The organism is Marinobacter sp. tcs-11, from assembly GCF_002049515.1.
Classification (GTDB): Bacteria; Pseudomonadota; Gammaproteobacteria; order Pseudomonadales; family Oleiphilaceae; genus Marinobacter; species Marinobacter nauticus.
This window is the reverse complement of sequence record NZ_LLYU01000008.1, coordinates 1-209,107: the sequence shown is the minus strand read 5'-3', so window position 1 is coordinate 209,107 and position 209,107 is coordinate 1. Positions and strand designations below refer to the sequence as shown.

Below are 209,107 nucleotides of genomic sequence, written 5' to 3'. Positions count from 1 at the left end.
GGCGGGAAATAGGCAAAAATCGAACAAAACAGAGGGTGATAACGCCAAAATCGCGCTTGAATGGCTTTTTTTCGAGTTGAAAAGCGATTCAGCGATAAATCAGGCGTTAATCAGACCCTCCTTAAGATCGATTCGCCAATAGTCGGGAGTTTTTACCTCCTTATCTGGCGCGTCGAGAACCCTCTCCTTGTTACGTTTGTGCTCTAGATGAAGAAAGTTGTGGTACGCGTGGTAGCGGTCGATTAGCTTTTGGGCTTCCTCTTCTATGACCAGCGCAAGATAGTCTTCGAAACGATTACTCATAAAAACAAAAAGCCCGTCCAATGAACGGGCTTCCCACGGGTACAACCATGCAAAAGTAAGTTTCCATTTGGTCGAAGCCTTGGAGCATCTTCCCCATTGAAGTACTGGGCACCCGTTAGTTCCCTAAGAACCTGATTTCCACTCCCGTCGGAGTGTTGTCGCCCCACACTTCTATGGGGGTCAGGAGAGCGTAGCATATAACCTCTGATCTTGGACACGATTCTGCCAAGCACCGAATGCACCCTAGCAATAACGTCTACAGTGTCCAGAATGGCTCATCAATCCAGAAGCTTTGCCGCTGACTCCAGATGCTCTTCTGTCGAATGCACGTAAATCATCGTTGTGGCGATGCTCGCGTGTCCTAACCATCGTTGAATCGTTTTGAGGTCGATATTTTTCTCTGAGGCTCGCGTTGCAAAGGTGTGTCGTAGTGCATGATGACCTTTTTCGGATGTGACGCCCGCTTGTTTTCTCACGCGACCAAACATCACTGGAATTTGGTTGTAGGGGTCAACTCCGTTTCTCGATAGCAGCAGTCCAGTCTCTCTTTGGGCTTGAATGTGGTGCTGTCTGAGGTCTTCAAGCAGTGGCTTCAATGAGCCTGTTATAGGCACCACGCGAGGCTTATAGGTTTTCGTGGAGTTCCGGATGGTGCCCTCCATCGCAACCTGATTTACTCGAATTAGCCCCCGTTCCAGATCGACGTTTTCCCACGTCAGTCCCAAGGCTTCTGACGCCCTGAGTCCGGCGAAGAGAGAAAGCCCAATCATTGCCCGGAACTCAGCCGTTTTGGCTTTGTTCTCAGTTTTCTTACCCTTGTTGGGACCACGCGTGACTGTGTTGTACTGAATTGCGCCAATATTGAGGAGGGCGTCTGTTTCTTCGCGTGTAAACGGTACAACCTCCTTTTTTTGATGCTTTACGCGGCTGAGTCGTGTCGTTGGGTTATCGAGATTCGGGTCTGACTTTTGTGCGAAATCGAACGTGCAGGAAAGCAAGCTTACAATTCGTTGGATTGTTTGGGCACTTACCTCGGCGCGTCGCAGCTCGGTACGCATGGTCTCGATCATCGCTGTGGTCATGTCACCCAGGCGGCGTTCGCCAAACCGGGGAAGCAGGTGGTTGTTCATCCGGCTGACGTTGTGCCTGTGGTCTTGGTGATGGGTTTCACTCCAATCCAGGTACTCTTTGGCGACCTCTCTAAATAGGCGGGTGGATTGTGTAGAGCGACCCGTGCGACCACTCATGCGCTCGGTGATTGCCTTGGCTCGAATTTCTGAGACGACATCCCGAGCCTGGCTAAGAGTCACGCCATCGCGGTCAGACCCAATAACGCCTTTATGTCTGATGCCGGATTGGGTGAAGTCGTAGCGCCAGGTGCCGCATCCATCCTTGCGCTTGCGATAAATAATACCGTTCTCGCTGATCTCCTGACCCGGAGCCAATTCTTTCTTCGCTTTCTCGCTGAATGTGCTTGTGCGTTTCTTGACTGCTGTAGTCACTGATACCTCCAATTGTTTGAAGGTATTTAGAAGGGGGAATGGAGGGGAAGGGCGCCAACGTAATCCAGCGTAAACCAACGTATCAGAGCGTATTGGCGTCGCCAGAAACTAAAAAGCCGAATCAACTCTTACTCATGGTAAGTTCTTGATTCGGCTTGATATTAGTGGTGCCCGGAGGCGGAATCGAACCACCGACACGGGGATTTTCAATCCCCTGCTCTACCAACTGAGCTATCCGGGCGTGTTGAGCTGTGTGCTGCAACGGGGCGCTATTAAACCGGTTTAGGGGTTGGGAGTCAAGGCCGGCCGGCAAAAATTTTCGGAAGTTTTTGCCGGTTGTTCAGGCCTTGATCAATCGTCCTATTTTTCAGGCGGTACATAGCCTTCGGCCTGGTCGAACGGCTCGTTGTTGAAGAACCGGTCCATCTGCGCCTGCAGGTATTTCCGGTTGTTCACGTCCATCAGGCTCAGGTGTTTTTCGTTGATCAGCATGGTCTGCTGATTCTGCCATTCTTCCCAGGCCAGTTTGGATACATTCTCGTAGATATCCTGGCCTTTGGGGCCGGGCATCGGGGGCATGGCCAAGCCTTCCAGTTCTTTCTGGTACTTGCGGCAGAATACAGTGCGGCTCATGTCGGCTCCTGTGCTGAGGTCAGTATGCCGGCATGATAACAGACCATCCGGCACCTTGGCTTGGTTACAGCAGGGTGGCTTGCTCGGGTTCCGTCAGCAGGGTTCGGATCGGGGCAGGCAGTCCCAGGCTGAGGGCTTCATCCCGGTGCAGCCAGCGCAAGCGGTCGGAATCGCGAACCTGGGTGTTGCCGGCCACGGGCAGGCGCACCGGTTGGATGTGCAGATGATAATGGCTGAAGGTGTGGCGAAAACCGCTGATGGGTTCCGGGTTGTGGCAGTTCAGCCCCAGCTCCCTGGCACAGGCGTCCTGCAGTTCATCTGCGCCATAGGCCGGGTCCAGTTCGGGCAGGCTCCACAGGCCGCCCCAGATGCCGCTGGGTGGCCTGCGTTCCAGCAGAATACGGCCTTCGGCATCCTCCAGGATCAGCATCCAGGTGGTTTTTTCCGGTTTTTCCTTCTTGGGCTTTGAGCCGGGGTACAGGCGGATCTCGTCACGGGCGTAGGCCAGGCAGCCATCCTTCACGGGGCAGGCCTCACATCCGGGCTTGCTGCGGGTACACACCATGGCGCCCAGGTCCATGATCGCCTGAGTGTAGTCTTTGATTCGGGCTTCTGGCGTGTGGCTCTCCGCGTGCACCCAGAGCTGGTTCAGCACGGCAGTCTGTCCCGGCCATCCGGGCACGGCGTGGTAGCGCGCCAGCACACGTTTCACGTTGCCATCTAGTATGGTTGCGCGTTTTTCAAAGGCCTGGGCGACAATGGCGGCGGCGGTAGAGCGGCCAATCCCTGTGAGGCTTTCGAGTTGTTGCTGGTCGGACGGGAATTCGCCGCCGAACTCATCCACTACCTGTTTTGCGGCCTTGTGCAGGTTGCGTGCCCGAGCGTAATAGCCCAGGCCGGACCAATGGCCGAGCACATCATCGACCGGCGCCGAGGCGAGGGCGTGGACATCGGGAAATCGGGCCATGAAGGCTTCAAAGTAGGGAATCACCGTGGTTACCTGGGTCTGTTGGAGCATGATCTCTGAAACCCACACCCGGTAAGCGTTGCGGTTGTGATGCCACGGCAGGTCGTGCCTGCCGTGTTGGTCGTACCAGCGAAGCAGTTTGTCGGCAAAACGGTCCGGCATCAGTTGAACAGTCCCTTCAGGGCGTCCTTCACCTTCTCGCCGGCATCCTCGCCCAGCTTTTCTTTCAGTTTTTCCTGCACCTTCTCTTCTGCTTTTTCTTTGGCGCGGTCCACTTCTTCGCGGGCTTTTGCCTTGGCAGCGTTGGCCGCAATGTCTTTCAGGGTGTCCCGGAAGCGGGAGCCATCAAATGAACACAAGCCGGCCGGGTCTTCGGCGAAGTTGCCCCGGCATTCCACGGGAATGACCACGTTTTCCACATACTCGGTCACGCGGCAGGCTTCGTCGCGGTGAATTTCACCAACAATGCGCAGGCTGAGTTCGTAGTCCAGGTCGGTTTGCTCAAGATCAACGGTGCCGTTGCCCTCCAGGCGCATGCCCGCAAGCGCCGCGACCAGGTCGGTGTTGTTCAGGGTGTTACCGTCGATTTTCAGTGTGCCCCGCATGTCATTGAACGGGGTAGTAGTGCCCCAGTCGGTGGTCGTCAGGGATTCCTGGTTGGCAAGGGCGATACCCTGGCAGGCCATACGGGTCAGGTTCATCTGGCGGAACTCGCCTTCGGCCAGGTTAAAGCTGATCTCGCCGTTGGCGTTTTCACGCAGGGCAGAAATCCGGTTGCCAGTGGTATCGACGGCCACTTTCAGATTGGCACCGCCGGAGAGCATGTCTACCTCGGCCAGATCGGTTAACAACGGTAGCGTCTGTACGTTGGTAACGTCCGAGCGGATGCGCCATTTCGGGTTGTCGGTACGGGCGTCGATGGTGGCGTTGGCGCCAAAGCTGCCGTAATAGAGCTTGCCGCTGAATTCGTCCACTTGCAGCAGTCCATCTTTGGCGGTAGTGCTGGCGGCGATGTCGTTGATGGTGAGGTTGCTGACAATCAGCTCGCCCAGGCCGAAATCAATGTCCAGCAGCAGGGTGCGCAGGGTCTCCAGTGGCAGCAGGTCGGTTTCAGGCTGTGATGCCCCAGCTGTTTGAGTGTTGCTGTCGGTCTGTGTGTCCCCGTTGCCTACTCCTTGCGAATCGCCTTCGGCCGAGGGCGGCAGGTAACGATCAGCATTCAGCTTGTCACCCTCTAGGTCGAACACCAGCCCACCTGTGGCGAGGTTATAGCTGCCGCCACCGTTGAAGCGGGTATCATCCAGGGTAATGACAAGGTCAGACAGCGCGACAACGCCGGGCTCGCCACCGAGATTGGTCGATAGCGCGATCGCTTTCAGTACTTCAGGATCCGTGGTTTCAATGGCGGGTTGTCCCAGATTGTTGAGAAGCTCCTTCAGGGAAAACTCGGAAATCTCAATGCGACCTTCCAGAGCCGGTTTGTCGCCAAAGCCTTTTACATTCAGATTGGTGTTGAGGCTAAGATTGGCCAGGCTGGCGGAGAAGTCGCTCAGGGAAGCGGTTTCGTTTTCCAGATTGGCGGCCAGGGAACCGGCCAGCTCTGCGGTCACCGATTCGCCACCAAACGGCTCGCCCGACATATCAAATACCGCGTTTAGGCCAGATACCGCAAATTCGTTGAGCTCTTGGTTTGCCTGGATGCGGGCCTTGATGCTGCCGTCTACCGCAAACTGTGGCTGGCTGGTTTCAACGCGGAAGCGGATATCCAGCGGGAATTCGGAACCGAGGGTGATATCACTGGCGGTTACCGTGAAGTCTTCCAGCGTAACGGACTGGCCGGTGCTCAGATCGTTGTAGTGAACGCTGGCGTTACTGATTTCAACGTTCTCGACATTAAAGTTGAGGGCTTCACCGCTGGTGGATTGTGGCTCAGGCTCGGCCGTTTCCTGGGCGGGTTGTTGTTCGGCAGCATCGGTGTCAGCCTCTGCGGTGGCGCTCTTCTCCCGCATTATCCGGGTCCAGTTGCCTTCGCCCTGTTCGTTAACTTCCAGGCGTGCATCCAGGCCATTCAGCAGAAAGGTGTTTACCTGCGGAGACATGGCAATCAGAGACCAGAAATCAATCTGGGCAATCAGTTGCTCCAGCGCGACAAACCGTTCGCCGTCCAGGTTGGCCTCAACCTGATTCAGCTCCAGGCCCAGGGGGATGAAAGACCAGCCAATGTCGCCCTCCAGCATCAGGTCCAGATTGGTCTGCTTCTCAACAGCCGCTTCAATCTGGGGTTTGTAATCGTTGGGGTTGATCACCGCAACCGCAATGGCGACGGCGGCCACTGCCAGTAACAGCAGCGCAATAACGGCGTAGATCGCATAGCGGATAACTTTCATGGCTGGGTTCCTTTTCCTGTCGGCAGGCTGGTGGCCGGCGTTTTATTGCGTGAATAAAGCAAAGGATAACGCAGGGTTAGCAAATTAACAGTGCAGGAATATGACAATGCGGTAGTCTTGGTTCAAAATACACCCCCAATTTATCCGCCGGGGCAGCCAGCCCCGAGGCACAAATAAACATAAGAAGGAGTCGGCTGTGGCCATTACCGTATCGATTGAGCTGAACCGGGATCTGGAAATTCCGGCAAGCTATGATGAAGTCTTCGATCTGTTGGCAGACGTTCCCAAATCTGCCAGCCACTTTCCGAAAGTCGATAAACTGGTGGACCTGGGCGATAACGCCTACCGCTGGGAAATGGAAAAAGTAGGCGTCGACAAACACGCTATCCAGTCGGTTTACGCCTGCACCTACCACGCCGACAAAGACGCCGGCAAAATCACCTGGTCTCCCATCAAGGGCGAGGGCAACGGGGTTGTCAGCGGTTCCTGGACCCTGACTGCCAAAGGCGACAACGCCACCGCAGTGAAATTCCAGACCAGCGCAGAGCTGACCGTTCCCCTGCCGAGCCTGCTCAAGCTGGCCATCAGCCCGGTGATCAAACACGAGTTCAACAGCCTTGTGGACACCTACATGGCCAACCTGAAAAAAGCGTTCTGAGCTATCAGGGTCATTGATCCGGTTGCGGGACTCCGGTTGAGTTAACAGGTATAATCCGCAAACAAAGTTTACGGTAACAAGCCAGTTTTCAACGGAGTCTCCATGGCCGAACGCAAGGCTCGGGTAGAACGCAATACCCTCGAAACCCAGATTACCGTCGAGATCAACCTCGACGGCACCGGCAAAGCCAATTTCGACACCGGTGTGCCGTTCCTTGAACACATGATGGACCAGATTGCCCGCCACGGCCTGGTGGATCTGGACATTACCTGCAAGGGTGACCTGCACATCGACGATCACCACACCGTGGAAGACATCGGCATCACTTTGGGCCAGGCCTTCAAACAGGCCGTGGGCGACAAAAAAGGCATTCGCCGCTATGGCCACGCCTATGTGCCCCTGGATGAAGCCCTGTCACGCGTGGTCATCGACCTGTCCGGCCGCCCCGGTTTGCTCATGGACGTACCCTACACCCGCGCCAGCGTGGGCGGGTTTGACGTCGACCTGTTCGCAGAGTTCTTCCAGGGCTTTGTGAATCACTCCATGGTGACCCTGCACATCGACAACCTGAAGGGCAAGAACACCCATCACCAGATCGAAACCGTGTTCAAAGCCTTCGGCCGCGCACTGCGCATGGCGATTGAAATGGACGAGCGCATGGCGGGTATCACCCCGTCCACCAAAGGCGCCCTGTAACCGGTCACCGAAAGGAACAGACACACCATGAAGACCGTCGCCATCATCGACTACGGCATGGGCAACCTGCATTCCGCCCGCAAAGCCGTAGAGCACGTGGCCCCGGACTGCACCGTACTGGTTACAGACGATGCCGCCAAAATCCGTGAAGCTGACCGGGTGATTCTGCCCGGTGTAGGCGCCATCCGCGACTGCATGGCCGAAATGCACCGTTTGGGCGTGGTTGAGCTCGTTAAAGACGTCTCCCAGGACCGGCCGTTCCTCGGCATCTGCGTTGGCATGCAGGCTCTGATGGCCCGCAGCGAAGAAAACGGCGGTGTGGAAGGTATTGGCCTGTTCCCGTCCGAAGTCCGCTACTTCGGTGACAACCTCACCGAAAACGGCGAACGCCTGAAAGTGCCCCACATGGGCTGGAACCAGGTGTACCAAACCCAGGACCACCCGCTCTGGCACAACATCCCGGACGGCGACCGCTTCTACTTTGTACACAGCTACTACGCCGAAGCCGAAGGCAACGTCGACATGGCCGGCCGCACTCATTATGGTGTCGACCTGGCGGCAGCGGTAGCGAGAGACAACATCTTTGCAGTGCAGTTCCACCCGGAGAAAAGTGCCCGGGCGGGGCTGCAGTTGCTGGAAAACTTTACGAACTGGACCGGAAAATGCTGATTATCCCCGCTATCGATCTGAAAGACGGCAAATGCGTAAGACTGCGTCAGGGCCGCATGGAAGACTCTACCGTATTCGGTGACGACCCCGTCGACATGGCCACCAAGTGGGTCGACGCCGGCGCCCGCCGCCTGCACCTGGTTGACCTTAATGGCGCCTTCGCCGGCGAACCGGTAAACGGTGAAATCGTAAAGGCGATGGCAGTGAAATACCCGAATCTGCCCATACAGATCGGCGGCGGCATCCGCTCGGCGGAAACTATTGAAGCCTATCTGAAGGCCGGTGTGCAGTGGGTCATCATCGGCACCAAGGCGGTTAAAGAGCCTGAATTCGTCACCGAAATGTGCAAGGAATTCCCCGGCCACATCATCGTCGGCCTGGACGCCAAAGACGGCCGCGTCGCCACCGACGGCTGGGCCGAAGTCTCCGAAGTCATGGCAGTAGACCTTGCCAAGCGCTTCGCCAACGACGGCGTGTCCTCCATTGTGTACACCGACATCGCCCGTGACGGCATGATGCAGGGCGTGAACGTCGAAGCCACCGCCAAGCTGGCAGAGGAAGGTGGCATCCCGGTGATTGCGTCTGGCGGCGTTACCAACATGGACGACCTCAAGCGCCTGGCCACCGTTGCCGACACAGGTGTCATCGGTGCTATCACCGGCCGCGCCATCTACGAAGGCACTCTGGATGTGGCGGAAGCGCAAGCCTATTGCGACAGCCTGAAAAACTGAGGACTGACAATGGCATTGGCAAAACGCATCATCCCCTGTCTGGACGTCGACAAAGGCCGTGTGGTTAAAGGCGTGAATTTTGTCGATATCCGCGACGCCGGCGACCCGGTGGAAGTGGCCCGTCGCTACAATGAGCAGGGCGCGGACGAGATCACTTTCCTGGACATCACGGCCAGCAGCGAAAGCCGCGACACCACCTACGAAACGGTAGAGCGCATGGCGGCGGAAGTGTTCATCCCGCTGACCGTGGGCGGTGGCGTGCGCACCGTCGATGATATCCGCAAACTGCTCAATGCCGGAGCCGACAAGGTCTCCATCAATACGGCCGCAGTCTTTAATCCCGAGTTTGTGCGGGAGGCAGCGGAGCGTTTTGGCCGGCAATGCATTGTCGTCGCCATTGATGCCAAGCGCGTGAGCGCAGAGGGCGAGGAGCCGCGCTGGGAGATTTTTACCCACGGTGGTCGCAAGCCAACCGGGCTGGATGCCGTAGAGTGGGCGAAGAAAATGGTTGAGCTGGGGGCAGGGGAGTTGCTGCTGACCAGTATGGATCGTGATGGCACCAAGATCGGCTTTGATCTGGGCCTGACCCGTGCCATCAGCGATGCGGTGGCCGTGCCGGTGATTGCCTCAGGTGGCGTAGGTGAGCTTCAGCATCTGGCCGATGGCGTTACCCAGGGTGGCGCAGACGCGGTTCTGGCGGCATCCATCTTCCACTTCGGTCAGCACACCATTCCTGAAGCCAAAGCCTTTATGAAGGCTCAGGGCATCGAAGTCCGCGATTAATTGCTGCGTGCATAGGCAGGCCGGATGGCCTGCTTTTCCCCTTCCGCAAACATCTCCCGATTACCGTTGCGCATGGCCCAGATGCCACTGACCGTGGCGATGGCAATGCCCTGTTCATCCAGCATCGGCAGGTGCTTCTCCAGATAATCCACGGTGACCTTGTGCGGGTGTCCGATACCGATTGCCGTGCCTTTCTCCCTGGCGGTCTGAATCAGCAGTTTGAACTGTTTGTCGACAAACTCTTCCGTCTGTTCGTGATCGAGAAACACATCGCGCGTCAGGCTCGGGATGTTGTAGGCATCGGCCACACTGCCGGCGATGGAATTGGCAATGGTGCGGCTGTCGACGAAATACACCGGGTAGCGGTCCAGCTCTTTCATTACCCAATCCATCGGTTCCAGTTGCTGAGTAAGCAGGCTGCCCATGTGATTGTTCACACCGCTGACAAAGGGAATGGACTGCAGTGCCCGGCGCAGGGTGGTGGTGATGGTCGGCTCGTCCATATCCGGTGTCAGTCCGCCCGGGCCGAGACCGAAGTTGCGGGTGTTGGCCATCGGGGCGTGCAACATGATTTCCTTGGATTGGGCGTGGGCCAGCTTCGCCAAGGGAACTGTGTGGCGCCGGTAAGGCAGGAAGGCCAGTGTCAGGGGCTGGTCAAGCTTTGCCAGTCGCTCGCCCTCGTACCGATTGTGGCCCATGTCATCAATAATGATGGCAATGGTGGGCTGCTGGGGTTCACCCGGCCCTGACGCAAACGCAGCGACAGGGCTGATGGCCAGAAGCGCCAGCAGCGCGAGGGTAGAACGTAAAGTCACTGGGCGTTTTCCTGCGGCTTGCTGTTGTTCTTCCGGTTAAGGATGTGCAAGCCTTTCAGCAGGTTCAGGGCCGACCGCAGCTGATAGTCCCGGTCGGCCGCAGAAGCCTGTGCTTCCGCAGCCTGTTCTCTGGCCTTGCGGGCCTCCTCCTCATTCTCCCCTTCAAGATGACCGCTCAGGTCGGCTTCGGTGAAGAATGGTCTGCTGTCGAGTTCTTTCAATTCCGCCGGGCGCACCTCGATGTCCGGCTTGATGCCGGTAGCCTGGATGGAGCGACCATCCGGCGTGAAATAACGGGCTGTGGTCATTTTGATGGCGTGGGTCTCGTCCAGCGGTATGACCGTCTGGACACTGCCCTTGCCGAAGGACTGGGTGCCCATCACCACGGCACGTTCATGGTCCTGGAGCGCGCCGGCAAGGATTTCCGACGCGGAAGCAGAGCCACCGTTGATTAGCACGACAATAGGTGTGCCAGCCATGACGTCGCCGGGCTTGGCACTGAAGCGCAGGCGTGAACTCTGGATACGGCCTTCGGTGTAAACAATCAGGCCTTCGTCCAACAGGGCATCCGCGGTCTCTACGGCAGCTTGCAACACACCGCCGGGGTTGTTGCGAAGGTCAATGATCAGGCCGTCCAGATCGTTGCCGTGTTCGTCTTCCAGATCGCTGAGGGCTTTCAGGAACTGCCGGCCAGTCTCGGCCTGGAATTGCGTGACACGGACATAGCCGTAGCCGTTATCGATCATCCGGGATTTAACGCTGGTGACTTTGATCACATCCCGGGTGACATCAATCTCGATAGGCGCACTTTCGCCCTCGCGCATGATGGTCAGAGTAAGCACCGTGCCGGGCTTGCCGCGCATCAGGTTAACGGCTTCTTCCAGCGACATTCCCTTCACCGGCTTTTCGTCCAGCTTGATGATCAGGTCGCCAGCTTGAACGCCCGCTTTCTGGGCCGGGGTGTCGTCGATGGGGGAGATGACTTTGACAAAGCCGTTCTCCATCCCGACTTCAATGCCAAGACCACCGAATTCTCCGGAGGTGCTTTCCTCCAGTTCCTCGTAATCCTTGGGGGCCAGGTAGGTAGAGTGTGGGTCCAGGTCGGACAACATGCCTTTGATGGCGCTCTCGAGCAGTTGAGTGTCGGAGACATCTTCCACGTAGGCGTCTTTGATGCGGCTGAACACTTCGGTGAACTTGCGCAGGTCTTCCAGCGGCAGTTGTTCTTCCGGGTCTGGCAGTTTCAGTTCAACCCGCTCGCCGCTCTGAATGGAATCCAGAATCTGCTGGGTCTGAGCGTCCTGATCCTGTGCCAGGGCCAGTCCGGGGGCTGTGAAACAACAGGTGGCAAGAATCATGGTGCGCAATGGCGAGGTCTTGAGTGTACTTCTGGCCCGTTTCATTCACATATCCTGTTTTGTTTCCAATAGTTGGACTGGTTCCTGACCCGGACAGTATGGCGCCCGCAACGCCGTTTGTCAGCCCTGTTATGGCTTGCCCAGCCAGCTCCTTGGGTTCACGGGTTTGCCGTTGCTACGTACCTCGAAATACACGGCCGGGTCTTCGGTGCCGCCGGTGCGTCCGGCCAGGGCAATGGTCTCGCCCGGGCGCACCCAGTCACCGGGGGTTGTGAACAAGCTGCTGCTGTGGCCGTAGAGGGTCATGTAGCCATCGCCGTGATCAATGATGGTGATCAGCCCGAATCCACGCAGCCAGTTGGCAAATACCACCCGGCCATAGTGCACGGCCTTGATCTCTGCCTCTTCGGCGGTATTCATCAGAATGCCGTTACGGCGCAGTTTGCCATCTGCGTACATGGCGCCGTAATTGCTGACTACCCGCCCTTTTGCGGGCCAGGGCAGCTTGTCGCGGCGGGATTTGAACGGACTGGATTCGTTCGGGGCCGGAATGCTGGCAATGGCCTGCTGCACCTCTTTCAGCAATTGCTCCAGGCGCTGGCGATCGGCTTCCAGGGATTGGCGCTCGCTACGGCGGTTCTGGATGTCGTCATTCAGGGCGGCCAGTGTTCTGGCCCGATCCTGCCGGCTCTGGGTCAGTTGCTGCTGGCGCTGTTCCAGATCGGCTTCGGTCTTGGCCAGTTCGGTGCGGGTGGCCTGAACGGCGGCGCGGGCGGCTTTCAGTTCCTGAAGGCTGCGCTGGAACGCTTCCAGGCGGGAGACGGTATTCTTGCTCAGGTATTCGTAGTAGGTGAGGGTGCGGGCAACTTCGCCGGGCTCAATCTCGTTCAACAATACTTTCAGAGCCGGCGCGTCGCCTTCCATCCAGGCTGCCCGGATCTGTAGTTTCAGGTTTTCCCGTTGCTGTTCGAGGGTATTGGCCAGCTCGCTTTCCTGGGCGCGAAGCTCGGCAAGGCGCTCCTGCTGTTCCCGGGCCTGCTGCCGAAGGGTACGGCGTTCCCGGGTCAGGGTGCTGATTTTGCGCTCGGTGGCCGCCAGTTGCTGTTCAAGGGTTGACCGGTCTTCTTCGGCATCGGCCAGCCAGCGGTCGATGTCAGCGATACGCTCCTTCAGCGCCTCGACCTGTTCGGGGGTCACATCCTGCTGGGCGCCCAAAGGTGCAGCCCCCAATGTGAGGGCCAGCACCAGGACGGTCAGTTTACGCAACACCTTTACCGGCGGAGCGATCAGTCGAACTCGACCAGGCTGTGCCCGGTCATTTCCGCAGGCTTTTCGGTATCCATCAGGGCCAGCAGCGTCGGTGCGATATCGCACAGGCTGCCGTCGTCCCGGAGGTTCACCTTGCGGTGGCCGGTGTAAACCAGAGGCACAGGGCCAATGGTGTGGGAGGTGTGTACCTGGCCGGAGTTGGGGTCGGTCATCTGCTCACAGTTGCCGTGGTCGGCGGTAATCAAGGCTTCGCCACCCACTTCATCCAGGGCCTCCACCACACGCTGCACACACTGGTCCAGGCACTCGGCGGCCTTGATGGCGGCGTCCAGCTTGCCGGTGTGGCCAACCATATCGCCGTTGGCGTAGTTGCAGACGATCAGGTCGTACTTGCCGCTCTTGATGGCTTCAACCAGTTTGTCGGTAACCTCAGGTGCGCTCATTTCCGGCTGCAGGTCGTAGGTGGCCACCTTGGGAGACGGCACCAGAATGCGATCTTCACCTTCAAAGGGAGTTTCCAGGCCGCCATTGAAGAAGAAGGTCACGTGGGCGTATTTCTCGGTCTCTGCAATGCGCAGCTGGGTTTTACCTTGCTTCGCCATGTACTCGCCCAGGCCGTTGGCCAGTTGCTCGGGCGGGTAGGCGCAGGAGGTTTTGATGTCAGCGGCATATTCGGTGAGCATCACGAAATCTGCCAGTTCCGGGTGCTTGCGTCGGTCGAAACCGTCGAAGTCTTGCTCTACGAAGGTGCGGGTCATTTCCCGGGCGCGGTCGGCACGGAAGTTCATGAACAGCACGGCGTCGCCGTCATTGATGATGCCCTCGGGCTCGCCATCGGCCCGGATGTGGGTCGGCTTCACGAATTCGTCGTTCTCGCCACGCTCATAGGCCTGTTCCAGTGCCGCCACCGGGTCGTCGCTGATGAACTCGGCTTCGCCCAGGGTCATGGCGTTATAGGCCGCTTCCACGCGATCCCAGCGGTTGTCCCGGTCCATGGCAAAATACCGGCCAACGATGGTGGCTACCCGGCCAACGCCCAGGCTTTTCATTTTCGCGGCGGCTTTTTCCAGAGAAGGGCGGGCACTGCGTGGTGGCATGTCACGGCCATCCAGGAAGGCATGGATGTAAACTTCTTTGGCGCCACGGGCTGCAGCCAGCTCAGCGGCCGCCAGAATATGATCTTCATGGCTGTGGACGCCGCCCGGAGACAGCAGGCCCATCAGGTGTACGGCCTTGTCATTGGCAACAGCCTTGTCGATGGCGTTGCAAAGGGCCTCATTCTTCTGGAAATCGCCATCTTCGAGATCTTTGTCGATGCGCGTCAGGCTCTGATACACCACGCGGCCGGCGCCGAGATTCATATGGCCCACTTCGGAGTTACCCATCTGGCCCTGGGGCAGGCCAACAAACATCCCTGAGGTGTTGATCAGGGTTTTCGGCTGGTTATGCCAGATCCTGTCCCAGAACGGGGTGTTGGCGTTGGAAATGGCATTGTCTTCCGCCGGGTCACGGTGGCCCCAGCCGTCGAGAATTATCAGTGCAGTGGGCTTGCGCGTCTCGGTCATCGTGTCGTCCGCTTGGTTGCAAAAAGAACAGAATTTGAGTGGGGCAGATTGTAACCGTTTTCATTTACTCAGACCACGCGCGTTCGCTGAAGCATTGCTCATGATCACGATGTGCTGGCGCTATCATGGCGGGGCGACTGCCTTCTGTGAGCCGGTGTGGGTGTGTATAATCCGGCCAAACCAATTGTCAGGGTAGTTTCATGGACCGCTTGTTTGAATTTGTTGTTAATCACTACATTCTGGTGTCGCTGTTTGTGGCGTTCCTGCTGGCCATCATCGTGCTGGAATCGCGCCGGGGTGGTGCCAAGATCTCGGCCCAGGGCGCGGTTACGCTGATCAACAAGGATGAAGCGGTGGTGTTGGACATCCGCGATCGCAAAGACTTCAACGAAGGCCGCATTACCGGCTCGGTGAATATTCCGCTTAATAGTCTCAAAAGCCGCGTTAATGAGCTGAGCAAGCACAAAGACAAGCAGATTATCGTTGTTGACAAGATGGGGCAGCATGCCGCCATGGCGGTCAAGCAGCTCAATGCCGAGGGGTTCAGCAATGTGGTGCGTCTGAATGGTGGCATTACCGACTGGAAGGCCAGCAACCTGCCACTTGTGAAAAAGTAACAGGGCTTGATCTGAGTGGCGATCTGACGCACTGTTTCACATTACCATTCGGAACCTCGCAGTAGACTGTTCCGGCAGACGACGACATAACAACGGGCCTGGCCCCATAATACGGAAACGAAAGGACTGATCATGGCTGAGAATCAGCAAGCCGCAGGCAACGAAAACCAGAACCAACCACAGTTTGCCCTTCAGCGCATCTATGTGAAGGACCTGTCTTTTGAATCCCCCAACTCTCCGCTGGTTTTCCAGGAACAGTGGAAGCCTCAGGTGAACCTGGATCTGAACACCTCTCACAACAAGATCAGCGACAACCAGTACGAAGTGGTTCTGTCCCTGACCGTAACGGCCAAGGTTGGTGAGAAGGTGGCGTACATCGTCGAAATCCAGCAGGGCGGCGTATTCATGATCTCCGGCATTGAAGGCCCGCAGCTTGGCCAGATGCTTGGCGCCTACTGCCCGACGATTCTGTTCCCCTATGCCCGCGAAGCGATTGACGGCATTGTGAACAAGGGCAGCTTCCCCGCCCTGATGCTGGCTCCGGTTAACTTCGACGCGATCTATGCCCAGGCGCTCAAGCGCAAGCAGGAAGAAGCGGCGGGTGAAGCCAAGGAAGAGCAGACTCACTAAGCGCTGCTGCTCAACGAAAAAAAAACCGGCTTCGGCCGGTTTTTTTGTGGGTGATTACCTGGGGTTGGTCAGATCGAGCCCTCAAACCCAAGTTGCCGCCAGGCCTCATAAACCACCAGGGCGGCGGTATTGGAAAGGTTGAGGCTGCGACTTTCCGGACGCATGGGTACCCGAAGACGGTGTTCGGCGGGTAGCCCGTTGCGCACGTCTTCCGGCAGGCCCCGGGTCTCCGGCCCGAACATCAGGTAGTCACCGTCCCGGAACGCCACCTCGTGGTAATGGCGACTTCCCTTGGTGGTGAGACCGAACAGCCGCGAAGGCTGCTCGGTGGCCAGAAAGCTGGCGTAATCCGCATGGATCTTTACCGTAGCGTATTCGCTGTAATCCAGACCGGCCCGTCGCATCTGCTTGTCTTCCAGAGAGAATCCCAGGGGTTCAATCAGGTGCAGCTGACAGCCGGTGTTGGCGCAGAGCCGGATGATATTGCCGGTGTTTGGCGGTATCTCCGGCTCATACAGAACCACGTGCAGCATCAGCGCTCAACGGCCAGGGCCACACCCATGCCACCGCCAATACACAGCGTGGCCAGACCTTTCTTGGCATCGCGGCGGGTCATTTCGTGCAGCAGGCTGACCAGAATGCGGCAACCGGAAGCGCCAATCGGGTGGCCCAGGGCAATGGCGCCGCCGTTCACGTTTACCTTGGCGGTGTCCCAGCCCAGGTCCCGGTTGACGGAAATCGCCTGGGCGGCGAAGGCCTCGTTGGCTTCGATCAGGTCCAGGTCGTCAACAGTCCAGCCCGCCCGCTCCAGGCAGCGTTGGCTGGCCGGAATTGGGCCGGTACCCATGATGGTGGGATCCACGCCGGCATTGGCGTGGGCTTTGATGGTTGCCAGCGGGGTCAGGCCCAGCTCTTTCGCCTTGTCTGCGCTGCACACCATCACCACAGCAGCGCCATCGTTCAGGGAAGAGGCGTTGCCGGCGGTTACGGAGCCGTCTTTCTTGAAGGCCGGACGCAGTTTTCCGAGGCTGTCGCCGGTGACACCGTCGCGGGGGCACTCATCCTTATCCACCACCAGAGGGTCGCCTTTGCGCTGGGGAATGGTGACAGGGACAATCTGGCCGTCAAAGTAGCCGGCTTTTTGCGCAGCGACGGCTTTTTGCTGGGATGCGGCGGCAAAGGCATCCTGCTCGTCCCGGGTGATGCCGTATTTCTCAACGATGTTTTCAGCCGTGATACCCATGTGGTAATCGTTGAAGGCATCCCACAGGCCGTCGGTGATCATGGTGTCGATCATGCTCCAGTTGCCCATCCGCTGACCGTTACGGCTGTTGGGCAGTACGTGGGGCGCCTGGCTCATGCTTTCCTGGCCACCGGCCAGAATCATCTCGGCATCGCCGCACTGGATGGCCTGGACCGCCATGTGCACGGCTTTCAGGCCGGAGCCACAGACCTTGTTGATGGTGATGGCGGGCACTGAAGCCGGCAGGCCGGCATTGATGGCAGACTGACGGGCCGGGTTCTGGCCGCAGCCGGCGGTAAGCACCTGGCCGAGGATAACTTCATTGATCTGGTCGCCGGCGACGCCGGTTTCTTCCATCACAGCCTTGATCACGGCCGTACCCAGCTGGTCTGCACGCAGGCTGGACAGGCCACCACCGAAGCTGCCGATAGCGGTACGTTTGGCGGCAACAATAACAACATCACGCATGAGAACTCTCCGTTAGCCTGGGCGCCTGGTTGGGTGGCGCCCGTTTATAAGAATGGCAGGCATTGTAGCGGCAAAGCGCTTGCCGGCCAAAACAACGAAGGTCGGGGTTGTTCTGGTGCCGGTGATCACATATTCAGGCTGCGGCCGCCATCCACCGACAGTATCTGGCCGGTGACAAAGGGCGCATCGCATACCAGGTAGGCAATGGCACCGGCAATGTCGGCCGGATTACCGGTACGGGCCAGGGGCGTTTTATCGAGAATGGCCTTCTGGTGGGCTTCGTCCACGGCCGAATCGCCTTCCGGCCAGAGGATGGCGCCCGGCGACACGCCGTTCACCCGAACATCCGGCGCCAGATCTCTGGCCCAGGAGCGGGTCAGTGCCGCCAGCCCCGCCTTGCTGGCGCAGTATAGTGGGTGGTCCTTCAGTGGCTTCTCGCTGTAGATGTCGATCATGTTGATCACACTGCCCGATGCGGCTTTTAGCGCAGGCAGACACTGCTGGAGCAGGAAGAAGGGGGCTTTCAGGTTGGCGCCCAGTATCGTGTCCCAGTCCTGTTCGGAGGCGTCTTCGGTGGGGTTGGGGTAAAACACCGAAGCGTTGTTGACCAGCGCATCCAACTGCCCCCAGTGTGCACAGGCCTGTTCCGCCAGTTGCCGGAGCTGGTTCATGTCGGCGAGATCCGCGTGGTAACACACGGCGGATGCCGGGCGCTGCTGGTTCAGCTTGTCGGCCAGTGCCCGGGCCTGCTGTTCCCGGCCTCGGTAATGGATCACAACATTCCAGCCGCGAGCGTGCAGGGTTTCTGCTGTGTGGGCACCCAGGCGGTGGGCTGCGCCAGTGATCAGGGCGACGGGATAGGGCATGGGGTGTCTTTCCTTATTCGTGTGAGTTCAGTGCCTCAGTAATACGGGCCAGCCGCTCGTTCTGGATTGCCTCGCCCAGGGCTTTGCCGTGAATGCCTCTTTGCAGGAACGGGTGAGGGGTTACGCTCTGGGCCCTGCGTGCGGCCAGTTCCAGTTGCTGAACCACGTGGGCGCGTTCGTCCTGGAGGGTGCAGGCGAGGGTGCCCAGCAAAACGCCGAAACGATCGGGCCTTCGCCAGAAATCGGCTTTGTCCAGAAGTTCCATTGCCCGTTCCGGTGTTAGCCGGGCTTCAGGCGAGGCGTCGTTCAACCGAGCCATGAACAGACAGACCAGGTGGGTCAGATCCCGGCAGTCGTTGGGGCTTTTCATGGCTTTAGCCCTGGCAATGGCGTCTGGCTCGGGCACACCACTGAGCAAGGCGGCGTAATGCTGGGCGGTGGAACCCTGTTTGCGGTGGATGCACTGCAGGGCGCTGAGACCCTGGCGGAAACCCAGCTCATCGACCAATTCCGGGATCAGCACCTTCAGGGCGTCAAGCTCCCGAAGCACATCGAAGAACACGCCGGGAGCCTGTTCATGCAATGCCCTTTGGATTTCCTGCCATACCCGCTCTGGCACCAGATCCCCGAGTTCGCCGCTGGCGACCATCTCCCGCATCAGCGCCATGGTCTCCCGGCAGATGCTGAACCCGAGTGGCTGCAGGCGCGCGGCGAAGCGGGCGGTGCGAAGGATGCGCAGGGGATCTTCGGCGAAGGCTTCAGACACATGCCGAAGCTTTTTCTGTTCCAGGTCGGCATGGCCGTTGAACGGGTCCACCAGGTCGCCGTTCTCGGTTTCTGCCATGGCGTTGATGGTCAGGTCACGGCGGCGAAGATCGTCTTCCAGGGAGACATCCGGTGCACTGTAAACGCTGAACCCGTGGTACCCGCGCCCCTGCTTGCGCTCGGTCCGGGCCAGGGCGTATTCCTCGCCGGTGTCCGGATGCAGGAAAACCGGAAAATCCGCCCCTACCTGTTTGAAGCCTCGCTGGAGCATGTCTTCCGGGGTGGCACCAACCACTACCCAGTCCCGGTCTTTAACGCCCAGGCCGAGCAGCTTGTCGCGGACAGCGCCGCCCACCAGATAGGTTTGCATAATGCGGTTTGTTCCTGATTGCCATGAATGGGTAACGGGGATTATCCGGCCACGACCGGCCAGAGGCAAACAGGCAGCGTGAAATAAGAAAGCCCGGGCTGCGCAGGGCAGACCGGGCTTTTGCGGCCGGGGGCGTCGGCTTAGAAGGAGGTGCCGAGTTCCAGGGCTGCGCCGACATCGGCGCTGCTGTACAGGGCGCCGATATCCACGCGAACACCAATGATGTTCAGGCCGAGACCTGCGGTGAACTGAGTGTCTTCCTCGATGCCGTCGTTGTCGTCGTTACTGGCCAGGTTGTGGCGAACACCTGCGCGCAGCTGGGCGTAACGCCAGGCGTCGAATTCCGCGCCCAGGGCCAGCCACTGGGTATCGTCTTCATACCCGAAGGCTTCTTTCTTGGTCAGGTCCACTTCTGCCGTGATTACGTGGTAGTCGCTCTTGTGGGCGATACCTGCGGTGACCATCGGGTTGAGTTCGAGGGTGTATTTTTCTTCGCTCGGATGATTCTGGGCCGAATCCAGTTCCATCGGGATCAGGTTTTTGACGACGACGCCGGCGTTCCACTGGTTTTCAGCACCGAAGGCATAAGCAGCACCGATGTCCAGGTTGAAGCCGCTTTTGTCAGTTTCGTATTCGTCACTGTCGAAATCATCATCCTCGAAGTCTGAGATTTCTTCGGTGTACTGGAAGGTTTGTAGTTGCACGTATTTGGGGGAGACACCAAGCTGCAATGCGTTGCCATTAGAAAGCATAAACGAGTGAGCGATGCTGATGCCGGCTTCTGCTACTGCAGAGGCCAGGATTCTGCCGCGTGAGTTCAGCTCTGTATCAAGATCTGTAGTGGCGGGCGGGCGAACGCCATTAGCGATGTCATTTAGAAGGTCAAGGTCGTTTTCGTCCAGTTCACCGCGCACAGTCGCTGTCAGATTGGCGTTGGCGAAGAAGCCAAAGGACAAGGAGTTTGAGGGGATAGCAAGGCCAAGTCCCAAGCCTGCATTGGCACGCATGGTGTCGCGGTCAAAGGCTTCCAGGTTGTCTACGAGTTGCCGTGCTTTGGCCTGGGCATCGGCTTGATTGGAAAACTTCAGGTCCTCAAACTGCTCGATTTGGTCCTGGATATCATCAACCTGATCAATCACCTCTTCCTCATCGGCCGCACGCGCATTCACAGACGGCAGCATCAGGCCGAAATCGTCTGCCCAGCCGTGCTGTTCAGCAGCCATCATGGCCGGGTTGGCACTCGGTGCAGCAGAGGGATGGGCAACGGCGACGCCGGTTCCGCCCATGGCGAAGGAGCGGGCAGACATAAAGGCTTGCGGGCTTGCCAGTGCAGACGTGGTGGCAACAGACAGGCCGATGGCCAGGGACAGTTTGCTGAGGCGGTTTGCTTTCATGGGCGGTCCTGAGTTGGTTTTATTGCATGAACAAATCATTAAGTGTTTGAAAGGTTAGACCAGTTTATTTCGTGACACAGCGCACAACCGGTAACGGTTTGTTCTGTATGTGTAAATAAAGGCAGCTTTTTGCCGCTGGCATGGGCATGGAGTTGCGATGAACAATCGAAACCTTCGAAAGATCATTTGGTTGTGGAATCTGGCGTGATTCTTTCATGGTTCTGGTGAAAGTGTTTTCCGGAGACAAGATAATGACGTTGCGCTGGATCCTTGTTCCTGTTCTGGCTTTTGCCGTGGCCGCCTGCGCGCCGGTGGGCAGTTACCGGAGCGATCAGGCCAGGACTGAAACCTTTGAGCCCATTACGGTCCGGGTCAGTGGTTTTGGTACCTATGAGAATGTTCAGGCCGACCGGGTAAATACCCGTAAGCGCTTACTGGCTCGACGGGCTTCACAGCTGGACGCCTACCGGAACCTGGCCGAGCGGGTCTACGGTACCGTGATCTACGGCAGTTCCACGGTGAATGACTTCGTGTTGCAGAACGACAGTTTCCGCACCTATGTGGACAGCTACATTCGCGGCGCCCGGATGGTGGCGGTGAATGAGCATAGCGATGGCGTGGTGGAAACCGTGATGGAGCTGCGCCTGGAGCCGAGGTTCCGGGAGTGTGTGGCGAAGGTGGCGGACGATCAGGTGCAGGATGTCTGTGCCATTCCCATGCCCAGGCGGAATGATCGTGTAGGGGATGTTGAGGCCCGTCGCACAGATTCACTGTACTACCTGGATTAGGTCTGTTGATGAACGCCGTGATTGAACCGGTATCGATCCGGTGGGTTAGATTGCCATGATGAGATCAATGCTTTTGTTCTGGATGCTGAGTCTGTTCGCCGGGTTTGCCCATGGCGCGGTCCTTGAAGGCGTGGGGCATGCCAATATCCGGGAGAATAATCTGGATCAGGCCCGCACTGAGGCGCGTCAGGCCGCGATGCGCGACCTTGCGCTGCAATATCAGGCCAGGGTCAGTACCCGGGACACCATGGAGAACGGTCAGCTTGTGGGTTCTCATACCGAGCTGTCGGCCATGGCCCAGGTTCGGAATGCCACGATCGTGGATGAGTACCGAAGTGGCAATCTGCTGAGGGTGATTGTCCGGGCAGAGCTGTCGGATGCCGAAGGTAGCGCTGGCAGCTGCAAGGCCGGGCAGGCTTCCGGTTTGCGTAAACGGGTGGCGGTAACCGCGTTCCCGATCACCCGTCCGGAGCAGGGTGGCGGTGCGGCCCTGGATGACGCCGGCGAACAATTGCCGCGGGAGCTGGTGGCTCGCTTGCAACAACAGGGGCAATTGCAGGTGCTGGGGGCGACATCGTTACAGCTGTTCAGCAACCTGCCGGATGCGCCCACGTCTCAGAAAAACCCGGCCAGCAATCAGCTGACGAATGTGGTTCAGCTGGCCCGGGAACTGGGGGCGCAGTTTGTGGTGGCAGGTGTGATTCGGGATATTGGCCTGGCCGACCCCGGCGCCTGGGGCAGCTCAATTCTGGATCGCATGCAGCGAGGTATCGGGATGGCCGACACTTCGCGCCGGTTTGAGGCCGAAGTGATGGTGTTTGATGGCTTCAGCGGTTCCCCGGTCTTCCGGCAGCGGTTTGAAACCTCGGCACGGTGGCAGCCGGATGGCAGTGGTACCGGAGGTTTTGCCTCGGCGGGCTTTGAAGGTTCCGAGTGGGGGCAGGCGGTTGAAGGTGTCATTGCCGAGATGACCGCCGCCGTCAACAATGCTCTGGCCTGTCAGCCATTCATGGCCCGGATAACCCGTGTGGATGGCAACCGGGTGACCCTCGCCTCCGGCGCAACGGCGGGGCTGCGACCGGGGGATGAACTCGATCTGTACCGCAGCCAGCGATACTTTGATTCACTGGATGGTACGCCTGAGCTGTCCGATACCGGGGTGACGCTGACACTGGACAACGTGCATCCGGATTTCAGTAACGGGCGAATCCCCACGGAAGGTGGCCTGATCAACGTTCAGCGCGATGACCTGGCCATTATCTGGTAAGTCTCAGGCGGCCTCGGCCGCCGCAATATCCCGGATCTTGCCGACCATGGCTCGCAGGCCGTTGCCCCGGGTGGGGGAAATATGGCGGAACAGATCCAGCTGCTCGAACAGCTCGTCGATATCGGTGGCCAGCAGTTCTCGAGGCGTCTTGCCGTTCAGGGCCACCAGAATGATGGCGGCCAGGCCGCGCACAATCATGGCATCGGAATCGATCAGCAGGAACAGTTTGCCGCTGTCCTCATCGTAACGATGAATCAGCCATACCTGGCTCTGACAGCCGTGGACGTAGTTTTCTTCAACTCGCTCATCATCGGGAAAACCTGGCAGTTGCTTGCCCAGGTCGATGATGTAGGCGTAGCGTTCTTCCCAGTCGTCCAGAAACTCAAACGCATCCAGAACGTCTTCAAGGGTGGTGTCTTTGCCCAGGGGATTGTTCAGAAATTGTTCCTTGCTGGCGGTCATAGCATTCCCAGTTCAAGTTTGGCTTCGTCGGTGAGCATATCGTTGTTCCAGGGCGGATCAAAGGTCAGCTCAACGGTAACCTTGTCCACATTGGGTACATGCTCCACCTTGCGCTTCACATCGTCGGTGATTACCGGCCCCATGCCGCAGCCAGCCGCGGTCAGGGTCATTTTGATGTAAACGTGATTGCCGTCTTCTGTGCCGTTCTCAATCCGGCATTCGTAAATCAGGCCCAGGTTGACTACGTCCACCGGGATTTCCGGGTCGTAGCAGTTACGCAGCGCTTCCCATACCTGGTTTTCGTTGATGGTGCCGTCTTCCGGGGTCTCGAAGCTGCTTTCCAGCGGCTGCTTGCCCAGGGCATCGGCGTCGTGGCCTTCAATGCGGGCAAGATTGCCGTTGACCGCCACGGTGAAGCTGCCGCCGAGGGACTGGGTAATGGTCACAAAGGTGTCTGACGGAATCATGATTTCCGTTCCGGCAGGTACCAGGCGGGCTTCCACTTCGCGTTTGGTCAGGACGACTTCGCGTTCTTGCATGTTTGATCAGTCCTATCTTTGTGCTTTACGCCACCGTGAAGCTTTCACCACAGCCGCACTCAGCGGTGGCGTTGGGGTTGCGGAAGCGGAACAGGGAGTTCACACCCTCGGTGACAAAGTCGATTTCGATGCCGTTCACCAGTGGCAGGTGTTCCTGCTTTACGAACACATCCACGCCGTCGATGGTAAAAATACGGTCATCGGATTCCGGTGTTTCTACCCACTGGGTTTCGTACTTGAAACCGGAACAGCCACTTTTTTTGATGGCCAGGCGAATGCCTTTGGCTTCCGGTTTCTTGTCCAGTTGTTTGCGAACGTGTTTGACCGCCGTCGGGGTCATGGTCACGTTCACATCGCTTGGGGTGAAGACTTCGGCTGTCATGTTTCCACCTCCTCAGGCAAACAGGCGCTGGATCTTTTGCAGGCCGGTAAACAGTTTCTCGACCTCTTCCAGCGTATTGTAGAACGCAAACGAAGCCCGGGCTGTACCGGGTACTCCGTAGAAATCCATCAATGGCATGGCGCAATGGTGGCCGGTGCGGATGGCGATGCCTTGCTGGTCCAGCAGGGTGCCGATGTCGCTGGGGTGCAGGCCGGCAATCTTGAACGACATCACCGGTACCTTATTGGCGGCGGTACCGATGATCTCCATGCCTGGCACGGTTTCGACCAGTTCATTGGCCCGGCGTAGCAAGGCATCCTCTGCTGCTTCCATGGCCTTTCGGTTCAGCGAGTTCAGATAGTCGATGGCGGCGCCCAGGCCCACTGCTTCGGCAATAGCCGGGGTTCCGGCCTCGAATTTGTAGGGCAACACATTCCAGGTGGTTCGCTCGAACGATACCCGCTCAATCATTTCGCCACCGCCCTGATAAGGCGGCATTTCTTCCAGCAGTTCGGCGCGGCCATAAAGCACGCCAATGCCCGTGGGCCCGAACAGCTTGTGGGAAGAGAATGCATAGAAGTCACAGCCCAGGGACTGAACGTCCGGCTGGAAGTGGGGCACCGCCTGGGCGCCATCCACCAGGGTCAGTACCCCCTGTTTTTTCGCCTGTTCAATCAGGGGCGCAATTGGGTTGACGGTGCCCAGCGCGTTGGACACGTGGGTGATCGCCAGCACCCGGGTGCGCTCGTTCAGCAGGCTGTTGAACGAATCCAGATCCAGCTCGCCTTGCGGTGTCACCTGGATGGGCACAACCCTGGCACCGGTGCGCTCGGCCACCATCTGCCAGGGCACAATGTTGGCGTGGTGTTCCATGTGGCTGACCAGAATCTCATCGCCGGCTTTCAGGCGCGGGGCCAGGCCATTGGCCACCAGGTTGATGGCTTCGGTGGTGCCTCGGGTCCAGATGATTTCTCGGGTGCTGGACGCGTTCAGAAACTGGCGCACGGTTTCCCGGGCACCTTCAAACGCAGCCGTCGCACGATCACCCAGGGTATGGGCGCCACGGTGCACATTGGAGTGCATCTCGCGGTAATAGCGATCCATGGCATCCAGCACGGACTGTGGCTTTTGCGCCGACGCGCCGTTGTCCAGATACACCAGCGGCTTCCCGTTGATCTCCTGATTGAGAATCGGGAAGTCACGGCGAATGGCTTGCACATCAAACACCATTGACTGGGTGTTGTTTGCCATGGACAGATCAGTCATGCCCCTCAGGCCTCCTGAAAGGTTTGCTCAAAGAAATCACTTAACCGCGCCTGGGCGGTTTCACGCACGGCTTCCACCGGAATCTGTTGCACCAGTTCGTTAATGAACGCCATGGTGAGCAGAACATTGGCCTGCCGGCGGCCGATCCCGCGCGATACCAGGTAGAACACGGAGGTCTCGTCCAGCTGACCGATGGTGGCGCCGTGCGCACACTTCACATCGTCGGCGTAGATTTCCAGTTCCGGTTTGGTGTCAATCTCTGCCCCGTTGGACAGCAGCAGGTTCTTGTTGTTCATATCCGCATTGGACTTCTGGGCGTCCTGGTGGATATGAATCCGGCCGTTGAACACGGCATGGGACTGGTCGGCTGCAATATTGCGATAGGTCTCTTCGCTGTTGCAGTGGGCCGCGACATGGTCAATAGACGTGTGGTTGTCGTAGTGCTGTTTGCCCTGGGTAACCACCACGCCATTGAGCTTGGTTTCCGCGCCTTCGCCTTCAAGCCGCACCTGCAGATCGTGCCGGCGCAGGGGGCCGCCAAAACCAACGCAATGGCTCTCGAAGCGCGAGCTGCGTTGTTGCAGTACCCCGGTAGCGCCAATGTGCTGAACATTCTCGCCTTCCATGTTCAGGCGGATGCTGGTGACGTTGGCGCCATCGGCCAGACTGAATTCGGTTACTGTGCTGACCAAGGCGGATGCTTCACCACTGGAGGTGTATTCCTCTACCAGAGTCAGCTGGCTGTTGGCGCCGGCTTCCACGTAGATACGTGGATAGGCGGAGCCGCTGGCGTCAGCGCTGGTTTCATGGATGATGAACAACGGCTGATCCAGCACCGCGCCGGGTTTCAGGCGAATGAACAGGCCATCTTCGAAGCGCGCCCCGTTCAGGCGGGCGAATTGAACCTGGTCGTGATTCAGGGTGCTGCCCAGTTTTGCAGACAGGGCTTCAGCTTCGTCGTTAGCCAGATCGTTGAAGCTCAGGATCTCGATACCGTCGAGATCCGGATACTCGCTGGCTTCAGGAATCATCACGCCGTTGATGAAAACCACTTTGTAGCCGGGCACAGCGAGACTGTTGCCGGTCTTGCCTTCGGCCGGCAGGGAAATGGCCATATCGTCGGCCAGCTTCAGGTACTTGCTGGAGTACTTCCAGTTCTCGGTCTTGCGAGTAGGCAGCGGCATATCCACCAGCGCGCTGGCCCGCTCCTTGCGCAGCGCCAGCAACGGCTCCGGCAGGGATTCCCCGGCCGGGTGCAGGAAGGCACTGGAAAGCATGGGTACAGATTTCATTCCACGGCCTCCTGATCAGTTGCTGGTGTCGTCGTCTTTAATGCCCAGCCAGCCGTAACCTTTTTCTTCCAGTTCCAGGGCCAGTTCACGACCGCCCGACTTGATGATCTTGCCACCAGCCAGTACGTGCACATAATCCGGAACAATGTGGTTCAGCAGGCGCTGGTAGTGAGTGACCATCAGAATGGCGCGGTCTTCCGAGCGCAGGGCATTCACGCCATCGGAAACCACTTTCAGGGCGTCGATGTCCAGGCCGGAATCGGTTTCGTCCAGAATCGCCAGTTTGGGCTGCAGCAGCAGGGCCTGCATGATCTCGTTACGTTTCTTCTCGCCACCGGAGAAGCCTTCGTTCACGCCGCGTTTCAGGAAGGCGGGGTCCAGATCTACCTGTTTGGAAACTTCCTTGGCCAGTTTCATAAACTCGGCCGCGTTCATCTCGTCCTGGCCCTTGTGCTTGCGCATGGCGTTCACGGCGGTGCGCAGGAACTGCAGGTTGCTCACGCCCGGGATTTCAACCGGGTACTGGAAGGCCAGAAAGATGCCTTCGCGGGCGCGTTCTTCGGTTTCCAGATCCAGGAGGTTGTCTCCGTTCAGGGTGACTTCGCCCTTGGTGACTTCAAATGCGTCGTTGCCTGCCAGAACCTGTGACAGGGTACTCTTACCGGAACCGTTCGGGCCCATGATGGCGTGAACTTCCCCGGCCTTGATCTCCAGGTTAATGCCCTTGAGGATTTCTTTGCCCTCAACGGAGGCGTGCAGGTTTTTGATACTCAGCATTTGTAGATGTCTCTCTATATCCTGAATTTCGATCTATAAATTCGTACCCTTCGATGCCCCAATAACGTTCGGGACAGCGAGCGGGGGAGCTTTCCGGGATCGTCAAAATCAGGGATGATTTTGTCGAGCGTACAGGGATGTATTTACAGCGTATCCCGGAAAGCTCCCCCGCTCGCTGGCCTCCTCCGAGGCCAGCGGGGCATAGCGTTTAACCAACGGACCCTTCAAGGCTCACTTCCAGTAGCTTGCCAGCCTCAACCGCAAACTCCATCGGCAGCTCCTTGAACACCTCTTTACAGAAGCCGTTGACAATCATGGACACCGCCTGCTCAGGGTCGATGCCGCGTTGACGGCACAGGAACATCTGCTCGTCGCTGACCTTGGAAGTGGTCGCCTCGTGTTCCACGATGGCCGACTTGTTCTTGCTCTCGATGTACGGGAAAGTGTGCGCGCCGCAGCGGTCGCCGATCAGCAGCGAATCACACTGGGTAAAGTTACGCGCGCCCTCTGCGCCCGGGCCGAATTTCACCAGGCCGCGGTAGGCGTTGGAGCTCTTGCCGGCGGAAATACCCTTGGAGATGATGGTGCTGCGGGTATTCTTGCCCAGGTGGATCATCTTGGTGCCGGTATCGGCCTGCTGGTAATTATGCGTCAGCGCGACAGAGTAGAACTCGCCAACGCTGTTCTCACCGCGCAGTACACAGCTCGGGTACTTCCAGGTGACGGCGGAGCCGGTTTCCACCTGGGTCCAGGAAATCTTGGAGTTCTTGCCGATACAGGCGCCGCGCTTGGTCACGAAGTTATAGATACCACCCTTGCCGTTTTCATCACCCGGGTACCAGTTCTGTACGGTGGAGTATTTGATCTGGGCGTCGTCCAGAGCCACGAGTTCAACCACGGCCGCGTGCAGCTGGTTCTCGTCGCGCATGGGTGCGGTACAGCCTTCCAGGTAGCTTACGTAGCTGCCTTCGTCGGCGATAATCAGGGTGCGTTCGAACTGGCCGGTGTTGGCGGCGTTGATGCGGAAGTAGGTAGACAGCTCCATGGGACAACGCACGCCCTTGGGTACGTACACGAAGGTGCCGTCAGAAAAGACCGCCGAGTTCAGGCCTGCAAAGAAGTTGTCGCCGTGGGGTACCACGGTGCCCAGGTATTTCTGGACCAGTTCCGGATAGTCGCGGACGGCTTCGGAAATAGAGCAGAAGATCACGCCGGCCTTGGCCAGCGGCTCTTTGAAGGTGGTGGCTACGGAAACCGAGTCAAATACTGCGTCCACGGCAACGCCGGCCAGTTTTTCGCGCTCGTGCAGGGGAATGCCCAGCTTTTCGTAGGTTTTCAGCAGCTCCGGATCCACTTCATCCAGGCTTTGTGGCATATCCTCTTTGCGCTTGGGCGCGGAATAATAGGAAATCGAGTTGTAGTCGACTTTCGGGTAGCCGACATGAGCCCAGTTCGGCTCTTCCATTTCCAGCCAGCGACGATAGGCTTTGAGGCGCCATTCCAGCATCCATTCCGGCTCTTTCTTTATGGCGGAAAGGCGGGCAATGACGTCTTCGTTCAGGCCGGGTTCGAACGTGTCGGCTTCGATTTCAGTCACGAAACCGTGTTCGTATTCCCGTTTGATCAGCTCTTTCACCTCGTTGTCGGTGGTCGCCATGATCGTCGCTCCGTAATTCTCTCATCCAGGGCTTGCGCCCTTTGTGTCATCGGCAGCCCCTATTGGGCTGGCGGATGGGTGTATTCGATTTGCTGTTGTCGCAGTGGTCGCTCTCTCCGTGAGTACGCCCTGCAATCGGTTTTTGGATGACGGGAGGGGCTGCTGGCCGGTTTCCCGTTGCTTCTGGCGAGCGATTATACAATACCAGAGTAAAATAGTCAGGTATTAAATCGGTTGTGTAGGGATTATACCTTAATCGGCCTTTGGGGCACTAAGGGGGGCGTACAGATCGCCCACTCGAGTTTAACGGCCGGCGTTTTCGGGAAAAATCTTGGTCAGATAGGTGAAGTCCAGTTTTTCCGGCACGTTCGCGGGTTTAGGAATTTTGACGATGTGGCCGCTGCCTGGTGCGCACTCCATGGCCTCGCCGTGGCGGTTTTCCATCGTGTTGGCAGAGAATCGCAGGTTGCCGGCCGGGGTGATGAGCTCCAGCTGGTCGCCGGGGGCAAATTTATTTTTTACGTCGATGGTGAGCCACCGGTCATCCGCGTCGGCAATGGTGCCTACCACCTGCTGGGTGCCGAGATACGAGGAGCCCTGTTCGTAGGTCTGGTATTCCTGGGGCACGTGCCGGCGCAGGAAGCCTTCGGTGTAGCCGCGGTTCGAGAGGGCTTCGAGTTCGTCCATCATGTGCATGTCGAAGGGTTTGCCGGCGAGAGCGTCGTCGATGGCTTTCCGGTATACCTGGGTGGTGCGGGCTACATAGTAGGTGCTTTTGGTGCGACCTTCGATTTTCAGAGAGTGAACGCCCATCTTGACCAGTTCCGCTACGTGCTGGACGGCGCGCAGGTCTTTGGAGTTCATGATGTAGGTGCCGTGTTCGTCTTCGTAGGCCGGGATGAAGCCGCCGGGGCGATTGGGTTCTTCCAGCAGGATTTCTTTGGGCTCGCAGGTTTCCACCGCATCTGCAGAGGTGGCGATCAGATCGCCGGTCTGGTCATGGCTGTGCTGGACTTCTTTATAGTTCCAGCGGCAGGCGTTGGTGCAGGCGCCCTGGTTGGCGTCTCGATGGTTCATGTAGCCAGACAGCAAGCAGCGGCCGGAGTAGGCCATGCACAGGGCGCCGTGTACAAACACTTCCAGTTCCATCGCGGGGACTTTTTCGCGGATTTCGCGGATTTCCTCCAGGCCCAGTTCCCGGGACAGGATCACTCGGCTGATGCCCTGGCGGCGCCAGAATTCCACGGTGGCCCAGTTGACCGCGTTGGCCTGAACCGACAGGTGGATGGGCTGATCCGGCCATTTCTCCCTTACCAGCATGATGAGGCCGGGGTCAGACATGATCAGGGCGTCGGGTTTCTGTTCAATGACCGGCTCCAGGTCTCTCAGGTAGCTGCGCACTTTATTGTTATGGGGTGCAATGTTGGAGACCAGATAGAACTGTTTTCCCAGTTCGTGTGCTCGTTCAATGCCGGCGCCCAGGGCTGCAACGTCTTTGAAACTGTTGTTCCTTACTCTCAGCGAATATCTCGGCTGGCCGGCATAGACGGCATCTGCGCCATAGGCGAAGGCGGTTTCTAGATGTTCGGGGGTGCCGGCGGGAGCAAGCAGTTCCGGGGTGGTCATGGTGTCTCCGGGTATCAACTGAAAAGCGGATGGATGCAGGTAGGGCATTCTGAAAGCGGGCATTGTGCCGCAAATAATCCGGTGCGCCATTGATCTTGCTCAAAGGTCGTATTGATTGATTTCGGCTAACATGTGTACGCTGATGGAGTTGGCAGTTTGGGCCAGGACGATAGGCAGGAGGAACCAGCATGGCATCAGAGCCATTAAGGCCTGAAAATTCAAAGCGTTCGCTGAGTATGAGGGTCAGCAAGCTGATCCGGATTCAGTTGGAGCGAGGGAAAGTAGGTGTCGAGACGGTGGCCGGGCAGTTGAATATGAGCCGGTATACGTTGCACAAGAAGTTGCGCCAGGAGGGGCTGACGTTTGCGGCTCTGCTGGAGCAGGTTCGTCGGGAGCAGGCGATCACCTATATGAAAGATAAATCCAAGCCGCTGGTGGAAATTGCCGAGCAGCTCGGATTTTCGGAATTGAGCGCCTTCAGCCGGGCGTTCAAGCGCTGGATGGGAACGCCGCCGGCTGAATACCGCTCGCTTCGCTTGTCCTGATCAGACTTTCTTGAAGATCAGGGTGGCGTTGGTGCCGCCAAAGCCGAAGCTGTTGCTCATTACCAGGTTCAGATTCTGGTTGTCCATGCGTTCACGCACGATCGGGTAGCCTTCGGCGCCTTCGTCCAGGGTCTGGATGTTGGCGGACGGGGCAATAAAGCTCTCCCGCTGCATGATCAGGCTGTAAATGGCCTCATGTACGCCCGCGGCACCCAGTGCGTGGCCACACAGGGGTTTGGTGGAGCTCAGTGGCGGGATCTTGTCGCCAAAGGTTTCCTTGAGCGCTTTCAGTTCGGTTACATCACCGGCCGGCGTGCTGGTGCCGTGGGTGTTGATGTAATTGATCTCGCCGTCGATGTTGGCCATAGCCTGCTTCATGCATCGAATGGCGCCTTCACCGCTGGGTGCAACCATGTCAGCGCCGTCGGAGGTGGCGCCAAATCCGACCAGTTCCGCCAGGATGGTGGCACCGCGGGCTTCCGCGTGTTCCAGGGATTCCAGTATCAGCGTACCGCCGCCACCGGAAATCACGAAACCGTCACGGTCGGCGTCATAGGTGCGCGAGGCCTGTTCCGGCGTGTCGTTGTACTTGGTTGACAATGCGCCCATGGCGTCGAACATCAGGCTCAGGGTCCAGTGGATGTCTTCCCCGCCGCCGGCCAGCATGACGTCCTGGCGGCCGAGGGCGATCTGATCGGCAGCGTGGCCGATGCAGTGGGCGCTGGTGGCGCAGGCAGAAGTGATGCCGTAGTTGATGCCGGTAATGCCAAAGGCGGTGGTGATGGATGCGTTGATGGCGCTACCCATGGTGCGGGGTACCCGGTACGGGCCCACCCGGCGAAGGCCTTTGTCGCGGTGAGTGTCGATGGCGTCCAGCAGTTCGACGGTGGATGCGCCACCTGTACCAAATACGGCGCCGGTGGTATTTGCACGCAGCTGCTCGTCGGTCAGGCCGGCCTGCTCAATGGCCTCTTTGGCGGCCAGGTAGCAATAGCCGGCGGCAGGGCTCATAAAGCGCCAGATCTTGCGGTCGATCAGTTCTGACAGGTTCAGGTCGATCTTGCCGGCGACGTGGCTGCGCAGGCCTTTGTCCCGGGCTTCTTCGCTGAAAGCAATGCCAGAGCGGGATTCGCGAAGTGACTGGGCCACTTCTTTCTGGTTGGTTCCAAGGCTGGAGACGATCCCCATGCCGGTAACTACAACGCGACGCATTGTGCTAACTCCTAAAAGTCATCAGTCGATGTGAACAGGCCGACCCGAAGGTCTTTGGCGGTGTAGATTTCCCGCCCGTCCACTTCCATACGGGCATCCGCGATGGCCATGGTCAGTTTGCGGCGAATCAACCGCTTGATATCCAGATAGTAGGTGACCTTTTTGTTCTCCGGCAAAACCTGTCCGAAAAACTTCACCTCTCCGGCCCCCAGAGCACGCCCCTTGCCTTCACCGCCACTCCAGGCCAGGAAGAAGCCGACCAGCTGCCACATGGCATCCAGGCCGAGGCAGCCGGGCATTACCGGGTCGCCCTCAAAATGCACTTTGAAAAACCAGAGATCCGGGTTGATATCCAGTTCGGCCACCAGGCTGCCTTTGCCATATTCGCCGTCATCGGCTCCGATGTGGGTAATACGGTCGACCATCAGCATTTCGTCGATGGGCAGGCGCATGGCGCCCGGGAACAGCTGGCCGTGGCCGCAGCGGATCAGGTCTTCTTTGTCAAAGTGATCAGGATACATGTTGCCTGTGTCTCTGTTGCAAAATGATTTCTTCTACTTTAGCGCCTGTTCTGGGAACGGCTATTGACCTTTAGTGGATGATTGCCGCCCAGAAGTTCCCCGGACCCGCAGCCAGAGCCGGTTGATGGTCATCAAGGCCAAGTTTTGTCCGGTTTGATACTTTCGTCGAATCTGTGAAGTTCGCCATATTTGGGAGGGCCTATGTCTGCAGATGAGGAATTCATCGATGGACAAATCCGGTTCGAGGCGGGCCGGGTATTGGTACACCTGGAACGGTTGCTGGAACATCCTCCGGAGGCTGTCTGGAATATGCTGACCGATTCGGTGCATTTGGCCAACTGGTTGGCTGCCGGGTCTCTGGAGGCTCGTGAAGGTGGCCGGGTTCAGCTGGATTTTGGCAACAGTGGCATGCCCATCGACTGTACCATTACCGCCTGCCGGCCTCACCGGCTGTTGTCCTACTCCTGGAGTTCCGGAGATGCCCCTGAGCGGCCGCTGACCTGGGAATTACTGCGGGAAGGAGTCTGTACTCGGCTTTGCCTGACGCTGTCGTTGCCGGACGATGAGGTGGTGCCTATTGCCTGCGCCGGTTGGGATGCCCATCTGGAAATGCTGATGGCAGCACTGGAGGGCATCAGCATTCACTTTCCGGCAGCCCGGTTCCGTGCGGCCCGATCCCATTTTGAAAAGCTGCTGAAAGAGAAAATGGCGGCCTGAAGTCCTGCCGCCGAAAACAGAAAGGCCGGCTCGGTTACGCCCCGAGCCGGCCTTTTCGTATCTGGCACTGGATCAGCCTTCGCGCCCGTCTGGCCGGGGGCTGGCCAGAATGCCGGTGTAACGCACCAGGAACAGGCCATAGGCCAGCATCCACAGCAGGGTGCTGGTGCCAATGCCGGGGTGCCAGGGAATCAGGTTGAAGGCGGTCAATACCCGAATAACCGCAGCGAGCTGGATGGCCACGAACGCCAGGACCATGCCCTTTGGCAGCACCAGCGGGCGGCCGGTGTGGCCCAGTGACACGCGAGCAATCACGCCCAGAATCAGGCAGGCGATGGCGCCGGTACCGGCGGCATGGCTCCAGGCATTGGTTGGCCATCCGGCCACCAAAGAGCCTGCCAGCAGAATCAGTGCAACCGGCACCCAGAGAATGGACAGGTGCAGAATCCAGAGCAAGGGATCTTTGCGCACCAGCCAGCCTTTCCAGTTATACAGGCGCACCAGCATCAACGATGCAGCAACCACCGCAATGACGGCGGTGACGGTTTGCCAGCCCGTCACCAGGGATGCCATCAGCAGGATCATGGAGAACAGTGCCGCCATATCCAGTGCCGGAATCATCCTGACTGCCTCGGCATTGCCGCCACGCTGGCGAAGCCATCCGGCTGAGAACGCAGGGGTAATCCGGCCTCCGATGATGCTGATCAGCGCCATGGCCATGATCAGTGCTCCGTAGCTGAACGCCATATTCAGGCGGGTAACAAAGCCGATCTGCATCAGCCAGAGCAGCCCGAGGACAAGCAGAATCATCAGCTGCCGCTTCTGGCGGGCTTTCCACACTCGCCAGCCGGCATCGATCATCACCAGGGGCAGGAACGCCAGATTTACGCCCTGTACCAGCCAGTCCGGCAGGTTGCCACCAAAGGCCAGCAACAGGCGACCGGCCAGCCAAACGCTCCAGAGACCTGCAAGCAGTGCACCGTGGGTTCGGTTGGTCTGGGTCCAGACGCACACGGCGGTGAGCAGAAAGCCTGCGATGGCGGCAGACAAAAATCCGAACAGCATTTCATGCTGGTGCCAGAACAGGGCGGGCAGGGCCAGTGGCAGTTGAACCACGCCGGTGACTTCCAGGACCCATACCGGGATGGCAACAATGGCCAGTACCGTCATGGAAAGGAAAAAAATCCGGAAAGGATAGGAAAAGAGTTGGCTGAGGCTGGCAGACGCCCGTTCAGGGGAAGTCGGTATGGCCTGCATAGATGTCTCCCATATACATGTATTCTGGGTATATGTTAAACCTTCGCGCCTGTATTAACCATACCTGCTTGGGGGTAGTTTGCGTACAATGGCCGCAACCCGTTTGTTAACAAAGGAACTTCCATGACGTCGTACATTATCCTGAAGCACCTGCACATGACCACCGCCTACCTAACCATCACGCTGTTTGCCCTGCGGCTACTGCTTGATGCGGTCGGGCGACCAGGCTGGCGCCAGACGCCGCTACGGTTCATTCCCCACATCAATGACACCATCCTTCTGGTCGCGGCCATTGCGCTGGTGTTTGTGGCCGGTTATGCCTCTGCCATGCCCGGTTGGCTGATCACCAAGATCGTGTTGTTGTTCGGTTACATCATTGCCGGGGTGTTTGCGCTGAAAACCACTGTGGGCAAGCCCGCACGCATTGTGGCGGCGGTACTTGCCCTGGTGCAGGTGACGGCTATTTTCCATCTGGCCATGGCCAAGCCATTCTGAATCAGCGTTTCTCGCTGACCTGCTTCGTCAGTTCCTGCAGCTGTTCCTGTACAGCCCGGAGCTGACGGGCAATCTCATCCCGCTCATCGTGGGCCTTCTGGGCCTGTTTGGCGTTCTGCTCCTCGCTCATTACCTCCAGTATCGCCCCGATCATCATGTTCAGGAACACAAAGGCCGTCAGGAAGATAAAGGTCAGGTAGTACAACCAGCTCATGGGATAGTCTTCCATGGTGGCATACATCACGTCGGTCCAGTCCTCAAAGGTGGCAACCCGGAACAGTGTGAGCATGGCGATGGCGACATCGCCCCAGAGTGTTTCGTCAACGCTGGCGAAGAACATGGAGCCCATGGCAGCGTAGATGTAGAAGATGATGAACATCAGCAGGGCAATGTAGCCCATGCGCGGAATAGCTTTCAGTAACGAGTTGATCAGAAAGCGCAGCTCGGGCACCACTGATACCAGTCGAAGCACCCGGAATACGCGCAGTAACCGGCCCAGCAATACCGCCTCGGAATTGTCCAGAGGGATCAGGCTGCCGATCACCACGATGGTGTCGAACAGGTTCCAGCCATCCATGAGAAAGCGGCGTTTGAGTGGGCAGGCGGCGAACCGGAACAGGATTTCCACCAGAAAGAACAGGGTGATGGCGTTGTCCATCACCGACAGGCTCTGTTCCACCAATGGTGGCAGATCATAGGTTTTGGCGCCGATGGTCAGGGCAGACAGAATGATGATGGCGATAACAACAGTCTGGAACACCTTGCTCGATTCAATGCGCTTGAGCTGGGCAAAGCTGCTGGCGGGATTCATGTCCATGGACATCTCGACGGCTCCGGGAGAATTGAAACGCGGCAATTCTAAAGCTACGGAGCCGGTGGTGGTAGGCCTGTGATCTGAGTTTAATCGACCAGGTGGAGGATTTGCTGCCACTCGGCATCGCTGACCGGCATGACCGAGAGTCGGCTGCCTCTGCGTACCAGAGCCAGTTCACTGAGCTCTGGCATGGCTTTGAGTGAGTCCAGGGGGATCAACGCCGGCAATTTCCGTTCAAACTGCAGGTCGACCGCTTGCCAGCGAGGTTTTTCTGCGGTGCTTTTCGGGTCGTAGTAGGGAGACTCCGGGTTGAACTGGCTTGGGTCCGGGTAGGCGGATTTCACTACGCGAACAATACCGGCAATGCCTATGCGCTTGCAGCTGGAGTGATAGATAAAGACGAGATCTCCCTCCTGCATCTGCGCCAGGAAGTTGCGGGCCTGGTAATTGCGCACACCATCCCAGGGAATAACACCCTCAGGCTGACGGGCAAAATCATCAATGCCGCATTCAGAGGGTTCGGTTTTAACCAGCCATTTTGCCACCAGCGGGACTCCACTCGATCATTGTCGGGCCAGTATACAAAAAAGCCCCGCAGGCGGGGCATAAAGCACGAAACGGTGGCCGGGGCATTTACCCGTGTTGGTCGGAGTTCCGCATGGCGGCATCTGCTACCGGATGACGGTTCATGGGATAGAACAGCTGCGGGGAGGCCAGTTCCGGCAGATCGGTCTGCTCGGTCTGGGCCGCCCATTCCACCCGTTCCGCTTTGCGGATGGCGTAGTGCATCCAGGCCAGGGCTGCTGCCACAATGGCGAACATCAGCATGAAGCAGCTTTGCCAGATGCCGGTTATGTCGTTCAGCACACCAAAGGTGAGTGGCAGGATGAAACCACCGATGCCCCCGATCATTCCTACCACGCCGCCGACGGCCCCCACATGCATCGGGTAGTACACCGGAATGTGTTTGTAGACGGCCGCCTTACCGAGCGACATGAAAAAACCGAGGATAAAGGTGAGCACCACGAACATGGGCAGGCTCATGGCCAGCGTGAAATTGATATCTCCCTCGATGCCATGCACCACATAGCGGGTGGGCGGATAACTGAGTAGGAAGGTACAGACTACCGAGGCAATGAATGTCCAGTACATCACTCGTCGGGCGCCGAAGCGGTCCGACAGCCAGCCCCCGAGGACGCGGAACAGGGATGCCGGGATGGTATAGAGCGCGGCGATCATGCCGGCGGTTTTGATGTCCAGGCCATAAACGCCGATCAGGTAATGGGGAAGCCAGAGCGCCAGGGCAACAAAGGCGCCGAACACAAAAAAATAGTACAGGGCAAAGCGCCACACCCGAAGTTCCCGGAGCGGTGCCATCTGTTCGGCAAACGATTTCTGTTCGGCGCTGCGGCGTTGTTCGGCCAGCGGGTCGGTTTTTGCCAGTAACAGGAAGGCAATGCCCATGATGGCCAGCACCGTGGCGTATATCTGCGCGGTTTTCTCCCAGCCGAAGGCCACCAACAGAAACGGGGCGCCGAAGTTGGTCACGGCAGAACCGACGTTGCCGGCGCCGAAAATCCCCAGTGCGGTGCCCTGTTTAGCCGGTTCAAACCAGGCTGCGGTATAGGCCACCCCGACTATGAAAGCGCCGCCCGCCAGGCCCACTCCGAGGGCCCCGACCAGCATCATGGCGTAGGTCGTAGCAAAGGTCAGCAGGTAAACACAGGCCGCGGTGGTCAGCATCAGGATGCCGAACACCCAGCGCCCGCCATAACGGTCGGTCCAGATGCCCAGGAATAAACGGCTGATGGAGCCGGTAAGAATCGGCGTGGCCATCAGCAATCCCAGCTGGGTGTCGGACAGCGCCAGCTCTTCACTGATGCGAATGCCGATGATGGAAAAGATGGTCCAGACGGCAAAACACAGGGTGAAGGCGAAGGTCGAAAGGCCCAGCGCCCGATATTGCTGAGCTTTGGCGGGCATGCTCGTCATGGTCTCTCCTGGCCGGAAAATACTCCTCTGAAACCATACCAAAAAGCCGAATTTTCGGGCCGGCGCATTGGAGGTACCTCCTGCTGGGTGCAAAGGGGGTAGGTCAATGGTCACTATCCCGGGAAAGGTGATATTCCGGGGCTTTCTCTGGTGGGGTACGTGGGTTCAGGCTTGATCAAGATCAATTATGGCGGCTGGGTGCTATGGGGTAATGCTGACCGATATCAACTCGAATGCCTCCGTCTTGGGGGTGTGATACCGGGAGAGCCACATGAACATCATGATTGCCTACGACGGTTCCCGAAACGCGAAACTGGCGCTGGCCCAGACCATCACCATGTTTCGGCGGCTGGAGCCAAAAATCACGCTGGTTGCGGTGGCAGAAAACCCACGCGACATCACCTCCGGCAATGAAGACCTGTTTCAGGAAGAAGTTGGCGAGCTGAAACAGCATCTGAAAGAAGCTCTGGAACTGTGCGAAAGCGAGCAGGTGAGTGCCGAGAGCCTGATGCTGGAAGGCGACGCCCGCAAGAGCCTGCTGTTCGCCGCCGAGAAAAAGGTACGGCCAGACATGCTGGTCATCGCCCGCCACAGTCATGAGCCTGACGGCGGCTTCATTGCCCGATCATTGACCTATTTCGTGGACGAACTGGATTACATGACGTTTGGCAGCGTCAGCTCCTTCCTGGCTCGCCGGATCCAGTGCCCACTTCTGATTCTGCCCAGCCTTTGATGGCCGGGATTACCTGTTTCCATTGTCTTAGCCCCGGGAGGCTGAAATGAAAGTCGCTGACGTATTCCGCGTCCGCAATCCTGAAATCAGGGCACTACACCTGACCTGGATTGCCTTCTTTATTACATTCTATGTCTGGTTCAACATGGCGCCACTGGCGTCCAGCATGCTCAAAAGCGTGGACTGGCTGACCAAGGACGACCTGCGCCTGTTTGCCATCTGTAACGTGGCGCTGACGATTCCCGCCCGCATTATCGTGGGTATGGCGCTGGACCGCTTCGGTCCACGTAGGGTGTTTTCGGTGTTGATGGTGGTGATGGCCATACCGGCGCTGGTGTTTGCTTTTGGTAACACCATGGCTCAGTTGCTGGTCAGCCGCCTGGTACTGAGCTCCATTGGTGCCAGCTTTGTGGTTGGTATTCATATGACGGCCATGTGGTTCAAACCCAAGGACATTGGCTTTGCAGAAGGCTTTTATGCGGGCTGGGGCAACTTTGGTTCTGCGGCGGCTGCCATGTCACTGCCGACCATTGCCATTACCATGTACGGCGGTGAAGACGGCTGGCGCTGGGCCATCGCCCAGAGTGCCATCGTGATGGCGGCCTACGGCGTCTACTACTGGTTCGCGATTACCGACGGCCCTGCTGGTACCGTGCATCGTAAACCCCGTAAGGCCGTGGCACTGGAAGTCAGCACCTGGGGTGATATGGTCAAGCTGATCCTGTGGACCATTCCTTTGGTCGGGGTATTGGCTATTCTGGTGTGGCGTATCCAGAACATGGGGTACCTGTCTGCCACCGGGGCTGCTATCTGTTACGCGGTGATCTTCGCCATTGTCTGCTATCAGATTGTTCAGATACTGCGGGTAAACGTCCCCATCCTGAAGAAAGGCGTGCCTGAGGACGACAAATACCCGTTCAACAGTGTGGCTGCCCTGAACAGCACCTACTTCGCTAACTTTGGCGCGGAACTCGCTGTGGTCTCCATGCTGCCAATGTTCTTCGAAGAGACCTGGAGTCTGAGCGCAACGGCAGCCGGGCTGATTGCGGCATCTTTCGCCTTCGTGAACCTGATGGCCCGTCCGATGGGCGGCCTGGTATCTGACCGCATGGGGAACCGCCGTTTCGTGATGCTCAGCTACATGTTCGGTATTGCGGTAGGATTCGGTCTTATGGGGCTACTGAATTCCAACTGGCCGTTGATTGTGGCAGTGGCGATCACTGTGTTCACGTCCTTCTTCGTACAGGGTGCAGAAGGCGCCACCTTTGGCATCATCCCCTCTATCAAGCGTCGCCTGACCGGCCAGATATCTGGTATGGCTGGTGCCTATGGCAACGTCGGTGCGGTGGTCTACCTGACCATCTTCACTTTTGTCACCCCGACCCAGTTCTTCTTCATCATCGCCGCTGGAGCCTTTGTTAGCTGGATACTGTGCATTATGTGGCTGAAGGAACCCGAGAGCGGCTTCTCTGAGGAATACCACGTGTCTTCTGTCGATCTGCAGATCGAAGAAGAGGAGCGCCACCGGTTGGCGGGCCAGACAGCACGGTAAAAACGTTCCCTTTACAACGGGAGCTGTGACAACCCGCCGCGGAGCAATCCCGGCGGGTTTTTTGTATGCTCGGAGGAAAGTGGTCGCAACAGGAGAGAGGTCATGGGGTTCTGGGAACGCTGGTCCGGGCTGATGGGGGCGATGTTGGCGCTGGCCCTGTTACTCGGATTCTGGCAGCTCCTGGGCGAAGGCGAGGATCTGGAAGCCCGTGATAGCAGGGGTAGAACTCCCCTGATTGTGGCGGCGGAAGAGGGCGAGACTGACCGGGTTGCCGAGCTGGTCGAGCGTGGGGCCCGGGTTGACGCAGGGGACGACTGCAAGTGGACGGCCATGATGAGGGCTGCCTCCCGTGGTCATACGGATATTCTTGCCTTCTTGCTGGATCATGGCGCGGATATAAACCATACGGAAAAAACCGGCTATACGGCTCTGATGGGGGCGGTGATTGCCAGCCGTCCGGAGGCTGTACGCCTGCTACTGACCAGAGGTGCCGATCCTGACATCCGGGAATACGAAAACGGGCAGACTGCGCTGATGATGGCTGTGCGCAACCGCAATCCGGAACTGGTTCGGTTGCTGCTCTCTGCCGGGGCAGATCCGGAGCTGGTTAATAAATCGGGCAAGAGCGCCAGGGATCTGGCGCTGGAGGCAAGTGCCGGGGAGGGGGAGCCCATGCAGCAGGTGCTCACTGCTCTGGGTTGTGAGCCCGAAGCCGCGGAGAAACGCTGATCATTGGTCGTTCCCTGCCGCCATAAAAAAGCCGGCCCTTGTGGGGCCGGCGAGCAGAGGTCTAACGCTTGGATTCTTGCTGTTACGGATTCTTGATGTAGGCGTTCTTGCGCAGGTAGAACCACCAGTTAACCACCAGACACACCGCATAGAACACTGCGAACCCGTACATGGCCACTTCTGGCGTGCCGGCCTGGATCTCCTGGCCCATCACGCGAGGGGCGATGAAGGCGCCGTAAGCGGCGATTGCTGAGGTCCAGCCCAGTACCGGGCCCTTCTGCTGCTGGTTGAAGATAAAACCAATGCTGCGGAAGGTGGAGCCATTGCCAATACCGCTGGCGGCGAACATCACAATGAACAGGATCAGGAACAGGGCAAAATAGCTGTTCGGATCAGTTGAGTTGTAGGCCAGCATCATCACGTAGCCGGTGGCGACCGAAGCGACAACCATCACCACCGAGATGATCTGGGTAACGATGGAACCGCCCATCTTGTCGGAAATCCAGCCGCCGACCGGACGAATCAGGGCGCCAACGAACGGCCCCATCCAGGCCCAGGTCAGAGCGCTGGGCGCCTCCGGATTGACTACACGAGTCATGGTACCGTCGGCGCCTACTTCCATCATGTTGCCGAAGATGACGCTGATGGACAGCGGCAGGGCGGCAGAAAAGCCGATGAAAGAACCGAAAGTCAGAATGTAAAGCACGGTCATGGACCAGGTGTGCTTGTTGCTGAAAATGGCAAACTGGTTCTTGATGTTGGGCTTGATGTCACCGGGGATCAGTCTGAGCAGCACCACGGTCAGCACAATGGTGATGGGCAGGGCCAGCCACATATTCATGACTGACAGGGCCCAGACGCCGGCAATAGAGGTCAGCAGGCCAACGCCATAGAGACCAAGAATCTTACCGAAGGCAGATATCGGGCTGCCGGGATTTGGAGTCACCACCTTGAGGTTGTTCATGCCGAACCAGCCCGCGAAGGCCAGCGGAATCAGAAAGACCAGCCAGATGAAGCCGGCGTTCTGGATCCAGGTGTCGGTGCCGGCCTCAATACGGCCGATCAGGGTGCCGCTGGGGCTTTGCAGTTGCATGGGGTCACCGGCAAGAGCGCCGAACACGCCGACGGTCATTACCAGTGGAATCAGAATTTGCATGGTGGTCACGCCGAAGTTACCCAGGCCGGCGTTCATGCCCAGACCGTAACCCTGTTTGCTCTTCGGATAGAATGCACTGATGTTGCTCATGGAGCAGGCAAAGTTACCGCCGCCAATACCGGACAGCAGTGCCAGCGCCTGGAACACGATGAACGGTGTATCCGGGTTCATCAGGGCGACACCGGTGCCTAAGGCCGGGATCATCAGCAAGGCCGTGGTCAGAAAAACGGTGTTGCGACCGCCGGCAATCTTGATCATGAACGAGGCCGGAATTCGCAGGGTGGCGCCAGACAAACCGGCAATGGCAGTCAGCGTGAACAGCTGTTCAACGGTGAAAGAAAAACCCAGGTTTTTCATCTGGGTGGTGATCATTCCCCACATCAGCCAGATGGCGAATCCCATCAGCAGGCTGGGGATGGAAATCCACAGGTTGCGGGAGGCGACTTTCTTGCCCTCCCGCTCCCAGAACTCCTCACTTTCGACATCCCAGTGTTCAATGTCAGCGTTGGTTTTTGCCATGGTTAAGCTCCTCGTTTCTTTGACCCGGAGCCACCGGAATCAGTGGCTGTCACGGCGTTGGAGTCATTTTGCAAACGAGGTGGGTATTTCATTCCTGATAAATATCAAGGAAGGTTGTCAGCAAGGTGATCTCGCAATCCGGCTTTCTTTTCGAAAGGCGCGGCCTGCTTTAAAGTCCTTTTAAAACATAAGTTTATGTTGGTGGTATGCCGTAGGTAGTAGTTGCTTTTCGAGTTGGCGCAGTAGAGGTAGCCAATCATTTCCGGTGGCTATGGCGGGCCGTGCCGGGTTTTTGCGCAAGCGGATATAGGGCCATGACCTGACCGGCGACGCCTGCAAAGGTCAGAGCCCAGCAGCCGGAAGAGAACCATAGAAGTTCAGGTTGGGAGTAGGGCGTGGCCCCCGCCAGGTAGCGGCTTATGGTGGCGGCTGCCACCAGTATCGCGATGGCGGTAACCTGCCATGCTGGCGGAAATGTCCGGCGTGCCCGCTGCCAGGCCAGTCGAAGCATCACGCTCCCCGAGAGTGTCCCCAGCGCTCCGACAACAATCAGGTGCAGCGCGGGAAGAACCGGCCGTTCGGTCAGCAGGTGAGTGCCTGCGAACGCCGAGCCGATGGCCAGCCACAGATAGCCAAGGGCCAGCACCAGCAGGTCGGGCCGGTTACTGCAGTGCCAGAGCTTCCAGCGGACAATCCGGGTAACGACAAGTGCGCTGGCGGCGAGAAGAAGAGCGCCGGCCAGTTGTTCGGTGGCACTGAACAGCATCAATGCCATGGCGATCGGCAGGACGACCAGCAGCGCTCCTTCTATGTGGGGTTGTACCCGAGCTTCCAGGGGGACGCCCCGTTTCTCCAGAGACCCGGCCACGGCCGGTACAATAATCCTTCCGCCCATAAACGTCATCAGTAGTAGCAGGCCCAGGATGGTGGTTTGTAGCAGTCGGCGGGTGTCCGGCAACGGCAGGCCGGTTTCTGTCAGAAAGTAGATCAAAGCCATCAGGCATAGTACGAGAATCAGCGGGCCGGCAATTTTGTTGCGCCATTTCTTGGCCGCCTGAAACCGCGGCACTACGTGCCATGCCAGCAGCAATGCAAAAGCCGGGCTGAGTAACTGTGCGAAGAGCGTTTCGGGTGCCAGCAGCCAGGCAAGCCGGGCCGCTAACCAGAGCCCAAAGAGCAGAACGAGGGCGCGTCGGGGTTGCGGCCCCAGTGTGTAACCGGCGATCAATGCCAGTGCGAAACCAAAAATCAGCTCATGGCCATGGCCGGCGCCAATCAGCCCGGGTGGCCAGCCGGAGCCGGATAGCACCGCATATATCGACAGCGGAACCACCGCGGCGGCCCAGAGCGATGCCGCCGGAAAGAACAACCAGAACGTATGGATGGGCTTCAGGGGCCTGGTGGTCATCGTCCGCTCTCCGGCAGGTGGGGGGAGACTTGCTCAAGGTCATCTGGCGACCTTGAAGCCGTTGTGGTGCTCCACTAAAAGTGAGATTAAGAAAGCATGATACAGGTGGATACCATGACAATGACACAACTCCTGAGCCTGCCGTTCTCCGCGAATGGTGTCTGGCGCGAACTCAAGGGAATGAACCTCTCCATCCCGTTTCTGGCCTGGGTGATTGTGGTGCCCATGTCGTTTCTGCCACCGGTGTTGTTGTATTACGCCGGAACTCACTACGGTGACAGTTTCATTAACGGGTTTGCGGATAAGGAATGGCGTTTTATAACCACCATTCTGTTTCTGGCAGAGCTGTTGACCTTCTTCGTAATGGGGTGGCTGATCAAGGCGGTACTTGATGGTCATCAGCTACAGATTGAGTACCCGGATGCTTACCTGCTGGCAGCCATTGCACCACTGCCGCTGTGGCTGTCGTCCCTGGCGCTGCTGGTTCCGGTGCTGGCGGTGAGCGTCATCGCTGTGTTTGCAGGTATGTTTCTGTCCTGTGCGCTTATCTACCAGGGGGTTCGTTCCTTGTGCCAGCGCACAGATAACGATGTGGTGGCCATGTCCGCCACCTACACAGTGATGGCAGCCTCGCTGACGGCCTGGGGTGTCCTGATGGCGATGGTCTGGGCGTTCTAGACGCTGTGCGGCAATACGCCAAAATAAATGGCGCTGAAGTGACAGGCGCTGCCGCCAATGACGAACAGGTGCCAGACCGCGTGCATATAAGGGATGCGGTCGGCCAGGTAAAAGGCAACGCCGGCGGTGTAGACAATGCCGCCAGCGATGGTCAGTTGCAGAGCCGTCTCACTGAGGTTGGCCACCAGGTCGGATGACGCGAAGGTGATCAGCCAGCCCATGGCAATGTAGATACCTACCCGTGCCAGCTTGAAACGGTTTTTGAAGATCACCTTCAGTACCACGCCGGTCAGCGCCAGGGACCAGATGACGGCAAACAGGGTCCAGCCGGTGGTGCCACGCATGTTGATCAGCAGAAAGGGTGTGTAGGTACCGGCAATCAGCAGGAAAATGGCGCAGTGATCCAGGGTCTTGAAGGCCGTTTTCAGGCGCGGATGGCGGGCGCCGTGGTAGAGCGCGGACGCCATGTACAACAGAATCAGTGAGGCACCGAATACGCTGAAACTGACAATCTTCCAGACATCCCCCAGTTGGCTGGCGCCTGCGATCAGGGCGACCGTCCCTACCACACTCAGCAGGGCTCCAATACCGTGGGTGGCGCTGTTAATCCACTCTTCTATCCTGTGATGAACGGAATCTGGCTGGCTGTGCGTCATGGTTTGGATAATTGCCTTATGGGGAAATTGCGATTCAACGAAAGTATAGGGTATTTCAGCGTACAAGTGTACGCAAATCGTGGCCCATGAACATTCTGTGACTTCGTTCAGAAAAACTGAAAGACCTGCCGGAAAACTTCCGTTTTTGTCTTGCCGACAGAGCAGTTAGGCTTTGAATCATTGAACGCACACACAGGAGATTGTTGCGATGGCGAAAATTCTTGTTCTTTATTACTCCATGTACGGTCACATCGAGACCATGGCCAATACCGTGGCCGAAGGCGCTCGCGGTGTGAATGGGGCCGATGTTGTTGTCAAGCGTGTTCCGGAGACCATGGCCGATGAAGCCTTTTTGAATGCCGGTGGCAAGGCCGATCAGGGTGCCCCGGTGGCGGACCCGAAAGAACTGGCAGACTACGACGCCATTATCTTCGGTACCCCGACACGCTTCGGCAACATGGCCGGCCAGATGCGTACGTTCCTGGACCAGACCGGTGGCCTCTGGGCTGAGGGCAAGCTCCATGGCAAGGTCGGCAGCGTCTTCACCTCCACCGGCACCGGCGGTGGTCAGGAACAGACTATTACCTCCTTCTGGACCACTCTTGCTCATCACGGCATGGTGCTGGTGCCGCTGGGTTACGGCATACCGGAATTCTTCGATATTTCAGAAGTGAACGGCGGCACGCCCTATGGCGCCTCGACCATTGCCGGCGGTGATGGCAGTCGGCAGCCCAGTGAGAAAGAACTGGCCATTGCCCGTTTCCAGGGCAAGCACGTGGCGGAACTGGCGATCAAGCTGCACGGTTAATCGAAGCAGGACCTTAACTCAGGTATTGGCGGCGGACGAAGTTCCGCCGCTTTTTTATGGGTTCTTGCTCTGGTTGGCAAAGGCGGTCTTGAGGCGGGAGAAGGTGGCGGGCACCACACCCAGCCAGGAAGCGAGCTGGTTGTCCGGCACCCGCTTGACCAACTCCGGATATTCCTCCAGCAGCAGCTGGTAGCGTTCCCGGGCCGACATGGTGTGTTTTCGGTATTCCCGCATGCTGGTCAGTTCTGCGATTTCCTCTGTCAGTACCAGGGCAAACTTGTGCCATTGGCCATCGCCGTAGCTTTGAATGGCCGAACGGAACGCCGCAAAATCAGCTACCCACAGGGTGGCAGGCAGAACACTGGTCAGGCATAAGGTATTGCGAACCGTGCGGCTGCGACCAAAGACCGGCCAGATCAGGTCACCCTCTGAAAAGAAATGATGGACGGCGACCTTGCCGGCCGGGGATTCCCGGAACAATCGGAGGATGCCGTACTGAACCAGATAGACATTGCCCCAGGGACGGTCGTGTTTTTCCAGCGGGGTTTCCGGATCAACCCGTTGTTGCTGAAACAGGCTGGCGAGATGACTGAGAAACCGGGCCTCCGGATTGTCCTGGTTTTCGTTCAGGCAGATTCCGAAGGCGTGGCTCAGGCCATTCAGGAGTGCCACTTCGGCGGGTGCGACACTGTAGTGCATCAGATCATCACTGTCGCTACCCAGCAGGCATGGTGCGGAGGCCACGGGCGGCCTGAAACTGCTGTTCATATCTTGACCCCGGCTGCATTAGCTTAGGTCAATTATCCTACCATGAAAGCTACATTCGAAATGACTTAAACCATTAAGCCTATGTTACTCAGTCGATAAGGGTCAGTGGCTGGTGCCTTCCTCGTAGTTGATCTTGTTCCAGACGTTGTACTTGCCGGACGGCTTGTTCATCGGAATGCGTTTTTCCTCTTCCAGGGTGTCTGCGTCATAGACAATGATGGCGCCATCATCATCCCAGATGCTCAGCAGCAGCTTCTCGCCATGGCGGTCGAATTCCACGTGCGCGGCCACTTTTCCCGGCTCCGGCTGAAGCGTTTTGACGATCTCCAGGGTCTGCTTGTCGATAATGTGCACCTTGTCAGCGTTGGGGCCGAAGAACACATCTGCCCAGGCGTAACGGGAATTTTCGTGACTGCGCATGAAAAAACCGGGACCTTCGGTTTTCAGAGTCTTGATCACTTCCCAGGTGTCCATGTCGATAATGGAGATGGCGCCGGCCCGGAAGTGGGGAGTGGCCATGACCCGGCGGCCCTCATACTCCCAGGTAATGCCGGATCCGAGGTGAGGCATGCCAGGCAGCGGTAGTTCGGCGGTGGTTTTACCGGTATCCAGGTCGATTACCACGCCGTGCGTGCCGTCGCGGGCGGCGCCGATCAGGTGCTGGTAGCCCGGGTCGAAGAAGAAGTCGTCCAGCAGGGTGTCGGTGGCCATTCGGCGCACCTTTGCCTCGCGGTTTTCGACGGTGATTTCCCAGGCTTCGGGAATGTCTTTCAGGGCAGCAATAAAGCTGCTTCTGGGTGGTGCGGCGTAGACGGCGCTTACCCGGGAGCTCTCTCCGGTATCGTTTTCAACGGGGATAAAATTCAGCATCTCCAGATTGGCGGCGTCGAACAGCACCATGGAGTGGGGCAGGTAGTTTGCTGCCAGCACATAGTCGCCGTCAGCGGAAACTGCGATGTTGCGCATGTTGATGCCGGCGCGAACTTCGGCCACCACTTTCAGATTGTAGATATCGTATTTGGTAATCCAGCCATCCCGGGAGCCAAAGTACACATAACGGCCGTCAGGGCTGTATTTGGGGCCGCCGTGCAGGGCGAAGCGGCTGGGGAAGCGGTGGATGGGCTCCATTTTGTCGCCATCGAGCAGGGTGACATGGTGGTCGCCGATTTCCACGACCAGGAACAGGTTCATCAGGTCCGCCTCAAACACCGGCTCATCCGGCAGTGAGCCCTGGGGGTGGCTGACTTCCCGGCTGCTGCGGATTTCCGCCTCGCCCCATTTCAGTTCGTGGCTCGGGGGCTGATAGATGAAATCGGTCAGTTCCGCAATCTGCTGATCGTTAAGGATGGTTTTATAGCCCGCCATCTGCGTGGCTGGCCGCCCCTCCCGGATGACCCGTTCGGCCTCGGCTTTTTTCAGCCGGCCCAGGTTCTCCGGCAGCAGCGCAGGGCCCATACCACCGAGTCTGTCCGGGCCGTGGCAGGCCGCGCATTGCTGCAGGTAGAGGGTCTCTGTGTTCTGGCTGCTGGCCTGTTCGGCCAGGGCCGGGCCTGTGATCAGGGCGCCAGCGATCAGCAGGATGGTGTTCAGGCTTGCTCGGGCTTGGTTCAGGTTCACCAGCTACAGCTCCCGGTTGGTCAGATAACGTTTTGCGTTCAGGCGGGCCGTTGGCCGGCGGTGACGGCAGGCTCGGTCAGGGCGCTGTTCCATCCTGCCTGGGCCGGGCGGGCCAGCTTGTCCGCCAGTTGCACCACCTCGCCCACAATAATCAAGGTGGGTGGCTGGAAGTCTTCCCGATCAATGGTGTCTACCAGGTCTTTCAGGGTGGTGACCGTCATGTGTTGCAGTGGTGTGGTGCCGCGTTCCACCAGAGCCACCGGGCAGTTGTCTGAAAGGCCGTGGGCCGTCAGTTCGCGAACAATGGTCGGTGCATTGTGCAGGCCCATGTAGAACACCCGGGTTTGTCCCGGCGCGGCCAGTACCGGCCAGTTCAGTTCCAGAGTCTGGTCGGCCTTGCGGTGACCGGTGACGAAGGTCACGCTCTGGGAATAATCCCGGTGGGTCAGAGGAATGCCGCAGTAAGAGGCGCACCCCGCTGCAGAGGTAATGCCGGGCACCACCTGGAAATCGATGTCATTGTCCACCAGGAACTCAGCTTCTTCTCCGCCGCGGCCAAAAATATATGGATCGCCGCCTTTCAGGCGAACTACCCGCCGCTGTTTCATGGCCAGTTGCACCAGCAGTTCGTTGGTTTCTTCCTGGGGTACGTAGTGGCACCCGCTGGCCTTGCCCACATGAATGCGTTCAGCACGGGGGTTCACCAGTTCCATGATCTGCGGGGAAACCAGGCGATCATAAACAACGGCATCGGCCTGCTGAATCAGCATCAGCGCGCGCAGCGTGAGTAACCCTGGGTCACCCGGCCCGGCACCGACAATAGCAACTTCTCCCGGCCGCAGAGGTTGTTCCGCAAGCTGGAACTCCACCAGGCATTTTTTTCGCGGGTTTGTGGTCATGGCGCGTTCCTTAAAGATTGTGAACCGGGATTTCGATCACCGGAGCGGCGACCCGTCGCGGGGTGTTATCAACTACCCCGATTTCCTCGTTGGTGAGATAGCAGCCCGGATCTTCCTCCCAGAAGTCGCCAGACACGTTGTAAGCCCGTACCCGGGTATTGCCGTTGCAGATATTCAGGTATTTGCAGTCTGCGCAGCGCCCTTTTACCGGGCGCGGATGCTGGCGGAAGCCCTGCATCAGCGGATCGGTGGTTTCCGACCAGATCTTCGAAAACGGGGTTTCCCGCACGTTGCCCAGGTTGTGATCCCACCAGAAGGTGTCCGGATGCACCACGCCGAGGTTGTCTATATTGGAGATATTCACGCCGGAGGAGTTGCCGCCCCAGTTGGTCAGCCGCTGGGTGAGGGCGTCGACCTGGTCCGGGTAATGCTCTTTGGCCCACTCAATCAGAAAGGGACCATCAACATCGTTGTTGCCGGTGACGTACTCCCGCTCGATACCGCGCTTGAGTTCGTCGTGGCAGTGGTTGAACAGAAGGTTCATGGCATCGCGGGTCATGTCGTACCAGGCATCCCGCTTCTTGTTGCGGCCGCCCCGGCCGGAGTAGTTCAGGTGAGACAGGTAGAACTTGTCGATCTGGTGCTCGTCCAGCATCTCCAGCATGGCCGGCAGTTCCGGGTAGTTATCCTGGGTCAGGGTGAAGCGCAGGCCCACTTTGATGCCGGCTTGCTTGCACAGGGCTACGGCGTGCATGGACTCTTTGAAGGCGCCTTTTTTCTGGCGGAATTCATCGTGGGTGGTTTCCAGGCCGTCGATACTGATGCCTACGTAGTCGTAGCCCACCTCGGCGATTTTGCTGATGTTGTCTTCGGTAATCAGGGTGCCATTGGTGGACAGGCCCACGTAGAAGCCCATAGCTTTAGCCCGGTGGGAAATATCAAAGATGTCGGGTCGCATCAGGGGTTCGCCGCCGGAGAGGATGAGTACCGGTACGCCGAAGGCTTTCAGGTCGTCCATCACCTTGTAGACTTCCTGGGTGGTGAGTTCGCCCTTGAAGTCGATGTCCGCTGAAATCGAATAGCAGTGCTTGCAGGTGAGGTTGCAACGGCGGATCAGGTTCCAGATTACCACCGGGCCGCTGGGCTTGGGGACCGGGCGCACCGGTACCGGGTTCATCAGGCTCTTGATGTAGCGGGTCATGCGAAACATAGTTTTTCTCTCTCATCGGGAGTGGCTTTCTTGCCTCTCCGGGCGGGCCTTTACCGGCTCTCTGCCCTTCTAACTATCCCCCTGCGGGCGCTGGGTATCCATACCTTTGATGGAGTACTTCAGGAGGTACGTGCTACTGCCTATCTGTTTGTTTTTTCAGTCGTAATCCTGTTTTTTTCAGGATGGCGGAACTGTACAGGATGGTGTGTCCGGTGCAGGCGTCGCCGAGTACCTCGCGGATTTGGGCTGCCTTGTGCTCGACTTCCTCGCGGCTGATCCCATGCACCATGGCAAAGAGGTTGAAGCTCCAGTAGGGCAGGTGTCTTGGTCGGCGGTAGCAGTGGCTGACAAAGGGCAGGCAGCCGACTTTCTCGCCGAGTTCGGCGATTGCATCATCCCGGACATCCCATACGGTCATGCCATTGAACCGGTACCCGAGTTTGTAGTGATCCGGTACCGCCGCGACTCTCCGGATGACCCCGGCTTCCTGCATTCGTTGAAAACGTGACAGCACCTCGTCTGCGGGCATGTCGAGCTGTTTTCCCAGTTCGGCCCAAGGGTCGGAAACCAGCGGTAATCCGGATTGGGTGGCAACGATGAGTTCACGATCCCGGTTACTCAGCACCGGGTCAGACTTCAAAGTGAAGGTGGACATGGAACTCCTGCTCCTTGGGCATGTTGTAGACCGGGTAGCCCGTAAGTAACTCAATCCGCTTGATGGTTTCGTCAATGCCTTCCGGTGTTTCCGTGGCCAGAACAAACCACATGTTCAACTCATGCTCGCGGCGGTAGTTGTGGGCTACCTCGGGGAAGCTGTTCACCTGCTCGGTCACATTGGCGAAATCTTCATCCGGAATGCGCATGGCCGCGAGCGTCAGGCCGCCGCCCATTTCGCCAGCATGAAACATGGGGCCAAAACGAGTCAGGGTCCCGTTGTCCAGCAATGCCTGGAGGTGCTTCAGCAGAGTTACTTCTGATACACCCAATTCATCGGCCACGTCTTTGTAGGGGGTTCGCGTAAGTGGCAGGCCGTATTGCAGGCGGTTGATGATGGCACGCTCCAGGGGCGTGAATTCGGGTAGTACAGGCATGTGGTCTGATGGCTTTGAACGCTCAGCAATTGCTGACATAACGGCCTCCGCGCTGCAGGTAGGCTTTGTTGCTGAACAGGATGGCGTGATCCACATTGCTCAACTCGTGTTGCTCAATCAGACCAGCGAGCTGATTCAGAACCCGTTCGCGACTGACGCCGTGAATCATGCAGAACAGGTTGTAGGGCCAGTCTGGCAAGCGTCTTGGGCGCTGGTAACAGAGGGTGACACAAGCGGCGGCTGCCATGGCATTGCCGAGCGTCGAAACCCGATCGTCCGGTACGTTCCAGACCACCATGGCGTTAGCCCGATAGCCCAGGGTGCGATGCTTGACTACCAGTCCCAGGCGTTTGATCAGGCCCTGCTGCTGCCACTGGCTGACAGCGTTCATAACCTGTTGTTCGGACAGCCCGGTGCGCTCGGCCAGGGTCTGATAGGGGCGAGGTGTCAGGGGGAGGCCGTTTTCCAGCTGCTCGCGTAACCTCAGCAGGCCCCAGGCACTCATGGATTCGGTATCAAACAGATAGCTGTAGTTCGGGCCGGTGGCTGGCAGGTTCATGGTAATGCCTCCCAGTCGATGTCAAAGCCCAGATCGATATGGTAACCCTCGACCATTGGCAGTCTCAGCATCGGCAGCTTCAACTGGTGTTCCAGCTCGTCCAGCCGTTCCTCCAGAGTGTCTTCATCCGGAGCGGTCATCACGAACCAGAGGTTGTAGGTGTGCTCCCGGGCGTAGTTATGATTCACGCCCGGGGCACGGTTGATCCGGGCCGCCACCAGATCCATCTGTTCTTCTGGCGCGGCCACGGCAGCCAGCAGGCTGGCGCCCGCCTGACTGTGTTCAAACACCGGGCCGACCCGGCTGAGCACCTGCTGTTCCTGCAGGGCAGACAGTCTCTGGATAACCTCTTCCTCGGTCAGGCCCAGTGTCCGGGCCATTTCCTCGTAGGGGCGTTCGCAGACCGGCAGGTTACGCTGGTAACTGTCGATCAGTTGTCTGTCTGCCGCATCCAGTCTCATCAGGTTGCTCCTCCGGGCCGGGGCCGGGATCAGTACACGTCGTGCTGGGTGTTGTAAGTGTTGAACTTACCGGTCGGGGTGACCATGTAGTCGCCCTTGATCACCTTCTTCAGCTTGCGTGTCTTGTCGTCGACTACAACAATGGCGGATTTCTTGTCCTGGGTGTTCCAGACAGAGAACCACACTTCATCGCCCGCCTTGTTGTATTCCGGCTGTACCACACGCTTGGGACCTTCGCCCAGCTCTGCCCAGTCGGCAATCGGCAGCACGTCATAGCCGGCATCAAAGTTGTTGATGTCGAAGACGGCTACGCTCTGGCTTACGGCTTCCGCCGGGTTCAGGGCGGTGTCTACCCACAGGTTCTTGGACTTCGGATGGGTCTTCACGAACAGTGAGCCACCACCCTGGCCATCCACCGTGCGAACCACCTTCCAGGCTTTGTCTGGATGGCCTTCCGGGTCGGTACCGATCATCTGGATGGTCTGATCACCCAGGTGAGAGGTCGCCCAGACCGGACCATGCTCGGGGTCAACAAAGTTGGCGCCACGTCCCGGATGCGGAATCTTGCCAACATCAACAATCGCCTCCAGGTTACGATCCTGAGCATCCACAACCGCAATCTTGTTGGAGTTGTTGGCCGCCGTCAGGAAGTAACGCATGCTGGCATCCCAGCCGCCATCGTGCAGGTATTCCGCTGCATCAATGGAGGTGATGTTCATGTTCTCCATGTCTTCGTAGTTCACCAGCATGATCTTGCCGGTTTCTTTCACGTTGACGATGAATTCCGGGTGGGCGTGGGAGGCGACAATGGCAGCTACCCGTGGCTCAGGATGGTATTCCTGGGTGCTCACGGTCATGCCCCGGGTGCTCACAATCTTCTTGGGCTCCAGAGTGTCGCCGTCCATGATCACGAACTGCGGTGGCCAGTAGGTGCCGGCAATGGCGAGCTTGTCTTCCCAGCCCTTGTACTTGGAGGTTTCGACAGAGCGTGCTTCCATGCCGACCTTGATCTTGGCGACGGTCTGCGGTTCTTCCATCCACAGATCGATCATGTTGATCAGGGCGTCACGACCGATAACCAACACGTAGCGGCCGGAGGCAGACATCCGGGAGATGTGCACTGCGTAGCCGGTATCGATGATCTTCACGACTTCCTTGGAATCACCGTCGATCAGGGCGATCTGGCCGGCATCACGCAGGGTGACGCTGAAGATGTTTTCCAGATCCAGGTCGTTCATTTGCTTGGTCGGCCGGTCTTCCGGCGGAACGATCACTTCCCAGGTTTCCTTCATGTCAGCCAGGCTGAATTCGGGAGGCATGGGAGGCTCGTGCATGATGTACTTGGCCATCAGTTCCACGGTTTCTTCATCGAAGTCACCGGACGTCAGCCAGTTCGGCATGCCGGCCGGGGAGCCGTAACTGATAAACGCCTTGAGGTAGTCGATACCGCGCTCCTGGGTGATGTCCGGAGTCAGCGGTTTACCAGTGGCGCCTTTACGCAGTACGCCGTGACAGCCGGCGCAGCGCTGGAAGTAGATCTGCTTCGCTTTCTCGAATTCTGCATCGGTCAGATCCGGCGCACCTGGGGAGCGAACAATTTTGGCAGATTCCGCATCTACTGCACTGGGGGTGCCTTCATAGGCCATGGTGGACTTGTCAGGATCTTTCGGGGCTGCCTGTGCGTTCATTACGCCCAACGACGTAATGGCCACGGCCAGTGCCAGCGGCTTGATCATCAGTTTGGTTACTCTCATCAGGTTCTCTCCTTGGGGTTCAAGAGTACTCCTAGGTTTCTCTTGTTATGGCTTATGAACCTTGATTAATGTCAGAAAGATGCTGGTTTTCAAGAGAGTACCTCGCAGGTGGTAGATGGCGTATGCCTAAAGATCACTGGATACCTGCCACAAATTTAATCAATATCAAGGCCATGAAATTGTTGGGATTGCAGCATGACTGTGATCCTTCAGGAGAGCGCTGATGAAACGGTCCGCACTGGGCGTTTGCTGGCAAGTGAGTGTATTGGCTACCGCCCTGATGCTGACGGCAGGCGCTGTTGCCGGGGCACCGGAAACCGAGGATGAGTTGGCCAATTTTGTCATTCAGGATTGTGGCTCTTGCCATGGCCTGAAACTGAAAGGCGGCCTTGGCCCGCCCTTACGGCCTGAGGATATCGAATCCCTGCCAGAGGCAGCTATTGCAGCCATCATTCGGGAGGGCGTTCCCGGTACGGCGATGCCACCCTGGAAAGCCCTGCTGACCGACCAGGAAATTGCCTGGATCAGCGAGCAGCTGAAATCCGGCGCCCTGATTGCCCCCGAAACCGATTCTTCCCGAAGCCGATAACCGAAGGACTCACGATGAAACGTCTGTTTGCACCGATTGCACTGACCATCGCCGCCACCGTGATCACCGGCTGCCAATCCCTGTCGGTGCCGGAGCCTGTTGAGCTTCGCGGCACAGGTGACCTGGGTTTGATCATAGAGCGGGCCACCGGCTCAGTATTGGTGGTGGACCACTCCGAACATGAAATCCTGGGCCGGGTAGAAGGCCTGGGCGATTTGTCTCACGCCTCAGTGGTGTACTCGCGGGATGCCCGCTACGGCTATGTGTTTGGTCGTGATGGCGGGCTCACCAAAGTCGACCTGCTCACCCGTACGGTGATCGATCGGATCATTCAGTCCGGCAACAGTATCGGTGGAGCCATTTCCCAGGATGGTCGTTACGTGGCGGTGTCCAACTACGAGCCCGGCGGCGTGAACATTTTCGACAGTGAGACCCTGGATACCGTGGTGGAAATTCCCGCGTACTATACCAACGCCCAGGGCGTGCAGGATCAGTCCAAGACCGTGGGCCTGGTGGATGCCCCGGGCAACCAGTTTGTGTTCAGCCTGTTCGAGGCCGGTGAAATCTGGACCGTGGATATGCACAGCAATCCGCCGGGCGTGACTCGCCATGAGGCTGGTAAAGAGCCCTACGACGCGCTGATCACCCCCGATGGCCGCTTCTATATTGCCGGCCTGTTCGGCGAAGACGGCTTGTCGATGATGGATCTGTGGGAGCCGAAACAGGGCGCGCAGACCATCCTGCCGGATTACGGCAAGGGCGAGCAGCGCCTGCCGGTCTACAAGATGCCGCACCTGGAAGGCTGGGCCATCGCCGACGGTTATGCCTTTGTGCCGGCGGTCGGTCGCCATGAGGTTCTGGTCGCCGATATGGAAGACTGGAGCATGGTGCAGCGCATTCCGGTGCAGGGCCAGCCGGTGTTTGTCATGGCCAGCCCGGACAACCGCCAGATCTGGGTCAGCTTTGCGCACCCGAAGAACGACGTGGTGCAGGTGATTGATTCCCGCACCCGGGAAATCATCCGTACCCTGGAGCCCGGCAAGTCCGTTCTGCACATGGAATTCACCCCGCGCGGTGAGGAAGTGTGGGTATCTTCCCGGGACAGTGATCGGGTGACCGTCTATAACACCCGAACCCTGGAAGAAGTGGCAACCCTGCCGGCACAAAAGCCGTCTGGCATCTTCTTCACCAACCGGGCGCACCAGCTGGGCTTGTGAGATGAGGGTGGCCGCTGGCGGCTGGCTGTTTATGCTCTGGGCCGGTACCGTCAGCGCCGGCCAGTTTTCCGGGCCGGTGCGACTTGAAGTACAAACGGAATCCAGGTCTGTCACCGTGGCCAGTTACCGGCTGCAGCGTTATCTCGACAAACAGAACTGCAAGGCAGAGCTGGTGTTCAATCAAGCCGTTGAGGGTGAGGCTCAGGTTGAGAGTGACCTGGTGTACCGGCAGGATGGCTGGGAGGGCAGGCTCAAGCTCCGGGCCGTCAACGCCGATGGCCAGGATCCGGTTCCGGTCTGGGTAACCCGGAGAACCGCCGGTGTGAGAACACTGGGGGAGCTGGAAGGGCGGGATGTCTCGCTGGTGGCAGGAACTGATCCGCTCTCCGGGCAGCTTGCACTCAAGGCCCTGGCTGCCGAGGGTATAACGCCGAAACCGGGGCAGCGATATGAAGCAGGTGATTTCAGCTCTGCCCTGGGTTTGTTGCTGCACAACAACACCCATGCGGCGGTCTCGGAACTTGGGTTGGTGACGCCGTTCCTGGAATCCCAGGGCCTGGCCATTACCTGGCAGGGAAAGCCCGTTTCAGGTGCTGGCTGGTATGCCGGTACCGACACCACGAACCCCGGATTACAGCAGTGCCTGAGGGCATTGCTGGAACTGAAGCGCAGCGACGATCGCCAGATATTCAATCTTTTCCCGGAATGGGTGCACGGCTTTGCCTCACCCGATTCCCAGCCTTAAAAGGAAGCTGTTTATGACCTTCTACCAACCCGCCGGCAACGAAGTCGAACTGTTCACCGCCGCTGCCGACAACGGCCTGCCGGTACTGATCAAAGGCCCCACCGGCTGTGGTAAAACCCGCTTTGTCCGCTACATGGCCGAAAAACTCGGTCGCCCGGTCTACACCGTGGCCTGCCACGATGACCTTACCGCCTCTGACCTGGTTGGCCGCCACCTGATCGGTCCGGACGGCACCTATTGGCAAGATGGTCCGCTGACCCGGGCGGTGCGGGAAGGCGGAATCTGCTACCTTGATGAAGTAGTGGAAGCACGAAAAGACACCACCGTGGTACTGCACCCGCTGGCGGACGACCGCCGGGAACTGCCCATCGAACGCACCGGCGAACTGCTCAAGGCAGCACCCGGTTTCATGCTGGTGGTGTCTTACAACCCGGGTTACCAGAGTTTGCTGAAAGGCATGAAACCCAGTACCCGGCAGCGTTTTGTCTCCATGAGCTTCGATTACCCGACGCCGGATGTGGAGCAGACCATCGTTCAGCAGGAGTCCGGCTGCGATGCCGACCTTGCGAAGCAGCTGGTAGGGCTGGCAACCTCGCTGCGCAAGCTCAAAGATCACGATCTGGAGGAAGCAGCCTCAACTCGGTTGCTGATCCACACCGCATACCTGATCGCATCCGGTATGCCCCACATCGAAGCCTGCCGGGCCGGAATGATTGAGCCGCTATCGGATGACGCGGTCACTGTTAACGCACTGATGGAGGTGGTGTATGCCGTATTCGGGCAGTCCGAAGACTGAACCGCCCGGGGCGATTGCCCCGGTTATCTGGTATTTGCTGAACCTGCTGGCGTTGCCGATTATCGGCTTCGTTGTGTTACTGACGATTGCCATGAAATCCGGTGATGCGCATGCGTTGCGGCGGGCCCATAGCAAGGCGGCGGTTTATATGTCGATACTGGGAGCTATGCTGATCAGTTCGGGGGTTGCTGTTTGCTGGCTCATCTACGGCAACACCGGGTTATTCTGGACCTATGCCATTGTCTGGGCTGTCGTTCTGCACACGTCGTTCGTACTCTGGGGGATGATTGCTCTGGCGCAGGCTATTGGCAACAAGCCGCCTATGTTTCCGCGGCGATTGTTGTAACTTGAGGTTTGGTGCAAGGCAGGGTCGGGTAGGTCCTTCCAAAAAACGCTCCTTGCGGCACATCCATGTGGCGCTTCTGTTCCGCCATCCATGGCTCCACAAATTTTTGGAAGGACCTACCCGACCCCGCCGTTCGATCCTTCTCACGGGATTCCGCGGCGCGTGCTATTAGCCTGCCAGGTGAATTCCTGCCAGAACCGAGACAACGACAACCGCCCAGCCCTGAGCTGCCATACGCCAGCCCCAGGGGGCATGTTTCATTTCCATAAAGTGATCAACGAGTAAAACCGCTTTTACGATCACCAGCCCAAACACCAGCCAGACCAAAACCGACATGTCCGCACCGGCCTGCAAGGCCAAAACTGGCGTCATCGTACAGATCATCAGCGCGATATAGACCACTAGCATCAGAAAGTCTCCTCAGGCCAGGACATAGAGCATCGGGAACAGCACCAGCCACACCAGGTCGACCATGTGCCAGTAGGAGGCGCCGGACTCCATGCCGTTCATGTCGTCGCCGTTGTAGTCGCCTTTTTTCACCTTTACCGCCAGCACCACGAGGATGATCTGGCCCAGCACCACGTGCATGAAGTGGAAGAACGTCAGGAAGAAATAGAACATGAAGAAGGTGTCGGTGCCCAGGTTGTAGCCGTTGGCGTAGAGGTCCGCGTATTCGTAGAGCTTGCCGAAGGTGTAAATGGACGACGCCGCGATGGCGGCCCAGAGCAGGGCGGTTGTGCCGGTTTTCCGGTTGCGCAGGCGATGAACGGACAGGGCGACCAGGTAGCTGGCGGTGATCAGGCCAACGGTGTTGATCAGTCCGGTCCAGGGATGTAGGGCCTCCTTGCCGGCGGAGAAGGTGGCCGGGTCCAGGCTTCGGGCCACGCCATAGCCGATAAACAGAATGCCGAACACGGCCAGTTCCGCAAAGATGAAAAACCATACCGCGATGTCGCCGGGCAGGTGCCGCCTGTGGGCGGCTTGTACGTCAGCCATGACAGTCTCCGTTAACGGGTCAGGTTCATGTACAGCTTGGGTAGCTGGCCGGGCAGTTGGGTCGGGTCTTTGATGACCACGAAGTTGCTGCTGCCGAACACGTAGGGCAGGTATTCGTTGGCTTCTTCGTCGATGGTCACGCAGAACGGGGTCAGCCCGGCCTTGTGGGCTTCCTGCACGGCCATGCGGGTGTCTTCCACGCCGTAGCGACCTTCGTACAGGTCCAGGTCGTTGGGTTTGCCGTCGGTCAGCAGAAGTAAGATTTTCTGGTGCTCTGGCCGGGTCTGTAGCAGTTTTATGGACTGACGGATGGCGGCGCCCATACGGGTGTAGTAGCCCGGTTCCAGGGCCTGGATACGGCCTCTTGTGGTGTCGTTGTATGGCTCGTCGAAACTCTTGATGTGGTGGAAGCGAATGTGGTCCCGCCGCCTGGAGGAGAAGGCAAACAGGGCGAACGGATCGCGGCTGGCGGTGAGAGCTTCGCTCAGCAGTTGCAGGCCGTCCCGGGCGATGTCGATCACCCGCTGGTGGTTATTGATGTAGGTATCGGTCGACAGCGAAATATCCGTAAGCACCAGGCAGGCGAGGTCCCGCTGGTTCTGCTTGCACTGGCGGAACAGCTTCTGATCCACTTCGCCAATGCCGCGTTTGTGCTGCACCATGCGTTCCAGGCATGCGTCCAGGTCCAGCTCTTCCCCTTCCAGCTGCCGGCGTTCCCACTGGCGCAGAGGTTTCAGCGCACTGAACTGGCGACGCAGGGTCCTGGCGGAGCGATTCAGGTGCTCTGGCAGCGGCGACGGCGTGGCGTCTTTGCTGAGCAGTGGCTGCAGGCAGCAGAATTTTGCCCGGTAATCCTGGCGGCGCCAGTCCCATTCCGGCAGATGAATGCCCGGGCCCAAATGCAGGTCGTCATTTTCTTCCGAGGGCAGGTCCAGGTCGAACTTGATTGCGGAGGAGGCTTCGCGCCGGTCCTGGGACACGGAGATCATGTCCATGTCGTCCGCCACGGCATCGGCGTCTTCCTCTTCGCTGTCGTCGCCGGCGCGGTCGATGGGAATGAATTCAGACCAGGAAAACAGGCTTTCCAGCCGGAACAGCATCAGCCCCTGGTCTTTATCGAAAGCATCCACCCGTTCGGCGCGGCGGCGTTTGCGTTTTTTGGCCAGGCCGCCGGATTTGGACATGGTGTTGTCGTCGCCAATGATCTGGCCTTTGAGTTTGCCCCGGCCCAGTACCGGATACAGCCAGAGCACCACCGGCCAGGGGTCGGTCAGGGCTTCTGGCAGGTCGTCTACGCTGCCCGGGTGAATCAGGGCCTGGCGAATGGCGGCCTCGCGCCTGGCTTCGTTGCCACGAAGGCTGTCTGGTTCCGGACGCCATTGCAGCGTGTGTTTTACCAGCCGCTGGTACATGGGCTCCAGGCCCGGCCAGCGGCTCAGCAGTTCCTGCACCATGGCCTGATTGCCTTGCAGCCAGCTGTGGTGGTGAATTTCGCCGAGCGACGCGAGGGCTGCCAGCCACAGGTACAGCTCCCGGTTCACCTTGCGGGACGGGAACAGGGCCAGTCTGTCTGGCAGGCGCAGGCTTTCTTCATCGCGCCAGGCCAGTTCAAATTTGCGGTGGGTGCCGGCCAGCTTTTGCAGGAATCGCCGGCGAATCTGGAAATGCCGGGGCTCAGCAGTCACCAGACTCAGAGCAGGGTCTCCGCCCATGGCCCGGAACATGACACCGAGTGTGCGGGCTTCGTCTTTCAGATGCACGGCATACTCGGGGAATTCGCCCATGGCCTGGCGGGTTACGTAGTCGTGCCATTTCAGTCCGACCCACTCTTCCATCTCGTGTCCTCGTCGTTCAGGCCCGTGATTGTCGCGGGGTGGATTCCACCTGGCGCACGGGAATCAGCACCGTCTGTTTGCCAGGTTCGCCGGGCTCCCAGGTCAGCAGGGAGCCTTCGGGGTTGTCTTTCTGTACTTCCCGGCAGGCGCTCACGCACTGCAGGCACTGGGTACAGCTGAATTTCGCCCGCTTATGGCTGCGGGTGGGCAGGCGCATGGGACAGGCTTCGTCGCAGGCTTTGGTACAGTCCCGGCACGCGGCAGCGCGTTTGGTATCGAAGGTAACCACCCGGCCCTTGCCGTTGGTCATCCAGGCGATGCTTTGTACCAGCCCCACGGCGCAGCCATATTTGCAGAACAGGTGCCGGGCAAACAGGAAATCGAAGGTAAAAACAGCGGTTGCTACCGCCAGGAAAATGCCGGGATACAGCCCAAGCTGGCCTGTCACCAGATCGGTATACAGGGCCATCGGTGGCAGCAGATATGAAAGTAATGCCAGGGCCCAGGAAAAACCGATCAGGGCGCACACCAGAGTAAGGCCGGCCCAGTGAATGGCCTTGCCTGTGCTGCCTTTTTTCAGGGCTTCCCAGAGGGTTGGGCGGCCGGTAATGCGGGTCATCAGGTCGTTGATGGTTTCTACCACGGAGAAGTGGGGGCACAGCCAGCCGCAATACAGGCGGCCCCACCTGAAGGCAATCCACAGAACCAGAGGCACCAGCACCAGAATGGGCAAGACAAACCAGAACAGGATCTGGCCAGCCACCTCGGCGGGAGTGCTCTGGGCGACCCAGTCCAGATTCAGGTTAAACGACAGGGGAAAGCCCAGCAGTATGAAGCGGGTTTCGGTCAGGTCGTAACGGAAAATATTGAGTACGGGCGCAAGCAAAAACAGCAGGAAGAAGGCGCTGCGGGTAATCAGGCGCTTCTGCTGGAGGGTGTCTTTCGGGTTGACGGCTTGCGCATGCACAGAGGTTGTCCAGGGTTTCGGGAATGTGCCGGGGCCCGAAGGCCCCGGCGATCAGACTTTATCAGGCGTCTGCCGTGGCAGGACCACGGACTTCCTCAGCCGGGCTGGCTTCGCCCTTGATGAAGAAGCTACCGAAGTACACCACCAGACCGGCCATGAAGAAGGCACCGGCGACAAATCGCATCCAGTAGAAAAGGGCGATCTGATCCTGGCCTGCCATGAAGGACAGCGCTTCACCGCTTTCCGGAAGACGCTGCAGCCAAACCTGCAGGACGCCGGCAGCGGTCAGGAACAGGGTGATGAACACCATGGAGATGGTCATCAGCCAGAAGCCCCACATTTCCACAATCTGGGCGGTATTGCTGTTGCCGTAGGGGCGACCGCGCATGATTGGCATGGCGTAGGAAATGATGGTCAGTACAATCATTACGTAGGCGCCATAGAAGGCCATGTGGCCGTGGGCTGCGGTAATCTGGCTACCATGGGTGTACCAGTTCACCGGAGCCAGAGTGTGCAGGAAGCCCCACACGCCAGCGCCCAGGAATGCCATGACGGTTGTACCCATGGCCCACAGCATGGCGGCCTTGTTCGGGTGGTTGCGTCGGCGACGGTTGATCATGTTGAAGGCGAAGACCACCATCATGAAGAACGGAAGCGGTTCCAGTGCAGAGAACACAGAACCCAGCCAGAGCCAGTATTCGGGCGGCCCGATCCAGAAGAAGTGGTGCCCGGTACCGATGATGCCGGTAATCAGCGCCATGGCGATGATCACGTACAGCCACTTCTCGATCACTTCGCGGTCTACACCGGTGAGCTTGATTAACACATAGGCCAGGATGGCACCCATGATCAGTTCCCACACGCCTTCTACCCACAGGTGGACCACAAACCACCAGAAGTACTTGTCGGTGGCCAGGTTACCGGGGTTGTAGAAGGAGAACAGCCACAATACGGCCAGGCCTACCAGGCCGGTGATCAGCACGATGTTGACCACGGTCTTGCGGCCTTTCAGCGCGGTCATGGCGATGTTATAGAGGAACGCCACCACGACCACGGCGATACCGATCTTGGTTATCGTGGGTTGCTCCAGGAACTCCCGGCCCATGGTGGGTAGCAACTTGTTCATGGTGACTTCTGCCAAGGTCGCGTAGTCCACAAACAGGTAGCCCAGGATGGTCAGCGTGCCGGCTGCCGCGAACACCCAGAACAGAATCCACGCCAGCAGGGGGCTGTGCAGTTCGGTCTGGGCTTCTTCCGGAACCATGTAGTAGGTGGCGCCCATGAAGCCGAAGAGCAGCCAGACAATCAGCAGGTTGGTATGCACCATCCGCGCAACGTTGAAAGGGATTTCCGGAAACAGGAAATCACCGACAACGTACTGGAGACCCAGAATCAGGCCGAACACAATCTGGCCGGCAAACAGAATCAGGGCAAAGATGAAGTAGGGCATGGCGACCCTTTGAGATTCGTATTTCATATCTGCTCCCTTACCCCTCGATGTTGGGTGGCCAACCGTTGTCGTCGATCTTGGATGTCCACTCCAGGAAAGCGGCCAGGTCTTCGATCTCGGAATCACTCAGATTGAAATCCGGCATCTGGCGCCGGCCCGGAATATTCGTGGGCATGGCGTTCATCCAGGCTTTCATGTATGCCTTGAAGACCTCAGTATCACCGCCGCCACGGCGGTCAAACACGTTGGCCAGTTCGGGAGCGAAGTAAGCGCCTTCGCCCATGATGGAATGACAACCGACACAGTTGTTCTCTTCCCACAGATGTTTGCCGCGCACCACCTGTTCGGTGAGCTCGTCGCGGTTATCCCGCTCGGGCATAGCACGCAGCTGAGTGTCAAAAGTCAGGGCCAGGAACAGCAGGACGAAGAAGGCACTTCCCCCCAGATATATGTTCCTGGCCATGCTTTTGGTAAAGCGCTCGGCCATTGGTCTCTCTCCTTGGTTGTTACGAATACCTGACTGCCCCACTAGGATATAAAGATGCATCCCTAATGCTATTGATGATTATCAAAGATGATCCCGGGTTTCTCTATTGCGCTGGGGAGTTACCTCTTGATGGGTAGGTGGTAGACTGCCCCGCTGGTTGTATTTTCAAGGTTTTACGCCCGGAGAGATCATGTCTGCCGCCCTGGCCCTGCTGCTCAAACTCCTTCCGCTTTACGTTACGGTGGCACTGGGCTGGATTGCCGGTCGTTTTCTGGAGGCCAGCGGTCGGCACATTGCCGGCATCATGCTGTATATCGTGACGCCGTCTGTGGTGTTTTCGGGCGTGATGGCGGCGCCGCTCAGCGCCGAGGTGATCCTGTTGCCCGCCCTGGTGTTCGGTTTCTGTAGCGTGATTGCCCTGAGTCATATGGCCATTGCCCGAAAGCTGCTTTCGGATGGCAGCGCGGCGGTGATTCCACTGTCAGTGGGAACTGGCAATACAGGATATTTCGGAATTCCGGTGGCGCTGTTGCTGTTTGGAGAGGAAGGCCTGGCGCTCTACATTGTCTGTATGCTGGGAACGACCCTGTTCGAGAATTCTGTCGGGTTTTATCTCGCCGCCCGGGGTAAATACAGCATTCAGGATGCGCTGCTCAGGGTGGCGCGCCTGCCTTCTGTCTATGCTTTCCTGGCTGCGGTTGTACTCAACCTTTCCGGAGCCTCCATTCCTGACGTCTTTATGCCCCTGTTCGATAATCTGCGCGGCGCCTACAGTATTCTCGGGATGATGATTATCGGCATGGGCATTACCAGCTTTCGGGGATTGGCCGGCAACCCCCGATTCACTGCCCTGGCATTTTTCGGAAAGTTCGTGATCTGGCCATTGGTGGCTATTGTGTTCTGGTGGGTTGATTCAGCGCTTCTGGGAATTTACGAGCCGGCAGTGCATCAGGCCATATTCCTGATTTCCATCACACCGATTGCCGCCAATACCGTGGTGATTGCGACTTTGCTGGAGGCCTCACCCAGGCAGGCAGCGGGTACTACGTTGCTCAGTACCTTGTTTGCCCTCGGTTTTATTCCAGTGATGATTGCTTTGGCGTTCGGCGCCGGATAAAGCCGGCTCCGGCAATCAGCAGTCCGGAAGCGAAACCCAGTGCATGGGCCTCCCAGATTACCGGTCCTCCAATCAGGGCCGTGGTCTGGGAACCGGCCAGTTCAAAACCTTCCAAAACAAGTTTCACGGACAGTGCTGCAAGCAGAGTGATGGAAAGCCAGCGATCCGTTTTCAGCTCTCTCATTGCCAGAATTGCGGCCAGGCCGTGGATACAGCCGGAGAATCCTCGATAGCTGGCCAGGTCTGGCCGGAGCGACAATAGTCCCAGGGAGATCGCTGCGGCCATCAGCAGTGTGATCCAGAGTAACCTGCCGACAGGCAGGAAGCGTGGGAACAGAAGAGCGAGAATAAGCACGCCTGCCAGATTCAACAGGAGATGGTTCACGTTCAGGTGAACCAGGTGACCCGTAAACAAGCGCCACCACTGGCCGGATGTGATTGTGTCCGGTTGCCACTGCAACAATTGAGGTGGAAGAAAAAATGAAAATACAAGCACCATGCATAACAAGAGTGCCGACCTGTTAACCACTCGAACCCTCATGCGGGACATGTCTCTCATAAATGCAGATTGTTACTGGTTCGGGCTGGTCTCGCCCTGCCAAGCCTATTAGTTTGCGCGAATTCCAATTGCCTTAACAGAAAAGGATTCGCCCGTGAGACGTTTGCTGTACCTTTTCCCGATACTGGTTCATGTCTGGCTGTTGTTGTTCTCAATTCATGCCAGCGCTTCGGAGTCGCTGGATTTGTGGATAGATGGCCAGGATTACGAAGTTGAGCTGCAAGCCAATAATCGGCTGGTCTCAGCCCTGGGGGCGCACCAGGCACTCGCCTTGGGCCGCCACTTTCAGGGTAAGGTGGCAGTCGACCCGGACAGCTGGGTAAGGGTGTCTCGCCTGCAGAATGGCTGGGAAGGTATGGCCTACCTGTTTGGGCGTATGCATGTGATTGGTGGCCGGCAGGACAGTCAGCAGTTGGTCACTAAGAGCTTTGGGTTTGATGTCGCTCCCAGCTGCGGTGTTGACCATGTACACAGCAGTGCCGTTATTGCTCCTGATCGTGTTCTTACGCCAATGATGGCGCAGGCGGTGTCTGCGAGCTACGACAGCCTCTGTGACAGCCGGGTAGAAGGAGCCTGTCTGTTGCTGGAGCTGGAGGTGGTTTTCGATCTCGAATTCCAGCAACGTTTCCCCGACGACTTCCAGGATCGGGCTGTCAGCATTCTGAATCTGGTGGAAGGGTTCTATTTCGAGCAGTTCGGTATTGCGCTGGATACCCTGAGTCTTACTTTCCTGAAGACGAATACCTTCACCACATCCACTTCAGCGGATGAACTATTGGATGATGTGCGCGCGCAGGTGGCCGGCGGCAGTCTGCCGTTTCAGCAGAATCGGCGCGCCCTGTTGCACCTGGTGAGCGGAAGGGATTTCGATGGAAGTACGGCCGGGCTGGCCTGGGTAGGTAGCCTCTGTAGTAACAGCGGGTATGGTACCGGTGTTACCAACGCGTTTGACTCCAACGTGTTGACCGCTGTCGTCGTTGCCCATGAGCTCGGTCATAATTTCGGTGCCAATCATGATGAGCAGCAGAACAGCTGTTCGACCGGATTCATCATGAGCCCCTGGGCAAACCCGGATGCGACCCGGTTTTCGTCGTGTTCTGAAACCAATCTGATCAATACCATTAACCAGCAACCGGCGCTGGAACAGTGTTTCAATTTTCCGGCCGATACCATGCTCACGGCGGTAACCACAAATCCTGAGAGGATACCGGGACAGAGCCAGTTCCAGGCCTTTTTTGATATTGGCTATCAGAGCGCTTCCGAAAATGCAGATCGATTGGAAGTCACGGGCGAACTGACGGGCACAGACACCCGGCTGGAGATGGTCACCGTTGACAGTGTGCCTTGCGAGATCTCATCCCGGTCCTATAGCTGTTCCGATCTTATCCCCGATGCTCAGGGACACCAGCTCGCGATTCAGGCATATTCAGGTACCGAAGCCAATCTGACCCTGAATCAACGGGTCTCCCTGATCAGCTTGAGTGGTGAAGTACTGGATTTGCAGCCGGCCAACAATACGCTGGAAAGCCGTTTTGAGGTCGCGCCCACCGCGGTTGCGGCTCCTGGTGACCTGGTGGTGACACCGGAGGCCCGGAGTGCGTTTCTGCGATGGCAACCAAGCGAGACCACAGAAGCTGGCTATGTTGTGCAACGTATGGCCCCTGGCGAGACCGCCTATTCCGACCTGCCTGTGACCTTGTCGGCGGGCACGAATCAGTACCGCGATGCGTCTTTGATCGCGACCGGTGAGTATGCGTATCGCGTGGTGGCCGTGCTGGAGGGCGTGCGTTCATTGCCCGGCAATTCAGCGAGCATAAGCTGGAACAACGCCCCTGTTGCTCCCGAGGGGCTGACCGCTGTGGCCGAGGCGGGCCGTGTGCTGCTGGCCTGGACCGAGAATGCTGGTCCTCAGACCGGATATCGGATTGAACGTCGCCGTACAGGAACTGAATATACCCCGTGGCAGTTGCTGGCAACGGCTCCTTACGGTACCGAGAGCTATGTCGATGAGACACCGGTGGCGGGATATACCTACGAATACCGACTGGTTGCTATCAACGGTGGTCAGTTTGCCAGCAGTGAGACGGTTCCGGCAATCATGCCGGAGCTCGAGGAAACCTCGACCGACGAAGACCAGGGTGGCGATTCATCCGGTGGCGGTGGCAGCCTGGGCGCGGGGTGGTTGCTGGTTGCTCTGACGGCCGTGATCGTCAGAAGGAGGCGGTGGTGGAACGTCAGATAACCTGCACAGGCCTGGTGCTGGTGGTGTCATTGCTGGCGGCGGGTTGCGCCGGCGCCGGCAAAGACAATACCCCGGTGCTGGATTTTCAACAGGCTCAGGCCGTTTGGCAAGCCCATGGTATCGACAGTTACGAGGTTACGGTGTGGCAAACCTGTTTCTGCCCTCCCGACCTGCTCCAGCCCATGCGAGTGACTGTGCGCGAGGGAACGGTGATCGATGTTGAAGGTTTGGAACAGCCGATCAACCATCCGGATATTCTGGACCCCAGGCGCCTGACCATTGATGGTTTGTTGGGTGTTATTGATAAAGCCCGGCACAGTGCAGAAACCCTGGTCGCTGAGTACGATCAACGCTATGGGTTCCCGGTACGGCTGGAAGTGGACGGTAGCCCATTCATCGCAGACGATGAATTCTCCTACCGTCTATCGGATTTCCAGCCTTTCTGAGGGACTCAGGTCTCGCTGGCCTGCAATTGTGCGTCACGCTTCGCGTCATTGATATCGGCGCGGGCATGGCGAACCACGCTAACTCCGGCGGTGACGGCCAGCGTACCCATGATGGCTGCGACGATCAGATCTGGCCAGGCACTGCCGGTGCCGAACACGCCCAGTGCGGCGGCCATAACGGCCATATTGCCGATAGCGTCGTTGCGGCTGCAAAGCCAGACCGAGCGCATGTCTGAGTCACCGTCCCGGAACCGGAACAGCATCACGGCAACAAAGACATTGGCGGCAAGCGCCAGCAGCCCCACCATGCCCATGGTCAGTGGCTCGGGCGTGATGCCGCTTTGCAGTACCCAGACGGCCCGGCCCCAGACCACCAGTCCGAACACGGCCATGGTCAGACCTTTTACCATAGCCGCCCGCCCGCGCCAGAGCATCCCCATTCCCAGAACGCTCAGAGAAAGCAGATAGTTGGCGCTGTCGCCAAAGAAATCGATGGCATCGGCCATCAGGGAAACGGACCCGGATTGCAGGCTGGCGAAGCCTTCCACCAGAAACATCACCAGATTCACCCACAGCGCCAGCCAAAGCGCTTTTCGGAACCCCGGAGCGGGAGTTTTGGGTTCAGGTGCAGAACAGGAACACGCCATAGAGACCTCCAATGTTTAAGTGTCTCCATTAAAAACCCTGTAGTTGCTACAGGGTCAACACCTGCTAATCATGATGGCCTGATCCATGAGTGCCTGGTACATGGTTATCCGATGCGGTGGGTTCCGGGAGGGTGGCCAATTCGTCGCTGAGCCCGCCCAGAATCCCACATTCCCGGATGGTCCGCGGGTCTGAACAGGCGTTCTGTAGGTTGACCAGCATCTGTTCCAGGCTTTTCAGTTCGTTGAGCCTGGCCCGCACATGTGACAGGTGTCGAGCCAGCAGAGCATTGACGTCTGAGCAATCGGCAGTGGGTTTTTCAGCCAGCCGGATGAGTTCACGAATCTCGTCCTGCGCCATGTCCAGATTGCGGCAGCGCCGGATGAACAGGAGGCGGTCGAGGTGTTCCTGACGATAATAGCGATATCCGTTTTCGCCGCGCTCTGGCTTGGCCATCAGCCCGATTTTTTCAAAATAACGGATAGTTTCTACCGGAACACCGGCCTGCCGGGACAACTCTCCAATTTTCATGATGTATTCCCTTGAATGCCTGACATCGGTCAACTCTCAGCCCGAAGACGATACTGTCACTATGGTACAGTGGCGCGGTGGTTTCATGGAATGAGGAGGCGACTGTGCTGGAGCGCCTGCAACACCGGCTGGGCTTGCAGACAATACCCGGAGTGTTCTTTAGTTCAGCTGCTATAGCCGCGCTGTTTGTGGCTTTGGCGATTCCTTTTGACCAGGCTGTGGCCAGCAGTTTCGGGCAGTTGACCGGATGGGTGGCCCGTAACCTGGGCTGGTTCTATATCCTGGCGGTGTCTTCGCTTCTGATTTTTCTTCTTGGTCTGGCGCTCAGTCGCTACGGCAGCATCCGCCTTGGGGCGGATGACAGTCGGCCGGACTACTCGAATCTCACCTGGTTCACCATGCTGTTTGCTGCCGGCATTGGCACTATCCTCATGTTCTGGGGGGTGGCTGAGCCGGTGTCCCACTTTGCCAATCCGCCATTTGATGGTGTGCAGGGCGGCACCGAGCAGGCCGCTACCGACGCCATGACCATTGCCCTCTATCATTTCGGCCTTCACACCTGGACCATCTTTGCCATGCCGGGGCTGGCCATTGGTTATTTCTCCTATCGCCACAGCCTTCCCATGCGTATCAGCAGCCTGTTCTACCCGATTCTTGGTGAGCGCACCTTTGGTCCATGGGGCTGGGCGGTGGACGTTATCGCGGTGTTGGGCACGCTGTTCGGGGTGGCGACGTCGCTCGGGCTGGGCACGTTGCAGCTGAACAGTGGACTGAATTACCTGTTCGGTGTTCCTTCCGCGGGCTGGGTTCAGGTTCTGCTGATCACGGTTATTGCCAGCATTGCAGCGACCTCGGTAGCGCTAGGCCTGGACAAAGGAGTTCGGCGGCTGTCCCAGGTGAATATTCTGCTGGCGATTGTCTTGCTGCTGTTTGTATTTGCGGTGGGCCCTACCGTGTTTATTGCCGAAGGTATGGTTCAGAGCGTGGGTGATTATTTTGATGCCTTGCCCTGGCTGGCGTTCTGGACAGAAACCTTTCGCGAGTCGGACTGGCAACGCAACTGGACGTTGTTCTACTGGGCCTGGACGATTTCCTGGGCGCCCTATGTGGGTATTTTCATTGCCCGGATTTCCCGTGGGCGAACCATTCGGGAGTTCGTAGCCGGCGTACTGTTTGCGCCAACCGCGTTTACGCTGGTGTGGTTCGGCATCTTTGGTCTCTCTGCCATCAACGTTGAGATGAATGGCCTGGTGGCACTGGCGGATCAGGTGCAGAGGGATCCGTCGGTGGCCATCTTTGCGTTTCTTGATGTTTTTCCGCTGGCGGAGGCGGCTTCTGCTCTGAGTGTGGTCATTATTGTCATTTTCTTTACCACGTCATCGGACTCCGCCTCCCTGGTGATTGATATGCTGACACGCCGGGACGACCAGCCTTCGCTGATTCGCCAACGGATTTTCTGGGCGGCGGCCCAGGGGGTAATTGCGGCCACTCTGTTGCTTGCCGGCGGGCTGGATGCTCTGCAGAACGTGATCACTTCACTTGGTTTACCGTTCTGTATTCTGCTGATTTTTATGGCGGTGTCCCTCTATCGCGCTCTGCACGCCGATTATCGCGGCTACAGTGTGGATGAGCTGGTGCGAGGCCGCGCCTTCCCGGAAGTGGAAGCCGATTCTGAACCCAAACAGGAGAAAGGTTATGTACCGGAAGCTGCTGATCGCGATTGATCCGAAAGACGACGGGGAGGGCAAGCGTGCACTGGAAGCGGCCCTGAATCTTCTGGAGGAGGGGGGCGAGTTGCACCTGGCCAGTGTCTTCAACCCGGGTGGCAGCGGTTTCTTTCCTCACGTCACCGAAGAAGCACCGGAAGACAAAGAAGAACAGGTGCGGCACCACCTGGATCTGCTGGCCCGGAAATACCTGCCCCTGAACCGGGAGGCGATCCTGCACGTGGTGGCCGGTTCGGCCGGTGAGAAACTGGTGGCACTGGCCGGCCAGCTGTGTGCAGACCTGATGATTCTGGTCTCCCGTGGCGGTGGCAGCCACTGGCCGTTGCGCAAGGCAACGGTGGAGTATGTGTCGGTCAATGCCCCTTGTGCGGTGCTGGTGCTTCCCAGTATGGAGAAAAACGAGAGCGACGGACCTGTAGAGAGCGAGTAAGGTCCTTGTTCATTGGAATCAAAAAAGAGGGAGCTGTGATGACGGTTCAGAGTCCTGGCTGCCAGTCCTGGGCCGGTTCTGTGCCGGCCCCTTTCGACTGCCATGACGGTTGAGAACCCGGTCCGTCTCTGTCTGGCTCACTTGCTGCTTCCTGAACTCTCCGACAGCCTTGCGAGCCACCCGTGCTGCCTGCTCATGATCACAGACTGGTGAAATATAGGTATTGCCGCCAAAGCGCTGCTTCTGGGCCGGCGTCATCAGCCATGGGGTGTGGATCATTTCCGCCGGGACGCCGGCCAGCTCCGGTATCCAGCGGCGGATGAACTCACCTTCCGGATCCAGTTTCTGGCTCTGCAACACCGGGTTGTAAATGCGCAGGGCGTTGATGCCGGTGAGCCCCGATTGCATCTGGGCCTGGGGATAGTGAATGCCGGGCTCGAAATCGGTAAACAGGCGAGCCAGGTGCAGTGCCGGGTCCCGCCAGTGCAGCCAAAGCTGATAACTGGCCACCGCCATCAGCATGGCCCGCATGCGGAAGTTAATCCAACCGGTGTGCTCCAGGCTGCGCATGCAGGCATCCACCAGCGGCCAGCCGGTCTGGCCCTCCTGCCAGCGATGCAGTCGCTCGCTGTTGTTTGGTCCGGTTTTCAGGTGCTCCAGTTCCCGATGCATGGCACGGAATTCCAGTTCCGGTTCATCCTCCAGCTTCTGGATAAAGTGGCAATGCCAGTGCAGCCTTGAGCGAAAGCTGGTGAGGCTTTTCTTCTTGCGAGGCAGAGTGTTGCGGTGGTCTCCGGTCTCTTTTGACTGCTGATAGACATCGCGTAGGCTGATGGTGCCCCAGGCCAGGTGAGGGCTGAGCCGTGAGCAGGCGCGAGGTGCGGTAAGCGGTGAGGACATGTTGTACTGATAACCCACGCACCGCCGTTCCAGAAACGAATCCAGCAGGGCAATGGCCCGTTCGCTGCCGCCGGCCTGACGATCCGGGCATGGGCCACCGTTAAGCTGGGCGGGTGCGGGTAAGCTCTGCGGCCAGCCGGAGGTATCCGGCGAACGAATCCCTTCGGGTGCAGGCAGGCGTGTGCTTTTGATGATCCGGTTCCAGTGCTGGTCCCAGTCGTCCCGGTTGACCAGTCGCCGAACGACACCAAAGCCCTGCCATTCGCGGAACTCAATCTGCTGGCTCTGGCACCAGGCAATCACCGCTTTATCCCGTTGAAAGGTCCAGTCCCCGCCGGTTTCCTGATGGCAGAACACCTGTGTGATGCCGTACTGCTGTTTCAGGTCATCCAGGGTTCTGATGACCTCCCCGTGAGCAATCAGCAGATCACTGCCCAAGCGTTTTAACTGTTTGCGCAAGGATTCGAGAGACTCCGCAACGAACTGCCACTGCCGGCGGGAGGTGTCCGGTTGCTGCCAGTATTCCTGCTCCACCACATACAAGGGAATCACCGGCTGCCCGGATTGCACAGCGGCGCACAGCGGGCCGTGATCCTCCACCCGTAAATCCCGTTTGAACCAGACCACGACTGCCATCAGTGCGGCCCCCGATTGCGCCGGCAACGCTCACTGCAGTATTTCACCTGGTCCCAGTCCTTTGCCCACTTCTTGCGCCAGGTGAAAGGGCGATGGCAGGCCGGGCAGATTTTCTCAGGTAAGTGCGGTTTTTTGTGCATGGGCGGTTTATGGGTTTAACTGAAAGAGGTGTGTGGATATACGTGACTGAGCTTCCAGAGGTTTTGCCATGTCCCGATTCGACGACAACATCCTGCCACCCTCGGTCCTGATCTTCGACTGGCACGGTACCCTGGTGGACACCCATGATGCCATGTTCAGCGCCATGGAGGAGATGTTACCGCAACTGGAAGAGCTGGGCCTCGTGGAGCAGTTGCTGCCTGAAGACCAGTGCCGCACCGAAGACGACGCGCGGCTGGTGCGTTACATCCGAATCTACCGCCGATTGCACCCGCGGATTCTGGCTGAGCGCCGGGTCTCCCGAACGGATATTTTCAACGCCATCTTTGGTGAGAACAAGGCTCCCAAGCTGATCGCGCATAAAGCCTACAATCAGGCTTACCGGAAGTACTTCGGCCAGGTCAAACCGTTTCAGCCGGGCGCTTATGAGTATCTGTCAGCACTGAAAGCCCTGGGTATCAAGCTGGCGGTGTGCACCAACCGCAACCGGGAGTTCCTGGACCGGGAACTGCAGATTGTCGACGAGGGCCGCTGGCTGCATTTGTTCGATGCCACCGTGTGTGCTGATGACGTCACTGAATACAAGCCGGATCCGGAGGTTATCCTCAAAGCGCTGGAAAAGCTGTCGATCCAAACGGATGAACACGCCTGGTATATCGGGGACAGTTATGTGGACATGCTTACCGCACACCATGCCGGTGTGGCTGGAGTGTTCTACAACGGTGCCTGTTGGGAGCCCGACCGGGTCAGCAGCTGGTTCACCAAGCGAGACGCCCCGACCGCTGTTCTCGACAGCTTTGAAGATCTGATGGATTTACTCGCCCTGCTGGAACGTGAGCATTCCGAAGCGTTTGTCGCCAGCCCGGCAGAGGTGCGCCCGAAACCCTTCCCGGCACCAGAGCGGCCGGAACCCCGCATTGAGCCGGACTGGCACCCGGCGGTGGTGAAACTGATTCGCCCGGCGGTGATCCTGTTCGACTGGCACGCCACTCTGGTGGACACGCTCGATGCCATGTACCACGCGGTGGATGACATGCTGCCGGATTTCCACAAGCTGGGGTTGATGGACCGGATGGTGGCGCCGGAAGACAGCAAAACCCCGGAAGATGCCCGCCTGGTGGCATACGTGCGAGAGTTCGCCAAACTGCATCCCAAGGTAAAGGCTGATCGAAAAATCTCCCGCACCGATATTTTTGAAGTGCTGTTCGGTGAGGATCAGGACGCCAAGCAGATTGCCCACAAAGCCTTTAATCATCACTACCGGAATCACTACGGCACCGTGAAAGCCTTCGAGCCCAGGGTGCGGGAAATGCTGGAAGGGCTGCGCAAGCTGGGTATCCTGGTGGGCGTGATCACCAACCGCGACCGGGAGTTTTTCGAGCACGAACTGGCGGCGGTGGAAGATACCGGCTGGACACACCTGTTTGACGTTAACGTGTGTGGTGATGATACCCCGCTGCGCAAACCCCACCCGGATCAATTGCTGCTGGCAGTGCAGAAGCTGGATTACCCACCGGACCCCAGTGTGTGGTACGTGGGCGACTCTACCACTGACATCATTGCGGCCAAACGGGCCGGTATGAGCGCGGTGTTCTTCAACGGCGCCCAGTGGGATTTGCCGTGGCTGAACCGGATTTTTCCCGGTACTCACAAACACCCGGACAAACCGGATGTAGTGGTTAACGATTTCTCCGAGTTTTGGGCTCTGGTGCTGGCCTGCGAAGTCGGGCCTCCCTGACTCTGGAAGATGTTGGTTATTCTGCCGAGCCGGGGGCGGGGGGATTGTGAAGAGCGTGTTCGATGTCGAGCCCGAGTACCAGCACGCCTTCGAGTCCGTTGTTGAGTTTATTCAGCGGCACCGGAAAGCTGACCATCACCTGGAAACGGGCGGTGGAGGCATCGTAGCGAATCGGCGAAATCCACATGTCGCGCTTTCTCTCAACGCCTCGGTCGGTTTCAAGGGCGATTTCCTGAACCTTGGGCTCGTCGCCCTGCCAGTAGTCTGAGGACAGGCGGCTCATGGCGACCAGCGCCCCGGCTTTGTCGGTCAGCAGTACCTCGGTAACGAGTGGCGAGTGGCTGGCCTGCCAGGCTGTCATTGCCCGGGAAGCCGGCAGCTCAAGTATTTCGCCAGCCAGCGGTGTCGGATGGTGGGGTGCCAGCGCTTGCCAGAGCGTGTCCTTGGTCAGGATATCGGTCAGGTTGTCATAGGTCGGCCCCTGGTAGATGGCATTGGTCAGATTGATGTTGCCGGAGAGATCAGCCATCAGTGCTTGCGCCAGCCCCTGAACCTCAGACGCTTCCTGTTCGGACAATTGCATACTGGGCATTTCACAGCCGGCAAGGTGTGCGTTAAATCCGGACAGGAAGCGAGGGTGGTCCGCAGAAAAGCGAGAGCTCACATACAGGTGCAAAGGCGCATACCGAACAAAATCAGAATTCAGTGACCAATCTACCCCGGATTTCTGGTTCTGCAGGTATTTCATGGCACGCTGATCCATCAGGGCGAGATCAATCCGCTTTCGAACCAGCAGTGCCGGAAGCTGCTCAGCCCCGGTGACCGTGATAAAGGGTTTCAGGTCATTGTTTTCCAGCCAGAGGGCTTCATTGCTGCCACCGACCACGCCAATTCTTGCAGTGCCGGGGTCCGGTTTGGCTTCAGCGGTGAAAAACCAGTGCCATTTCTCCAGGGCGACCGGGTGCGAGCGAACGGCGGATTGGTCCAGTTCCTCGGACGGCCCGACGGCATAGTAGCCGTCCACCAGGTTGCGTTCCAACGAGTAACGGGCCCGGCTTTGCGGCATCAGACTGATCCTGGCCTGAAATCCGGACTTGTCCAGGGCGCAGCGGATGGTTTCCGTGGTTTCACCGGTAACCACTGGAATCTGGGGTTCCGCATACTGGTAAGGCGGCGCCAGAAAGGTATAAAGGCTGAAGCCATGGTGGTCTGCCCTCACGCTCAGTGAGGCCATAACAAGGCTCAATCCGATAATCAGGCTGCGGGTATCCATCTGCGCACTCAAGCGTCCAGATTGCTGACAATGGTAAGAGCATAGCAGTCATAATCCCGCTTTTCCGTACCTCATTCGGCGTAGTCGGATCACAGTGTTTCGATATTGGCCAGAACCCAGTCTGCCCTTGCCCGCAGGGCTTCCCGCCGTTCTGGCTTCTGCTTGTCCCAGTTCCGGTACATCATGGTCATTCGTGGATTGTTGGCAAAATCCTCCCGGTGCCGGTCAATGAAGTGCCAGTACAGGCTGTTGAACGGGCAGGCGCGGTCTCCGGTAGCGTCCTGCACCCGGTAGTGACAGTTCTGGCAATGGTCAGACATGCGCTGGATGTATTTGCCGCTGGCGGCGTAAGGCTTGGAGCCGAGGTAGCCGCCATCGGCGTGCATCACCATGCCCAGGGTGTTGGGCAGTTCCACCCAGTCGAAGGCGTCGATATACACTGCCAGGTACCAGTCACAGATGGCTTCCGGTTTCACCCCGGCCAGAAGGGCAAAGTTACCGGTGACCATCAGTCGCTGGATGTGGTGGGCATAGGCGTTGCGGGCCGTGGCATCGATGGCTTTATGCATGCAGCGCATCTTTGTATCGCCGGACCAGTAGAACCAGGGCAGCTCCCGAGTATTGCCCAGGCGGTTTTCCCGGGCGTAACCGGGCATCAGCAGCCAGTAGATGCCGCGCACGAATTCCCGCCAGCCGATGACCTGGCGGACAAAACCTTCCACCGCATTCAGCGGTGCCCGGCCGGCGTGCCAGGCCCGTACCGCTTCTTCGCAGACCTCCATGGGCTCCAGCAGCCCGGTATTCAGGTAGGGCGACAGAATGGAGTGGAACAGCCAGTCTTCGTTGTCTGACATGGCATCCTGGTAGTCGCCGAAGCAGGGCAGGGCAAAGTCGATAAAATGGGCAAGCGCCTGGCGGGCCTGTTCGGCGGTAACGGCATAATGGAAATCATCCGTGGTGCCGAAATGTTCCGAAAAGTGCTCGTTCACCAGTTCGATCACTTCGGTGGTGATGGTATCCGGCTCCTCCCGGAACGGAGTCGGAGCAGGCGGCTTGCCGGTCCATTTCTTGCGGTTATCGGCGTCAAAGTTCCAGTGGCCACCTTCCGGCTGGCCATCTGGCGTCATCAACAGGCCGGTTTTCTTGCGCATCTCCCGGTAGAAGAATTCCATGCGCAGCTGCTTTTTGCCGTAGGCCCAGCGGGCGAACTCGTTAATGGCGCACACGAAGCGGGTATCCGGCCGGATTTCCACGGGGATGCCCAGTGTTTTGTGCCAGCGGCTGATCTGTTCGTGTAAACGCCACTCACCACATTCTGTAGTAATGACTCGCTCCGGTTGGTATTTCCGCACCAGCTCCGCTATTACCTGTTCAATAGACTGTGCCGGATTGTCCGGGTGATAGCGCTGATAGTGAACCCGCCAGCCATCCTCCTCCAGTGCATCGGCAAAGTGCCGCATGGCGCTGAAAATGAACACCAGCTTCTTCTTGTGATGGTTGGTGTAGCTGGCTTCACTGTGGACCTCGGCCATCACGACCAGGTCGTTGTCCTTGTCTGCACCCTCAAGGGCAGAGAGACGGTGGCTGAGCTGATCACCCAGGATCAGGATGAGATTGGCCATGACGGGCTCCGGCTGAGTTTATCCTTTAGAGGTAGGCAGAATACGCCATGGGCGCAAGGGTGGTTCATTGGGTATGCTGGTACACTCAGCTGATTCGCATCAAATCGTGCCAGCCGCCGGTCAGGCATAATGCGCGCTTTCCGGCATGCCGATCCTATTCGACGTTAGAGTTTTACTATGGCTTCTGATACCGCTACAGCAAACAATCTGCCCGCTTTTATCTGGGATGAGGCGCTCATCCGCCGTTATGATCTGAGCGGACCTCGCTACACATCCTATCCAACAGCGGTGGAGTTCACCCCGAACTATTCCATTGAAGACATGGTCAAGGCGGCTGGCCGCAGCAAGGCCGCTGGCGGGCCCATCTCGCTGTATACTCACCTGCCGTTCTGTGCGCACCTTTGCTACTACTGCGCCTGCAACAAGGTGATCACCAAGAAGCGCGACAAGGCCATGCCCTATGTGGAGCGGGTACTGAAAGAAGCGGCCATCCAGTCGAAACTGTTCGGTGCCGACCGCCCGGTCAAGCAGCTGCACTGGGGTGGTGGTACACCTACCTTCCTGCCCAGGGATGTGATGCAGCACCTGATGGCCGGTTACGGTGAGCTGTTTAACCTGCAGTCCGGCGACGACCGGGACTACAGTGTCGAAATCGATCCCCGGGAAGTGGACGAAGATACCCTGTCCACCCTCTGGGAGCTGGGCTTCAACCGTATCAGCCTGGGCGTGCAGGATGTGAATCCGGAAGTGCAGAAAGCGGTGAACCGTATCCAGCCCCGGGACATGACTGAGTCGGTATTGAACGAAGCGCGCCACATCGGCTTCCGCTCCATCAACCTGGACCTGATCTACGGCCTGCCGTACCAGACTCCGGAAAGCTTTGCCGAAACCCTGGAATCGGTGATCGAGATGTCGCCGGACCGGCTTTCGGTGTTCAGTTACGCGCATCTGCCGGACCGTTTCTATCCGCAAACACGGATTCAGGCCGATACTCTGCCCAGTCCGCAGCAGAAACTGACCATCCTGCACAACACCATCAATCGTTTGCTGGAAGCTGGCTACGAATACATCGGCATGGACCACTTCGCCAAGCCGGACGACAGCCTGGCGGTGGCCCAGCGCGAAGGCCGCCTGCATCGGAACTTCCAGGGATACACCACTCACTCGGATTGTGACCTGGTGTCCCTGGGTGTCTCCGCCATCGGCCAGACCGACGACGCCTACTTCCAGAACAACCACGACCTGCCGTCCTGGGAGGCGTCCATTGATGCTGGCCAACTGGCGATTATTCGTGGCGTGGGCCTGACCCGCGACGACCGCATCCGCCGCTGGGTGATCGGGCAGCTGATCTGCCAGTTCCGACTGGACCGCAAGCAGTTTGCCGAACAGTGGAATGAAGATTTTGACCGCTATTTCGCGGATGAAATAAACCGCCTGAAGCCGATGATTCAGGACGAGTTGATTGCGGATTCCGGTTCTTTGCTGCAGGTTCAGCCAGCCGGTCGCCTACTGATCCGGGCCATTTGCCAGATCTTCGATCTGTACCGCAAGGAAGGGGCGAGCCAGCGGTTCTCCAGAATTATCTGACTGGAGAACAATGAGCACAAACGCAAGAGGGCTGCCACATGGCAGCCCTCTTGCGTTGTCGTGGAGGGTTTTCTGATCAGGCCACTTTGAACTCATTGGCCAGATCCTGTAGCTGTCGGGCCAGCCGCGCCTGCTCCTGGGTGACCTCGGTGATTTCCTGGGAGCCGGTCAGGGTCAGGAGGGCAGCTTCGCTGACAGATTCCATATTACCCGCCAGTTCGCGCGTGACGGCAACCTGCTGTTCCGACGCAGTGGCAATCTGGGTCGCCATATCGGAAATGCTGTTCACGTCCATCAGAATGTCAGCAAAGGTCTGTTCCATCTCTGAGGCTTGCGCGCTGGTCTGGTCGGCCAGTTTGTGGCTGGTGATAATTGAACGGCTGGCGTTGTCGGTGATGGTCTTGAAGCCGTTGATGATATCTTCAATCTGGGTAGTGGATTCATGGGTTTGCTGCGCCAGTGTGCGAACCTCATCCGCCACTACCGCAAAGCCTCGTCCGTGCTCGCCCGCCCGGGCGGCTTCGATCGCTGCATTCAACGCCAGCAGATTGGTCTGGTCGGCCACTTTCCGGATAACATCAACCACATCGCTGATGGTCGTGCTGCGTTGTTCCAGTTCTTCGATAACCTGGTTGACGTCCTGTACTGACTTCGCCAGTTCCCGGATCTGGGAGACACTGGTGCGCAGCACCTTCTCGCCGGTCTGGCTTTTCTCCATAGCCCGGCTGGAGGCGTCCGCCACCTGCTGGGTGTTGTGAGAAATCTCCTCTGAAGTTGCCGACATTTCTTCGGTGGCAGCGGCCACCTGCTCAATCTGTTGTTGCTGGTTCTTGATCTGTGAGGAATTCTGGCCCGCGGTTGAGCTGGTTTCCTCGGTGGCTGTGGCCAGCTGTACGCTTGCCTTGTCGATTTGCAGCAAAGCCTCGCTAAAGCGGCCGAACAGTTCATTGATTGCTTCGGCTATGGTGCCCGTCTCGTCCTTGCTGGAGACCGGAATCGCCTGCGACAGGTCCTTGTTGTCCATGGCGTTTCGAACACCTTCCAGCAGCTGATTCACCTGCTGATGAATGGCTCGAATAATCACGGTCATTAACAGAACCACCAGAACGATTGACGTCGCGGCAATGGCCGATGCCCAGATCAGATTGCTTCTGGCGGCATTCACGCCAGCGGTGCCCAGTGCTTTAACCTGTGAGAGCATATCAGTGCGGATGCCATTAATGGCCTGGATGCGGTTGGTAGAGGCTGAAAACCAGTCACTGGCTTCCAGGCCGTACATACCGGAAGGGCTGCTCAGAAGCATATCTCGCTGATCCAGCATTTTTCGGTGCTCGGCGGTTTCGGGAAATGACTCAATCCGACCACGGATATCCGAATTTGCACTCAGCATGGCGATTGCGGTCTGGAAATACGCTTGCTGACGCCCTGACAGGGCCGCTATTTGCCCAACTGCAGGCAGGGCGAAGTTGCCGCTGCGCACCAGTGACGCCCCTGCAGCCCGTTCACGGCCTGCCATTTCGGCAGCTTCGGCAAGGGCAAGGTAGGCATTGATCTGCCGGGCAAGCTCGGGCTCAGATGCCCGGCGCACCAGCAACGGAATACGGTTAACGATTTCCATGATCAGGCTGGTGTAGCGGGCGCCGGATTCGGCACCAGACAACACCCGGCTATCAATATCCCTGCGCAGGCTGATTAGATTGCCAATGTCCCGCTGGAATCTGTCGACGCTTGCCTGAATGCTGCTGTCAAAGCGGGCTTCTTCAGCCAGTGCCTTGATTCCGTTCTGGTAGGCGCTCAGGTTCCTGTCGGTATTTTGTCTCTGGGATTGAAGATTGCGGGTTGCCTCGCGTTCGCCGTCAGAATCCGGGGCGCTGGAAATAAACACGGCCGAACGGCCCCGTTCTTTCTGCAATTCCTCAACCAGCGGATCCCCAAGCTCAGCCAGCCGAACCAAGGTATTGAGCTGTTGCATGTTGTCCAGGTCATCCATATTACGGGAGATGCTCTGGACCGAGAAAAATACAATGACCAGCAGCGCAGGCAGCACCAAAGTAATCAGCTTGCCTCGCATGGAGAGGTTGTTGATAAAAGTCATGGGAGGGCCTCATCATTGAGAATGGCGTCCATTGTGGATAAGTGTAGCAGTTCAGACCATTGACGCCTTGGGGTAGCTGAGGGGGTAGATTTCCACGTGTAAGTGCTTGTAATAAAAAGTTAAAATAATGATTTTTAGGCAGTTTTGGTTCAGGTAGGGGTTAATGCGTAGAGTACTGCCAAAGGGGTATTTGACCGGTTTCGGTCAATCCGCTGACAAAGGTCAAGGTGGGCTAAGTCGCTGACCGGTAAGGTGCACGGCAACGTGCTCAGCGGAGAAAACCATGGAACTTGTATGCCCGGCTGGTAGCCTTCCCGCCCTTAAAACCGCCGTGGACAATGGAGCCGATGCGGTCTATTTCGGCTTTCGGGACAGTACCAACGCCCGCCAGTTTGCTGGCCTGAACTTCAACGACAAGCGTGCAGCCGAGGGCATTGAGTATGCCCATTCAAAAGGCAGCCGTGTGTTCTGCGCCATTAATACCTATCCGCAACCCGATGGCTGGGAACACTGGAAAGCCGCGGTGGATCGTGCCGCCGGCCTTGGAGTGGATGCCATTATCCTGGCCGATATGGGACTGCTGGATTACGCTGCAAACAGGCACCCGGATATCCCCCGGCATTTGTCGGTTCAGGGTTCTGCCACCAGCCATGAGGCCCTGTCGTTCTACAAGGACAACTTCGATATCCGCCGGGCAGTACTGCCGCGCGTGCTGTCTCTGGATCAGGTTCGGGGTGTGGCCAAGCATAGCCCAGTGGAGCTGGAAGTTTTTGCCTTCGGCAGTCTGTGCATTATGGCGGAGGGTCGCTGCTACCTGTCTTCTTACCTCACGGATGAATCCCCCAACACCCGGGGTGCCTGTTCACCGGCCAAGGCGGTGCGTTGGCAGGAAACCTCTCAGGGGCTGGAATCCCGCCTGAATGAAGTGCTCATTGATCGCTATGGCCCCGGTGAATCCGCCGGTTACCCAACCCTGTGCAAGGGCCGGTTTGAAGTGGAGGGCAGCGTGTACCATGCCATCGAAGAGCCGGTAAGCCTGAATACCTTGGATCTTCTGCCGGAATTGAAGGGGCTGGGTATCAGCGCAGTAAAAATCGAGGGCCGCCAGCGCAGCCCGGCCTACATTGCAGATGTTGCCCGAACCTGGCGCCAGGCCCTGGACCGGGTTCAGGCCACCCCTGACAGCTTTGCTGTAGACAGTGCCTGGAACAGCACCCTCGCCGGTCTTTCCGAAGGTGGCCTGACCACCATCGGGGCCTACCATCGCAAGTGGAAATAAGGTTTTGCCCGCTATGATGAAACTCTCTCTTGGCCCGATTCTGTGGTTCTGGACCAAGCAGTCCGTATTCGATTTCTACGCTAACGCTGCGGAGTGGCCAGTAGATACCATCTATCTTGGCGAAGTGGTGTGCTCCCGCCGCCGGGAACTGAAGCCCGATGACTGGCTCGACCTGGCCCGGGATCTGAAGGCTTGTGGCAAGAACGTGGTGCTTTCCACATTGACGCTGATCGAATCCGAAGCGGATCTGCGGCGACTTCGTCGGTTTTGCGAACAGGATGAGTTTTTGGTGGAGGCCAACGACCAGAGTGCCCTGCAGGTGGCGATCCGCAACAAGATTCCGTTTGTTACCGGCCCGTCCATGAACATCTACAACTCGGCCACCCTGAAGATCCTCGCCAGACAGGGTCTGCAGGGCTGGAACCTGCCGGTGGAACTGGGCAAGGAAACCCTGGAGCAGCTGATCCGGGAGCTGAAGGCCGACGGCCTGGATCTGCCCGCCGAGGTATTCTCCTGGGGCTTCCTGCCATTGGCCTGGTCGTCTCGCTGTTTCACTGCCCGTCATTACAACCTGCCTAAAGACAACTGCGAATTCCGTTGCCTGGAGCATCCAGGTGGCATGGAACTGCGTTCCAGGGAAAGCCAGGAACTGTTCCGGATCAATGGCATTTCCACGCTCTCCGGCTCGCGCTACGACCTGATGAGGGAACTACCGGAGATGGAGCGTATGGGTGTCAGTACCGTGCGACTGAGCCCGGAGCATCAAGGGATGGAACAAGTGGTCAAACGCTTTGATCAGGTGCGCCGGGGGGAAGTGCTGGTCGCCGACCCGCTGCAGCTGGTGGAGGCCCCGCCATGTAACGGGTACTGGTACGGCAAGCCGGGAATGGATCTGATCGTAAAGTCTGTGTAAAGCCCGTTGAGCGTTGATTGAGGTCAATAGATAGCCGATGTACCAGGAGTAGCTTGCTAGGGTACTCAAACTGCATTGGGGTTTATTGTTATGGCTCGCGTCCCGCTATTTTTCTGGGGTCTGACTGCTTTGGTCGGCGTCCTGTGGTTTGTTTCCGACAGCCTGTGGGTTTCCCCCTTCGCTTACTTTCCGTTCCGCTCTGTGTTTGTGCAGTTTTCCGGCATTCTGGCCGTAGTGATGATGGCGGTTGCGTTGGTACTGGCACTGCGTCTCCGGTCTCTGGAGCGTTGGGTTGGTGGCCTGGACAAGGTGTACCGGCTGCACAAATGGCTGGGCATTGGTTCACTGGTGCTGGCTACGTTGCATTGGTGGTGGGCCAAGGGCACCACGTGGATGGTGGGCTGGGGCTGGCTGGAGAAGCCGGCCGGCAAAGGGGCGGGACAGCAACTCGCCGGCCTGGAAGCCTGGTTCAGGGGGCAGCGGGGGCTGGCAGAAACCCAGGGAGAATGGGCTTTCTACGCGGCGGCCGTTAACCTGGTTATTCGATGCAGTCGTACCGAAGGCCGACTGACACCGGAGGAAATTCGCGATGCGGTGCCGGATTGGCAAGGCGCCAGCCTGTGGTTCTGCGGCCCGTTGGGCATGGCCCGGACCCTGTTCAACGAATTCCGCAGATGGGGCCTGCCTGCCCGGCGGATGCATCGGGAGTTTTTTGAGATGCGGTAAATGCGTTATGTCATGGCGGGTTTTGAATTCATAGGGGGTGAAGGCTAGGCTCAAGGACACCATTAGCCGGTTGGGAGGTTTCTATGGACATCCGCCTGAAACGAGCCTACGACCACGCTGCCCGCTCAGATGGCCCGCGTATTCTGGTGGATCGCATCTGGCCCAGGGGCGTTGCCAAAGAAGACGCAGACATTGCCCATTGGCTGAAAGGGCTTGCGCCATCTACAGAATTGCGGAAGTGGTTCGGCCATGACCCGGACAGATGGCCCGGGTTTCGAGACCGCTACTTCAAAGAGCTCAAGTCTGATGGGGCCGCAGAGGACCTGGATTTGTTCCGGCAGATCCTCAAAGAGCACAAACGCGTCACGCTGGTATTTGCCGCCAAAGATACCGACCATAATAATGCGGTGGCGTTGCGGGATTTTGCGTTGAGCGACCAGCTCTGAGGCAGCCCGCTCTCTGATTTAAAACAACTACATTTATTGGCAGTTGAACTATGCTCAAGACGGTGGTTGCCGTTTTGGGAGTCCTTCTGTGACCAATAATGTGCCGAATGCCTTCGAAATCTTCCCCTGGAACCGGAATTTCGAGACCGGCATTGATGATATTGATCAACAGCACAAGGTGCTGGTCAATATCCTGAATCGACTGGCGTGGCACTTTGCATCGGATACCTCCGAGTTAACGCCCGATCAGATTCTTGATGAGTTGCTCACCTACGCGGCGTTTCATTTTGAATACGAGGAAGCGATCTGGAACAAAACCCTCAGTGAAGCAGCGATGGCGAAAAGCCACCGCGAGTCACACCAGATGTTTTTTGCGCAGGTTGAGGAGCTGCGCAACAGCCGCGAACCTCAGGAAGAGGTGTTAACCAGACTGTTTGACTTCCTCACACGCTGGTTAGCCTTCCATATCCTCGAATCAGATCGCCGAATGGCTCTGACGGTTGAGTTGGTTCAGCAAGGCCTGGAAGTCAGTGAGGCAAAAAACCGGGTCGATGCAGAGCTGAGCGGTTCCGCCTCGGTGCTGGTCAACGCGCTGCTGGAAATTTACGGAAAGCTTTCATCAAGCACGATTCAGTTAATGCGGGAGAAAATGGCCCGCTTGAGGGCCGAAGACGAGCTGTCCCGAATACAGCATGAAAGGCTGAATCAGGCCCTGGAAGAACAAGCCCGAGAATATCAGCACCATCTGGAAACGCTCGCTTATACCGATGCCTTGACCGGCCTCTGGAACCGAAACGGCATCGTCCGACGAGTTCGTGAATACCTTGCAGATGAAGTGAGAGCTGAGAACTCGGCAGCCCTGGTGTCTATTGATCTTGATAATTTCAAGGATCTCAACGACTGTCTGGGAGAAGATGCGGCAGACCGAATGCTCGGCTTGCTGTCCCGGCGGTGGCTGGATGCGATCCCGGCGGATGCCTGCCTGGCGCGAACAGGTGGTGATGAGTTTGCATTGTTGCTGCCGGATGCCAGCCAAGCCGAGTCGCGGCTGGAAGCTCTGCGTTTGACGGCCAGTCAGCCTTTTGAACTCGACGGTGTTGAGGTTTCTGCGGGGTTTACGGCTGGTGTTGTCCTGTTTCCGGATGGCGCCGTTGAGGACGCAGACAGCTTGCTGAGGCAGGCGGATAATACCCTGTATCGGGCAAAACACGAGATGCGCAGTGGCTGGCTGTATCTTGATGCCGGCGAGCGGAGCCAGTATCGAGCCCGTCAGTTGTTACTGGAGGACATCCGCAGGGGGCTCAACCAGGATGAGTTCCGGCTTTATTTTCAACCCAAGGTTAATCTCCGGACTGGAGAGGTTTTGGGCGTTGAAGCGCTGATCCGGTGGCAACATCCCCGGGAAGGGCTGCTCCCTCCGAGTTACTTCCTGCCGGCGATTGAGCATCACACGCTGAATATTCAGGTTGGTGAATGGGTGTTGAGAAACTCGCTGCTGCAGATACAGCGCTGGGAGCAAGAGGGTGTCAGGGTCAATGTCAGCGTTAACATCGCCGCTAACCATCTTCAGTCTGATCACTTTGCCGGGCACCTGCAAAAAATCCTGTCTGGCTTTCCGGGGGTTGACCCTGTCAGGCTAGATCTGGAAATCCTGGAAACCGCTGCACTTGGGGATTTGGACAAAGCCGTACAGACCATTGCGGATTGCCGTGAGCTTGGGGTGACCTTCTCCCTGGATGACTTTGGTACTGGCTACTCATCGTTGTCTTATCTCAAGCGCCTTCCTGTCGATACTCTGAAAATCGATCGGGAGTTTGTATCCGGCATTGAGGATGACAGTGAAAACCTGTCAATTCTTCAGGGGGTGATCGGTCTGTCGCGGGTTTTCGGGAAGCAGGTGGTTGCGGAGGGCGTGGAAAGTGTCAGGCAAGGTGAGATTCTGCTGAGCCTCGGGTGCGAATGCGCTCAGGGATTTGCCATGTCTCCGCCCATTGAAGCGCCCCTGATCCCTGCCTGGATTAACCGTTGGAGAACGTTCCCGGAATGGGCGCTTACCAGGGTTTCAGAAAATCCCTGAGCCGCAGATGCCAGTCCAGGCTGTCGAGCAGGTTTTTCAGGGCCAGCCCCAGTTCAGTATCCCCCTCGATAACCAGCCGGCGCTGGAAGAACAACTGATCGGGGTCTTGCTTTCGTTCCGCCAATGTACGGAATGCACCAACGGACCCCCGGATAGTGGCTTCACCAGGACCGTTCAGCACCCGCAGGCGCCCGGCCCAATAACCGAGGGTAATGCCTGGCTGGCCGCCATTGATTTCGAGGCGGATTCGACGGCCCTCGAAATCGTCGAATTCACCTTCTGCAATGGCGTCCGAGAAAAGCCGGTTGAGGGGCGCTTCCGCTGCCAGTTGTTTCAGGGCGACGGGCATTCGCTGATCAATGCCGTTCAGGAGTGGCACCGGTGACGGGGCATACTCCCGGATCACGGCTAGGGTCTGGCCCGCAAGGGGATTGTGCTGGAGTTGATTGCTCAGGCGTTGCAGCTGCGCGAACCCGGGTGGTGTGGGCAATTTGCCGAAACTGGGCAGGGTAGGCAGCATGGCAGGCTCTCCTGAAATCATGAAACAGACAGGGAGAGCCTACCTCAAACCGCAATAAACGGATTTGATATAACTCAGGGGAATGAACAGTCAGCCCTTGTGCAAGCCTTCCTCGACCGCCCAGACGGCGACTTCCACCCGCGAGCGCAGGTTCAGCTTTTTCAGCAGGTGCTTGACGTGGACCTTGACAGTGCCGTCACTGATGTCGAGTTTACGCCCGATCATCTTGTTGGACAGGCCTTCGGCAATCAGCCGGAGAATATCTTTCTCCCGCGGCGTCAGGCTGTCGAAGTCGGGACGGCTGGTCTGCTGCGGTTTGTTGGAACGCAGGGCTTCAGCCAGCAGGGTCGTGAGGCGGTCACTGATCACCATCTTGCCCACCGCCGCCTGGTGCAACTGGGCGATCATGTCCTCGGGCTCCATGTCCTTGAGCAGGTAACCGTCGGCGCCCGCCCGCAATGCCGCGACCACATCGTCTTCCTGGTCTGAGACAGTAAACATAACGATGCGCGAGCTGACATTCTGTTCCCTGAGCTTTCTCAGGGCTTCGATGCCGTCCATTTCCGGCATGTTCAGGTCCATCAGGATCAGGTCCGGCTCCAGCTCGGTGGCCAGACGGATGCCATCGGCGGCATTGCTGGCTTCGCCGATCACTTCCATGTCGTCTTCCATGCCGATCAGCTGTTTGATGCCCTGGCGCAGCAGCGGGTGGTCGTCGATCAACAGAATGCTTGCGGGTGTCTCAGACATTGTTTCTCTCTTTTGTCCTGCGCTCGGCTCAGGCCGGCGTAGTTTCCGTTGGAATCAGGTTGCGGCTCTTGGGTACGAATGTTAGCGCGACTTCCACGCCGCCTTCATCCCTGTTTCGCACATTGACCTTGCCGCCGAGTGTGCGGGCACGGTCCTGCATGATAATCAGGCCATAGTGGTTCACGGGCTGGTCGCCACCCGGTAATCCCCTGCCATTGTCCTGTATGCTGGCCCGCACTTGTGGTGAATCGAACACTACTTTTACAGCTATGTCAGTGGCATCGGCGTGTTTGACGGCATTGGCCAGCCCTTCACGAATGATCTGCAGGGTGTGGATTTCCTCATTGGGCGACAGCGTCTGGGGCGGCAGGTTGTATTCAAACGCTACCGGTTTACCGAGGCGCTCTGAGAATTCGTCGATGGTTTTACGCAGGGCAGTCGCCAGATCAGGCGTATCCAGTTTCAGCCGGAAGGTGGCCAGTAGTTCCCGCAGCTGGCGGTAGGCGCTGTTCAGGCCAGTGCTCAGTTCATCCAGGATGTCATCGTGGATGGGCTTCTGCTCGCCATCAATGTTCAGCCGGCGCAGACGGGTCACCTGCATTTTCAGGTACGAGAGCGATTGTGCCAGGGAATCGTGTAGCTCCCGGGCAATCACCGTGCGTTCTTCTGCCAGCGTCAGCTGTTGTTCTTCGGTGATCTGTTTTTCCAGGAAAATGGCAGTTGCCAACTGGTCGGTCAGGGTCTCCAGCAGGCGGCGCGAGGTCTCCGGTAATCCTTTTTCAGCCGGATACCAGACCTCCAGTGTGCCCAGCAACTGCCCGGGAGTTCGGATTGGCAGCAACAGCCGCCGGCCATCATTATTTTCCAGCGGCATCTCATCATAGACCTCGGGGGTTACCAGACAGGCATTGCAATGGTGATCCCGGCAATAGAAGGGGCGTTTGGGTGTGGCAGTGGTAATGGCCTCCACCGGTTCTGCCGATTCCTTGTCATGCAGGAACAGGCGGATGGGACCGATGCCCAGCAACTGCTCCAGATCCTGCAGCATCGGGATGGCGCCACTGCACAGATCATGATTGGCGAACAGCCCTCGGCTGGCGGAGTGCATTACTTGCAGAGCCGCATGGCTGATTTCAAGTTCCTCGGTTTTCTGCCTGGCCCGGCTTTCAAGCTCGTAGTAGGTCAGCGCCAGTTCACTGGTCATCTGGTCAAAGGCCTGGCCCAGTTGTGCCAGCTCATCGGAGCCTTTGAGATCGGCTTTGTGGCTGAAATCCTGTTCGCCCACGGCGGTGGCAATGCCCACCAGTTTCCGCAGCGGCCGGAGAATGCGGTTTTTGAGGTCCAGAAACAGGGCGAGAACAATCAATACCGAGAACACCATGCTGATGATCTGGATAAGGTGCAGCAGGTCGATTCTGGCCTCGGTGCGTTGTTCCAGCATGGAGACCAAGCGATCCACTTCTACCGTGTAGCTCTCCACTGTCGTGATCATTTCGGCGGATAGAGGGGCGCCAGTCTGGTGGCTCTCCAGTGACGGCCTGAGCTGATTGGCCCAGCCGTATTCCACGGTTTTATATTGTTCGACGAGGGGATGATCATCGGTGCGGGGAATGGAACGGATGATGGCGGGATCCCTGAGCCTGTCCTCGTACTCCTCAATGCGTTGATCAAGGGTGTCAGTGTTTTCTACGGGATCTTCAGAGGCCGATCTTGCCGCCAGTTGGAATGCTCCCATACGCAGTGAACCGGCAAGGTTGATAGCAGTGGCATTGCCCTCAATGCTGTTGGACACAGCCAGAGTGGTGGCCATGCTGACAATGGCCGTCAGCACGATGGCGCCGATAACAACAGCCAGTCGATTTACTAGCGGGCTTCTGGAGGTCATGGATAGCTTCAAGGCTCGAGGGATGTGGATAGTGACAGGCAGCAAAATTATCGTGGAAAACGCGCCGTCGTGATACCTCCTTGAGGATAGTCAATTACCCCAATGGTTTATAACCCATCATAGCCTTTGACCCGTGTTCAGGCAAAAGTCGAGACTAAAGAATGGGATTCAGGGAGCGTGTAATGCAATCGGAACGGGATGAAGAGAGGTTAGCATCTCTGGCAGTAGTGTTGCCGTTGGCGCTGACCGGCTTTGTGGTGGCTGCCGGTTGCTGGACACTGTTTGCGGTTGCCGGCGTGCATCTCCGAGCCGACCTGGGTCTGAGCAGTTTGCAGTTTGGGGTTCTTCTGGCCATGCCCATGGCGGTCAGCGCCATACTTGCGATTCCGGCCGGGCTTGCGGCGCAGCGATATGGTGCCCGTGAAGTCATGCTGTTGTGTCTGTGCGGTCTTGCTGTGTGCATGGGGATACTGCTGCTGACAAACACCTACATTGGCTACCTTATTGCCGCCGCCGGACTGGGGCTGGCGGGCGGCTTCTACGGCGCCGGTCTGCAGTTTGTGGTCAGCCATTGCCAGCCCAGGCGGCTGGGTCTCGTGCTCGGGGTTTTTGGCTCCGGGGTAACCGGAGCGGGTTTCAACTATTATCTGGTGCCGCTGTTCCATGAGGCGTTCTCCTGGCAGGGCGTACCTCTGGCCTACCTCATTACCCTGCTTCTGGTGATCGCGCTGTTGATTATGCTGACCGACGCCACGGGTGAAGAAGACGAAAGCCGTGAACGATCAGCCAGAGAAATTCTCGGGGTGATCCGGCAGGGTCGGAATCTACCCCTGTGTTTGTATTTCGGTGTGGTTGCCGGCAGTTTCTTTGCGCTGGCGTTGTGGCTTCCGGATTTCCTCTCAGGCCAGTATGGTCTTACGCTGGATTCCGGGGCCCGCCTGGCGCAATGGTTTGTCATTCCCGGTGCGGTAGCTCAGGTGGCCGGCGGAGGCTTGTCCGATCATTTCGGTTCCGCCCGGGTTGCGACGCGGGCACTGGCGGGTTGTCTGATGGCACTCGTGGTGCTGTCTTATCCCCCCATGACTTTGTTCATTACCGGCGTGGAAGAGGAGCTGGTTGTGGAGTTCGCTCTGCCTGTTGTCCTTGAAAGCACGTTGGTCGTGATTCTGGGGGTGGCCATGGGCACTGCTATGGGGTCCCTTCAGCGTATGGTGATTCTGGCCAACCGACAGGAAGCGTCCCTGTTTGCCGGTGTATTGCTGGTCAGCGCCTGTGCCGTTGCGTTTGTCCTGCCAGTTGCGTTTGGTGGCTTGAACCTGTGGCTGGGCGTGCGTACGGCCGTATTCATGATTCTCTTCCTGTTGCTGAGTGTCAGCCTGCTGCTTTTCTCCCGACATGCCCGCAGAGAGGAGCGAAAGATGCTTCTCCAACCCGGGTTATAGGTCGCCTACCCACAGGGTGGTACACCCGGGTTATGTGGTAGTAACCACGCAGATTTCAGGGGTTTGATCCCACACAATGGTCTCCATTCGGAACAACGATCCGGCAAACGGGTTGATGGAGAGAGAGACCATGAGTCATTTGATCGACAAACTGAACTACTTCAGGAAGAAGCGCGAACCCTTCGCCAACGACCACGGCGAAACCCACGACGTGAGCCGGGACTGGGAAGACGGCTACCGTCAGCGCTGGCAGCACGACAAGATCGTGCGCTCCACCCACGGCGTCAACTGCACCGGCTCCTGCAGCTGGAAAATCTACGTCAAGAATGGCTTGGTCACCTGGGAAACCCAGCAGACCGATTACCCCCGCACCCGCCCGGATCTGCCCAACCACGAGCCCCGCGGTTGCCCTCGTGGCGCCAGCTACTCCTGGTACATGTACAGTGCCAACCGGCTGAAATACCCGCTGATGCGCAAGAGCCTGATGAAGCTCTGGCGTGCCGCCCGTATCCAGTTCAACGACCCGGTGGAAGCCTGGGCCTCTATTGTTGAAGATCCCGCCAAGACCGCCGAGTACAAGCCTCGCCGCGGTATGGGCGGTTTTGTCCGTTCCAGCTGGGACGAAGTCAACGAGCTGATTGCCGCCTCGAACGTCTACACCGCCAAGAAATTCGGGCCGGACCGTATCATCGGTTTCTCTCCGATTCCCGCCATGTCCATGGTCTCCTACGCCGCGGGCAGCCGATACCTGTCCATGATCGGTGGCGTGTGCATGAGCTTCTACGACTGGTACTGCGACCTGCCGCCCGCCTCTCCGCAAACCTGGGGTGAGCAGACCGACGTGCCGGAATCCGCCGACTGGTACAACTCCGGCTACATCATTGCCTGGGGCTCCAACGTACCCCAGACCCGTACCCCGGATGCCCACTTCTTCACCGAAGTACGCTACAAGGGCACCAAGACCGTTGCCATTACCCCGGACTATGCGGAAGTTTCCAAGCTGTCTGACGAGTGGCTGAACCCGAAGCAGGGTACCGATGCCGCCCTGGGCATGGCCATGGGCCATGTGATCCTCAAAGAGTTCCATGTCGACAAGCCCAGCGAGTACTTCACTGACTACGTTCGCCGCTACACCGACATGCCCTACCTGGTGATGCTGGAACAGAAAGACGACGGCAGTTTCGTGCCGGGCCGCTTCCTGCGCGCCAGCGATCTGGTGGACGGCCTGGGTGAAGAGAACAACCCCGAGTGGAAGACCATCGCCATCGACGAGGCTTCCGGTGAACTGACTGCGCCGAACGGCTCCATCGGCTACCGCTGGGGCGAGAAAGGCAAGTGGAACCTGAAGCAGACCGCCAAAGGCGCCGATGTAAACCTTCAGCTGTCCATGGTTGAAAAGCACGACGAAGTCGTCGATGTCGCCTTCCCGTATTTCGGCGGTATCGAACACGACCATTACAACCACGTGGAATTCAAGGACATCCTCAAGCACAAGCTGGGTACCCGCAAGGTTCAGCTGGCCGATGGTTCCGAAGGTCGCGTGGTGACTGTGTACGACCTGATGGTTGCCAACTATGGCATCAGCCGCGGTTTGGGTGACGACGATGGCGCTACGTCCTATGACGAAGTGAAGCCGTACACGCCAGCCTGGCAGGAGCAGATCACTGGCGTGCCGGCCGAGAAAGTGATCCGCATCGCCCGTGAGTTTGCGGACAACGCTGACAAGACCAAGGGCCGCTCCATGGTCATCGTCGGTGCCGGTATGAACCACTGGTACCACATGGACATGAACTACCGCGGCCTGATCAACATGCTGATTATGTGTGGCTGTATCGGCCAGAGCGGCGGTGGCTGGGCCCATTACGTGGGTCAGGAGAAGTTGCGCCCGCAGACCGGCTGGCAGCCGCTGGCCTTTGGTCTGGACTGGCAGCGCCCGCCACGCCACATGAACTCCACCTCCTTCTTCTATGCTCACTCCGGTCAGTGGCGCTACGAGAAACTGGGCGTGGATGAAATCCTGTCGCCGCTGGCAGACAAGTCCAAATTCGGTGGCAGTCTGATCGACTACAACGTACGCGCCGAGCGCATGGGCTGGCTGCCGTCTGCGCCGCAGCTGAACCGCAACCCGCTGACCATTGCCGCGGAAGCCGAGAAGGCCGGTATGGAGGTGGCGGACTACGTGGCCAAGTCCATGAAGGACGGATCTCTGGCCTTCGCCAGTGAAGATCCGGAAGCGCCGGAAAACTGCCCGCGTAACCTGTTCATCTGGCGCTCCAACCTGCTGGGCTCCTCAGGTAAAGGTCACGAGTACATGCTCAAGTACCTGCTGGGTACCAAGAACGGATTGCAGGGCAAGGATCTGGGTGTCGAGGGTGGCGCCAAACCGGAAGAAGTGAAATGGCGCGACCAGGCACCGGAAGGCAAGCTCGACCTGCTGGTGACCCTGGACTTCCGTATGTCCACCACCTGTCTGTATTCCGACATCGTTCTGCCGACCGCAACCTGGTACGAGAAGAACGACCTGAATACTTCGGATATGCACCCGTTCATCCACCCGCTGACCGCTGCCACCGATCCGGCATGGGAAGCGCGCAGTGACTGGGAAATCTACAAGGGCATTGCCAAGTCCTTCTCCAAGGCAGCCGAAGGCCACCTGGGTGTCGAGAAAGACGTGGTCACCCTGCCGTTGCTGCACGACGCGCCGGCCGAGCTGGGCCAACCGTTCGATGTGAAGGACTGGAAGCGCGGCGAGTGCGACCTGATTCCGGGCAAGACTGCACCCAACTTCATCACGGTGGAGCGGGACTATCCGAACACCTATGCCCGCTTTACCTCCCTTGGTCCGCTGATGGACAAGCTGGGTAACGGTGGTAAGGGCATCAACTGGAACACCGAGAAGGAAGTGAACTTCCTGAAGGACCTGAACTACACCCACCTTGAGGGTGCCAACGCAGGTCGCCCGAAGATCGAGAGTGCCATTGATGCTGCTGAGGTCATCCTGACCCTGGCGCCGGAAACCAACGGCCAGGTGGCGGTCAAAGCCTGGGCGGCGCTGTCCGAGTTCACCGGCCTGGATCACACTCATCTGGCTACCAACAAGGAAGAGGAAAAAATCCGCTTCCGGGACATCGTGGCGCAGCCGCGCAAGATCATTTCCAGTCCCACCTGGTCTGGCCTGGAAGACGAACACGTGTCCTACAACGCCGGCTATACCAACGTGCACGAGCTGATTCCCTGGCGCACCCTGACCGGTCGTCAGCAGTTCTATCAGGACCATGAGTGGATGCGCGCCTTCGGCGAGAGCCTGCTGGTGTACCGCCCGCCCATCAACACCAAAGCCGTAGGCAGCATGATCAACCAGCGCAGTAACGGCAACCCCGAGAAAGCGCTGAACTGGATCACCCCGCACCAGAAGTGGGGCATCCACAGCACCTACAGTGACAACCTGTTGATGCTGACCCTGTCCCGTGGCGGCCCGATTGTCTGGCTGAGTGAAGACGACGCCAAAGAGATCGGCGTGGAAGACAACGACTGGATCGAACTGTTTAACGCCAACGGCGCCATTGCCGCCCGTGCGGTGGTGAGTCAGCGAGTGATGCCCGGCATGGTGATGATGTACCACGCCCAGGAGCGGATTGTGAACATACCCGGCTCCGAAATCACCGGGACCCGTGGCGGTATTCACAACTCGGTTACCCGGGTGTGTCCGAAGCCGACTCACATGATTGGTGGCTATGCCCAGTATTCCTACGGCTTCAACTACTACGGCACCGTAGGTTCCAACCGGGACGAGTTCGTGGTGGTCCGCAAGATGAAGAACGTGGACTGGCTCGACGGTGAAGGCAATGACTATGCTCAGGAGGCTGTAAAATGAAAATCCGTTCCCAAGTCGGCATGGTGCTGAACCTGGACAAGTGCATTGGTTGCCACACCTGTTCCGTCACCTGCAAAAACGTATGGACAAGCCGTGAAGGCATGGAATACGCCTGGTTCAACAACGTCGAAACCAAGCCTGGTATCGGCTACCCGAAAGAGTGGGAGAACCAGGACAAATGGAAGGGCGGCTGGATGCGTGACAGCTCCGGCAAGATTCGCCCCCGCATTGGTGGCAAGTTCCGGGTACTGGCGAACATTTTCGCCAACCCCGACCTGCCGGAAATCGACGACTACTACGAGCCGTTCGACTTCGATTATCAACACCTGCACACCGCCGGTGACACCAAGCACCAGCCGGTCGCAAGGCCACGCTCGCTGATCTCCGGCGAGCGTATGAAGAAAATCGAATGGGGCCCGAACTGGGAAGAAATCCTGGGCACCGAGTTTGCCAAGCGCCGCAAAGACAAGAACTTTGACCAGGTGCAGGCAGACATCTACGGCCAGTTCGAAAACACCTTCATGATGTACCTGCCGCGCCTGTGCGAGCATTGCCTGAACCCGGCCTGTGTCGCTAGCTGCCCGAGCGGTGCCATCTACAAGCGCGAAGAGGACGGTATCGTCCTGATCGACCAGGACAAGTGCCGCGGCTGGCGGATGTGTGTCTCCGGCTGCCCGTACAAGAAGATCTACTTCAACTGGAAAACCGGCAAATCCGAAAAGTGCATCTTCTGCTACCCGCGTATCGAAGCCGGTATGCCGACCGTGTGTTCCGAGACCTGTGTGGGCCGGATCCGCTATCTGGGCGTGCTGCTGTATGACGCAGACCGTATTGAAGAAGTGGCCAGCACCCCGGGCGAGCACGAGCTGTACGAGAAGCAGCTGGAAATCTTCCTGGACCCGTTCGACCCGAAAGTGATCGAACAGGCGAAGAAAGACGGCATCCCGATGAACGTCATCGAAGCCGCTCAGCAGAGCCCGGTCTACAAGATGGCGGTGGACTGGAAACTGGCCCTGCCGCTGCACCCGGAATACCGCACCCTGCCCATGGTCTGGTACGTGCCGCCCCTGAGCCCGATCCAGTCTGCGGCGGAAGCCGGCAAGGTCGAGTTCGACGGCGTGCTGCCGAAGATCGAGAGCCTGCGGATTCCGGTCAAGTATCTGGCGAACCTGCTGACTGCCGGTGACGAGAAGCCTATCGTGCGCGCGCTCAAACGGATTATGGCCATGCGTTTGTACAAGCGCGCCGAAACCGTGGAAGGTAAGGAAGACCTGCGTGCCCTTGAAGAGTGTGGCCTGACCAAGGCCCAGGCGGACGAAATGTACCGCTACCTCGCTATCGCCAACTACGAGGACCGCTTTGTGATTCCTACCAGCCATCGTGAGCTGGCCAAGGAAGCCTTCCCGGATGCGACTGCTTACGGCGAGCGCGGCGGATGTGGCTTCAGCTTCGGCGACGGCTGCAACGGTGGTGACAGCGACTTCAGCCTGTTCGGCGGCAAGAAGCAGACCACCAGCATGGTCAGCAAACTGGCGACCGTGAAGCAGGTTGACCCGAAGCAGCTGCAGGACTGAGGAGGCCACAATGCAACTTTTGAAAGTACTGGCGCGGGTACTCGAATACCCCACCGACGAACTGCAGCAATCCAAAGACGCCCTGGTAGCCGCTGTCCTGGAGGACAGCCGGCTGCCGCGGCAGAACAAAGAACAGCTGCTGACCTGTATCGACCGCCTGTGCGACGGCGACCTGATGGACCTTCAGGAAGCCTACGTAGGCACGTTCGACCGGGGCCGGGCCACCTCCCTGCTACTGTTCGAACATGTGCACGGCGAATCCCGCGACCGCGGCCAGGCCATGGTAGACCTGATGGAACAATACCGGGCCAATGGCCTGGAGATTGATGCCAAAGAACTGCCGGATTACCTGCCGCTGTTCCTGGAATACCTCTCCACCCGCCCCTGGGAGGAAATCCGCAACTGGCTGGAAGATATTCACCACATTCTGGGTCTGCTCGGCGAGCGGTTGTACCAACGTGAGAGCTTCTACCACGTCGCCATGGATTCCCTGCTGGTACTGTCCGGACGCAAGGCTGACAGGCAGGAGCTGGCGCAGCTCGTTGCCTCGGAAGAACGCGACGATACCCCGGAAGCCCTGGACAGAGTCTGGGAAGAGGAAATGGTGAAATTTGTGGATGACCAGGGCAGCTCCTGTGGCACCGGCGGCGTGGTTGGACAGCGCCGCCGCGAACTGGAACAGACCCAGACCATTCACCTGAGTGATCAGCTGATGACGGACGCAACGCCCCGTCCGGCAGGGCGCGCCTGAGGCGCAGGAGGAAAAGACAATGTCCTATATCAACACACTCTTGTTCGGAATCTATCCCTACATCGCCCTGATTGTACTGTTTGTCGGTACCTGGGCGCGTTACGACCATGGCCAGTTCACCTGGAAGGCCCATTCCAGCCAGATGCTGCGCAAGAAAAACATGGTGATGGCCAGCGTGCTGTTCCACGTCGGCGTCCTGGTGATCTTCTTCGGCCACCTGGTGGGCCTGCTTACTCCGCACTGGGCCTACGAGTGGATCATCACCCCGGGCCAGAAACAGGTGATGGCGATCCTGGTGGGCGGTATTGCCGGCATCATGGCCATCATCGGTGGCGGCATGCTCGCCTGGCGCCGCATGACCGACCCGCGGGTTCAGGCCAGCAGCACCTTCGCCGACAACATGATCATCATCATTCTTGTCGTCCAGCTGGTGCTGGGCATGCTCACCATCCTGCCCACCATGGGCCACCTGGATGGTAGCACCATGCTCAAGTTCTCCGCCTGGGCCCAGGGCGTGTTCACCCTGGAAGGATCCGGCATCGCCGCCTACATTGCCGACGTGCACTGGATCTACAAGACCCACATCTTCCTGGGCCTGACCATCTTCGTACTCTTCCCGTTCACCCGGCTGGTGCACATGCTCAGCGTGCCGGTGGAGTATTTCGGACGGAAGTACCAGGTGGTTCGCAAGCGCGCATAACGATGAGTTTGCCACGGAACCTCTCGGCTCCGTGGCAAAGTATCTTTCTGGAGAAGCAACATGCAAATGATCCCCGTCGGTGAAGCCGGCAAACCCAGAAACCAGTTCCCGCCGGTCTACGTGGGTGACACGCTGATCCACGAAGATGACATCGCCCGGGAAATGCAGCATCACCCCGCCGAGGAACTGGCTGAAGCCTGGCACGAAGCTGCCAGAAGCCTTGTCATCCGCGAACTGTTGCTGCAACAGGCCGGCCGCCTGAACCTGGATAACATCGAAGACGAAGAAGACCGCATCGCCCGGGTACTGGAACTCGAACTCGATGTGCCAGACCCCAGTGAACAGGACTGCGAACGCTTCTACGCCGCCAACCCCGGCCGCTTCTGCAGTCCCACCATCATGGCCGTCAGCCACATACTGCTGGCTGCCGCTCCGGATGATATTGAAGAGCGCATGCGCCAAGAAGAAGCCGGCCGACAACTCCTGTCTGCCCTCTTGGATGGGCGCTCCCAATTCAACGAACTGGCCAAACAATATTCCGCCTGCGAATCCCGCCACCAGGGCGGCAGCCTAGGCCAGATCAGCAAAGGCCAGACCGTCGAAGAATTCGAGCGCCCGGTCCTGACCCTGAACGAAGGCTTGAATCCCGAGCTGATCGAAAGCCGTTATGGCTGGCACATCGTTCGAGTAGACCAGCGAATCAACGGCGAACTGCTACCTTATGAACATGTAAAACCACAAATTCGCCAGTACCTGAGCGAAAGCGTGACCCGCCGGGCATTCCGGCAATACCTGCAGGTATTGGCTGCGGAAACCGGTGTGGAGGGCGTGGATCTGGAGCTGCCGGATTCGCCATTGATGCAGTGAGTATTTGAGTAGAAGAGACTTGACGGCGCACTCCATTGCTCTGGAGGCCGAAGGCAGGGGCGCCTCCCAAAACCGTGCGGAGCCATGGATGGCGGAGCCGAGCGTACAGGGACGTATTCACAGCGTGTTTTGGAAAGCCCTCCCTTTTGCAGCCTGTGCTCCATCGACTGATGAGCGATAGGCATTATTCTTGATTATGGTTAGCAAAGCGAATAATTGAGCTAAGTCAATTACTCAGGAATAACCCCGAAGATACCCCCATCGGGGGAGCGATTTTTGATTGGTATCCTTCTACTATTTAAAACAAGATTTTGAATGCATGAATATGCAGAGGGGATACACCCATGGCCATGACACAAACTGCCGAACAGCGATACACCAAACCGGTGCTTGTCGCCATCAACAAACCACTTGATGAAGAAGACAGCCTGAAGGCCCTTCGCAGCCATGCCCTGTTCTGCAACTTGCGCCCCAAAGACCTCGACAGCCTGATTCAGCAATCACGCCGGCTGAGACTGGGCCATCATCAGTTGCTCTACCGCCAGGACATGCCGGCGCACCACTTCTTCTTCGTGATCTCTGGTCGCCTGCGGCTGTACCGCCTGGATTCCTCCGGCATCGACCGAACTCTGGACAGCATTGCCCCCGGCGACTGCTTCGCCGAAGTCATGATCTACGCCAACCCGCCGCAGTACGCCTGTTACGCGGAAGCGCTGAAGTCCAGCGAAGTGCTCATGATTCCGGTGAAAGCCTACCGGGAACTGCTCGACAAAAACCCCGAGTACGCTCAGGCGGCGCTGAGCCATTATGCCATGCGCGCGGTCTCGCGATTCCACGATCTGGAGATCATGACCGTCCAGAACGCCCGCGACCGCCTGATTCGCTACCTGATCGACCTGCTGCCCAACGGCATCGAAGAGGGTGGCGAGGTTGAACTGCCGCTACCCAAGTGCCTGGTGGCCTCACGCCTCGCCATGCAGCCGGAGACTTTCTCCCGCATTCTGGCGGACCTGAAATCCAATGGCCTGATCCGGGTAAATCGCAGCAAGCTCTTTATTTCCGACCCTCAGCGGCTGATCGCGATCAGCCAATAGCCTCCCCGGGCCTCAGGGTCCGGTTTTTTTAAAGCCTCGAATAGCAGGGGATAGACATGATCAGCAGTTACCAGGACCTTGTTCAAGCTAGCAGGAAAGAACCGGAGCCCCAGCGCTTCCTGTTTGTATTCTGCAAGGCGGAGCTGCCAGACGACGCCTCGGCTGCCGAACGCGCGGCCTTTGAACGAGGCGAGGGTGGGGCGCTGACACCGGTGATCTGTGTCGATAAAACCCCCGATGAAGCGCCGTATTTTGACCTGCTGGCGGAGGAATCTCGGACCACGGGTCAGGATTGGGACATGGTCTTTGTTGCGGCCATGTCCGGCCGTGGCGGCATTGCACCTTCCAGCGACGAAGCCCAGCAACCCATGACCATGATGGTGGAGAGCATCCGCATGGGCCATTTGGGTAACTACCTGCCACTCAACCGCTCGGGTGAGGCAATCAGTCTGGGGTAAGCCTTGGCTGATTGCCGGTACCACGGCCTATTCCTATAGAGGTATTTGATTTTCCTCAAATTTGAACCACCCTTGCTGTAGTCCATTGGATCCTGGGAGTTGTAGTGACAAACGTAATCCGCTCTGCGCTGTCTGTATTGTTGATGTTCGCAGCCGCTCTGGTATGCGCCCAGCCTGTCTCAGAATACAGCCCCCCCGCCGGGCGCCAGGTCATCGAAAAAGCCTTTCCGAACGCCACAGAACTCCAGCCCATGGACGGCAATCGTGCCGTTCAGGAAGTGTATGCAGGTGACGAACTTATAGGCTACGCCTACCAGTCCCTGGATTTTGTCCAGACCCCCGCCTATTCCGGCAAGCCCCTGAACGCCATGGTGGTACTTGACACCACTGGCGAAATTCGCGCCGCGAAAGTCATACATCATGATGAACCGATCCTGCTGGTGGGTATTCCCGAGAGCAAGATGCATGAGTTCACCGACCAGTACACCGGTCTGAAAGCCGACCAGCGGGTGACCGTTGGTGGCACGTCTACCGAGCGCAAGGTGGCGGTGGATGGCCTGTCCGGTGCCACGGTCACCGTGATGGTCATCAACGAAGTCATCATGCGTACCGCCCACCGTGTGGGGGTTGAAATCGGCCTGATTGAAGGTGGCGAAAGCAACCGGCCGCCCATGGCCAACGTGAACATGGAACAGTTTCAGGAAAAGTCCTGGCAGGAGTTGACCGGTGATGGTTCCATTCGCCGTCTGATGCTGACCAAAGGGCAGGTCGACGACTCGTTTGTGGGCACCCCCGCCGAGGGTATCGAAACCGCAGACGCGGACGAACGCGATGACATCCTGATCGAGCTCTATGCTGCTCATCTGGATGCGCCGACCATTGGCCGCAACCTTCTGGGTGAAAATCAATACCAGTGGCTGATGTCTGAACTCCAGGACGGGGAACATGCCATCGCGGTGATGGCCAACGGTGAATACTCCTTTAAAGGTTCCGGCTACGTACGGGGCGGGATTTTTGACCGGGTGCAGATCCGCCAGTTTGGCGACACCTTCAACTTCCGGGATCTCGATTTCCACCGGCTCAGCGATGTCTACGCCGGGGGCATGCCCGAGTTTTCGGAAATGGCGATCTTTATTGTGCGCCAGCAGTACAACTTCGACCCTGGCGCGCCCTGGACGCTGGAACTGACGGTCAAGCGCCAGACCGGTCCGCTGGACAGTGAATTCCAGGTGTTCCCTCTGGAGTACCAGTTACCAGACCAGTACTACACCCGCCCGGAACCGGTTCTGACCGAGGAAGAGTGGCTTGAAACCCAGCCGCTGTGGATTCAGGTGTGGTACCAGAAGCAGTTCCAGATTACCGTGCTGGGGCTTGGTATCGCTGTGCTGCTGTTCATCCTGTTCTTCCAGGACTGGCTGGTACAGAAGCCGAAGATGATGCGCTGGATTCGCCACGGCTTCCTGACATACACCCTGTTCTTCATTGGCTGGTACGCCCTGGGTCAGCTTTCCATTGTGAACGTGCTGACCTTCGTGAACAGCCTGATCAGCGGTTTCAAATGGGAAACCTTCCTGATCGACCCGATCATGTTTGTGCTCTGGGCCGTGGTGGCCGGCATCGTCCTGCTCTGGGGACGGGCGGTGTATTGCGGCTGGCTGTGCCCATTCGGGGCCCTGCAGGAGTTGATCAACGAAATCGCCCGTAAATTGAAGGTACCTCAGTACACCGTGCCTTTTGCCTGGCACGAGCGCCTTTGGGCTATCAAGTACATCATTCTACTGGTGCTGTTTGGTATCTCCCTGGAATCCATGGCCACCGCCGAGCGCATGGCGGAAGTGGAGCCGTTCAAGACCGCCATAACCCTGCACTTTGACCGCACCTGGCCATTCGTGACCTACGCCGTGCTGTTGCTGGTGGTCAATATCTTCACCCGCAAGGTGTACTGCCGCTACCTGTGCCCGCTGGGTGCCGCCCTGGCGTTGCCCACCAAACTGCGGGTGTTTGACTGGCTCAAACGTCGCAAGGAATGCGGTAACCCCTGCCGTCTCTGCGACAAGGAATGTGAAGTCCAGGCGATCCATCCGGATGGACACATCAATTACATGGAGTGCCACTACTGCCTGGATTGTCAGATGACCTATTTCGACGACCACAAGTGCCCGCCGCTGATTGTGAAGCGCCGTGGCAAGCGCCGTGGTCACAACGCACCCGGCCACCCAGAGGAAATTCCGGTGGTGCAGGTGAACTGAGTAGTCCCGAGGAGCCAGCCATAAGGCCCCGGTAAAGTCATGAGAAGCAATAACCGCCATAACCAATAACGGAGTTGGATGCTATGAAAAAAAGAGATGATCTGACCAAGGACACGCCGGAGGTTTCCGAAGGTGGTCTGAGCCGTCGTCGCTTTATGGGTGCGGCTGCGCTGGCCGGTGTCGCTGGTGCAACCGGTCTGGGCACCTCGGTCATGTCCCGTGAGACCTGGGCTTCGGCTGCGGAAGAAGCCCGCAATAAGGCTCACGTCGCCCCGGGCGAGCTGGATGAGTACTACGGTTTCTGGAGTGGTGGCCACCAGGGCGAGGTGCGTGTGCTTGGCGTGCCCTCCATGCGTGAACTGATGCGTATTCCGGTATTCAACGTGGATTCCGCAACCGGCTGGGGGATTACCAACGAAAGTAAGGAAATCCTGGGCGGTGATCAGCAGTACCTGAACGGCGACTGCCACCACCCGCACATTTCCATGACCGACGGTCGTTACGATGGCAAGTACCTGTTCATCAACGACAAGGCCAACACCCGGGTTGCCCGTATCCGTCTGGATATCATGAAGACGGACAAGATTACCCACATCCCGAACGTTCAGGCCATCCATGGTCTGCGCCTGCAGAAAGTACCCAAGACCAACTACGTGTTCTGTAACGCCGAGTTCGTCATCCCGCAGCCCAACGACGGCACGGATTTCAGCCTGGACAACAGCTACACCATGTTCACCGCCATCGACGCAGAAACCATGGATGTGGCCTGGCAGGTCATCGTTGACGGTAACCTGGATAACACCGATGCCGACTACACCGGCAAGTACGCTGCTTCTACCTGTTACAACTCAGAGCGTGCCGTTGATCTTGCGGGCACCATGCGTAACGACCGCGACTGGGTGGTTGTGTTCAATGTGGAGCGCATTGCTGCGGCGGTAAAAGCCGGCAACTTCAAGACCATTGGCGATTCCAAGGTGCCGGTTGTCGACGGCCGAGGCGAATCCGAATTCACCCGCTATATTCCTGTGCCGAAGAACCCGCACGGTCTGAACACCTCTCCCGATGGCAAGTACTTCATTGCCAACGGCAAGCTGTCACCAACGGTATCCGTGATTGCCATTGATAAACTGGACGATCTGTTCGAAGACAAGATCGAACTGCGCGACACCATCGTGGCCGAGCCGGAGCTGGGTCTCGGACCCCTGCACACTACCTTCGACGGCCGTGGCAATGCCTACACCACGCTGTTTATCGACAGCCAGGTGTGCAAGTGGAATATTGCCGATGCCATCAAGCACTACAACGGTGACAAGGTAAATTACATCCGTCAGAAGCTGGACGTGCAGTATCAGCCGGGCCACAACCACGCATCGCTGACTGAATCCCGCGATGCTGATGGCAAATGGCTGGTTGTTCTGTCCAAGTTCTCGAAAGACCGTTTCCTGCCGGTTGGCCCGCTCCATCCTGAGAACGATCAGCTGATCGATATTTCCGGTGAGGAAATGAAACTGGTCCACGATGGCCCGACCTATGCCGAGCCGCATGACTGTATCCTGGTACGTCGTGATCAGATCAAGACTAAGAAGATATACGAGCGCAACGACCCCTACTTCGCCAGCTGTCGTGCCCAGGCGGAGAAGGACGGTGTGACTCTGGAATCCGACAACAAGGTCATCCGTGATGGCAACAAGGTACGTGTTTACATGACCTCCGTTGCGCCTCAGTACGGTATGACCGAGTTCAAGGTGAAGGAGGGTGATGAAGTCACTGTGTATATCACCAACCTCGATATGGTTGAGGACGTGACCCACGGCTTCTGTATGGTGAACCATGGTGTGAGTATGGAGATCAGCCCGCAGCAGACCGCTTCCGTGACCTTTACGGCAGGTAAGCCAGGGGTTTACTGGTACTACTGCAACTGGTTCTGTCATGCTCTCCACATGGAGATGGGTGGCCGGATGCTGGTTGAGAAAGCCTGATCGTATAGGCGCTGATCAGGGGCCCCGCTTTCGGGGCTCCTGATTGCTTATCACTATCTCGAGATCTATTGATGTATCAAACTTTGCGTTATGGAGTGGCCCTGTCAGTCGCTCTGTTTGCGCTGACCGCCACGGCGGATCTTCAACAGGATCTGGACGCTCTTGAGCCGGGTTCTTCGTTCCAGCTTCCCCCGGAAACATTGTCGCCGCTGGCTGTCAGGGTGCCGGGCGTTACTGTGGCCTGCGCACCGGAAACGGTGATTGATGGCGGCGGGCAGGGCAATGCGGTGGAGATTCTTGCGGAAAAAGTCACCTTTACCGGTTGCCAGGTACGCAACTGGGGCAAGGATCTGAACCAGCTGGATGCGGGCATATTCGTCGCCCGGGAGGCCGAGGGTGCGGTGGTCAGCAACAATCGGTTGCAGGGGCCTGCATTCGGGGTTTGGCTGGATGCAACGCCCAATGTGACCGTAAGCAACAACCATATTCGGGGTGATGTCAGCCTGCGGTCGCAGGATCGGGGTAATGGTATTCACCTGTTCAATACCACGGGTGTGCTGATTGAAGGCAACGATATCAGCCAGACCCGCGATGCCATATACATAGAGACCGCGAACCGAAATACCATTCGCGGCAATGTGATGAGTGACCTCCGGTACGGCATTCATTACATGTATTCGATGCATAACCTGTTGGAAAACAACGTCACGCGGGGTACGCGTACCGGGTATGCGTTGATGCAGAGCAAGTACCTGAAGGTATTCAATAATCGTTCCGAGAATGACGAGAACTACGGCATTCTGATGAACTTCATCACCAACTCCGAGTTGCGCAATAACGTGGTCACCGGAGTGTCCCAGGGTCAGAGTGCCGGAGTGGTCATTTCCGGTGCCGAGGGTAAAGCGGTGTTTATCTACAACTCGCTGTACAACACCTTCGAAGGCAATTATTTCGGCCACAGCAATATCGGTATTCATCTCACTGCGGGTTCCGAGGAAAACCAGGTGTTCAACAACGCCTTTGTGGAAAACCAGCGCCAGGTGAAGTACGTGGCCACCCGCACCCAGTTCTGGGCCGAGGATGGCAAAGGCAACTACTGGAGTGACTACCTGGGCTGGGATCGAAACCAGGACGGCCTCGGCGATGTGCCTTATGAACCGAACGACAACGTGGATCGGCTGCTGTGGAAGTATCCGGAGGCCAAAGTACTGATGTTCAGCCCGGCGGTGGATACCCTGCGTTGGGTCCAGGATGCCTTCCCAGTAGTGAGGTCTGCCGGGGTGAGTGACCCCCACCCCTTGATGCGAATTCCCGACCACCTGCAATCGGAGATCCGATGAACTGTTTTCGACTGGAGAACGTCAGCCACCGTTACGACAAGGCCACGGTGCTGCACGGGGTAGATCTTCGGCTGGAGCCGGGGGAAATTCTGGGCCTGTTCGGCCACAACGGCGCGGGTAAAACCACCTCGATCAAGCTTATCCTGGGCCTGATGCAGCCCACCGAGGGCAAGGTTTCCGTGCTGGAAGGCTCGGCTGGCGATCCCCAGGTAACCCAGCACATCGGCTACCTGCCGGAGAACGTGATGTTCTACCCGCAGCTGACCGGCCGGGAGATTCTCAGCCACTTTGCCCGCCTCAAAGGCGCACCGCTGAAGCAGGTGCCTGAACTGTTGGAGCAAGTGGGCCTGGGAGACGCCATGGACGCCCGCACCAAAACCTATTCCAAAGGCATGCGCCAGCGTCTTGGCCTGGCTCAGGCCCTGCTCGGAAAGCCCAGGCTGTTGATGCTGGATGAACCCACCGTCGGCCTGGACCCGGTTGCAACGGCGGACCTATACCGCCTGTTGCGCCAGCTTCGGGATGAGGGGGCGGGCATTGTGCTCTGTTCCCATGTACTGCCAGGTGTCGAGCCATACATTGATCGGGCCGCGATTCTGACCGAAGGCGCCCTGAAAGCATCTGGAGACCTGCCGTCGCTGCGGCGACAGGCGAACATGCCGGTCACCCTGACTCTGCAGCCTGCCACGAGCCTGTCGGCGTTGGAAAAAGCCATTGACCGGGCCGAGCAGCGCGCCGGATTGATGATGAAAAGTGAAAACGGACGATTGCAGGTAGACGTGAGACCCCAGGAAAAAATGGAACTGATCAAGACCCTGATGGCCTCCGGCGAAGTGGCAGACCTGGGCATCCATCAGCCCAGCCTCGAAGACATATACGTGCACTTTATCGGCTCGGGTGGCCTGGCTCACCGGGGAGGAAGCCAATGAACGCCATCTGGACCATCGCCCGTAAGGAACTGAGCGACAGCTTCCGCAATCGCTGGCTGGTTGCCATCTCCCTGGTGTTCGCCACCCTGGCACTGGGCATCGCCTGGTTCGGTGCCGCCGCCTCCGGGCAGGTGGGCTACGCCTCCACACCTGCGACCATTGCCAGCCTGGCCAGCCTGGGGATCTTCCTGATCCCGCTGATTGCACTGTTGTTGGCCTACGATGCCATCGTGGGGGAAGAGGAGGGCGGCACCCTGTTACTGCTGATGACCTACCCCCTCAGTAAAAGCCAGTTACTGTTGGGCAAATTCCTCGGCCACGGCCTGACCCTGGCGCTGGCTACCATCATCGGCTTCGGTGTGGCTGGTATTGCCATTGCCGTGTTGGTGGAAGATGTCGCCATTGCCGCCCTGGCGGTGGCCATGGGGCGCTTTGTGGGTTCCACCGTTTTGCTTGGCTGGGGCTTTATCGCACTGGCCTACCTGGTGAGCGTACGGGTGAGCGAGAAACCGGTCGCTGCCGGACTGGCCCTGGCGATCTGGTTCTTCTTCGTACTGATCTTCGACCTGATGCTGCTGGGCACCCTGGTGGCCAGCGAAGGCAAACTGAATCCCGAACTGCTGCCCTGGCTGCTGATGCTCAACCCCACTGACATCTACCGCTTGCTCAACATCGTTGCCTTCGGCGACAGCGGTCAACTCAGCGGCGTACTCAGCCTGGGTACAGACCTGCCCATCGGTGCGGCGGGCCTCTGGCTGGGCCTTATCCTCTGGTGTGCCATACCCCTGGCCGGCGCACTGTTACTGTTCAAAAACCGACGAATCTGATCCTGACCGGAGACACACAAACATGGCAAACCCAGCAACCAAATGGCTTATCGCCGCTTTCACAGCCACTCTTCTGGCCGGCTGCTCCGGAGATGAACCCGAGATCGTTGAAAAACCCGACCCGGTACACTTTGAATCGGGCGACGAATGCCATGTCTGCGGCATGGTCATCACCAACTTCCCGGGCCCAAAAGGCCAGGCCTTTACCGAGCGAGAACAGAACATCCGGAAATTCTGCTCCACCAAAGACATGTTCGCCTGGTTCCTGCAGCCGGAAAACGAAAACCGGGATCACACCCTCTATGTCCACAACATGGCCGAAACCCACTGGGACAGCCCGGATGACACCCACCTGATCGACGCCCGCGAGGCCCTCTACGTGGTCGGCTCAAACCTCAACGGCGCCATGGGCCCAACCCTGGCCTCGTTCGCCAACAAAACCGACGCCACAGACTTCGCGGCCGAGCATGGCGGCAACGTACTGGCGTTTGCCGACGTCACGCTGGAGCATCTGAATAATGGTATGGCGATGCACGATATGAGCGGGATGGAAGATATGGCTGGAATGCACGATATAGATGAAGCTGGTATGGCTGATGACCACAGTAGCCACAGTACAGAGCATTAAAGTGGCAGTCCCATAAAAAAGGTCGAAAGGTCTTAACCTGGGTTTACTGGTCTTGGGAGACTATGTCTCCAAAGTTCGAGAGAGTGGGTGCGGGTAAGCTTTCCAAAAATTTGCGGAGCCAGGGATGGCGGAGCAGAAGCGACACAGGGGCTCAGCTGAGCGCTTATGAAGCGAAGCTTCATGCGAAAGCTGAGCGACCACAATCTGTGATTGTGGGCCGGACCCCGAAGGGGTGCCGCAAGGAGCGTTTTTTGGAAAGGCTACCCGCATCTGATCAAACGCCAGAGTCAGCAGGCTACGTTTATCAGTTTGCAGAAAAGGTCAGCCGCCAGTCATATTCATAAACCGAAGAATCTGCACATCCCCATTGCTGGAAAAATGATGCCGTTCAGGCTTCAGATCCATGGCCTTGATGATCGCCTCCTGCAGCTTGTCATCCGTCACCGGATGCCCCCGCAACACCCGGCGAAGATCCACCGAATGCTCATTACCCAGGCACAGCAGCAGGCGCCCCTCCACCGTCACCCGAACCCGATTGCAGGTCGAACAGAAATTGTGGGAATGCGGCGAAATGAACCCGACACGAACCTCGCTGTCTGGCATCCGGAAATAACGTGCGGGGCCACCGGAATCCTCCGTTGCCGGAATCAGCTCATGGCGCCTGCGGATAATGTCCCGCACCTCCTCACTGGTACACAGAGCCAAACCACGGTCATGCTCTGAAATCTGCCCCAGCGGCATCTCCTCAATAAAACTGATGTCTACCTGCTTTTGACGGGCAAACTCAATCAGCTCCGGAATCTCCTCGTCGTTGCGGCCTTTCATCACCACCGTATTCAACTTGATACCACGGAAACCGGCGTCCCGGGCAGCATCAATGCCATCCAGAACCTGGCTGAGATTACCGGTGCGGGTAATGGCGCGGAATTTGTCAGCGTCCAGAGAATCCAGACTGATATTGAGACGCTGCAAACCGGCCTTGCGCAATGATTCCGCCATGGTGGGCAACTGACTGCCGTTGGTGGTCATGGCGAAGTCACGGAGGCCATAAGTGCCGACTTCGCGTACCAGCTCCAGGATATCGCGGCGCACCAGAGGCTCTCCGCCTGTCAGCCGGATCTTCTCCGTGCCCAGAGCAACAAAGTTCCGTGCCAGCCGGGCGATCTCTTCAAGCGTCAATACCTGTTGGCGCGGGAGAAAGGTCATGTCTTCCGCCATGCAATACACGCAGCGGAAGTCACAGCGGTCGGTCACCGACAGGCGAACATAGTTTACTGTGCGGCCAAAGCGGTCTGTCAGTCGGGTCTGGGGCATTGAAGCCAGGTCCTGTTGCAATATCACCATGAGTTTAGGGCAAGTATGGCAAAGCGCGGGGCGGATTCCGATACCCCTCGGGGAGTATCTCCCGCGACCTTGCAAAGCCATCGGTCTTCCTCTATAACATTTAAATAAAATATATGTTAAAAAGTGGAGCGACATCAATCGCAATGGTGTTGTCAGTTTAATACCCATCAAAAGCCTGGGAGACCGCTATGTGGTTCTACGAGAAATGGCTCGCTCGCGCTAATGCGGGTGTTCTGGTCAGTGTGCTCGGATTACTGTTAACCGTTGCTTTGGCATATCCTCTAGCGGCCAGATTGCCAATCGCGGTTCAGATACTCGCCCACATGGGAACGTTAATCTTCGCAGTCGGGGTGAAAATCGCGTATGTCGCCCGCTTGGCGTTCCTCAGTAAACTGGGAAGACCTGTGCACTGAATCACGGTAGAATAGATGCAGTTATGAACGGTCAAGAGGCCCACGCCATGGGCGCACAGCCAGGTAAAACCGGTTTCCGGATTCTTGCGTATATGAGTGTGGGGTTGGCGGCAGCGGGTGTGGTTTTGCCGCTTTTGCCAACAACCCCTTTTGTTATTCTCGCGGCCTTTTTCGCCAGCAAGAGCTCCCCGGCCTTTGCCCGGTGGTTGGAAGAGCACCCGACGTTCGGCCCGGCGATTGAAGAATGGCGCGCCCGGCGTGCCATTCCACGCAAAGCCAAGTTGCTGGCCTTTGCCATGATGGGGCTGAGTTGGAGCATGCTGGTCTGGCTTGGATCGCCGGTTCTGGTACTGGCTGTCTCGGGGCTGTTTTTACTGGGTGTTGCCGGCTATATGCTGAGCCGGCCATCCTACTGATGTTTTTCTGTCATTTTGGAGTCATGAATGCACATCACCCGTTATACCGATTATTCACTCAGAGTGCTGATCTATCTGGCTGCAGAGGGTGATCGTCTGGCGACCATTCAGGAAATTGCCGACAGCTACGACATCTCCAAGAATCATCTGATGAAAGTGGTTCACCAACTGAACAAGAAAGGGTACATCGAGACTATCCGTGGCAAGAAGGGCGGGATGAGGCTGCATATGGCGCCGCAGGATATCAATATCGGAATCCTGGTGCGCGAAACCGAGCAGGACCTCAGCATCGTGGAATGTTTTTCCTCCAAAAATGCCTGCAAGATCACTCCGGTATGCGGACTTAAATCCATGTTTGGTGAAGCCCTGAAAGCCTTCCTTGAGGTGCTTGATCGATACACGCTCGCCGACGTGATTCAGGACCACCACCGACCACAGCTGTTGCGACTGCTCCAGATTGCTTGATTGCTGAACTGACGCACTGCTCTTTGTGCAGTGCGTCAGACCTCCCAGGCTTCAAACGAGTATCCAGAATTATACGTTTACGGGGTTCGCGGATCTCCGTTCCGGCAGTGAATATCGCAGGACTCTCTGCAGCACAGTTTTATACTGGCTCATAAATGAGCCGGTGTTGTAGTGAATGCCGTGTTTGCGACAGATTTCCTGCACCCGCTCGGAAACCTCAGGATACCGGTGTGCTGGCAGATCTGGAAACACGTGATGCTCGATCTGGTAGCTCAGGTGTCCACTCAGAATGTGCAGCCAGCGGCCACCCGTGAAGTTGGAAGAGCCGGTAAGCTGGCGCAGATACCAGTGGCCCTTGCTCTCACCTTCGCATTCCCGCTCTGTAAAGGTTTCTGCGTCCTGAGTGAAGTGACCGCAGAAAATCACCGTTGAGGCCCAGAGGTTCCGGATCAGGTTAGCCCCGACGTTGCCGGCCAGCACGATAGGGGCCACTGGTAGAGTCAGCAATGGAAAGAAGACATAATCCTTGAATGCCTGGCGGCCGCCTTTACGGAAAAAGTCTTTCAGGAACGGCACTTTCTCGCGCCAGGAAATCTCCCGGCGACGTAGCTTCTCGGTTTCCAGTTCATGTAAACCTACACCCCACTGAAAGAACACGCTCAGCAAGATGTAGTTGATGAACTGCAACGTGTGCCAGGGTTTCCAGGGCTCTTCGTCGCTCAGGCGTAGCACCGCATAACCGTAGTCCCGGTCTTTGCCGATGATGTTGGTGTAGGTGTGGTGCTCGTAATTGTGAGTCCGGCGCCAGGATTCACTGGTGCACACCGTATCCCACTCGTAGGTCTGTGAGTTGAGGGTGGGATCGTTCATCCAGTCGTACTGGCCATGCATCACGTTGTGGCCAATTTCCATATTCTCCAGAATCTTGGCCACGCCGAGGGTGGCCGTTGCCGCCACAAACACCGGCGGAATAAAGCCGAAGGGCATCATCACCCGGCCGCCGACTTCAAGGGCGCGGTGCAGGCGAACGATCTTGCGAATGTAGCGGGCATCCCGCTCGCCAAGATCGGCCAATACTTCGTCGCGTACTGTATCCAGATCTTTCTGAAGCTCGTTGAGCTGTTGTTCATCAAGTTTGATCATAAGGTCTCCTTGCGGCTGTATGAGGCCGCGCTCGAATTCTGTGTGTCAGGCTTCCAGATTCACCGGGCCACGGGGTACGGAAATGCAGAGTTGAACGCTTTCCTCTCCGGGACCGGAAGCTTTACCCGTCAGCCGGTTAATCACGGTGCCGCTGGTTTTTCGGCAACTGCATTGGTGGCAAATGCCCATGCGGCAGCCGTATTGAGGTTTGAGGCCCGCGGCTTCTGCGATCTCCAGCAGTGTGGCATCGCCGGAAGAGTCCACATTGAGGTCCGCGTGGGCAAAACTCACTTCGCCGCCGAGTGTTTCATCACCCAGAGGGGAGGAGATCGGAGGGGCGAAAAACGTACAGTGAATCTGCTCTTCGCCGAGACCGCGCTGGTAAAGCAGGTCATTGGCAAGATCCATCAGCCCGCCCGGTCCGCACAGATAAACCTCGCGGGCCTTCAGACCGGGCACGGAATCCAGGTCGGCGTCGTTGAGGTAGCGCGGCTCGTCGGTTTCGTGGGTGCATATAATACGGACCGAGAGTGCCGAGTATCTTGCCGCCAGTGCTTCCAGTTTTTCACTGGCGATCACGTCCTCCTGAGTGCGAACAAAGTAGAGCAGCGTGACCGGTGCCCGGAAGTGCTCTGCCGCCATGGTCTCCAGCAGGCTTAGAATCGGCGTAATGCCGCTGCCCCCGGCAATAAACAGCACCGGTTTGGGCATGGCTGGCATCAGAAAGTCGCCAAAGGCTTCGGTCAGGCCCAGCACCGCGCCTTCTTCCAACTGATCATGCAGCCAGTTGGTCACCAGCCCTCCTGGCAGGCGTTTGATGGTCAGTGTGACCACGCCGTCGTTCTGCCAGAGCAGGGGGGAGCTGGACAGACTGAAGGTGCGCTGGCGTCGCACACCATCAATATCTACACAGATGTTCACGTGCTGGCCGGCACGAAAGCCACTCCATCGGCTGGCAGGCCGGAGCACAAAGGTCTTGGTGTCGTGAGTCTCGACCAGAATACGCTCTACCCGTGCAGGTGTGTACGCTTGTATCCACATGGGATTGATGGCCTCCGCCAGTGGATCAAAATAACTGGCAGGGTTGCTTCGGTTCAGTAGCTGTCGGCCAAGCCAGTGCATGGCGCGGGTCTGGTTCATTTTTGCCAACATAGGTTTTCTCCAAGGTTTGTACCTGATCGTTGGTAACGATGTGTACACTTGTTCACTTATGTGTACGACTGTACACAGTGAGGGTTGTCGTAACAATCAGGGGCGCTTCGTTGGCTCGAAATGACAAGTTTTGCGGACTTTTCTTCGGTCAGATGTGTACACTTGTTACCGCAACAATCGTGATAGGAAGACCATGGCAGACAGACCGAAACGCAGGCCCGGCGAAACTCGAGAGAAGCTGATGAACGCAGCGCTCACTCTGGTGGGCAAGGGGCGACACTTTGCCAGCCTCGGTATTCGGGAAGTGACCCGGCAGGCCGGCGTGGTGCCAACGTCGTTCTATCGCCACTTTCGCAGCATGGACGACCTGGGTTTGCAGCTGGTGGACGAGCTAGGGCTGGTCCTCAGGCGGATGATGAGGGAGGCCCGGGCCAACGTGTTGCAGGCCGACAAGCTGATTGAGGAATCGGTGGGTATCTTTGTGACCCATGCCCAGGCCAACCGCAGTTTTTTTCTGTTTATGGCGCAGGGGCTGGCAGGCGAGAGCCGGGCCGTTCAGGAAGGGATTCGCAGCGAAATGCGATTTTTCGCCAGTGAGCTGGCCAATGACTTGCGCCGGCTCCGGCTGATGGAACACCTGAGCGATGCCGATCTGGAGTTGACCTGCGATCTGGTGGTGCGCACCGTCGCCTTCAGTCTGACCGATCTGCTCAGCATTTCGGAAGACGACGATTATCAGATCGGCCAGGTGCGAAAACGCACCACCCGATTCCTGCAGATGATTTTTGTCGGGGCTGGTCACTGGCAAAGCGACTGACCCCGTCCTGGGTTACTTGCGGGTTCGGGCGCGCTTCTTCGGCGGCAGTATCAGCGATTCCAGCTCATCCAGAGCCTCACCGGTATAAACCGCCAGTTTCTGCATGCTTGGCAGCGTATCCCGACAGCCGGTAAAACCGAAATTCAGCGATCCGGCATAGCTCAGGCAGGTGATATTCAGGGCGCCGCCGTGAGCGATCAGCGATACCGGATACATGGCCTCAAGCCGGGCACCTTCATAATACAGCGTGTCTTCCGGGCCGGGCACGTTGGAAATAGTCACGTTGAAGACTGGTCGCATCCGCCCCCCGAGACCCGACATCAACTGCAGAATGTAGGGTGACATCAGCAGCATGGTGTACTGGGTCAGTGCGCTTTTGGGAAGTTTCTGCAGGTGTTCCTTGGCCCGTCGGGTCGAGGTTTTGATCTGTTGCAGGCGGTTCAACGGATCAGCTTCGTCGGTGGCCAGCGAGGCAATCATGAAACTGATCTGGGTGCCCGTACCCTCGTCGTCTGCCGGCCGGATATTCACCGGTATACCGGCCGTCAGTGGGGTGTCGGGCAGATTGTTCTGCTCCGCCAGAAAGCGTCGCAGCGCCGTGCCACACAGGTAAAGCACGATATCGTTCAGGGAGCCGCCGGAAGCATGAGCCAGGTTCTTCAGCCGATCCAGTTGATAGTGCTGGGTGGCGAATCGCCGCTGCGCCGTAACCCGGTGGTTGAGCACGGAAACCGGGCCGGTGAAGGGGGCGGTCAGTCCGTCTTCCGGGTGTCGAACCGAATGCACCAGGCGATTGCCGGCCTGCCACAGCCTGGGTGCCATGTCTGCCTGCAGTTTCAGGGCGTCCATGGCCTGGGAAACCGCGGCGGGGACACTGGCCTCTTTGTCGGTTTTTGCGCCACGGCGTTGGTGCGGGCGTACCGTCCAGGGCGGCGGCATATTGCAGCGTTCCGGATCGGTGGTGAGTACCCTTTGCATCAGCCGCACGCCACTGATGCCGTCAATCATCGAGTGGTGCATTTTGGTGTAAAGGGCAAAACGGTTATTCTCCAGGCCTTCAATAACGTGGCATTCCCAAAGAGGGCGGGAAAAATCCAGGGGGTTAGAGTGCAGCCGGGATACCAGAATGCCCAGTTCGCGCTCACCGCCGGGGCGGGGCAGGGCTGAGTGCCGGACGTGATAATCCAGATCGATATCCTTATCGACTTTCCAGGCCGGGGCGATCACACGCCCGAGGAAACCGGACCAGGCCAGTTTGTATCCCCAGGGGGGTGCCACATCGCCGGCTTCTTTCATTCGAGTGACCATGTCACGCAGGAAGGTTTCTGGTGCGCCTTCAGGCAGTGAGAAAATCTGAAGCGTACCCACATGCATCGGGGTGTCTTCAGATTCAACCGCCAGCCAGGAGGCATCCAGGGTTCCGAGACGTTTCATTCCTTGTCATTCTCCGCCAGTCATTTGTGTTTTGGTTGTTTCCTGCAAGTATACTGATATCCGCAGGTGCACACGATCAAAACCGGGATTGGGCTCCCATCTTTTTGCAGGGTTTAACGGTTACATAATGTCGCGAACCCATGCTCCCGGTGACAAGGTTCGTGTGCTAATTTCTACGGCCATAGAAACTGATAACAAAAATATTCGGAGGCTTTGTGGAATCCAGCCCGCTGATCTCGGCAGGTTTGCCGATCGCGTTGTTCATTATCATGATCGGTATCGGTATGACCCTTACCCTGAGGGATTTCCGCCAGGTGGCGGTGTATCCGAAGGGCATGATTGTGGGCACCTTCGCCCAGATTCTCCTGATGCCGGTGGTGGCGTTCGGGCTGGCCTGGCTGTTCGGCGTGTCGCCGGCCATTGCCGTTGGGCTGGTGATCATTGCGGCCTGCCCCGGGGGTACCACATCTAACCTGTTTGTGCTTCTGGCCCGGGGTAATATTGCGCTTTCCATCGTGCTGACGGTCTCCGCCAGCCTGATCACCATTCTTACCCTGCCACTGTTTACCAACATGGCGCTGCAGCATTTCATGGGCACGGAAGAGAACATCTCGCTGCCGGTGGGCAAGACCATTGCCATGCTGGTGGTTATTGTTCTGCTGCCGGTGGCCATTGGCATGCTGGTGCGAACCCGCAAGCCGGAGCTTGCGCGCAAGGCCGAGAGCCTGGTCAGCATCTTTGGTGGCATCGTGCTGGCGGTGCTGATTGTGGCGTTGCTCTATGGCGTTCGGGACCAGATGTGGGATCTGCTCAAACAGGCAGGCCCCTCCACTATTGCCCTCAATGTCGCCGGTATCGCCCTGGGCCTGCTGGCGGGCAGGGTGGCCGGACTGACCCAGCGGGAATCCCTGGCGGTGGCAGTGGAGCTCGGTGTGAAGAACGGCACCATTGGTTTGATGGTCACCCTCACGTTGCTGGAGTCCAGCACCATGTCGATTCCCGCTGCCGTTTACGGTGTGCTTATGTTCCCCATTGGATTCCTGCTGGCAATGTATGGCCGGCGGGTGATTCCCAAAAGCAACGTGGCACATGCGGGAGGAGAGGTCTGATTAATGCTCTGTTGATCCATTTTTCAAGACTATTCATACCTCCCGGCGTGGGCATGATGATCCACTTCGGGCGTATAACTGGTGAGTGGTTGCCCGTGTAACTTGCGTAGGAAGGCTAATTGAAGAAACCTTTTTTGCTTCTGGTACTGGCTCCGGTGCTGACCACCACCGGCAGCCTGGCCTTCGGGCAGACAACGGAACCCGAGGAAACCCTGGTGCTGGAAGTCACCTCTTCCAGACTGGTTCGCGACCTGTACGAAACGCCTGCGGCGGTTTCTGTGGTTCAGGCGCCGGATATCCGCCAGGGTCAGCAACGCCTGCAGCTGGACGAATCCCTGAATACTGTACCGGGGCTGTTTTTCCAGAACCGTTACAACTTCGCCCAGAACCTGCGCCTGTCTACCCGTGGATTTGGTGGCCGCTCGCCCTTTGGTATCCGGGGTATCCGCATTCAGGTGGATGGCATTCCCTACACCCTTCCAGATGGCCAGTCCCAGGTAGATGCGATCGATCTGGATTCCGCCCAACGCATTGAAGTTATTCGAGGGCCATCCTCTGTTCAATACGGTAATGCCGCCGGCGGGGTTATCGATATCACCACCGCACTGGGAGATGAGTTGCCCGAAGGGGCGAGACTCAGGCTGGATGGTGGCAGTCACGATTATCGCAAGGCCACTATTCAGGGCAACGGAGTTCGTGGCGATACCAGTGCCATTGCCACGCTGTCCTGGCTGAACGTGAATGGTCACCGTAACCAGAGTGAGGCGGAGAAGGGGCTGTTCAATGCCCGGCTATCCCACGACATCGAGGCCGGGCGCAGGCTGACCGCCACGTTCAATGCTCTGCATAATCCCAAGGCCGAAGACCCGGGCGGGTTGTCGGAAACCCAGGCGGAACAGGACCCGGAGCAGGCCACGACCAATGCCGAACGGTTCGACAGCCAACAGTTCGTGGATCAGCAGACCTTCGGGCTGCAGTACCGTGACGCTGCGGCTTTGCCCGGCGAGCTCCTGGTCAACACCTTCTTCAGCCGGCGGGATTTCGCCCAGCAATTGCCATTCCCGGGCAGCAATCGCGTTGCCTTTGATCGCCAGTTCTATGGGGTAAGTTCCCAGTACCAGCAGGTGTCGACGCTGGCGGGGCTGCCACTCACCTGGGTGACCGGCGTGGACGTGCATCGGCAGTCAGATGACCGGCGGCGCTACCGGGCCGAAGCCGGTGTCATCGAAGCGCAGACCCAGCAGGAGACCCAGAACGCCACCAACGCCGCCGTGTTCACCCAGGGCGATCTGGCCGTGACCGAGCGCCTGAACCTGTCGCTGGGCGGGCGCTGGGATAGGTTGCGGCTCTCCATTGACGATCAGTGGCAACAGGATGGCGACAACTCCGGTAGCCGAACTTTCCGGGAATACAGCGGTGTGGCCGGCGTTAGTTATCGCATGGCGCCTCGGCATCAGGTGTACGCTACCCTTGGCACGGCCTTTGAGTCTCCCACCTTTACCGAGTTTGCCAATCCATCCGGTGCCGGCGGATTCAATCCCGATATTGACCCCCAACAGGCCCTCAACCGTGAAGTGGGCATCCGTGGGGGTATCGGGGACGGTGTCAGTTATGACCTGGCCTTGTTCTCGGTCCGGGTAGAGGGTGAAATTCTGCCCTACGAGATTGATGGCCGAACCTACTACGAAAATGCCGGCAAAACCCGCCGCGACGGACTCGAACTGGGGCTTGCCTGGGACATGTCCTATGCCTGGCGGCTGACCAGCGCCCTGACTCTGGCCGACTATGAGTTGCGTGATTTCACGGATGAGCAAGGCAATGAGGCAGACGGCAATGACATCCCGGGCCTGCCCTCAACGCTATGGGTGTCGGAGCTGGAATGGCGGGGCCAGGCAGGCCGCTTTGCTGCGGTTGAATGGCAGTATGTGGGCGAGGTGTACGCCGAGAACAGCAACCAGACCAAAGTAAGTGATTACTGGCTGCTAGGTGCCCGCGTTGGCGACACTCTGCGGTTCGGAGAACAGGCGCTCAATCTGTACGCCGGTATACGCAATCTGCTGGATGAGGATTACTACGCCAACGTTCGGATTAACGCCAATGCCAACCGGCCAGTGGCGGAACGCGGCTATTTTGAACCCGGGCCAGGAACAACATTTTATGCCGGGTTGGAATGGGTTTTTTGACCTCAGGAACCTGAGTCATGACGATCACCCCGGAAGCAGGTCCCGCCGCCATTGGCGTTCAGTTGCCGGATGGCAGTGGGTGAGCCGGTCTCATCCAACCGCACGTCGCCGATTCCGGACGCGTTCCACAGTCGCTCTCCCGCCTCCCGGCCTTCGGGTAACTGCGGCGAGATTTTCATGCGCCGACGCTTGGTGAACCAGTTCAGAGGTGACCAGGGCGCAAACAGCCAGCGGTTCAGTCGATCCAGCCACTCCAGCAGCCCGTTCGGAAACTCGTTCTTGATACCGCTGCTGGTGATTTGCCAGATACGGGGGCTGTTTCGCTTGTGGCGAAGGGTGACGTCGTAGGCGAAGGAGTAGTGCACGTCCCCTGAGAGGATGACAAAGTGCCTGGGCGTTTTCGGATGCGCAAAAATGTTCAGGAGTACACTGGCGGCTCCCCGGTGGGCCATCCAGTTTTCTGCATCCACCAGAAGTGGCTTGCCGAACCAGGTGAAAATCCGTTGGATGATCTCAATCAGCTTGACCCCGAAGATGGGGGCGGGAGACACCACCACAACAGCGTCTTCGCCAATGATCGTCTGTTGGAAATCGGTGAGGGCTTCCCAGTCCATCAGGCCCGAGGGATGGCTGCGGCGCATCTCGCTGCGCCAGCGGTGTGTCCGGGTGTCCAGCACCACCAGTCTGGGGCGCGTATCGAGCGTGTAATGCCAGTGACCGAAGTGGAGCAGCTGATCAATAAGCGCATCCTGTCTGGCCTTGTCGAGTTCATGCTGGTTGTCGGTTGACTGGAACAGACTGCGACACTCCTGTAACAGGCCAGCAAAGTGTTGAGGCTGGTTTCCCCATCCCTGACACAGCAGGTAGCCAAGCAGGGCATTGCCAATGATTCGCCGTGAAAACGGATGTTCATAGGCGGTGGTTTCCCAAAGCGCCGAGAGGTTCCAGTCGTCGGTAACGTCGTGATCATCGAAGATCATGTAAACCGGCAGGTTGGCCAGTGCCCGGGCGGCGCTTGGCAGTGTTTCCCGGAAACGCTCAATGGTTTTCCGCTCCTTGCGATAGCGTTCTACATCATCGGAGTTAGTGACCGGTTCCGCATCGGTGACAAACTGCCAGGGCGTTGGTGACCATACCAGCAGGTACATGGCCACCACTTCGGCAAAGGAGATCAGGTGGTTACCCGCATTGGCCGTGGTGAACACCGGTTTGCGCACGCCGCCAAAGAAACGCTCGGTCAGATCCTCGTTGAATTCCGACTCTGGCAACAGTTTGTCGCGATGGTAGTAGGCCTGATCCTTGGAGGTAAGCTCGCGGCTGTGGGACAACGAGGCGCCCTCAAGCGGCTCCTGGAACAGGCCCAGTTGGTGGATCACGCAGTGGATAGCATGCAGCATCGGGCCGGCAACGTCATCGGCGTAGATCTGGTCTCCGGTCAATAACAGCAGCGCCGGGGTGTCTTCAAGGGTGGTTGCCGTTTGTATTTCCCGGTCAACACGAGTCAGGCCGTCTGCCGAAGGGTGGTGAGGGCGCCGGCAGGAGCCGTGCAGAATTCTGTCCAGCCGGGATTTGATCATAAATCCCGGGCGGGCCTGGTCGTCGGGGCACAGGTGTGGCGCCCAGTCCCGAATCCACAGGGTATCGGCATCACGGTCTGTTTGGAGCCCCAGGTCGTACTCAAGGCGGACATCGGTTGGCAGTGGTTTCTTCGGCGTGACACTGATCAGGTTGAGCCAGGCCCGGGTGCCGACCTGCAGTTGGCTAAGCTCGTTTTCGGCCAGGTTCCGGTTGATCAGGTGCGTGTCGCCGTGGGAGAGGCGCAGGAAAAGTTCTGTTGGCCGGGATGTGATCAGCCAGAGAGTAAGGGCATCCTGCGCCGTATGGCGCAGGAGGGGCCCGGCTAGCACCGGGGGAAGGGTGCTTGCCTGGCTGGTTGTGTTTTCAGAGCTGTCTGGTTTGCTCAACCTCAGTCGTCCCTCTCAACCTTTACCGGTTCCGGGTTGCCCGAGCGGAAGTCGATTTCCAGTTCCCGGCCATTGTCGTCTTCGCCTTCCACTTCAATATAGCCGTTACGGTCAACCTTGAATACTTCCAGCATGTGCATGCCTTGCTGCTGTGCGGCCTTCATATAAGTACGCACGTCGTCAGCGTCCAGACCGTACACTTCGCCTTTGGGCTTGCGGCGCTGCTCCCGTTCAATGTCCCCGTTGCCGTTCAGGTCCAGTTCCACAAACCAGTCTTGCCCCATCCAGCCTTCAACCTCGATGTCATCATCATGGTCGTCATCAAACTCGATGCTCTGGAAATGGCTGATCCCGTAGTCGCTGCCAACCTGCAGCATGCGTTCGGCATCGTCAAAGCTGCCTTTGGCGAAGGCTGCGGGAGCTGCGACAAGGCCGCTGATCAGTGCGATGGTCAGAGTCTTTTTCATGGTGTTCTCCTTGCTTATCTGTGTTTGGAAAGCTGCCGGTTCTGCCCTGTTGGCTACCAGCTTGAGTCCAGATTAACGGGGCAGGGCTTTCAGCATCGTGATAGGCTCATTCATGATTCGTTCATCTGGCTTTTGTCACCATAAACACCATGACCAGACCTCGTTTAAATTCATCGTTGTTACCTGCCGACCGGTTTTCCCGCCGGGTGTTCCGGGTATTGTTGCTGACCCTGTTTGCGGTGGGCGCGTTGCCGTTTGCCCAGGTGGCCTGTGCCGATGATGACGATGATTGGCGGCGCCTGCACCACGAGGTGAAAGCCGGCCGTATCAAGCCCCTGAGCGAAATCCTCGACAGCCTGGCCCGTGACTGGCGCGGAGACGTGATCGATGTGGACATCGAGAAAGATGATGGTGAGATCCTCTACGAGATCGAGCTGTTGGGCCCGGAAGGGCAGGTGGTGGAGTTTGAGATCAATGCCCGGACCGGAGAGGTTCTGGAGATAGAGGGCAGGAACATTCAGGGCATGAAACGCTGATGAAAATTCTTCTGGTGGAGGACGATGCTGCGCTGGCACAAGGGCTGGCCAGTGCCTTGCAGGATGCCGGGCTGCTGGTGGAGGTGGCCGATGACGGCCGCACGGCTGACTTTCTGGTGAGCACCGAACGTTATGATGCGGTGGTGCTGGATCTGGGGCTGCCGGATGGTAATGGCAGCCAGTGGCTGGCCGGCTGGCGGGAACGGGGCATTGATCTGCCGGTGCTGATTCTGACCGCCCGGGAGCGCTGGTCCGACAAAGCCGCCGGGTTCTCTGCCGGTGCCGATGACTATGTCACCAAACCCTTTGAAACCGCGGAAATCCTGTTCCGCCTGCGGGCCCTGGTGCGCCGGGCCCATGGCCATGCCCACCCGGTGATTACCGTGGGCGACATCGCCCTCGATACCCACGCCGGGCAGGTGACCCGAGCAGGTATGCCGGTTTCACTCACGGCTCAGGAGTTCCGGCTGTTATCGCATCTGATTCACGCAGCGCCCAGAATCGTGTCCCGCACCGAGTTATCCGAACATGTCTATGACGGCGACCAGGAGCCGGATTCCAATGTTATCGATGTCCAGGTCAGCCGGTTGCGGCGCAAACTCGGCGCCCAGGCTATCGAGACCATCCGTGGCCAGGGCTATCGCATGAACGGTCACGGGGAACCATCCCGATGCTGACACGCCTGCGCCGCTGGCCGGTGGCGTCGCGCATGCTGGTGTCTGCCCTGGTACTGGTATTGGTGGTGTTGCCACTGGCCGGTACCGTGTTGGCCTGGAACTTTCGCCAGACGCTGAGCCAGTCCTTTGATGAGCGCCTGTTATCGTTCCTGAATGTGGTCATTGCCGGCATTGAGCCTGACCCCGAGACCGGTGAACTGACCCCGGGCCCGCAACTGGGCGATCCGCGCTTCGAGCGGGTTTATTCCGGCTGGTACTGGCAGGTGAACGACAACAGCGGGCGGGTGATCACCTCCCGGTCATTGTGGGACCAGCGACTGCCACAGATCAGTGGCCGGGGTCCGGACTGGGCCCAGGTCCCGGGGCCGCGTGGCCAGACACTTCGGATAGTGGAGCGGGATGTCCAGTTACCGGCTTTCGAAGGCTGGTTATCGGTGTCTGTCGCGGCCGACCAGGCGGAGCTGGATGCCCAGGTTGCGCGCTTCAACCGATTGCTGGTGGTTTCGCTGACCACGCTCGGTACGCTGTTACTGGTGATGATCGGGTTGCAGATCCGCTGGGGCCTTGCACCGCTTCGGCGTCTGGAGCGGGATCTCCGGGCTATGGAGTCCGGCCAGACCCGTTCACTGACCAGTGATCTGCCCGAAGAACTCGCGCGACTCTCCGAGGCCATGAATCAGGTGCTTGAGCGGGATCAGATACTGATTGAGCGGGGGCGCTCGGCTGCGGGCAATCTGGCCCATGCCCTGAAAACGCCGGTATCTGTGCTTACCACCCTGAGTGATCGTTTGCCGTCGGTGCAGAGAACCGCTTTCCGTACCGAACTGAGCCGCATCGATGACGCCGTGCGCCATCATCTGGCCAGGGCTTCAGCGGCCGGACCGGCCGCCCTGGGGCGTGTGGATCTTGGTGAAACCCTGGCGCCGGTGCTGTCGGCACTCAATACTCTCGCGCAACGCCGTGGCGTTACCCTCGAAAGCGACCTGGGCGATACGGGCGCGGTTCGGTTTGAACAGCAGGATCTTCAGGAAATTGCAGGCAATTTGCTGGAAAATGCCATCAACTGGGCGGAAAGTCAGGTAAAGTTTCGGGTAGAAGGCTTGCCGGATGGTCTGGCGCTGATGGTGGAAGATGACGGTCCTGGCCTGTCTGACGCCGATATCGAGCAGGCTCTGACACGGGGCACCCGGCTGGATGAAAACCGGTCCGGTTCCGGTCTGGGCCTGGCGATCGTCAAAGAGCTGGCTGAACTGTATGGCGGCACGCTGACCCTGGCCCGATCCCCGCTCGGAGGGTTACAGGCCAGCGTGCGCTTTCCATCTCACTCATCGTCCAAGGCCCGCGGCGGGCAGTGATGCTCTTCAACCAGGGTGCCTTCATCCACGCTCTCCAGATGCACATCAAAGCCCCATAGCCGGTGTACGTGCCGCAGCACTTCGTCGGTTTCCTGGCCCAGTGGCACTCGGTCTACCGGGATGTGGCGCAGGGTTAGCGAACGATCACCGCGAATATCCACACTCCATACCTGAATGTTCGGCTCCCGGTAACTGAGGTTGTATTGGCGGGCCAGCTTTTCCCGCAGCGCGCGATAACCGGGCTCATCGTGAATGGCGGTGACGGTGTAGTGGTCTTCCCGATCGTCGCTTTCGATGGCGAACAGCTTCAGGTCACGCATCACCTTCGGTGACAGGAACTGCTGGATAAAGCTCTCGTCCTTGAAGTTGTGCATGGCGAAATGCAGGGTTTCCAGCCAGTCTGTACCGGCGATGTCCGGGAACCATTCCCGGTCCTCATTGGTAGGGTTTTCACAGATGCGTCGAAGATCGGTGAAGATGGAGAAACCCAGGGTGTAGGGGTTCAGGCCGGAATACCATGGGCTGTTGAAGGGTGGCTGGTATACCACGGCGGAGTGGCTTTGCAGAAATTCCAGCATGAAGCCATCGTTCACCAGCCCCTTGTCGTACAACCGGTGCAACAGCGTGTAGTGCCAGAACGTGGCCCAGCCTTCGTTCATTACCTGGGTCTGGCGTTGTGGATAGAAATACTGGGCCAGCTTGCGCACGATGCGCACCAGTTCCCGCTGCCAGGTTTCCAGCAAAGGCGCGTTTTTCTCGATGAAGTACAACAGGTTTTCCTGAGGCTCCTCCGGATATCGGGGCCTGCGGCGAATCGGGTCCCCGTCGTCCTCTGCTTTGGGGATGGTTCGCCACAGATCGTTGATGCGGCGTTGTTCGTATTCTTCCCGCTCCTTCTGCCGGCGGGCCTCCTCGGCGGCTGAAATCGGGGCAGGGCGCTTGTAGCGGTCAACGCCGTAGTTCATCAGTGCGTGGCAGGAGTCGAGAATTTCTTCCACGGCATCCACGCCGTGTCGCTCCTCGCACTCCGACACATAATGCCGGGCAAACACCAGGTAATCGATGATGGCACTGGCGTCTGTCCAGGTGCGGAACAGATAATTGCCCTTGAAGAACGAGTTGTGGCCATAGCTGGCGTGGGCAATCACCAGGGCCTGCATGGGCAGGGTGTTCTCTTCCATCAGGTAGGCGATACAGGGATTGGAATTGATCACAATCTCATAGGCCAGCCCCATCTGGCCCCGCTGATAGCCCTTGGAGGTTTGCAGGAACTGCTTGCCGAAGGACCAGTGATGATAGCCCACTGGCATGCCGACGGAGCTGTAGGCATCCATCATCTGCTCGGCGGTAATCACTTCAATCTGGTTCGGGTAAGTGTCCAGTCCAAACTCGGCGGCGCATTTGGCAATTTCCTCATCGTATTTCTGGATCAGTTCGAAGGTCCATTCCGAACTGGTGGAAATGGGCTTACCTGCCTTGGGTTGTTCGCTCTCCGGTGCGTTCGGGCGATCAATCAGGCTGCTCATGCCGCTTTCCTCTCGAACAACTGTCGGAAGACCGGGTAAATGTCGCCAGGATCGGCAATCTGCTGCATGGCGAAGCTCTGGGGAAACTGCTCCATGATTTTCTCGTATTCGTACCAGAGCATCTGGTGATCCTGGGGCGTGATTTCGATGTAGGAGTAGTACTGCACCAGCGGCAGAATCCGCTCAGACAGCAGCTTGCCGCAGATGGGGGAGTCATCGTTCCAGTTGTCGCCGTCGGACGCCTGGGCGGCATAGATATTCCATTCCGCCGGCGAGTATCGGGCTTCGACAATCCGGTGCATCAGTTTCAGAGCACTGGAGACAATGGTGCCCCCGGTTTCCCGGCTGTAGAAGAACTCTTCTTCGTCCACTTCCTTGGCGCTGGTGTGGTGGCGGATAAACACCACTTCGATTTTCTTGTAGTTCTTCTTCAGGAACAGATACAGCAGGATAAAGAAGCGTTTGGCGATGTCCTTGTGCATCTGGGTCATGGAACCGGATACATCCATCAGGCAGAACATCACCGCACTGGTGGCGGGTTTGGGCTGCTTCAGGTGTTGCCTGTAGCGCAGGTCGATCTCGTCAATGAAAGGAATGCGTTTGACGTTGGCTTTCAGCCGCGCGATTTCCTCTTCCAGCACCTTGATCTGGTCTTCATGGCTGAAGGCCGGATCGAGATCATTCGGTGCGCTTTTCAGCGCCTCGAGCTGTTTTTCCAGGTCCCGGATCTTTTTCTTGCGCGCGCCGCCCAGGCCCAGACGCCGGGCGTGGGCGCCCCGAAGGGAACGCACTACATCCAGCTTGGCGGGCACGCCCTGGGTGGTGAAGCCCGAGCGTACATAACTGAAGGCTTCGGTGTCCTTGAGTTTTTTCCGGGCCAGATTGGGCAGCTCCAGATCGTCGAACAGGAAGTCGAGAAACTCTTCCTGGGTAATCTGGAAGGCGAACTCATCCATGCCTTCTCCGTCCGGGCTGGCCTGGCCTTGCCCCTGGCCCTGGCCACCGCCGCTCTCGGGTTTGGGGATGGTGTCCCCGGCCACCCATTCCTGATTGCCGGGGTGCACCACCTCGCGCCGGCCACCGTGGCCGTGGTGGAATATGGGCTCGTCAATATCCCGGGCGGGGATGCTTACTTTCTCGCCCCGTTCGATATCGGTGATGGAGCGCTTCTGCACGGCATCCGACACCGCCTTCTTGATGTGGTGGCGGTAACGGCGCAGGAACCGTTCCCGGTTCACTGCGCTCTTGTTCTTGCCGTTCAGGCGCCGGTCAACAATGTGGGTCATACCCATGGTACTGCTCCCGCTGGCCGTTAATGGGATTTCCGGACGCGCAGGTACCACTCGGCGAGCAAGCGAACCTGTTTCTCGGTGTACCCACGGTCAACCATGCGTTCCACAAACTGCTTGTGCTTCTTCTGGTCTTCCTGGCTGGCCTTCGGATTGAAGGAAATCACCGGCAACAGGTCTTCGGTGTTCGAGAACATCTTCTTCTCGATCACGCTGCGCAGCTTCTCGTAGCTGAGCCAGGACGGATTCTTGCCGCCGTTGTTGGCCCGGGCCCGCAGCACAAAGTTGACCACTTCGTTGCGGAAGTCCTTCGGGTTGGATATGCCCGCCGGTTTTTCGATTTTCTCCAGCTCATCGTTGATGGAGGAACGGTCCAGAATCTCGCCGGTTTCCGGGTCCCGGAACTCTTGATCCTGAATCCAGAAATCGGCATAGGTGACATAGCGGTCGAACAGGTTCTGGCCGTACTCGCTGTAGCTTTCCAGATAAGCCGTCTGGATTTCCTTGCCAATAAACTGGACGTAGTGGGGCGCCAGGTATTCCTTTATGAAGCGCAGGTATTTTTCCTGCAACTCCGGCTGGAACTGTTCCTGTTCGATCTGCTTTTCCAGCACATAGAGCAGGTGCACAGGGTTGGCGGCAATCTCGGTGGTGTCGAAATTGAATACCTTTGACAGGATCTTGAAGGCAAAGCGGGTAGACAGACCGTCCATGCCTTCCATCACCCCGGCAGCATCCCGGTACTCCTGGATGGACTTGGCCTTGGGGTCGGTGTCCTTGATGCTCTGGCCGTCGTATACCTTCATTTTGGAGAAGATGCTGGAATTTTCCGGCTCCTTGATCCGCGACAGCACCGAGAACTGGGCCAGCATATCAAGAGTGTCGGGTGCGCAGGGCGCTCCGGACAGTGAGCTGTGCTTCAGCAGCTTGCGATAGATTTCAATCTCCTCAGTGACCCGCACACAGTAGGGCACCTTGACGATGTACACCCGGTCCAGGAAGGCTTCGTTGTGCTTGTTGTTGCGGAACGTCTGCCACTCGGATTCATTGGAGTGGGCCAGGATCACGCCGTCGAAGGGCACCGAGCCCATGCCCTCGGTGGTGTTGTAGTTGCCTTCCTGGGTGGCCGTCAGTAGCGGATGCAGCACCTTGATCGGTGCCTTGAACATTTCCACAAACTCCATCAGCCCCTGGTTGGCTTTGCACAGGCCGCCGCTGAAGCTGTAGGCATCCGGATCATCCTGGGAATAGTCTTCCAGCATGCGGATGTTGACCTTGCCCACCAGGGCCGAGATGTCCTGGTTGTTGTCGTCGCCCGGCTCGGTCTTGGATACACCGATCTGGTCCAGCACCGAGGGGTAACGTTTAACCACCCGGAACTGGCTGATGTCGCCGCCAAACTCATGCAGGCGTTTGACTGCCCAGGGTGACATGATGTTTTTCAGGTAGCGGCCGGGAATGCCGTATTCCTCTTCCAGAATCGGGCCATCCTCGGCCGGGTCGAACAGGCCTAGCGGGCTTTCGTTTACCGGAGAGCCTTTGATGGCGTAGAAGGGGACCTTCTGCATCAAGGCCTTGAGTTTCTCGGCCAGGGAAGACTTACCGCCGCCAACGGGGCCGAGCAGGTAGAGAATCTGCTTCTTCTCCTCCAGACCCTGGGCTGCGTGGCGGAAGAACGAAACGATGTTTTCGACGGCATCTTCCATGCCGTAAAACTCGTCAAATTCGGGGTAACGCTTGATGACTTTGTTCGAGAAGATGCGTGACAGGCGGGGGTCACGGGAGGTATCGATCAGTTCTGGTTCGCCGATGGCAATCAACATCCGCTCCGCGGCGGTGGCGTATGCCGTTGGGTCCTTTTTGCAGATCTCCAGGTATTCCTCAAGGGAGTATTCCTCCTCCTGAGTCTGTTCATACCGGTCTTTGAAGTGCTGCAGAATGCTCATAGATGGCCCCTCGCTTACTCTTGCCTGTTATAAATTCACGCAATGTCCCCGTTGCTGTTTCGCCGCCTGTCCCGGCGGTGTGTCTGGTTAAGGAATGAATGGGATGGTGTTAAGCAGGTATACGTTATCCGGAGGTTTCCGGCCTGCTTAATCTGAGCTTAGTTCAGAGTTCGGGGGTTGGACAGTGAGCAGTCAAATTAGGTTCATTAAATTATGTTTCGGGCGGTAAGCCAGACGGGACACCAGGGACTTACCGCCCATGATCTAAGGTTATTTCTTGACGAGGGTAAAAACACTCTCTGTGGCGCCGTTTCTCAGGCCCCGGCGTTTGGCAAACGGGTTGTCACGGGCCATGTCCCGTTTCAGCACCTGATTGATCTCATAATCCTCACCGTAGAGCCTGAACACTTCGTCGTCGGTAACGTTGAACGGAGGGCCCTGCATTTCCGAACTGTCGTAATCCAGCGTGATCAGCAGGATTCTGGTGTCGTCCGGAATAATAGCGGTGAGATGATTGACATAGCTCTTGCGCATTTCCGGGGGCAGGGCGATCAGGGCAGCCCGGTCGTACACCAGCCGAATGTGTTTGAGGTCGTCCGGCACCAGCTGGAAATAATCCCCACACCAGATTTGAAGATCGTCATGGCGGAAGGTGGTAAAGGGTTCGCCCGGGTGAACGCTGGCTTTCTCCTGCGCTTCCTCGAAAAAGTCCTTGCAGGCAACCTCGCTTAACTCCACACCGATAATCGGATGCCCGCGATCGTGCAGCCACCACATGTCATGGGCTTTGCCGCACAGGGGAACGAACACGGCGTCGGTGCCGTTGCCTGCCAGTTCGGGCCAGTGGTCATGCAGGTACTGATTAACCGTGCCTTCGTGGAAGCCGATTTGGTCTTTTGCCCAGCGTTCGTGCCAGAATTCGTGTTCCATGGGTAGCCTCCCGGAGATTGATCGTTTTCCTCAGTCTACCTTAATCTGTGGGGTCGATGAGTCAGGAGAAAAGTATGAAAGCCGTTTTTCTGGATGCCGCAACGCTGGGCGAGGATGTGGATCTGAGCCCCATTGAAAACATGACCGGTGGACTGACCTGCCACCCGCGCACCAACCCCGAGCAGGTGATTCAAAGGATTCAGGGCTTTGATACGGTGCTGGTGAACAAGGTTGTGCTGGGCCGTGAACATTTTGAAGCCTGCCCGGAACTGAAAACCATCGCGGTGGTGGCAACCGGTCTTAATAACATCGATCTGGAGGCGGCCAAGGCCCACGACATCAAGGTAATGAACGTTACCAATTATGGCCGTTCCACCGTGGCCCAGCACACCATGGCCCTCATCCTGGCGCTGGCCACCCGGCTGCTGGATTACAACCGGGGTGCCCGCAACGGACAGTGGGCCCAAAGCGATATGTTCTGCCTGATGGACTACCCGATTATGGAGCTGGAAGGCAAAACTCTGGGCATTGTCGGCTACGGCGATCTTGGCCAGGGTGTGGCGGAACGGGCAAAGGCGTTTGGCATGAACATCGTCCTCGGCTGCCGGCCCGGCCAAGAGCCTGGCGAGGTGGATGGCTACCCGCGAATTCCGCTGGATGACCTGTTGGTGCAGGCTGATGTGCTATCACTGCACTGCCTGCTGACAGAAGAAACCCGCAACATGATTGGCGCCCGGGAACTGGGTTTGATGAAGTCTTCGGCACTGCTGATCAACACCAGTAGGGGCGGCTTGGTTGATGAATCGGCTTTGGCTGACGCCTTGCGGAATGGCGACATTGCCGGTGCAGGCTTTGATGTGTTGACCGAAGAACCTCCCCGCAATGGTAACCCGCTGCTGGCAGACAATGTTCCCAACCTGATTTTAACCCCGCACTCGGCCTGGGCGAGCCAGGAGGCGCGGCAGCGAATTGTGGAGATTACGGCGCGTAATCTGGCGTCGGTTACATGAAGTCGGGTGAAGGAAGCCCGCCGTCAGGAGGACTTGTCCGGGTGTGCAACAAATACCCGGTTTCCGGGTTGTTTACTGACAGCTGCCTGATAAGCTTGAAGAAACACTGACAAGCAGGATGTTACGTGGCTTCCACCCAGATGAAAGAGCGGCTGCAGGCTGCTGAAGACTGGATACTGTCCAATTCCAACCCACCGCAGACCTGGCCCTGGACCTGGCTGTATAAATCCGGGCGCTCGGCTTATGCCCTGATCCGCGATGTGATCAGTGGTCAGCTGACACTGCACGCCATGAGCCTGGTTTACACCACGTTGCTCAGCATTGTGCCGTTGCTCGCCCTGAGCTTTTCCGTGCTGAAAGCGCTGGGTGTGCACCAGCGCATGGAGCCATTCCTGTACCAGTTCTTCCAGCCGATGGGCCCACAGGGTGTGGAGGTGGCTGAGCGAATCCTGGGCTTTGTCGATAATATGAAAGTCGGTGTGTTGGGCTCGGTGGGTTTGGCCTTGTTGGTGTACACCGTCATTTCCCTGGTTCAGAAAATCGAGCGCTCGTTCAACATGATCTGGCGGGTGCCGGAAATGCGCTCCATGGCACAGCGTTTCAGTAACTATCTGAGCGTCATCATGGTCGGCCCTTTGTTGATGGTTTCGGCTATCGGGGTAACCGCCACCATATTCTCTTCAGAAATCGCGCAGAATCTTATGGCCATCGAGCCGTTTGGTTCGCTGATTGTCCTTGCCAGTCGATTTACACCGTTTTTCCTGGTGGTGGGCGCGTTCACCTTTGTTTATATCTTTATCCCTAACACCCGGGTGAAGCTGCGCTACGCGTTTATCGCCGGGCTGGTGGCCGGCGTTTCCTGGCAGGCTGGCGGCATGCTGTTTGCCTCGTTCGTGGCCGGCTCGGCCAAGTATGCGGCCATCTACTCCGGTTTTGCGGTCGGTATCATTCTGCTGATCTGGACCTATCTGAACTGGATGATCCTGCTGCTTGGCGCCAGTCTGGCTTTCTATCTGCAAAACCCGGGGGCCGTAGCCAAGCGCCGGAATGTCCAGCTGGCGCCGGAATTGCAGGAGCGGGTAGGGCTTGCCCTGATGTGGATGGTGGCCAAGCCGTTCAGCCGCGGTGAACCGGCGCCTCAGCAGGAGTCTCTGGAGCAGCAGTTGCGGATTCCCGGCGAAGTCACCCGCAAGATCAGCGACAAGCTGATCCGCGCCGGATTGCTGAATCTGGCGGGGCGAGATGGCGATCAGCTGGTTCCAGGGCGAACACTGGATCTGATTACGGTCAGCAGTGTGCTGCGGGCTGTGCGCAAGGACGAAGACCGGGTGGTGGATCGCCTGCCTGCCGGGGCCATGCCGAGGGAACTGATCGATCTTGCGCCCACCAGCGATGATGTCAGCTTTGCCAGCCTGCTGAATGCCGGTACACCGCCCGGTGCGGATATTGTCAAAGCACCGGAGTCAGGTCCGAACCTGTGAGCTTTTGCCTTCCTGGAGCATTCTGAGCAATGCCGTACGTACCCTACCCAGTTGCTCCGGGGAAAGGTGCACAATACGAATCAGATTTTCTTCCGACAGGTTCCTCTGGCGGGCATGGCGCAGCACTTCCCGGGTGCCCAGAAGCAGGCCGTCGGTCAGTGCGGAGTGGGCCTGCCGCGGCGCCGGCCGTTCCGCCGATAACAGCCAGGCATGGTATTTGGGTGGCAGATTCCAGACATTGGCCAGTAACTGGCTGGTGGCCCACTGATAACGGGCCAGAGCCTGTCTCAGTAAGGCCGGTTTCGGTTCATTGCCGGAGCCTTTGGTACGGCAGATGCGCCCCAGTTCCCGGCGAATGGTGATGTACGCCAATGCTGGTAGCAGGCCGACCATGAAGTGGGCGCTGGTGTCGTCCCGGTGAATCTTGGCAATCAATTCCGCCGCTCGGGCGCAGGTCAGGCCCCAGCGCCAGGATCGTTGGGCGAAAAGTGCCTCGCGGCTGTTTCGGGCCGCCATCATAGGCCGCATAACCGCCGCAGCAATCACGTTCCGGATGCCGTCCACACCCAGCACGAACACCGCCTGGTCAACGGATTCTATGACGTGTTCACTCTGGCGGAAGTAGGGGCTGTTGGCCACCTGCAGCAACTGGTCGGTCAGTGACGGGTCACTCAGAATGATCCGGGTAAGCTCTTTGCGTTCGGTGGCTTCATTGGACAGTGCTCGCATCAGCATGGGTAAGCTGCCAGGCTTCCTGGGCAGTTCTTCCATTTCGTTCATTTGCAGGCGCCGCTCGAGCTCGGCCAGTTCCTTTTCGCCACTATCAGTGCCGGCACGAAGTCGCGCGGGTTCCACATCAAGCAGCCAGGTGAACAGGTGGTCTTCCAGTTGGCCAACAATGTCGCCTTCATCGTTGCTATTGCCAGGCTGGCTGGTGCTGGAAGGATTAAGAAGCCGGGTTTCGGAGGCAGCCTGTGGGACGGATTGAGTGCTGTTGAACAGGCCTGATATCCAGGAAAAAAAGCCGGGCATCCCTTGCCTCCGCATAGCGTGTATAAAGAATGGACTGGTTATCTGGCCAGTATAGTAGCGTAATGCAACCCTGCACAGCCCTGACAACGATCAGAAAAAGGACTCGCCAAAGACAAAGACCAGTTGGCACACACCGGCCACCAGACCCAGGAAGGCGCCCACCAGGATCAGTTTGATCTCGTCTTCCTGGAAGCACGGGCGCAGCAGATCCTGGAATTCTTCCGAGGACAGGGCATTCATCCGCTCCACCATGATGGATTCCACCGCCCGGGCCCGGTCTCGCTCGAACACGGGGTTGTTGAAGGAACGCTGGGATATCGCGATGGCTTTTTCACCCACCTGATTTTTCAGGGTGGCAAAACCCGTGGGGCCGAATGCCATCTGGGTCAGGGCCTTGCCCATGCCTGCGGTTTCATCCACCAGCGGTTTGATGTGCTTTTTCACCATGTTGCGGGCGCGGTCACCTTTGGGTCCTTCGAGGATGGCGTTGATGATGTTGCCCACGGTCAGTATCTCGTGGGTCACGATGTGACAGAAGGATTCTGCCACTTCTGGCTGGCGCTTGAGGAACAGGCCCTGGATTCGCAGAGGGCCGACCTTGTGTTCATGCAGGGGCCGGAAGATTACATTCAGCGCAATCCAGTTGGTGGCCCAGCCCACAAGGAGCCCGAACAGAGGCAACACCCAGATGGCCGGGTACAGGTACCAGACTCCCATCTGGATAATGCCGAACAGGAAGCCGAAGTAGAGGCCGGAATTGATGATGAAGCGGAACTCCACGTCGCCACACTCCAGAAATATCCGGTTGAGCAGCTTTTTATCCCGGGCCAGGCGTTCGATGACCATGCCTTTGATGTCGAGCAGGTCTTCAATGTTGTCTGAGATGTCTTCAACCAGGTTGTCGACCAGTTGTGGGGTGGATTTGCGTACCCGGTCGTAGACCATTTTGCGGGCCGAGGCGGGCAGGTTTTCCCAGAAGGTGGGGTATTCCCGCAGCATGAGTTCGTCGACATATTCCTCGATGCGGGGGTCGACGGTGTAGATGATGTGGGCGGCCAGGACTTTTGGGTCGATCTGTTCGAAGATCTCCTGAACGGTACCGATTTTGGAAATGGTGGCATCCACGCTTTTGGCCGCCATTTTGCGGGCTTTGGAGGGAATAATGCCCTGCCAGCCCAGAAGCGGTGGCTTGCCGATGAACTCCAGAGGGTAGAAGGTCATTTTGATGGCGAGCCAGTTGGTGCTCCAGCCGATGAGGGCGGCGATCACGGGGATGCTGAGGTATTGCCAAAATTCCGGATTGGTAAGTAGGTCTGTCATCCTGGACTCGCATGTTTATTTGTTTTACCGAAGCCTCGGTGATTTGCAGCCGGTTGCGGTAGGGCTTTCCAAAACACGCTGTTAATACGTCCATGTACGCTCCGCTCCGCCATCCATGGCTCCGCAGGGTTTTGGAAAGCCCTACCGCAACCAGCTGCTCAAGTGCCGGTGGTAGCTTCAGGCTTTTTTGTCAGACAAGAATAATGTTGATCGCCCCCTTGTCTGTCAATGACTGGGATGCCAGGACGTGACGCCATGAATAGTCACCCGGCTGTCTCAGGCGCCGATATCTCCCCAGAGCCACTGGCACAGGGCGATGGCGGCAACCGGTGCGGTTTCGGTGCGCAGTACCCGGGGGCCCAGGGCAACAGGCAGAAAGCCGTGACTTTCGGCCAGGGCGATTTCTTCGGCGGTCAGGCCGCCTTCGGGGCCGATCATCAGGGCGATGCTGGAGGGCTTTTCGAGGGTGTTCAGGGACCGTTCGGTGCGATGGTGTAGCACCAGGCGCAAGTCACAGGCCCGGGCGTGTTCCAGCCACTGTTGCACGGTCATAACCGGCTGTATTTCAGGAACCCGGGCCCGGCCGCACTGTTCGGCGGCGCTGATGGCAACCTGTTGCCAGTGCCGAAGGCGTTTGTCTTCCCGGTCGCCTTTGAGTTTGACGTCGCAGCGTTCGGTGGTCAGCGGCACGATTTCGCTCACGCCCATTTCCACTGCTTTTTGTACGGCGTAGTCCATGCGGTCGCCCTTGGACAGGGTCTGTGCCAGTACTACTCTGAGGGGCGATTCTGTTTCGTTTCCAGCGGCTTCCGTGACTGCCACCAGCACGTGTTTCTTTCCGGCTTCGGTAATGGTGGCGTGATAGTCATGACCATCACCGTTGAAGAGCAGAAGTGCCTGGCCTGCCTGCATGCGCAGGACCCGGCCCACATGGTTGGCGGCGTTGTCGTCCAGCTGGCACTGGCTGCCGACAGCCAGGGGGCTGTCGGTGAAGATGCGAGGGATTCTCATGGCGGCGGTTCTCAGTCCTTGACCGCGATTTCGATGCCTTCGGTGGCCACCTGAGCCAGATGGCGAATCTGTTCTTCGGTGATCACGTAGGGCGGCATGAAGTACAGCACGTTACCCAGGGGGCGCAGCAAGGCCTGGCGGGTGAGTGAATGCTTATACACTCTGATGCCACGGCGCTCCTGCCAGGGGAACGGGGTTTTGCTGGCTTTGTCTTTAACCATTTCAATGGCCATGGTCATGCCGTGCTGGCGGATGTCGCCCACGTTCGGGTGGTCGGCCAGATGGGCAACGGACTCGGCCATACAGCGGGACAGCTGGCGGTTGTTTTCGATGACGTTCTCATCCCGGAAGATGTCGAGCGTGGCCAGGGCGACGGCGCAGCCGATGGGGTTGCCGGTGTAGCTGTGGCTGTGCAGGAAGGCGCGCATGGTTTCGTAGTCGTCGTAAAAGGCGTTGTAGACGTTGTCGGTGGTGAGCACCACGGACAACGGCAGGTAGCCGGCGGTCAGGCCTTTGGACAGGCACATGAAATCGGGGGTGATACCAGACTGTTCACAGGCGAACAGCGTACCGGTGCGGCCAAAGCCGACGGCAATTTCATCCGCGATCAGGTGCACCCCGTAACGGTCGCAGGCTTCCCGCAGTTTGGTGTGGTAAACCGGGTGGTGCATGCGCATGCCACCGGCGCACTGGATCAACGGCTCCACCACCACAGCGCAGATTTCGTCGTGTTTCTCGGCCAGCAGTTTGTCCATGGCCTCGAACTGGCGCAGGGCGTAGTCTTCATCGGTTTCGCCCGGCTCTTTGTTATACGCGTCTGGTGAGGGGGCGGTCAGCACTTCCATCAGCAGCGGCTGGTAGGTGTCCTTGTACAGGGCCACGTCGCCCAGGGCCAACGCGCCCAGAGTTTCGCCATGGTAGCTGTTGCTGAGGTTTACGAAGTTCTTCTTGCCCGGTTTGCCGTGGTTTTTCCAGTAGTGATAACTCATCTTAAGGGCAGCTTCGATGGCCGAGGAACCATTGTCGGCATAGAAACACTTGTTCAGGCCTTCCGGTGTTACCTCGATCAGCCGTTCTGACAGATTAACCACTGGCTCATGGCTGAAACCGGCCAGAATGACATGTTCGAGCTGGCCGATCTGTTCCTGAATGGCGGAATTGATGCGCGGATTGGCGTGGCCGAACAGGTTAACCCACCAGGAGCTGACGGCGTCGATGTAGCGGTTGCCCTCAAAGTCCTCCAGCCAGACACCTTCGCCCCGTTTGATGGGGATCAGGGGCAGTGTTTCGTGGTCTTTCATCTGGGTGCACGGGTGCCACACGGATTTGAGATCCCGTGCGACCAGATCGGCATTGCGCATTGTAGTCTCCTGTCAGCTCCCGGGCCGTTTGTTCGGTTTGTTAAAATCCTCACATGATACTTGCCCGGGCCATCGCTTAACAGCGCCAGAATGTGAACCAATCGGTCTGGCTTGCTTGCCCGGATTGCTTGCCCGCCCGGCCAATGTTGCCACGCCGGGCGACCGCAACAATAGGGGTAAGACAGGTTCGGAGGTAAACATGGAACTCAATCTGGAGCACCCCTACGAGCGGGGGCTTGATCAGGTGATCGAGCGTTTCTTCGATGAGGCGCATATTCGCAACAAAAACGAGCAGTTGGGCGCCCGCAATCTCAGGGTGACCGAGCTGAAAAAGGACGAAATGTCGGCCAAACTGGTGATCGAGCGGGAAATGACCGCCTCGGCACCGGTGCCGGGTGTGCTTTCCGGTTTCCACCGGGAATGGAACCGGGTGCGGCAGGAAGAGCACTGGTTCCGCAAAGACGATGAGGAGTGGCACTGCGAGTTTCGGGTGCGCATTGACGGGGTGCCGGCGAAGATCAAGGGCGCGATGCGGCTGTTGGGCAACGGCGACCGTTGTATCAACTACGTGAGCCTGTCGGTGCTGTGCGAGGTGCCGTTTCTGGGCCGGAAGATTGCGAAGTTTCTGGCGGATGACTCCCACGCCAAGATTGAACGTGAGTATGATGTCATCCGCCAGTTGCTTTAAACGCGAGGGTCAGTGAGCCAGTACCCGGGACAGGAATGCCTGGGTGCGCTCATTCTGAGGGTTATCGAACACCTCGTCGGGTTTGCCTTCCTCGACAATCTGGCCTTCGTGAATGTAGATCACCCGGTCGGCCACCTCGCGGGCGAAGCCCATTTCATGGGTGACGACCATCATGGTCATACCTTCTCTGGCCAGCTCCCGCATGACATCCAGAACTTCCCCGATCATTTCCGGGTCCAGCGCTGACGTGGGTTCGTCGAACAGCATCAGCCTGGGTTCCATTGCCAGAGCCCGGGCGATAGCCACCCGCTGTTGCTGGCCGCCGGATAGCTGGCTGGGGTATTTGTCGGCCTGGTTGCCGATGCCTACACGTTCCAGCAGGCGTTCGGCGGTGGCGTTGGCAACCACTTCGGCCGTTCTTTTTACCTTCATGGGCGCCAGCATGATGTTCTTTTTCACGGTCAGGTGCGGGAACAGGTTGAACTGCTGGAACACCATGCCCACTTCCTTGCGGATTTCCGCCAGGCTGTTCTGATTGCCGCCTTTCGGGGCCAGAGGGTGGTTATCCACCTCAAGTGAACCGGATTCGTATTCTTCCAGGCCATTCACGCAGCGAATCAGAGTGGACTTGCCGGAGCCACTGGCGCCGATGATCACCACCACTTCGCCCTGTTCCACGGTCAGGTCGATATCCTTGAGGACATGCAGTTTGCCGAAGTATTTGTTCATGCCCTTCATTTTTACAATCTGTGTCATTGCTCGGGCTCCTTCAGGCAGACGCGACACCGCGGCGCTCAAGCAGCCGCAGGATCAGTGACAGGGACAGCGTAATGGCCAGGTACATGATGGCCACCACAAAATACACCTCGAATGCGGTGAAGGTATTGGCAATGTACACCTGGCCCTGGCGTACCAGTTCGCCCACGCCGATGACCGAGAACAGTGAGGTGTCCTTGATGCTGACGATGGCCTGGTTGCCCAAAGGCGGAATCATGCGTCGGAAGGCCTGGGGCCAGACAATGTTCCAGAAAGTCTGGGAGCGTGACAGGCCCAGAGACAGACCGGCTTCGGTCTGGCCTTTGTCGATGGATTGCACGCCGCCACGGACGACTTCGGAGATATAGGCACCGGAGTTAAGGGCGATCGCGGCAATACCGGCTGTCAGCGGGTCGATCGGGCCGCCAACCAGGTCGGGCAGGCCGTAGAAGATAAACAGCACCTGTACCAGGATGGGGGTGCCGCGGAAAATCTCGATGTAGGCAGTGGCGGGCCAGCGCAAGAACCAATTCTTGTTGATGCTGAGCAGGCCGAACACGATGCCCAGAACAAAACCGATGGCCAGGCCACCGAAGGAAATCATCAGGGTGTAGGGAATACCCTTGGCCAGGTAGGGAATGGAATTGATGGCCGCCTGCCAGTCAAACTGAAACTGGAATTCCACAGTGTGTTTCTCCGTTGGGTTGGGAGGAATCGGCCAGGGCATTGTGTGCCCCGGCCGGTTCAAGTGGCGGGTTATTTGTCTTCAGGCATGGGGCCGAACCATTTTTCATAAATGGTCTTGTAGGTGCCGTCTTCCTTGATTTCTGCCAGGGCCTCGTTAACCGGGCCGACCCATTTACTGCCGTTTTTCAGGGCAATACCGTACTGCTGGCCTTCATACAGGGGGCCTACGGTCTTGACCTTGCCTTTGCCGCGGGTGCTGGCGAAGTAGCCAACATTTGGGGCATCGTAGAAAACCGCATCAACGGCACCGGACATCAGCGCCATGTACATGTCCGAGCTGCCGGGGTACGGCGTTACACCGTCGTTGTCGTCCAGGCTTTTCATCAGGAAGTCATAGCTGGTGCTGCCAATCTTGGTGCCGACTTTCATGCCTTCCAGGTCCGACATTTCATTAACGTCGCCGTTGTTCTGGCTCACCAGGATACGCAGACCGGAATCGTAGTAAGGATCGGAGAAATCGACGATTTCCTCGCGTTCATCGGTAATGGTGATGCCGGCGATGGCAATATCCACGTTGCCGGTTTGCAGGGCCGGGATAATGCCGTTGAAGTCCATGGTGTTGAGGTCGTAATCAAAGCCTGCACGTTCGGCGACTTCGGCAATGATCTCCATATCGAAACCGATCATTTCTCCGGTTTCCTGGTCCATCATTTCAAACGGGACGAAGCTTGGGTCGGTGACCACGCGCAGGGTCTCTGCGCTGACTGAGGTTGCGGCTACAGACAGTGCCAGACCAGCACCCAGTGTTTTCAGCCATTTCGTGCTCATGCTTTCTCCTTTCTGTTTTTTATGCCCCGTCTGCCCGGTAAGGCAGTCTGTGAAAGCACTCTTTGTGGCCGTGCATCACAGGGAGCGTTGATGGGGATGCATCAGATACAGTTTAGACTATGGAGACAGGATTTGCAGGAAATCAGGCGGTTATGAAAGGAAAGAGGGGCCGGAGCCCCTCTCTGTAGCGGCCGGGAAGGCGTGTCAGAACGCGATTTTCTCCCGGTCGCTGATGCCCAGATTCTTCCAGATGGAAAGGCTGGGTTCAGCCTGGTTCAGAGTATAGAAGTGCAACCCTGGAGCCCCGGCCTTGAGCAGTTTTTGGCACATTTCAGTGACCACTTCCTCACCGAACTTGCGGATGCTGTCCGTGTCGTCACCGTAGGCTTCCAGCTGCTTGCGGATCCAGCGCGGGATCTCCGCGCCGCACATGTCCGAGAACCGCACCAGGCTGGAGAAGTTGACGATGGGCATGATGCCCGGTACCACCGGAATGGTGACGCCCATCTGCTCCAGACGGTCGATGAAGTAGAAGTAGCTGTCAGCATTAAAGAAGTACTGGGTGATGGCGCTGTTGGCACCGGCCTGTACTTTCCGTGCGAAGTTCTTCAGGTCTTCTTCGGCGTTGCGGGCCTGAGGGTGAAACTCCGGGTAAGCAGCCACTTCCAGATTGAAGTGATCGCCGCTGTGCTGCCGGATAAATTCCACCAGTTCGTTGGCGTAGCGCAGTTCACCGGAAGCGCCCATACCCGATGGCATATCGCCGCGCAGGGCAACGATCCGGTTGATGCCGTTCTCTTTATACACATCCAGCAGCTCGCCGATTTCTTCCCGGGTACCGCCCACGCAGGAGAGGTGCGGTGCCGTGGAGATGCCCTGCTGGTGCAGGTTCAGCACAGTCTCGATGGTGCGGTCCCGGGTGGAACCGCCCGCCCCGAAGGTGACCGAGAAGAAATCCGGGTTCACCTCGGCCAGCTGGTTACGCACCGCTTGCAGCTTCTCCTCGCCCTGATCGGTCTTGGGCGGGAAAAACTCGAAACTGAAGCGGCGTTTGAATTGCTTCTGGGATTCCATGTTTGTGTCCGATTAGTACCTGTAGCTTTCCGGCTTGTACGGGCCTTCGACCGGTACACCGATGTATTTCGCCTGGTCTGGAGTCATCTTGGTGATCACGCCACCAAAGCCTTCCACCATGGCGCGGGCCACTTCCTCGTCCAGCTGCTTGGGCAGAACCTGTACGTAAACGCCCTTGGCCTTGGAATCTTCCGGCAGGTCGGCAAACTTGCGCTCGAACAGATACATCTGCGCCAGCACCTGGTTGGCAAAGGAGCCGTCCATGATACGGGACGGGTGACCGGTGGCGTTGCCCAGGTTCACCAGGCGGCCTTCCGACAGCAGGATCAGGTGGTCGTTGCTGGCCTTGTCGCGGTAGATCACGTGCACCTGCGGCTTGACCTCGTCCCACTCCCAGTTCTTGCGCATGTAGGCGGTATCGATTTCGTTATCGAAGTGCCCGATGTTGCATACCACGGCGCCGCTCTTCAGCGCTTTCAGCATGTTGGCATCGCACACGTTGACGTTACCGGTGGTGGTTACCAGCAGGTCGGTGTTGGCCAGCAGATCCTTGTTGATGCCCTGCTCGGTGCCTGTGTTCACGCCGTCAATATATGGGGACACAACTTCAAAACCGTCCATGCAGGCCTGCATGGCACAGATCGGATCTGCTTCGGTGACTTTGACGATCATGCCTTCCTGACGCAGGGACAGGGCGGAACCCTTACCTACGTCGCCGTAGCCGATGACCAGCGCTTTCTTGCCAGACAGCAGGTGGTCGGTGGCACGCTTGATGGCATCATTCAGGCTGTGACGACAACCGTACTTGTTGTCGTTCTTGGATTTGGTCACCGAGTCGTTGACGTTAATCGCCGGGATCTTCAGGGTGCCGTCACGCAGCATTTCCTGCAGGCGGTGCACGCCCGTAGTGGTTTCCTCGGTTACGCCGTGGCACTTGGCGATCACCTGCGGGTATTCCTTGTGCAGCAGCTCGGTCAGGTCGCCGCCGTCGTCCAGGATCATGTTCGGCTCCCAGCCGTCTACGTCCGCACCGACGGTCTTGTGCAGGCACCACTCGTATTCTTCGTCAGTCTCACCTTTCCATGCAAACACCGGGATCCCTTGCGCTGCGATGGCGGCAGCGGCCTGATCCTGGGTGGAAAAGATGTTGCAGGATGACCAGCGCACGTTGGCGCCCAGCTCCACCAGCGTTTCGATCAGCACGGCGGTCTGGATGGTCATGTGGATGCAGCCCATGATGTTGGCGCCTTTCAGCGGCTGCTCCGCTTTGTACTTCTCGCGCAGTTTCATCAGGGCGGGCATTTCGCCTTCGGCGATCTTGATTTCCTTGCGGCCCCAGTCGGCGAGGGTGATGTCGCGGACTTTGTAGTCCTGGAAGTCGTTCAGTTTTTCGGCCGGAGTGCTCATGGTGTTCTCCTGTCAGTTTCGTTTGGGCGTATTCGTTGGAGTGGAATACGCCCATTTATCCAGAATGGTCTGTTCAGATGCCTGCAGCGTCTTTCAGCGCGGCCGCGCGGTCAGTCTTCTCCCACGGGAACGCGGTGAAAGTCTTGCCTCCGACGGTCATCTCGTACGGATCACGGCCGAAGTGGCCGTAAGCTGCGGTGGCCCGGTACATTGGGTGCAGCAGGTCGAGCATGTTGGTGATCGCGTACGGGCGCAGGTCGAAGTGTGCGCGTACCAGATCGATGATCTTGTCGTCGCTGATCTTGCCGGTGCCAAAGGTGTTCAGGGAAATGGAGGTCGGCTGGGCTACACCGATGGCGTAGGACACCTGAATCTCGCACTTCTCGGCCAGGCCGGCGGCGACGATGTTCTTGGCGACGTAACGGCCGGCGTAGGCAGCAGAACGGTCAACCTTCGAGGGGTCTTTGCCGGAGAAGGCGCCACCACCGTGACGGGCCATGCCGCCGTAGGTGTCTACGATGATTTTGCGACCAGTCAGGCCACAGTCGCCCACCGGGCCACCGATTACGAACTTGCCGGTCGGGTTGATGTGGAACTGGGTGTCTTTGTGCAGCAATTCAGCCGGCAGGGTGTGCTTGACGATCAGCTCCATCACCGCTTCTTTCAGGTCGGCCTGGGTGACGTCGGGGTCGTGCTGGGTAGACAGAACCACAGCATCGATACCCACAACCTTGCCGTTCTCGTAGCGGCAGGTGACCTGGCTCTTGGCGTCCGGACGCAGCCACGGCAGCAGGCCACTCTTGCGGGCTTCGGCCTGGCGCTGAACCAGACGGTGGGAGAAGGTGATCGGCGCCGGCATCAGCACGTCGGTTTCGTTGCTGGCGTAGCCGAACATCAGGCCCTGGTCGCCTGCGCCCTGGTCTTCCGGCTTCTGGCGGTCAACGCCCTGGGCGATGTCGACGGACTGTTTGCCGATGATGTTGATCACACCACAGGTGTCGCCGTCGTAGCCTACTTCAGAGGAGGTGTAGCCGATGTCTTTGATCACACCGCGTACCAGGTCTTCCAGATCGACCCAGGCGCTGGTGGTGATTTCACCGCCGACGATGGCCACGCCGGTCTTGACCATGGTTTCGCAGGCCACGCGCGCGTGCGGATCGTCGGTCAGGATGGCGTCCAGTACCGCATCGGAAATCTGGTCGGCCAGTTTGTCCGGATGGCCTTCGGAGACCGATTCGGAGGTGAAGATGTTGTAGTCAGACATAGGTGTGCTCCTCTTGAGCGATTGCAAATTCGTACCGGCTCCGTCCTGTTTGACCTACCGGCTGCCTTGGTTGTTGTTAGGGCATACGTAAAACTACCTACACCCATATCAAAAGTTTTTGATATTCCTGTGACGGCGATTGGTTACGCCGCTTCTGTACTCTTCCAGAATTCTCTTACCTGTACCTGGAACCCGTTGCGCAGGCCTATAAACAGCTGTTCGCCGGCGGTCAGCCCGGCGTCGGCCGCCCAGGAAGTCAGCTCTTCCGGCTCGAAGCCCAGCCACAGGTCGCCGCAGTTTTCTTTGGCCCAGTCCTGGTCGTGACTGCACAGATCACTGACGACCAGACAACCGCCACTGTTCATCAGGGCTGCGGCGTCCAGAAAAATGTCCGCCGGGCTGGGCACATGGTGCAGCACCATGTTGGCTACGATCAGGTCAAAGGCGTCGCCCCGCGCCAGCAGGGTGTCGGTCACGCCTTCGATCAGGTCGACGTTGTTCAGGTGTTCCTCTATGCAGGTGCGCGTCGCCTTGGCCAGCATGTCCTTGCTGTTGTCCAGGCCAACCACATGCTGGAACAGCTCCGACAGTACCGGCAGGAACCCGCCTTCACCCGGTCCGATTTCCAGAACGCTCCGCCATGACTGCCTCGCCGCACGCTTGCGAATCAGTTCCGCGGTAGGCTCGGCGTACAGGTCAAAGGCTGCAATCAGTTCCTGCTGTTCCCGGAATTGTTCGGAGTGCCGGGAGAAAAAGGCCTGGGACTGTCCCGCCCGCTGCTCTCGTATGGCTTCAATCTTTTCATTCAGGTGCCGGGGCAGGGCAACCCTGTCGACGGTTTCGAAAATCTGGCGGATTGCCTGGTCGGCCAGTTTGTCACTGTCCAGATTCAGCGGTCGACGATAGAAAATGGCATTGCCTTCCCGCTGGGGCTCCAGCAAGCCGGCCTTGTGCATCACTTTCAGGTGATGGCTCATGCCGGACTGGCGCATGTCGAACATCTGGCTCAGCTCCAGCACACCGAAGGTGTCCCGCCGCAGCACCCGCAGGATTTCCAGGCGCAGGGGGTCGCCGCTCGCCTTGAAGATCGGGGCCAGTACGTCCACAGAGGACAATTCGTTCGCATGTGCATTGAGTGAGGTCATGGTTGGCAAGTGTAGGTGCGTTCGGTTGGTCGATCAATAGCCATATCAAAATTTTTTGATATAGATTTATGAGTTCTGTGAAATCAGTCGGTTTGGTGATTTTGTGCCGGCTTCATCGGAAAACCACTACATATGGATTTGCCCCGGCATACCCTAATCGGCGAAAATACGCGCCTTCTTTTTGAGCAGTATTTGCAGCTTGAAGTCTTTTCCTGAAAAACACTGGAGAATTGTCAATGCCGTCCCGTAAAGATCTCGCCAACGCCATTCGCGCGCTGAGCATGGATGCGGTTCAGAAAGCCAAATCCGGCCACCCGGGTGCGCCCATGGGTATGGCGGATATCGCCGAGGTGCTGTGGAACGATTATCTTAGCCACAACCCGGCCAACCCGCACTGGGCCAACCGCGACCGCTTCGTGCTGTCTAACGGCCATGGCTCCATGCTGCAGTATTCCTTGCTGCACCTGAGCGGGTACGACGTCAGCATTGATGACCTGAAGAACTTCCGTCAGTTGCACTCCAAAACACCGGGCCATCCGGAATACGGTTATACCCCGGGCATCGAGACCACCACCGGCCCGCTGGGGCAGGGCATCGCCAATGCTGTTGGCTTCGCGCTCGCAGAGAAGGCACTGGCTGCTCAGTTCAACCGTCCGGGCCACGACATTGTTGACCACTACACCTATGCGTTCCTGGGCGACGGCTGCCTGATGGAAGGTATCTCCCACGAAGTCGCCTCTCTGGCCGGCACCCTGGGCCTGGGTAAACTGGTGTTCTTCTATGATGACAACGGCATCTCCATTGATGGAGAAGTAGAGGGCTGGTTCACCGACGACACGCCCAAGCGTTTCGAGTCCTACGGCTGGCAGGTTATCCCAAATGTTGATGGTCACGATTCCGATGCCATCCGTGCGGCCATTGAAGCTGCCCGTGCCAACACCGCACAGCCCACCATTATTTGCTGCAAGACCATTATCGGCTTCGGTTCCCCCAACAAGCAGGGCAAGGAAGAGTGTCACGGTGCCCCGCTGGGTGACGATGAAATCGCTCTGACCCGCGAAGCCCTGGGCTGGCAGCACGGCCCGTTCGAGGTGCCGTCCGAGATCTACGCCGCGTGGGATGCCAAAGAAAAAGGCCAGGCTGCACAGAGTGCCTGGGAAGAGAAATTTGCGGCCTATGAGAAGGCCGAGCCGGAACTGGCCGCCGAGTTCAAACGCCGCATGGCGGGTGACCTGCCGGCAGACTTCGCCGAAAAAGCCCAGGCCTATATCCAGGAATGCCAGGACAAGGGCGAGACCGTTGCCTCCCGTAAGGCGTCCCAGAATTCCCTGAACGCCTACGGCCCGCTACTGCCGGAACTGATGGGTGGCTCTGCCGACCTGGCCGGTTCCAACCTGACTATCTGGTCAGGCTGTAAAGGCGTGACCAAGGAAGACGCCTCCGGCAACTACATCTATTACGGTGTGCGCGAATTCGGCATGGCGGCCATCATGAACGGTATCGCTTTGCACGGCGGCTTCGTGCCCTACGGCGCCACCTTCCTGATCTTCATGGAATACTGCCGTAATGCCGTGCGCATGGCCGCACTGATGAAGCAGCGCTCGATCTTTGTCTTTACCCACGATTCCATCGGTCTGGGTGAAGATGGCCCGACCCACCAGCCTATCGAACAGCTGGCCAGCCTGCGCACCACCCCGAACATGAGCACCTGGCGCCCGGCCGACACCGTGGAGTCTGCGGTGGCCTGGAAAGCGGCCCTGGAGCGCAAGGATGGCCCGACGGCCATGGTCTTCTCCCGTCAGGGACTGCCGCACCAGCAGCGTGATGCCGAACAGCTGGCGAATGTGGCCAAGGGTGGTTATGTCCTGTCGGACAGCGAAGGCACGCCGGAGCTGATCCTGATCGCCACTGGCGGTGAAGTGGGCCTGGCCCAGGAGGCTGCAGCCAAGCTGCGAGAGCAGGGTAAAGCGGTGCGTGTTGTATCCATGCCGTCTACCGACGTATTCGATGCCCAGAGCGCCGAGTACAAGCAGCAGGTGCTGCCGCTGGAAGTCACCAACCGCATCGCCATTGAAGCGAGCATTGCGGACTACTGGTACAAGTACGTGGGCCTGGACGGTCGCATCGTTGGCATGACCACCTTTGGTGAATCTGCGCCGGCCGGTGAGTTGTTCAAGGAGTTCGGCTTTACTGTCGACAACATCTTGGAAGTGGCTGACGAACTGCTGGACGCCTGATGACCAACGCAACGCCGTTTCGAATTGCCATCAACGGGTACGGCCGCATCGGCCAGTGCGTGTTGCGGGCCCTTTATGAAAACGGCTATCGCGACCATCTGCAGGTGGTCGCGATCAACGAGTTGTCGGATATCGACACCATAGCCCACCTCACCAAATACGACTCCACCCACGGGCGGTTTCACGGTGAGGTGGCCGTGGATGGCGATAACCTGGTTGTGAACGGCGACCGCATCCGCGTATTGCGTCATCCTGAACCCGAGGAACTGCCCTGGCGACTGCTGGATGTGGATCTGGTGCTGGAATGCTCCGGCGCCTATTCTGACCGGGCCACGGCGGAAAAGCATATTGAAGCCGGTGCCCAGCGCCTGCTGTTTTCCCAGCCGGGCGATCCGGATGTTGACCGCACGGTGGTCTTCGGCATTAACGACGGGGACCTGAACGGTCAGGACGTGATCGTAGCTGCCGGCTCCTGCACCACCAACTGCCTGGTACCGGTCATCAAGGTCCTGGACGATGCCTTTGGCGTAGAGCAGGGCAGCACCACCACGATTCACGCCGCCATGAACGACCAGCCGGTCATCGATGCCTACCACCATCAGGACCTGCGCCGTACCCGAAGTGCCCTGCACAATATTGTGCCCGTGGACACTGGCCTGGCCCGCGGTATCGAGCGCTTGTTGCCTCATATGGAAGGCCGTTTCAGCTCGGTTGCCATGCGCGTGCCAACGCTGAATGTCTCTGCTATAGACATGGTGGTTAACGTGGGTGAGCCGACCGACATAGCCACAGTGAATCAGTTGCTGTGCAGTGCATCCGCAGGCTCATTGAAGGGTATCCTCGGCTATACCGATGAACTGCTGGCCAGTTCTGACTTCAACCATGATTCCCATTCCGGCGTGGTCGACGGCGGGCAGACCCGAGTCACCGGCGGCACCATGGTGAAAGTGTTGTGCTGGTTTGACAATGAGTGGGGCTTTGCCAATCGCATGCTGGATGTCAGCAGAACCTGGTTGAGCAAAACCTGAAGAATAATGTGGGGCTGATCCCGAAGGGAGTCAGGCTCCAGCCTTAGGCTTAAAATTTGCACCTTTGAACCCATAACTACGGAACCTGATTATGGCCATCAAGAAAATGACTGACCTGAACCTCGCCGGCAAGCGGGTTCTGATTCGTGAAGACCTGAACGTCCCGGTCAAAGACGGCAAAGTATCCAGCGACGCCCGCATCCGCGCCTCGCTGCCCACCATCAAGGCCGCCAAAGACGCCGGTGCCAAAGTCATGCTGATGTCCCACCTGGGCCGCCCGGAAGAAGGCGTGTACGACGAAGCCTCCTCCATGAAGCCCGTAGCCGAGCACCTGAGCACCCTGCTGGGCCAGGAAGTCCGCCTGATCAAGGATTACCTTGACGGCGTTGAAGTGGCCGACGGCGAAGTCGTACTGTTCGAAAACGTTCGCTTCAATAAGGGCGAAAAGAAAGACAACGAAGACCTCGCCAAGCAATACGCCGCCCTGTGCGATGTCTACGTGATGGACGCCTTCGGCACCGCCCACCGCGCCCAGGCCTCCACCCACGGTGTGGCGAAGTTCGCTCCCGAAGCCTGCGCCGGCCCGCTGCTGGCAGCCGAACTCGACGCCCTCGGCAAGGCCCTCGACAACCCGACCAAGCCAGTGGTGGCCATCGTTGGCGGCTCCAAAGTCTCCACCAAACTGGACGTCCTCAACGCACTGGAAAAAGTGTGTGACCAGATCATCGTCGGCGGCGGCATCGCCAACACCTTCCTGGCCGCAGCCGGCCACCCGGTAGGCAAGTCCCTGTGCGAACACGACCTGGTCGACACCGCCAAAGACATCGCCAGCCGGGTGGAAATCCCGCTGCCGGTTGACGTGGTGGTCGCCAGCGAATTCGCTGAAACCGCCACGGCGACGACCAAAAACATCTCCGACGTCAGCGACGACGACATGATCCTCGACGTCGGCCCGGAAACCGCCGGCCAGTTCGCTGAACTGCTGAAAAACGCCAAAACCATCCTGTGGAACGGCCCGGTTGGCGTGTTCGAATTCGACCAGTTCGGCAACGGCACCAAGGCACTCGCCCAGGCCATCGCCGAAAGCGACGCCTTCTCCCTGGCCGGCGGCGGCGACACCGTCGCTGCCGTTGACAAATACGGCGTAGCTGACAAGATTTCCTACATCTCCACCGGCGGCGGCGCATTCCTCGAATTCGTGGAAGGTAAAACCCTGCCGGCGGTAGCCGTACTGGAAGAGCGTGGTAATTAAGACGCCACTCCAAAATCCAAAACGAACAGAATTCAAACCTCAAAACGTCAACGAAGGAGACAACCCATGGCCCTGATTTCGCTGCGGCAACTTCTGGACCACGCCGCCGAGCATGGTTACGGTGTGCCAGCCTTTAACGTAAACAATCTCGAACAAATGCGCGCCATCATGGAAGCGGCCGACAAAACCGACTCCCCGGTCATTGTCCAGGCCTCCGCCGGTGCCCGCAAATACGCCGGTGCGCCTTTCCTGCGCCACCTGATCCTGGCCGCCATCGAAGAATGGCCGCACATCCCCGTGGTTATGCACCAGGACCACGGCACCAGCCCGGCCGTATGCCAGCGCTCCATCCAGCTTGGCTTCAGCTCCGTGATGATGGACGGCTCCCTGGGTGAAGACGGCAAAACGCCGACCAGCTACGAATACAACGTCGACGTGACCCGTCGTACCGTTGAAATGGCCCACGCCTGTGGTGTCTCCGTAGAAGGTGAGCTGGGCTGCCTGGGCTCCCTCGAAACAGGCCAGGCCGGTGAAGAAGACGGCATTGGCGCCGAAGGCACCCTGGATCACAGCCAGATGCTGACCGATCCGGAAGAAGCCGCTGACTTCGTGCAGAAAACCCAGGTCGACGCTCTGGCTATCGCCATCGGCACCAGCCACGGCGCCTACAAGTTCACCCGTCCGCCTACAGGTGACATCCTGGCCATCGACCAGATCAAAGCCATCCACGCCCGCATCCCGGACACCCACCTGGTCATGCACGGCTCCAGCTCCGTACCTCAGGAGTGGCTGAAAGTGATCAACGAATTCGGTGGCGAGATCCCGGAAACCTACGGTGTACCGGTGGAAGAAATCGTCGAAGGTATCAAGCACGGCGTGCGCAAGGTCAACATCGACACCGACCTGCGCCTGGCCTCTACCGGTGCTGTTCGTCGCTTCATGGCTCAGAACCCGGCGGAATTTGACCCGCGCAAATTCCTCAAGGCCACCATGGTTGCCATGACCGATATCTGTGTCGCCCGCTACGAAGCCTTCGGCTGTGCCGGCCAGGCCAGCAAGATCAAGCCGCTGAACCTCGAACAGATGTTCGAACGTTATGCGGCTGGCGAGCTGGACCCGAAGGTCAAGTAAGACCCGTCTTGAAGCCCCCGACCTCCGGGGGCTTTTTCTGATGGGTGAGCTGAAAGCCCATCGCCCGTGTTGATCCCCGCACTTATCGCTGCAACAAAGAACAGGATGCCGACGCCAAGGGTTGTCGCTTCGAAGATTGGTATTGCTTAACGGCAGATTTTTGCGTTTTGGCCTGGATGGCCAATACTTGAAGGCATGCTCTTGCCGGTAATGGCCAAGGATGCCTTCCAATGAAGCTGTTCCACTGCGGTCGATGTGCCAACCTGCTTTATTTTGAAAACAGTCGCTGTACCCATTGCGGAGCTGACCTGGGCTTTGCCCCGGATGTCATGGATTTGCTGGCGATCGAGCCGGAAGGCGATAACACCTGGGCGACGGTCGCACGTGGTGATCTCTACCGGTTGTGTGACAACTATCAGAATCAGCGAGCCTGTAACTGGCTGATCCCCAAAACCGATCCGCATACCTTCTGTGTTGCCTGTCGCCTGAATCGCACAATCCCGGATCTCAGCATCGAGAAGAACAATGACCTCTGGCGTCGTCTCGAAAAAGAGAAACGGCGGCTTGTGTATTCCGTATTGCGCCTGGGACTCCCGTGCGAACCCCGGAACGAAGATCAGCTTGGGCTGGCATTCGATTTTCTGGCCGATCAGCCGGCTATGTTTGACGAGCGTGAAAAAGTAACGACAGGCCATGCCAATGGCGTCATTACCATCAACATTGCCGAAGCAGACCCGGTGGAACGCGAGCGGATGCGCAACCAGATGGCCGAGCCGTATCGCACTGTTTTAGGGCATTTTCGCCATGAGTCCGGACACTATTACTGGGATCTGCTTGTCCGGAGTAGCCCGTGGCTTGGCAAATTCCGGGACCTTTTTGGTGATGAGACCAGGGACTACAGGCAAGCGCTGGACCAGCATTACCAATACGGCCCGTCCTCTGACTGGCAAAGCCGATACATCAGCGCCTATGCCAGCAGCCATGCCTGGGAGGACTGGGCAGAGACCTGGGCACATTATCTGCATATGGTGGATACATTGGAAACCGCCTGGCAGCTCGGTCTGCGTGTGAATACCTTGCAGCCCGAGGAAACAAGCGGCGAAACAGGCCCTGCCTTCGACCCCTGCCAGACCGGTGATTTCGATGCGCTGATCAGGCATTGGTTGCCTTTGACGCTTGCGCTCAACAGCCTGAACCGAAGCATGGGGCACGACGACGCCTACCCCTTTGTGCTGGCGCCTGCGGTGGTGGAGAAGCTCCGTCTGGTGCACCAGATCGCTCACGGACGTTAATGAAAGGATCCCGAATGAAAAAGAACAAAGCGATTGACTGGAAAAACTACGATCCCAACGACTTCTACGATGAGCTGATCGCTGCCAAAGGGAAGCCCAGACGAGCCGCGACGGCGATTACCGACTACCTGGGCAATCTCGGGTCCGAGGAGATCCAGGCGCGCCAGCAGGCTGCCGAACTGGCGATACTGGAGATGGGGATCAGTTTCACCATCTACAGCGAGGGCGAGAATATCGACCGGGCCTGGCCTTTCGATATCATTCCCCGGGTGATTTCGCTCCGGGAGTGGGAAAACATTGAACAAGGGCTGGCCCAGCGCCTGACGGCCCTCAACATGTTCATTAACGATATCTACAACGACCAGAATATCGTCAAAGACAAGGTCATTCCCAAGTACGTGTTCGCCAACTCCAAAAACTTCCGCGAGCAGTGCCGTGGTTTTACGCCGCCACTGGGGGTCTGGGCCCACATTTGCGGATCGGATCTGGTGAGGGACAAGGACGGAAAGGTATATGTTCTTGAGGACAACCTGCGGGTTCCTTCCGGTGTTTCCTACATGCTGGAGAATCGCCAACTGACCAAGCGGGTGTTCCCGGAACTGTTCGACAACAACAGTATCCTGCCGGTGGATGACTACACCAACCAGCTGTTCGACATGCTGGCGTCGATTTCTCCAAGGCCCCAGGATCATCCAAGAATTGCGGTACTCACTCCGGGGATTTTCAATTCGGCCTATTTCGAGCACTCGTTCCTGGCGCAACGCATGGGTGCCGAGCTGGTGGAGGGGGCTGATCTCGTCGTTGGTGAAGACGATTGCGTGTACATGCGCACAGTAGAAGGCCTGGAGCGCGTGGACGTGATCTACCGGCGCATTGATGACGACTTTCTGGACCCGGAAGTCTTTCGGGCAGACTCTACCCTGGGCGTGCCGGGCCTGATGCGAGCCTGGCGCAATGGCAAGGTTGGCCTGGCCAATGCGCCCGGTGCCGGAGTGGCCGATGACAAGGTGATCTACGCCTTCGTGCCGGACATGATCCGCTATTACCTCGATGAGGAGCCGATCATCCCGAACGTGCCCACCTATATGTGTGTGAACAAGCAGGACCAGGAGTATGTGCTCGAGCACCTGGACGAGCTGGTGGTCAAACCGGCGAATGAGTCCGGTGGTTACGGCATGCTGGTGGGGCCGCATTCCACCAAGAAGCAGCGCACCGAATTTGCCCGTCTGATCAAGAAGAACCCACGCAACTACATCGCCCAGCCCACGTTGAGTCTGTCTGTCGCTCCCACGCTGTGCGACGAGGGTTTGGCGCCGAGGCACCTGGATCTGCGGCCCTTCGTGCTGCAGGGCGTGCGAACCTACGTTACCGCCGGCGGGCTCACGCGGGTGGCGATGCGCAAGGGCTCCCTGGTGGTGAATTCTTCCCAGGGCGGTGGAAGCAAGGATACCTGGATCGTGGACGAGGAGAATTGATGTGCTGTCACGTGTAGCGGAAAGACTGTACTGGATGGCCCGATACCTTGAGCGGGCCGAGAACAATGCCCGGATGATCATGGCTTTCAATTCCCTGGCACTGGATATGCCCCGGGAGACCCAGCTGTCCTGGAAAGGGCTGGTGGCGGTGACGGGCATGGGTGCGCTGTTTGACCAGCACCACCAGAAGGCCGATGAGCGCAACTGTGTGAAGTTTCTGATGGCCGACAGTTACAACCCGAGCTCCATCGCCTCCTGCATCAATGCTGCCCGGGAGAATGTTCGCACCACCCGGGACCAAGTACCGACCGACGCCTGGGAAGTCATCAATGAACTATATCGTTACATCCAGGAGTACATCGACCAGGGGGTGGGGAAACGCGCGCGATACGATTTCCTGAACGAGATCGTCGGCCGCTGCCAGATGCTCAATGGTTTGCTGGCCGGGTGTATGAGTCACGACGAGGGCTACGACTTCATCCGGGTGGGTCGCAACCTTGAGCGGGCCGACATGGCCACCCGTCAGATTGAAGTGGGAGCTCTGCAGTTCCTCGATGGCTGGGACGGCACGGAAACCTACGGCGGGCTATTGTGGACGAGCGTTCTGCGCTACCAGAGTGCCTTCCAGATGTACCGCCACAACGTGCGGCGCAAGGTCAGCGGGCCTCTGGTGATTCGCTTCCTGTTGCAGAACGAACCCTTCCCGCGCTCGGTGCTACACAGTCTCAGCGAAGTGGCCGGTGCCCTCGGTCGCCTGCCCAGGAACGAGATTCCGCTACGCACGGCGCTGCAGGCGGTCCGTCACACCCGTGAAGGCGACGTGGATGCGTTGATCCGCAAGGAGGACGTGATCCTGTTCCTGGAGAACCTGCAGCTGGAGATCGGTGAACTTCACGACGACATTGCAGAGACCTGGTTTCCTGTCTACGAGACAGCCTGAAACTCCCAACACTATTCGCCTGCGAGATAGGTTCCATGTCGATTCACGTTGCCCTGAGTCATACCACCCATTATCGCTACGAGCGCCCGATTACCCTGGGCCCTCAGATTGTTCGTTTGCGACCCTGTCCACATGCGCGCACCCGGATTCTCAGTTACTCGCTGAAGGTTGAGCCCGAAGGTCACTTCCTGAACTGGCAACAGGACCCGCAGGCCAACTATCTGGCCCGGCTGGTGTTTCCGGAAAAGACCGACGAGCTGAAAATCACGGTGGACCTGGTTGCCGAGATGGCCGTGATCAACCCGTTCGATTTCTTTCTGGAACCCCGGGCGGAGACCATTCCCTTCGACTATGAGGAATGGCAGACGGCGGAGCTGGCGCCTTACTTGCAGAAACTGCCGGAAACACCGGAATTCCGGAAGTGGATGGCCACCATAGACCGCAAGGAAACGCCCAGCGTCGATTTCCTGGTGGGCGTAAACCAGCGGCTTGCCAACCGGATCGATTATCTGATCCGGATGGAGCCGGGCGTACAGACGCCGGAAGAGACCCTGAAAAAAGGGTCCGGATCCTGTCGGGATTCCACCTGGTTGCTGGTCCAGACTCTCCGGCACCTGGGCCTGGCGGCGCGGTTCGTCTCTGGCTACCTGATTCAGCTCAAGGCAGACCTGAAAGCCCTGGATGGTCCCTCGGGCGCGGAGGAAGACTTCACTGACCTGCACGCCTGGTGCGAGGTCTTCCTGCCCGGCGCCGGTTGGGTGGGACTGGATCCGACGTCTGGCCTGTTTGCCGGTGAAGGGCATATTCCGCTGGCCTGCAGCCCGGATCCGTCCTCGGCGGCGCCCATTTCCGGCATGGTGGAAGACTGCGAGGTCGAATTTGAGCATCAGATGAGCGTCCAGCGCATCTGGGAAGCGCCGCGGGTGACTAAACCCTACACCGAGGAGCAGTGGCAACGCATTGTGGATCTGGGGCATGAGGTGGACGAACGCCTGACCGAGCTGGATGTGCGCTTGACCCAGGGCGGTGAACCCACCTTCGTGGCCAATCACGACCGTGATGAGCCGGAGTGGAACACCGAGGCGATGGGCCCCACCAAGCGGAAAAAGGCCATCGAGCTCTACCATCGGATGCGGGACCGGTATGGAGCCGGTGGGCTGGTGCACTTTGGCCAGGGCAAGTGGTACCCGGGCGAGCCGCTGCCGCGGTGGTCACTGAACTGCTTCTGGCGCAAGGATGGTGAGCCAATCTGGCAGGATGAACGGTGGCTGGCGGACGAGCGTACTGAAGGCAAGGCAAGCCCGGAAGATGCTCACCGGTTTTTAGCGGCCCTGGCGAAGGAACTGGGTGTCGATGAAAAACACCTGTTCCCTGGGTTCGAGGATGCCTTTTATTACCTGTGGCGGGAACGACGGCTGCCGGTCAACCTCGATCCCTTTGATGCCAAACTCGACAATGCCCTTGAGCGGAAGCAGCTTCAGCAGATTTTCAGCCGGGGTCTGGATGAGCCCGTCGGCTACGTGCTGCCACTGCGTGTTTCCGAAAAGGAGAAGGCCTGGGAGACCGGACCCTGGTTCCTGCGCAGCGAGCGTTGCTACCTGATACCGGGCGGCTCCCCCATGGGCCACCGGCTGCCCCTGGACAGTCAGCCCTGGGTGGAAGAAGCGGATTACCCCTGGATCCACGAACAGGACCCGTTTGCCCCTCGCGGGCCCTTGCCTGTCAGCGAACAGATCCGTCAATGGAACAGCCACAGCCAGGCTGGCCGGCCGTCTTCGGAGCTGAAGCCGCCGGCCAAAGGCAAGTCGGCACCCGAGATTGTCCGCACGGCCCTGTGTGTTGAGCCCAGGGAGGGCATCCTTCGCGTCTTTATGCCGCCGCTGGGGGAGCTGGAGCCTTACCTTGCGCTGGTCTCGGCCATCGAGAAAACCGCCGCAGAGCTCAGGCAGCCGGTCTTGCTGGAAGGCTATGAGCCACCCTCCGACCCACGGTTAAGTCATTTCCGGATTACCCCGGATCCGGGAGTGATCGAAGTGAATGTGCAGCCGGTCAAGACCTGGGATGAGCTGGTCGAGCAGACCGAGACGCTCTATGCAGACGCCTACGAATGCCGGCTTACGTCTGAGAAGTTCATGATGGACGGCCGTCATACCGGTACCGGTGGCGGCAACCATTTTGTGCTGGGTTCGCAAAAGGCCGAGGACTCTCCGTTCCTGCGGCGCCCGGATCTGTTGCGCAGCCTGATCAGCTACTGGCACAACCATCCCAGTCTGTCCTACCTGTTCTCCGGCCTGTTCATTGGCCCCAGTTCCCAGGCCCCCAGGATTGACGAGGCCCGCAATGACCACGTGTTCGAAATGGAGCTGGCCTTCAAGGAGATGGAGCGGTTATGCCCGGTGGGCAAGAAAATCGCGCCCTGGATGGTGGACCGCTTGCTCCGGGACCTGCTCACCGATGTCACCGGCAACACCCACCGGGCCGAGTTCTGTATCGACAAGCTCTATTCCCCGGACGGCCCGGGTGGGCGTCATGGTCTGCTCGAGTTGCGTGCCTTCGAGATGCCGCCCCATGCCCGCATGAGCCTGACCCAGCAGCTGCTGTTGCGCGCGCTGGTGGCACGCTTCTGGGAGCAACCCTACAAGCCGCCAGGGCTGGTGCGCTGGGGCACCGAACTGCACGACCGGTTCCTGCTGCCTCACTATGTCTGGCAGGATTTCGAAGATGTGATCGACGATATGAAGGCCCGTGGTTACCCGCTCGAGAGCGAGTGGTTCGCGCCCCATTTCGAGTTCCGGTTCCCCCGGATCGGCGACTACAAGGTCAAGGGCATCACCCTTGAGCTGCGCTCGGCCCTGGAGCCCTGGCACGTCACTGGTGAGCACGGTGCAATCGGCGGCACTGCCCGTTATGTGGATTCCTCCCTGGAGCGTCTGCAGGTGAGGGTGCGCGGTGCTGCGCCGGATCGTTACCAGATCACCTGTAATCAGGTGCCTCTGCCACTTCAGCCTACCGGCATGGTGGGCGAGTCGGTCGCCGGGGTCCGTTACCGGGCCTGGCAGCCGTCGCAGTGCATGCACCCGACCATCGGGGTGGATGGGCCGCTGGTGTTTGATATCGTGGACACCTGGAACGAACGCAGTCTGGGCGGGTGTGAGTATCACGTGGCCCATCCCGGTGGCCGGAATTTCGAGACGCTGCCGGTGAATTCGTTCGAGGCTGAAGGCCGCCGTATGGCGCGTTTCTTCCGGATGGGACACAGCTCAGGCCAGCAACCCCTGCGGCCGGTGCCGGAGCACCGGGAGTTCCCGTTCACCCTGGATTTGCGGTATCACAAATAACATGTGTGAACTTACCGTTTGATACTGGCTCAGGGGGCTGGAAAGCGGCTATGCTTCCAGCTCATTGACTAACGGAGCCCGAATTCACGGTGGCGAAGCAGCGCGCAGTAACGGACATCCTCCGCCAGTACCATCCGGTGCCGGATCGGTTTGATGAGCTTGGTTCCCTGGGTTCCGGGCCAAAGCCCCATTGGCGGCCGTTGTTGCAACAGTTGAACCTTGAGTCGGTCGCCGGTCTCAATCTCAGGGCTCAGGCGGTTTCCAGCGCGATTGCCGAAGACGGGGTAACCTACAACGTCTACGAAGATCCCCGTGGCGATACCCGGCCCTGGGAGGTCGATCTGCTGCCGCTGGTTCTGGGCGCGGATGAGTGGCAATGGCTTTCGAAAGCGGTCGCCCAGCGAGCTGAACTGCTGGACAGCGTTCTGGGCGATCTGTATGGCGATCAGGCGTTGCTCAAAGAGGGGTTGATGCCGCCGGCCCTGGTTTACGGTCAGGCTGGTTTTCAATGGCCCTGCCAGGGCATACAGCCGGTGAGTGGCCGCTTCCTTCACCTTTATGCAGTGGACTTGGCGCGGGCGCCGGATGGCGGCTGGTGGGTGATGGCGGACAGGACCCAGGCCCCTTCGGGGGCGGGTTACGCCCTGCAAAACCGGTTGGTCATCTCCCGGGCGTTCCCCGCGCCCTTCCACAACCTGCCAGTGACCAACCTGGCGGAATTCTTCCAGGGGTTCCAGAACAGTCTTGCGAGCATGTCTCCGGCGCGAAATGAGACCGCGTTGTGTGTGCTTCTGACACCGGGCCGTTTTAACGAAACCTATTTCGAACATGTATTTCTTGCCCGCTACCTCGGTTTACCTCTGGTGGAAGGTCAGGATCTCACCGTGCGCGATGACACGGTCTACCTGAAAACACTTCAGGGCCTGCGTCGTGTGCATGCCATCTATCGCCGGCTCGATGATGGCTTTTGTGATCCGCTGGAACTCCGTGCCGATTCCGTGTTGGGTATCCCCGGCTTGCTGGGTGCTGTGCGAGCCGGCAAAGTGCTGATGGCAAACGCCCTGGGTTCCGGCGTTCTTGAAAGTGCGGCGCTGTTCGGTTTTCTGCCGGAGATTTCAAAAAAACTGCTGGGTTCACCTCTGGCTATGCCATCCGTGGCCTCTTGGTGGTGTGGTGAAAAACCCGCGTTGGACTATGTCATTGAGCACCTAGATGAACTGGTCATCAAACCGGCATTTGCGAGTATGCGCATGGAGCCGGTGTTCGGTTATCAGATGAAGGGGGCAGAACGGACCGCACTCATCAAGAAGATGAGTGCCCACCCCCATGCTTTTGTCGGGCAGGAGTTGGTTCACCTTTCTCAGGCCCCGGTCTGGAAGGGTGATCAGAACCAGCCGCTGGCAACCCGGTCTATTGGCCTGCGCCTGTTCGCGGCGGCCACGCCCTCCGGCTGGCGGGTGATGCCCGGTGGATTGACCCGTGTCGCCATGGATGAGGGCGTGGAGGTCATCTCCATGCAGCGGGGCGGGTTGTCGAAGGATACCTGGGTACAGTCGCGTTACACTGCGCCATCCAAATCGCTGATCAAGAAACGGTTGCAGGTTTCCGACCTGCTGGATGGCGAGCGGGACACGCCGTCCCGTGTGGGCGAAAATCTGTTCTGGATGGGCCGACATTCTGAGCGGGCGGAAGGCACGGCTCGCTTGCTGAGGGCGGCGTTCAACCGGTTGTCGGGGCATGATCAGGCCAGTGAGGAGGCACTGCTTGGGCTCCAGCAGGCGGCCGAGCAGTTCGGTACCCTTCCTGAGCCGGAAAAAGATGCCGTACCCGAGCCCCTCCCCGAGGCTTTGCTGAGAGCAGTAAGTGACCAGGAATCCCCGGGGTCGATTGCGTCGATCATCCAGGCCTTGCTGTTCAATGCCAGCCAGGTCCGGGATCGGTTATCCACAGACAACTGGCACACACTCAACCGGGTCGGGAAACCTCTCAGTCCGGCGCCGGCGACGCCAGAACAATCAATCCGGGCGTTGAATCTGGTGTTGCTGGATTGCATATCGCTGGCTGGATTTGCCATGGATGACATTACGCGGGACGCCAGTTGGGTTTTTCTGGTGATCGGGCGGCGCCTGGAGCGGTTGGCCAATCTGTGCACCCTGATTTGTGTGCCGCTGTTCAGTGACCGTTTCAGTCGTAACGCCATGCTGGAGTGGCTGCTGGAAGTGGCAAACTCGGAAGTGACCTACCGGACCCGATATCGCCGGACACCAGAGCTTCTGGGGGTGCTTCACACCATTGTGATCGACGCGAGCAACCCCCATTCTGTGATGTTCCAGTTGCGCCAGTTGCAGAAGGATTTACCCGAAATGGGTCAGAAAACCGGACAGCTGTTTTCCCCGGATCTGAACGACTCCCTGCGTCGTTTACAAGGGTTGGATCTGCACCCGTTTGAGCGCAAGCATCCGGATCAGGCCTGCGGAGCTCTGGCAGAGCTCTTGTGTGATATCCGGTCAGAAGCCTATCGTGTATCGGATGAAATCCAACGGCAGTGTTTTATTCACACCCGGTATTCCGACCGGCCGGTGAAAGCGGATTAAGGCGCCTGTCATGACATTTGTCCGTTACCATGTGCGTCATGAGACCCTCTACCACTACGACCAGGTGGTGGGTGAGTCTCATCACCTGCTCAGGCTGACTCCGCGGGCGCTGCCCTGGCAGAGGAATCTTGAGCATCACCTGGCGATCTCACCGGATCCATCGGCACGTCGTTCCTTCCTGGACTGCTTTGGCAACCGGATTACCAAGATTCATTTCACTGGTGATCACGACTATCTGGAGATCATCAGCGAGTTCTGGGTGGAGCTGCGCGATCGACCGAAGCCGTCGGCAACTGCGGCAAAAGTACCCTGGGAAAGCGTGCGTGACAGCCTGCGGTATCGGGCGGACAGGACGTTTTCGCCGGAACATCTCGAAGCCACGGCGTTCCGGTTTGTGTCCACCAACGTACCCATCGATTCCCAGTACGCCGCTTATGCACGCGAGGCATTTTTCCCCGGACGCCCCCTGGTGGAAGCAGCGGATGCCCTGATGCGGATGATCCATCGCGACTTCCGCTTCGATGCGACGGCGACCGAAACCTTCACCCCTGTGGAGCAGGCGTTCAAGGCCCGTCGTGGGGTCTGCCAGGATTTCTCCCATATTATGATCGCCTGCCTGCGTTCGGTGGGACTGGCGGCCCGTTACATGAGTGGTTATATCCTGACTCACCCGCCCGAAGGAAAGGAGCGGCTGGTCGGTGCCGATGCCACCCATGCCTGGGTAGCGGTGTTCGTGCCGGATTTCGGTTGGCTGGAGTTGGACCCCACCAACGCGCTGAGGCCCGACCTGGAGCACATTACCCTCGGCTGGGGGCGAGACTTCTCCGATATAACGCCGATGCGGGGCGTGTTGCTGGGCGGTGGTGACCATGAACCGGAGATTGCCGTGACCGTTGTTCCGGAGGAGGAATTTGCCTCGCTATACGGGGATGGAGAAACCTACCTGGAAGAACTCTCTCCCTGAGTTGAGGCCGTCATTGCCAGGGCTGGAACAAAAGCGTTTCTAGCCCTTTCTCGCCAGCCGCTCCAACGTCAACAACGTATCGGTGTAGCGAGCAAATCGTGCCAGATACTCCGGTGACAACGTCTGCATCTCAGCAATAGCCCGGCTTACCAACCGATGCGCGTTCATCGGTCCCGCTTCTTTCGGTGTGCTTTCAATGGCGTGTCGAATTCGCTCGGCAATAACGTGATGGCCCTGGTTCGCCTGGGCTCTGATCATGGCTTTCAGGGGGCGCGGGTTATTGGGTACTGAGGCTGGATGGGCCTTTGGCGGGTCTTGTGGCGACTGCCCGAACACCCGTTGTTCCAGAACCGACTGTGGCGCTTCAACCGATGCCTCTGGGGTTTCATTCAGCTGGTTCAGCAACCCGGAAAGAGGCGAATTGCCGCCGACATCGGGTGTGGGCTCATCGCGCTGCCCGGCACTGTCCAGCCCTGCCTGATAGTCCGATATCGCCTGTTCCAGCTTCCGCCAGTGCGTCGTTCCCTTATGCAGCCCCTTTGCGCGCAGTCTCTGCTCGAAAGACTCCAGATAGCGGAACCGAACCGGGTCATTCTGATGGGCGCCGTTTTGCCTCAAGCTTTCCAGCAAGGAGGGGCCGGGGGCTTCGCTCATGGTCAATCACCTTCCCCGGTTTCAGTATCCTCAGCCGACGAAGGCGCCCGTGGCACGGTACTGATTTCCACCCGCCGGTTCTGGGCCCGGGATTCGGCATCGACATTGGGTACGGCCGGGTGGTGAGGACCAAAGGCGGCAGCGAATACCCGGTCATTGGGCAAGCCCAGCTCTGTGAGGGTTCGGGTAACCGTCAGGGCCCGCTGGGCCGACAGGCCCCAGTTATCCTGATAACGGTTGCCCGGATGCATCGGCAAGTCGTCGGTAAATCCGCTCACCATCAGCAGTTCATCGTGCTGTTCCAGGTAGGCCTGTAACGGGCGAATCAGTGATTCCAGTACTTCTTCACCTTCGGCCTGCAACTGGTCTGAATTCAGCTCGAACAATACGTTACCGCTGATACCGATACGGCCATCGCGGAACGTCACCAGACCTTTGGTGAGAGGGTCTTCAAGAGCTTGCTCCAGGGCCATCCGGCGCTGTTCTTCCGCCTCCCGTTTCTCGATCTCCTCGGCCAGGGACTGGCTCAGTTCCAGCTGAATGCCGATCACCCACACCAGAATCAGCGCCAGAATACCCACCAAAGCAGCCATCAGGTCCGAGAAAATGGCCCAGACCGGTGCCGATTGTTGTTCGCCGCCTTCCAGCTGTTCCATCACCCGGCCTCGCTGGATTCTGCCCGGCGCAGTGCCGCAGCGGCATCAATCACATCTTTCTGGGCACTGACGCTGAGATCAATCACTTCGCGGGCCTGGGCGACGTAGTAGGCCAGTTGCTCATCGTGCCGATTGCCGGCCTTGTCCAGCGCTGCCTGGATATCCGCCAGGCCGGCGATGACCTGCTGGTTGGACTGGCTGAACAGCTCAATGGCCTGCATGAACGCATCGCTCAGGGCGCCCACTTCCTGGCTGCTGCCGGTAATGTCGTCGCCCAGTTTGCCCAGTTGCTGGCTCTGTTCCTGGATCAGGGTGTTGAAGCGTTCGCTGATGCCGGTCAGGGTTTCGCCAGCGCCGGTGATCAGGGTATCCACCGCCTCCCGCTGACTGTCAGCGGTGCTGCGCTGGTTCTCCAGCAGGGTGTCCAGTTCCTGAACCAGTCGCTGGCGTTCCTCCAGCAGCTCGTTTTCCCGCTCGCTGTTGCGGGCGATTTCCGACTGCAGCTGTCGGATCACCTCGGCGGCGGCCTTCGGTGTTTCCGAGGCGGTCTCAATCAGGCGGGTCATGGGCGCTTCCAGTGCAGTGCCCAGTTCACTCAGGTGGCGTGCTGCTGTGGCTTCCAGTTGTTCCATTCGCTCGTTTGCAGCCCGGGCTCGTTCGCTTTCCTGTTCCCGGAGTTGATCGAGCTGAGCGCCAACGGTGCTGACCAGTTCTGCCAGCCCGGCCTGTTGCTGCTCAATCAACCCGGTGCTGCTGGTCTGGAAATGGCTTTGGTATTGAGTCAGCGCCTCATTGAATGCTGCCAGCATGTCGTCACTTTGAGTCTGCTGGCGGGCCAGACCGGCCTGCCAGTGTTGCGACACCTCATCTCCGGCATTGTTCAGGCGTTCACAGCTCTGTACCAGTTGTTGCTGTTGTTCCTTGAGCCAGGTTTGGTGCTGGTCGTTGATGGCGCCAAGCCAGGTGTGGAGTTGTTCCTGCAACTGGCTTTGACTTTGTTCGTTCTGCTTTGAGAGGGTCGCCAACGTCTCCTGGTTCTGGGCCTGTTGTGCAATCAGATTCTGCTGCCAGCGTTCGCCGGCTTCTGCAGTGGTTTTCTGGAAAGCGGCGGTCAGTTCCGCTAACTGCTGGCGGGCATCATTAGCCCAGCTTTGTTGAAGGCTGTGAGCATCTTTCTGAAGCTGCTCCATGGCATGGATAACAATGGGCTCAATCCGTTGCGAAGCCTGTTTTGCGCTGTCATCCAGCGCCGATTTCAGGGATTGGGCCACAGAATCGGCCAGTGTCTGGTAGTGGCGGCCGACCGTGCTGTGGAATTCCTGCTGGTTCCGGGTCAGGGACTGTTCCAGTTGCTGGCCAAGTTGCTCCATGCGCGTCGTCATGCGTTCCATGGCCGAGGCCATTTCGGGCAAGGCTTTGGCCTGGCTCTCCAGAGCCTGAAACGCCTGATGGCGTTGATGGTCTGTAGAAAGATGATGCAGCTTGTCTCGCAGCGCACTATCCAGGGCGCGGGACGCCTGCAACCGGTCCCGGCGGCTCAGGGTAGAGGCCAGCCCCAGCATGGCGGAGGCGGCCACGCCGGCAATGGAGGTGCCGAAGGCGAGACTCAAACCGGCAATCGGTGCGGCCAGTGCGCTGCGAATAGCGCTCAGTTCGGTACTGTTATCCAGGGCCGAGGCGGCGCCGCCAAGAGTCACAATCATGCCCGCAAAGGTGCCCAGCAGGCCCAGCATCACCAGCAGGCCGGTCAGGTAGGGTGTCAGTTGCGGGCCGGGTAATGCGGCGGCATGGCCCTCGATTCGCCGTTGCACCGGGAACTGCATCGGGGCGGGCAGTGTGCCAAGCCAGTGGTTAAGCTGCTCCTGGCTTTCAGGTAGCTGATGAACCTGTGCGCTCAGTTCGCGGGTTTGTCGGCGGAAATTCACCAGTTCGCCAAAGCCGAGACAGTAAACGGCGCCAATCAGCCCGGTAAACGCCAGCGCCAGCAGGTCGGAACCGACAAATCCGGCACCAATCCAGGCTACCACGGCCAGGCCGATGGCAAACGCCAGGGTAAAGAACAGTTTACTCATGGGGTGTTGTTAACCTCTTTGTGGCAAGCCTCCAGCAAACCCAGAACCGGTTCCAGCCGAACATCCAGTTCAGCGAGTAACAAAGACTGCGCTTCCTCGCAGTAACGGTGGAACCAGTCGGCTGTTGTGGCCGGGGTAGGGCTTTGCTCCGGGGTGGTCGATCGGTGCTCGAATCGTTGTTCAAGTACCTTGGGAATATGGGAAAAACACTGTGCGGTATACCCGGCCATCGTTTGATCAAACACGGCGTCCAATTCGGCCAGGTGGGCCAGCTTCGGGCCCTGATCTTTCATCGATTTTCGAACCTTGTCCCTCAACTGACGGCTGTTGGCCGCCACTTTGCGTTGGAGTGCGAGCCAGGCATTGAGAGCGGCTTCAAGCTCGGGTTCACCGTCAAACTCCAGATCGGAGCCAAACCCGCGAATACGCTGAACCAGTGCCCTGCGTATTGTCGCCAGCTCATCGGTTAACCGGTCTACCACGGCGCCCTGAGGCGTGCCTGGCTGTTTCGCCCGATAACCTATGGCCGCATCCAGGGTCATGGTGTCGCCCAAGCCGAACAGCCGGCTCAGTCGCTCACCAAAGCAGGGAAGTTGCTCAGGCGCAGCAAATGCCCCGGATCGGGACAGTTGATCTAGCAGTGCATTTCGGGGCCCTATTGGGGCACGGTTTTGCTGGGTCATTGGTTTACTGATTGACCGGGCCGTTTGGTAGAAAAGGACGCTATTCTACTGGCTAAGACCGATGAAACATAATGACCGTAGGGAAAGTTGCTAATTCAGCCCGTAGCGGCGTTCGCGCTCAAACCGGAAAAAGCCCTCTTCCTCTTCCCGTTCGATGGTCGGAGCAGAAAACCCGAAATGTTCCTGGCGAAGATCCGTTAACGCGGCCTCCAGTTGGTCGCCGTTCAGGCGGTTCTCCAGGGCACGTCTTTCGGCCATGTAAGCTCTGCCTTTCTGCCATTTTTCCTCCCGGCGCTGGTCTTCCTCGGCCAACTGTCGAACGGTTTCTTCGGAGTAGCCTATCTGGCGGCGCAGAGCGTTGATGGTTTGCTGGCGTTTGTCTGCAGGCAGGCTGGCGAGTTGTTGTTGAACGCTATCCATGGAGAACAGGGCATGGCCGGTCGCACCGGAACCCGCCAGTTGCCGGGCCAGATCGGCACCATAGAGTTCGTCTGCGGTGGTCTGTAGCTGGTGAGCCAGTTCGGTCAGTGGCATCTGGTTGGCCTGGTCCAGCCGCGCCAGAGTCTGCTGGAACTGGTCCGATTTGGCTTCCACCGGGTTCTGCTCCTCGGCCCAGATCTGGCTTGCCAGGGGGCCGAAAATCGCTTCGCGTTGCTGCCAGAGTTCGGCGTAGCGTTCCATGTCCGGCAACCCCTGTAAACGAAGCTCGTGATTGTCGAGCCACCGGTTATACAGGTCCAGCTTGGCCATTAACGCGAAAATGCTGTCGGCCAGTTCCGGAAAGGCCGTGGTGACGGCGGACTGGAAAAGCTCGTCACCGGCATCCGGATAACGCGTCAACAGGTTTCGGCGTTCGTTATACAGACGTGCCTGGGTGGCCGGCTCGGTGATGGTGTCGCCGTACAGTTCCAGGTACTTAACGGCCAGTTCAACAACGCGTTGGTCGCCGCTTTGGGTTGGCTCGGTGGTGGGCGTCGCTGCCGCACGCGAGGGGGTGGAACCATTGGGTGCTTGCATAGCCGCCGGCTTTGATGACTCGGGCCAGTAATGAAAACCGCCCGCAATCACTAAGGCCAGGGCACCGAGCGCCAATACGGAATTGAGTGGTTTCATTGCAGCTGTCCTGCCAGTGGTATTGCAGAATGTGGTCCCGGCCGATGCTCGGCCGGGACGCTGGGGCTTCAGAGAAGCGGTTGCAGTTTCGGCCAGATCAGATCAGCGATCTTTTTCGATCCACTATCCGCCGGGTGGATACCATCAAAGATGATGTCCCGGTCGTTGATCACCCAGCGCGGATCCACAAACGTGCAGTCCAGTACCGAGTTCTCGCAGGCCCGGGCCAGTGTGGCATTACCGTAGTCGACTGCCTCTTTCATGTCGTCCAGCCGGAACAGGCCGTTCTTGGTGTAGTAGTAGCCGGTCAGAATGCCGTTCTGAACGCCGGCTTCCGCCATCTCGTTCAGGAAATCGACGCCTTCCACATAGATATCATCGATGAAATCCCGGCATTGCTGACTCAGGCGCCCGAAGCGCCACCAGGGTGTCTTGCAGTTGTTGGAGTTGAAGGCAATCGCCGGAATCAGAATGTCATTCCCGCCGGCATCACCCACAATGGTTTTGATATCCGGGTTATCGGTAACTGCTTCCCGGAACTGATTGGGAATGGACGGGGCAATCAGCTCTCCGGACAGCTCTGCACCGGAGACCGTGTAGCGCCGGAAGGTTTCGCCGGCTTTGGCCTCCAGCTGATTCTGGATTTCACCGGAGAGGGCAAAGATGGAATCACCAACGAAAACCACCTGGTCGTTGTCGGCGTCGGTGACCTTGTCGTTGCTGAGCAGATAGCCGAGCTCACTGCAGCCGGTAAACAGCAGGGCCGCGCCCAGCGCCATGGCTGGCTTGAAGGTTTTGCCCAGGAACCCGGGCAGGAACGAACGGTGTTCATTAGTTGTCATTGTTTGAACTCCTTGTGTAAGGGATAGACGGTCCGTCTATGGGTACTGCCTATTCAATATCGTCCACAGGCGCCGGTTTGCAGAATGGGAGAAGGGGCTTCGCGGTTGTCAGATCCGGCCATCTGGCGGTCATTGTGAACCGCATCTCACTGCTTGACCTGCCTCAAATGTCGCTCAGCCACGGCTTGTATTTTTTCCATCAGCGTCAACTATAGGTAATCAGAGAAACCTCTTTGGTCAGATGCGAGGAGCGCCATGGATTTTAAAGACTATTACGCCGTCCTCGGTGTGAGTGAGTCTGCCACACCCGAGGAGATCAAGAAGGCCTACCGTAAGCTGGCGCGGAAGTACCACCCGGATGTCAGCAAAGAGGCCGACGCGAGCGACCGTTTTAAAGATGTGGGCGAAGCGTATGAAGTGCTCAAAGACCCCGAGAAACGGGCCGAGTACGACCAGTTGCGCAAGTACGGTGCCCGCGCCGATGGCTCATTCCAGCCGCCACCGGGCTGGCAGAGTGCCTCCGGCTTTGGCGGTGGAGGATACACCGAGGCCGACGCTCGCCAGTTCAGTGATTTTTTTGAGGAAATCTTCGGCGGTGGCCGGCGTGGAGGCTTCGGGGGTGGCGGTTTTCACCAGAGCATGAGAATGCGGGGCGAGGATGTGCATGCCCGGCTGGCCCTGTTTCTTGAAGAAGCTTTTAACGGTTGCGAGAAACAGGTGTCGTTCACGGTTCATGAACCGGATGACCATGGCCGCCTGATACCACGCCAGAAAACCCTGAAAGTAAAAATCCCTGCGGGCATGCGGGAAGGGCAGCATATCCGGCTGAAGGGCCAGGGCGCACCCGGAATTGGTGGAGGTGAGCCTGGCGATCTGTTTATCGAAGTGGAACTGGCGCCCCACCCTCACTTCAGTGTTGAGGGCCGGGATGTGCTGGTTACCGTGCCGATTTCGCCGTGGGAAGCCGCCCTGGGGGCAACGGTCACAGTGCCAACGGTGACCGGAAAGGTGAATGTGAAGGTGCCGAAGGGGGCCACCAGCGGGCGCAAACTCCGGCTCAAGGGCAAAGGCTTTCCGGGCAAACACCCGGGCGACCAGATTGTGGTACTGCAAGTGGCCATGCCCGAACAGCACACGGCGGAAGCCGAAGCACTCTACGAGAAGCTGGCTGAGCTGGAGAAAGGCTTTAATCCGCGCAGCAAGCTGCACGTGTGAGGGAGGCGAACATGACGAGCAAAGACCGGATTCTGATGGTGGAAGTCACCGACACCGATGGCAGCACCTTCTCGCTTCGGGAAATCTGCGAACGCGGGGACTGTCATGCAGAGTTTGTGATCAAACTGGTGGACTATGGAGTCATCGCGCCACTGGACGAGGTGCCGGAAATGCGCCAGTGGCAATTCGACGTGGCCGCGCTGAGTCGCCTGCAGAAAGCGCTGCGCCTGCAGCGGGATCTCAAACTCAACCTGCCGGGGCTGGCGATGTCGCTGGAGCTGCTGGATGAAGTTCAGGACATGCGGCGGGAGGTGGACCGTCTGAACCAGCGCATTCGTCAACTGATGGGCGAGTAGGCGTATTATTGTCCCGGGGGCTGAACGCCTGTTTCAGCGCCCGGACTTTTCCAGTGCCTGTATTTCGGCGTAAATCTTTTCCGCCTCCTCCATCAGCGTGCCGTGACTACGCAAATCGCCATTACGCTGTGCATGCAGCGCTTTGGCGAGCTTGTCCTCATAGGCTTTCTGCAGTTTTTTCTTCGGGTCGCCCTTCAGAAATCCCAGCATGGCTGGCTTCTCCTCTTGTTCAGTGTTTCAGCATATACGCTGTCGGGCCGGCGTAGTTCACTCCAGAACCTGGATTGCTGCCCACATAGGCCCGCCTTTTGCTATACATAAAGACAGAAACTCGGCAGGGAGCCGGCTGTCGGTGTGCAGGATGCTTTGCGCGCGAACACTAGCGGAGTCCCTATGTCCATACGTTTTTTCAAACACCTCGTGACCAGCCGTCTGTTGCGGCCGGTGTTCATTGCGCTTCTGGTTGCTGGCCTGATACAGGTCGTTGTCAGCCAATGGTTGATATCGAACCAGGTTGAGCGGCTGGTCGAAACCGCAGGCACCGCGCTGGAAGCCAGCAGCAATAATGTCAGCGCCTCGTTTGGTGAAACCCGGGAAGATGTCCGGGGCCGGCTTGAGCGCATGCGCCAGAAAACCACCGACGAACTTTCCGCGGAACTCACCCGCCAGCAGACCGAGCAGCAGGAGCGTGTGGCCGGTAATGTTCGTACAGCCGTTATGGCGGAAGCCCAGGGGCTTGCCGAGGTGCTGGCTGCCGTCGCTGCGCCTCTGATCTGGGATCGTGACATCCCCCGCCTGACCGATCTGGTGGAACTGGCCGATGCCAGAGAGTCTGTTCTGTTTGCGATTTACTACGATCAGTACGGTGAACGTCTGACCCGCTATGTGGATCGCACGGACGATCGTGTTCGCACTCTTATGGAGCAGGGGGAAGGTCGTGGTGCTGCAAATCGGGTCCTGGATGCTGCCAGCCGGGATCCCGATGTGGTGATCATCAGCGCGGATATTGCGCCACAGGGTTCGGCTATTGGAGAGCTGAAACTTGGGTTGTCGCTTGAGGGCATCAATCGTGACCTGACTCAGCTAGAGGCGGAATTCGGAGCAACCATTGCGGGCAGTATTGATGCACTCAGGGAGACACTTGGCACCGAAACGGAGCAGGTGAACCAGCGGTTACAACAGCAGCTCGCAGCCATGGACACAGAAACCCGCACGAGCATGAATAACACCGTGCAGGCGTTGAATGACGAAGCCGAGAGTCTGTCCACCAAGCTGTCGCTTCTGGCGGTGGTGTCGGTCGTAACCCTTGTTGTGCTTGTGGCCCTGGTGCTGGGCGGCGGCGTATTGCCCAGGGTTTACCGCCTTAGCCAGGCGATCTGGGGGATTGCCGATGGCGAAGCCGATCTCACCCGGAGAGTCTCCCTTAAAGGCAATGACGAACTGACCGAAATGGGGCACGGAGTAAACCGGTTTATTGCTCGGATCCAGGAACTGGTCTCAGACGTCAAGGCGTCGGCAGAGTCCGCCGCCGGCCAGGCGCAGGCCCAGCGGGATATCAGTCGCCGCGCCGTGGCCGCGGTGAATCGTCAGGAGCAGGGTGTCGCCCAGGTTTCCGGCACCATGGAGATGATGTCGCGCAGCATTTCCGAAGTCGCCGGTGATGTGCAGGATATCGCCGGCGAAGTCCGGAATGTCAGCGCCGAAAGTGCGGCCACGGCGGAGATCTCCCGAGAAGTGCGTGATCGTCTCGACAGCGTCGTGCGGAACGTTGAGCAGGCGGTCGCGGCGGTCAATCAGTTGGATACCCAGAGCAAAGAGATTGGCTCGGTATTGTCCGTGATCGGAGCTATCGCGGAGCAGACCAACCTGCTGGCACTGAACGCCGCCATCGAAGCGGCGCGGGCTGGCGAGTCCGGTCGAGGGTTTGCGGTGGTGGCTGATGAAGTACGCACTCTGGCCAGCCGAACCCAGGAGTCGACCACCGAGATTCAGGCCATTATCGAAAGGTTGCAGCAGGGCAGTCGTCAGGCCGTCAGCACCATTAACGATGTGTCCGGTCAGGTCGCGGAATCCTCAACCGAGTTCCACCGGGCCGATGAGCACTTCGACCGCATTAACCAACTGCTGGCCAGCCTTCAGCAGCGGGCCCTTGAGATCTCCGGGGTGGCGGAAGATCAGAGTGGGCACGCCAGCGAAGTCAGTGTCAGCGTGCGTGAAATCGCCGATTCCTCCCGGGAAACCGTTGATTCCATAACGCAATCGGACGAGGCCAGCGGTGAAATAGCAAGCACCCTGTCGGCCCTGCAAACAAAGGCATCCCAGTTCCGGGTCTAGCAGACCCGGACACGTTTCCAGAAACGATTCACGAAATTTTCATCTTTCCTGACTGGACAAATTGAAAATTTGGGATTATTTTCCCATTTAATTGTTTGGGAAAAATATCCCAATTATTGTGGCGCTGAAAAATGCGCCGGATTCTGTCAAATCAGTCGGGAGAAGGAAGATGAAGCGCAACGGACTTTCAAAAGCGATCAAGTTGGTTCTGGTTGGTACCTTGGCCGGCGGTCTGGCCGCCTGTGGTGGCGGTGGCTCCGGCTCCTCCGGTTCAGTGGGTGCGAGTGGCAATGCCGAGGGCACCAGCGTTGGTGCGGTGACCGGTTTTGGTAGCGTGTATGTCAACGGAACCCGGTTTGCGACCGATGGCAGCGTTAGCAGTGACGACGGCATTGAGCGTGAGGGCCAGCTTGAAAAAGGCATGGTGCTGAAAATCAAAGGTGGCTGGGACGAGCGGGGCCAGGGCCAGGCCGACGCTGTGTTCTATGACGACACCCTGAGGGGGCCGCTGGTTGCGGCAACCTGGGATGCCACTGCCAGCACCGGACAGCTGGAGTTGCTGGGGCAGGTGGTTGTGCTTAACAACCAGACGGTATTCCGCGGAGCCACACCGGTTGAGCTTGCGGCGGCGCCTGCCAACTATCGGGTTCGGGTAAGCGGCTGGCGGCTGGATGACGGCAGCTTCCGGGCCAGCTTCGTGGGTGCTCGTCTGCTGGGCTCGGATTTTGACGATGTGAATGAGGCTGAACTTGAAGGCGTGGTCCAGAACCTGGATGCGCAGTTGCATACCTTCACCATCAACGGTTTTACAGTGGATTACACCAGCGCGGTCGCGGATGACGATTTCAGTCTGGACCAACTGGAGAACGGGCTCGCGGTTGAAGTGGAAGGTCAGCTCAACGCAGACGGCGATGTCCTGCTCGCCGAAGAAATTGATGATGAGGACGACCTGTTTGACGATAACGACGACGTTGAAATTTCCGGTGATATCTACGATTTCGATGCGTCTGCCCGCACCTTCCGGATTAATGGCGTTCTGGTGCAGCTAAACGCTGAGACCGAGTTTGACGACATCAGCGAGGGCAGCCTCCAGGATGGCGTGTTCGTGAAAGTCGAGGGTGATTTCCGCAACAACACCCTGCTGGCGGAAGAAGTGGAAGGCCAGGAAGGCGATGCGGAACTGGACGGCATCATCCAGGAGATCGATCTGGACAGTGAATTGCTGGTGGTCAGTGGCGTTCGCGTTCAACTCACCGCAAATACCCTGATCGACGATGATGACAGTGATAACGACCTGCGTAATCGGGTTGATGACATCAACGCCTTCAGCGTTGGGGACTATGTCGAGGTGGAAGGTCGTCAGCGTACTGATTACCTCGAAGCCTTCACCATTGAGCGGGAAGACAGCGACGAAGATGATAACTTTGAGCTGGAGGCCAGAATCGATGCCATTTCTGATACGTCACTGACCGTGATGAATCTGGAAATCCTGCTGAATGACTTCAGCGTTGCGGGTCTTCAGGTTGGTGATGAAGCCGAGGTTGAGTACGACCAGACCATCGGCGGAGAGTATGTGTTGACCGCAAACCCCGAAAACTGAGGTTGAAGGACACAGGTTGCGGGGGATACCGCAACCTGTGTCTGGTTTTCCGGGGCAAGATGGGAATACAATCCCAAACATGACTGATGCCAAATCCAATCCCCTGCACCAAGCGCTGTTCCGCATTTTGCGCCCCATGGCCAGACTGCTGTTGCGCAATGGCGTACCGTTCGGCGAATTCTCTGAGCTGGTGAAAAGGGCGTATGTGGAGGCTGCGTTGGAGGATTTCTCTGACGGGCGCCGCAAACCAACCGATTCCAGAGCGGCAGTGATGACAGGCCTGACCCGCAAAGAAGTGCGAAAACAACGAGAGATATTGGCGGGGCAAAGCCCGGTCAGCGAACGAACCTCTCATGCCAATCGCGCTTCGCGTGTGGTGTCCGGATGGGTGCACGATGAGACCTATCAGGCTGCGAATGGACAGCCCGCGGTGCTGGCATTCGAGGGCGCCGGGAGCTTCAGTGAGCTGGTTCGAAAATACAGTGGCGATATGACTCCCAGAGCGGTACTGGATGAGCTCCAGCGGGTGGGGGTAGTCGCGGTTGAGCCGGATAATGGGTTCCTGATCCTGAAACAGCGGGCGTATGTGCCGGCCGGAGACAGCGAAGAAATGCTCCAGATCTTCGGAGAGGACGTATCTGATCTTGTAGCCACTATTGATCACAATCTGGTGAGTCGGGATGTCGGGCGTGAGCCGCTGTTCCAGCGCACCCTGACCTATAATGAAATACCACCAGAGGTGATTACTGCGTGGCGTGAACAAGCCGCAAGGCAGTCCCAGGCCCTGCTGGAAGATCTGGACAGCTGGTTAGGGCCTCACGACCGGGGAGTATCCGGCCAGGAGGGCGGCGAATCGGTACGGACCGGCGTCAGCATTTTCTATTTTGAAGAGCCGGTTCAGACGAACAAGAGCGGAGACGAATGATGATGGCTCTTAATGTCCCGACCGGACAGCCCCCGCGCTGGCAAACCACCGAACTGGTCAGCATGCTGCTTTCACCGGGCGCCCGTCAGGTGGTGAGATACTGGCTGAGTTCCGAGCATTTCCTGGATGAGCAGAACCACCCGAGGGTGGTGCTTGCAACGCCCCATGAACCCCATTCCTTTGTTGACCTGGTGCAAATTGCCAACCCAAACCTGGTGCCTTCTGTCGTGCTTGCGGAACTGCTTCGAAAGGGCATTGTGGAAACCCTGGAGAGCGGTCACGTTCTGTTAAAGAGAAGCGCTTATGCTCCCTGGGGTGCTACCGGTTCACTGAGCCTGGGCAATTACGATGATTTTGTTGACATCGACAAGCTACGACGACGCCACAACGACAGCTGACAATCAGTGGCGGGCCCGGATGGCCTGCAGGAGAGAATAATGTTCAGAGCAGTAACGCTTCACAGAATGCTGAAACTGGCCGCCGCACCGATCGCACTCGGCGTGTTGAGTGCCTGCGGCGGTGGTGGCGGTGGTGTCGACGTTGCCGACGGCGGCATCCGAGGCACTGGCTCCAGCGTTGGGCCGGTTTCCGGTTTCGGCAGTGTCTTCGTCAATGGCGTGAAGTTTGAGACGGATGGTCGCGTCAGCAGTGATGACGGCATTGAGCGTGAAGACCAGTTACAGGAAGGCATGATCCTGAGGATCGAAGGCGAGTGGCGGGTTGATGGCCGGGGGAATGCGGAGTCGGTCGAGTACGACGATACCTTCCGTGGTCTTGTCGCCAATCTGACCCAGACCCTGGATGCCGACGGTATGGTCGAATCGGTGCAGTTCACCATCTACGGACAGACTGTGGTTGCCGACCAGCAGACGGTGTTCAAGGACATTGCGCTTGAAACCCTGGCAGACGGCGCTTTCGTGCGCATCAGTGGCTGGCGTGAGCCGGACCCCAACGGCCGGTACCGGGCAAGCCACATTGGTTTGATGACGCAGGACGAAACCAACGTAGAGATTGAAGGCCGCATTGACGAGGGTTCATTGCAGCTGAATCTGAATCAGTTCAGCATTAACGGGCAGTCGGTCTCTTACACTGACAGCGCGTTCGCCGGGTCGCTGACGGAAGCCGATCTGGCCGATCTTCTGCTGGTGGAGGCCGAAGGTACGATCTCCAATGGCGTATTGATTGCCCGGGAAATCGACGAAGGCGAAACCCGTCGCTACCGTCGGGGCTCCGGCGATGACATTGAGTTTTCAGGCCCTGTGAGCACCGACTACAACGCATCGACCCGATCCTTCCACATCAACGGCCTGATCGTCTTTGTCGACGATAACACCGAGTTTGATGATGGCTTGTCGGCCTCGGATCTGACTGCCGGCATGCTGATACAGGTTGAGGGGGATTTCCAGGACAATGGCTCCGTACTGGCTGAAGAAATTGAAGCTCGGGAGGGCAACGCGTCAGTAGACGGTGTCCTCGACGTCAACACGCTCAACTTCAACGACCAGACCTTCCGGGTTGGTGGTGTGTTGGTGCAGCTCACGCCACGGACGATCATCACCGACGATGACAGCGATCTGCGTCTGAAACTGGCGGACCTGAACGGCAGTTATCAGTTGGAAGTGGAAGGGATTGAGCGGCAGTCCGGCTCTGGCGTTGTGCTTGAAGCGATAAAGGTTGAGCGCAATGAGGAAGACAATGGGCCAGCGGCGGATCGTGAATATGAAAGCCAGGGTCAGCTCACGCACGTGCAGGGGACTGTGTTCACGGTACTGGGAATTGATGTGCAAACCACGATAAATACCCAGTTTGAAGGCACCAGCCGCGACGAGTTGATTGATGCCTTCGATGCCGGGCAGCGGCCGGTACTTGAAGTAGAGTATCGTGAGCCAACACCGGGCAACTTCGTGGCCGATGAAATCGAACTGGAAAGCGAAGACTGAGCCATGAACCACCTCGCCCACACCTTCCTCGCACCGGACTCACCGGAGGCGAGAGTGGGCAGTATCCTCGGGGATTTCACCCGGGGACTGGACTGGGATCATGTGCCGTCGCCGGTGCTTGCAGGCGTGCGGCACCACCTGGCGGTTGATGTATTCACCGACCAGCATCCGCAGGTGCTGGCCAGCAAAAGCCTGTTCTCAAAAGAGCGCCGGCGCTTTGCTGGAGTGGCCCTGGATATCCTCTACGACCACTTCCTGCTCCGGCACTGGGAGCAGTTCAGCGACTGGGATAAAGATACCTTCATCCGGACCGTATACCGGGAACTGCAAAGCCACCAGGCGCTGATGCCCGACAACATGGCGGTGGTGACCCGCCGCATGGTCGAACACGACTGGTTTGGCGCCTATCAGGATCTGGATAACATCGGTTATGCCCTCGACCGCGTGGCCGGCCGGATCCGCTTTGCCAACCGGTTTACCGGCATCATCGACGAAATTCGGGACAACGAAGCCGAACTGGAAGGCCATTTTCTGGCCTTCTTCCCTGAACTTCAGGCCTTCGCCAACCGCTATCCGGAATCACCCCATCAGGCGTGAACGGGCCTGCTGATACTCCGCTTCCAGGCGCTGAACCAATGCTTCAACCGACACCACATCATGAATCTGGCTCACGCCCTGGCCGGCTGACCAGACGGTCTTCCACGCTTTGGCTTCATCGTCCATGGGCTTGAGCTTCTCGCCGTAATTCACATCGCCGGCCTGGTTCAGCTTCTGCATATCAAAGCCAGCGGCTTCCAGACTCTGGCGCATAAAACTGGCCGGTACACCGGACACCGCCGGGGTATAGATGATATCCGCTGATACGGCTTCGATGATCATGTTCCGATAGGCATCTTCCGCTTCCGATTCCTCGGTATTGATAAACCGTGTGCCCATATAGGCCAGATCCGCCCCCAATGCCTGGGCTGCCAACAGATCCTCTCCGTGCGACAAACCGCCGGCCAGCAAAATGGTGCCATCGAACACCTCACGGATTTCGTGCACCAGTACAAACGGATTGGTGGTGCCGGCATGGCCACCGGCGCCGGCGCTGACGGCGATGATGCCATCCACCCCGGCTTCCGCCGCCTTGCGGGCGTGTTTCTGATTGGTGACATCGTGGAATACCAGCCCGCCGTAACTGTGCACGGCTTCCACCACCTGACTGGCCGCGCCCAGGGAGGTAATGACAATTGGCACCTGATGCTTTACGCACAGCTCAAGATCCGCTTGCCAGCGCGGGTTGGTGCGGTGAACCACCAGATTCACGGCATAGGGCGCGATTGTCGCGCTTGGTTGCTGCGCCTGCCATTGCGCCAGCTCGTCATTCATCTGCACCAGCCATTGCTCGAAACCCTCACTGCTGCGCTGGTTCAGGGCCGGAAAGCTGCCTACGATGCCGGCTTTGCAGCAGGCAAGGGCCAGGCGGGGCGAGGAGATCAGAAACATGGGGGCGGCAATCAATGGAAGACGAAGTGCATTGTTGAGTTGTGCAGGAATTGGCATGTTGAGTCCTTGATTTTTATTGGAACTTTCTCAAGCTATGGGGGATCTTAGCCTGTTCCCGCAGAGCCGCGAAACCGGTTTTCTGAGATAGTATGTAATCAACCTCCAGACAAGGAGCCCGTCATGGGTGAAGCAAAACGACGCAAACAGACCGGCGCCCCCTCGCCACGCAACACGCAGGGCCGCAAATCACTGATCATCGTACTGTCACTGGTGATCGGGGTGGCCGTCATCGCTGGCCTGTACTTCGTCACCAAACCACCGGCTCCCAGCTCCGACGCACTGCCCGTGGCGGCCCCCAACGCCGATGAATTCCCGGCCATTGTTGACCAGTACGGCATTTCCGTTGGCAACGAAGACGCTCCGGTTGTCGTTCGCGAGTTCGCCGACTACCAGTGCCCGGCCTGCGCCCGCTTCGCCGAAGCCAGCCAGCGCCTCAAGAAGGAATATGTGGAAACCGGCAAAGTCCGTTTCGTCTATTTCGACCTGCCTCTGCGCCAGCACCAGAACGCCATGCCCGCCGCTCTGGCCGCCCGTTGTGCGGGTGATCAGGACCAGTACTGGGCCATGCACGACAAACTTTACGGTTCCCAGTTGGACTGGAGTGGCTCCAACGACCCGACGGCGACCTTCACCCGCTACGCCAACGACCTTGGCCTGGAAGAACGCCGCTTTCGCCGCTGCATGGAAACCGAACTGCATCGGGAAGCCGTCGAGCAAAGCCTGCAAGTGGCCGTCCAGCTCCGGGTTGCCAGCACGCCGACCGTCATGGTCGATAACATCCAGTTGACCCGGCCCGGCTGGGGCCAGTTGTCGGCGGTTGTAGAACGGGAGTTGGCCAAAGCGGAGTAATGCGGCCATCCCCAACTTGCATCGGGGGCGCGGTTGATTAAACTTTGCCCCCTCGCGCCCACCGGCCGTGACAATGATCAAACCATGCTCCGGATTTACGATCCGGCCCGCAGGAGAAAACCATGAGCAACGAAATCGTCGTCTGCGCACTCTACAAGTTCGCAGTCCTCAATGATTACAAAGATCTACGCCAGCCCTTGCTGAACCTGATGCTGGAAAAAGGCGTCCACGGCACCCTGCTGCTGGCCCGTGAAGGCATCAACGGCACCATCGCCGGCAGCCGTGAAGGCATCGACGCCGTCAAAACCTGGATCGCCAGCGACGACCGCTTTGAAGGCGTGGATTACAAAGAATCCTTCGTGGAATTCCAGCCGTTCAAGCGCACCAAGGTCAAACTCAAGAAAGAAATCGTCACCATGGGCGTAGAAGGCATCGACCCGAAACGGGTGGTTGGTACCTACGTAGACCCCAAAGAATGGAACGACCTGATTTCAGACCCGGAAGTGCTGCTGGTCGACACCCGTAACCAGTACGAAGTCGAGATCGGCACTTTCAAAAACGCCGTCAATCCGGCCACTGACACCTTCCGCGAGTTTCCCGAGTATGTGAAGCAGAACCTCGACCCGCAGAAGCATAAGAAAGTTGCCATGTTCTGCACCGGCGGTATCCGCTGCGAGAAGTCTACGGCTTATCTGAAAGAGCAGGGCTTCGAAGAGGTGTATCACCTCAAGGGCGGCATCCTGAAGTACCTGGAAGAGGTTCCTCAGGAGCAGAGTCTGTGGCAGGGTGAGTGTTTCGTATTTGACGACCGGGTAACGGTGAATCACAACCTGGAACGTGGCGAATACGACCAGTGCCACGCCTGTCGCCGGCCGATTACCGAGGCCGACAAGCAGCGCCCGGAATACGAACAGGGTGTCAGTTGCCACCAGTGCATCGACAGCCTGACCGAAGAACAGAAAGCCCGTTTCAAGGAGCGTGAGCGCCAGATGCGCCTGGCCCGTGAGCGGGGAGAAGAACACGTCGGCGGCGAGGCCGCACGCATTATTGCTGAGCGAAAGGCCCGCAAGAAGGCCGAACGGGAAGCACAGGCGCGCAGGAGTCTGGAGGGGGAAAAGCAGCGTAAGTCTGTTGTGAATTAACAGCCCCTGAGTAAGGAGATAGTATGTTGATCAGAAAACCCCTGGCGGTTGCCTGCCTGGTGGTGGCCCCCGTGGCCTGGGCCCAGGAAAGCGGCAACGTCGAAGGTGAGGCTGAGCTTGGCATTTTGCTGACCTCTGGCAACACCGAAGAAACCAAGGTGAATGGTAGGCTGGCCCTGAAACACGAGACGCCAACATGGCGAAATACCGGCGAGTTCAGCTCCCGATACACCGAAGCCGATGAAGAAACCACGGCAGAGGAGTATCAGGTTGCGCTGGAATCCGACTACAAGTTCGATGAGCAACAATACTGGTTTGTCAGAGGTTCCTGGGAAGACGATCGTTTCTCCGGTTACGATTTCGAGTCTACCTTGAGCACTGGTTACGGAAACCGCGTCTGGCAGGTGGGAGAGCGATCGTTCCTCGACCTTTCGGCGGGTCTGGGTTATCGGTATAACAAGCTTGAAGAGGTGAATGACGATGGCGACGACGCCGAAAAGGAAGCGATCGCAAGATTAGCCGCCCATTTCGACTACGCCTTATCCGACACCGCCCTGTTCCGGCAGAAGCTCAGTACCGAAATTGGACTGGATGAGAACAACACCATCAGCCAGTCCGAAACGGCCCTGCAGACCAGTATCGTGGGGTCGCTGTCGATGAAAGCGGCGTTCCGGGTAAAGCATGTATCCGATGCGCCCGCCGGTACCGACAAGACTGATACAGAAACCTCGTTGTCGTTGCTGTACGGGTTCTGACACACCCGGTAGCCACAAACAAAAACGGGGCAGGGGAAGAATCCTCTGCCCCGTTTGTTTTTGGGGTTATACGTTGTTTCTCAGGCCCAGTTCGTCCGGGTAGGGCGTCAGGTATTTCTGGGAGTGCAGGTAGTCTACTGGTTCCTTGCGTTGGGCCAGGCGCAGCAGGGTCATGGGCACCACCAGAGGTATTTCACCGCGCCGATAGGCCTCGATCTGCTCCAGTAGCACCGTTTTTTCCTCGGCCGACATGCCTTCTTTCAGAAAGCCCAGCAGATGCTGCATGGCATTCACATGGGAGCCACGGCTTACGCGTTGGGTCATGGCTTCCATGAACCGATGGATGTAGCGGTCGGCAATCTGTTCCAGAGGTTCGGATTTGAGGTCGCCCAGCATCGGGCCCAGTTGCCGGTAGATCTTCTCGGAATGGGCCAGCAGGGTGAACTTGTGGCGGGTGTGGAAATCAATCAGCGCCTGCTTGGTCAGGTTTTCGCCTGCCACGTTCTGCATCCAGTCGTCGTAGGCAAACACCCGTTCAATGAAGTTTTCCCGCAGCATGTCATCGTGCAGGCGGCCTTCCTCTTCCACCGGCATCAGCGGGTAGGCTTTCATCAGCGCCTCGGCGAACATGCCGCGGCCATCTCTGTGCATGAAACTGCCTTCGGCGTTGTGAATCTTGATGCGTTCCATGCCGCAACTGGGCGATTTCGCCATCAGGATGTAGCCGCGAAGGTTGGCCAGTGAGGGTAGCACCTCGGCAATGAAGTTCTGCATGCCTTCGGTGTGGTCTTTGCTGCCCTTGCTTTCCACCAGATGAAGACCGTCTTCATGCTCCCGCAGATGAATGGCGGGGCGGGGAACGCCAAGGCCGGCTTCAAGTTCCGGACAGATAGAGCGGAACTCGAAGTGCTTTGCCAGCACCTGGGTGCAGTAGCGGGAGTGTTTGTGGCCGCCGTCGTGCCGAACTTCCTTGCCCAACAGGCAAGTGCTGATGCCAACCGGTATACCGCTCACAGGCTTCTCCAATACACAAAAGTGACGTTACTGATACCGCTTACGTTGATTCAGTGTAAACCGATCAGAGCAATGCACCCAAGGTACTCATGAAGACGTTTTGTTGCGTTTCTCCCGGGCCGCCAGACTGGTTGCGTAAATGCCCCGGACATCCCTGGCAAATTGCTCAATGGAATAATCCGCGGCAAACGCCCGGGCTTTTTCAGACAGCTCGGTGCGCAGGTCGTCGTTCTCCAGCAGCTGTCGGGCCTTCTCAATCCAGCGGGCCTGGTTTTCCGGAGTCTTGTAGCCGTTCAGGCCGTCCCGAACCACGTCTTCAATGCCACTGGAGCGAACCGCCACGACCGGCAGCCCGGCAGACATGGCTTCCAGAATCACCATGCCCTGGGTCTCGGATTTGGAAGCAAACAGGAAAGCATCGCCAAGGTTATACCAGAGCGCCATCTCCTCCGGCTGAACCGCCCCCACCAGGGTGAAGTGCGAGCCCAGCTCCAGGCTGTCAATTTTCTTCTGCAGCCGGTCCCGCTGGTGGCCATCGCCAATCATCAGAAACCGGAACGGCACGTCGCTTTCCTGCCGCAGCCGGTCGATGGCTTCGATCATGAAGTCGATGTTCTTTTCGTTGGAAAGCCGGGCCACGCTGATAAAGACTTTCTCGTTGCTCAGCCCCAGTTTTTTCCGGAGTGCCTCCACGTCTGCGGGCTTCACAGCCTGGAAGCGCTCGTACTCAATACCCGTTGGTTGTACGAAGGTGGGCGTGGTCACCCCGATCATCCGCAGGTATTCCTCGGTGGAGTAGGTAGGCACGATCACGCCATCGCAGCGGTTGGCGAAGCGTTTGATCAGCGCGTGGGAAATCAGGTTCCGGAACAGCATCCCGGGCAGGGGCACAAAGTGAGCGTAGTGCTCCAGCCGCGTGTGATAGGTATAGATGGCCGGAATCCGCAGCTGACGGGCCATAAACAGCCCCAGACTACCCAGCCAGAACGGATGATGCAGGTGAATCACATCCGGCCGGAAGGCCCGTACCTGCTTGCGGATACGGGCCAGGAAAATATTGGCCAGACGGAATTCCCGTTTCTCGCCCATGGCCAGCAGTGATGGTACCCGCACTACCGCATCTTCATGGCTGGGCTGGTCGCGATACCGGGGCGCGACAATCTGGGTGCTATCCCCTAGATGTTCCAGCCCCCGGCGCAGCCGTTCAATGGAAATCGGAACCCCGCCAATGAAAGGCAGATAGTTGTTGGTGAACATGGTGACCCGCAACGGCTTTTCCAGCCACGGAGTGGGGTCCAGATCGTAATCCGGGTAATAGTCCTTGCCGATGAAGATGATCTGGTAAAGCTTGATGGTGAGCGCCAGAAACACCGAGACGATCAGGATGAAGTTCAGATAGCCGGTGTAGAACAGGGAATACACGAAGAACCACAAGCTCTCCAGCCGCTTCCAGACCGGATGCTGGCCCACTTCCAGACGCTCCAACTGGTAGCTGACGTCGCCGTCTGGAGAGACCCGTACGTCCACGTAGTGGTAGAAGCTATCCTCCGTATTCAGCACCAGCCCGCCAGCACCCCCGGTGGTGATGTAGGGCGTGCCACCTACCACCTGCTCGTCAAAGAGCGACAGGTTGGCCGAAAACACCAGGTCGATGCCTTGCTCCCGAATCAGCTGCATCAGCTCCTCCCGGAAGGCGGGAGGTTGCAGGTAGTCGTCTTCATCGTCGAACAGGGCTGGGGTTTCCGGTTGCAGAAGCGGGTGGCCAATAAACAGGATATGGGCGTTGCTGGTGTCGTGGGCCAGCAGGTCCCGGAGCCAGCGCATCTGCCAGCGCCAGGGTGTTTTGCCGGTACTGTCCAGGAAGATCAGGCGGGTGTTGCCGGCCCGGACGCTGTAGAAATGGGGCCCGAAATGATCATAAAACCGGAAACTGCCAAAATTCTCGTATTCGTGCGGGCCGAAGGTGAGCAGATAGGGAATGTCCAGGTGGCTCAAGGTGCCATACAGTGCCCGGTATTTATCCTCGCCACCGCCGCTCACGGCATTGCCGGACGACACCAGAAAGTCCACACCGGCCTGATTCAGGGTCGGGATAAACCGGCGCTCGAAGATGCCCACGGAATTGTTGATGTTGCCCACCACCGCAAAACGGATACCGGAGCCCGGCGGGGTGCGTTGGTGGATGCGTTCAACCTGCTCGCTGTGCAGGGCCTCAAAGTCCTGTTTGAAGAAATTCAGGTACACCTTGTAGCCCACCAGCGCCACCACAATGGCCAGGCACAGATAGAACAGCAGTTTAAGCGGGTTACGACGGATCATTCCGGCCTCCGGTGGCTTTTGATCAGTTCCCTCTGCATCACCAGCAAACCGATGAGCATGCCCAGGTAGATAGTGAGAAAACGCCAGGCAATGGTGACCAGCACCAGATGATTGCCCGACAGGATATCCCGGAAGAAGCTGCCGAACACGCCTTCCGATATGCCAGAGGCCCCGGGAGTGGGGGAGAAATACATGATGAAGGTGGTTACCACCAGCAAGCCCAGAGTGGTCAGGTAATCCACCTCATAGCCCAGGCCGTGAATCAGCAGGGCGGGAAAACTGAACAGGCTGAGCAGGAACACGGCGGTGAACACTACCGACAGCAGTACGTCCCGTGGCGCGCCACGGAGGTATTCGCTGAAACACAGGGCAAACCGCAGCATTTCCCGCCGTAATTTGAACTGCCAGCGGTCGTGCCGGCGGTGGTTGATCAGATGTGCCTTGCGCAGGCCTGCGACAAGAGCGCTCAACGGCAGAATCAGCCAGCGTGTCCGGAACAACAACACGGCGAAGAACCCCAGGTAGAGTGACACAAACACCGCCAGTGCGGTGCCAATGCCAGATGACCAGATACCGCCATCCAGCGCCTCCAGGCTCAATAGAAAGACCGGCGTCAGCGAAAAAATGAAGACTACCGCAAGCACTGTGCGAATGGTGGTAGCCGCCGTGGCCCGGGCCACCGGCACTCCATGGCGGGTGAGGTACCAGATCTGGGCAAACCCGCCCCCGGTGGCCATGGGGGTTACGTTGGAGAAAAACAGATTAATGAACACCAGCCGGAAGATCTTGCGCAATGGCAACCGGTGCCCCAAAGCCTTGAGGGTGTAGTGCAGGCGCAGGCCATCGGCCATGAAATAGATAACCAGCAGGGCAGCGACCGGCAGCAGCAGGGTGGGAGAAAGCAGGCGATCGTCGAACTGGAAACTGCGGCCGGCGAAGCGGTCGTAAACCGCATACAGGCCGGCACCGGTCATGGCCACAAACAACAGGGCGAAGGCCGTAAGCCGTCGCCAGGAAGTCCGTTTCTGGTAGTTGCTGTCAGTGCTGTTGGTCATGCTCTGCCCGTCTGTTGGTGGCGGGCAGTGTACCCTGTGCAGGGCAGTGCTTGTCCAGTTTGGCTTAGTGACCGTAAACCATCAGATTGGTGTTGGTGATGGCAAAGTCTGTGAACTGGACCGAGCCGATGCTGGTGTCACCCATGCGGAATACCGGCATATCGATATCAGCCCGGAATTCCACATCGTGTACAGAAAGGCCTTCTTTGCCAGAAGCGGCACTGGTGCCCCGGGACAGGTTGGCCTTGGCATGGGCCATACCAAAGTGCCCCAGGGTATCCGAGCCACGGCGGTTATGGATCTGTAGCCCTTCAATGCCAACGGCGGCGAAGTTGAACAGCAGGATCACGTCGGCTGCGTCCCAGTTCAGGCTGCCGTTGCTGATTTCGAAATGGGTATCGAGCTGGAGTTCGGAGCCGGACACCACGTTGCCGTTGGCCAGGGTGCGAGTGTCGGTGCCGTTATTGCGGATAACCAGATCGGTGGGGCCGATGTAGCCCTGCAGCAAGATGTTTGAGAACAGACTGGCGCTGCCTTCACTGCCGGTGGTGGTAATACTGTCGATGGCCAGTTCGAAATCCACCGCCTGCAGATAGTCGGTCAGGCTGGTGGGGTCGCCGTAATCGCTGGCCCCCAGATGGATCACCAGGTCGCCGCTGTCGAACTGTTTGCCGAAACTGCCACCGACGGAATATTTCGCCAGCGCGTCCGCGACATCGGGATTACTGGTATCGAGCAGGCCAGCGTTGGCGCGGCGTGCTATCTCGGAGAAACCGTGCTCCAGAACTTCGCCACTGCCCGCGATATCAATCGTCAGCTTCATGTTGTCCAGCACGGTATCGTTCTGGCCGGACAATCTCAGGCCGTTGATCCCCAGGGAGCCCTCATCGGTCCAGATCAGGTGATCAATATTGAGCTTGGTTTCCAGTTCAATGGTGACCCCGGCCTGGCCGGTCACACCCGCCAGGGTTGAGTCATCCAGCGGCTGGAATTCGGCCATGGCAGGCAATGCTAATGAAGCGCCGGCCATCAGGCTCAGGCAGGCGAGGGATCTTCTGGCCTCAGGAATGAGGAAAGACATGTTGGCCCCGGTTCATTCGACGATTTGTTGTTATTGATTGATTCAGAACACCTGACGTGTGCTGATCAGCCGCAGGGACAACACAACCAGAGCTGCGGTCGTTAAAAGTTACATATTGTTACTTTAAGCCTGAAGGCGGGGGTGATCTGTGAGGCTGGTCACAACCTGAATAGTCGTGACCGGTGTTTCAATCCAGTGCCTGGCGGATGAGGTTTTTCTGATGCTCGGCGAAGCCTCGGATCAGCTCAGTGGCTTTGGTCGCATCCCTCGCCAACACCGCCCGGGGCAACTCCGAGAAAAACGTGCTGGTGGTTGCGAGGCCCTTGCGGTAGCGGTCTGCACCCAGGTAATAGGCTCGGCTCACGGCAGGTTTGAAGTTGGACAGCGCTTCGGTCAGGTAGGGGTTGGCGACGACCTGGCAGCAAGCTTCCATCACGTTAAAGCTGGCTTCCACCACCCGGGTGATATTGGGTTGGGGTTCTTTTATCCGTTCGACCACCTGCGATACCGCAACCAGTAAACGGTCTTTGTCAGCCTCCTGCCAGCGCTCGCACAGGCGCGAAGCCAGCATCATCAGCAAATGCATATAGACGTCGTAGAGCTCCGACGCGTATTCAGCATTCAGCTGGGTTGCTGAAGCGCCTTTCCTTGGTGTGATTTCCACCAGGTGCCAGCGCTCCAGAGTGTAGAGCGCTTCTTTAACCGAGGCCCGGCTGACTTTCAGTTCGTTGGCCAGCGTGGCTTCCTGAATGCGCTCTCCGGGGCGGATCTGCCCGGTCATGATGCGTTCGGCCAGGAAATTGGCAATCTGCTCTGCCAGGGTATTGGGCACCTGAAAGTCCATAGGGGGGCTCTGTCTGCTCACTGTCGGGTTGTTAGACAAACTTGGAACGGCGGGAGTGTAGCACAGCCGGAGTAATGCCGGTCACTACCTTGAAATCTGGCTGTGTAGCACGCAGGTATATGGCTTGAATCCTCCAAACCTAAGGGAAACCAACATGCCCAAGCATTTTGAGCAGGCCCCGGGCCTGTACGATGACCCCGTTCCCGAAACCGAAGGCTATGTCTTTAACCAGACCATGATGCGCATCAAGGAGCCAGAGCGTTCCATGGACTTCTACACCCGGGTACTGGGCATGCGCCTGGTTCGCAAGCTGGATTTCCCGGAAATGAAGTTCACGCTCTACTTCCTGGGCTACCTGGACGACAAGCAGGCTCAGTTTGTGCCAAACGATGATGGCCACCGGACTACCTACACCTTTGGCCGGGAAGCGATGCTGGAGCTTACCCATAACTGGGGCACCGAAGACGATGCCGACTTTGCCTACCACAACGGCAATGATGAGCCCCAGGGCTTCGGCCATATCGGCATTGCCGTGCCCGATGTCTACGCTGCCTGTGAGCGCTTCGAAAAGCTGGGCGTGGAATTCGTGAAAAAACCGGACGACGGCAAAATGAAAGGCCTGGCCTTCATCAAAGACCCGGACGGCTACTGGATTGAGATCCTGCAGCCGGACATGCTGGAAAAACAGCGCAGGGACAGCTGATCACTACGCTGTTCCTGACCCCGGCGTTCAGCTTTCCTGGCTGGCGCTGGGCGCCTTGCCATAGCGCGAGGCGACAATCACCGCCACCGTCAGAATGAACGCGCCGGCAACGCCAATCGGCCCCAGTTCCTCTCCCAGGATCAGCCAGGCCAGCAAGGCAATAAACAAAGGTTCGAGCACGACAACAATGCTGGATACCGTCGCCGGCGTGGTCTTCATCCCGGTAAAAAACAGCAAATAGCCAATGCAGGTGGGCACCACGCCAATGTACAGCACCATCAGCCAGTGCTTTAGCCCCATCGTCTCCAGCCCCGCAAAGCCGCCACTCAGGGCCACCACGGGCAACAGCAGCAGTGCGGCGGTACCAAAGCAGATAAAGGCGGTGGTAAACACCGGTGTGCCGGTTGAGTTGTAGCGGCTGGTCAGGGTGAAGCCGGTGTATACCGCCGCCGCCAGCAGCGCCATCAGAATGCCTGCCAGTCGCAGGGTGCCGGCTGTGTCCATGTCACTGACCACCAGCATGCCCGTGCCCAGAATCGCAGCAATGGCGGCCAGTATGGTCAGCAGCCCAGGTTTCTCGCCCAGTAGTGGGGCAGCCAGAATCGCCACCAGAACCGGTGGCAGGCACAGGGAAATCAGGGTGGCAATGCCGGCCCCGGTCAGGTCCACCGCCAACAGGTAGCTGCCCTGGTAAAACGCCTGGAACAGCCCCAGGGCGGTGAGGGTGAGCATGGCCTTGCCGCTGAGAGAACGCAAAGAGCTGGCGGGTACCGTCTGGCCGGGATTGCGGGCCACCAGCTGCCGCTGTTCACGTCGCATCAACAGCCAGAAAAAGGGCAAGGCCACCACCAGGCGCAGAAAACCGAGGGTGATGGCCTCCAGTTCAGTACCGTTGAACAGAAACTTGGCAACAATCCCCGTTGTGGCCCATAGCAAAGCCGCCAGGGCAATAAGAAGTGCTCCGTGAATCATCACAAACTGCCGGGTTGGAGAAACAAGCGGGCAAGGTTAGCAGTGGCAATGGCGTTGCGCCATAGGGGAAAGGGGAGGGGCAGCAGTGCTGCCCCGGGGCTTATTTCACGGCGAGGCGGTCGGCATTCTTTTCAACCGTACGCGCACCAATACCCTTCACATCGGCCAGTGCTTCAATGCTGGCAAAGGGGCCGTTAGCTTCGCGGTATTCAATAATGGCCTGGGCCTTGCTCTCACCCACGCCGCTCAGAGACGCCAGAGTGGCTACATCGGCGGTGTTGATGTTCACGGCGGGCTGCTCGCTGGCGAAGGCTGCAGAGCCGGTGATCAGGCTGAAAAACAGAACAAGGGTGGCCAGAAATGAGGTTGGTTTCATCGGAGAACTCCTGAGTGTAATAACGTTGTTATGAACAGTCAGGCACGACAACCCATTGAGAGTATTGGTGATTCAAAACGGTGCAGAACAAAAAGGGGGAGGTGGGTGCGAGGGCGGTTTAGTGCACGGAAAGGAACTACTGTCCGTGTAGTCCCCAAATTCCGTGGCTGACCCCTGCCTGATCCATCAGGCTGCGCATCATCCTGAGCACTTCATCCTTGCAGTCATCCCTGTAGCCCTGATCCATCGGGCAACTCCGAATCCGTGGAGTTCTCATCCGTGAACCAACGTCCGTGCTGGCTTGTCATCCCTGACAGTGACCATTCTACGGAGGATGAAATTTCGCAAAATCGGACATCCGCCAGACGGTTTGTGCGAGATATCCCACAGAGCTGTGAGTTTTACGGTGAACCTGAATTCATTGTTTTCAGGGTATTTTTGCGGGCAATTTATTGCCTGAAAATCAGAGCGCTACCAGATGGTGCAGTGGGGTTTGCCTGCCCTGCACCAATTGAGGGCGGCGGGTTGGCCGAAGCACCGGATTGAGGCCTGAAACGGCGCACCAATTCATTGCAGATCCGGTTTTGACACGTTCTTTTTTATCTAACGTCATGTTTTTCTGTGCTTTTTTGGTTGTTGGAACGGCGGATGCAATTGGCTGTTTGCGTTTGACGACCCAAAACCAACGAAAAGGACGCACAACATGAGCATCAAAAAACACGTGAAACTGGGCCTCTCTGCATTGGCGCTGTCTGTCTCCCTCGGTTCCATCAATACCGCGTTTGCCGCCGAAGACCCCATCAAGGTCGGTATTCTCCATTCCCTGTCCGGCACCATGGCCATCAGTGAAACCGCACTGAAAGACACCATGCTGATGCTGATCGAAAAGCAGAACGAAGCCGGTGGCGTACTTGGCCGCCAGTTGGAGCCGGTGGTGGTTGATCCAGCTTCCAACTGGCCGCTGTTCGCGGAGAAAGCCCGTGAGCTGCTGGAGAAAGAAAAGGTCGACGTGATCTTCGGTAACTGGACCTCGGTGTCCCGTAAATCCGTTCTGCCGGTGGTAGAAGAACTGAACGGCCTGCTGTTCTACCCGGTTCAGTACGAAGGCGAGGAATCGTCTGAAAACGTGTTCTACACCGGTGCGGCGCCCAACCAGCAGGCGATTCCCGCGGTGGATTACCTGATGAACGACCTGGGTGTTGAGCGCTGGGTTCTGGCGGGAACGGATTACGTTTATCCGCGCACCACCAACAAGATTCTGGAAACCTATCTGAAAGATAAAGGCGTGGCCGCCGGCGACATCATGATCAACTACACGCCTTTCGGCCACTCTGACTGGCAGACCATCGTGTCTGACATCAAGAAGTTCGGCAGCGCCGGCAAGAAGACCGCCGTGGTCTCCACCATCAACGGCGATGCCAACGTGCCCTTCTACCGTGAACTGGGCAACCAGGGCATTTCCGCCACCGACATTCCCGTGGTTGCGTTCTCCGTGGGTGAACAGGAACTCTCCGGCATCGACACCGCTCCGCTGGTTGGCCACCTGGCTGCCTGGAACTACTTCATGAGCGTGGATAACGACGCCAACTACGACTTCATCGACGCCTGGGTTGCCTACAAGGGCGACGATGCCGCCGTGACCAACGACCCGATGGAAGCCCACTACATCGGTTTCAACATGTACGTTGAAGCGGTGAAGAAAGCCGGCACCACCGACGTGGATGAAGTGAAAGACGCCATCATCGGTGTGAGCGTACCGAACCTTACCGGCGGATACGCCACCATGATGCCGAACCATCACATCACCAAGCCGGTGCTGATTGGCGAGATCCAGGACAACGGCCAGTTCTCCGTGGTCTGGGAAACCCCGTCTACCGTGGCTGGCGATGCCTGGTCTGACTTCCTGCCAGGTTCCAAGGACCTGATCAGTGACTGGCGAGCGCCTCTGCGCTGCGGCAACTTCAACGTGGTCACCGGCAAGTGCGGTGGTGGCTCGGCTGACGTGGCCTCCAACTAAGCTCCAACCGGGCACAGCCGGGCAGGCCTGAGCCTGCCCGGCACCGCTCCCGAATTCCCAAGCCAACAGGAATGAATCATGAGCATTCACCGATTGCTCGCCAGGATGGTATTGGCTGTCTGTCTGGCCCTAGGGGCCACACTGGCGAATGCCCAGGCGCAGACGAATGCGCCCGAAGCGCTGCTGAAACGGCTCGTAGAAGCCGGGCAAGCTGAAAAAACCGACTTACTCAAAGCCCTCTCCGAAACCGGCGACGAACGCGCCCGGGGCTGGCTGGAAGCCGTTCGCGACGGCAAACTCGCGATGATTGAAGACACCAGTGCCCTGGTAATTGTGGTTAACAACCGGGGCCGCAACTGGCAGATCGCCGACGCCCTGACCGGCGAAGACCTGGGTGAAATGTCGCGCCGGGATCTGCAAAGCCTGCGGGTGAACAACGCCCTGCGGGCCGACATCGAGGGCATCCTCTCGGTGATCGACCTGACCGTGGCCGACCCAGGCCAACGCCTCGATGCTGCGCGCAATCTGCTGGGCGAAGTGAATGAAGCGCTGGCCACCCAGCTCCAGGCCCGTTTGCAGGTGGAAGACAACGGCCAGGTGCGTGACATGCTCAACAATGCCCTGGCCATTTATCAGGTGGAGCAGGGCGATGTTGAGGCGGTAGCCACTTTGTCCGGCAGCCTGAACCCGACCGTGCGTGCCGCCCTGAATAATGCTGTGAACAGTGATGACCCCGCGCTGGCGGCGGCGGCCGAAAAAGCCCTGGCCAGCATTGAACAGAAACTGAAACTCAACCGCGCTGCCGAGACCCTGTATTTTGGCCTGTCTCTCGGCTCGGTACTGGTGCTGGCCGCCATTGGTCTGGCCATCACGTTTGGTGTGATGGGCGTGATCAACATGGCCCATGGCGAGCTGATCATGCTCGGGGCCTACACCACCTGGGGCATGCAGCAGCTGTTCCCGGGCCAGCCCGGCCTGGCCCTGATCCTGTCCATCCCGGCCGGTTTCCTGGTGGCGGCGCTGGCGGGCATCGCCATTGAGCGCAGCGTTATCCAGTACCTGAAAGGCCGCCCGCTGGAAACCCTGCTGGCCACCTTCGGCATCAGCCTGATTCTTCAGCAACTGGTGCGTACGGTGATTTCCCCCCTCAACCGCACCGTGGTCACGCCCGAGTGGATGAGCGGCTCAATCATGGTGAACGAGGCGTTGTCACTCACCCTGAATCGCCTGTACGTGATCGGCTTTGCCCTGGTGGTATTCGCCGGGCTGATGCTGATCATGCGCAAGACCCGCCTGGGTCTGGAAGTCCGTGCTGTTACCCAGAACCGGGCCATGGCCCGCTCCATGGGCATCAAAGCCACCAAAGTGGACATCATGACCTTCGCCCTGGGCTCCGGCGTGGCCGGGCTGGCGGGCGTGGCCCTGTCGCAGATCACCAACGTCGGCCCCAACCTGGGCCAGAACTACATCATCGATTCGTTCATGGTGGTGGTGTTCGGTGGCGTGGGCAATCTCTGGGGCACCCTCATTGCCGGGCTTTCCCTGGGCACCATCAACCAGCTGCTGGAACCCTGGGCGGGGGCGGTCCTCGCCAAAATCATGGTGCTGGTGCTGATCATCCTGTTTATTCAAAAGCGGCCACGCGGGCTATTCCCGCAGAAAGGCCGTGCGGCGGAGGGCTGAGTTATGGCGACATCACAAACCTGGCTGCTCCGGCCCTTCCAGGAGCGTTCCACCCAGCTTTTCCTCGGTGTGCTGTTCGCCGCCCTGGTGCTGGTTACCTTCCTGCACCTGTTTATGCCGGAAGACAGTGCCCTGCACGTAAGCGCCTACACCGTTACCCTGCTGGGCAAATACCTCTGTTACGCGCTGCTGGCGGTAGCAGTGGACCTGGTGTGGGGATATCTGGGCATTCTCAGCCTGGGCCATGGCGCCTTCTTTGCCCTCGGCGGCTACGCCATGGGCATGTACCTTATGCGCCAGATTGGGGATCGCGGCGTGTATGGCGATCCTGTATTGCCAGACTTCATGGTGTTCCTGAACTGGCAGGAGCTGCCCTGGTACTGGCAGGGCTTCGACATGGCCTGGTTCGCCTTCATCATGGTGCTGCTGGCCCCGGGCCTGTTGGCGCTGGTGTTCGGCTTCCTGGCTTTCCGCTCCCGGGTAACCGGCGTGTACCTGTCCATCATCACCCAGGCGCTGACCTTTGCGTTGATGCTGGCATTCTTCCGTAACGAGATGGGCTTCGGTGGCAACAACGGCCTGACCGACTTCAAAGACATCCTTGGCTTCGACCTGCGCAGCGATGCCACCCGGCTTGGCCTGTTCCTGGCAACCGGCATCGCGCTGGCAGTGGGCTATGTTGTGTGCCGTGCCATTGTGACCAGCAAGCTGGGCCGGGTCAGCGTGGCCTGCCGTGACGCTGAAGCCCGTACCCGGTTCCTTGGCTACCGGGTAGAGCGGGTGCAGCTGTTCGTGTTCGTGGTCTCCGCCATGCTGGCGGGTGTGGCCGGTGCGTTGTACGTGCCCCAGGTGGGCATCATCAACCCCAGCGAATTCTCGCCGCTGTTCTCCATCGAAATCGTGGTGTGGGTTGCCCTCGGTGGCCGCGCCACCCTGTATGGCGCGGTCATCGGCGCCTTGCTGGTGAACTACGCCAAGACCGTGTTCACCGGCATCATGCCGGACGCCTGGCTGTTCGCCCTGGGCGCGCTGTTCGTGCTGGTGACGGTGTTCCTGCCCAAGGGCATTGCCGGGCTGTTGCAGAAACGCCGCCAGAAGGACGAGGACCAACCCGGCGCTCAGGAGGCCACCGCATGAGCATCTTTGAACAACTTGCCAACCGGGATCAGGTGTTTGAGTTTCTCACCCCCGTGGCCTCGCCGGTTGACGTGCGCCACGGCCCGATCCTGTACATGGAAGACGTGAGTGTGAGCTTCGATGGCTTCAAGGCCATCAACAACCTCAACCTCACCATCGACGACGGCGAACTGCGCTGCATCATCGGCCCCAACGGGGCGGGTAAAACCACCATGATGGACATCATCACCGGTAAAACCCGGCCCGATACCGGCTCGGTGTGGTTCGGCAGCCGCCACAACCTGCTGCGCATGAACGAGCCGGACATTGCCACCCTGGGCATTGGCCGCAAGTTCCAGAAGCCCACGGTGTTCGAGGCCCTGACCGTATTCGAAAACCTCGAACTGGCCATGGCCGCCGACAAACGCATCCTGCCCACCCTGACCGCCATCATGACCGCGGAATACCGGGACCGGATTGACGAAATCCTGGAAATGATCGGTTTGCAGGCGCTGCGCGACAAGCCCGCCGGCATCCTCTCCCACGGCCAGAAACAGTGGCTGGAGATCGGCATGCTGTTGATGCAGAAACCCCGGCTGCTGCTGGTGGACGAGCCCGTGGCTGGCATGACCGAACAGGAAATGGAACGCACCGCCGAGTTGCTCACCAGTCTTGCGGGCAAGCAGTCCGTGGTGGTGGTGGAACACGACATGGGCTTCGTGCGCTCCATCGCCCGCAAAGTCACCGTACTGCACCAGGGCAGCGTGCTGGCCGAAGGCACCATGGACCAGGTCTCCAACGACCCGGACGTGATCAAGGTGTATCTCGGGGAGGAGGCCTGATGCTCAAGATTGAAAAGCTCAACCAGTTCTACGGCGAAAGCCACACCCTCTGGGACCTGGAGCTGGACGTGCCCCAGGGCCAGTGCACCTGTGTGATGGGCCGCAACGGCGTGGGCAAGACCACGCTGATGAAATGCATCATGGGCGAGGAAGCCGTGAAAAGCGGTTCCATCGAGTTTGCCCGGGATGTGGAACTCACCAAAAAGAAAATCGAAGACCGCTCCCGCCTGGGCATTGGCTACGTGCCCCAGGGCCGGCAGATCTTCCCGCTGCTGACCGTGGAGGAAAACCTGCGCACCGGCCTGGCGGTGCGGGCCGATGGCAGCAAGCAAATCCCCGAGCGCATTTACGAGCTGTTCCCGGTGCTGAAAGAAATGAAACACCGCCGGGGCGGCGACCTCTCCGGCGGTCAGCAGCAACAGCTGGCCATTGGCCGGGCGCTGGTGATTGAGCCGCGCCTGCTGATCCTCGATGAGCCGGGGGAGGGCATTCAGCCCAACATCGTGGCCCAGATTGGCGAGGTGATTCGCCGGTTGATTGAAGAAGACGGCCTGACCGTGCTGCTGGTGGAACAGAAACTGCCGTTCGCCCGCAAATACGCCGACCGTTTCGCCATCCTCGACCGGGGCCGGCGCGTGGCCGAAGGCGACATTGCCGGGCTGAGCGATGAACTCATCAAACAGCACCTGACCGTATGACCGCCTACCAAGCCATCGACCGCCACGCCTCCGGCCACCGTTTCGACGCCGAGCGGCGCTGGGCGGCGGCCCTGGAACTGGGGTTTGAAGCCCGCGCCGAGAGCGAACCTGCGCCGGTAACCCGGCTGGTGCGCCGGCGCCACCATGGTCCACTGCGGGTGCAGCGCCCCTTCTACCCGGAGGGCAAAACCGGCTGCTGCCATGTGTACCTGCTGCATCCCCCGGGTGGCCTGGTGAGCGGCGACGAACTGCGCATCGAAGCCTCTGTGGCCGAAGGTGGCCACGCGCTTCTGACCACCCCGGCCGCGGCGAAACTGTACAAGGCCGACAGCCATGGCGTGGCCTGGGGCCAGCACACCCGGTTGCAGGTAGCCAAAAACGCGATCCTGGAATACCTGCCCCAGGAAACCATCGCCTTCGACGGCTCCCGTGGTTTGCAAACCACCACCATTGATCTGGCAGCCGGCGCCCGCACCCTGGGCTGGGAAGTGCTCGCGCTGGGCCGCCCGGCCAGCGACCTGCCGTTTGCCACCGGCGAACTGGAACAGCGTTTCCATTTAAGCCTGGACGGCCAGCCACTGTGGCTGGAGCGCCAGCTGCTGGACCCGAAACACCGCCGGTTCAACGGCCCCTGGGGCCAGGGTGGCGCCACTGTACAGGCCACCCTCTGGGCGGTCGGGCTGGACGACGAAGCCGCCGCCATCGACGTGCTGAGAGCACAGTTACCAGACCATAACCGCTGGGCCGTGACCCGGCGCCGGGGCGTGCTGCTCCTGCGCTACCTGGGCACCGAACGCAACGAAGCCTGGGCCCTGTGCGAACAGGCCTGGCACCTGCTGCGCCCCATGCTCGCCAGCGTACCGGCCCACACACCCAGAATCTGGCTTACCTGACGCATAAGAGACAACGGAGTCATCCATGGAACTCACCCCCAGAGACAAAGACAAGCTGATGCTGTTCACCGCCGCCCTGCTGGCCGAACGCCGCAAAGCCAAAGGGCTGAAACTGAACTACCCCGAAGCGGTGGCCCTGATCAGCGCCGAAATCATGGAAGGCGCCCGCGAAGGCCGCACCGTGGCCGAACTGATGAGCGCCGGCACCGAAATCCTCACCCGCGAAGACGTGATGGACGGCGTGGCTGACATGGTGCACGAAGTCCAGGTGGAAGCCACCTTCCCGGACGGAACGAAACTCGTGACGGTCCACAACCCCATCGTCTAAGGAGCAGACACATGATCCCCGGTGAATACCAACTCAAAGACGGCGACATCGAACTCTGCGCCGGCCGCGAACGCATCCAGCTGGACGTCGGCAACACCGGCGACCGCCCGGTGCAGATCGGCTCCCACTACCACTTCGCCGAAGCCAACCCCGCACTGGACTTCGACCGCGCCAAGGCCCGCGGCTACCGCCTGGACGTGGCCGCCGGCACCGCCATTCGCTTTGAGCCCGGCCAGACCCGGTCCGTGACGCTGATCCCGTTTGCCGGAACGCGCGAAATCTATGGCTTCCGAGCGGAAGTGATGGGGCCGTTGGAGGACACGAAATGAAAATCAGCAGACAAGCCTACGCCGACATGTATGGCCCGACCGTCGGGGATCGCGTCCGCCTGGGCGACACTGAGCTGTGGATTGAAGTGGAAGAAGACCACACCCACTACGGCGACGAAGTGAAATTCGGCGGCGGCAAAGTCATCCGCGACGGCATGGGCCAGAGCCAGCGCTGCGACGAGGCGGTGATGGACACCGTGATCACCAACGCCCTCATCCTCGACTGGTGGGGCATCGTCAAAGCCGACGTGGGCATCCAGAAAGGCCGCATAGCCGCCATCGGCAAAGCCGGCAACCCGGACACCCAGCCAGATGTGACCATCGTCATCGGCCCGGGGACTGAAATCATTGCCGGTGAAGGCAAAATCCTCACCGCTGGCGGCATCGACCCCCATATCCACTTCATCTGCCCCCAGCAAGTAGAAGAAGCCCTGATGAGCGGCGTGACCACCATGCTCGGCGGCGGCACCGGCCCGGCCACCGGCACCAACGCCACCACCTGCACTCCGGGCCCCTGGCACATCGGCAAGATGCTGCAGGCCGTGGACAGCCTGCCCATGAACATCGGCTTTCTGGGCAAGGGCAACGCCAGCCTGCCGGAGGCGCTGGAGCTGCAGGTAAAAGCCGGCGTGATCGGCCTTAAACTGCACGAAGACTGGGGCACCACCCCGGCCAGCATAGACAACTGCCTGACTGTTGCCGACCAGTACGACATCCAGGTGGCCATTCACACCGATACCCTGAACGAATCCGGCTTTGTGGAAGACACCCTGGCCGCCTTCAAAGGCCGCTGCATTCACACCTTCCACACCGAAGGTGCCGGCGGTGGCCACGCCCCGGACATCATCACCGCCTGCTCCAAGGATTACGTGCTGCCGTCGTCCACCAACCCGACCCGGCCCTACACCGTGAACACCATCGACGAACACCTGGACATGCTGATGGTGTGCCACCACCTGGACCCGAACATCCCGGAAGACGTGGCCTTCGCCGACTCCCGCATCCGCCGGGAAACCATCGCGGCGGAAGACATCCTGCACGACATGGGCGTGATCTCCATGATCTCCTCGGATTCCCAGGCCATGGGCCGGGTGGGCGAGGTAATCTGCCGAACCTGGCAAACCGCCCACAAGATGAAAGTGCAGCGCGGCCTGTTGCCGGAAGACCAGGAGCGCGGCGCGGACAACTTCCGGGCCAAACGCTACATCGCCAAGTACACCATCAACTCCGCCATCACCCACGGCATCGCCCATGATGTGGGCTCGGTGGAAGTGGGCAAGCTGGCGGACCTGGTGCTGTGGAGCCCGGCATTCTTCGGCGTGAAGCCCGCCTGCATCCTCAAGGGCGGAATGATTGCCGCCGCCCCCATGGGCGACCCGAATGCCTCTATCCCCACACCGCAGCCGGTGCACTACCGTCCCATGTTCGGCGCCTTCGGCAAGGCCGCCAGTGCCACCCGCCTGACCTTCGTCAGCCAGGCCGCGCTGGACGCCAATATTGGTGAAGAACTGGGCCTGGACAGCCCGCTCTCCGCCTGCAAAGGCGTGCGGGACGTGCGCAAGCAGCACATGAAACTGAACGACGCCTGCCCGCACCTGACCGTAGACCCGCAAACCTACGAAGTGCACGCCGATGGCGAACTGCTCACCTGCGAGCCGGCCACCGAACTGCCCCTGGCCCAGCGCTATCATCTTTTTTAGTCAATACAGCTCAAGGCTGCTAATCAACACAGCTCAAGGCTGTTCTGAGAGGAACGAACGGATGTTGGAACTGACTAAACGCATCACCCACGTAGACGCCAGCGAAATCCACGACAACCTGGTGCTGCCTTACGAACTGCGCATTCGCGGCCGCCTGCGCGCCACCACCGAAACCAACCTGGACGTGGGCCTGTTTCTGGACCGTGGCCCAGTGCTGAGAGACGGCGACCTGCTGGAAGCAAAATCCGGCGAGATCATCCGCATTCGCGCCGCGGAAGAACCGGTGGTCACCGCCCGCGTAGAAACCGGCCTGCCGCTGGCCCGCTTGTGTTACCACCTGGGCAACCGCCACGTCACCCTCGCGATTGGTGAAGACGAGCAGGGCGCCTTCGTGCGTTTTCCGCCCGATCACGTACTGGAAGAACTGGCCGAACGCCTGGGCGCCACCGTGGTGCACCACACCGCCACCTTCGACCCGGAACCCGGAGCCTACAACCAGGCCGGCCAGGGCCATTCGCACGGTCATAGCCATGGCCATTCCCACGCGCACTCGCACGGTGAAAGCCATGACCACACTCACGCTGCTGGACATACCCATGCTCACGGCCACAAACACACCCACTGAGCCGGCAGCCATGGCGGGTGAGGGCGAACCCGGCGGCGACCTGGCCCTGCTGGGGCTGATGCAGCTGGTGAGCCCGGCTTTGCCCATCGGTGCCTTTGCCTGGTCCCAGGGCCTGGAAAGTGCCTTTGAACTGGGCTGGGTGAACAACGAAGCGGAACTGGCCCAGTGGATTGAAGGCGTGCTGGAAGACGGCCTCAGCCGGTGTGAGTTGCCCTTACTGGCCCGGCTGCAAACCGCCTGGGCGAACGACGACGGCGCCAGCATCGCGCACTGGAACCAGTGGCTGCACGCCACCCGGGAAACCGCCGAACTGAGCGACGAAGACACCCGCCTGGGCGGTGCCCTGAAAACCCTGCTGGGCAACCTCAACCTGTTGCCGGAACAAACCCTGATTCCGGCGGAGCCCGGCTACATCACCCTGTTTGCCTGGGCCGCCCAGGTACGCCGGGTGCCGGTGCGGCAAACCCTGCTGGGCTTTGCCTGGGCCTGGCTGGAAAACCAGCTGGCGGTGGCCTGCAAAGCCTTGCCCCTGGGCCACACCGCCGCCCAACGGATTATTGAACAACTGCGCCCGGCCCTGGTGATTGCCACCGACCAGGCGCTGGCACGGCAAGACCACGAACTCGGGCCCATCCTGCCGGGCCTCGCGCTCGGCAGTGCCCTGCATGAAACCCAGTATTCACGGCTTTTCAGAAGCTGAATAAAAACATCAAGGAGATACCGCCATGACACATTGTCTGAGAGTAGGCGTAGGCGGCCCGGTCGGGTCTGGTAAAACCGCATTGCTGCGCCAGCTATGCACCGCCCTGCGGGACCACTACGACATCGCCGTGGTCACCAACGACATCTACACCCGGGAAGACGCCGACTTCCTGCTGCGCCACGAAGCCCTGGCCGCAGACCGCATCCTGGGCGTAGAAACCGGCGGCTGCCCGCACACCGCCATTCGCGAGGATGCCTCCATGAACCTGGCCGCCATCGACGACCTGCAAAGCCGCCATCCGGGCCTGGAACTGGTGCTGGTGGAATCCGGCGGCGACAACCTCTCCGCCACCTTCAGCCCGGAACTGAGCGACCTCACCCTGTACGTGATCGACGTGTCCGCCGGCGACAAGATCCCCCGCAAAGGCGGCCCCGGCATCACCAAATCCGACCTGCTGATCATCAACAAGATCGACATTGCCGAACAGGTACACGCCTCCCTGGACGTGATGGAACGGGACAGCAAAAAGATGCGCGGCGAACGCCCCTTCGTGTTCACCAACCTGTACGACGGGGTAGGGCTGGACACCATCATCAGCTTCATTCTGGAGCGCGGCATGCTGCCGGAAAGGCGTCCCGAAAAACTGGCCGAAATGGCCTGAGCAAACGAACCAATACGATTACAGAACCACCAGGAGCAACACCATGAAACTGACTTCAAAACTTCTCGCCACCGCCGCGCTGCTGACCGCCTCCGCCACCGCCATGGCCCACCCCGGCCACACCGAAGGTGGCTTCACCAGCGGCCTGCTGCACCCCATGCTGGGCCTGGACCACCTGCTGGCCATGGCCGCCATCGGCTTCTGGAGCGTGCGCCAGGGCAAACTCATGAAAAACGCCACCCCCGCCTTCGTCATCGGCGGCATGGTATTCGGCGCCGCCCTCGCCTGGGGTGGCCTGAGCCTGCCGGGCGTGGAAACCGGCATCACCTTCTCGGTACTGGTAGCTGGCATCCTGATTGCCACCCTGGCCAAACTGCCGACGGCTGTGGGTGGCACTCTGGTTGGTGCCTTCATGCTGTTCCACGGCTTCGCCCACGGTGCCGAAATGCCCGAAGGCGCTACGCTGGCGGCCTACCTGGCCGGCTTCTCCATCGCCACGCTGGCCATCACGCTGGTTGGGCGTGGACTGGGTAGTTTGATGCTGAGGGCGGATAGCCGGTTTAGTCGGGGGATTGGGGGAGTGCTGGCTGTGGCGGGGGCTTACCTGGCTGCTGCCTGATTCTGTAATTCCCTGCAGAAACGAAAAAGCCGCCCGGGAAACCGCGCGGCTTTTTCAATATATGGTTTACAAAATTTGACCTTGACGGTATAGGAAGTCTACTGAAGATTAGGTTAGTGTGTAGTTATAAGAAACGGATTGGCAGCTGTTAAGGAAAACCGATGGACTTCGGCCAGCTATTCAACACCCTCCTGAACTCTCTACCGAATCAAGTCTGGTATTTCGTACCGCTGTTCATCCTGTTGCCCATTCTGAGAACACCCTGGTTCAAAGGCAAAGCCGGCGAAGCCATGGTAAACCTCGCCGCAAAGCTGTTTCTTGATAAAACCCGTTACCACCTCATCAAAAACGTTACCTTGCCCACAGAAGACGGCACCACCCAGATCGACCACATCATTGTCTCCCGGTATGGCGTGTTTGTGGTGGAAACCAAGAATATGAAGGGCTGGATCTTCGGTAACGCAAAACAGCGGTATTGGACGCAGAAGATCTTTAAGCACTCGCAGAAATTCCAGAACCCGCTGCACCAGAACTACAAGCATGTGAAGACACTGCAAAGCCTGTTGGGCCTCGGCGATGAGCAAGTAATTTCGCTTGTGGTGTTTGTGGGGGATTCAACTTTCAAAACGCCGATGCCGGACAACGTCACTTACGGTGGTGGATACATTCGCTTTATCAAAGCCCAAACCGAGCAGCGGCTGTCGAATGCTGAGGTTCAGAAGGCGATTGAAGCCATTGAATCCGGGCGGCTGGCAGCTACGTTCAGAAATCACCGGCAGCACGTGGCGCATGTGACGGAAATTGCGGCGAAGAAAAACGGTGAGCCACGGTGCCCGAAGTGCCAGGGTGAGATGGTAAAACGCACGGTGAAGCGTGGAGAAAATGTTGGGAAGGAGTTTTTTGGCTGTAAGGCATTTCCCAAGTGCCGAGGGATGATTGGTGCTTCGTTATTGCAGTAATGACGCTGTCAAATGATTACGGGGCTATCAGAGTTTCGGAACAGCGTAGCACATTGATTTAAAAGCTTTGGTTGGCGAAGTCTGAGTTTTGGGTCTGAGCTTTTATTGACGCTCAAATGATCGCAGCAACGAAGCGCACCATCTAATCACTGTTAGCCCTGTAGACCTTCAGAAAGGAATATACATGCCAATTGATTTATCAGAAACGTTAGTTATCGGAATTTCAGCGACGGCACTGTTCGATCTCTCGGAGGCTGATAGAGTATTCAGAGAAAAGAAGGCGGAAGATCCAGAAACTGCGATTATTGAATACCGAGAGTACATGCTCCAGCATGAGGATGAGCCTTTACAAGACGGCACCGGGATGCCTTTAGTTAAAGCGTTGCTAGGTTTGAATAAGCACCAAGCTGAAGGTGATAAAGACCCCATCGTAGAGGTAGTTGTCATCTCAAAAAATAGTCCAGAAACAGGGTTCAGGGTTCTCAAGGAAATAAGAAGGCGAGGACTAGCGATCACGCGATCAGCCTTCACTGCAGGGGAGCCAAGTTCGGACTATTTAGAAGCATTTTATGTCGATTTGTTCCTCACCACCGATGAGTCAGATGCGCAAAGCGTGGTTGACAGTAAAGTATGTGCTGGGGCAATTGTAAGAGAGCCGCCAAGCTCCTCACAAGAGTTAAGAGACGATCAAGTAAGGTTTGCCTTCGATGCTGATGCGGTTTTGTTTAGTGAGGAAAGTGAGCTTATCAATCAGACGGAAGGGCTCGACAAATTTTGGGAAACCGAAGATCTTCAAAAAGAGGTTCCTCTGCAAGAAGGCCCACACGCAAACTTGTTGAGAAAACTTTCTAAAATCCAAGAGCGATTACCTGGAAGAATCGAGTACTCTCCGGTCCGACTGGCGATCATGACAGCAAGGAATAGCCCCGCTGAAATGAGAGTAATAAACACTATACGGGCATGGAACGTATATATAGATCAAGCTTTCTTTCTTGGAGGGTTGCAGAAGAGTCGATTCTTAAAGGCATTTAAGCCACATATTTTCTTTGATGATCAGGATTCACATTTGGATACAGCAGCTCTAGATGTCCCCAGCGCAAAGGTGTTGTATCCAAGTGATTCGCCGTTAAGGAAAATCTTCGAAGAAAAAAAGGCTAATAAATCAATGCAGCCTACCGATAACGCGTCGGCTGATTGAAGCGTTAGGGCTCTAATCGGAAATTGAATTTTCAAGGATAAAGGTATGAGCATCCCGCAGAATCTAAAAGGAAGATATGCATATCATTTTACTTTGATTGACAACCTTGAATCGATCATTGAAAGTGGATTGTTGTGTACAAATCTAAAGAACGAGCGGGGTATCTCTCACGAAAATATAGCCGAGTATGGGATACAAGGCAGACGAAGTGCTATGCTTGTGCCGTGCTCGGAAGGAAGTTGCGTTCACGATTACGTGCCGTTCTATTTTTCGAAAAAAACTCCGATGCAACTCGGCGTGATCAATAAGAAAAATGTAGACCAGCCTCTACTGATATACTTTGCAATTCCCATCGAAATCATTGAGAAAAAAGCGGGGGTTGTATTCGCAGATGCTTCTGCAAACACTGATGTCCCGCCAAATTTCTACGATTTATCAGCGGTACATATGCTGAATTCTTTAAACTGGGATGCAATTGATGATAAAAAGTGGGGATGCCCATCCGATGAATATCGTCATCAAAAAATGGCAGAATTACTCATTCCAGGCGAAATCAAAATTTCGGAAATTTCTTACATTGTCGTATGGAATGAGCGGATAAAGGAGGAAGTGGAAAAGATATTTACAGCCAAAGCCACGCAGCCCCCTGCCATTAAATACGATACAGATCACTATTATACAAACTTTTATGAAGGCGGTAGACAATCGATCGTAACTGGCCCAAGAATTTTAAAGAATAATGTGGACAATACGATTGTAGATATATGCAATAACACTAATGGACCGACGAAGTATGAAAACATTAGAGCTGTACTAGACGCGATATCAAATAACTTCTCATCGATAAAAGAACTTGATGACATTGATGGATTAAGGGCCAGCTACGGACCGCATAAGGATGATGTTGGTACACATAGCAGAAAGGTGGCTGGTGGACTCGATCAGTTTTTTGAATACAATGAGCTATCTGAGGAAGACAAAGATATTGTTCTTTTGTCAGCGTATTTGCACGACATAGGGAAAGGTCCGAAATCTCGATGGGGTCAAGATGGAATGACTAAAGCTGACAATGATCATGCGGTGAAGTCCTTGCCTATGCTAAAGCGAATCCTTACTGAAGATATTGGTGGGCTTAGTAAGGATGCTATACGAAAAATTGTGATTTTAGTGACGTACGATGATCTGATTGGCGATATCGTTGCAAGAGGGCGTAACGAAAATCAGTTGTTTGATGTGATTGAAGATGAAAATGACCTTAATATGCTCGTGGCCATTGCTAAGGCAGATATGAACTCAATTAACCCATTTTGGGTGATGTCCCATAACCGATCGATTGAGGCTTTGAAATCTAAAGCTCTTCAGGCCATAGGGTGTAATGACGCATGCTAGAGTTTGTTAAAGGAGATTTCTTTGATTTTGATGCAGACATTCGAGTAAACACGGTTAACTGTGTGGGGGTCATGGGCGCGGGTGTAGCACTAGCTTTCAAGAATAAATACCCTGAGATGTTCAAAGAGTATGTGCGGCAATGCAAGGAAAAGGAAATAGCTCCTGGAAAGCCCAGTGTTTGGAAACAAGGTGATATGTTTTCAAAAGGGCTTGAGATTATTAACTTCCCTACAAAGAACCATTGGCGCAACCCTTCTGAATATGAGTATGTTGAGAATGGTCTTATTTGGTTGTCAAAATATTTAGAGGACAAACAGGGTTTGACGATAACATTGCCTGCACTTGGCTGTGGGCATGGAGGATTAGACTGGAGAAGAGTTAAGCGGCTAATCATAAAATATCTTGAAGGAAAGTCAAACCGTATTCTTGTATTTGAACCAGAAGCCTCCAAGAAAGCGGGTGAAAAGGTGTCAATGACTCCTGAAAAGTTATCTGAACTTGAAAATCTTGGCATCAAAGTTGTGAGGAAAAATGAAAGGCTTTATCCACTTGGGTTAAAGCGTTATACGGAAAAGGATCTCTGGGTCCTTGGGGATATAATTACAGAATTCGATATTGCTATAATATCAAGCACAAAACCTAGCGAAGAAGAAAAGGCTGTAGTCGATAAGTTAATACATTATGGTTTTATAAATAATTATAGCATTTTGTTTGGTGGCTCTGCATTTGATAAACGAATGGCTTCGTTTGCTATGAAGCAAGGGATTGAAACTGGAGTTTTTTTGCCGAGCGGTATTTCTATTTCGGCCAAGAAAATGCGTAACAAAGGGAGGGAGGGAACTGCATCTGTTCTTTCAGTAGGTGACCCGTTTAAAGAATTCGATAAAAGGGAATATATGCCCTCGGTCCTGAGTCGGATGTTTATCTGTAAATCAGTTGTGTTTACAACAGATAGGCTTAAATGGCTCGAAAAACAAAGAAGTGTTATCTTAAAACAAGAAGCCCATTCATATTTTGTCAAGTACGAAACACTTCAGGACGAAGATTATGTCGCGGCTATTAGTATAAATGCAAAACCGGTAAAGCTATTTGGTGGTGATTTTAAACCCGAGATCAAGCCCTAAAAATGCGTTGCACCGGACAAGCCGGTGCAACGCAGCGTTAACCAGGGATGAATGTTATGAGGAATTGGTTGAAAACGATATTGTTTGTATCCTCTTTTTCGCCAACCCTTCTGATTTTGGCAGGGGTTAGGTATTACGCTATTGGAAAGTTAGACTCCTTGGTTATTCAGCTGTCAATAATTTCGATTATTGGGATAGTGTTGCCCTTTCTGATACTTGCTTTGGTTAGAAAGGAGTCGCAAAGAGTAAATTTTTCTGCAAAAAAGGTGGAATCGGCGGATTATTACCTGCTAGTTTTTTTGGGGAGCTATGCTTCACCAATTGTTATGAAGATTGCGGAAATTAATTTCTTAATGGCTGCCATTACGGTTGGTCTTATATTTGTTGTCGCGTGGTTCGTTTCAAATATTCCCTCGCACCCAATACTTTATTTGTTTAAGTTTAGGTTTTATAAGGTGGAGTCGAACGATGGAATGGTCTATACGTTGATAACAAGAAGAATCATACGAAGCCCTAGTAACGTGACTCGGGTGATGAAGCTATCTAGTGCTATGCTAATGGAGTAGAGGATGCCTTTAAGCCTTTTTGGGTTGACAAACGATCCGGCTCGTCGAATTGTTAAATTTGAACTGTCAAACTCGGTTCAAGCTGAGCTTTCTGATTATATTAAAAGTCAGGAAGAGAGTTTTGATGAAGCGGCTGAAGAGTTCGAGTTTGACGGGAAGTACAAGCCAGATGTGGGGGAAGTTTTATACATTAATGATTACGATGATATTGATGGACTTGCCCGAGCAGTAGAGAACCCCTTGGGAGTGGATCCTGTAGACCCTACTGAAGACTTCTTTCTTGACATAAAAGCTCTATTTACTGGTTACCGAACGCAGAATGGAACTATTAAAATATTGCTCCAGAACTTCGACAGAAGAAAAATAATTTCAACGAACGGTCTTTCAATTTTTCATGCCAATAATGTTTACAAGAAAATAGAAGGTATAGGGCTCACAGTCGATCATAAACTTACCGCAACTTTGGAGGCAGGAAAATTAAAGTTCTACAGCTTTCACTCTACGCGGCAAATGTTCGACCTCAGTGAGTATTACAAAGAAGCCACGGATACTGATGTTGTTGATTTCCTTCAAATTGACGTTATGCAGTCTGTGGATTCCGACGATTTCATCGCCCTCGCGGACTCATGGGTGAGAAGAAAAATCTCTTTGGTTCAACAAAGTGGAATTTTACAAAATGTTCCTCTTCATGAAATTAGGGCAGTCGCTATTGATTTCGGCATTCCTTTTGAGACAGTTGATGAAGATGGCAATGAAGTAATATGTGTTCCTGATAACAAGTCAGATCTTAAAATGCTCTTAAGATTCTTGGATGAGGACTATTACAAGTCGCCTCTATCGAAAACACATTTTGTCACTAATTCCAAGCGAGTCGTGGAAGATCGCTCCTAGTGGTTAATAAGTGCGTCAACAGGACCGTGGACTTCCCCCACTTCAATGGACACGCATCGATAACTCTTATATCTACCATCCTTCCAGAGGATTTTGGAAGCAATTCGTACTACGAAAGACAAAAAGAATTGGTAAGTTGGCACATAGGTGAATTAGGCGATATTGAATGGCTTTTCGATTATTGGCTCGGTCATAGCTATAACTTAAGGCAATATCTTTGGGCGCCCCGTGATAGCGACGTTTTGAAAGCGAAAGATGTAATTCGTGTGCTAGGTCTGGAAAACCTAAAGAAGGCGATTAATTAGCTGTCTATGGATTATTGGGGTAATTTTTGCGGATGGCCAGATTTTTTGGTTCACAATGACGATTAGATTAGATTAGATTAGATTCGATTCGTTGAAGTTAAGTCAAAGAACGACAAGCTGAGTGAAGATCTAAAATATTGGCTCTTGGGTAGTTACGCCTACATGGGGGTTCATGCAACAATTTTAAAAGTTGGCAAATAATAAAAATACTCTGTTGCCGGAAAATTTCTTCACCGCTTTTCGATTGCGAAATTTCCGAAAAGATTTGCGCGAGAAGACATTACTGAGGGGGTGGGATGGATACCAATAAAGAAAATGCGTTTGAAGTTACTATTGATTTTGAACGCGGGAGCGGTGATCCCACTAGAGTTTTTCGGACGATGTCCGACCTCATAGAAGCGTTTGAATCTCTAGATAAGCACCTTCTGAGTTCGTTTGACGTAGCCCTGAATACTTCCTTGGTTCTGGACGAAGTTGAGACGGGGTCGCTAAAAGCGCGGTTCCGCGATCTGATCGCGGGTGTACCTGATGAGGCGCTTAAAGATGGTGAGTGGAAAAAGGTTTTAGGGCACTTCCTTCTTCGCGCAAAGTACGCAATTTTAAAATGGCTAAATGATCAAGACGATACTGTAAACCGAGAAAACGTCAGAGATCTTGAAGAAGAAATAGCGAAGATTGCGGAAGATACAGATATTAAACAGTTACCGGCGTATGGCGCGCCTCGCGCCGATGTCCTTTTGTCAGACGTCCGCTCCATTCAGGAAAGCCTTGGTCACCTTGAGAATAATGATTCTGCGGCCTATGAATACGACGGCCAGAAAATTTCATTTAACCGGGATCTGGAAATATCTAGCGAGATTGTCCGGGACGTGCTTACGAAAGAAGTGGTAAAGCACTCTTCGAGACAGGTTGTTAAGGTTAAAAAGCCGGATTACCTCGGGAAATCGATGTGGTCTTTCCAATACGCTGGGCACTCGATTGATGCAAAGATCTCACACACGGACTGGCTCTATGACTTTCAAAAGCGCGCAATTGATGTCCGTCCAGGTGACGCACTCCGAGTACTGCTTTACGAAGAAACCTCTTATGGCTATGACCAAGAGATAGTGCATTGCCACTACGAAATTGAAAAAGTTTACGAGGTAATACGTCCGCCGTCTCAGGGACAAATAGAATTCTAAAAAATTGTGCAATGAAAACCGGGACAGATCTATTAATGCGGTTATTTAGGTAAGCTGGCCTGCTTTTCCGGGGTCATTCCCTTTTTGCCGCTCAGCTTCATCGTCCGGCGCTGGCAAAAAACGCCCAAACTCGATCATCTGGGTGGCCGGAATGTCCTGCAGTTAGATCCAGACATCTTCAGCTGAGATGTCCACGATTTGTGCGATTTCTTGAAGTATCTGGCTCATCAGCGCCGGTTTGATCTCGTTGCTTCTGCCCTCCCGCACCAATCCTTGCTCATAGACCGTAAGCGCCGTTAAATCGACCCACTTGCCCTAATCGTATTGAGCCACTTTTTTCAAAGCCGGCAACTCGGCATTCCAGGGCAGCAAGGCTTCAAGCTTCTCCAGTGTATCGGCCCCAGCAATGCGC

The 209,107-nt window shown here is 57.9% G+C and carries 193 protein-coding genes, 1 tRNA gene and 1 pseudogene; 102 read left to right on the top strand and 93 right to left on the bottom strand.

Annotated features, from left to right (window positions below):
- Positions 1-581 precede the first annotated feature (581 nt).
- The 5 genes from ARC85_RS11385 to ARC85_RS11365 form a co-directional block, all read right to left on the bottom strand.
- The gene (locus ARC85_RS11385) at positions 582-1,805 is read right to left on the bottom strand and encodes a site-specific integrase (protein ID WP_153741720.1); all 1,224 of its coding nucleotides are present in this window, start codon (positions 1,803-1,805) and stop codon (positions 582-584) included.
- A gap of 165 nt (positions 1,806-1,970) precedes the next feature.
- Positions 1,971-2,046 (bottom strand) — tRNA-Phe (locus ARC85_RS11380).
- A gap of 119 nt (positions 2,047-2,165) precedes the next feature.
- The gene (locus ARC85_RS11375; RefSeq protein WP_153741719.1) at positions 2,166-2,438 is read right to left on the bottom strand and encodes an oxidative damage protection protein; all 273 of its coding nucleotides are present in this window, start codon (positions 2,436-2,438) and stop codon (positions 2,166-2,168) included.
- 64 nt (positions 2,439-2,502) lie between these two features.
- Positions 2,503-3,567 carry an A/G-specific adenine glycosylase gene (mutY, locus tag ARC85_RS11370; protein WP_199452504.1) on the bottom strand — a complete coding sequence of 355 codons (1,065 nt, stop codon included), beginning with the start codon at positions 3,565-3,567 and terminating at the stop codon, positions 2,503-2,505.
- On the bottom strand, positions 3,567-5,792 hold the full coding sequence (locus ARC85_RS11365) for an AsmA family protein (protein WP_153741717.1): 2,226 nt from the start codon (positions 5,790-5,792) through the stop codon (positions 3,567-3,569). Before ARC85_RS11365 ends, mutY begins: the two co-directional genes overlap by 1 nt.
- A gap of 196 nt (positions 5,793-5,988) precedes the next feature.
- Here ARC85_RS11365 and ARC85_RS11360 point away from each other — a divergent pair, with 196 nt between their 5' ends.
- The 5 genes from ARC85_RS11360 (at position 5,989) to hisF (ending at position 9,329) form a co-directional block, all read left to right on the top strand.
- Entirely contained in the window at positions 5,989-6,450 is a 462-nt protein-coding gene (locus ARC85_RS11360) for an SRPBCC family protein (RefSeq protein ID WP_153741716.1), read from the top strand.
- Between the two features lie 102 nt (positions 6,451-6,552).
- Complete coding sequence (gene hisB / locus ARC85_RS11355) at positions 6,553-7,146, top strand: imidazoleglycerol-phosphate dehydratase HisB (RefSeq protein WP_011786615.1); 594 nt, start codon at positions 6,553-6,555, stop codon at positions 7,144-7,146.
- A gap of 27 nt (positions 7,147-7,173) precedes the next feature.
- Positions 7,174-7,815, top strand: a complete 642-nt coding sequence (gene hisH / locus ARC85_RS11350; RefSeq protein WP_153741715.1) for an imidazole glycerol phosphate synthase subunit HisH — start codon at positions 7,174-7,176, stop codon at positions 7,813-7,815.
- Positions 7,809-8,546 (top strand): 1-(5-phosphoribosyl)-5-[(5-phosphoribosylamino)methylideneamino]imidazole-4-carboxamide isomerase, encoded by a 738-nt coding sequence (hisA, locus tag ARC85_RS11345; RefSeq protein WP_153741714.1) that lies wholly within the window; start codon positions 7,809-7,811, stop codon positions 8,544-8,546. The genes hisH and hisA overlap by 7 nt, the downstream gene beginning before the upstream one ends.
- 9 nt (positions 8,547-8,555) lie before the next feature.
- Positions 8,556-9,329 carry an imidazole glycerol phosphate synthase subunit HisF gene (gene hisF, locus ARC85_RS11340; protein ID WP_153741713.1) on the top strand — a complete coding sequence of 258 codons (774 nt, stop codon included), beginning with the start codon at positions 8,556-8,558 and terminating at the stop codon, positions 9,327-9,329.
- Here the strand turns inward: hisF and ARC85_RS11335 are convergent.
- The 4 genes from ARC85_RS11335 to gpmM all read right to left on the bottom strand — a co-directional run bounded on the left by ARC85_RS11335 (position 9,326) and on the right by gpmM (position 14,336).
- Positions 9,326-10,144 carry a divergent polysaccharide deacetylase family protein gene (locus ARC85_RS11335; RefSeq protein WP_153741712.1) on the bottom strand — a complete coding sequence of 273 codons (819 nt, stop codon included), beginning with the start codon at positions 10,142-10,144 and terminating at the stop codon, positions 9,326-9,328. The two genes, hisF and ARC85_RS11335, sit on opposite strands and share 4 nt — an antisense overlap.
- Positions 10,141-11,547, bottom strand: coding sequence for a S41 family peptidase (locus ARC85_RS11330; protein WP_153741711.1), 1,407 nt, complete (start codon positions 11,545-11,547; stop codon positions 10,141-10,143). Before ARC85_RS11330 ends, ARC85_RS11335 begins: the two co-directional genes overlap by 4 nt.
- 84 nt (positions 11,548-11,631) lie before the next feature.
- Positions 11,632-12,732, bottom strand: a complete 1,101-nt coding sequence (locus tag ARC85_RS11325) for a murein hydrolase activator EnvC family protein (protein ID WP_153741722.1) — start codon at positions 12,730-12,732, stop codon at positions 11,632-11,634.
- Between the two features lie 56 nt (positions 12,733-12,788).
- Entirely contained in the window at positions 12,789-14,336 is a 1,548-nt protein-coding gene (gene gpmM, locus ARC85_RS11320; RefSeq protein WP_022990801.1) for a 2,3-bisphosphoglycerate-independent phosphoglycerate mutase, read from the bottom strand.
- Between the two features lie 200 nt (positions 14,337-14,536).
- Here gpmM and ARC85_RS11315 point away from each other — a divergent pair, with 200 nt between their 5' ends.
- Both ARC85_RS11315 and secB read left to right on the top strand, forming a co-directional pair.
- The gene (locus ARC85_RS11315) at positions 14,537-14,953 is read left to right on the top strand and encodes a rhodanese-like domain-containing protein (RefSeq protein WP_014422524.1); all 417 of its coding nucleotides are present in this window, start codon (positions 14,537-14,539) and stop codon (positions 14,951-14,953) included.
- A 132-nt stretch (positions 14,954-15,085) separates the two neighbouring features.
- Positions 15,086-15,583: a protein-export chaperone SecB gene (secB, locus tag ARC85_RS11310; protein ID WP_011786606.1), complete on the top strand. Its 498-nt coding sequence runs from the start codon at positions 15,086-15,088 to the stop codon at positions 15,581-15,583.
- 68 nt (positions 15,584-15,651) lie between these two features.
- Here secB and trmL read toward each other — a convergent pair whose 3' ends face one another.
- From trmL to traF, 5 genes are all read right to left on the bottom strand, one after another.
- Positions 15,652-16,116, bottom strand: a complete 465-nt coding sequence (gene trmL, locus ARC85_RS11305; protein ID WP_228223676.1) for a tRNA (uridine(34)/cytosine(34)/5-carboxymethylaminomethyluridine(34)-2'-O)-methyltransferase TrmL — start codon at positions 16,114-16,116, stop codon at positions 15,652-15,654.
- The gene (locus ARC85_RS11300) at positions 16,116-17,294 is read right to left on the bottom strand and encodes an acetyl-CoA C-acetyltransferase (RefSeq protein ID WP_014422522.1); all 1,179 of its coding nucleotides are present in this window, start codon (positions 17,292-17,294) and stop codon (positions 16,116-16,118) included. Before ARC85_RS11300 ends, trmL begins: the two co-directional genes overlap by 1 nt.
- Positions 17,295-17,419: 125 nt before the next feature.
- On the bottom strand, positions 17,420-18,160 hold the full coding sequence (locus tag ARC85_RS11295; RefSeq protein WP_272999166.1) for a pteridine reductase: 741 nt from the start codon (positions 18,158-18,160) through the stop codon (positions 17,420-17,422).
- Between the two features lie 13 nt (positions 18,161-18,173).
- Positions 18,174-19,295 (bottom strand): tRNA nucleotidyltransferase/poly(A) polymerase-related protein, encoded by a 1,122-nt coding sequence (locus ARC85_RS11290; RefSeq protein ID WP_153741708.1) that lies wholly within the window; start codon positions 19,293-19,295, stop codon positions 18,174-18,176.
- 140 nt (positions 19,296-19,435) lie between these two features.
- The gene (traF, locus tag ARC85_RS11285) at positions 19,436-20,689 is read right to left on the bottom strand and encodes a conjugal transfer protein TraF (RefSeq protein WP_236040816.1); all 1,254 of its coding nucleotides are present in this window, start codon (positions 20,687-20,689) and stop codon (positions 19,436-19,438) included.
- 251 nt (positions 20,690-20,940) lie between these two features.
- Between traF and ARC85_RS11280 the strand changes: the two genes are divergently transcribed.
- Complete coding sequence (locus ARC85_RS11280; protein ID WP_222533923.1) at positions 20,941-21,477, top strand: LPP20 family lipoprotein; 537 nt, start codon at positions 20,941-20,943, stop codon at positions 21,475-21,477.
- 55 nt (positions 21,478-21,532) lie between these two features.
- On the top strand, positions 21,533-22,744 hold the full coding sequence (locus ARC85_RS11275) for a flagellar assembly protein T N-terminal domain-containing protein (protein ID WP_272999169.1): 1,212 nt from the start codon (positions 21,533-21,535) through the stop codon (positions 22,742-22,744).
- A gap of 3 nt (positions 22,745-22,747) precedes the next feature.
- Here the strand turns inward: ARC85_RS11275 and ARC85_RS11270 are convergent, their stop codons facing one another.
- The 8 genes from ARC85_RS11270 to trhP all read right to left on the bottom strand — a co-directional run bounded on the left by ARC85_RS11270 (position 22,748) and on the right by trhP (position 30,745).
- On the bottom strand, positions 22,748-23,206 hold the full coding sequence (locus ARC85_RS11270; RefSeq protein ID WP_023008624.1) for a SufE family protein: 459 nt from the start codon (positions 23,204-23,206) through the stop codon (positions 22,748-22,750).
- Positions 23,203-23,745, bottom strand: coding sequence for a putative Fe-S cluster assembly protein SufT (sufT, locus tag ARC85_RS11265; RefSeq protein WP_022990808.1), 543 nt, complete (start codon positions 23,743-23,745; stop codon positions 23,203-23,205). Before sufT ends, ARC85_RS11270 begins: the two co-directional genes overlap by 4 nt.
- A 25-nt stretch (positions 23,746-23,770) precedes the next feature.
- Positions 23,771-24,127, bottom strand: a complete 357-nt coding sequence (locus ARC85_RS11260) for a HesB/IscA family protein (RefSeq protein WP_011786597.1) — start codon at positions 24,125-24,127, stop codon at positions 23,771-23,773.
- A 12-nt stretch (positions 24,128-24,139) separates the two neighbouring features.
- Entirely contained in the window at positions 24,140-25,393 is a 1,254-nt protein-coding gene (locus ARC85_RS11255; RefSeq protein WP_183576978.1) for an aminotransferase class V-fold PLP-dependent enzyme, read from the bottom strand.
- Between the two features lie 5 nt (positions 25,394-25,398).
- Positions 25,399-26,685, bottom strand: coding sequence for a Fe-S cluster assembly protein SufD (gene sufD / locus ARC85_RS11250; RefSeq protein WP_272999172.1), 1,287 nt, complete (start codon positions 26,683-26,685; stop codon positions 25,399-25,401).
- Positions 26,686-26,700: 15 nt separating this feature from the next.
- Positions 26,701-27,462, bottom strand: a complete 762-nt coding sequence (sufC, locus tag ARC85_RS11245; protein WP_153741703.1) for a Fe-S cluster assembly ATPase SufC — start codon at positions 27,460-27,462, stop codon at positions 26,701-26,703.
- Between the two features lie 208 nt (positions 27,463-27,670).
- A complete protein-coding gene (gene sufB / locus ARC85_RS11240; RefSeq protein ID WP_011786593.1) occupies positions 27,671-29,119 on the bottom strand; it encodes a Fe-S cluster assembly protein SufB in 1,449 nt (482 codons plus the stop codon).
- 303 nt (positions 29,120-29,422) lie between these two features.
- The gene (gene trhP, locus ARC85_RS11235) at positions 29,423-30,745 is read right to left on the bottom strand and encodes a prephenate-dependent tRNA uridine(34) hydroxylase TrhP (protein WP_199452503.1); all 1,323 of its coding nucleotides are present in this window, start codon (positions 30,743-30,745) and stop codon (positions 29,423-29,425) included.
- Between the two features lie 188 nt (positions 30,746-30,933).
- Here trhP and ARC85_RS11230 point away from each other — a divergent pair, with 188 nt between their 5' ends.
- Positions 30,934-31,290, top strand: coding sequence for a helix-turn-helix domain-containing protein (locus ARC85_RS11230; RefSeq protein WP_023008621.1), 357 nt, complete (start codon positions 30,934-30,936; stop codon positions 31,288-31,290).
- On the opposite strand, the gene fabB is transcribed toward ARC85_RS11230, so the two are convergent.
- Together fabB and fabA are read right to left on the bottom strand one after the other, a co-directional pair.
- Positions 31,291-32,502, bottom strand: coding sequence for a beta-ketoacyl-ACP synthase I (gene fabB, locus ARC85_RS11225; protein WP_272999078.1), 1,212 nt, complete (start codon positions 32,500-32,502; stop codon positions 31,291-31,293).
- 11 nt (positions 32,503-32,513) lie between these two features.
- On the bottom strand, positions 32,514-33,023 hold the full coding sequence (fabA, locus tag ARC85_RS11220; RefSeq protein ID WP_011786589.1) for a bifunctional 3-hydroxydecanoyl-ACP dehydratase/trans-2-decenoyl-ACP isomerase: 510 nt from the start codon (positions 33,021-33,023) through the stop codon (positions 32,514-32,516).
- Between the two features lie 201 nt (positions 33,024-33,224).
- Between fabA and ARC85_RS11215 the strand changes: the two genes are divergently transcribed.
- A complete protein-coding gene (locus ARC85_RS11215; protein WP_199452502.1) occupies positions 33,225-33,740 on the top strand; it encodes an SRPBCC family protein in 516 nt (171 codons plus the stop codon).
- Positions 33,741-33,812: 72 nt separating this feature from the next.
- Here the strand turns inward: ARC85_RS11215 and ARC85_RS11210 are convergent, their stop codons facing one another.
- A complete protein-coding gene (locus tag ARC85_RS11210) occupies positions 33,813-34,997 on the bottom strand; it encodes an NnrS family protein (RefSeq protein WP_011786587.1) in 1,185 nt (394 codons plus the stop codon).
- A gap of 123 nt (positions 34,998-35,120) precedes the next feature.
- Between ARC85_RS11210 and ARC85_RS11205 the strand changes: the two genes are divergently transcribed.
- On the top strand, positions 35,121-35,492 hold the full coding sequence (locus ARC85_RS11205; RefSeq protein ID WP_199452501.1) for a SirB2 family protein: 372 nt from the start codon (positions 35,121-35,123) through the stop codon (positions 35,490-35,492).
- Position 35,493: 1 nt separating this feature from the next.
- Here the strand turns inward: ARC85_RS11205 and ARC85_RS11200 are convergent, their stop codons facing one another.
- The 3 genes from ARC85_RS11200 to ARC85_RS11190 all read right to left on the bottom strand — a co-directional run bounded on the left by ARC85_RS11200 (position 35,494) and on the right by ARC85_RS11190 (position 38,298).
- Positions 35,494-36,315: an ion transporter gene (locus ARC85_RS11200; protein WP_014422504.1), complete on the bottom strand. Its 822-nt coding sequence runs from the start codon at positions 36,313-36,315 to the stop codon at positions 35,494-35,496.
- Positions 36,316-36,392: 77 nt separating this feature from the next.
- Entirely contained in the window at positions 36,393-36,851 is a 459-nt protein-coding gene (locus ARC85_RS11195) for an EVE domain-containing protein (protein ID WP_011786584.1), read from the bottom strand.
- An 88-nt stretch (positions 36,852-36,939) separates the two neighbouring features.
- On the bottom strand, positions 36,940-38,298 hold the full coding sequence (locus ARC85_RS11190; RefSeq protein WP_199452500.1) for an MFS transporter: 1,359 nt from the start codon (positions 38,296-38,298) through the stop codon (positions 36,940-36,942).
- 271 nt (positions 38,299-38,569) lie between these two features.
- Between ARC85_RS11190 and ARC85_RS11185 the strand changes: the two genes are divergently transcribed.
- The 3 genes from ARC85_RS11185 to ARC85_RS11175 all read left to right on the top strand — a co-directional run bounded on the left by ARC85_RS11185 (position 38,570) and on the right by ARC85_RS11175 (position 41,312).
- Positions 38,570-39,031 carry a universal stress protein gene (locus tag ARC85_RS11185; RefSeq protein ID WP_199452499.1) on the top strand — a complete coding sequence of 154 codons (462 nt, stop codon included), beginning with the start codon at positions 38,570-38,572 and terminating at the stop codon, positions 39,029-39,031.
- A 46-nt stretch (positions 39,032-39,077) separates the two neighbouring features.
- Positions 39,078-40,583 carry an MFS transporter gene (locus ARC85_RS11180; protein WP_153741695.1) on the top strand — a complete coding sequence of 502 codons (1,506 nt, stop codon included), beginning with the start codon at positions 39,078-39,080 and terminating at the stop codon, positions 40,581-40,583.
- Positions 40,584-40,685: 102 nt separating this feature from the next.
- A complete protein-coding gene (locus ARC85_RS11175; RefSeq protein WP_278350469.1) occupies positions 40,686-41,312 on the top strand; it encodes an ankyrin repeat domain-containing protein in 627 nt (208 codons plus the stop codon).
- Positions 41,313-41,394: 82 nt separating this feature from the next.
- On the opposite strand, the gene ARC85_RS11170 is transcribed toward ARC85_RS11175, so the two are convergent.
- Both ARC85_RS11170 and ARC85_RS11165 read right to left on the bottom strand, forming a co-directional pair.
- The gene (locus tag ARC85_RS11170; protein WP_023008612.1) at positions 41,395-42,987 is read right to left on the bottom strand and encodes an MFS transporter; all 1,593 of its coding nucleotides are present in this window, start codon (positions 42,985-42,987) and stop codon (positions 41,395-41,397) included.
- 256 nt (positions 42,988-43,243) lie between these two features.
- Complete coding sequence (locus ARC85_RS11165; protein WP_286714861.1) at positions 43,244-44,395, bottom strand: NnrS family protein; 1,152 nt, start codon at positions 44,393-44,395, stop codon at positions 43,244-43,246.
- 114 nt (positions 44,396-44,509) lie between these two features.
- On the opposite strand from ARC85_RS11165, the gene ARC85_RS11160 reads away from it, so the two are divergent.
- Entirely contained in the window at positions 44,510-45,073 is a 564-nt protein-coding gene (locus ARC85_RS11160; RefSeq protein WP_222179403.1) for a YIP1 family protein, read from the top strand.
- Here the strand turns inward: ARC85_RS11160 and trhA are convergent.
- Complete coding sequence (gene trhA, locus ARC85_RS11155) at positions 45,070-45,729, bottom strand: PAQR family membrane homeostasis protein TrhA (RefSeq protein ID WP_286714860.1); 660 nt, start codon at positions 45,727-45,729, stop codon at positions 45,070-45,072. The two genes, ARC85_RS11160 and trhA, sit on opposite strands and share 4 nt — an antisense overlap.
- Before the next feature lie 208 nt (positions 45,730-45,937).
- Here trhA and wrbA point away from each other — a divergent pair, with 208 nt between their 5' ends.
- Complete coding sequence (wrbA, locus tag ARC85_RS11150; RefSeq protein WP_014422496.1) at positions 45,938-46,537, top strand: NAD(P)H:quinone oxidoreductase; 600 nt, start codon at positions 45,938-45,940, stop codon at positions 46,535-46,537.
- 54 nt (positions 46,538-46,591) lie between these two features.
- On the opposite strand, the gene ARC85_RS11145 is transcribed toward wrbA, so the two are convergent.
- The 9 genes and pseudogenes from ARC85_RS11145 to ARC85_RS11105 all read right to left on the bottom strand — a co-directional run bounded on the left by ARC85_RS11145 (position 46,592) and on the right by ARC85_RS11105 (position 54,896).
- On the bottom strand, positions 46,592-47,305 hold the full coding sequence (locus ARC85_RS11145) for a Crp/Fnr family transcriptional regulator (protein ID WP_278350468.1): 714 nt from the start codon (positions 47,303-47,305) through the stop codon (positions 46,592-46,594).
- Between the two features lie 102 nt (positions 47,306-47,407).
- Positions 47,408-48,922, bottom strand: coding sequence for a cytochrome D1 domain-containing protein (locus ARC85_RS11140; RefSeq protein ID WP_278350467.1), 1,515 nt, complete (start codon positions 48,920-48,922; stop codon positions 47,408-47,410).
- Positions 48,923-48,960: 38 nt separating this feature from the next.
- Positions 48,961-49,794 (bottom strand): annotated as a pseudogene (gene cobA, locus ARC85_RS11135) (uroporphyrinogen-III C-methyltransferase); the annotation flags it as partial.
- A 37-nt stretch (positions 49,795-49,831) separates the two neighbouring features.
- On the bottom strand, positions 49,832-51,031 hold the full coding sequence (gene nirJ, locus ARC85_RS11130; protein ID WP_286714859.1) for a heme d1 biosynthesis radical SAM protein NirJ: 1,200 nt from the start codon (positions 51,029-51,031) through the stop codon (positions 49,832-49,834).
- A 133-nt stretch (positions 51,032-51,164) separates the two neighbouring features.
- Positions 51,165-51,686 carry a siroheme decarboxylase subunit beta gene (gene ahbB / locus ARC85_RS11125; RefSeq protein ID WP_199452493.1) on the bottom strand — a complete coding sequence of 174 codons (522 nt, stop codon included), beginning with the start codon at positions 51,684-51,686 and terminating at the stop codon, positions 51,165-51,167.
- Complete coding sequence (locus tag ARC85_RS11120) at positions 51,661-52,122, bottom strand: Lrp/AsnC family transcriptional regulator (protein WP_014422490.1); 462 nt, start codon at positions 52,120-52,122, stop codon at positions 51,661-51,663. Before ARC85_RS11120 ends, ahbB (ARC85_RS11125) begins: the two co-directional genes overlap by 26 nt.
- A 22-nt stretch (positions 52,123-52,144) precedes the next feature.
- Positions 52,145-52,681, bottom strand: a complete 537-nt coding sequence (gene ahbB / locus ARC85_RS11115) for a siroheme decarboxylase subunit beta (RefSeq protein WP_023008603.1) — start codon at positions 52,679-52,681, stop codon at positions 52,145-52,147.
- A complete protein-coding gene (locus tag ARC85_RS11110; RefSeq protein ID WP_011786568.1) occupies positions 52,678-53,142 on the bottom strand; it encodes an AsnC family transcriptional regulator in 465 nt (154 codons plus the stop codon). The genes ahbB (ARC85_RS11115) and ARC85_RS11110 overlap by 4 nt, the downstream gene beginning before the upstream one ends.
- 29 nt (positions 53,143-53,171) lie before the next feature.
- On the bottom strand, positions 53,172-54,896 hold the full coding sequence (locus ARC85_RS11105; protein ID WP_278350465.1) for a nitrite reductase: 1,725 nt from the start codon (positions 54,894-54,896) through the stop codon (positions 53,172-53,174).
- A 223-nt stretch (positions 54,897-55,119) separates the two neighbouring features.
- Here ARC85_RS11105 and ARC85_RS11100 point away from each other — a divergent pair, with 223 nt between their 5' ends.
- The 5 genes from ARC85_RS11100 to ARC85_RS11080 are packed head-to-tail and all read left to right on the top strand — an operon-like array spanning position 55,120 to position 58,589.
- Positions 55,120-55,485, top strand: coding sequence for a c-type cytochrome (locus tag ARC85_RS11100; RefSeq protein WP_278350464.1), 366 nt, complete (start codon positions 55,120-55,122; stop codon positions 55,483-55,485).
- Positions 55,486-55,499: 14 nt separating this feature from the next.
- Entirely contained in the window at positions 55,500-56,702 is a 1,203-nt protein-coding gene (locus ARC85_RS11095; RefSeq protein ID WP_278350463.1) for a cytochrome D1 domain-containing protein, read from the top strand.
- Position 56,703: 1 nt separating this feature from the next.
- The gene (locus ARC85_RS11090; protein ID WP_278350462.1) at positions 56,704-57,447 is read left to right on the top strand and encodes a PhnD/SsuA/transferrin family substrate-binding protein; all 744 of its coding nucleotides are present in this window, start codon (positions 56,704-56,706) and stop codon (positions 57,445-57,447) included.
- 13 nt (positions 57,448-57,460) lie between these two features.
- Positions 57,461-58,243, top strand: a complete 783-nt coding sequence (locus ARC85_RS11085; RefSeq protein WP_278350461.1) for a CbbQ/NirQ/NorQ/GpvN family protein — start codon at positions 57,461-57,463, stop codon at positions 58,241-58,243.
- Complete coding sequence (locus ARC85_RS11080; RefSeq protein ID WP_278350460.1) at positions 58,215-58,589, top strand: hypothetical protein; 375 nt, start codon at positions 58,215-58,217, stop codon at positions 58,587-58,589. Before ARC85_RS11085 ends, ARC85_RS11080 begins: the two co-directional genes overlap by 29 nt.
- A 168-nt stretch (positions 58,590-58,757) precedes the next feature.
- Here ARC85_RS11080 and ARC85_RS11075 read toward each other — a convergent pair whose 3' ends face one another.
- The 6 genes from ARC85_RS11075 to ARC85_RS11050 form a co-directional block, all read right to left on the bottom strand.
- On the bottom strand, positions 58,758-58,997 hold the full coding sequence (locus tag ARC85_RS11075) for a cytochrome C oxidase subunit IV family protein (protein ID WP_011786561.1): 240 nt from the start codon (positions 58,995-58,997) through the stop codon (positions 58,758-58,760).
- Between the two features lie 12 nt (positions 58,998-59,009).
- Positions 59,010-59,585, bottom strand: coding sequence for a cytochrome c oxidase subunit 3 (locus tag ARC85_RS11070; protein ID WP_153740639.1), 576 nt, complete (start codon positions 59,583-59,585; stop codon positions 59,010-59,012).
- Positions 59,586-59,596: 11 nt separating this feature from the next.
- Positions 59,597-61,420: a nitric oxide reductase activation protein NorD gene (locus tag ARC85_RS11065; RefSeq protein WP_153740640.1), complete on the bottom strand. Its 1,824-nt coding sequence runs from the start codon at positions 61,418-61,420 to the stop codon at positions 59,597-59,599.
- A gap of 16 nt (positions 61,421-61,436) precedes the next feature.
- A complete protein-coding gene (locus ARC85_RS11060; RefSeq protein ID WP_153740641.1) occupies positions 61,437-62,387 on the bottom strand; it encodes a 4Fe-4S binding protein in 951 nt (316 codons plus the stop codon).
- Positions 62,388-62,448: 61 nt separating this feature from the next.
- Positions 62,449-63,864, bottom strand: a complete 1,416-nt coding sequence (locus tag ARC85_RS11055; protein ID WP_199452491.1) for a cbb3-type cytochrome c oxidase subunit I — start codon at positions 63,862-63,864, stop codon at positions 62,449-62,451.
- A 10-nt stretch (positions 63,865-63,874) separates the two neighbouring features.
- On the bottom strand, positions 63,875-64,324 hold the full coding sequence (locus ARC85_RS11050; RefSeq protein WP_022990832.1) for a c-type cytochrome: 450 nt from the start codon (positions 64,322-64,324) through the stop codon (positions 63,875-63,877).
- Between the two features lie 190 nt (positions 64,325-64,514).
- Here ARC85_RS11050 and ARC85_RS11045 point away from each other — a divergent pair, with 190 nt between their 5' ends.
- A complete protein-coding gene (locus ARC85_RS11045; protein ID WP_153740643.1) occupies positions 64,515-65,441 on the top strand; it encodes an AEC family transporter in 927 nt (308 codons plus the stop codon).
- Here the strand turns inward: ARC85_RS11045 and rrtA are convergent.
- Complete coding sequence (rrtA, locus tag ARC85_RS11040) at positions 65,401-65,940, bottom strand: rhombosortase (RefSeq protein WP_194841899.1); 540 nt, start codon at positions 65,938-65,940, stop codon at positions 65,401-65,403. The two genes, ARC85_RS11045 and rrtA, sit on opposite strands and share 41 nt — an antisense overlap.
- A gap of 154 nt (positions 65,941-66,094) precedes the next feature.
- Here rrtA and ARC85_RS11035 point away from each other — a divergent pair, with 154 nt between their 5' ends.
- Together ARC85_RS11035 and ARC85_RS11030 are read left to right on the top strand one after the other, a co-directional pair.
- A complete protein-coding gene (locus tag ARC85_RS11035) occupies positions 66,095-68,242 on the top strand; it encodes a M12 family metallo-peptidase (RefSeq protein ID WP_153740645.1) in 2,148 nt (715 codons plus the stop codon).
- A complete protein-coding gene (locus tag ARC85_RS11030; RefSeq protein WP_011786552.1) occupies positions 68,227-68,688 on the top strand; it encodes a DUF6174 domain-containing protein in 462 nt (153 codons plus the stop codon). Before ARC85_RS11035 ends, ARC85_RS11030 begins: the two co-directional genes overlap by 16 nt.
- A 5-nt stretch (positions 68,689-68,693) precedes the next feature.
- Here the strand turns inward: ARC85_RS11030 and ARC85_RS11025 are convergent, their stop codons facing one another.
- Positions 68,694-69,335, bottom strand: a complete 642-nt coding sequence (locus tag ARC85_RS11025; protein WP_022990837.1) for a cation diffusion facilitator family transporter — start codon at positions 69,333-69,335, stop codon at positions 68,694-68,696.
- Positions 69,336-69,399: 64 nt separating this feature from the next.
- Entirely contained in the window at positions 69,400-69,864 is a 465-nt protein-coding gene (cadR, locus tag ARC85_RS11020; RefSeq protein WP_041655025.1) for a Cd(II)/Pb(II)-responsive transcriptional regulator, read from the bottom strand.
- 104 nt (positions 69,865-69,968) lie between these two features.
- Between cadR and ARC85_RS11015 the strand changes: the two genes are divergently transcribed.
- A complete protein-coding gene (locus ARC85_RS11015) occupies positions 69,969-71,588 on the top strand; it encodes a BCCT family transporter (protein WP_199452489.1) in 1,620 nt (539 codons plus the stop codon).
- Positions 71,560-72,021, top strand: a complete 462-nt coding sequence (locus tag ARC85_RS11010) for a universal stress protein (RefSeq protein WP_023008590.1) — start codon at positions 71,560-71,562, stop codon at positions 72,019-72,021. The genes ARC85_RS11015 and ARC85_RS11010 overlap by 29 nt, the downstream gene beginning before the upstream one ends.
- 18 nt (positions 72,022-72,039) lie before the next feature.
- Here the strand turns inward: ARC85_RS11010 and ARC85_RS11005 are convergent, their stop codons facing one another.
- Complete coding sequence (locus ARC85_RS11005; RefSeq protein ID WP_199452488.1) at positions 72,040-73,557, bottom strand: FAD-binding domain-containing protein; 1,518 nt, start codon at positions 73,555-73,557, stop codon at positions 72,040-72,042.
- Positions 73,557-73,697, bottom strand: coding sequence for a DUF2256 domain-containing protein (locus tag ARC85_RS11000; RefSeq protein ID WP_011786546.1), 141 nt, complete (start codon positions 73,695-73,697; stop codon positions 73,557-73,559). Before ARC85_RS11000 ends, ARC85_RS11005 begins: the two co-directional genes overlap by 1 nt.
- 68 nt (positions 73,698-73,765) lie before the next feature.
- On the opposite strand from ARC85_RS11000, the gene ARC85_RS10995 reads away from it, so the two are divergent.
- Positions 73,766-75,454 carry an HAD family hydrolase gene (locus ARC85_RS10995; RefSeq protein WP_199452487.1) on the top strand — a complete coding sequence of 563 codons (1,689 nt, stop codon included), beginning with the start codon at positions 73,766-73,768 and terminating at the stop codon, positions 75,452-75,454.
- A 16-nt stretch (positions 75,455-75,470) separates the two neighbouring features.
- Here ARC85_RS10995 and ARC85_RS10990 read toward each other — a convergent pair whose 3' ends face one another.
- Entirely contained in the window at positions 75,471-76,727 is a 1,257-nt protein-coding gene (locus ARC85_RS10990) for a type 2 periplasmic-binding domain-containing protein (RefSeq protein WP_153740653.1), read from the bottom strand.
- 89 nt (positions 76,728-76,816) lie between these two features.
- Positions 76,817-78,349 carry a cryptochrome/photolyase family protein gene (locus ARC85_RS10985; protein WP_153740654.1) on the bottom strand — a complete coding sequence of 511 codons (1,533 nt, stop codon included), beginning with the start codon at positions 78,347-78,349 and terminating at the stop codon, positions 76,817-76,819.
- A gap of 177 nt (positions 78,350-78,526) precedes the next feature.
- Here ARC85_RS10985 and hemN point away from each other — a divergent pair, with 177 nt between their 5' ends.
- Positions 78,527-79,936: an oxygen-independent coproporphyrinogen III oxidase gene (hemN, locus tag ARC85_RS10980; RefSeq protein ID WP_153740655.1), complete on the top strand. Its 1,410-nt coding sequence runs from the start codon at positions 78,527-78,529 to the stop codon at positions 79,934-79,936.
- Between the two features lie 76 nt (positions 79,937-80,012).
- Here hemN and ARC85_RS10975 read toward each other — a convergent pair whose 3' ends face one another.
- Entirely contained in the window at positions 80,013-82,031 is a 2,019-nt protein-coding gene (locus ARC85_RS10975) for a methyl-accepting chemotaxis protein (RefSeq protein WP_286714858.1), read from the bottom strand.
- 283 nt (positions 82,032-82,314) lie between these two features.
- Here ARC85_RS10975 and ubiU point away from each other — a divergent pair, with 283 nt between their 5' ends.
- The 5 genes from ubiU to ARC85_RS10950 all read left to right on the top strand — a co-directional run bounded on the left by ubiU (position 82,315) and on the right by ARC85_RS10950 (position 87,472).
- A complete protein-coding gene (gene ubiU / locus ARC85_RS10970; protein ID WP_199452485.1) occupies positions 82,315-83,310 on the top strand; it encodes a ubiquinone anaerobic biosynthesis protein UbiU in 996 nt (331 codons plus the stop codon).
- 13 nt (positions 83,311-83,323) lie between these two features.
- Positions 83,324-84,223 (top strand): U32 family peptidase, encoded by a 900-nt coding sequence (locus ARC85_RS10965; protein ID WP_199452484.1) that lies wholly within the window; start codon positions 83,324-83,326, stop codon positions 84,221-84,223.
- Between the two features lie 90 nt (positions 84,224-84,313).
- On the top strand, positions 84,314-84,949 hold the full coding sequence (locus ARC85_RS10960; RefSeq protein ID WP_286714857.1) for a ferric reductase-like transmembrane domain-containing protein: 636 nt from the start codon (positions 84,314-84,316) through the stop codon (positions 84,947-84,949).
- An 83-nt stretch (positions 84,950-85,032) separates the two neighbouring features.
- Entirely contained in the window at positions 85,033-85,395 is a 363-nt protein-coding gene (locus ARC85_RS10955; protein WP_153740660.1) for a DUF488 domain-containing protein, read from the top strand.
- An 88-nt stretch (positions 85,396-85,483) separates the two neighbouring features.
- Positions 85,484-87,472: a putative bifunctional diguanylate cyclase/phosphodiesterase gene (locus tag ARC85_RS10950; RefSeq protein WP_199452482.1), complete on the top strand. Its 1,989-nt coding sequence runs from the start codon at positions 85,484-85,486 to the stop codon at positions 87,470-87,472.
- Here ARC85_RS10950 and ubiT read toward each other — a convergent pair.
- The 3 genes from ubiT to ARC85_RS10935 form a co-directional block, all read right to left on the bottom strand.
- Positions 87,447-87,992 (bottom strand): ubiquinone anaerobic biosynthesis accessory factor UbiT, encoded by a 546-nt coding sequence (ubiT, locus tag ARC85_RS10945; protein WP_194841901.1) that lies wholly within the window; start codon positions 87,990-87,992, stop codon positions 87,447-87,449. The two genes, ARC85_RS10950 and ubiT, sit on opposite strands and share 26 nt — an antisense overlap.
- Before the next feature lie 90 nt (positions 87,993-88,082).
- Positions 88,083-88,742, bottom strand: coding sequence for a two-component system response regulator NarL (gene narL / locus ARC85_RS10940; protein WP_011786531.1), 660 nt, complete (start codon positions 88,740-88,742; stop codon positions 88,083-88,085).
- Positions 88,743-88,770: 28 nt separating this feature from the next.
- The gene (locus ARC85_RS10935; protein ID WP_153740662.1) at positions 88,771-90,627 is read right to left on the bottom strand and encodes a histidine kinase; all 1,857 of its coding nucleotides are present in this window, start codon (positions 90,625-90,627) and stop codon (positions 88,771-88,773) included.
- Positions 90,628-90,809: 182 nt separating this feature from the next.
- On the opposite strand from ARC85_RS10935, the gene ARC85_RS10930 reads away from it, so the two are divergent.
- The 14 genes from ARC85_RS10930 to ARC85_RS10865 all read left to right on the top strand — a co-directional run bounded on the left by ARC85_RS10930 (position 90,810) and on the right by ARC85_RS10865 (position 109,339).
- The gene (locus tag ARC85_RS10930) at positions 90,810-92,069 is read left to right on the top strand and encodes an MFS transporter (RefSeq protein ID WP_022990853.1); all 1,260 of its coding nucleotides are present in this window, start codon (positions 90,810-90,812) and stop codon (positions 92,067-92,069) included.
- Between the two features lie 130 nt (positions 92,070-92,199).
- Positions 92,200-95,943 carry a nitrate reductase subunit alpha gene (locus ARC85_RS10925; protein WP_286714856.1) on the top strand — a complete coding sequence of 1,248 codons (3,744 nt, stop codon included), beginning with the start codon at positions 92,200-92,202 and terminating at the stop codon, positions 95,941-95,943.
- Entirely contained in the window at positions 95,940-97,517 is a 1,578-nt protein-coding gene (narH, locus tag ARC85_RS10920; protein ID WP_153740664.1) for a nitrate reductase subunit beta, read from the top strand. The genes ARC85_RS10925 and narH overlap by 4 nt, the downstream gene beginning before the upstream one ends.
- 10 nt (positions 97,518-97,527) lie before the next feature.
- Positions 97,528-98,268 carry a nitrate reductase molybdenum cofactor assembly chaperone gene (gene narJ / locus ARC85_RS10915; protein ID WP_153740665.1) on the top strand — a complete coding sequence of 247 codons (741 nt, stop codon included), beginning with the start codon at positions 97,528-97,530 and terminating at the stop codon, positions 98,266-98,268.
- A 19-nt stretch (positions 98,269-98,287) separates the two neighbouring features.
- Positions 98,288-98,968 carry a respiratory nitrate reductase subunit gamma gene (gene narI, locus ARC85_RS10910; RefSeq protein ID WP_153740666.1) on the top strand — a complete coding sequence of 227 codons (681 nt, stop codon included), beginning with the start codon at positions 98,288-98,290 and terminating at the stop codon, positions 98,966-98,968.
- Between the two features lie 60 nt (positions 98,969-99,028).
- Positions 99,029-99,835, top strand: coding sequence for a peptidylprolyl isomerase (locus ARC85_RS10905; protein ID WP_226596627.1), 807 nt, complete (start codon positions 99,029-99,031; stop codon positions 99,833-99,835).
- A 344-nt stretch (positions 99,836-100,179) separates the two neighbouring features.
- Positions 100,180-100,929 carry a Crp/Fnr family transcriptional regulator gene (locus tag ARC85_RS10900; protein WP_222448797.1) on the top strand — a complete coding sequence of 250 codons (750 nt, stop codon included), beginning with the start codon at positions 100,180-100,182 and terminating at the stop codon, positions 100,927-100,929.
- A gap of 56 nt (positions 100,930-100,985) precedes the next feature.
- Positions 100,986-101,387, top strand: coding sequence for a ribonucleotide reductase subunit alpha (locus ARC85_RS10895; RefSeq protein WP_199452478.1), 402 nt, complete (start codon positions 100,986-100,988; stop codon positions 101,385-101,387).
- A 143-nt stretch (positions 101,388-101,530) separates the two neighbouring features.
- Positions 101,531-103,636, top strand: coding sequence for a transcriptional regulator NosR (nosR, locus tag ARC85_RS10890; RefSeq protein ID WP_199452525.1), 2,106 nt, complete (start codon positions 101,531-101,533; stop codon positions 103,634-103,636).
- 83 nt (positions 103,637-103,719) lie between these two features.
- On the top strand, positions 103,720-105,615 hold the full coding sequence (gene nosZ, locus ARC85_RS10885) for a TAT-dependent nitrous-oxide reductase (RefSeq protein WP_286714855.1): 1,896 nt from the start codon (positions 103,720-103,722) through the stop codon (positions 105,613-105,615).
- Between the two features lie 71 nt (positions 105,616-105,686).
- A complete protein-coding gene (locus ARC85_RS10880; RefSeq protein WP_286714854.1) occupies positions 105,687-106,955 on the top strand; it encodes a nitrous oxide reductase family maturation protein NosD in 1,269 nt (422 codons plus the stop codon).
- Positions 106,952-107,884 carry an ABC transporter ATP-binding protein gene (locus tag ARC85_RS10875; protein WP_286714853.1) on the top strand — a complete coding sequence of 311 codons (933 nt, stop codon included), beginning with the start codon at positions 106,952-106,954 and terminating at the stop codon, positions 107,882-107,884. Before ARC85_RS10880 ends, ARC85_RS10875 begins: the two co-directional genes overlap by 4 nt.
- The gene (locus tag ARC85_RS10870; protein ID WP_011786517.1) at positions 107,881-108,711 is read left to right on the top strand and encodes an ABC transporter permease; all 831 of its coding nucleotides are present in this window, start codon (positions 107,881-107,883) and stop codon (positions 108,709-108,711) included. The genes ARC85_RS10875 and ARC85_RS10870 overlap by 4 nt, the downstream gene beginning before the upstream one ends.
- A 22-nt stretch (positions 108,712-108,733) precedes the next feature.
- Positions 108,734-109,339 carry a nitrous oxide reductase accessory protein NosL gene (locus tag ARC85_RS10865; RefSeq protein WP_286714852.1) on the top strand — a complete coding sequence of 202 codons (606 nt, stop codon included), beginning with the start codon at positions 108,734-108,736 and terminating at the stop codon, positions 109,337-109,339.
- Positions 109,340-109,660: 321 nt separating this feature from the next.
- On the opposite strand, the gene moaA is transcribed toward ARC85_RS10865, so the two are convergent.
- Positions 109,661-110,653, bottom strand: coding sequence for a GTP 3',8-cyclase MoaA (gene moaA, locus ARC85_RS10860; protein ID WP_286714851.1), 993 nt, complete (start codon positions 110,651-110,653; stop codon positions 109,661-109,663).
- A gap of 218 nt (positions 110,654-110,871) precedes the next feature.
- On the opposite strand from moaA, the gene ARC85_RS10855 reads away from it, so the two are divergent.
- From ARC85_RS10855 to ARC85_RS10845, 3 genes are read left to right on the top strand one after another with little or no spacing between them, the layout of a single operon-like run.
- Complete coding sequence (locus ARC85_RS10855) at positions 110,872-111,096, top strand: hypothetical protein (protein ID WP_023008570.1); 225 nt, start codon at positions 110,872-110,874, stop codon at positions 111,094-111,096.
- A gap of 23 nt (positions 111,097-111,119) precedes the next feature.
- The gene (locus ARC85_RS10850) at positions 111,120-111,512 is read left to right on the top strand and encodes a YbaN family protein (protein ID WP_023012234.1); all 393 of its coding nucleotides are present in this window, start codon (positions 111,120-111,122) and stop codon (positions 111,510-111,512) included.
- A 27-nt stretch (positions 111,513-111,539) separates the two neighbouring features.
- Positions 111,540-111,977 (top strand): RrF2 family transcriptional regulator, encoded by a 438-nt coding sequence (locus ARC85_RS10845; protein ID WP_011786513.1) that lies wholly within the window; start codon positions 111,540-111,542, stop codon positions 111,975-111,977.
- 69 nt (positions 111,978-112,046) lie between these two features.
- On the opposite strand, the gene ARC85_RS10840 is transcribed toward ARC85_RS10845, so the two are convergent.
- Together ARC85_RS10840 and ARC85_RS10835 are read right to left on the bottom strand one after the other, a co-directional pair.
- Entirely contained in the window at positions 112,047-113,120 is a 1,074-nt protein-coding gene (locus ARC85_RS10840) for a fatty acid desaturase family protein (protein WP_023012233.1), read from the bottom strand.
- A 45-nt stretch (positions 113,121-113,165) separates the two neighbouring features.
- Positions 113,166-114,272, bottom strand: coding sequence for a ferredoxin reductase (locus ARC85_RS10835; protein ID WP_286714850.1), 1,107 nt, complete (start codon positions 114,270-114,272; stop codon positions 113,166-113,168).
- A gap of 193 nt (positions 114,273-114,465) precedes the next feature.
- Here ARC85_RS10835 and ARC85_RS10830 point away from each other — a divergent pair, with 193 nt between their 5' ends.
- Positions 114,466-115,089, top strand: a complete 624-nt coding sequence (locus ARC85_RS10830; protein ID WP_286714849.1) for a TetR family transcriptional regulator — start codon at positions 114,466-114,468, stop codon at positions 115,087-115,089.
- A gap of 12 nt (positions 115,090-115,101) precedes the next feature.
- Here the strand turns inward: ARC85_RS10830 and ARC85_RS10825 are convergent, their stop codons facing one another.
- A complete protein-coding gene (locus ARC85_RS10825; protein ID WP_011786509.1) occupies positions 115,102-116,523 on the bottom strand; it encodes a WS/DGAT/MGAT family O-acyltransferase in 1,422 nt (473 codons plus the stop codon).
- A 215-nt stretch (positions 116,524-116,738) separates the two neighbouring features.
- Here ARC85_RS10825 and ARC85_RS10820 point away from each other — a divergent pair, with 215 nt between their 5' ends.
- Both ARC85_RS10820 and ARC85_RS10815 read left to right on the top strand, forming a co-directional pair.
- The gene (locus tag ARC85_RS10820; protein WP_286714848.1) at positions 116,739-117,632 is read left to right on the top strand and encodes a bile acid:sodium symporter family protein; all 894 of its coding nucleotides are present in this window, start codon (positions 116,739-116,741) and stop codon (positions 117,630-117,632) included.
- Positions 117,633-117,751: 119 nt separating this feature from the next.
- On the top strand, positions 117,752-119,815 hold the full coding sequence (locus ARC85_RS10815) for a TonB-dependent receptor family protein (RefSeq protein WP_286714847.1): 2,064 nt from the start codon (positions 117,752-117,754) through the stop codon (positions 119,813-119,815).
- A 2-nt stretch (positions 119,816-119,817) separates the two neighbouring features.
- On the opposite strand, the gene ARC85_RS10810 is transcribed toward ARC85_RS10815, so the two are convergent.
- Both ARC85_RS10810 and ARC85_RS10805 read right to left on the bottom strand, forming a co-directional pair.
- The gene (locus ARC85_RS10810) at positions 119,818-121,779 is read right to left on the bottom strand and encodes an alkaline phosphatase D family protein (protein ID WP_286714846.1); all 1,962 of its coding nucleotides are present in this window, start codon (positions 121,777-121,779) and stop codon (positions 119,818-119,820) included.
- A 2-nt stretch (positions 121,780-121,781) separates the two neighbouring features.
- On the bottom strand, positions 121,782-122,246 hold the full coding sequence (locus tag ARC85_RS10805; protein ID WP_114434542.1) for a PepSY domain-containing protein: 465 nt from the start codon (positions 122,244-122,246) through the stop codon (positions 121,782-121,784).
- Between the two features lie 149 nt (positions 122,247-122,395).
- Here ARC85_RS10805 and ARC85_RS10800 point away from each other — a divergent pair, with 149 nt between their 5' ends.
- From ARC85_RS10800 to ARC85_RS10790, 3 genes are read left to right on the top strand one after another with little or no spacing between them, the layout of a single operon-like run.
- Positions 122,396-122,782, top strand: coding sequence for a PepSY domain-containing protein (locus tag ARC85_RS10800; protein WP_114434543.1), 387 nt, complete (start codon positions 122,396-122,398; stop codon positions 122,780-122,782).
- On the top strand, positions 122,782-123,459 hold the full coding sequence (locus tag ARC85_RS10795) for a response regulator (RefSeq protein ID WP_114434544.1): 678 nt from the start codon (positions 122,782-122,784) through the stop codon (positions 123,457-123,459). The genes ARC85_RS10800 and ARC85_RS10795 overlap by 1 nt, the downstream gene beginning before the upstream one ends.
- Positions 123,453-124,814: a sensor histidine kinase gene (locus ARC85_RS10790; protein WP_114434545.1), complete on the top strand. Its 1,362-nt coding sequence runs from the start codon at positions 123,453-123,455 to the stop codon at positions 124,812-124,814. Before ARC85_RS10795 ends, ARC85_RS10790 begins: the two co-directional genes overlap by 7 nt.
- Here the strand turns inward: ARC85_RS10790 and ARC85_RS10785 are convergent.
- The 4 genes from ARC85_RS10785 to tmpT form a co-directional block, all read right to left on the bottom strand.
- On the bottom strand, positions 124,781-126,340 hold the full coding sequence (locus ARC85_RS10785; protein ID WP_023012225.1) for a SpoVR family protein: 1,560 nt from the start codon (positions 126,338-126,340) through the stop codon (positions 124,781-124,783). The two genes, ARC85_RS10790 and ARC85_RS10785, sit on opposite strands and share 34 nt — an antisense overlap.
- On the bottom strand, positions 126,337-127,632 hold the full coding sequence (locus ARC85_RS10780; protein ID WP_023008560.1) for a YeaH/YhbH family protein: 1,296 nt from the start codon (positions 127,630-127,632) through the stop codon (positions 126,337-126,339). The genes ARC85_RS10785 and ARC85_RS10780 overlap by 4 nt, the downstream gene beginning before the upstream one ends.
- Before the next feature lie 20 nt (positions 127,633-127,652).
- Positions 127,653-129,575, bottom strand: a complete 1,923-nt coding sequence (locus ARC85_RS10775) for a PrkA family serine protein kinase (protein WP_011786498.1) — start codon at positions 129,573-129,575, stop codon at positions 127,653-127,655.
- 270 nt (positions 129,576-129,845) lie between these two features.
- A complete protein-coding gene (gene tmpT, locus ARC85_RS10770) occupies positions 129,846-130,505 on the bottom strand; it encodes a thiopurine S-methyltransferase (protein ID WP_011786497.1) in 660 nt (219 codons plus the stop codon).
- A gap of 74 nt (positions 130,506-130,579) precedes the next feature.
- Here tmpT and ARC85_RS10765 point away from each other — a divergent pair, with 74 nt between their 5' ends.
- Together ARC85_RS10765 and ARC85_RS10760 are read left to right on the top strand one after the other, a co-directional pair.
- Entirely contained in the window at positions 130,580-131,515 is a 936-nt protein-coding gene (locus ARC85_RS10765; RefSeq protein ID WP_286714845.1) for a D-2-hydroxyacid dehydrogenase, read from the top strand.
- A gap of 125 nt (positions 131,516-131,640) precedes the next feature.
- Positions 131,641-132,996 (top strand): YihY/virulence factor BrkB family protein, encoded by a 1,356-nt coding sequence (locus ARC85_RS10760; protein WP_286714844.1) that lies wholly within the window; start codon positions 131,641-131,643, stop codon positions 132,994-132,996.
- On the opposite strand, the gene ARC85_RS10755 is transcribed toward ARC85_RS10760, so the two are convergent.
- From ARC85_RS10755 to ARC85_RS10740, 4 genes are all read right to left on the bottom strand, one after another.
- Entirely contained in the window at positions 132,979-134,028 is a 1,050-nt protein-coding gene (locus tag ARC85_RS10755) for an HDOD domain-containing protein (protein WP_286714843.1), read from the bottom strand. The genes ARC85_RS10760 and ARC85_RS10755 overlap by 18 nt on opposite strands.
- Before the next feature lie 90 nt (positions 134,029-134,118).
- Positions 134,119-135,348 (bottom strand): DUF445 domain-containing protein, encoded by a 1,230-nt coding sequence (locus tag ARC85_RS10750; protein WP_153740682.1) that lies wholly within the window; start codon positions 135,346-135,348, stop codon positions 134,119-134,121.
- A 276-nt stretch (positions 135,349-135,624) separates the two neighbouring features.
- Positions 135,625-136,359 (bottom strand): 16S rRNA (uracil(1498)-N(3))-methyltransferase, encoded by a 735-nt coding sequence (locus tag ARC85_RS10745; RefSeq protein ID WP_278350442.1) that lies wholly within the window; start codon positions 136,357-136,359, stop codon positions 135,625-135,627.
- An 11-nt stretch (positions 136,360-136,370) separates the two neighbouring features.
- A complete protein-coding gene (locus ARC85_RS10740) occupies positions 136,371-137,720 on the bottom strand; it encodes an adenosylmethionine--8-amino-7-oxononanoate transaminase (protein WP_226609403.1) in 1,350 nt (449 codons plus the stop codon).
- Positions 137,721-137,919: 199 nt separating this feature from the next.
- Here ARC85_RS10740 and ARC85_RS10735 point away from each other — a divergent pair, with 199 nt between their 5' ends.
- Positions 137,920-138,408, top strand: coding sequence for a DUF2505 domain-containing protein (locus tag ARC85_RS10735; RefSeq protein WP_224849507.1), 489 nt, complete (start codon positions 137,920-137,922; stop codon positions 138,406-138,408).
- Between the two features lie 9 nt (positions 138,409-138,417).
- Here ARC85_RS10735 and ARC85_RS10730 read toward each other — a convergent pair whose 3' ends face one another.
- The 7 genes from ARC85_RS10730 to ARC85_RS10700 all read right to left on the bottom strand — a co-directional run bounded on the left by ARC85_RS10730 (position 138,418) and on the right by ARC85_RS10700 (position 145,569).
- The gene (locus tag ARC85_RS10730) at positions 138,418-139,164 is read right to left on the bottom strand and encodes an amino acid ABC transporter ATP-binding protein (RefSeq protein WP_011786489.1); all 747 of its coding nucleotides are present in this window, start codon (positions 139,162-139,164) and stop codon (positions 138,418-138,420) included.
- Positions 139,165-139,177: 13 nt separating this feature from the next.
- On the bottom strand, positions 139,178-139,849 hold the full coding sequence (locus tag ARC85_RS10725) for an amino acid ABC transporter permease (protein ID WP_031210002.1): 672 nt from the start codon (positions 139,847-139,849) through the stop codon (positions 139,178-139,180).
- A gap of 71 nt (positions 139,850-139,920) precedes the next feature.
- The gene (locus tag ARC85_RS10720) at positions 139,921-140,679 is read right to left on the bottom strand and encodes a transporter substrate-binding domain-containing protein (protein WP_286714842.1); all 759 of its coding nucleotides are present in this window, start codon (positions 140,677-140,679) and stop codon (positions 139,921-139,923) included.
- Between the two features lie 204 nt (positions 140,680-140,883).
- Positions 140,884-141,753, bottom strand: coding sequence for a methylenetetrahydrofolate reductase [NAD(P)H] (gene metF / locus ARC85_RS10715; protein ID WP_286714841.1), 870 nt, complete (start codon positions 141,751-141,753; stop codon positions 140,884-140,886).
- 12 nt (positions 141,754-141,765) lie between these two features.
- Positions 141,766-143,160 (bottom strand): adenosylhomocysteinase, encoded by a 1,395-nt coding sequence (gene ahcY, locus ARC85_RS10710; RefSeq protein ID WP_011786485.1) that lies wholly within the window; start codon positions 143,158-143,160, stop codon positions 141,766-141,768.
- Between the two features lie 73 nt (positions 143,161-143,233).
- Positions 143,234-144,424: a methionine adenosyltransferase gene (metK, locus tag ARC85_RS10705; protein WP_023008553.1), complete on the bottom strand. Its 1,191-nt coding sequence runs from the start codon at positions 144,422-144,424 to the stop codon at positions 143,234-143,236.
- Between the two features lie 143 nt (positions 144,425-144,567).
- The gene (locus ARC85_RS10700; RefSeq protein WP_222197207.1) at positions 144,568-145,569 is read right to left on the bottom strand and encodes a metalloregulator ArsR/SmtB family transcription factor; all 1,002 of its coding nucleotides are present in this window, start codon (positions 145,567-145,569) and stop codon (positions 144,568-144,570) included.
- A gap of 236 nt (positions 145,570-145,805) precedes the next feature.
- Here ARC85_RS10700 and tkt point away from each other — a divergent pair, with 236 nt between their 5' ends.
- The 10 genes from tkt (at position 145,806) to ARC85_RS10650 (ending at position 161,820) form a co-directional block, all read left to right on the top strand.
- Positions 145,806-147,806, top strand: coding sequence for a transketolase (tkt, locus tag ARC85_RS10695; RefSeq protein WP_286714840.1), 2,001 nt, complete (start codon positions 145,806-145,808; stop codon positions 147,804-147,806).
- The gene (locus ARC85_RS10690) at positions 147,806-148,834 is read left to right on the top strand and encodes a type I glyceraldehyde-3-phosphate dehydrogenase (RefSeq protein ID WP_286714839.1); all 1,029 of its coding nucleotides are present in this window, start codon (positions 147,806-147,808) and stop codon (positions 148,832-148,834) included. Before tkt ends, ARC85_RS10690 begins: the two co-directional genes overlap by 1 nt.
- A 91-nt stretch (positions 148,835-148,925) precedes the next feature.
- Entirely contained in the window at positions 148,926-150,086 is a 1,161-nt protein-coding gene (locus ARC85_RS10685; RefSeq protein ID WP_023008549.1) for a phosphoglycerate kinase, read from the top strand.
- Between the two features lie 66 nt (positions 150,087-150,152).
- Positions 150,153-151,217, top strand: a complete 1,065-nt coding sequence (fba, locus tag ARC85_RS10680) for a class II fructose-bisphosphate aldolase (RefSeq protein WP_011786479.1) — start codon at positions 150,153-150,155, stop codon at positions 151,215-151,217.
- A gap of 230 nt (positions 151,218-151,447) precedes the next feature.
- Positions 151,448-152,509: a zinc-binding metallopeptidase family protein gene (locus tag ARC85_RS10675; RefSeq protein WP_023012217.1), complete on the top strand. Its 1,062-nt coding sequence runs from the start codon at positions 151,448-151,450 to the stop codon at positions 152,507-152,509.
- 14 nt (positions 152,510-152,523) lie between these two features.
- Positions 152,524-153,984, top strand: coding sequence for a circularly permuted type 2 ATP-grasp protein (locus ARC85_RS10670; RefSeq protein ID WP_011786477.1), 1,461 nt, complete (start codon positions 152,524-152,526; stop codon positions 153,982-153,984).
- 1 nt (position 153,985) lies between these two features.
- Entirely contained in the window at positions 153,986-154,924 is a 939-nt protein-coding gene (locus ARC85_RS10665) for an alpha-E domain-containing protein (RefSeq protein WP_286714838.1), read from the top strand.
- 35 nt (positions 154,925-154,959) lie between these two features.
- A complete protein-coding gene (locus tag ARC85_RS10660) occupies positions 154,960-158,262 on the top strand; it encodes a transglutaminase family protein (protein WP_011786475.1) in 3,303 nt (1,100 codons plus the stop codon).
- Between the two features lie 89 nt (positions 158,263-158,351).
- The gene (locus tag ARC85_RS10655; protein ID WP_022992435.1) at positions 158,352-160,856 is read left to right on the top strand and encodes a circularly permuted type 2 ATP-grasp protein; all 2,505 of its coding nucleotides are present in this window, start codon (positions 158,352-158,354) and stop codon (positions 160,854-160,856) included.
- Positions 160,857-160,866: 10 nt separating this feature from the next.
- Entirely contained in the window at positions 160,867-161,820 is a 954-nt protein-coding gene (locus tag ARC85_RS10650; protein WP_014422409.1) for a transglutaminase family protein, read from the top strand.
- A gap of 39 nt (positions 161,821-161,859) precedes the next feature.
- On the opposite strand, the gene ARC85_RS10645 is transcribed toward ARC85_RS10650, so the two are convergent.
- The 6 genes from ARC85_RS10645 to ARC85_RS10620 form a co-directional block, all read right to left on the bottom strand.
- Entirely contained in the window at positions 161,860-162,474 is a 615-nt protein-coding gene (locus ARC85_RS10645; RefSeq protein WP_286714837.1) for a DUF2894 domain-containing protein, read from the bottom strand.
- A 2-nt stretch (positions 162,475-162,476) separates the two neighbouring features.
- On the bottom strand, positions 162,477-163,130 hold the full coding sequence (locus tag ARC85_RS10640; RefSeq protein ID WP_011786471.1) for an OmpA family protein: 654 nt from the start codon (positions 163,128-163,130) through the stop codon (positions 162,477-162,479).
- On the bottom strand, positions 163,130-165,202 hold the full coding sequence (locus ARC85_RS10635; protein ID WP_286714836.1) for a DUF802 domain-containing protein: 2,073 nt from the start codon (positions 165,200-165,202) through the stop codon (positions 163,130-163,132). Before ARC85_RS10635 ends, ARC85_RS10640 begins: the two co-directional genes overlap by 1 nt.
- Positions 165,199-165,885: a DUF3348 family protein gene (locus ARC85_RS10630; RefSeq protein ID WP_153740695.1), complete on the bottom strand. Its 687-nt coding sequence runs from the start codon at positions 165,883-165,885 to the stop codon at positions 165,199-165,201. The genes ARC85_RS10635 and ARC85_RS10630 overlap by 4 nt, the downstream gene beginning before the upstream one ends.
- Before the next feature lie 90 nt (positions 165,886-165,975).
- Positions 165,976-166,998 carry a hypothetical protein gene (locus tag ARC85_RS10625; protein WP_153740696.1) on the bottom strand — a complete coding sequence of 341 codons (1,023 nt, stop codon included), beginning with the start codon at positions 166,996-166,998 and terminating at the stop codon, positions 165,976-165,978.
- A 68-nt stretch (positions 166,999-167,066) separates the two neighbouring features.
- Positions 167,067-167,840, bottom strand: coding sequence for an SGNH/GDSL hydrolase family protein (locus ARC85_RS10620; protein WP_228285522.1), 774 nt, complete (start codon positions 167,838-167,840; stop codon positions 167,067-167,069).
- Positions 167,841-168,095: 255 nt separating this feature from the next.
- Here ARC85_RS10620 and ARC85_RS10615 point away from each other — a divergent pair, with 255 nt between their 5' ends.
- Positions 168,096-169,055 (top strand): DnaJ C-terminal domain-containing protein, encoded by a 960-nt coding sequence (locus ARC85_RS10615; protein WP_226596563.1) that lies wholly within the window; start codon positions 168,096-168,098, stop codon positions 169,053-169,055.
- 11 nt (positions 169,056-169,066) lie between these two features.
- Entirely contained in the window at positions 169,067-169,411 is a 345-nt protein-coding gene (locus ARC85_RS10610) for a chaperone modulator CbpM (RefSeq protein WP_286714835.1), read from the top strand.
- 33 nt (positions 169,412-169,444) lie between these two features.
- On the opposite strand, the gene ARC85_RS10605 is transcribed toward ARC85_RS10610, so the two are convergent.
- Positions 169,445-169,621 carry a DUF6435 family protein gene (locus ARC85_RS10605; protein ID WP_286714834.1) on the bottom strand — a complete coding sequence of 59 codons (177 nt, stop codon included), beginning with the start codon at positions 169,619-169,621 and terminating at the stop codon, positions 169,445-169,447.
- A 183-nt stretch (positions 169,622-169,804) separates the two neighbouring features.
- On the opposite strand from ARC85_RS10605, the gene ARC85_RS10600 reads away from it, so the two are divergent.
- The 6 genes from ARC85_RS10600 to ARC85_RS10575 all read left to right on the top strand — a co-directional run bounded on the left by ARC85_RS10600 (position 169,805) and on the right by ARC85_RS10575 (position 176,807).
- Positions 169,805-171,745 carry a methyl-accepting chemotaxis protein gene (locus ARC85_RS10600; RefSeq protein WP_286714833.1) on the top strand — a complete coding sequence of 647 codons (1,941 nt, stop codon included), beginning with the start codon at positions 169,805-169,807 and terminating at the stop codon, positions 171,743-171,745.
- A 169-nt stretch (positions 171,746-171,914) separates the two neighbouring features.
- Entirely contained in the window at positions 171,915-173,345 is a 1,431-nt protein-coding gene (locus tag ARC85_RS10595) for a DUF5666 domain-containing protein (protein WP_199452450.1), read from the top strand.
- Positions 173,346-173,424: 79 nt separating this feature from the next.
- Positions 173,425-174,270 (top strand): DUF6502 family protein, encoded by an 846-nt coding sequence (locus tag ARC85_RS10590; protein WP_023008538.1) that lies wholly within the window; start codon positions 173,425-173,427, stop codon positions 174,268-174,270.
- Complete coding sequence (locus ARC85_RS10585) at positions 174,267-174,668, top strand: hypothetical protein (protein ID WP_014422396.1); 402 nt, start codon at positions 174,267-174,269, stop codon at positions 174,666-174,668. The genes ARC85_RS10590 and ARC85_RS10585 overlap by 4 nt, the downstream gene beginning before the upstream one ends.
- Positions 174,669-174,707: 39 nt before the next feature.
- Positions 174,708-176,210 carry a DUF5666 domain-containing protein gene (locus ARC85_RS10580; RefSeq protein WP_286714832.1) on the top strand — a complete coding sequence of 501 codons (1,503 nt, stop codon included), beginning with the start codon at positions 174,708-174,710 and terminating at the stop codon, positions 176,208-176,210.
- 3 nt (positions 176,211-176,213) lie between these two features.
- Positions 176,214-176,807, top strand: a complete 594-nt coding sequence (locus tag ARC85_RS10575) for an acyl carrier protein phosphodiesterase (protein ID WP_286714831.1) — start codon at positions 176,214-176,216, stop codon at positions 176,805-176,807.
- On the opposite strand, the gene ARC85_RS10570 is transcribed toward ARC85_RS10575, so the two are convergent.
- Complete coding sequence (locus ARC85_RS10570; protein WP_286714830.1) at positions 176,790-177,755, bottom strand: NAD(P)H-dependent flavin oxidoreductase; 966 nt, start codon at positions 177,753-177,755, stop codon at positions 176,790-176,792. The two genes, ARC85_RS10575 and ARC85_RS10570, sit on opposite strands and share 18 nt — an antisense overlap.
- A 123-nt stretch (positions 177,756-177,878) precedes the next feature.
- On the opposite strand from ARC85_RS10570, the gene ARC85_RS10565 reads away from it, so the two are divergent.
- The 3 genes from ARC85_RS10565 (at position 177,879) to ARC85_RS10555 (ending at position 180,504) form a co-directional block, all read left to right on the top strand.
- Positions 177,879-178,607, top strand: coding sequence for a DsbA family protein (locus tag ARC85_RS10565; RefSeq protein ID WP_286714829.1), 729 nt, complete (start codon positions 177,879-177,881; stop codon positions 178,605-178,607).
- A 122-nt stretch (positions 178,608-178,729) separates the two neighbouring features.
- The gene (gene trhO / locus ARC85_RS10560) at positions 178,730-179,749 is read left to right on the top strand and encodes an oxygen-dependent tRNA uridine(34) hydroxylase TrhO (protein WP_286714828.1); all 1,020 of its coding nucleotides are present in this window, start codon (positions 178,730-178,732) and stop codon (positions 179,747-179,749) included.
- A 23-nt stretch (positions 179,750-179,772) separates the two neighbouring features.
- Complete coding sequence (locus tag ARC85_RS10555) at positions 179,773-180,504, top strand: DUF481 domain-containing protein (protein ID WP_153740704.1); 732 nt, start codon at positions 179,773-179,775, stop codon at positions 180,502-180,504.
- 66 nt (positions 180,505-180,570) lie between these two features.
- On the opposite strand, the gene ARC85_RS10550 is transcribed toward ARC85_RS10555, so the two are convergent.
- From ARC85_RS10550 to ARC85_RS10530, 5 genes are all read right to left on the bottom strand, one after another.
- A complete protein-coding gene (locus ARC85_RS10550) occupies positions 180,571-181,518 on the bottom strand; it encodes a YbgA family protein (protein WP_153740705.1) in 948 nt (315 codons plus the stop codon).
- Positions 181,519-181,605: 87 nt separating this feature from the next.
- Positions 181,606-183,837: a glycosyltransferase gene (locus ARC85_RS10545; protein ID WP_286714827.1), complete on the bottom strand. Its 2,232-nt coding sequence runs from the start codon at positions 183,835-183,837 to the stop codon at positions 181,606-181,608.
- Entirely contained in the window at positions 183,834-184,892 is a 1,059-nt protein-coding gene (locus tag ARC85_RS10540) for a lysylphosphatidylglycerol synthase transmembrane domain-containing protein (protein WP_286714826.1), read from the bottom strand. Before ARC85_RS10540 ends, ARC85_RS10545 begins: the two co-directional genes overlap by 4 nt.
- A 64-nt stretch (positions 184,893-184,956) precedes the next feature.
- The gene (locus tag ARC85_RS10535) at positions 184,957-185,973 is read right to left on the bottom strand and encodes a DUF6160 family protein (protein WP_286714825.1); all 1,017 of its coding nucleotides are present in this window, start codon (positions 185,971-185,973) and stop codon (positions 184,957-184,959) included.
- Positions 185,974-186,160: 187 nt separating this feature from the next.
- Positions 186,161-186,817 (bottom strand): GntR family transcriptional regulator, encoded by a 657-nt coding sequence (locus tag ARC85_RS10530; RefSeq protein ID WP_286714824.1) that lies wholly within the window; start codon positions 186,815-186,817, stop codon positions 186,161-186,163.
- A 154-nt stretch (positions 186,818-186,971) separates the two neighbouring features.
- Between ARC85_RS10530 and gloA the strand changes: the two genes are divergently transcribed.
- Positions 186,972-187,520: a lactoylglutathione lyase gene (gene gloA / locus ARC85_RS10525; RefSeq protein WP_286714823.1), complete on the top strand. Its 549-nt coding sequence runs from the start codon at positions 186,972-186,974 to the stop codon at positions 187,518-187,520.
- Positions 187,521-187,547: 27 nt separating this feature from the next.
- On the opposite strand, the gene ARC85_RS10520 is transcribed toward gloA, so the two are convergent.
- On the bottom strand, positions 187,548-188,492 hold the full coding sequence (locus ARC85_RS10520; protein WP_286714822.1) for a DMT family transporter: 945 nt from the start codon (positions 188,490-188,492) through the stop codon (positions 187,548-187,550).
- A 100-nt stretch (positions 188,493-188,592) separates the two neighbouring features.
- Positions 188,593-188,868: a ComEA family DNA-binding protein gene (locus ARC85_RS10515; RefSeq protein ID WP_286714821.1), complete on the bottom strand. Its 276-nt coding sequence runs from the start codon at positions 188,866-188,868 to the stop codon at positions 188,593-188,595.
- Positions 188,869-189,571: 703 nt separating this feature from the next.
- Between ARC85_RS10515 and urtA the strand changes: the two genes are divergently transcribed.
- From urtA to ARC85_RS10420, 20 genes are all read left to right on the top strand, one after another.
- Entirely contained in the window at positions 189,572-190,885 is a 1,314-nt protein-coding gene (gene urtA / locus ARC85_RS10510; RefSeq protein ID WP_219193662.1) for an urea ABC transporter substrate-binding protein, read from the top strand.
- A gap of 78 nt (positions 190,886-190,963) precedes the next feature.
- Positions 190,964-192,568: an urea ABC transporter permease subunit UrtB gene (gene urtB / locus ARC85_RS10505; protein WP_286714820.1), complete on the top strand. Its 1,605-nt coding sequence runs from the start codon at positions 190,964-190,966 to the stop codon at positions 192,566-192,568.
- A gap of 3 nt (positions 192,569-192,571) precedes the next feature.
- Positions 192,572-193,705 (top strand): urea ABC transporter permease subunit UrtC, encoded by a 1,134-nt coding sequence (gene urtC, locus ARC85_RS10500; RefSeq protein ID WP_023012194.1) that lies wholly within the window; start codon positions 192,572-192,574, stop codon positions 193,703-193,705.
- Positions 193,702-194,526 carry an urea ABC transporter ATP-binding protein UrtD gene (gene urtD, locus ARC85_RS10495; protein ID WP_014422380.1) on the top strand — a complete coding sequence of 275 codons (825 nt, stop codon included), beginning with the start codon at positions 193,702-193,704 and terminating at the stop codon, positions 194,524-194,526. The genes urtC and urtD overlap by 4 nt, the downstream gene beginning before the upstream one ends.
- Positions 194,526-195,224, top strand: coding sequence for an urea ABC transporter ATP-binding subunit UrtE (gene urtE, locus ARC85_RS10490; RefSeq protein WP_286714819.1), 699 nt, complete (start codon positions 194,526-194,528; stop codon positions 195,222-195,224). Before urtD ends, urtE begins: the two co-directional genes overlap by 1 nt.
- On the top strand, positions 195,221-196,117 hold the full coding sequence (locus tag ARC85_RS10485) for an urease accessory protein UreD (RefSeq protein ID WP_286714818.1): 897 nt from the start codon (positions 195,221-195,223) through the stop codon (positions 196,115-196,117). Before urtE ends, ARC85_RS10485 begins: the two co-directional genes overlap by 4 nt.
- Positions 196,118-196,142: 25 nt before the next feature.
- Entirely contained in the window at positions 196,143-196,445 is a 303-nt protein-coding gene (ureA, locus tag ARC85_RS10480; RefSeq protein WP_014422377.1) for an urease subunit gamma, read from the top strand.
- An 11-nt stretch (positions 196,446-196,456) separates the two neighbouring features.
- Positions 196,457-196,774: an urease subunit beta gene (locus tag ARC85_RS10475; RefSeq protein ID WP_014422375.1), complete on the top strand. Its 318-nt coding sequence runs from the start codon at positions 196,457-196,459 to the stop codon at positions 196,772-196,774.
- Complete coding sequence (gene ureC, locus ARC85_RS10470) at positions 196,771-198,474, top strand: urease subunit alpha (protein ID WP_286714817.1); 1,704 nt, start codon at positions 196,771-196,773, stop codon at positions 198,472-198,474. The genes ARC85_RS10475 and ureC overlap by 4 nt, the downstream gene beginning before the upstream one ends.
- Positions 198,475-198,535: 61 nt before the next feature.
- Entirely contained in the window at positions 198,536-199,099 is a 564-nt protein-coding gene (ureE, locus tag ARC85_RS10465) for an urease accessory protein UreE (RefSeq protein WP_014422373.1), read from the top strand.
- Positions 199,071-199,799, top strand: a complete 729-nt coding sequence (locus ARC85_RS10460; RefSeq protein ID WP_141067291.1) for an urease accessory protein UreF — start codon at positions 199,071-199,073, stop codon at positions 199,797-199,799. Before ureE ends, ARC85_RS10460 begins: the two co-directional genes overlap by 29 nt.
- 25 nt (positions 199,800-199,824) lie before the next feature.
- Positions 199,825-200,463: an urease accessory protein UreG gene (gene ureG, locus ARC85_RS10455; protein WP_011786432.1), complete on the top strand. Its 639-nt coding sequence runs from the start codon at positions 199,825-199,827 to the stop codon at positions 200,461-200,463.
- A gap of 43 nt (positions 200,464-200,506) precedes the next feature.
- Positions 200,507-201,082, top strand: a complete 576-nt coding sequence (locus ARC85_RS10450; protein ID WP_199452430.1) for a HupE/UreJ family protein — start codon at positions 200,507-200,509, stop codon at positions 201,080-201,082.
- 161 nt (positions 201,083-201,243) lie between these two features.
- Complete coding sequence (locus ARC85_RS10445) at positions 201,244-202,041, top strand: nuclease-related domain-containing protein (RefSeq protein WP_199452429.1); 798 nt, start codon at positions 201,244-201,246, stop codon at positions 202,039-202,041.
- Positions 202,042-202,225: 184 nt separating this feature from the next.
- Positions 202,226-203,239 (top strand): 5'-nucleotidase, encoded by a 1,014-nt coding sequence (locus ARC85_RS10440; RefSeq protein WP_199452428.1) that lies wholly within the window; start codon positions 202,226-202,228, stop codon positions 203,237-203,239.
- A gap of 45 nt (positions 203,240-203,284) precedes the next feature.
- Positions 203,285-204,628 carry a DarT ssDNA thymidine ADP-ribosyltransferase family protein gene (locus tag ARC85_RS10435; RefSeq protein ID WP_199452427.1) on the top strand — a complete coding sequence of 448 codons (1,344 nt, stop codon included), beginning with the start codon at positions 203,285-203,287 and terminating at the stop codon, positions 204,626-204,628.
- On the top strand, positions 204,622-205,752 hold the full coding sequence (locus tag ARC85_RS10430; RefSeq protein WP_199452426.1) for a macro domain-containing protein: 1,131 nt from the start codon (positions 204,622-204,624) through the stop codon (positions 205,750-205,752). Before ARC85_RS10435 ends, ARC85_RS10430 begins: the two co-directional genes overlap by 7 nt.
- Before the next feature lie 47 nt (positions 205,753-205,799).
- Positions 205,800-206,318 (top strand): KwaA family protein, encoded by a 519-nt coding sequence (locus ARC85_RS19705; RefSeq protein WP_502688014.1) that lies wholly within the window; start codon positions 205,800-205,802, stop codon positions 206,316-206,318.
- A 3-nt stretch (positions 206,319-206,321) separates the two neighbouring features.
- Positions 206,322-207,209: a Kiwa anti-phage protein KwaB-like domain-containing protein gene (locus tag ARC85_RS10425; protein ID WP_199452425.1), complete on the top strand. Its 888-nt coding sequence runs from the start codon at positions 206,322-206,324 to the stop codon at positions 207,207-207,209.
- 601 nt (positions 207,210-207,810) lie between these two features.
- Positions 207,811-208,695 (top strand): hypothetical protein, encoded by an 885-nt coding sequence (locus ARC85_RS10420; RefSeq protein ID WP_199452424.1) that lies wholly within the window; start codon positions 207,811-207,813, stop codon positions 208,693-208,695.
- The last annotated feature ends 412 nt before the right edge of the window (positions 208,696-209,107 follow it).

Bases quoted from the DNA above. Each gene is read 5' to 3' on its own strand.
- urtA (WP_219193662.1), top strand. From the start codon at position 189,572: ATGAGCATCAAAAAACACGTGAAACTGGGCCTCTCTGCATTGGCGCTG.
- ARC85_RS11120 (WP_014422490.1), bottom strand. From the start codon at position 52,122: ATGCCTGTACTACCCGAATTCACGCCCCTGGAGCGTGCCATCATCAAC.
- ARC85_RS11010 (WP_023008590.1), top strand. From the start codon at position 71,560: ATGTACCGGAAGCTGCTGATCGCGATTGATCCGAAAGACGACGGGGAG.
- trhP (WP_199452503.1), bottom strand. From the start codon at position 30,745: ATGACCACCCCGGAACTGCTTGCTCCCGCCGGCACCCCCGAACATCTA.
- ARC85_RS10555 (WP_153740704.1), top strand. From the start codon at position 179,773: ATGTTGATCAGAAAACCCCTGGCGGTTGCCTGCCTGGTGGTGGCCCCC.
- ARC85_RS11105 (WP_278350465.1), bottom strand. From the start codon at position 54,896: ATGAGAGTAACCAAACTGATGATCAAGCCGCTGGCACTGGCCGTGGCC.
- ARC85_RS10875 (WP_286714853.1), top strand. From the start codon at position 106,952: ATGAACTGTTTTCGACTGGAGAACGTCAGCCACCGTTACGACAAGGCC.
- ARC85_RS19705 (WP_502688014.1), top strand. From the start codon at position 205,800: ATGAATGTTATGAGGAATTGGTTGAAAACGATATTGTTTGTATCCTCT.
- ureE (WP_014422373.1), top strand. From the start codon at position 198,536: ATGTTGGAACTGACTAAACGCATCACCCACGTAGACGCCAGCGAAATC.
- ureC (WP_286714817.1), top strand. From the start codon at position 196,771: ATGAAAATCAGCAGACAAGCCTACGCCGACATGTATGGCCCGACCGTC.
- ARC85_RS11175 (WP_278350469.1), top strand. From the start codon at position 40,686: ATGGGGTTCTGGGAACGCTGGTCCGGGCTGATGGGGGCGATGTTGGCG.
- ureG (WP_011786432.1), top strand. From the start codon at position 199,825: ATGACACATTGTCTGAGAGTAGGCGTAGGCGGCCCGGTCGGGTCTGGT.
- ARC85_RS10645 (WP_286714837.1), bottom strand. From the start codon at position 162,474: ATGAGCGAAGCCCCCGGCCCCTCCTTGCTGGAAAGCTTGAGGCAAAAC.
- ARC85_RS10775 (WP_011786498.1), bottom strand. From the start codon at position 129,575: ATGAGCATTCTGCAGCACTTCAAAGACCGGTATGAACAGACTCAGGAG.
- ARC85_RS11295 (WP_272999166.1), bottom strand. From the start codon at position 18,160: ATGCCCTATCCCGTCGCCCTGATCACTGGCGCAGCCCACCGCCTGGGT.
- ARC85_RS11270 (WP_023008624.1), bottom strand. From the start codon at position 23,206: ATGACCGCCAGCAAGGAACAATTTCTGAACAATCCCCTGGGCAAAGAC.
- ARC85_RS10545 (WP_286714827.1), bottom strand. From the start codon at position 183,837: ATGATCCGTCGTAACCCGCTTAAACTGCTGTTCTATCTGTGCCTGGCC.
- ARC85_RS10840 (WP_023012233.1), bottom strand. From the start codon at position 113,120: ATGATCAAACTTGATGAACAACAGCTCAACGAGCTTCAGAAAGATCTG.
- ARC85_RS11300 (WP_014422522.1), bottom strand. From the start codon at position 17,294: ATGCGTGATGTTGTTATTGTTGCCGCCAAACGTACCGCTATCGGCAGC.
- ARC85_RS11100 (WP_278350464.1), top strand. From the start codon at position 55,120: ATGAAACGGTCCGCACTGGGCGTTTGCTGGCAAGTGAGTGTATTGGCT.
- ARC85_RS10670 (WP_011786477.1), top strand. From the start codon at position 152,524: ATGAAAAAGAACAAAGCGATTGACTGGAAAAACTACGATCCCAACGAC.
- ARC85_RS10800 (WP_114434543.1), top strand. From the start codon at position 122,396: ATGACCAGACCTCGTTTAAATTCATCGTTGTTACCTGCCGACCGGTTT.
- ARC85_RS11110 (WP_011786568.1), bottom strand. From the start codon at position 53,142: ATGAGACTGGATGCGGCAGACAGACAACTGATCGACAGTTACCAGCGT.
- ARC85_RS10485 (WP_286714818.1), top strand. From the start codon at position 195,221: ATGACCGCCTACCAAGCCATCGACCGCCACGCCTCCGGCCACCGTTTC.
- ARC85_RS10880 (WP_286714854.1), top strand. From the start codon at position 105,687: ATGTATCAAACTTTGCGTTATGGAGTGGCCCTGTCAGTCGCTCTGTTT.
- ARC85_RS11210 (WP_011786587.1), bottom strand. From the start codon at position 34,997: ATGCAGGCCATACCGACTTCCCCTGAACGGGCGTCTGCCAGCCTCAGC.
- ARC85_RS10435 (WP_199452427.1), top strand. From the start codon at position 203,285: ATGAGCATCCCGCAGAATCTAAAAGGAAGATATGCATATCATTTTACT.
- sufD (WP_272999172.1), bottom strand. From the start codon at position 26,685: ATGAAATCTGTACCCATGCTTTCCAGTGCCTTCCTGCACCCGGCCGGG.
- ARC85_RS10570 (WP_286714830.1), bottom strand. From the start codon at position 177,755: ATGCCAATTCCTGCACAACTCAACAATGCACTTCGTCTTCCATTGATT.
- fabB (WP_272999078.1), bottom strand. From the start codon at position 32,502: ATGCGTCGCGTTGTAGTTACCGGCATGGGGATCGTCTCCAGCCTTGGA.
- ARC85_RS10855 (WP_023008570.1), top strand. From the start codon at position 110,872: ATGTGGTTCTACGAGAAATGGCTCGCTCGCGCTAATGCGGGTGTTCTG.
- ARC85_RS11200 (WP_014422504.1), bottom strand. From the start codon at position 36,315: ATGTCCATGGACATGAATCCCGCCAGCAGCTTTGCCCAGCTCAAGCGC.
- ARC85_RS10690 (WP_286714839.1), top strand. From the start codon at position 147,806: ATGACCAACGCAACGCCGTTTCGAATTGCCATCAACGGGTACGGCCGC.
- ARC85_RS10995 (WP_199452487.1), top strand. From the start codon at position 73,766: ATGTCCCGATTCGACGACAACATCCTGCCACCCTCGGTCCTGATCTTC.
- ARC85_RS10450 (WP_199452430.1), top strand. From the start codon at position 200,507: ATGAAACTGACTTCAAAACTTCTCGCCACCGCCGCGCTGCTGACCGCC.
- nirJ (WP_286714859.1), bottom strand. From the start codon at position 51,031: ATGTTTCGCATGACCCGCTACATCAAGAGCCTGATGAACCCGGTACCG.
- ARC85_RS10765 (WP_286714845.1), top strand. From the start codon at position 130,580: ATGAAAGCCGTTTTTCTGGATGCCGCAACGCTGGGCGAGGATGTGGAT.
- hisB (WP_011786615.1), top strand. From the start codon at position 6,553: ATGGCCGAACGCAAGGCTCGGGTAGAACGCAATACCCTCGAAACCCAG.
- tkt (WP_286714840.1), top strand. From the start codon at position 145,806: ATGCCGTCCCGTAAAGATCTCGCCAACGCCATTCGCGCGCTGAGCATG.
- ahcY (WP_011786485.1), bottom strand. From the start codon at position 143,160: ATGAGCACTCCGGCCGAAAAACTGAACGACTTCCAGGACTACAAAGTC.
- ubiU (WP_199452485.1), top strand. From the start codon at position 82,315: ATGGAACTTGTATGCCCGGCTGGTAGCCTTCCCGCCCTTAAAACCGCC.
- narJ (WP_153740665.1), top strand. From the start codon at position 97,528: ATGCAACTTTTGAAAGTACTGGCGCGGGTACTCGAATACCCCACCGAC.
- ARC85_RS10585 (WP_014422396.1), top strand. From the start codon at position 174,267: ATGATGATGGCTCTTAATGTCCCGACCGGACAGCCCCCGCGCTGGCAA.
- wrbA (WP_014422496.1), top strand. From the start codon at position 45,938: ATGGCGAAAATTCTTGTTCTTTATTACTCCATGTACGGTCACATCGAG.
- ARC85_RS11165 (WP_286714861.1), bottom strand. From the start codon at position 44,395: ATGACCACCAGGCCCCTGAAGCCCATCCATACGTTCTGGTTGTTCTTT.
- tmpT (WP_011786497.1), bottom strand. From the start codon at position 130,505: ATGGAACACGAATTCTGGCACGAACGCTGGGCAAAAGACCAAATCGGC.
- ARC85_RS10795 (WP_114434544.1), top strand. From the start codon at position 122,782: ATGAAAATTCTTCTGGTGGAGGACGATGCTGCGCTGGCACAAGGGCTG.
- ARC85_RS10475 (WP_014422375.1), top strand. From the start codon at position 196,457: ATGATCCCCGGTGAATACCAACTCAAAGACGGCGACATCGAACTCTGC.
- fabA (WP_011786589.1), bottom strand. From the start codon at position 33,023: ATGTATCCTGATCACTTTGACAAAGAAGACCTGATCCGCTGCGGCCAC.
- trhA (WP_286714860.1), bottom strand. From the start codon at position 45,729: ATGACGCACAGCCAGCCAGATTCCGTTCATCACAGGATAGAAGAGTGG.
- hisH (WP_153741715.1), top strand. From the start codon at position 7,174: ATGAAGACCGTCGCCATCATCGACTACGGCATGGGCAACCTGCATTCC.
- ARC85_RS11075 (WP_011786561.1), bottom strand. From the start codon at position 58,997: ATGCTAGTGGTCTATATCGCGCTGATGATCTGTACGATGACGCCAGTT.
- ARC85_RS10955 (WP_153740660.1), top strand. From the start codon at position 85,033: ATGGACATCCGCCTGAAACGAGCCTACGACCACGCTGCCCGCTCAGAT.
- ARC85_RS10660 (WP_011786475.1), top strand. From the start codon at position 154,960: ATGTCGATTCACGTTGCCCTGAGTCATACCACCCATTATCGCTACGAG.
- ARC85_RS10830 (WP_286714849.1), top strand. From the start codon at position 114,466: ATGGCAGACAGACCGAAACGCAGGCCCGGCGAAACTCGAGAGAAGCTG.
- ARC85_RS10905 (WP_226596627.1), top strand. From the start codon at position 99,029: ATGCAAATGATCCCCGTCGGTGAAGCCGGCAAACCCAGAAACCAGTTC.
- ARC85_RS11180 (WP_153741695.1), top strand. From the start codon at position 39,078: ATGAAAGTCGCTGACGTATTCCGCGTCCGCAATCCTGAAATCAGGGCA.
- ARC85_RS10960 (WP_286714857.1), top strand. From the start codon at position 84,314: ATGGCTCGCGTCCCGCTATTTTTCTGGGGTCTGACTGCTTTGGTCGGC.
- ARC85_RS11045 (WP_153740643.1), top strand. From the start codon at position 64,515: ATGTCTGCCGCCCTGGCCCTGCTGCTCAAACTCCTTCCGCTTTACGTT.
- ARC85_RS10965 (WP_199452484.1), top strand. From the start codon at position 83,324: ATGATGAAACTCTCTCTTGGCCCGATTCTGTGGTTCTGGACCAAGCAG.
- ARC85_RS11330 (WP_153741711.1), bottom strand. From the start codon at position 11,547: ATGAAACGGGCCAGAAGTACACTCAAGACCTCGCCATTGCGCACCATG.
- nosR (WP_199452525.1), top strand. From the start codon at position 101,531: ATGTTCGCAGCCGCTCTGGTATGCGCCCAGCCTGTCTCAGAATACAGC.
- ARC85_RS11065 (WP_153740640.1), bottom strand. From the start codon at position 61,420: ATGGAAGAGTGGGTCGGACTGAAATGGCACGACTACGTAACCCGCCAG.
- ARC85_RS10825 (WP_011786509.1), bottom strand. From the start codon at position 116,523: ATGAAACGTCTCGGAACCCTGGATGCCTCCTGGCTGGCGGTTGAATCT.
- sufB (WP_011786593.1), bottom strand. From the start codon at position 29,119: ATGGCGACCACCGACAACGAGGTGAAAGAGCTGATCAAACGGGAATAC.
- ARC85_RS10835 (WP_286714850.1), bottom strand. From the start codon at position 114,272: ATGTTGGCAAAAATGAACCAGACCCGCGCCATGCACTGGCTTGGCCGA.
- ARC85_RS11170 (WP_023008612.1), bottom strand. From the start codon at position 42,987: ATGGCAAAAACCAACGCTGACATTGAACACTGGGATGTCGAAAGTGAG.
- ARC85_RS10580 (WP_286714832.1), top strand. From the start codon at position 174,708: ATGTTCAGAGCAGTAACGCTTCACAGAATGCTGAAACTGGCCGCCGCA.
- ARC85_RS11290 (WP_153741708.1), bottom strand. From the start codon at position 19,295: ATGCAAACCTATCTGGTGGGCGGCGCTGTCCGCGACAAGCTGCTCGGC.
- ARC85_RS10780 (WP_023008560.1), bottom strand. From the start codon at position 127,632: ATGGGTATGACCCACATTGTTGACCGGCGCCTGAACGGCAAGAACAAG.
- ARC85_RS10790 (WP_114434545.1), top strand. From the start codon at position 123,453: ATGCTGACACGCCTGCGCCGCTGGCCGGTGGCGTCGCGCATGCTGGTG.
- ahbB (WP_023008603.1), bottom strand. From the start codon at position 52,681: ATGAACCTGCCAGCCACCGGCCCGAACTACAGCTATCTGTTTGATACC.
- ARC85_RS10975 (WP_286714858.1), bottom strand. From the start codon at position 82,031: ATGACTTTTATCAACAACCTCTCCATGCGAGGCAAGCTGATTACTTTG.
- ARC85_RS10620 (WP_228285522.1), bottom strand. From the start codon at position 167,840: ATGACAACTAATGAACACCGTTCGTTCCTGCCCGGGTTCCTGGGCAAA.
- ARC85_RS11080 (WP_278350460.1), top strand. From the start codon at position 58,215: ATGCCGTATTCGGGCAGTCCGAAGACTGAACCGCCCGGGGCGATTGCC.
- ARC85_RS11260 (WP_011786597.1), bottom strand. From the start codon at position 24,127: ATGACAGCCGAAGTCTTCACCCCAAGCGATGTGAACGTGACCATGACC.
- narI (WP_153740666.1), top strand. From the start codon at position 98,288: ATGTCCTATATCAACACACTCTTGTTCGGAATCTATCCCTACATCGCC.
- ARC85_RS11205 (WP_199452501.1), top strand. From the start codon at position 35,121: ATGACGTCGTACATTATCCTGAAGCACCTGCACATGACCACCGCCTAC.
- ARC85_RS10895 (WP_199452478.1), top strand. From the start codon at position 100,986: ATGATCAGCAGTTACCAGGACCTTGTTCAAGCTAGCAGGAAAGAACCG.
- hisF (WP_153741713.1), top strand. From the start codon at position 8,556: ATGGCATTGGCAAAACGCATCATCCCCTGTCTGGACGTCGACAAAGGC.
- mutY (WP_199452504.1), bottom strand. From the start codon at position 3,567: ATGCCGGACCGTTTTGCCGACAAACTGCTTCGCTGGTACGACCAACAC.
- ARC85_RS11185 (WP_199452499.1), top strand. From the start codon at position 38,570: ATGAACATCATGATTGCCTACGACGGTTCCCGAAACGCGAAACTGGCG.
- ubiT (WP_194841901.1), bottom strand. From the start codon at position 87,992: ATGCTGCCTACCCTGCCCAGTTTCGGCAAATTGCCCACACCACCCGGG.
- ARC85_RS10540 (WP_286714826.1), bottom strand. From the start codon at position 184,892: ATGACCAACAGCACTGACAGCAACTACCAGAAACGGACTTCCTGGCGA.
- ARC85_RS10850 (WP_023012234.1), top strand. From the start codon at position 111,120: ATGAACGGTCAAGAGGCCCACGCCATGGGCGCACAGCCAGGTAAAACC.
- ARC85_RS11025 (WP_022990837.1), bottom strand. From the start codon at position 69,335: ATGGCGTGTTCCTGTTCTGCACCTGAACCCAAAACTCCCGCTCCGGGG.
- ARC85_RS11085 (WP_278350461.1), top strand. From the start codon at position 57,461: ATGACCTTCTACCAACCCGCCGGCAACGAAGTCGAACTGTTCACCGCC.
- gloA (WP_286714823.1), top strand. From the start codon at position 186,972: ATGCCCAAGCATTTTGAGCAGGCCCCGGGCCTGTACGATGACCCCGTT.
- ureA (WP_014422377.1), top strand. From the start codon at position 196,143: ATGGAACTCACCCCCAGAGACAAAGACAAGCTGATGCTGTTCACCGCC.
- ARC85_RS10460 (WP_141067291.1), top strand. From the start codon at position 199,071: ATGCTCACGGCCACAAACACACCCACTGAGCCGGCAGCCATGGCGGGT.
- ARC85_RS11050 (WP_022990832.1), bottom strand. From the start codon at position 64,324: ATGGCCGAGCGCTTTACCAAAAGCATGGCCAGGAACATATATCTGGGG.
- ARC85_RS10600 (WP_286714833.1), top strand. From the start codon at position 169,805: ATGTCCATACGTTTTTTCAAACACCTCGTGACCAGCCGTCTGTTGCGG.
- gpmM (WP_022990801.1), bottom strand. From the start codon at position 14,336: ATGACCGAGACGCGCAAGCCCACTGCACTGATAATTCTCGACGGCTGG.
- ARC85_RS10755 (WP_286714843.1), bottom strand. From the start codon at position 134,028: ATGCCCGGCTTTTTTTCCTGGATATCAGGCCTGTTCAACAGCACTCAA.
- ARC85_RS11005 (WP_199452488.1), bottom strand. From the start codon at position 73,557: ATGGCAGTCGTGGTCTGGTTCAAACGGGATTTACGGGTGGAGGATCAC.
- sufT (WP_022990808.1), bottom strand. From the start codon at position 23,745: ATGCAAGAACGCGAAGTCGTCCTGACCAAACGCGAAGTGGAAGCCCGC.
- ARC85_RS10595 (WP_199452450.1), top strand. From the start codon at position 171,915: ATGAAGCGCAACGGACTTTCAAAAGCGATCAAGTTGGTTCTGGTTGGT.
- ARC85_RS10785 (WP_023012225.1), bottom strand. From the start codon at position 126,340: ATGAGCAGCCTGATTGATCGCCCGAACGCACCGGAGAGCGAACAACCC.
- ARC85_RS10900 (WP_222448797.1), top strand. From the start codon at position 100,180: ATGGCCATGACACAAACTGCCGAACAGCGATACACCAAACCGGTGCTT.
- ARC85_RS11255 (WP_183576978.1), bottom strand. From the start codon at position 25,393: ATGACTGATCTGTCCATGGCAAACAACACCCAGTCAATGGTGTTTGAT.
- ARC85_RS10985 (WP_153740654.1), bottom strand. From the start codon at position 78,349: ATGGCCAATCTCATCCTGATCCTGGGTGATCAGCTCAGCCACCGTCTC.
- ARC85_RS10735 (WP_224849507.1), top strand. From the start codon at position 137,920: ATGGAACTCAATCTGGAGCACCCCTACGAGCGGGGGCTTGATCAGGTG.
- ARC85_RS11055 (WP_199452491.1), bottom strand. From the start codon at position 63,864: ATGAAATACGAATCTCAAAGGGTCGCCATGCCCTACTTCATCTTTGCC.
- ARC85_RS11190 (WP_199452500.1), bottom strand. From the start codon at position 38,298: ATGACGAGCATGCCCGCCAAAGCTCAGCAATATCGGGCGCTGGGCCTT.
- cadR (WP_041655025.1), bottom strand. From the start codon at position 69,864: ATGAAAATTGGAGAGTTGTCCCGGCAGGCCGGTGTTCCGGTAGAAACT.
- ARC85_RS10445 (WP_199452429.1), top strand. From the start codon at position 201,244: ATGGACTTCGGCCAGCTATTCAACACCCTCCTGAACTCTCTACCGAAT.
- urtE (WP_286714819.1), top strand. From the start codon at position 194,526: ATGCTCAAGATTGAAAAGCTCAACCAGTTCTACGGCGAAAGCCACACC.
- ARC85_RS11275 (WP_272999169.1), top strand. From the start codon at position 21,533: ATGATGAGATCAATGCTTTTGTTCTGGATGCTGAGTCTGTTCGCCGGG.
- ARC85_RS10685 (WP_023008549.1), top strand. From the start codon at position 148,926: ATGGCCATCAAGAAAATGACTGACCTGAACCTCGCCGGCAAGCGGGTT.
- ARC85_RS11230 (WP_023008621.1), top strand. From the start codon at position 30,934: ATGGCATCAGAGCCATTAAGGCCTGAAAATTCAAAGCGTTCGCTGAGT.
- ARC85_RS10745 (WP_278350442.1), bottom strand. From the start codon at position 136,359: ATGAGAATCCCTCGCATCTTCACCGACAGCCCCCTGGCTGTCGGCAGC.
- ARC85_RS10420 (WP_199452424.1), top strand. From the start codon at position 207,811: ATGGATACCAATAAAGAAAATGCGTTTGAAGTTACTATTGATTTTGAA.
- ARC85_RS10535 (WP_286714825.1), bottom strand. From the start codon at position 185,973: ATGTCTTTCCTCATTCCTGAGGCCAGAAGATCCCTCGCCTGCCTGAGC.
- ARC85_RS10625 (WP_153740696.1), bottom strand. From the start codon at position 166,998: ATGAAACCACTCAATTCCGTATTGGCGCTCGGTGCCCTGGCCTTAGTG.
- ARC85_RS10865 (WP_286714852.1), top strand. From the start codon at position 108,734: ATGGCAAACCCAGCAACCAAATGGCTTATCGCCGCTTTCACAGCCACT.
- trhO (WP_286714828.1), top strand. From the start codon at position 178,730: ATGAGCAACGAAATCGTCGTCTGCGCACTCTACAAGTTCGCAGTCCTC.
- ARC85_RS10590 (WP_023008538.1), top strand. From the start codon at position 173,425: ATGACTGATGCCAAATCCAATCCCCTGCACCAAGCGCTGTTCCGCATT.
- ARC85_RS10845 (WP_011786513.1), top strand. From the start codon at position 111,540: ATGCACATCACCCGTTATACCGATTATTCACTCAGAGTGCTGATCTAT.
- ARC85_RS10520 (WP_286714822.1), bottom strand. From the start codon at position 188,492: ATGATTCACGGAGCACTTCTTATTGCCCTGGCGGCTTTGCTATGGGCC.
- ARC85_RS10635 (WP_286714836.1), bottom strand. From the start codon at position 165,202: ATGAGTAAACTGTTCTTTACCCTGGCGTTTGCCATCGGCCTGGCCGTG.
- ARC85_RS11000 (WP_011786546.1), bottom strand. From the start codon at position 73,697: ATGCACAAAAAACCGCACTTACCTGAGAAAATCTGCCCGGCCTGCCAT.
- urtC (WP_023012194.1), top strand. From the start codon at position 192,572: ATGGCGACATCACAAACCTGGCTGCTCCGGCCCTTCCAGGAGCGTTCC.
- narH (WP_153740664.1), top strand. From the start codon at position 95,940: ATGAAAATCCGTTCCCAAGTCGGCATGGTGCTGAACCTGGACAAGTGC.
- ARC85_RS10675 (WP_023012217.1), top strand. From the start codon at position 151,448: ATGAAGCTGTTCCACTGCGGTCGATGTGCCAACCTGCTTTATTTTGAA.
- ARC85_RS10730 (WP_011786489.1), bottom strand. From the start codon at position 139,164: ATGACACAGATTGTAAAAATGAAGGGCATGAACAAATACTTCGGCAAA.
- urtB (WP_286714820.1), top strand. From the start codon at position 190,964: ATGAGCATTCACCGATTGCTCGCCAGGATGGTATTGGCTGTCTGTCTG.
- trmL (WP_228223676.1), bottom strand. From the start codon at position 16,116: ATGCTGCACGTGGTTCTGTATGAGCCGGAGATACCGCCAAACACCGGC.
- ARC85_RS11365 (WP_153741717.1), bottom strand. From the start codon at position 5,792: ATGAAAGTTATCCGCTATGCGATCTACGCCGTTATTGCGCTGCTGTTA.
- ARC85_RS11145 (WP_278350468.1), bottom strand. From the start codon at position 47,305: ATGAACAGCAGTTTCAGGCCGCCCGTGGCCTCCGCACCATGCCTGCTG.
- ARC85_RS11280 (WP_222533923.1), top strand. From the start codon at position 20,941: ATGACGTTGCGCTGGATCCTTGTTCCTGTTCTGGCTTTTGCCGTGGCC.
- ARC85_RS10425 (WP_199452425.1), top strand. From the start codon at position 206,322: ATGCCTTTAAGCCTTTTTGGGTTGACAAACGATCCGGCTCGTCGAATT.
- metK (WP_023008553.1), bottom strand. From the start codon at position 144,424: ATGTCTGACTACAACATCTTCACCTCCGAATCGGTCTCCGAAGGCCAT.
- ARC85_RS11095 (WP_278350463.1), top strand. From the start codon at position 55,500: ATGAAACGTCTGTTTGCACCGATTGCACTGACCATCGCCGCCACCGTG.
- nosZ (WP_286714855.1), top strand. From the start codon at position 103,720: ATGAAAAAAAGAGATGATCTGACCAAGGACACGCCGGAGGTTTCCGAA.
- ARC85_RS10750 (WP_153740682.1), bottom strand. From the start codon at position 135,348: ATGACAGACCTACTTACCAATCCGGAATTTTGGCAATACCTCAGCATC.
- ARC85_RS10430 (WP_199452426.1), top strand. From the start codon at position 204,622: ATGCTAGAGTTTGTTAAAGGAGATTTCTTTGATTTTGATGCAGACATT.
- ARC85_RS10605 (WP_286714834.1), bottom strand. From the start codon at position 169,621: ATGCTGGGATTTCTGAAGGGCGACCCGAAGAAAAAACTGCAGAAAGCC.
- ARC85_RS10700 (WP_222197207.1), bottom strand. From the start codon at position 145,569: ATGACCTCACTCAATGCACATGCGAACGAATTGTCCTCTGTGGACGTA.
- fba (WP_011786479.1), top strand. From the start codon at position 150,153: ATGGCCCTGATTTCGCTGCGGCAACTTCTGGACCACGCCGCCGAGCAT.
- ARC85_RS10530 (WP_286714824.1), bottom strand. From the start codon at position 186,817: ATGGACTTTCAGGTGCCCAATACCCTGGCAGAGCAGATTGCCAATTTC.
- ARC85_RS10610 (WP_286714835.1), top strand. From the start codon at position 169,067: ATGACGAGCAAAGACCGGATTCTGATGGTGGAAGTCACCGACACCGAT.
- narL (WP_011786531.1), bottom strand. From the start codon at position 88,742: ATGTCTGAGACACCCGCAAGCATTCTGTTGATCGACGACCACCCGCTG.
- ARC85_RS11315 (WP_014422524.1), top strand. From the start codon at position 14,537: ATGGACCGCTTGTTTGAATTTGTTGTTAATCACTACATTCTGGTGTCG.
- moaA (WP_286714851.1), bottom strand. From the start codon at position 110,653: ATGCCCCAGACCCGACTGACAGACCGCTTTGGCCGCACAGTAAACTAT.
- ARC85_RS10720 (WP_286714842.1), bottom strand. From the start codon at position 140,679: ATGAGCACGAAATGGCTGAAAACACTGGGTGCTGGTCTGGCACTGTCT.
- ARC85_RS10925 (WP_286714856.1), top strand. From the start codon at position 92,200: ATGAGTCATTTGATCGACAAACTGAACTACTTCAGGAAGAAGCGCGAA.
- secB (WP_011786606.1), top strand. From the start codon at position 15,086: ATGGCTGAGAATCAGCAAGCCGCAGGCAACGAAAACCAGAACCAACCA.
- ARC85_RS10630 (WP_153740695.1), bottom strand. From the start codon at position 165,885: ATGACCCAGCAAAACCGTGCCCCAATAGGGCCCCGAAATGCACTGCTA.
- ARC85_RS10935 (WP_153740662.1), bottom strand. From the start codon at position 90,627: ATGACCTCCAGAAGCCCGCTAGTAAATCGACTGGCTGTTGTTATCGGC.
- rrtA (WP_194841899.1), bottom strand. From the start codon at position 65,940: ATGGTGCTTGTATTTTCATTTTTTCTTCCACCTCAATTGTTGCAGTGG.
- ARC85_RS10990 (WP_153740653.1), bottom strand. From the start codon at position 76,727: ATGGATACCCGCAGCCTGATTATCGGATTGAGCCTTGTTATGGCCTCA.
- ARC85_RS10870 (WP_011786517.1), top strand. From the start codon at position 107,881: ATGAACGCCATCTGGACCATCGCCCGTAAGGAACTGAGCGACAGCTTC.
- ARC85_RS10575 (WP_286714831.1), top strand. From the start codon at position 176,214: ATGAACCACCTCGCCCACACCTTCCTCGCACCGGACTCACCGGAGGCG.
- hemN (WP_153740655.1), top strand. From the start codon at position 78,527: ATGGCTTCTGATACCGCTACAGCAAACAATCTGCCCGCTTTTATCTGG.
- ARC85_RS10805 (WP_114434542.1), bottom strand. From the start codon at position 122,246: ATGAAAAAGACTCTGACCATCGCACTGATCAGCGGCCTTGTCGCAGCT.
- ARC85_RS10930 (WP_022990853.1), top strand. From the start codon at position 90,810: ATGCAATCGGAACGGGATGAAGAGAGGTTAGCATCTCTGGCAGTAGTG.
- sufC (WP_153741703.1), bottom strand. From the start codon at position 27,462: ATGCTGAGTATCAAAAACCTGCACGCCTCCGTTGAGGGCAAAGAAATC.
- ARC85_RS11090 (WP_278350462.1), top strand. From the start codon at position 56,704: ATGAGGGTGGCCGCTGGCGGCTGGCTGTTTATGCTCTGGGCCGGTACC.
- metF (WP_286714841.1), bottom strand. From the start codon at position 141,753: ATGGAATCCCAGAAGCAATTCAAACGCCGCTTCAGTTTCGAGTTTTTC.
- ARC85_RS10565 (WP_286714829.1), top strand. From the start codon at position 177,879: ATGGGTGAAGCAAAACGACGCAAACAGACCGGCGCCCCCTCGCCACGC.
- ARC85_RS11215 (WP_199452502.1), top strand. From the start codon at position 33,225: ATGTCTGCAGATGAGGAATTCATCGATGGACAAATCCGGTTCGAGGCG.
- traF (WP_236040816.1), bottom strand. From the start codon at position 20,689: ATGAAAGCAAACCGCCTCAGCAAACTGTCCCTGGCCATCGGCCTGTCT.
- ARC85_RS10440 (WP_199452428.1), top strand. From the start codon at position 202,226: ATGCCAATTGATTTATCAGAAACGTTAGTTATCGGAATTTCAGCGACG.
- ARC85_RS11070 (WP_153740639.1), bottom strand. From the start codon at position 59,585: ATGGCTGACGTACAAGCCGCCCACAGGCGGCACCTGCCCGGCGACATC.
- hisA (WP_153741714.1), top strand. From the start codon at position 7,809: ATGCTGATTATCCCCGCTATCGATCTGAAAGACGGCAAATGCGTAAGA.
- urtD (WP_014422380.1), top strand. From the start codon at position 193,702: ATGAGCATCTTTGAACAACTTGCCAACCGGGATCAGGTGTTTGAGTTT.
- ahbB (WP_199452493.1), bottom strand. From the start codon at position 51,686: ATGTCCACCTTCACTTTGAAGTCTGACCCGGTGCTGAGTAACCGGGAT.
- ARC85_RS11160 (WP_222179403.1), top strand. From the start codon at position 44,510: ATGACAATGACACAACTCCTGAGCCTGCCGTTCTCCGCGAATGGTGTC.
- ARC85_RS10640 (WP_011786471.1), bottom strand. From the start codon at position 163,130: ATGGAACAGCTGGAAGGCGGCGAACAACAATCGGCACCGGTCTGGGCC.
- ARC85_RS10615 (WP_226596563.1), top strand. From the start codon at position 168,096: ATGGATTTTAAAGACTATTACGCCGTCCTCGGTGTGAGTGAGTCTGCC.
- ARC85_RS10515 (WP_286714821.1), bottom strand. From the start codon at position 188,868: ATGAAACCAACCTCATTTCTGGCCACCCTTGTTCTGTTTTTCAGCCTG.
- ARC85_RS10740 (WP_226609403.1), bottom strand. From the start codon at position 137,720: ATGCGCAATGCCGATCTGGTCGCACGGGATCTCAAATCCGTGTGGCAC.
- ARC85_RS10650 (WP_014422409.1), top strand. From the start codon at position 160,867: ATGACATTTGTCCGTTACCATGTGCGTCATGAGACCCTCTACCACTAC.
- ARC85_RS11375 (WP_153741719.1), bottom strand. From the start codon at position 2,438: ATGAGCCGCACTGTATTCTGCCGCAAGTACCAGAAAGAACTGGAAGGC.